The 230,686-nt window shown below is 53.6% G+C and carries 220 protein-coding genes, 4 tRNA genes and 3 pseudogenes (2 of these 227 cut by a window edge); 56 read left to right on the top strand and 171 right to left on the bottom strand.

Features of this window, described 5'->3' with window-relative positions; all coding sequences use genetic code 11:
* The 3 genes from D9N13_RS15975 to D9N13_RS15965 form a co-directional block, all read left to right on the top strand.
* A protein-coding gene (locus tag D9N13_RS15975) for an HAD family hydrolase (protein ID WP_290592101.1) crosses the window boundary here: on the top strand, positions 1-633 show its 3' portion. The gene continues 42 nt to the left of window position 1, outside the view; 633 of the gene's 675 nt are visible here — the last part of the coding sequence; the start codon falls outside the window, past its left edge; the stop codon is at positions 631-633.
* A gap of 85 nt (positions 634-718) precedes the next feature.
* Positions 719-1,477: a YciK family oxidoreductase gene (locus D9N13_RS15970; RefSeq protein WP_290592099.1), complete on the top strand. Its 759-nt coding sequence runs from the start codon at positions 719-721 to the stop codon at positions 1,475-1,477.
* Between the two features lie 194 nt (positions 1,478-1,671).
* Positions 1,672-2,619, top strand: coding sequence for a GGDEF domain-containing protein (locus D9N13_RS15965; protein WP_290592097.1), 948 nt, complete (start codon positions 1,672-1,674; stop codon positions 2,617-2,619).
* Between the two features lie 18 nt (positions 2,620-2,637).
* On the opposite strand, the gene rluB is transcribed toward D9N13_RS15965, so the two are convergent.
* From rluB to D9N13_RS15935, 6 genes and pseudogenes are all read right to left on the bottom strand, one after another.
* On the bottom strand, positions 2,638-3,477 hold the full coding sequence (rluB, locus tag D9N13_RS15960; protein ID WP_290592095.1) for a 23S rRNA pseudouridine(2605) synthase RluB: 840 nt from the start codon (positions 3,475-3,477) through the stop codon (positions 2,638-2,640).
* A gap of 177 nt (positions 3,478-3,654) precedes the next feature.
* Entirely contained in the window at positions 3,655-4,422 is a 768-nt protein-coding gene (gene scpB / locus D9N13_RS15955) for an SMC-Scp complex subunit ScpB (RefSeq protein WP_290592094.1), read from the bottom strand.
* Between the two features lie 196 nt (positions 4,423-4,618).
* Positions 4,619-5,380 (bottom strand): annotated as a pseudogene (locus D9N13_RS15950) (segregation and condensation protein A); the annotation flags it as partial.
* Positions 5,381-5,505: 125 nt separating this feature from the next.
* A complete protein-coding gene (locus D9N13_RS15945; protein ID WP_290592092.1) occupies positions 5,506-6,720 on the bottom strand; it encodes a tryptophan--tRNA ligase in 1,215 nt (404 codons plus the stop codon).
* A gap of 183 nt (positions 6,721-6,903) precedes the next feature.
* A complete protein-coding gene (locus D9N13_RS15940) occupies positions 6,904-7,524 on the bottom strand; it encodes an L-threonylcarbamoyladenylate synthase (protein ID WP_290592090.1) in 621 nt (206 codons plus the stop codon).
* 44 nt (positions 7,525-7,568) lie between these two features.
* A complete protein-coding gene (locus D9N13_RS15935; RefSeq protein ID WP_290592088.1) occupies positions 7,569-8,420 on the bottom strand; it encodes a PHP domain-containing protein in 852 nt (283 codons plus the stop codon).
* 87 nt (positions 8,421-8,507) lie between these two features.
* Here D9N13_RS15935 and D9N13_RS15930 point away from each other — a divergent pair, with 87 nt between their 5' ends.
* The 4 genes from D9N13_RS15930 (at position 8,508) to D9N13_RS15915 (ending at position 12,163) form a co-directional block, all read left to right on the top strand.
* The gene (locus tag D9N13_RS15930; protein ID WP_290592086.1) at positions 8,508-9,092 is read left to right on the top strand and encodes an inner membrane-spanning protein YciB; all 585 of its coding nucleotides are present in this window, start codon (positions 8,508-8,510) and stop codon (positions 9,090-9,092) included.
* The gene (locus D9N13_RS15925; RefSeq protein WP_290592084.1) at positions 9,092-9,391 is read left to right on the top strand and encodes a YciI family protein; all 300 of its coding nucleotides are present in this window, start codon (positions 9,092-9,094) and stop codon (positions 9,389-9,391) included. The genes D9N13_RS15930 and D9N13_RS15925 overlap by 1 nt, the downstream gene beginning before the upstream one ends.
* 83 nt (positions 9,392-9,474) lie before the next feature.
* Entirely contained in the window at positions 9,475-10,137 is a 663-nt protein-coding gene (locus D9N13_RS15920; RefSeq protein WP_290592082.1) for a TIGR04211 family SH3 domain-containing protein, read from the top strand.
* A gap of 166 nt (positions 10,138-10,303) precedes the next feature.
* Positions 10,304-12,163: an alpha/beta hydrolase family protein gene (locus D9N13_RS15915; protein WP_290592080.1), complete on the top strand. Its 1,860-nt coding sequence runs from the start codon at positions 10,304-10,306 to the stop codon at positions 12,161-12,163.
* Between the two features lie 13 nt (positions 12,164-12,176).
* Here D9N13_RS15915 and D9N13_RS15910 read toward each other — a convergent pair whose 3' ends face one another.
* Positions 12,177-13,358 (bottom strand): CaiB/BaiF CoA transferase family protein, encoded by a 1,182-nt coding sequence (locus D9N13_RS15910; protein ID WP_290592078.1) that lies wholly within the window; start codon positions 13,356-13,358, stop codon positions 12,177-12,179.
* A 179-nt stretch (positions 13,359-13,537) separates the two neighbouring features.
* Between D9N13_RS15910 and D9N13_RS15905 the strand changes: the two genes are divergently transcribed.
* The 6 genes from D9N13_RS15905 (at position 13,538) to D9N13_RS15880 (ending at position 19,193) form a co-directional block, all read left to right on the top strand.
* Entirely contained in the window at positions 13,538-14,557 is a 1,020-nt protein-coding gene (locus D9N13_RS15905; RefSeq protein ID WP_290592076.1) for an AraC family transcriptional regulator, read from the top strand.
* Positions 14,558-14,609: 52 nt separating this feature from the next.
* Positions 14,610-15,413, top strand: a complete 804-nt coding sequence (locus tag D9N13_RS15900; protein WP_290592074.1) for a potassium channel family protein — start codon at positions 14,610-14,612, stop codon at positions 15,411-15,413.
* Between the two features lie 189 nt (positions 15,414-15,602).
* Positions 15,603-16,262 (top strand): SprT-like domain-containing protein, encoded by a 660-nt coding sequence (locus D9N13_RS15895; protein ID WP_290592073.1) that lies wholly within the window; start codon positions 15,603-15,605, stop codon positions 16,260-16,262.
* Between the two features lie 82 nt (positions 16,263-16,344).
* Positions 16,345-17,193 carry a hypothetical protein gene (locus tag D9N13_RS15890; protein WP_290592071.1) on the top strand — a complete coding sequence of 283 codons (849 nt, stop codon included), beginning with the start codon at positions 16,345-16,347 and terminating at the stop codon, positions 17,191-17,193.
* Between the two features lie 361 nt (positions 17,194-17,554).
* Positions 17,555-18,295, top strand: a complete 741-nt coding sequence (locus D9N13_RS15885; RefSeq protein WP_290592069.1) for a sigma-70 region 4 domain-containing protein — start codon at positions 17,555-17,557, stop codon at positions 18,293-18,295.
* 28 nt (positions 18,296-18,323) lie between these two features.
* Positions 18,324-19,193, top strand: coding sequence for a DUF4123 domain-containing protein (locus tag D9N13_RS15880; protein WP_290592067.1), 870 nt, complete (start codon positions 18,324-18,326; stop codon positions 19,191-19,193).
* A 48-nt stretch (positions 19,194-19,241) separates the two neighbouring features.
* Here D9N13_RS15880 and bfr read toward each other — a convergent pair whose 3' ends face one another.
* The 6 genes from bfr to D9N13_RS15850 all read right to left on the bottom strand — a co-directional run bounded on the left by bfr (position 19,242) and on the right by D9N13_RS15850 (position 23,333).
* Entirely contained in the window at positions 19,242-19,712 is a 471-nt protein-coding gene (bfr, locus tag D9N13_RS15875; RefSeq protein WP_290592065.1) for a bacterioferritin, read from the bottom strand.
* A gap of 97 nt (positions 19,713-19,809) precedes the next feature.
* Entirely contained in the window at positions 19,810-19,980 is a 171-nt protein-coding gene (locus D9N13_RS15870) for a (2Fe-2S)-binding protein (protein ID WP_290592063.1), read from the bottom strand.
* A 96-nt stretch (positions 19,981-20,076) separates the two neighbouring features.
* Positions 20,077-20,289, bottom strand: coding sequence for a hypothetical protein (locus D9N13_RS15865; protein WP_290592061.1), 213 nt, complete (start codon positions 20,287-20,289; stop codon positions 20,077-20,079).
* 200 nt (positions 20,290-20,489) lie between these two features.
* The gene (locus tag D9N13_RS15860; protein ID WP_290592059.1) at positions 20,490-21,842 is read right to left on the bottom strand and encodes a DegQ family serine endoprotease; all 1,353 of its coding nucleotides are present in this window, start codon (positions 21,840-21,842) and stop codon (positions 20,490-20,492) included.
* 150 nt (positions 21,843-21,992) lie between these two features.
* Positions 21,993-22,802 carry an acyl-CoA thioesterase domain-containing protein gene (locus tag D9N13_RS15855; protein ID WP_290592058.1) on the bottom strand — a complete coding sequence of 270 codons (810 nt, stop codon included), beginning with the start codon at positions 22,800-22,802 and terminating at the stop codon, positions 21,993-21,995.
* A gap of 27 nt (positions 22,803-22,829) precedes the next feature.
* Positions 22,830-23,333 carry a hypothetical protein gene (locus D9N13_RS15850; protein WP_290592056.1) on the bottom strand — a complete coding sequence of 168 codons (504 nt, stop codon included), beginning with the start codon at positions 23,331-23,333 and terminating at the stop codon, positions 22,830-22,832.
* A 126-nt stretch (positions 23,334-23,459) separates the two neighbouring features.
* On the opposite strand from D9N13_RS15850, the gene D9N13_RS15845 reads away from it, so the two are divergent.
* Positions 23,460-24,452, top strand: a complete 993-nt coding sequence (locus tag D9N13_RS15845; protein ID WP_290592054.1) for a GlxA family transcriptional regulator — start codon at positions 23,460-23,462, stop codon at positions 24,450-24,452.
* 122 nt (positions 24,453-24,574) lie between these two features.
* Here the strand turns inward: D9N13_RS15845 and D9N13_RS15840 are convergent, their stop codons facing one another.
* The 7 genes from D9N13_RS15840 to fadB form a co-directional block, all read right to left on the bottom strand.
* Positions 24,575-25,009 carry a CBS domain-containing protein gene (locus tag D9N13_RS15840; RefSeq protein WP_290592052.1) on the bottom strand — a complete coding sequence of 145 codons (435 nt, stop codon included), beginning with the start codon at positions 25,007-25,009 and terminating at the stop codon, positions 24,575-24,577.
* Positions 25,006-26,733, bottom strand: a complete 1,728-nt coding sequence (locus D9N13_RS15835; protein WP_290592050.1) for a potassium channel family protein — start codon at positions 26,731-26,733, stop codon at positions 25,006-25,008. Before D9N13_RS15835 ends, D9N13_RS15840 begins: the two co-directional genes overlap by 4 nt.
* Before the next feature lie 6 nt (positions 26,734-26,739).
* Complete coding sequence (locus D9N13_RS15830) at positions 26,740-27,123, bottom strand: DUF6394 family protein (RefSeq protein WP_290592048.1); 384 nt, start codon at positions 27,121-27,123, stop codon at positions 26,740-26,742.
* A gap of 32 nt (positions 27,124-27,155) precedes the next feature.
* Entirely contained in the window at positions 27,156-27,428 is a 273-nt protein-coding gene (locus tag D9N13_RS15825; RefSeq protein ID WP_290592046.1) for a TMEM165/GDT1 family protein, read from the bottom strand.
* Positions 27,429-27,431: 3 nt separating this feature from the next.
* A complete protein-coding gene (bluB, locus tag D9N13_RS15820) occupies positions 27,432-28,094 on the bottom strand; it encodes a 5,6-dimethylbenzimidazole synthase (protein ID WP_290592044.1) in 663 nt (220 codons plus the stop codon).
* Between the two features lie 144 nt (positions 28,095-28,238).
* Positions 28,239-29,414 (bottom strand): acetyl-CoA C-acyltransferase FadA, encoded by a 1,176-nt coding sequence (gene fadA, locus D9N13_RS15815; protein WP_290592043.1) that lies wholly within the window; start codon positions 29,412-29,414, stop codon positions 28,239-28,241.
* 24 nt (positions 29,415-29,438) lie between these two features.
* Complete coding sequence (gene fadB / locus D9N13_RS15810; RefSeq protein WP_290592041.1) at positions 29,439-31,586, bottom strand: fatty acid oxidation complex subunit alpha FadB; 2,148 nt, start codon at positions 31,584-31,586, stop codon at positions 29,439-29,441.
* A 238-nt stretch (positions 31,587-31,824) separates the two neighbouring features.
* Here fadB and D9N13_RS15805 point away from each other — a divergent pair, with 238 nt between their 5' ends.
* Both D9N13_RS15805 and D9N13_RS15800 read left to right on the top strand, forming a co-directional pair.
* Positions 31,825-32,298 (top strand): YchJ family protein, encoded by a 474-nt coding sequence (locus D9N13_RS15805; RefSeq protein ID WP_290592039.1) that lies wholly within the window; start codon positions 31,825-31,827, stop codon positions 32,296-32,298.
* A 148-nt stretch (positions 32,299-32,446) separates the two neighbouring features.
* A complete protein-coding gene (locus D9N13_RS15800) occupies positions 32,447-32,962 on the top strand; it encodes a hypothetical protein (protein WP_290592037.1) in 516 nt (171 codons plus the stop codon).
* Between the two features lie 63 nt (positions 32,963-33,025).
* Here D9N13_RS15800 and D9N13_RS15795 read toward each other — a convergent pair whose 3' ends face one another.
* The 41 genes and pseudogenes from D9N13_RS15795 to D9N13_RS15605 form a co-directional block, all read right to left on the bottom strand.
* Positions 33,026-33,370 carry an Hpt domain-containing protein gene (locus D9N13_RS15795; protein ID WP_290592036.1) on the bottom strand — a complete coding sequence of 115 codons (345 nt, stop codon included), beginning with the start codon at positions 33,368-33,370 and terminating at the stop codon, positions 33,026-33,028.
* Positions 33,371-33,385: 15 nt separating this feature from the next.
* Positions 33,386-35,131 (bottom strand): fused response regulator/phosphatase, encoded by a 1,746-nt coding sequence (locus tag D9N13_RS15790; RefSeq protein ID WP_290592034.1) that lies wholly within the window; start codon positions 35,129-35,131, stop codon positions 33,386-33,388.
* Positions 35,132-35,176: 45 nt separating this feature from the next.
* The gene (locus D9N13_RS15785; protein ID WP_156871627.1) at positions 35,177-35,479 is read right to left on the bottom strand and encodes an STAS domain-containing protein; all 303 of its coding nucleotides are present in this window, start codon (positions 35,477-35,479) and stop codon (positions 35,177-35,179) included.
* A gap of 124 nt (positions 35,480-35,603) precedes the next feature.
* Positions 35,604-36,515, bottom strand: a complete 912-nt coding sequence (locus D9N13_RS15780) for a hypothetical protein (RefSeq protein WP_290592032.1) — start codon at positions 36,513-36,515, stop codon at positions 35,604-35,606.
* A 7-nt stretch (positions 36,516-36,522) separates the two neighbouring features.
* Positions 36,523-37,590, bottom strand: coding sequence for a chemotaxis response regulator protein-glutamate methylesterase (locus D9N13_RS15775; RefSeq protein WP_290592030.1), 1,068 nt, complete (start codon positions 37,588-37,590; stop codon positions 36,523-36,525).
* 7 nt (positions 37,591-37,597) lie between these two features.
* Positions 37,598-38,263, bottom strand: coding sequence for a chemoreceptor glutamine deamidase CheD (cheD, locus tag D9N13_RS15770; protein WP_290592028.1), 666 nt, complete (start codon positions 38,261-38,263; stop codon positions 37,598-37,600).
* The gene (locus tag D9N13_RS15765) at positions 38,263-39,138 is read right to left on the bottom strand and encodes a CheR family methyltransferase (protein WP_290592027.1); all 876 of its coding nucleotides are present in this window, start codon (positions 39,136-39,138) and stop codon (positions 38,263-38,265) included. Before D9N13_RS15765 ends, cheD begins: the two co-directional genes overlap by 1 nt.
* Positions 39,139-39,201: 63 nt before the next feature.
* Positions 39,202-39,753: a chemotaxis protein CheW gene (locus tag D9N13_RS15760; protein WP_290592025.1), complete on the bottom strand. Its 552-nt coding sequence runs from the start codon at positions 39,751-39,753 to the stop codon at positions 39,202-39,204.
* A gap of 29 nt (positions 39,754-39,782) precedes the next feature.
* Positions 39,783-41,915, bottom strand: a complete 2,133-nt coding sequence (locus tag D9N13_RS15755; RefSeq protein ID WP_290592023.1) for a chemotaxis protein CheA — start codon at positions 41,913-41,915, stop codon at positions 39,783-39,785.
* 4 nt (positions 41,916-41,919) lie between these two features.
* Positions 41,920-42,282, bottom strand: coding sequence for a response regulator (locus D9N13_RS15750; RefSeq protein ID WP_290592021.1), 363 nt, complete (start codon positions 42,280-42,282; stop codon positions 41,920-41,922).
* A gap of 23 nt (positions 42,283-42,305) precedes the next feature.
* Complete coding sequence (locus D9N13_RS15745) at positions 42,306-42,587, bottom strand: lipid asymmetry maintenance protein MlaB (protein ID WP_290592019.1); 282 nt, start codon at positions 42,585-42,587, stop codon at positions 42,306-42,308.
* Between the two features lie 190 nt (positions 42,588-42,777).
* Positions 42,778-43,215: a flagellar export protein FliJ gene (fliJ, locus tag D9N13_RS15740; protein ID WP_290592017.1), complete on the bottom strand. Its 438-nt coding sequence runs from the start codon at positions 43,213-43,215 to the stop codon at positions 42,778-42,780.
* A gap of 8 nt (positions 43,216-43,223) precedes the next feature.
* On the bottom strand, positions 43,224-44,573 hold the full coding sequence (gene fliI / locus D9N13_RS15735) for a flagellar protein export ATPase FliI (protein ID WP_290592016.1): 1,350 nt from the start codon (positions 44,571-44,573) through the stop codon (positions 43,224-43,226).
* Positions 44,545-45,456, bottom strand: a complete 912-nt coding sequence (locus D9N13_RS15730; RefSeq protein WP_290592015.1) for a flagellar assembly protein FliH — start codon at positions 45,454-45,456, stop codon at positions 44,545-44,547. Before D9N13_RS15730 ends, fliI begins: the two co-directional genes overlap by 29 nt.
* A 21-nt stretch (positions 45,457-45,477) precedes the next feature.
* Complete coding sequence (gene fliG, locus D9N13_RS15725) at positions 45,478-46,509, bottom strand: flagellar motor switch protein FliG (RefSeq protein WP_290592014.1); 1,032 nt, start codon at positions 46,507-46,509, stop codon at positions 45,478-45,480.
* The gene (fliF, locus tag D9N13_RS15720) at positions 46,502-48,181 is read right to left on the bottom strand and encodes a flagellar basal-body MS-ring/collar protein FliF (protein WP_290592013.1); all 1,680 of its coding nucleotides are present in this window, start codon (positions 48,179-48,181) and stop codon (positions 46,502-46,504) included. The genes fliG and fliF overlap by 8 nt, the downstream gene beginning before the upstream one ends.
* A 26-nt stretch (positions 48,182-48,207) precedes the next feature.
* The gene (fliE, locus tag D9N13_RS15715; protein WP_290592012.1) at positions 48,208-48,525 is read right to left on the bottom strand and encodes a flagellar hook-basal body complex protein FliE; all 318 of its coding nucleotides are present in this window, start codon (positions 48,523-48,525) and stop codon (positions 48,208-48,210) included.
* A 71-nt stretch (positions 48,526-48,596) separates the two neighbouring features.
* Positions 48,597-49,943 (bottom strand): sigma-54 dependent transcriptional regulator, encoded by a 1,347-nt coding sequence (locus D9N13_RS15710; protein WP_317622514.1) that lies wholly within the window; start codon positions 49,941-49,943, stop codon positions 48,597-48,599.
* Positions 49,943-51,187, bottom strand: a complete 1,245-nt coding sequence (locus D9N13_RS15705) for a sensor histidine kinase (RefSeq protein WP_290592011.1) — start codon at positions 51,185-51,187, stop codon at positions 49,943-49,945. The genes D9N13_RS15710 and D9N13_RS15705 overlap by 1 nt, the downstream gene beginning before the upstream one ends.
* Before the next feature lie 132 nt (positions 51,188-51,319).
* Positions 51,320-52,750: a sigma-54 interaction domain-containing protein gene (locus D9N13_RS15700; RefSeq protein ID WP_290592010.1), complete on the bottom strand. Its 1,431-nt coding sequence runs from the start codon at positions 52,748-52,750 to the stop codon at positions 51,320-51,322.
* 153 nt (positions 52,751-52,903) lie between these two features.
* Positions 52,904-53,215: a hypothetical protein gene (locus D9N13_RS15695; RefSeq protein ID WP_290592008.1), complete on the bottom strand. Its 312-nt coding sequence runs from the start codon at positions 53,213-53,215 to the stop codon at positions 52,904-52,906.
* Between the two features lie 7 nt (positions 53,216-53,222).
* Positions 53,223-53,648 carry a flagellar export chaperone FliS gene (gene fliS / locus D9N13_RS15690; protein WP_290592006.1) on the bottom strand — a complete coding sequence of 142 codons (426 nt, stop codon included), beginning with the start codon at positions 53,646-53,648 and terminating at the stop codon, positions 53,223-53,225.
* 10 nt (positions 53,649-53,658) lie between these two features.
* Positions 53,659-55,080, bottom strand: a complete 1,422-nt coding sequence (gene fliD / locus D9N13_RS15685) for a flagellar filament capping protein FliD (protein ID WP_290592004.1) — start codon at positions 55,078-55,080, stop codon at positions 53,659-53,661.
* A gap of 164 nt (positions 55,081-55,244) precedes the next feature.
* The gene (locus D9N13_RS15680; protein WP_290592002.1) at positions 55,245-55,709 is read right to left on the bottom strand and encodes a flagellar protein FlaG; all 465 of its coding nucleotides are present in this window, start codon (positions 55,707-55,709) and stop codon (positions 55,245-55,247) included.
* Positions 55,710-55,808: 99 nt separating this feature from the next.
* A complete protein-coding gene (locus D9N13_RS24350) occupies positions 55,809-56,306 on the bottom strand; it encodes a flagellin (RefSeq protein ID WP_411268185.1) in 498 nt (165 codons plus the stop codon).
* Between the two features lie 24 nt (positions 56,307-56,330).
* Positions 56,331-57,356, bottom strand: a pseudogene (locus tag D9N13_RS15675) (flagellin hook IN motif-containing protein); the annotation flags it as partial.
* A 275-nt stretch (positions 57,357-57,631) separates the two neighbouring features.
* Positions 57,632-58,132, bottom strand: a complete 501-nt coding sequence (locus D9N13_RS24345) for a flagellin (RefSeq protein WP_411268184.1) — start codon at positions 58,130-58,132, stop codon at positions 57,632-57,634.
* Between the two features lie 21 nt (positions 58,133-58,153).
* Positions 58,154-59,182 (bottom strand): annotated as a pseudogene (locus tag D9N13_RS15670) (flagellin hook IN motif-containing protein); the annotation flags it as partial.
* Positions 59,183-59,341: 159 nt separating this feature from the next.
* Positions 59,342-60,565: a flagellar hook-associated protein FlgL gene (gene flgL / locus D9N13_RS15665; protein WP_290591996.1), complete on the bottom strand. Its 1,224-nt coding sequence runs from the start codon at positions 60,563-60,565 to the stop codon at positions 59,342-59,344.
* A gap of 11 nt (positions 60,566-60,576) precedes the next feature.
* The gene (gene flgK / locus D9N13_RS15660; RefSeq protein ID WP_290591994.1) at positions 60,577-62,559 is read right to left on the bottom strand and encodes a flagellar hook-associated protein FlgK; all 1,983 of its coding nucleotides are present in this window, start codon (positions 62,557-62,559) and stop codon (positions 60,577-60,579) included.
* 14 nt (positions 62,560-62,573) lie between these two features.
* Complete coding sequence (flgJ, locus tag D9N13_RS15655; protein ID WP_290591992.1) at positions 62,574-63,563, bottom strand: flagellar assembly peptidoglycan hydrolase FlgJ; 990 nt, start codon at positions 63,561-63,563, stop codon at positions 62,574-62,576.
* Between the two features lie 2 nt (positions 63,564-63,565).
* Entirely contained in the window at positions 63,566-64,663 is a 1,098-nt protein-coding gene (locus tag D9N13_RS15650; protein ID WP_290591990.1) for a flagellar basal body P-ring protein FlgI, read from the bottom strand.
* 11 nt (positions 64,664-64,674) lie between these two features.
* Positions 64,675-65,373, bottom strand: coding sequence for a flagellar basal body L-ring protein FlgH (gene flgH / locus D9N13_RS15645; RefSeq protein WP_290591988.1), 699 nt, complete (start codon positions 65,371-65,373; stop codon positions 64,675-64,677).
* Between the two features lie 18 nt (positions 65,374-65,391).
* Entirely contained in the window at positions 65,392-66,177 is a 786-nt protein-coding gene (gene flgG / locus D9N13_RS15640; RefSeq protein WP_290591986.1) for a flagellar basal-body rod protein FlgG, read from the bottom strand.
* A 93-nt stretch (positions 66,178-66,270) separates the two neighbouring features.
* Positions 66,271-67,008 carry a flagellar basal body rod protein FlgF gene (locus D9N13_RS15635; protein ID WP_290591985.1) on the bottom strand — a complete coding sequence of 246 codons (738 nt, stop codon included), beginning with the start codon at positions 67,006-67,008 and terminating at the stop codon, positions 66,271-66,273.
* 153 nt (positions 67,009-67,161) lie between these two features.
* Positions 67,162-68,499: a flagellar hook protein FlgE gene (gene flgE, locus D9N13_RS15630; protein WP_290591983.1), complete on the bottom strand. Its 1,338-nt coding sequence runs from the start codon at positions 68,497-68,499 to the stop codon at positions 67,162-67,164.
* 15 nt (positions 68,500-68,514) lie between these two features.
* Positions 68,515-69,195, bottom strand: a complete 681-nt coding sequence (locus D9N13_RS15625; protein ID WP_290591981.1) for a flagellar hook assembly protein FlgD — start codon at positions 69,193-69,195, stop codon at positions 68,515-68,517.
* A 12-nt stretch (positions 69,196-69,207) separates the two neighbouring features.
* Positions 69,208-69,651 (bottom strand): flagellar basal body rod protein FlgC, encoded by a 444-nt coding sequence (gene flgC, locus D9N13_RS15620; RefSeq protein WP_290591979.1) that lies wholly within the window; start codon positions 69,649-69,651, stop codon positions 69,208-69,210.
* A gap of 2 nt (positions 69,652-69,653) precedes the next feature.
* Positions 69,654-70,058 carry a flagellar basal body rod protein FlgB gene (flgB, locus tag D9N13_RS15615; RefSeq protein WP_290591977.1) on the bottom strand — a complete coding sequence of 135 codons (405 nt, stop codon included), beginning with the start codon at positions 70,056-70,058 and terminating at the stop codon, positions 69,654-69,656.
* 175 nt (positions 70,059-70,233) lie between these two features.
* Entirely contained in the window at positions 70,234-71,079 is an 846-nt protein-coding gene (locus D9N13_RS15610; protein ID WP_290591975.1) for a CheR family methyltransferase, read from the bottom strand.
* Positions 71,080-71,107: 28 nt separating this feature from the next.
* Complete coding sequence (locus D9N13_RS15605) at positions 71,108-72,055, bottom strand: chemotaxis protein (RefSeq protein WP_290591973.1); 948 nt, start codon at positions 72,053-72,055, stop codon at positions 71,108-71,110.
* A 128-nt stretch (positions 72,056-72,183) separates the two neighbouring features.
* On the opposite strand from D9N13_RS15605, the gene flgA reads away from it, so the two are divergent.
* The 4 genes from flgA (at position 72,184) to D9N13_RS15585 (ending at position 74,823) form a co-directional block, all read left to right on the top strand.
* Positions 72,184-72,912, top strand: a complete 729-nt coding sequence (gene flgA / locus D9N13_RS15600) for a flagellar basal body P-ring formation chaperone FlgA (RefSeq protein ID WP_290591972.1) — start codon at positions 72,184-72,186, stop codon at positions 72,910-72,912.
* 117 nt (positions 72,913-73,029) lie between these two features.
* Complete coding sequence (flgM, locus tag D9N13_RS15595; RefSeq protein WP_290591971.1) at positions 73,030-73,341, top strand: flagellar biosynthesis anti-sigma factor FlgM; 312 nt, start codon at positions 73,030-73,032, stop codon at positions 73,339-73,341.
* 140 nt (positions 73,342-73,481) lie between these two features.
* Positions 73,482-73,979 (top strand): flagella synthesis protein FlgN, encoded by a 498-nt coding sequence (locus D9N13_RS15590; protein ID WP_290591969.1) that lies wholly within the window; start codon positions 73,482-73,484, stop codon positions 73,977-73,979.
* 76 nt (positions 73,980-74,055) lie between these two features.
* Positions 74,056-74,823 carry a flagellar brake protein gene (locus D9N13_RS15585; RefSeq protein WP_290591967.1) on the top strand — a complete coding sequence of 256 codons (768 nt, stop codon included), beginning with the start codon at positions 74,056-74,058 and terminating at the stop codon, positions 74,821-74,823.
* On the opposite strand, the gene D9N13_RS15580 is transcribed toward D9N13_RS15585, so the two are convergent.
* The 5 genes from D9N13_RS15580 to D9N13_RS15560 all read right to left on the bottom strand — a co-directional run bounded on the left by D9N13_RS15580 (position 74,824) and on the right by D9N13_RS15560 (position 79,499).
* Positions 74,824-75,432, bottom strand: a complete 609-nt coding sequence (locus tag D9N13_RS15580; protein ID WP_290591965.1) for a TIGR04282 family arsenosugar biosynthesis glycosyltransferase — start codon at positions 75,430-75,432, stop codon at positions 74,824-74,826. It abuts the gene before it with no gap.
* A 4-nt stretch (positions 75,433-75,436) separates the two neighbouring features.
* Entirely contained in the window at positions 75,437-76,123 is a 687-nt protein-coding gene (locus D9N13_RS15575; protein ID WP_290591964.1) for a TIGR04283 family arsenosugar biosynthesis glycosyltransferase, read from the bottom strand.
* Positions 76,124-76,129: 6 nt separating this feature from the next.
* On the bottom strand, positions 76,130-77,095 hold the full coding sequence (gene arsS / locus D9N13_RS15570; RefSeq protein WP_290591962.1) for an arsenosugar biosynthesis radical SAM (seleno)protein ArsS: 966 nt from the start codon (positions 77,093-77,095) through the stop codon (positions 76,130-76,132).
* Positions 77,096-77,193: 98 nt separating this feature from the next.
* Complete coding sequence (locus D9N13_RS15565; RefSeq protein WP_290591960.1) at positions 77,194-78,327, bottom strand: acyl-CoA dehydrogenase family protein; 1,134 nt, start codon at positions 78,325-78,327, stop codon at positions 77,194-77,196.
* A gap of 8 nt (positions 78,328-78,335) precedes the next feature.
* A complete protein-coding gene (locus tag D9N13_RS15560; protein WP_290591958.1) occupies positions 78,336-79,499 on the bottom strand; it encodes an acyl-CoA dehydrogenase family protein in 1,164 nt (387 codons plus the stop codon).
* A 200-nt stretch (positions 79,500-79,699) separates the two neighbouring features.
* On the opposite strand from D9N13_RS15560, the gene D9N13_RS15555 reads away from it, so the two are divergent.
* From D9N13_RS15555 to modC, 3 genes are all read left to right on the top strand, one after another.
* Positions 79,700-79,776: transfer RNA gene (locus D9N13_RS15555), tRNA-Arg, on the top strand.
* A gap of 90 nt (positions 79,777-79,866) precedes the next feature.
* Positions 79,867-80,550 carry a molybdate ABC transporter permease subunit gene (modB, locus tag D9N13_RS15550; RefSeq protein ID WP_290591956.1) on the top strand — a complete coding sequence of 228 codons (684 nt, stop codon included), beginning with the start codon at positions 79,867-79,869 and terminating at the stop codon, positions 80,548-80,550.
* Positions 80,547-81,632: a molybdenum ABC transporter ATP-binding protein gene (gene modC, locus D9N13_RS15545; RefSeq protein WP_290591955.1), complete on the top strand. Its 1,086-nt coding sequence runs from the start codon at positions 80,547-80,549 to the stop codon at positions 81,630-81,632. Before modB ends, modC begins: the two co-directional genes overlap by 4 nt.
* On the opposite strand, the gene glpG is transcribed toward modC, so the two are convergent.
* Both glpG and bcp read right to left on the bottom strand, forming a co-directional pair.
* The gene (gene glpG, locus D9N13_RS15540) at positions 81,629-82,480 is read right to left on the bottom strand and encodes a rhomboid family intramembrane serine protease GlpG (protein ID WP_290591953.1); all 852 of its coding nucleotides are present in this window, start codon (positions 82,478-82,480) and stop codon (positions 81,629-81,631) included. The genes modC and glpG overlap by 4 nt on opposite strands.
* Positions 82,480-82,950 carry a thioredoxin-dependent thiol peroxidase gene (gene bcp / locus D9N13_RS15535; RefSeq protein ID WP_290591951.1) on the bottom strand — a complete coding sequence of 157 codons (471 nt, stop codon included), beginning with the start codon at positions 82,948-82,950 and terminating at the stop codon, positions 82,480-82,482. The genes glpG and bcp overlap by 1 nt, the downstream gene beginning before the upstream one ends.
* A 99-nt stretch (positions 82,951-83,049) precedes the next feature.
* Between bcp and hemH the strand changes: the two genes are divergently transcribed.
* The 3 genes from hemH (at position 83,050) to D9N13_RS15520 (ending at position 86,449) form a co-directional block, all read left to right on the top strand.
* Positions 83,050-84,051 (top strand): ferrochelatase, encoded by a 1,002-nt coding sequence (hemH, locus tag D9N13_RS15530; RefSeq protein WP_290591949.1) that lies wholly within the window; start codon positions 83,050-83,052, stop codon positions 84,049-84,051.
* Positions 84,052-84,127: 76 nt separating this feature from the next.
* Complete coding sequence (locus tag D9N13_RS15525; protein WP_290591947.1) at positions 84,128-85,930, top strand: serine/threonine protein kinase; 1,803 nt, start codon at positions 84,128-84,130, stop codon at positions 85,928-85,930.
* A gap of 111 nt (positions 85,931-86,041) precedes the next feature.
* Positions 86,042-86,449, top strand: a complete 408-nt coding sequence (locus D9N13_RS15520) for a hypothetical protein (RefSeq protein WP_290591945.1) — start codon at positions 86,042-86,044, stop codon at positions 86,447-86,449.
* 98 nt (positions 86,450-86,547) lie between these two features.
* Here the strand turns inward: D9N13_RS15520 and D9N13_RS15515 are convergent, their stop codons facing one another.
* The 12 genes from D9N13_RS15515 to D9N13_RS15460 all read right to left on the bottom strand — a co-directional run bounded on the left by D9N13_RS15515 (position 86,548) and on the right by D9N13_RS15460 (position 98,431).
* Complete coding sequence (locus D9N13_RS15515; RefSeq protein ID WP_290591943.1) at positions 86,548-87,855, bottom strand: sodium ion-translocating decarboxylase subunit beta; 1,308 nt, start codon at positions 87,853-87,855, stop codon at positions 86,548-86,550.
* Between the two features lie 14 nt (positions 87,856-87,869).
* Entirely contained in the window at positions 87,870-89,657 is a 1,788-nt protein-coding gene (gene oadA / locus D9N13_RS15510; protein ID WP_290591941.1) for a sodium-extruding oxaloacetate decarboxylase subunit alpha, read from the bottom strand.
* 47 nt (positions 89,658-89,704) lie between these two features.
* A complete protein-coding gene (locus tag D9N13_RS15505) occupies positions 89,705-89,950 on the bottom strand; it encodes an OadG family protein (protein WP_290591939.1) in 246 nt (81 codons plus the stop codon).
* Positions 89,951-90,347: 397 nt separating this feature from the next.
* Positions 90,348-90,424, bottom strand: a tRNA-Arg gene (locus D9N13_RS15500).
* 161 nt (positions 90,425-90,585) lie between these two features.
* A tRNA-Ser gene (locus D9N13_RS15495) sits at positions 90,586-90,677 on the bottom strand.
* A 138-nt stretch (positions 90,678-90,815) separates the two neighbouring features.
* Positions 90,816-91,004: a carbon storage regulator CsrA gene (csrA, locus tag D9N13_RS15490; RefSeq protein ID WP_290591937.1), complete on the bottom strand. Its 189-nt coding sequence runs from the start codon at positions 91,002-91,004 to the stop codon at positions 90,816-90,818.
* Positions 91,005-91,153: 149 nt separating this feature from the next.
* On the bottom strand, positions 91,154-92,389 hold the full coding sequence (locus D9N13_RS15485) for an aspartate kinase (protein WP_290591935.1): 1,236 nt from the start codon (positions 92,387-92,389) through the stop codon (positions 91,154-91,156).
* A gap of 151 nt (positions 92,390-92,540) precedes the next feature.
* Positions 92,541-95,138: an alanine--tRNA ligase gene (gene alaS / locus D9N13_RS15480; RefSeq protein WP_290591933.1), complete on the bottom strand. Its 2,598-nt coding sequence runs from the start codon at positions 95,136-95,138 to the stop codon at positions 92,541-92,543.
* Positions 95,139-95,269: 131 nt separating this feature from the next.
* Positions 95,270-95,722 (bottom strand): regulatory protein RecX, encoded by a 453-nt coding sequence (locus D9N13_RS15475; protein ID WP_290591932.1) that lies wholly within the window; start codon positions 95,720-95,722, stop codon positions 95,270-95,272.
* 5 nt (positions 95,723-95,727) lie between these two features.
* Positions 95,728-96,429, bottom strand: a complete 702-nt coding sequence (locus D9N13_RS15470) for an acyl-CoA-binding protein (RefSeq protein ID WP_290591931.1) — start codon at positions 96,427-96,429, stop codon at positions 95,728-95,730.
* A gap of 128 nt (positions 96,430-96,557) precedes the next feature.
* The gene (locus tag D9N13_RS15465; protein ID WP_290591929.1) at positions 96,558-96,857 is read right to left on the bottom strand and encodes a hypothetical protein; all 300 of its coding nucleotides are present in this window, start codon (positions 96,855-96,857) and stop codon (positions 96,558-96,560) included.
* A 116-nt stretch (positions 96,858-96,973) separates the two neighbouring features.
* Positions 96,974-98,431 (bottom strand): flavin-containing monooxygenase, encoded by a 1,458-nt coding sequence (locus D9N13_RS15460; RefSeq protein ID WP_290591927.1) that lies wholly within the window; start codon positions 98,429-98,431, stop codon positions 96,974-96,976.
* Between the two features lie 276 nt (positions 98,432-98,707).
* On the opposite strand from D9N13_RS15460, the gene D9N13_RS15455 reads away from it, so the two are divergent.
* Positions 98,708-99,157 carry an Hsp20/alpha crystallin family protein gene (locus D9N13_RS15455; protein ID WP_290591925.1) on the top strand — a complete coding sequence of 150 codons (450 nt, stop codon included), beginning with the start codon at positions 98,708-98,710 and terminating at the stop codon, positions 99,155-99,157.
* Between the two features lie 51 nt (positions 99,158-99,208).
* Here the strand turns inward: D9N13_RS15455 and fnr are convergent, their stop codons facing one another.
* The 4 genes from fnr to D9N13_RS15435 all read right to left on the bottom strand — a co-directional run bounded on the left by fnr (position 99,209) and on the right by D9N13_RS15435 (position 103,337).
* The gene (gene fnr / locus D9N13_RS15450; RefSeq protein ID WP_290591924.1) at positions 99,209-99,970 is read right to left on the bottom strand and encodes a fumarate/nitrate reduction transcriptional regulator Fnr; all 762 of its coding nucleotides are present in this window, start codon (positions 99,968-99,970) and stop codon (positions 99,209-99,211) included.
* 77 nt (positions 99,971-100,047) lie between these two features.
* On the bottom strand, positions 100,048-101,457 hold the full coding sequence (gene hemN / locus D9N13_RS15445) for an oxygen-independent coproporphyrinogen III oxidase (RefSeq protein ID WP_290591922.1): 1,410 nt from the start codon (positions 101,455-101,457) through the stop codon (positions 100,048-100,050).
* A gap of 206 nt (positions 101,458-101,663) precedes the next feature.
* A complete protein-coding gene (gene recA / locus D9N13_RS15440; RefSeq protein WP_290591920.1) occupies positions 101,664-102,692 on the bottom strand; it encodes a recombinase RecA in 1,029 nt (342 codons plus the stop codon).
* 57 nt (positions 102,693-102,749) lie between these two features.
* Complete coding sequence (locus D9N13_RS15435; protein WP_290591918.1) at positions 102,750-103,337, bottom strand: CinA family protein; 588 nt, start codon at positions 103,335-103,337, stop codon at positions 102,750-102,752.
* A gap of 212 nt (positions 103,338-103,549) precedes the next feature.
* On the opposite strand from D9N13_RS15435, the gene mutS reads away from it, so the two are divergent.
* Positions 103,550-106,135: a DNA mismatch repair protein MutS gene (mutS, locus tag D9N13_RS15430; protein WP_290591916.1), complete on the top strand. Its 2,586-nt coding sequence runs from the start codon at positions 103,550-103,552 to the stop codon at positions 106,133-106,135.
* A gap of 119 nt (positions 106,136-106,254) precedes the next feature.
* Complete coding sequence (fdxA, locus tag D9N13_RS15425; protein WP_290591914.1) at positions 106,255-106,578, top strand: ferredoxin FdxA; 324 nt, start codon at positions 106,255-106,257, stop codon at positions 106,576-106,578.
* 869 nt (positions 106,579-107,447) lie between these two features.
* Here fdxA and rpoS read toward each other — a convergent pair.
* The 15 genes from rpoS to D9N13_RS15350 form a co-directional block, all read right to left on the bottom strand.
* On the bottom strand, positions 107,448-108,443 hold the full coding sequence (gene rpoS / locus D9N13_RS15420; protein ID WP_317622527.1) for an RNA polymerase sigma factor RpoS: 996 nt from the start codon (positions 108,441-108,443) through the stop codon (positions 107,448-107,450).
* A 109-nt stretch (positions 108,444-108,552) separates the two neighbouring features.
* On the bottom strand, positions 108,553-109,293 hold the full coding sequence (locus D9N13_RS15415; RefSeq protein WP_290593094.1) for a peptidoglycan DD-metalloendopeptidase family protein: 741 nt from the start codon (positions 109,291-109,293) through the stop codon (positions 108,553-108,555).
* 197 nt (positions 109,294-109,490) lie between these two features.
* Complete coding sequence (locus D9N13_RS15410) at positions 109,491-110,447, bottom strand: DUF368 domain-containing protein (RefSeq protein WP_290591910.1); 957 nt, start codon at positions 110,445-110,447, stop codon at positions 109,491-109,493.
* Positions 110,448-110,497: 50 nt separating this feature from the next.
* Positions 110,498-111,127, bottom strand: coding sequence for a protein-L-isoaspartate(D-aspartate) O-methyltransferase (locus D9N13_RS15405; RefSeq protein WP_290593092.1), 630 nt, complete (start codon positions 111,125-111,127; stop codon positions 110,498-110,500).
* A 150-nt stretch (positions 111,128-111,277) separates the two neighbouring features.
* Positions 111,278-112,309, bottom strand: a complete 1,032-nt coding sequence (gene truD / locus D9N13_RS15400) for a tRNA pseudouridine(13) synthase TruD (RefSeq protein ID WP_290591908.1) — start codon at positions 112,307-112,309, stop codon at positions 111,278-111,280.
* Positions 112,306-112,779 carry a 2-C-methyl-D-erythritol 2,4-cyclodiphosphate synthase gene (gene ispF / locus D9N13_RS15395; RefSeq protein WP_317622526.1) on the bottom strand — a complete coding sequence of 158 codons (474 nt, stop codon included), beginning with the start codon at positions 112,777-112,779 and terminating at the stop codon, positions 112,306-112,308. Before ispF ends, truD begins: the two co-directional genes overlap by 4 nt.
* A 34-nt stretch (positions 112,780-112,813) precedes the next feature.
* Positions 112,814-113,515, bottom strand: coding sequence for a 2-C-methyl-D-erythritol 4-phosphate cytidylyltransferase (ispD, locus tag D9N13_RS15390; protein WP_290591904.1), 702 nt, complete (start codon positions 113,513-113,515; stop codon positions 112,814-112,816).
* A gap of 6 nt (positions 113,516-113,521) precedes the next feature.
* Complete coding sequence (locus D9N13_RS15385) at positions 113,522-113,839, bottom strand: FtsB family cell division protein (RefSeq protein WP_290591902.1); 318 nt, start codon at positions 113,837-113,839, stop codon at positions 113,522-113,524.
* A gap of 139 nt (positions 113,840-113,978) precedes the next feature.
* The gene (gene eno / locus D9N13_RS15380; protein WP_290591900.1) at positions 113,979-115,277 is read right to left on the bottom strand and encodes a phosphopyruvate hydratase; all 1,299 of its coding nucleotides are present in this window, start codon (positions 115,275-115,277) and stop codon (positions 113,979-113,981) included.
* 42 nt (positions 115,278-115,319) lie between these two features.
* Complete coding sequence (gene kdsA, locus D9N13_RS15375) at positions 115,320-116,189, bottom strand: 3-deoxy-8-phosphooctulonate synthase (RefSeq protein ID WP_290591898.1); 870 nt, start codon at positions 116,187-116,189, stop codon at positions 115,320-115,322.
* Between the two features lie 59 nt (positions 116,190-116,248).
* The gene (locus D9N13_RS15370; protein WP_290591896.1) at positions 116,249-117,892 is read right to left on the bottom strand and encodes a CTP synthase; all 1,644 of its coding nucleotides are present in this window, start codon (positions 117,890-117,892) and stop codon (positions 116,249-116,251) included.
* Between the two features lie 111 nt (positions 117,893-118,003).
* Positions 118,004-119,365, bottom strand: coding sequence for a tRNA lysidine(34) synthetase TilS (gene tilS, locus D9N13_RS15365; protein ID WP_290591894.1), 1,362 nt, complete (start codon positions 119,363-119,365; stop codon positions 118,004-118,006).
* A gap of 16 nt (positions 119,366-119,381) precedes the next feature.
* Positions 119,382-121,340 (bottom strand): GldG family protein, encoded by a 1,959-nt coding sequence (locus tag D9N13_RS15360; RefSeq protein ID WP_290591893.1) that lies wholly within the window; start codon positions 121,338-121,340, stop codon positions 119,382-119,384.
* A 14-nt stretch (positions 121,341-121,354) separates the two neighbouring features.
* Positions 121,355-122,089 carry an ABC transporter permease gene (locus D9N13_RS15355; RefSeq protein ID WP_290591891.1) on the bottom strand — a complete coding sequence of 245 codons (735 nt, stop codon included), beginning with the start codon at positions 122,087-122,089 and terminating at the stop codon, positions 121,355-121,357.
* Complete coding sequence (locus D9N13_RS15350) at positions 122,089-123,006, bottom strand: ABC transporter ATP-binding protein (RefSeq protein WP_290591889.1); 918 nt, start codon at positions 123,004-123,006, stop codon at positions 122,089-122,091. Before D9N13_RS15350 ends, D9N13_RS15355 begins: the two co-directional genes overlap by 1 nt.
* Before the next feature lie 343 nt (positions 123,007-123,349).
* On the opposite strand from D9N13_RS15350, the gene plsB reads away from it, so the two are divergent.
* Entirely contained in the window at positions 123,350-125,863 is a 2,514-nt protein-coding gene (gene plsB / locus D9N13_RS15345; protein ID WP_290591888.1) for a glycerol-3-phosphate 1-O-acyltransferase PlsB, read from the top strand.
* A 3-nt stretch (positions 125,864-125,866) separates the two neighbouring features.
* Here the strand turns inward: plsB and D9N13_RS15340 are convergent, their stop codons facing one another.
* From D9N13_RS15340 to D9N13_RS15315, 6 genes are all read right to left on the bottom strand, one after another.
* A complete protein-coding gene (locus tag D9N13_RS15340; protein WP_290591886.1) occupies positions 125,867-126,634 on the bottom strand; it encodes a class I SAM-dependent methyltransferase in 768 nt (255 codons plus the stop codon).
* A gap of 42 nt (positions 126,635-126,676) precedes the next feature.
* Positions 126,677-127,042 carry a hypothetical protein gene (locus D9N13_RS15335; RefSeq protein WP_290591884.1) on the bottom strand — a complete coding sequence of 122 codons (366 nt, stop codon included), beginning with the start codon at positions 127,040-127,042 and terminating at the stop codon, positions 126,677-126,679.
* 72 nt (positions 127,043-127,114) lie between these two features.
* Positions 127,115-127,921: an undecaprenyl-diphosphate phosphatase gene (locus tag D9N13_RS15330; protein ID WP_290591882.1), complete on the bottom strand. Its 807-nt coding sequence runs from the start codon at positions 127,919-127,921 to the stop codon at positions 127,115-127,117.
* Positions 127,922-127,948: 27 nt separating this feature from the next.
* Complete coding sequence (locus tag D9N13_RS15325; protein WP_411268183.1) at positions 127,949-128,386, bottom strand: acyl-CoA thioesterase; 438 nt, start codon at positions 128,384-128,386, stop codon at positions 127,949-127,951.
* Positions 128,387-128,431: 45 nt separating this feature from the next.
* Positions 128,432-129,127 (bottom strand): tRNA (adenosine(37)-N6)-threonylcarbamoyltransferase complex dimerization subunit type 1 TsaB, encoded by a 696-nt coding sequence (gene tsaB, locus D9N13_RS15320; RefSeq protein ID WP_290591879.1) that lies wholly within the window; start codon positions 129,125-129,127, stop codon positions 128,432-128,434.
* Positions 129,128-129,162: 35 nt separating this feature from the next.
* Positions 129,163-131,115 (bottom strand): ATP-dependent DNA helicase, encoded by a 1,953-nt coding sequence (locus tag D9N13_RS15315; RefSeq protein ID WP_290591877.1) that lies wholly within the window; start codon positions 131,113-131,115, stop codon positions 129,163-129,165.
* 67 nt (positions 131,116-131,182) lie between these two features.
* Between D9N13_RS15315 and mobA the strand changes: the two genes are divergently transcribed.
* Positions 131,183-131,764, top strand: a complete 582-nt coding sequence (gene mobA / locus D9N13_RS15310) for a molybdenum cofactor guanylyltransferase MobA (protein WP_290591875.1) — start codon at positions 131,183-131,185, stop codon at positions 131,762-131,764.
* 57 nt (positions 131,765-131,821) lie between these two features.
* Here mobA and D9N13_RS15305 read toward each other — a convergent pair whose 3' ends face one another.
* The 7 genes from D9N13_RS15305 to D9N13_RS15275 all read right to left on the bottom strand — a co-directional run bounded on the left by D9N13_RS15305 (position 131,822) and on the right by D9N13_RS15275 (position 139,915).
* Positions 131,822-132,613: a hypothetical protein gene (locus D9N13_RS15305; RefSeq protein ID WP_290591873.1), complete on the bottom strand. Its 792-nt coding sequence runs from the start codon at positions 132,611-132,613 to the stop codon at positions 131,822-131,824.
* A gap of 433 nt (positions 132,614-133,046) precedes the next feature.
* Entirely contained in the window at positions 133,047-133,700 is a 654-nt protein-coding gene (gene adk / locus D9N13_RS15300) for an adenylate kinase (RefSeq protein WP_290591871.1), read from the bottom strand.
* A 358-nt stretch (positions 133,701-134,058) separates the two neighbouring features.
* The gene (locus D9N13_RS15295; RefSeq protein WP_290591869.1) at positions 134,059-135,453 is read right to left on the bottom strand and encodes an HDOD domain-containing protein; all 1,395 of its coding nucleotides are present in this window, start codon (positions 135,451-135,453) and stop codon (positions 134,059-134,061) included.
* A gap of 169 nt (positions 135,454-135,622) precedes the next feature.
* Positions 135,623-136,879 carry a c-type cytochrome biogenesis protein CcmI gene (gene ccmI, locus D9N13_RS15290; RefSeq protein WP_290591868.1) on the bottom strand — a complete coding sequence of 419 codons (1,257 nt, stop codon included), beginning with the start codon at positions 136,877-136,879 and terminating at the stop codon, positions 135,623-135,625.
* 59 nt (positions 136,880-136,938) lie between these two features.
* Entirely contained in the window at positions 136,939-137,391 is a 453-nt protein-coding gene (locus tag D9N13_RS15285) for a cytochrome c-type biogenesis protein CcmH (RefSeq protein ID WP_290591866.1), read from the bottom strand.
* Positions 137,388-137,930 carry a DsbE family thiol:disulfide interchange protein gene (locus D9N13_RS15280; protein WP_290591864.1) on the bottom strand — a complete coding sequence of 181 codons (543 nt, stop codon included), beginning with the start codon at positions 137,928-137,930 and terminating at the stop codon, positions 137,388-137,390. Before D9N13_RS15280 ends, D9N13_RS15285 begins: the two co-directional genes overlap by 4 nt.
* Positions 137,927-139,915 (bottom strand): heme lyase CcmF/NrfE family subunit, encoded by a 1,989-nt coding sequence (locus D9N13_RS15275; protein WP_290591862.1) that lies wholly within the window; start codon positions 139,913-139,915, stop codon positions 137,927-137,929. The genes D9N13_RS15280 and D9N13_RS15275 overlap by 4 nt, the downstream gene beginning before the upstream one ends.
* 423 nt (positions 139,916-140,338) lie before the next feature.
* Between D9N13_RS15275 and fabA the strand changes: the two genes are divergently transcribed.
* Together fabA and fabB are read left to right on the top strand one after the other, a co-directional pair.
* Positions 140,339-140,854: a 3-hydroxyacyl-[acyl-carrier-protein] dehydratase FabA gene (gene fabA, locus D9N13_RS15270; RefSeq protein WP_290591860.1), complete on the top strand. Its 516-nt coding sequence runs from the start codon at positions 140,339-140,341 to the stop codon at positions 140,852-140,854.
* A gap of 67 nt (positions 140,855-140,921) precedes the next feature.
* Complete coding sequence (gene fabB, locus D9N13_RS15265; RefSeq protein ID WP_290591858.1) at positions 140,922-142,136, top strand: beta-ketoacyl-ACP synthase I; 1,215 nt, start codon at positions 140,922-140,924, stop codon at positions 142,134-142,136.
* A 133-nt stretch (positions 142,137-142,269) separates the two neighbouring features.
* On the opposite strand, the gene D9N13_RS15260 is transcribed toward fabB, so the two are convergent.
* From D9N13_RS15260 to rpsB, 20 genes are all read right to left on the bottom strand, one after another.
* On the bottom strand, positions 142,270-143,400 hold the full coding sequence (locus D9N13_RS15260) for a porin (protein WP_290591856.1): 1,131 nt from the start codon (positions 143,398-143,400) through the stop codon (positions 142,270-142,272).
* A 409-nt stretch (positions 143,401-143,809) separates the two neighbouring features.
* Positions 143,810-144,439: a DUF2057 family protein gene (locus D9N13_RS15255; RefSeq protein ID WP_290591854.1), complete on the bottom strand. Its 630-nt coding sequence runs from the start codon at positions 144,437-144,439 to the stop codon at positions 143,810-143,812.
* A 112-nt stretch (positions 144,440-144,551) separates the two neighbouring features.
* Complete coding sequence (locus D9N13_RS15250) at positions 144,552-145,334, bottom strand: sulfite exporter TauE/SafE family protein (RefSeq protein ID WP_290591852.1); 783 nt, start codon at positions 145,332-145,334, stop codon at positions 144,552-144,554.
* Positions 145,334-146,287, bottom strand: coding sequence for an acetyl-CoA carboxylase carboxyltransferase subunit alpha (locus D9N13_RS15245; protein ID WP_290591850.1), 954 nt, complete (start codon positions 146,285-146,287; stop codon positions 145,334-145,336). Before D9N13_RS15245 ends, D9N13_RS15250 begins: the two co-directional genes overlap by 1 nt.
* Positions 146,288-146,428: 141 nt before the next feature.
* Positions 146,429-149,896 carry a DNA polymerase III subunit alpha gene (gene dnaE, locus D9N13_RS15240; protein ID WP_290591848.1) on the bottom strand — a complete coding sequence of 1,156 codons (3,468 nt, stop codon included), beginning with the start codon at positions 149,894-149,896 and terminating at the stop codon, positions 146,429-146,431.
* 25 nt (positions 149,897-149,921) lie between these two features.
* Complete coding sequence (gene rnhB, locus D9N13_RS15235; RefSeq protein WP_411268182.1) at positions 149,922-150,500, bottom strand: ribonuclease HII; 579 nt, start codon at positions 150,498-150,500, stop codon at positions 149,922-149,924.
* A gap of 44 nt (positions 150,501-150,544) precedes the next feature.
* Positions 150,545-151,741: a lipid-A-disaccharide synthase gene (lpxB, locus tag D9N13_RS15230; protein WP_290591844.1), complete on the bottom strand. Its 1,197-nt coding sequence runs from the start codon at positions 151,739-151,741 to the stop codon at positions 150,545-150,547.
* Between the two features lie 13 nt (positions 151,742-151,754).
* Positions 151,755-152,522, bottom strand: a complete 768-nt coding sequence (gene lpxA / locus D9N13_RS15225) for an acyl-ACP--UDP-N-acetylglucosamine O-acyltransferase (protein WP_290591842.1) — start codon at positions 152,520-152,522, stop codon at positions 151,755-151,757.
* A gap of 1 nt (position 152,523) precedes the next feature.
* Entirely contained in the window at positions 152,524-152,961 is a 438-nt protein-coding gene (gene fabZ, locus D9N13_RS15220; protein WP_290591840.1) for a 3-hydroxyacyl-ACP dehydratase FabZ, read from the bottom strand.
* Between the two features lie 91 nt (positions 152,962-153,052).
* A complete protein-coding gene (gene lpxD, locus D9N13_RS15215; protein WP_290591838.1) occupies positions 153,053-154,108 on the bottom strand; it encodes a UDP-3-O-(3-hydroxymyristoyl)glucosamine N-acyltransferase in 1,056 nt (351 codons plus the stop codon).
* Positions 154,109-154,128: 20 nt separating this feature from the next.
* On the bottom strand, positions 154,129-154,635 hold the full coding sequence (locus tag D9N13_RS15210; protein ID WP_290591836.1) for an OmpH family outer membrane protein: 507 nt from the start codon (positions 154,633-154,635) through the stop codon (positions 154,129-154,131).
* Between the two features lie 28 nt (positions 154,636-154,663).
* Positions 154,664-157,021 (bottom strand): outer membrane protein assembly factor BamA, encoded by a 2,358-nt coding sequence (gene bamA, locus D9N13_RS15205; RefSeq protein ID WP_290591834.1) that lies wholly within the window; start codon positions 157,019-157,021, stop codon positions 154,664-154,666.
* A 46-nt stretch (positions 157,022-157,067) separates the two neighbouring features.
* Positions 157,068-158,432, bottom strand: coding sequence for an RIP metalloprotease RseP (rseP, locus tag D9N13_RS15200; protein WP_290591832.1), 1,365 nt, complete (start codon positions 158,430-158,432; stop codon positions 157,068-157,070).
* A 38-nt stretch (positions 158,433-158,470) separates the two neighbouring features.
* Complete coding sequence (gene ispC, locus D9N13_RS15195) at positions 158,471-159,661, bottom strand: 1-deoxy-D-xylulose-5-phosphate reductoisomerase (RefSeq protein WP_290591830.1); 1,191 nt, start codon at positions 159,659-159,661, stop codon at positions 158,471-158,473.
* 11 nt (positions 159,662-159,672) lie between these two features.
* Complete coding sequence (locus D9N13_RS15190) at positions 159,673-160,482, bottom strand: phosphatidate cytidylyltransferase (RefSeq protein ID WP_290591828.1); 810 nt, start codon at positions 160,480-160,482, stop codon at positions 159,673-159,675.
* A 1-nt stretch (position 160,483) separates the two neighbouring features.
* The gene (uppS, locus tag D9N13_RS15185) at positions 160,484-161,224 is read right to left on the bottom strand and encodes a polyprenyl diphosphate synthase (RefSeq protein WP_317622524.1); all 741 of its coding nucleotides are present in this window, start codon (positions 161,222-161,224) and stop codon (positions 160,484-160,486) included.
* A 99-nt stretch (positions 161,225-161,323) separates the two neighbouring features.
* On the bottom strand, positions 161,324-161,881 hold the full coding sequence (gene frr, locus D9N13_RS15180) for a ribosome recycling factor (protein WP_290591824.1): 558 nt from the start codon (positions 161,879-161,881) through the stop codon (positions 161,324-161,326).
* A gap of 5 nt (positions 161,882-161,886) precedes the next feature.
* On the bottom strand, positions 161,887-162,618 hold the full coding sequence (gene pyrH, locus D9N13_RS15175) for a UMP kinase (RefSeq protein ID WP_290591822.1): 732 nt from the start codon (positions 162,616-162,618) through the stop codon (positions 161,887-161,889).
* 112 nt (positions 162,619-162,730) lie between these two features.
* Complete coding sequence (gene tsf, locus D9N13_RS15170) at positions 162,731-163,615, bottom strand: translation elongation factor Ts (RefSeq protein ID WP_290591820.1); 885 nt, start codon at positions 163,613-163,615, stop codon at positions 162,731-162,733.
* Positions 163,616-163,744: 129 nt separating this feature from the next.
* A complete protein-coding gene (gene rpsB, locus D9N13_RS15165; RefSeq protein WP_290591818.1) occupies positions 163,745-164,515 on the bottom strand; it encodes a 30S ribosomal protein S2 in 771 nt (256 codons plus the stop codon).
* 282 nt (positions 164,516-164,797) lie between these two features.
* On the opposite strand from rpsB, the gene map reads away from it, so the two are divergent.
* The 12 genes from map to D9N13_RS15105 all read left to right on the top strand — a co-directional run bounded on the left by map (position 164,798) and on the right by D9N13_RS15105 (position 178,707).
* A complete protein-coding gene (gene map / locus D9N13_RS15160; protein WP_290591816.1) occupies positions 164,798-165,571 on the top strand; it encodes a type I methionyl aminopeptidase in 774 nt (257 codons plus the stop codon).
* Positions 165,572-165,577: 6 nt separating this feature from the next.
* On the top strand, positions 165,578-168,274 hold the full coding sequence (locus D9N13_RS15155) for a [protein-PII] uridylyltransferase (RefSeq protein WP_290591814.1): 2,697 nt from the start codon (positions 165,578-165,580) through the stop codon (positions 168,272-168,274).
* 2 nt (positions 168,275-168,276) lie between these two features.
* A complete protein-coding gene (dapC, locus tag D9N13_RS15150; RefSeq protein WP_290591812.1) occupies positions 168,277-169,473 on the top strand; it encodes a succinyldiaminopimelate transaminase in 1,197 nt (398 codons plus the stop codon).
* A 28-nt stretch (positions 169,474-169,501) separates the two neighbouring features.
* Positions 169,502-170,326: a 2,3,4,5-tetrahydropyridine-2,6-dicarboxylate N-succinyltransferase gene (gene dapD, locus D9N13_RS15145; RefSeq protein WP_290591810.1), complete on the top strand. Its 825-nt coding sequence runs from the start codon at positions 169,502-169,504 to the stop codon at positions 170,324-170,326.
* A 74-nt stretch (positions 170,327-170,400) separates the two neighbouring features.
* On the top strand, positions 170,401-170,751 hold the full coding sequence (locus D9N13_RS15140) for an ArsC family reductase (protein WP_290591808.1): 351 nt from the start codon (positions 170,401-170,403) through the stop codon (positions 170,749-170,751).
* Positions 170,752-170,835: 84 nt separating this feature from the next.
* Entirely contained in the window at positions 170,836-171,582 is a 747-nt protein-coding gene (locus D9N13_RS15135; RefSeq protein WP_290591807.1) for a hypothetical protein, read from the top strand.
* An 85-nt stretch (positions 171,583-171,667) separates the two neighbouring features.
* A complete protein-coding gene (dapE, locus tag D9N13_RS15130) occupies positions 171,668-172,813 on the top strand; it encodes a succinyl-diaminopimelate desuccinylase (protein ID WP_290591805.1) in 1,146 nt (381 codons plus the stop codon).
* Between the two features lie 3 nt (positions 172,814-172,816).
* The gene (locus tag D9N13_RS15125) at positions 172,817-173,218 is read left to right on the top strand and encodes a hypothetical protein (RefSeq protein WP_290591803.1); all 402 of its coding nucleotides are present in this window, start codon (positions 172,817-172,819) and stop codon (positions 173,216-173,218) included.
* 22 nt (positions 173,219-173,240) lie between these two features.
* Positions 173,241-173,903, top strand: a complete 663-nt coding sequence (locus tag D9N13_RS15120) for an O-methyltransferase (protein WP_290591802.1) — start codon at positions 173,241-173,243, stop codon at positions 173,901-173,903.
* A 522-nt stretch (positions 173,904-174,425) separates the two neighbouring features.
* Positions 174,426-176,756: a molybdopterin-dependent oxidoreductase gene (locus D9N13_RS15115; protein WP_290591800.1), complete on the top strand. Its 2,331-nt coding sequence runs from the start codon at positions 174,426-174,428 to the stop codon at positions 176,754-176,756.
* 47 nt (positions 176,757-176,803) lie between these two features.
* Positions 176,804-177,721 (top strand): DUF4382 domain-containing protein, encoded by a 918-nt coding sequence (locus tag D9N13_RS15110; protein ID WP_290591798.1) that lies wholly within the window; start codon positions 176,804-176,806, stop codon positions 177,719-177,721.
* 140 nt (positions 177,722-177,861) lie between these two features.
* Positions 177,862-178,707, top strand: coding sequence for a MerR family transcriptional regulator (locus D9N13_RS15105; protein WP_290591797.1), 846 nt, complete (start codon positions 177,862-177,864; stop codon positions 178,705-178,707).
* Positions 178,708-178,752: 45 nt separating this feature from the next.
* Here D9N13_RS15105 and D9N13_RS15100 read toward each other — a convergent pair whose 3' ends face one another.
* The 8 genes from D9N13_RS15100 to D9N13_RS15065 form a co-directional block, all read right to left on the bottom strand.
* On the bottom strand, positions 178,753-179,628 hold the full coding sequence (locus D9N13_RS15100) for a metal-dependent hydrolase (RefSeq protein ID WP_290591796.1): 876 nt from the start codon (positions 179,626-179,628) through the stop codon (positions 178,753-178,755).
* Positions 179,629-179,846: 218 nt separating this feature from the next.
* Entirely contained in the window at positions 179,847-180,926 is a 1,080-nt protein-coding gene (locus D9N13_RS15095; protein ID WP_290591795.1) for an alpha/beta fold hydrolase, read from the bottom strand.
* A 186-nt stretch (positions 180,927-181,112) separates the two neighbouring features.
* Positions 181,113-181,197 (bottom strand) — tRNA-Leu (locus D9N13_RS15090).
* A 74-nt stretch (positions 181,198-181,271) separates the two neighbouring features.
* Positions 181,272-182,414, bottom strand: a complete 1,143-nt coding sequence (locus tag D9N13_RS15085; protein ID WP_290591794.1) for a diguanylate cyclase domain-containing protein — start codon at positions 182,412-182,414, stop codon at positions 181,272-181,274.
* Between the two features lie 122 nt (positions 182,415-182,536).
* Entirely contained in the window at positions 182,537-183,313 is a 777-nt protein-coding gene (locus D9N13_RS15080) for a hypothetical protein (RefSeq protein WP_290591792.1), read from the bottom strand.
* Positions 183,314-183,369: 56 nt separating this feature from the next.
* Positions 183,370-184,368 carry an NAD-dependent epimerase/dehydratase family protein gene (locus tag D9N13_RS15075; RefSeq protein ID WP_290591790.1) on the bottom strand — a complete coding sequence of 333 codons (999 nt, stop codon included), beginning with the start codon at positions 184,366-184,368 and terminating at the stop codon, positions 183,370-183,372.
* Positions 184,365-185,204, bottom strand: coding sequence for an alpha/beta hydrolase (locus tag D9N13_RS15070; RefSeq protein ID WP_290591788.1), 840 nt, complete (start codon positions 185,202-185,204; stop codon positions 184,365-184,367). The genes D9N13_RS15075 and D9N13_RS15070 overlap by 4 nt, the downstream gene beginning before the upstream one ends.
* A 19-nt stretch (positions 185,205-185,223) precedes the next feature.
* Positions 185,224-185,814, bottom strand: coding sequence for a hypothetical protein (locus tag D9N13_RS15065; RefSeq protein ID WP_290591786.1), 591 nt, complete (start codon positions 185,812-185,814; stop codon positions 185,224-185,226).
* Positions 185,815-185,941: 127 nt separating this feature from the next.
* On the opposite strand from D9N13_RS15065, the gene D9N13_RS15060 reads away from it, so the two are divergent.
* The 7 genes from D9N13_RS15060 (at position 185,942) to D9N13_RS15030 (ending at position 196,051) form a co-directional block, all read left to right on the top strand.
* Positions 185,942-188,056, top strand: a complete 2,115-nt coding sequence (locus D9N13_RS15060; RefSeq protein WP_290591784.1) for a putative bifunctional diguanylate cyclase/phosphodiesterase — start codon at positions 185,942-185,944, stop codon at positions 188,054-188,056.
* A gap of 168 nt (positions 188,057-188,224) precedes the next feature.
* Positions 188,225-189,406, top strand: a complete 1,182-nt coding sequence (locus tag D9N13_RS15055) for an acetyl-CoA C-acyltransferase (protein WP_290591782.1) — start codon at positions 188,225-188,227, stop codon at positions 189,404-189,406.
* A gap of 202 nt (positions 189,407-189,608) precedes the next feature.
* A complete protein-coding gene (locus D9N13_RS15050) occupies positions 189,609-191,441 on the top strand; it encodes a beta-ketoacyl synthase (RefSeq protein ID WP_290591780.1) in 1,833 nt (610 codons plus the stop codon).
* A 332-nt stretch (positions 191,442-191,773) separates the two neighbouring features.
* Positions 191,774-192,811, top strand: coding sequence for a Glu/Leu/Phe/Val dehydrogenase family protein (locus D9N13_RS15045; protein ID WP_290591779.1), 1,038 nt, complete (start codon positions 191,774-191,776; stop codon positions 192,809-192,811).
* 3 nt (positions 192,812-192,814) lie between these two features.
* Positions 192,815-193,894 carry a pyruvate dehydrogenase (acetyl-transferring) E1 component subunit alpha gene (gene pdhA, locus D9N13_RS15040; protein ID WP_290591776.1) on the top strand — a complete coding sequence of 360 codons (1,080 nt, stop codon included), beginning with the start codon at positions 192,815-192,817 and terminating at the stop codon, positions 193,892-193,894.
* Positions 193,895-193,976: 82 nt separating this feature from the next.
* A complete protein-coding gene (locus tag D9N13_RS15035) occupies positions 193,977-194,942 on the top strand; it encodes an alpha-ketoacid dehydrogenase subunit beta (RefSeq protein ID WP_290593090.1) in 966 nt (321 codons plus the stop codon).
* Positions 194,939-196,051: a dihydrolipoamide acetyltransferase family protein gene (locus D9N13_RS15030; protein WP_290591774.1), complete on the top strand. Its 1,113-nt coding sequence runs from the start codon at positions 194,939-194,941 to the stop codon at positions 196,049-196,051. The genes D9N13_RS15035 and D9N13_RS15030 overlap by 4 nt, the downstream gene beginning before the upstream one ends.
* Here D9N13_RS15030 and D9N13_RS15025 read toward each other — a convergent pair.
* From D9N13_RS15025 to D9N13_RS15015, 3 genes are all read right to left on the bottom strand, one after another.
* A complete protein-coding gene (locus D9N13_RS15025) occupies positions 196,048-198,984 on the bottom strand; it encodes an EAL domain-containing protein (protein WP_290591772.1) in 2,937 nt (978 codons plus the stop codon). The genes D9N13_RS15030 and D9N13_RS15025 overlap by 4 nt on opposite strands.
* 120 nt (positions 198,985-199,104) lie before the next feature.
* The gene (locus D9N13_RS15020; protein ID WP_290591770.1) at positions 199,105-199,833 is read right to left on the bottom strand and encodes a DUF1499 domain-containing protein; all 729 of its coding nucleotides are present in this window, start codon (positions 199,831-199,833) and stop codon (positions 199,105-199,107) included.
* 20 nt (positions 199,834-199,853) lie between these two features.
* Positions 199,854-200,642: a methyltransferase domain-containing protein gene (locus tag D9N13_RS15015; protein ID WP_290591768.1), complete on the bottom strand. Its 789-nt coding sequence runs from the start codon at positions 200,640-200,642 to the stop codon at positions 199,854-199,856.
* A gap of 322 nt (positions 200,643-200,964) precedes the next feature.
* Here D9N13_RS15015 and D9N13_RS15010 point away from each other — a divergent pair, with 322 nt between their 5' ends.
* A complete protein-coding gene (locus tag D9N13_RS15010; RefSeq protein ID WP_290591766.1) occupies positions 200,965-201,159 on the top strand; it encodes a hypothetical protein in 195 nt (64 codons plus the stop codon).
* Between the two features lie 84 nt (positions 201,160-201,243).
* Here the strand turns inward: D9N13_RS15010 and D9N13_RS15005 are convergent, their stop codons facing one another.
* The 3 genes from D9N13_RS15005 to D9N13_RS14995 all read right to left on the bottom strand — a co-directional run bounded on the left by D9N13_RS15005 (position 201,244) and on the right by D9N13_RS14995 (position 203,388).
* Complete coding sequence (locus D9N13_RS15005) at positions 201,244-202,428, bottom strand: iron-containing alcohol dehydrogenase (RefSeq protein WP_290591764.1); 1,185 nt, start codon at positions 202,426-202,428, stop codon at positions 201,244-201,246.
* Between the two features lie 4 nt (positions 202,429-202,432).
* Positions 202,433-202,978 (bottom strand): SCP2 sterol-binding domain-containing protein, encoded by a 546-nt coding sequence (locus D9N13_RS15000; RefSeq protein WP_290591763.1) that lies wholly within the window; start codon positions 202,976-202,978, stop codon positions 202,433-202,435.
* A gap of 176 nt (positions 202,979-203,154) precedes the next feature.
* On the bottom strand, positions 203,155-203,388 hold the full coding sequence (locus D9N13_RS14995) for a DUF2789 domain-containing protein (protein ID WP_290591762.1): 234 nt from the start codon (positions 203,386-203,388) through the stop codon (positions 203,155-203,157).
* Positions 203,389-203,619: 231 nt separating this feature from the next.
* Between D9N13_RS14995 and D9N13_RS14990 the strand changes: the two genes are divergently transcribed.
* Positions 203,620-203,880 carry an acyl-CoA-binding protein gene (locus tag D9N13_RS14990; protein ID WP_290591760.1) on the top strand — a complete coding sequence of 87 codons (261 nt, stop codon included), beginning with the start codon at positions 203,620-203,622 and terminating at the stop codon, positions 203,878-203,880.
* Positions 203,881-203,911: 31 nt separating this feature from the next.
* Here D9N13_RS14990 and glp read toward each other — a convergent pair whose 3' ends face one another.
* Genes glp through cysM form a run of 8 tightly spaced genes read right to left on the bottom strand, consistent with a single transcriptional unit; the run spans position 203,912 to position 212,854 of the window.
* The gene (gene glp, locus D9N13_RS14985) at positions 203,912-205,135 is read right to left on the bottom strand and encodes a gephyrin-like molybdotransferase Glp (protein ID WP_290591758.1); all 1,224 of its coding nucleotides are present in this window, start codon (positions 205,133-205,135) and stop codon (positions 203,912-203,914) included.
* Entirely contained in the window at positions 205,132-205,683 is a 552-nt protein-coding gene (moaB, locus tag D9N13_RS14980) for a molybdenum cofactor biosynthesis protein B (RefSeq protein WP_317622523.1), read from the bottom strand. The genes glp and moaB overlap by 4 nt, the downstream gene beginning before the upstream one ends.
* 46 nt (positions 205,684-205,729) lie before the next feature.
* Positions 205,730-206,716, bottom strand: coding sequence for a GTP 3',8-cyclase MoaA (gene moaA / locus D9N13_RS14975; RefSeq protein ID WP_290591754.1), 987 nt, complete (start codon positions 206,714-206,716; stop codon positions 205,730-205,732).
* Entirely contained in the window at positions 206,713-207,579 is an 867-nt protein-coding gene (gene mazG / locus D9N13_RS14970; RefSeq protein WP_290591752.1) for a nucleoside triphosphate pyrophosphohydrolase, read from the bottom strand. Before mazG ends, moaA begins: the two co-directional genes overlap by 4 nt.
* On the bottom strand, positions 207,560-209,827 hold the full coding sequence (relA, locus tag D9N13_RS14965; protein ID WP_290591750.1) for a GTP diphosphokinase: 2,268 nt from the start codon (positions 209,825-209,827) through the stop codon (positions 207,560-207,562). Before relA ends, mazG begins: the two co-directional genes overlap by 20 nt.
* 3 nt (positions 209,828-209,830) lie before the next feature.
* On the bottom strand, positions 209,831-211,162 hold the full coding sequence (gene rlmD, locus D9N13_RS14960; protein ID WP_290591748.1) for a 23S rRNA (uracil(1939)-C(5))-methyltransferase RlmD: 1,332 nt from the start codon (positions 211,160-211,162) through the stop codon (positions 209,831-209,833).
* Positions 211,163-211,169: 7 nt separating this feature from the next.
* Positions 211,170-211,958 (bottom strand): 3'-5' exonuclease, encoded by a 789-nt coding sequence (locus D9N13_RS14955; protein WP_290591746.1) that lies wholly within the window; start codon positions 211,956-211,958, stop codon positions 211,170-211,172.
* 2 nt (positions 211,959-211,960) lie between these two features.
* On the bottom strand, positions 211,961-212,854 hold the full coding sequence (gene cysM / locus D9N13_RS14950) for a cysteine synthase CysM (protein ID WP_290591745.1): 894 nt from the start codon (positions 212,852-212,854) through the stop codon (positions 211,961-211,963).
* Between the two features lie 177 nt (positions 212,855-213,031).
* On the opposite strand from cysM, the gene D9N13_RS14945 reads away from it, so the two are divergent.
* The gene (locus tag D9N13_RS14945) at positions 213,032-215,842 is read left to right on the top strand and encodes a response regulator (RefSeq protein ID WP_290591743.1); all 2,811 of its coding nucleotides are present in this window, start codon (positions 213,032-213,034) and stop codon (positions 215,840-215,842) included.
* Positions 215,843-215,853: 11 nt separating this feature from the next.
* On the opposite strand, the gene acpS is transcribed toward D9N13_RS14945, so the two are convergent.
* From acpS to rpoE, 12 genes are all read right to left on the bottom strand, one after another.
* Positions 215,854-216,231 (bottom strand): holo-ACP synthase, encoded by a 378-nt coding sequence (gene acpS / locus D9N13_RS14940; protein WP_290591741.1) that lies wholly within the window; start codon positions 216,229-216,231, stop codon positions 215,854-215,856.
* Positions 216,228-216,968 carry a pyridoxine 5'-phosphate synthase gene (gene pdxJ / locus D9N13_RS14935; RefSeq protein WP_290591739.1) on the bottom strand — a complete coding sequence of 247 codons (741 nt, stop codon included), beginning with the start codon at positions 216,966-216,968 and terminating at the stop codon, positions 216,228-216,230. The genes acpS and pdxJ overlap by 4 nt, the downstream gene beginning before the upstream one ends.
* 18 nt (positions 216,969-216,986) lie before the next feature.
* Positions 216,987-217,703 (bottom strand): DNA repair protein RecO, encoded by a 717-nt coding sequence (gene recO / locus D9N13_RS14930; protein WP_290591737.1) that lies wholly within the window; start codon positions 217,701-217,703, stop codon positions 216,987-216,989.
* Entirely contained in the window at positions 217,690-218,598 is a 909-nt protein-coding gene (gene era / locus D9N13_RS14925) for a GTPase Era (protein WP_290593088.1), read from the bottom strand. Before era ends, recO begins: the two co-directional genes overlap by 14 nt.
* Positions 218,582-219,274 carry a ribonuclease III gene (rnc, locus tag D9N13_RS14920; RefSeq protein ID WP_290591736.1) on the bottom strand — a complete coding sequence of 231 codons (693 nt, stop codon included), beginning with the start codon at positions 219,272-219,274 and terminating at the stop codon, positions 218,582-218,584. Before rnc ends, era begins: the two co-directional genes overlap by 17 nt.
* A complete protein-coding gene (locus D9N13_RS14915) occupies positions 219,275-219,652 on the bottom strand; it encodes a DUF4845 domain-containing protein (protein ID WP_290591734.1) in 378 nt (125 codons plus the stop codon). It abuts the gene before it with no gap.
* Positions 219,653-219,682: 30 nt separating this feature from the next.
* On the bottom strand, positions 219,683-220,432 hold the full coding sequence (lepB, locus tag D9N13_RS14910) for a signal peptidase I (RefSeq protein WP_290591732.1): 750 nt from the start codon (positions 220,430-220,432) through the stop codon (positions 219,683-219,685).
* A gap of 3 nt (positions 220,433-220,435) precedes the next feature.
* Positions 220,436-222,235, bottom strand: a complete 1,800-nt coding sequence (gene lepA / locus D9N13_RS14905; RefSeq protein ID WP_290591730.1) for a translation elongation factor 4 — start codon at positions 222,233-222,235, stop codon at positions 220,436-220,438.
* A 119-nt stretch (positions 222,236-222,354) separates the two neighbouring features.
* Positions 222,355-222,804 (bottom strand): SoxR reducing system RseC family protein, encoded by a 450-nt coding sequence (locus D9N13_RS14900; protein WP_290591728.1) that lies wholly within the window; start codon positions 222,802-222,804, stop codon positions 222,355-222,357.
* A 41-nt stretch (positions 222,805-222,845) separates the two neighbouring features.
* Positions 222,846-223,805, bottom strand: coding sequence for a MucB/RseB C-terminal domain-containing protein (locus D9N13_RS14895; protein WP_290591726.1), 960 nt, complete (start codon positions 223,803-223,805; stop codon positions 222,846-222,848).
* A gap of 4 nt (positions 223,806-223,809) precedes the next feature.
* On the bottom strand, positions 223,810-224,490 hold the full coding sequence (locus tag D9N13_RS14890) for a sigma-E factor negative regulatory protein (RefSeq protein WP_290591725.1): 681 nt from the start codon (positions 224,488-224,490) through the stop codon (positions 223,810-223,812).
* 50 nt (positions 224,491-224,540) lie between these two features.
* Positions 224,541-225,116, bottom strand: coding sequence for an RNA polymerase sigma factor RpoE (gene rpoE / locus D9N13_RS14885; RefSeq protein ID WP_290591723.1), 576 nt, complete (start codon positions 225,114-225,116; stop codon positions 224,541-224,543).
* A gap of 263 nt (positions 225,117-225,379) precedes the next feature.
* Between rpoE and nadB the strand changes: the two genes are divergently transcribed.
* Positions 225,380-226,999 (top strand): L-aspartate oxidase, encoded by a 1,620-nt coding sequence (gene nadB / locus D9N13_RS14880; protein WP_290591721.1) that lies wholly within the window; start codon positions 225,380-225,382, stop codon positions 226,997-226,999.
* Here the strand turns inward: nadB and D9N13_RS14875 are convergent.
* The 5 genes in view from D9N13_RS14875 to D9N13_RS14855 are tightly spaced (at most 12 nt apart) and all read right to left on the bottom strand, a layout consistent with a single transcriptional unit that may run on beyond the window.
* On the bottom strand, positions 226,972-227,886 hold the full coding sequence (locus D9N13_RS14875; protein WP_290591719.1) for an FAD:protein FMN transferase: 915 nt from the start codon (positions 227,884-227,886) through the stop codon (positions 226,972-226,974). The two genes, nadB and D9N13_RS14875, sit on opposite strands and share 28 nt — an antisense overlap.
* Before the next feature lies 1 nt (position 227,887).
* Positions 227,888-229,051 carry a DUF3570 domain-containing protein gene (locus tag D9N13_RS14870; RefSeq protein ID WP_290591717.1) on the bottom strand — a complete coding sequence of 388 codons (1,164 nt, stop codon included), beginning with the start codon at positions 229,049-229,051 and terminating at the stop codon, positions 227,888-227,890.
* Between the two features lie 12 nt (positions 229,052-229,063).
* The gene (locus tag D9N13_RS14865) at positions 229,064-229,294 is read right to left on the bottom strand and encodes a DUF4266 domain-containing protein (RefSeq protein ID WP_290591715.1); all 231 of its coding nucleotides are present in this window, start codon (positions 229,292-229,294) and stop codon (positions 229,064-229,066) included.
* Positions 229,291-229,824, bottom strand: a complete 534-nt coding sequence (locus tag D9N13_RS14860) for a TlpA family protein disulfide reductase (protein WP_290591713.1) — start codon at positions 229,822-229,824, stop codon at positions 229,291-229,293. The genes D9N13_RS14865 and D9N13_RS14860 overlap by 4 nt, the downstream gene beginning before the upstream one ends.
* Positions 229,824-230,686, bottom strand: the end of a protein-coding gene (locus tag D9N13_RS14855; RefSeq protein ID WP_290591711.1) for a hypothetical protein. 1,600 nt of this gene lie beyond the right edge of the window; only the last 863 of its 2,463 coding nucleotides appear in the window; its start codon lies beyond the right edge, outside the window — the gene reads right to left on this strand; it ends in the stop codon at positions 229,824-229,826. Before D9N13_RS14855 ends, D9N13_RS14860 begins: the two co-directional genes overlap by 1 nt.

Below are 230,686 nucleotides of genomic sequence, written 5' to 3'. Positions count from 1 at the left end.
GACGGCACTCTTATCGATACCGCACCGGACTTTGTGCGCATCGTGAATCAGTTGCGCCAGGAACATCAACTGCCGCCGTTTACCTATGACAGGGTTCGCCAGCAGGTCTCCAATGGCGCCCGCGCCCTGGTCACACTGGCGTTTGGCGGAGAAGACAACAACCCGCATTTCGCCGATCATCTCGCAACGCTGTTGCAGCGATACGAAGCCAGCCTGGCACAAGAATCAGGCTTGTTTGCCGGACTGGACAACGCGCTGCAGACGCTGGAAAAAGCCAACATCCCCTGGGGCATTGTCACCAACAAGCCCAGCCGCTACACCAACCCGCTTCTGGCCGGGTTGAACCTGGAACAGCGTTGCGCCATTGCCATTTGCCCCGACCAGGTAACCCACCGCAAACCACACCCCGAGCCCATTCTCACCGCCTGCCAACGCATCGGGGTGGATCCGGCGCACACCTTGTACGTGGGCGATCATGCCCGGGACATTGAAGCCGGTAAACGCGCCAACAGCTACACCATCGCGGCGGCCTGGGGATATCTCAACGCAGGTGAGCAGGCGGAGGATTGGAACGCCCACCTGACCTTAGCCACACCGAAGGCATTTACGGAATGGCTGACGCGGCAACTGTGATGCTGAAATTAGGGAAACGCATCTCAAACTGTACCCCCAATTCTGGTAGAATCAGGGTTTAATCTGCTTCAAAACGGAAACACTCATGACTCAGGACTACACCCAATATCAGGCACCCGACAATCTGCTGCAAGACCGAGTGATCCTGGTGACCGGTGCCGGTGATGGTATCGGCCGCGCCGCCGCCCTGAGTTACGCCCGCCTGGGTGCCACGGTGGTCCTGCTGGGGCGCACCGTGGAAAAACTGGAACGGGTTTACGATCAGATTGAATCGGAAGGTGGCAGACAACCGGCCATAGTACCGCTGAATCTGGAATCGGCCAGCCACCTGGAATATCAGCAGATTGCCGAAACCATTGACAGCGAGTTTGGCCGCCTGGATGGCTTGCTGCTGAATGCGGCCATACTGGGGGATGTGCGGCCACTGGAGTATTACCCCATCGATCTGTTTGAAAAAGTCATGCAGGTAAACGTCAACGCGCAATTCATGCTGATACGCACACTGCTGCCCATGCTGCGTCAGTCGGAGGCAGGTTCAATCATCTTCACCACGTCCTCGGTTGGCCGCAAAGGCCGCGCCAATTGGGGTGCCTATGCCATCTCAAAATTTGCCACAGAAGGCATGATGCAAACCCTGGCGGATGAACTGAGGGACACCAGCAACGTCCGGGTGAACTGTATCAATCCCGGGGCCACACGCACCCGGATGCGCGCCAGCGCCTACCCGGCAGAAGAACCGGCAAGCGTTTGCCCGCCGGAGGCCATTATGCCGCTGTACAATTTCCTGATGGGAACGGATTCCGCCGCGGTTTCCGGTCAGTCACTGGATGCACAGCGAAAATAAGCCAGCAATTTGACGCCGTTCTCATTCCTCAGCCTACCTTATCCTGACCGCTGCTACCCTCCACGCTAAAACCTCTTGTAAAATAAGGGAATTCTATAAACCGGTTATTTTTAGACCAAGACTGGCACGGTCTTGGCATCAGAGTGTGCAGACGACGAGTTATGTCAAAGAATGATGGTATAGAGGAAGCAAAAATGAACGCTATTAGCAGTGCGCGGATTGTTGACCTGGACAGCGAAGGGCTGGTGAAGAACCACGCACCCTCCACCGACGCACTTCATGCCGGCCGCCACAGCGAAGCTCTGGCACTGTCGCGCCTTTCAGCCGTACTGCAAACCAGCATTGAACTGTCTGAAATCATCGGCCTGTTTTTCAGGGAAATCCAACGGGTTGTTGCTGCGGATGGGATCAGTTTCGAGCACACCCCATACAAATTCACCTATCAGCTGGGCACGCCAAAAGGCCGTACTTCCCACTACCGGATTCAGACCGACAGCGATTATCTGGGTGACCTCACCCTATACAGGAAAAGCCGCGATTTCACGCCCTGCGACCTGGAAAAACTGGACCGGATGGTGACATCCCTGGTCTTTCCACTGCGCAACGGCCTGCGCTACCACGAAGCGGTCCGGGCGTCTTTGACCGACGGGTTAACCGGCGCGGGGAATCGCATAGGCCTGGATTCCATCCTGAGCCGCGAGGTGGAACAGGCCAGTCGCTATAACCACCCGCTTTCGGTAATGATTCTGGACCTGGACTTTTTCAAGAACATTAACGACAGTCACGGTCATGCGGTGGGTGATCACGTACTGAAAACCATCGCCGGCACCATCCAGAACAGCTCCCGCAATGCCGATATGATATTCCGCTACGGGGGTGAAGAGTTCGTTATCCTGCTCAACAAAACCGATGTGGCCGGCGCGAAAATCGGGGCCGAGAGAATCCGCCAGATCATTGAACGGACCAACATTTCACTGGGTGCGCTCAAGATCAAGGTCACCGCCAGCATCGGCGTGGCCAGCCTTTGCCACGGAGAAGACCGGGAAAGCCTGCTGCGGCGGGCTGACAAAGCACTCTATTGCGCCAAACACAGCGGCCGCAACCAGGTCACACTGGCGGAACCTTCATTGGCCAATGCTTGAGAAGCGTTGTTCATCTGATCAGTAACGCCGCCGTCGCAGATAGCCGCCCCTGCGCACCTCTTTCTCCACCGCCCGCTCTGAGCGAGCCTTGGCACGGCCATATAAGCCGGTGCGCTTGCGTAATGCAGCGCCACAACTCTCGGCCAGGCCATCAATGACATCCTTATCCAGTTCAACCCAACGCCCGGCTTTCAGGTTGCGCGGCAACTGCACATCACCATACCGCACCCGAATCAGACGGCTTACCTGCACGCCCTGACTTTCCCACATGCGACGCACTTCCCGCTTACGGCCTTCCCGCAGGATGACATGATACCAATGGTTGGTACCCTCCCCGCCCCGATCAACGATCTCATCGAACTTGGCGGGGCCATCCAGCAGCGTCACACCCGTCCGCAGAGCTTCCAGGTTTTCCTCCGTCACTTCCCCGTGGATACGTACTGCATATTCACGTTCTATATTGGAAGACGGATGCATCATGCGATTGGCCAGATCACCATCGGTGGTAAACAGCAACAACCCCTGACTATTGATGTCGAGACGGCCGATGGCCACCCAGCGCTGATCCTGCAGCTTTGGCAAAGCATCAAACACCGTGGGACGACCACTGGGGTCGGTGCGGGTGCAGACTTCGCCTTCGGGCTTGTAATAAAGGATAACCCGACGAATGCTTTCCTCTTCGGCGGCGAAGTTGATGATGCGACCATCTACGCGCAACTCATCATCTTGCTCAATACGGTCACCCAGAGTGGATACCTTGCCGTTAACGGAAACCCGGCCTTCCTGAATCCACTCTTCCATTGCACGACGGGAACCCAGCCCCACCCGTGCCAGAACTTTTTGTATTTTTTCACTCATTACTAAAAAAACTCACCAATAAATGCATGAACCGGGAACAACCGGTTAACACGCGACACCAATCACAACAGTCAGTACAAATAAAACACAGTATAGTGCAGCCTCACGGCTACCCTGCCCCCCCTTGAAAGGATGGCAATTGGGGATAGATAAAACTAAAAAACTAGAATGCTCAACCTAAGTATTTTCATCAGGCTTAACAATGACGCTTTCTTCCGCGTCGGTGGGGGCCTCCCGGATCATCTCGTCAGCGGAGGCCACCGCTGGCTCAGCCTCGGCTTCTTCCAACGAATCAAGTGCTTGAGAGGGTGTGGTTGCGTCATCAACGCCGTCCTCCGGACCTTCATCCACATCCAGCTGACCATTTGGGTCCAGCCCTTGCTGCACCAGTTCCAACTCGGCATTAATGGCATCCAAATCCCGGATTTCCGCCAGCGATGGCAGTTCATCCAGGTTTTTGAGGTTGAAATAATCTAAAAAGTTGCGGGTAGTGCCATACATTGCCGGCCGGCCGGGCACATCACGATGGCCCACCACCCGAATCCATTCCCGCTCCAGCAGCGTCTTGGTGATGTGCGAGCTCACACTGACGCCACGGATTTCTTCAATCTCACCCCGGGTAATGGGCTGGCGATACGCAATAAGTGCCAGCGTCTCAAGCAAGGCACGGGAATAGCGGGCCGGTTTTTCCTCCCACAGGCGACTGACCCACTCACCCACGGTTTCTTCCACCTGAAAGCGGAAGCCTGAAGCCACCTCCTTCAACATGACACCGCGGCCTTCATATTCGGCTTTGAGCTGATTGATGGCTTCCACCAGCATCTCGGTGGGCGGCGCCTCCTCTTCCAGGAACAGCCCGGCCAGTTTCTCCAGTTTCATGGGCTGACCCGCCGCAAACAGCGCGCCTTCCACAATACGTTTTACAGTATCCTGATCAAGAGACATTGTTGTTGTCTTCGCTCTCGGTTTGATCGTTGCTTTGATGGTAATCGGTATCCAGGGGCTGATTGGTGACGTCGTCTGCCTCATCCTGCTGCGCCAATACCGGCGGCGGAACCGGCTCGTACGCCCCTTCTGCCGATTCATCTTCATCCTGCGGATTCAGATCGTCGTCTTCCGGGCCCGCCTCGTGGGCCGATTCCCGGGCCTTAACGTGGATCGGCCCCAAGGGTTCACTCTGCACCAGCTCCACCAGGGACTCCTTCACCAATTCCAGAATGGCCAGAAACGTCACCACCACACCCAGACGCCCCTCTTCATAACTGAACAGGCTGACGAAGGGGACAAATCGATCCCGCCCCAGACGTTCCAGCACCTGGGTCATGCGCTCACGGGTGGAGAGTTTTTCACGGCTGACCTGATGACTTTCAAACATGTCTGCCCGGTGCAACACTTCCTGCAGGGCCAGCAGCACCTCACGCAGATCCACATCCGGGTGCGCCCGCTCACGCTCGAAGCGGGGTTGATCGGCTGCCGCCAAATGAATCTCGCGCCCCACCCGGGGCATTTCATCAATGTCTTCAGCCGCCTTTTTATAGCGTTCATATTCCTGCAGGCGGCGGATCAGTTCCGCTCTGGGATCGTGTTCGTCGTCTTCCTCTTCGGTCTGCCGCGGTAACAGCATGCGGGATTTGATCTCCCCCAAAAGCGCTGCCATAACCAGATATTCAGCGGCCAGTTCCAGGTTGAGACTTTTCATCAACTCGACGTACTGCATGTACTGGGACGTGATCTGGGCCACCGGAACATCCAGAATATCCAGGTTCTGCCGTTTGATGAGATATAGAAGCAGATCCAGTGGGCCTTCAAACGCCTCCAGAATGACTTCCAGTGCATCCGGCGGGATATACAGGTCCTGGGGCAGCTTGGTGAAGGCCTCGCCATAGACCAGGGCGAACGGCATCTCGCCCTGTTGCGGATGGGCTGCGTCGGGATGGGATTCCCCTGTAGCCTGGGCAGCCTCAGGCGCCGCCTGCGCCTCGGCTGCCGACGCTTCTTCCAGCAATGTATCCTGTTCGGATATGGTCATCAAAAGTATCCCAGGCCCATGGCCTCGCGCACATCTTCCAGGGTTTGCTTGGCGGCGTCGCGGGCCTTTTCACACCCCTCCGCCACGATGCTTTTCACCAGATCCGGGTTGCCGGCATATTCCCCGGCCCGCATGCGAATTGGTTTAAGTTCCTCTTGCAACGCATCGATCAACGGCCTTTTACAATCCAGGCAACCAATACCGGCACTTTTGCAACCCTGCTGCACCCAATCCCGGGTACTGTCATCCGAGTACACCAGATGCCATTGCCATACCGGGCATTTTTCCGGATCGCCGGCATCGGTAAGCCGTACCCGGGCCGGGTCCGTGGGCATGGTGCGAATCTTGGTCATCACTTCATCTTCCGAATCCCGCAGGGTGATGGTGTTGTTATAGGATTTCGACATTTTGCGGCCATCCAAACCGGGCATCTTGGAGGCCGGTGTCAGCAATGCCTGTGGTTCGGTCAGAATCACTTTGCCGCTGCCTTCGATAAAGCCATGCAGGCGTTCCTTGTCACTGAGCGTGATGTTCTGCTGATCCCGCACCAAAGCGTGGGCTGTCTCCAGGGCTTCTTCATCCCCCTGCTCCTGAAACTTGTTGAGCAGGTTACGATACAGTTTGGCGGTCTTCTTGCCCATTTTCTGGATGGCTTGTTCCACCAACTCTTCAAAACCGGGTTCCCGTCCATATAAATGGTTGAAGCGCCGCGCCACTTCCCGCGTCAGCTCAATATGGGAAACCTGATCTGCCCCCACCGGTACATGACCGGCGCGATAAATGAGAATATCGGCGCTTTGCAACAGGGGGTATCCAAGGAACCCATAGGTGGCCAAGTCCTTTTCTTTGAGCTGCTCGATCTGGTCCTTGTAGGTGGGCACCCGCTCCAGCCAGCCCAACGGGGTCATCATCGACAGCAACAGATGCAACTCAGCGTGTTCAGGCACCCGGCTCTGTATGAACAGAGTGGCTGAACCGGGATTAATGCCCGCTGCCAGCCAGTCGATCACCATGTCCCACACCGACTCTTCAATTACCCTGGGATCTTCATAATGGGTGGTGAGGGCATGCCAATCGGCGACGAATAAAAAGCACTCAAATTCGTGCTGCAATTTAACCCAGTTTTTGAGGACGCCGTGATAATGGCCAAGGTGCAGATTGCCTGTGGGGCGCATGCCAGAAAGGACACGTTGCTCCGAAACAACTGAGCTCAAGGTAAACTCCTGATTTTTATATAGTGTTTGGCTATCCTGGAGACCTTCCCCGGCCTCGCGGCCCCGACTCCAGGATGAAAGGGGTGATTATAGCGATATTCGTCACGCTGTCGAAGTACGATACGGTCTATTACACTGGATTCATCAACCTGCCTGACATGATCACGGCCCGCCGTTGCCGCATTACAGAAATGGCGCCGGGTCTCCCTTGCCTTCCCGCAGCAGTATGGGCGCTTCCCCTTCCAGATCCACCACGGTTGTGGTTTCCATTTCTCCCCAACCACCATCCAACACCAGATCCACCTGCTTGCCCACCCGCTCATAGATTTCCTGCGGATCGATTAGGGGGTATTCATCCCCGGGCAAGAGCAAGGTTGTACTCATGATGGGCTCCCCCACCTCTTCCAGTAACGCCTGCACCACCACGTTATCGGGCACTCTCAGCCCCAGCGTTTTCTTTTTGGCATGCATAAGTCGCCGCGGCACCTCACCGGTGGCCCTCAATACGAAGGTGTAGGCTCCGGGTGTGTTGGCCTTTAAAAGACGAAAAGCCCAGTTTTCCACCTTGGCATAGTTCGCCAGCTCCGATAGATCGCGACACAGAATGGTAAACTGGTGCTTGTCATCCAGCTGACGCAGTTGCACGATTCGCTCCAGCCCCCGCTTGTTCTCCAACGCGCACCCCACCGCATAGGCGGCATCGGTGGGATACACCACCACCTCCCCTTTTCGAATGCGATCTGCTGCCTGCTTGATCAAGCGCTTCTGGGGGGTCTCCGGATGAATACGAAATATTTCGGTCATGGCCTGCCTACTTATGAACTAAACAACGCTCGCTGCTGCTGGATTCATTTCTCCAATGGCAGCAGTTCGAGCACAGAGCGCCAGTTGGAGGGTAAAGGTGGCATCTTTCCCAATTGTACCCAGCGCATGGAGGGGCCATGATAGTCGCTTCCCTGTGATGCATAAAGATTATATTTAACTGCCAAATCAGCCAGTTGCCGAACCATTTCCGGCCCATGGGTGGCGACACAGACCTCCAGTGCCTGGCCTCCGGACTCAGCAAACATACAAATCAACCGCTCCAACTTGGTCCGGGTCAGTTTATAACGCCCGGGGTGGGCCAGCACGGCGACCCCCCGGGCTTCGCGGATCCAGCGCACCGCTTCGCTGATCTCGGGCCACTCGGTTTTCACGTAGGCCGGCTTGGACTGGGCCAGATAGCGCTGAAACGCCTGCTTGCGATCCTTGCAGGCACCGGCCTGCACCAGCGCCTCGGCAAAATGTGGGCGGGCGGGAATACCCTGGGGGGCGCCTTCAGCCGCTCGTTCCAACATCCCGGGATAACCCAGTCTGGCCAGCCGCTGCGCCATGATTCGCGCGCGCTCCCAGCGACGGTCCATCTGGCTTTGCAGGCGCCCCTGAAAACGTTCGTCCCCTGTATTCACCCCCAGCCCCACAATATGGATATCCATGTTGCTCCAGCGGGAAGACACCTCAACCCCGGCAATCAAGGAAAGGCCGCGCTCGGCACTGACGCGCCCCGCCTCCGCCAACCCGGCCATGGAATCATGATCTGTTATGGCCAGGGTGGACACACCGGAATCCGCCGCCAGGGCCACTAACCGGGCAGGGTCAAGCTCACCGTCGGAGGCCGTGGTATGGACATGGAGATCGATGCTACTGGGCTGATTTTGCATGAAATTAACCTTTCAGCGCCGCTCGGGAGTGCTTAGGCGGGGCAAATATTCTATCATTGGTGCCTCATTAGAGATGAATTATTTGATATGAAACAGTTTTTCGACTTCTTCCCGGTAGCCCTGTTTGTCGTTGCTTATTATACGAGCAAGGATATGATCCTCTCCACCAAAGTATTGCTGGCCGCCAGCGTGGTGCAAATCGCCGTGTTCTGGCTCTGGAAACGCACGGTGGAAAAAATGCACCTGGGCACCTTTGTGGTGGTATTGGTCATGGGTAGCCTGACCATCTTCCTGGACGACCCCATCTTCATCGTCTGGAAACCTTCCATCGTCAACTGGTCCATTGCCGCGGTCTTTCTGGTCAGCCTGCTGATCCGCAAGAATCTGGTACGCAAAGCGGTCCAGGGCTTTCTCAAGCAAGCCCCACATTTGAGGCTGACCATGCCGGATGACAAGTGGGCGCCACTGTGCATTGTCTGGGTCCTGTATTTCATCGCTCTGGGCTGCATCAACCTTTTCGTCTATTTCACCTACGGTGAAGATTTCTGGGTGACGTTCAAACTGGTGGGATTCACGCTCATCAACATGGTGTTCTTTGTTGGCCAGTTCCTGTATTTGTCGCGTTACATTTCAGAAGTCAAACCCGATAACAATCAGGAGTCACAGGGATAATGTATTACGCGATTGTCAGTGAGGATGTTGAGAACAGCCTGGAGAAACGCCAGGGAGCCCGGCCGGATCATCTGGCCCGGCTGGAAACCCTGAAGCAGCAAGGCCGGTTGCTGGTGGCGGGCCCGTTCCCGGCCATCGATAGCGAAACACCCGGTGACGCGGGGTTTACCGGCAGCCTGGTCATCGCCGAATTTGAAAACCTGAGTGCGGCCCAGGCCTGGGCCGACGCCGACCCCTACGTTGCGGCCGGCGTTTACAAACAGGTGATGGTGAAACCTTACAAAAAGGTGCTGCCATAATCGCCGGTTGTGACCTGTTTAAACGCGAAAACAACCCACTTATCGTTACACTGCGACAAAATCAAAAATCACGGGGAAATACAGTGAAACAGTTGATCAGCGCCATTGCTACCTTGATCATCGCCAGTATTCTGGCCACACCAGGTTACGCCAAAATGCTTTACATCCACGACAATCTAAGGGTGGACATGCGCTCCGGCCCCAGCGTGGAATACCGCATTATTGACTTTTTACGCAGTGGTACATCCATGGAGGTTTTGAAGGAATCCGGGGAGTGGATCCAGATCAGAACCAACGGTAAGGAAGGCTGGATTCAATCGCAGTACACCACCGATGAGCCCATCGCCCGGGATCAGTTGGCCCGCGCCCAGAAGCAGATTAATAGCCTGCAAACGGAAAACAGCGCCCTTAAGGCCCAGCTGTCGGAAACCCGTACCGAATTGGGCGGACTGAAATCCGACCACAGCAAAATGTCCAACAGCACAGAGAAGCTGCAGCAGGAACTGGATCGAATTCAGAAAGTATCCCGCAATGCGATTGCCACGGAAGCCGCCTACCGGCAGTTGCAGGAAGAAGCTGAGCTGCTGAAGGTGGATATAGAAAAATTAAAAGTGGAGAACATCCGTTTATCCGAGGACAATCTCAAGGAAGGCATTCAGTGGGGCGCCGGTGCTGTCCTCCTGGGTGTCATCCTGGCCTGGCTGATCTCCAAGAGCAGCGCCAAGAAACGCCGCAGCGAATGGTAAACGGCAATATAAAGCAGCCCTGACCCGGGCTGCTTTTCACAAGGCACACCGGTTCACACGTCCACATTCCACAAGTCCTCTCCCCCAACTCATGATACCTTGAGTGTCAATACCTCCGAAAATAATAAGCCAATAATCACAAGAACGAACAACAAGGGGAATCAACGTGGCCAATATCAAACACGCCGTGCGCGCAGCGATTGCCGGCACTCTGCTGGGCGGCACCGTACTCATCCAGTCAGCCTTTGCTGCCCCCCTCTGCAATCCAACCAGCCTCATCACCTGCGCCCTGCCTTTTCCATCAGACATCTGGGCCAACCAAAACAGCAACAGCCCCACCGGTATCAGCATCAATATGAGTGATGATGTACTGCGACCGGAAGTGCTGGCACAACTGCCCGTGGCAAACGGCATCAGCGTGCAGCAGGTCTTCAACAATGCCAGTGGCTACTCCGCTGCCTCCGCGGTGGTGTTTGAATTCGAACAGCAACCGGATGCGGCGACACTGCCAAAGTACGGTGGTAGTGCGGTAATCGCATTTGACCTCACCACCAATGAACCACTGGATATTCGCACCCAGATCAACGCCTACGCCCGCGGTCGCCGGGTCAGCGCGCCATCGGAAGTGTTGGAAGTGTTCCCTATGGGACGCTGGCCCTTCGGCCATCAAATTGCCGTGGCGGTGACCAAGGATATGGCGCTGGTGGGTGAAACGGAAGATTTTCTGAGCCTGCAGGACAGCGCCGACACCCCCCAAGCCATCGCTTACCTGGACACCGTTACCGGAGCCCTGCAACAGATGGGGCTGGACCCGGAACAGGTGCGTAATGCCACCGTTTTCACCGTGCGTGATCGTGCCGAAGTCCTGACACCAATACGCACGCTGGTTGAACGCACCTTTGAGTCCGATCACCCGGTACGTAACCTGCAAGTGGATTATAAAAGCTATTTCAATCGCAAAGCCGCCCTCATCACAGGTGAGCTTCTGACCCACAACTACCGCCGGGAGGAGGGTGTAGGGTTGGTGGATTTTAATGGCGACTACCAGGAACAATGGATCCCGTTTCGCCTTACCCTGCCCCGGGCAGCCCGCAATGAAGGTAGTGTTCCAGTGGCTTTCTACGCCCACGGCCTGGGGGCCAGCAAGGAAACCGATTTACTGGTGGGGGATCAGAATGCCGGGCTTGGCATCGCCACCTTCAGCGTCGATTTTCCCAATCACGGTGCCCGGGCCGAAGCCGACGGGGGTGCGGTATTCTCCAACCTGGTGATCGACAAAGTAACCCGTGAAATTGGCATGATGACGCAAAACAACATTGATTTTGCCGCCGCCCACAAAGCACTGATCGGAATGTCCGACCTGGATGTGGTGGGCAAATGGCGCTGGGGTGGCTGCTGGCAGTGTGCAGATGGCGTCGCCGATTTGGATACCAGCCGGGTTTTCATGCAGGGAACCTCCCTGGGAGGAGTGCTGGGCTCAGCCTACGCTGCACTCTCACCGGATCTGGACGGCGCCATTTTCCAGGTCACTGGTGTGGGTGTCACCAGCATACTGGCCGGTTCAATCCTGTGGGACGTAGCCTTTTCACGGCTGGAACCTCCCGCTGCCACCGGAGCAGAAGCGCTGCTGTTAAAAGGCGCCATTCAACAGCTGCTGGACTATGGTGATTCCATTAACTACATCGACCTGATGCGCTACCCCGATAACGGCCGCCCAATCCGCCCCCTTTATGTCATGACCGGTGCCGGTGACAACATTGTACCCAACGACAGCTCCGTTGCCCTGGCCAGAATCGCCGGACTGCCGCTGGTGGGAGACGAACGCTATCCAATGCCCGGTGTGGAGCAACGGGAGAATGCCGACGAGCTGGGATTCGGCATCAGCCACCTGCCACCGCTGGTGGCCGATCTGGAATTTCTGTTGGGTTCATTGCTGACCGACGCCTCCGCGCACATTGCCTTTCTGTGGACCGATACGGCGCGGCAGAACAAAGCCTGGATTCGGGAGTTTATTCTCGGTCAATGAACATCATCCGGGATCACATGGTGGCCCCGGATTGTTTCAGGGTGGCGATTTCCTCCGCGCTGAAACCGGCGTCAGTGAGTACCTGGTCGGTATGGGCGCCCAGTGCCGCTCCGGTAAACCGGTACTGGGCAGGGGTGGCTGAAAACTTTACCGGCGATGCCAGTTGCCGCTGGGTACCACCGCTGGCGGTGGGCACATCCACCAGCAGTTCACGTTCCAGGATCTGGGGATGTTCACAGGCCTCACTGAAACTCAACACCGGCTCAACGCACGCATCCAATTCACCGAACACCGCCACCCACTCAGCAAAGGTTCTGGCCTTGATGACTTGCGCAATATCCTGCTTCAACGGCCCCTGAATATCCGGATTCAGAGCAAGCCCTTTCGCTGACCATTCCGGGTGGCCGATGGCCTGGCAAAACTGGGCAAAGAACTGTGGCTCCAATCCAGCCACCGACAGCCATCGGCCATCGGCTGTTTCATAGCAATCGTAAAAACTGCCGCCATTCAATTGCGTTGCCTCCAGTTCAGGTTCAACCCCACCCACCAAAGCCGGTGGTGCGGTCAAGGCATGCATGGAAAAGGCGGCATCGGTCATACTGATATCCAGATGCTGACCTTCACCGGTCTGTTGGCGGTGAATCACCGCAGCCAGAATCGCCATTACCGAATGGTAGGAACCTCCCGCCACATCCGCCACCTGCACATTAATGGGCGCCGGGCCACTGCTCTGGCGACCGTTATAGCCGGTGACCCCCGCAATGGACAGATAATTGAGATCATGCCCTGCCCGCTGCTTGAAGGGTCCGGTCTGACCGTAACCGGTTATGGAACAGAAAATGAGCCCCGGATTCTCTGCCTTCAGGGCCTCGTATCCCACCCCCAAACGATCCATCACGCCGGGGCGGAACTGTTCCACAACAATGTCATAGTCGCGCACCAGTCTCTTGACCGCCGCGACCGCATCGGGCTTTTTCAGATCCAGCGCCAACGAACGCTTGGAGCGGTTTAAATAACCGTGACATGCGGAGACGCCATCATCCATGGGCGGCAACATACGCACCATATCCGGCCGCGTTGGTGACTCCACCCGCACCACATCGGCCCCCCAATCCGCCATGATCATGGCCCCCATGGGGCCTGGCAACAATGTGGTGAAATCCAACACTTTAAGGGAAGAAAGAGGTCCGCTCATGAGATGTCCTAATGCAGGTCAGCTGTTACAATGAATTGATTGAATAACATACTAGGTGGCAGGTCAGAACGGGAACATGACCGGAAAGCTCAAAAACCCTGGCCATTTGCGCCATTTGTTGCCTTATTCCATTCTCTGGGGCAACATGCCACCGCCTATACCGATAAACTGCCGTGACAATGAAAACAAGTACCGTATCCGTTCACTATGTTAATGCCTGCCTGGCACGTGCGCGCCAGGCAGGTTTGGACATTCAGCCCTTTGTTACACGCCTGGATGTATCGCCCGAAATCCTGGAAGACCCAACAGCCCGGGTCCCCAGTGAAGAATACGTACGCCTGTGCATGCAGTTGGTGATGGCAACCAAAGATGAGTTTCTCCTGCTGGGGGGGATACGCCGTACCCGGCCCGGCACCTTTGCCCTCATGGCCCACGCCAGTATGCCGGCGGGCAATCTGAAGCGCAGCATCCTGCGCTTTTTTCAGTTCTATAATCTGCTGTTGGATGATCTGCATTTCAAGCTCAGCAAACGCAATGACGAGGCCATCATCAGCGTCCGCTTTGACGATCCGGAACTGGATTGGGATCACCAGACCAGCGACAGCATTCTGGTACTGCTGCACCGATTCTTCAGCTGGTTGATCGGCCAACGCCTGGAACTTACCCAAGTTTCACTGAGCGGCGAACCACCGGTACATAGAGAAGAATACCAACGTCTGTTTCGCACCCGGATTCTTTTCAATCAGGAACGCAATGCACTGCATTTCAAACAGAAGTACCTGGACAATCCCATCACCCAGAATGAATCCACCCTGAAAGCGTTTCTGCGGGAAGCGCCCTACAACCTGGTGGTGATTCCCGACAACGATGATAGCCTGACTGCGAAAATCCGCGCCATCATCGGCAATGATTTCCGCCATGAGTTCCCTGATTTCGAGGCCGTTGCGCGCTCGCTTAACAGCACCCCCCAAACTCTGCGCCGTCACCTGAAACAGGAAGGCTCCTCCTATCAGGAGATCAAAGACACCATGCGAAGGGACGCTGCCATCTACTATCTGAACCGCTCCCAGCTTACCATTAACGAAATCGCCGAATTGATGGGCTTTTCCGAACCCAGCACCTTTCATCGAGCGTTTAAGAAGTGGACCGGCCTGACCCCTGGAGCCTATCGCCAGAACAGCGACCAGGATGCGCTATAGCCCGCCCGTTTTGTCCGGCTATACTGAAAGCACAAGGCTGACGTGAGGTAACATGCAGAAACATACCATAGATGTCTTCATGGGATTTGGCGGCGTTCACCCTGCCGAAAATGAAAAAGCCGTGCGCTGGGGCGGCTACCTGGAAGCCCCCATGCTGATAATCGCACTGTGGATACTGCTGGACTGGTACCTGATCTCCAACGGTCTGCTGGAGGCATCCGCGCGCATCACCTTTGACTGGATCGTGTGGAGTTTCTTCCTGATAGAAACCTCACTGCTCACGCTTCTGTGCACAAACAGGCTGCGTCACCTCACCCGCAACTGGGCCAACCTGGCCATCATTATCCTCGCCTTCCCGCCACTGTTTGAAGTCAACGAACAATTTGGCCTGCTGAGGCTGATCCGGCTTTTCTTCCTGGTGGGTTTCTTCAGCCATAACCTGCGTCTGGTCATGAATGTGCTGACCCAAAACCACCTGGGTAAAACCCTGGTGATCAGCGCCGTATTCATTACCGGGTCGGGGATTTTAATCGCCGGCATTGATCCCGCCATTCATTCCCCCGCCGAGGGTATCTGGTGGGCCTGGGTCACGGTAACCACAGTGGGATACGGCGATGTGGTGCCAGCCAGCACGGAAGGGCGGATATTCGCCTCCCTGCTAATCCTGATGGGCATCTGCCTGGTGTCCCTCATCACCGCCAACGTATCGGCCTATCTGCTGTCAAAATCCTCTCAGAAAGAACTGCGCTACGAACAACGCCAGCTGCGCAAACTGCTGGATATGGAAGAGCGCATTGAAGGGCTGGAAAAGAAAATTGACAGTATTCTGGAGGCGCTGAACAAAAAGAAAAATTAACTCACACCGCTGTAAGAAATCTCCCACATTTTTGCTCACCCACTGTCTCTATAATTGCGGCGCGCCATACACATTGATGACACGGGACGTGCCATCGACCGGTGCCCATAAAATCGACCGATGCCTATAGAACAGGCGCGCCACACCATGGTCGCCAGCGGGCCAGGCCGTTACCAGCAGGGATGAAGGATGAGAGCAGTAAACACAGCGGAATGTCAGTATTTCTCCAGCAAAGAAGCAGACAATGCCTATCTTGAGCGGCTGTTGCAGGGCGTCAACAAGCGTTTCTTCCAGAACAAAATAGAAGCAATCGCGCTGTGGCAGGTACCAAAGGGCACGGTGTCGCTTTTTATCGGCGAGCAGGGCCTGACCCTTACCCAAGGGCACCCGTTGTTCAATACTTATGAACGGGCCAAAAAACTCATACGAGATGACCAGCACGGTGCCGCCATTCCCCATCTGGAAACCTGCGCTGCTGCAAATCATGCCGACTCCAAACTGTTGTTGAGCCACCTGCTGAAAAGACGGGGCGATGCCCGCTGGCAAGATTTTGCACAGCAGTACAATCGCCAATGCGCCACAGTACGAGCCGTTCCTGCAGCCTGTTACTACCAGGAAAGTGCCACCATCGCCATTCACCCCCACCTGCAGGAACTCAACACACCTCAGTTTGTGTTGAAATATCTGTTGTTTCATGAGTGCTGCCATCAACTGGTGAGCTGCACTGACCAAGAACCACACCCTCAGGAATTCATGGAATGGGAGCGCCGAGCCCCCAATCGCGAACGCGCTCTGTCGTGGTTGGAAAAGCAAGGATTTCCAACCTTACGCACCACCCATGCCCCATAGACTGATACTGTGTTATTGCTCGATCCTGTTGCTGTGCCTTTCAACCTTTGCGTCGGCCTGCCAGCAACCCAACCTGAGGTGTTTGAAAAAGCACATTCAACTCCAGGCCAATCAGTTGCAAATTACGGAAGTCGATCTGAGCGAACCGGCCCTGCTGCATTGGCAGTTTGAAATCCAGACACCATTACCAGACACTTCCGACACTGAACCACCTGACTCTCTGCATCACAAACTGAAGCAGGAAGAACGCCTCATCCACTTGCTGCACAGGGGCGAACTTGAAACAGCCCAAGGGTTAGCCAACCAGCTGCTCCTGCCTTTCCATGATTTGTTCGCAGCCGATGGCCAGCAGTTGCTGATGCAGCAATTGATACTTCAACTACAGGATCAACGTGCTGAAAAAATCAAACGCAATCAATTGGAACGCCACTGGCAATCAGGCAAGCCTCCAAACCATCAACTCTTGCAGATCGCCCGCCATGAAATCCTGGGTGGTGATCCGCTTAAAGGTCTGGCGACCCTGTCCAATGCCGACATTGATGGTTTCAGTGATATAACCGAAAGCATCGAACAAAAACACCTAAGCGCATTGGGTCACCAGGCAGAAAAACTCTTTTTGGATCCCACGGCGGCGCAAAGAAACTGCACCGACAACACGGCACTGGCTCTTGGCAGCGTTCAACAGTTTTTCTCGCCAAATAGTTTTAACCTGATGCGCACCCTATGGAATACACCCCATGCAGAGCAGGCCTGGAAAGCTCAACTGACACTGGCATTACTGCATCAAAATGCGGGGTCCTGCAGGCTATTGGTTAACCTCCACAGAAATCAGGTGATCATGTCCGCGCTGGAATTTCACGCAAAAAACGAAAGAGACTTCATTAGCCTGGTGTATGCATTGCGAACGATTCGTCGCTACCTGGACCACTGAACAGAATCCACCAATCCGCAAAGTGCGCATATTTTTGCACACTAAAACCCAATATAAATTAGTATAAAGACAAGCTAGGCATAAATATTCAGGGCTGTTTTTCGAAGTTAATTTTTACTTTTCTGTATCAGTTTTGTAGTGCAGGTATAAACCAAGCACGCGCTCATTTTTAATCACAACTTATTCACATTTACGTGTAAGAAATTGCTCAATTTGATGCGATCCTATTGTCTTCAAAAATGGCCATTGATAATCTAGCCGCCGTTCCGAGCCGACTGTAGGCTCGACGGGGGCGAGGCCATGTAAGCGGGGGCTTATGTATCTACAGGTCTTGACCTTTTATCTATGGATGGGAGTTATAATGAATCAGAGCATCTCACGATTCCGCAACTTAGCGGAATGGCCCGAAGATGAATGGGTAAATCTGGATATTCACCTTTTCATTGCCGCCAATTTCAACCGTTACTGTTCACACCTGATTAAAAAAGTCGGCCTTCAATATTTACCCAGCGACGCCACAGACTCCATGATGAGCCTGTTCTGTGACATCGCATTCAAACCCCTGTCGACAGTACACCAAAAAAACCTGAATGCAGCAGGTAGCCGCCGCAACCAGGTGATGTTGGGCACGTTGAAAATGATCACCAACACCAGAATGGTGGACGCGCTAATCAAAGAATACCCCTCATACATCGCGATAGAGCAAATAGCCGAGTTCCGCGATGAGGACGGCGGGTTCGACAATGCGTTCGGTCAAGACGATTATCGCTCCACAGTACCCGGTGTTTATTCAAATGAAGCCACTTTTTTTGCTGCTGAAAACTGCGACCTTAATCCGGCCGAAAGCGATATGGAAGCTGAATTGGAGAGCGACCGAATCACGGTAATGCTGGAGATGTTGCGCTCGTATCTGACACCGGTGCAGTTTCGACATATTCGCTATGCCGTCTGTGAAGGGCTTACCTCACAGGAAATCGCCGAACGAACAGGGCACTCCGTAACCAATGTCAGAATCATGCTACTGAATGCGCGCAAAAAGATGCTGGAGCTGGTGCCTGCACATCTGAATGACTCGATGCAGGAATTCCTACATCGCAAGTAAAGTTGGCCAATTATATAACCGAGCGTTAATGGAAAGGTTGTTATTAAAGGAAAGCCAGCTTCGCCCAGCGCTGCTCGAGCATCTTGAACAAGCAGGCGGCGAGTCACTGTTTGCACTGGTGGATGGCACCGCGAATAGCGGTGCCCTGTACGAATTATTTCGCTATGCCCCTGACGCGGAATATCATCCACTTTTCCTCGGCACAGAACACGAACCTTGTTTGCCTCATTCGCCATATGTGGTAATGATCGATTCAACCCACCAGGATTTTATGCACCGGTGCAGCGATACACACCTGGGCATCGCCTGGTTTACCTCACCTTATTCGTTAAACCGGCAGGTCGACTTTTGGCAGAACCGTCTCTATTGTCGCTTGCCTGAAGGCAGCACAATGCTATGCCGATTCTGGAATGGTCATATTCTAAACCGTTATCTTGCGGCCCTTTCCGCTGAACAACACCGTGCCTTTCTGCCCCTGACAAACAACGTTTTCACGCCAGTGCGCGGTGAAAGACTCTGGCATCATCATGCACAACATGATGCACTTTCTTCACCGACAGTCGCTTCCGACAGCTGGACAATAGACGAGGCACAGTTGCAGCCGTTTGTCGCAGAATTCAAGCGCATCCAGCTCAACGACATTGAAGCGGCGCTTTGGGAGAGTATTCCTAACGTTTTGGATCGTATTCACCCCAATCTGCGCTCTCACCAGATCAGTGCGGGCCTGGTTTCAGGGCAACAGCGTGGAGTCAGCTATCATCAGGCGTTGAGCCGATACGTTGAATGCTATCTGTTATGGGGTGAGCACTTTTGGCGGCATCGCCTGTTCGAAGGGATATGGAATAAACCGGACACCGATAAGGCTTTTTTTCAGTGCCTGCTGGATAACATAGAGTAAAAGCGAACGAAGAGCAGGCTGCACAATTGCACCCTGCTCTTCGGTTTTCTAGCTTCCCATTTTGGATTGCAGGTAGTTCTTCATACCCACTTTTTCGATCAGCTCCAACTGGGTTTCCAGCCAATCAATGTGCTCTTCCTCAGATTCCAGAATATCAACAAACAGCTCCCGTGAGACAAAATCCTTGACCTTCTCACAATGACTGATCGCCTCTTTCAAATCGGGGACGGCATCCATTTCCAACTTGAGATCACACTCGAGCATTTCTTTGACATCTTCACCCACGCGCAGCTTGCCCAGGTGCTGATAGTTGGGGAGGCCTTCCAGCAACAGAATTCGATCCGTCAGCTTGTCGGCATGCTTCATTTCGTCAATGGATTCGTGGTATTCGTGTTCTGCGAGCTCATCCAGCCCCCAGTTTTTATACATCTTGCTGTGTAAGAAGTACTGATTAATGGCAACCAGCTCATTACCAAGTACTTTATTGAGGTGTTCAATGACTTTTGCATCACCCTTCATTTGGGCTCTCCTTCTACGAATATTCCAAACACCAGCAGGCGATTAGACCTTTCCGACAAAAGGTAACCCTTTAATCCGGTTATTGCAAAACTAAGTTTTATTGGGAAATAGCGTGTTGCCTGAGGCAATTTTTTGCGTCACTGCCACATTTTCCACACTGTGAAGCCACGCCAGTCTTGTCCCGCAGGGATTTATAATCGTTCACCCCAGACTTGGCTGCTTCCTGAATGGTCTTTTCGGTTACACCTTTACAAATGCAAACGTACATATCGGCACTTCCTTCCAAACGTAGGAGTAATACTATTGCAAATGATAATACATGTCAAATACAAAAGAATGACGTTTACATTTGGATGCGTCCGAACTAGGTGTCCTTCCGGGGCTGGCCCTCTTCTTCCTGTGTGCCCACTTCCTCGCTCACGAAATACACATCCGCATTGCCAAAACGGGCTGGCCCTTCTGTGGGTTGGTAGCGTTCGAGTTTCCTGCGTATATCTGCATGGGTGGCCAATGGCTTATCAACGCACTTTGCGCGCGCTCGGGTCTTGAACAGACGGGAGAGAAAGGACTTCTTCATAATGATATTAGGCTCGGATCATAAACAGCGAAGTTGGGCTATTTTATCCGTTCTTGGATTATTTTCGAGACAATAGTACTAAAAACCGGAACTTCTAGACACTTTACTTATATATCGAACAGTGGTGCCAGCGGGTGATGCTGGCCTCACAATTGGATCTGCACCACCGATTGCAGTGGCGCAGACCAGGCATCGCCGCCTTATTTCAGCACCAGGTAGAGCGCTGCGTTTCCCCGCAGAATACGTAACAGTAATTGATCTTTACTACTGGAAACCGCTTTCTTGAGATCGCCCAGATCCTCTACCCGCTGTTTGTTGGCACTGGTGATCACGTCGCCTTTGCGCAATCCCGCAATCTGAGCGGCCGATCCGGGCTGAAGGGACTGCACCACCACGCCTTTCGGTTCCTCACTGTCCGCCAGGTTTGCACCCTGAAGAAACTTATGCACGCTGCCACTGCTGGCAACACTGGCTTTCGCTTCACCTATGCGCACCGTCAGTTTTTTCTCATCGCCTTCGCGGATCAACTTCAGTTTCACTTTGTCACCCACAGGGAGAATACCCACCGCATTACGCAACTGCGCCGCGGATTTCATCGGCCTGCCTTCAAACTCGATGATCACATCCCCCTGCTTGATGCCCGCCTTGTCTGCAGCAGAACCCTTCTGCACTTCGGACACCACCACACCCTGCTGACCAACCAGATCAAAGGCCTCGGCCAGATCCGGCGTTAAATCCTGAATGATGACACCCAACTGGCCTCGTTTTACCTCACCGTGTTCAAGAATCTGCTCCAGGCTGTGACGTGCCATATTGGTTGGAATCGCAAAGCCTATTCCCACGTTGCCACCCGCAGGCGCAATAATAGCGGTATTAATTCCCACCAATTCACCATTCAGGTTGACCAACGCACCACCGGAATTGCCGGGGTTAATAGACGCATCGGTCTGGATAAAATTCTCATACCCTTCTATGCCGAGGCCGGTTCGACCAATGGCACTGACCACCCCGGTGGTAACGGTTTGACCCAAACCAAATGGATTGCCGATGGCCACGACAAAATCGCCCACCCGGGCCCGCTCGGAATCGGCCATTTTTACCTCATGCAAACCGTCGGCATCAATATCCAGTATGGCGATGTCGACATCCGGATCAGAGCCGACCAGTTTGGCGGCGAAGGTTCGGCCATCGTTCAGGGACACCTTAATTTCATCTGCCCCGTCTATGACGTGAAAGTTGGTAATCACCGTACCCTTGTCGGCATCCACAATGACACCGGAACCTGCACTTTGGGAACGCTTTTGCTGAGGGGCCTGGTGGTAGGGGCCCGGCCCGAAAAAATGCCGGAAGAACGGATCGTTCAGCAGCGGGTTCATTTGCTGACGGGTGGCAAAAGTCGAAATATTAACAACCGCAGGATTTACTTTCTCCAACATGGGAGCCAGCGAGGGAAGCTGATTACCATCCCCATCCTGCAAAGGCCAGACCGCCAAGGCAGGGGTGCTGGCCAGTATCATGATACAAAGGGTAAATATCCGCTGCTTTAGCTGCATTAACAACTCCTTGCACTGAGTCTGATAGTGGAATTTTCAGTTTCGACCCAATGACCGTTGATAAGTTCCAATACAAAAAAACATAGCAATGAGCAATCTGATGACCAGTCCGATGGCCAATTCAAAGCCCATTACACTGCCCACATAACTCTACACTCCGGGCTCCCCCATGGGCATAATGGTTTGACTGACCTGCCCAATGCGGCCTCGGGTATCGTATAACGTGGTAAGCACTTGGCCGACGCCGGTTGCATCCAGCAGCGCGGTGCTGTCAATACCTACCCATTCCCCTTCAGGCAAGCGGGAAAGCTGGAGAACGATGTCGGCATTGATGGTACCCAGATTGCCACCCAAGCGGAGCTGCCCAACGCCGTTGCCGAAATCCGATGCAAGCGCCGCCAGCATAAAGGGAGAATTAGACTGGCCCTCGATGATAGCCACCGGCAAGGCAATCCAGGCTGTGCCCCTGCCCTGCCCGCATAGAGCAGTCACCGGTCGCAGTTGGATCGTGGTGTGCAGACCGGGCGGCATGGAACCACCGCTGCCGAACAGTATGTCCCGAAATGAGACCGCCTCCAAATCATCCGGTGGTGTTATCTCAATGTTGCTTCGAGGAGCAAAGGCAGGCAGGGATAGCTCCTGTGGCTTTATAAACAGACAGTTTGCCACCGCGATGACCGTGTCATGAGAGAACAGACTGGCCTCCAGGTGGACAATACGATTGCCCTTGCGCCGAGTGCTTACGCTCACCCCCAATGGTGCTTTGGGAACGGGGCGCAGCAGGTCGATCGCCAGCTTTGCCGGTTGCCACCCTTCCAACCGGGCTTCCCGCTCCAGACAATACGCCAGCAATCCGGCCGGTGCCCCACCATGCAACATTGCAGGGTGCCAGGGACTGCCCGCCAGCGCCGTTGGTATAAAGGTATCACCCTGTACTGCGAATAACGTCTCGTCTGACACCGTCAGCTCCTATCACATTAACCCGGATTATCTCAGAAACCATTCTGTATAGGCCCCCAGAACCATGCTCAATGTACCGAACAAGACCGGCCATAACGCCAAATCACGCAATGAGCCGGTGACCCGGGCAAAGCCGGCAAAAAAGGCAATCAACAAATGGGTGAACAGCGTCAACCCCACCAACGCGCTATTACCGGCATCGTAGGCCAGGATGCCCCAGACCAAAGCAGCCGGCACCACTGACATGATGCCATCCCGCACGCTCTTTACATCCGCAAGGTTCGCCACATACAACACCGAGATGGATGCACTCAGGGCTGCAAAGAAGGTCAGACCAGGTTGCACCGGCAGGACCACAGCCCCACACCAGGCCAGCGCGGCACCCAGCATAACCCGCCACACAACATCAAGGGTCAAGGCAGCATTGTCATTGAAAGCGGACAGCAACATGCTCCGGCTTACCGGACAAGTCGAAACCTGCGGGGTGCTCATATCCCCAACATGACTGATCGAGCGGGTTGTTGTTGCCATAGTGCGTCCTCCTGTGTGGTAACGCGCGGTTTATAGCCTGAAACCAGATTAGCGCTTGACGCGGCGCTGCAAAAGTGGCATTTATGACAACATAAATGCTCAATTTGCCATTCAGGAGACCTTCATATGACTACAAAACTGGCAATATTCGCATATGACGGATGCTTATCGACTTCAATCACCGGCCCTACGGATGTCTTCCACATCGCCAACATTCACCAACGGGTACGCAAGGAAGACCCGGGAAACCCGTTGTTTTCCTGGAAAATCTATTCTCCTGACGGCAAACCGGTGAATACCTCTACCGGTATTACCATTGCTGTGGATGGCCGCTATGAAGAAGCGGGCAACCCGGACATTTGCCTGATTCCGGGCATCGATCATGCCTTTGGTTACGAAGTCACAAAAAAAACCGAGGAAATGCGAAGCTTGCTGGGTGGTTTGATCAAATCCCATCACGCCCGCGGTGCCGTTATTGCCTCCAATTGCAGTGGATCATTTCTATTGGCTGATACCGGGTTACTGGATGGCTATGAGGCAACCACCAGTTGGTGGCTGGCGCACCATTTCACCCATTCGTTCCCTAAAGTGCACTTACGGCTGGAGAAAATGGTTACCGAACAGAACAACGTTTACTGCTCTGGTGCGGTGACGGCATACATGCATTTGTGTATTCGTCTGATCGAGCGCTTTGCCGGCCAGAGCATTGCCAAGTGTTGCTCCAAAACGGTGATGCTGCAGAACAAGGAATCGACGCAGGCACCCTACATACCGGTGCCCCATCACTTCAAACAACCGGATGAGCTGGTAAAAAACGCCGTGCAGTGGATGCAGGAAAACCTGGCCCAGGAATTCCAATTGGATACCCTGGCCAGCCAATTGGCGGTGAGCCCCCGTACGTTTATACGACGGTTCAACCAGGCTACCGGTAAACCACCTAAACAATATTTTCAGAAGTTAAGGATTGACGAAGCCAAACGCCTGTTGGAGTCCACCGCACTGAGCGTGGACGATATCACTGAGAAAGTCGGCTATGTGGATGTCAGCTCTTTTCGCCGCCTTTTTAAAAGGGAAGTTGCGTTGTCACCAACCGAGTATCGAAAACGATTTTCACGCTAACAACCTCACCTCACTGAGCACGCAATGCACAGCTTAAAGGTTGGTGAACTGTGCCTGATGGCCAATGTCTGCCAAAGTGGAAACGATGCTGCCCGGTGAGGAAAGTTGCACTAACCCGTCCATCACGCGGCATCGTTCCCGTCTGGCTTGGATTTCAGTTTGACCAGCACGTCGGCAAATTTTCGAAACACATCATTGTGAGTTAATATACCGGCGAGTTTTTCATTTTTGGTGACCAGGGCCGAGCCCAGGTGCTTGTCTGCCATGACTTTGAGAACGTTTTCAAGGGCAGTGTGAATATCGACGACATAGGTGCGTGAAGTATAAATGTCCTTCACGTACAACTCGTCTTCCAGTGAAGCGCTACTGAACGGTGAAGCGACAAACTTAATATCCCGATCCGTTAACACACCCACAAGTTTTCCATCCTCCGTTACAGGCAGATGGTGGAAACCCTGCTTTTCCATCATTGCAATCGCATCCTGCAACGGCTCATTGATGTCGATGCTGTAGGGAAAAGGGGTCATGGTTGTTGCCAATGTGGGGACGTTCTTCATACCCTGCCTCCGGAGTCTTGCGATTGTTTCTTCTTATCGAACAGCCGCTTCCATAAATATCCGCCACCTTCATCATGGCCACTGATTACGTACCTTAACACATTGGAATTGCAGACTGTCCATAACATCTGATTCAGTACATGGCTGCGACCACAAAAGAGTATTTCGTCGTCGATACGCAGACAGAAATCCTCTTCCGGCAGCACATGGGCTTCCCCCTTGCGTACCACCATCAATGCCATCGACGGCAATTGAACACCGCGATTCTGAGGATGGGCGGATAAATGCTGTACTTTCACATTGCGCCCATGGCGCAGAGCTTCATAAATTGCCGGAGTCGTGGATTTAGTGATCGACAATGCCCAGCTATCCAGTGGGTTGTCACGCACCAACACATCGAAGCGATACACCAGTTTTTCACACCAGTCTTCATCCTTGTGCTTTATCTCTTCCAGAAACTGGATCAACAGCGGCGTTTTGATAAACACCATGATGCGCTGGGCAATGATCATATTGGGATCCATTATCATATTGATCTTGGCTGCCTGAAACACCGGAGCATTGTGGTGGCGGTTCTGACGCGACACCAGCATCAGGTTCTTCTTCAGATCACGGGCGGTTAACACGATGGACAAATTGTTGGCATCGTCCGCGGTGCCGGCAATGATACCAACCGCATTCTGTATGCCCGCCTCCAGCAAGGTGGGAGCTTCGGTTCCCAACCCCTTCACCACTCGATAATCCTCTTTAACATGCTGCCCTTCCGGGTCCGGTTCGATGATCACTGTTTCCAGGCCATGCTGCTCAAACCGACGTTGAATGGCTTTGCCCAAACGCCCGTAGCCGCAAATTATCCAACGGCCTTTTTCCGGCTTGACCACGGACTGTATAGATCGGTGCTGGGGGCTGATCAACCAGTTATAGGCCAGTTGGCGGTAGGGTGAAAACACAGCATTTGTTAAATATTCCGCAAAGGTTTCAAAGGGATCGATTACGTGGTCGGTGTTAAAGGATTTTAGATTACCGGCGTACTCCCGAGTTGCCACCCGGCTCAATACCATACGCTCAGGTGCCAGCAACTTACTGGCTAAAGCAATATACAGATTCACGTGATCGTCATCGGTCAAACACAGCACTCCGATGCAGTTCTCCTGTACTACACCCGCATCCTGTATCACATCCGGCTCACTGGCATCCGCACACAGGCTGGGTATATCAAAGGGGAGATTATCCAGCTCGAGGGCATCAATTCGGTTCTGCCTGAGTTCAACCACTACACTCTGAATGCCGCGACGAGACAAATCAGCCACCACTGCACTGCCGGTCAGGCCATAGCCACACACCAGATAAAAGGGTTCCCTAAGATGGTCGACCCGGTGCCGGAAGCGGTGACGCTGAATCAGATGAATAAACGTATGGTCGCGCAGTATTGCGATAACGGCACCAATACTGTAGATCCATCCCACCACTGTGGCGTAGATACAGAACAACGTCCAGAAACGCTGCAGGGCAGTAAATTCATAGGGGATTTCGCCAAAACCAATGGTGGATCCCATAAAACTGACAAAATAAAACGCCTCAAAAAAACTCATCCGATAGGCATTGCCCGCGGAATCCATGCCGGGGATCAACACATAGCCCAGAACAGAGATAGAGTAGATGACAATGAGGGTGATTAAAGGAGCCCGCAGGCGCCTCAGTATCAGGTAGGCAACATAATTCATGATGCGTTAGCGACGCACGGTGATGGTTTCCACGACCAACAACACCACCGATATCATATTCGCCAGCAAGGCCCCGCCGGACATGGACACAATGCTCGCAATCATATCCGGGCTGAGGCCGGCTTCACTGACGTTAGTGGCATAACCCCACAGGAATGCCGCCACAATCAACTGAAAATCCGCCACCAGACTGGTGGCCAGGAGCACCGCCCCCAGATGGGTACGATCACCAAATTTCATCACCGTTGCGATCAGGCTGATCACCAACGCCGCAAAGAGCTCATATACGTTGTGATGGTTTACATCGTGAAATTCACCCAGGAAAAACCCAAAGTTCAGGGTGGCGGCCAAGATAATAAAAAAGGCAAATATGACTTTTTCTGTATTCATTCGGGTTCCCCATCATCCTGCGGGTGTCGACCCTATCTGAAAATCAGCACCCATCCGCCTATCAGTATAAAGCCTATTCCGGCAATCATCGACAACGCTTTTTCACTGATAAACTGGGACACAAAGCTGCCGGCCGCCACACCGATGGCCGCCGCAACCACCAAGGCGGATGCCGAGGCAACGAATACAGTCCACTTACTGACCTCTTTGTCCGCAGCAAACAGCATGGTGGCCAGCTGGGTCTTGTCACCCAACTCTGCAAGGAAAACACTGATGAATATGGTCAAAAATACCCGCCAATCCATTCTCTACTCCGCATCTTGTTGACTAAACGAATCATAATGTACAACTGACTGCATGGATTTACGACGCTCCCACTGCAGCCGCTCCAATTCCGGCTCATCGTAAAACTCATCCACATACCCCAGACAAAGATAACCCACCAAGTCACGGTCCGGGGGCACTTCCAATATGCGTTTCACTTCGCCTGGATCAAGAATACTGACCCAGCCCATACCGATGTTCAGGCTTCTGGCCATCAGCCACATATTCTGGATCGCGCATACGACGCTGTAGCGGCCCACTTCATCCATGCTGGACTGCCCCAATACCGGTAATCCGGAGGGACGGTAAAACACCGCAATATTGAGTGGTGACTCGATGATGCCCTCCAATTTCAGGCGCTGGTAAAGCAGCGATTTGGCACCGGAGAACTGCTCAGCAGCTTTACTATTCTCGGCGGTAAAGCTGTCATGGACCGCCTGGCGCCGCAGCCTGTCCCGCACCAGAATAAACTCCCAGGGTTGGGAGAACCCAACAGAAGGGGCACTGAGTGCGGCATCAAGTATCTGCTGTACCGCCCTGTCAGGCAGAGGGTCAGAATGGAAGCGATTACCCCGCACATCCCGCCGCTGCAGCATGATTTCCTGCAGCAGGCTGGCTTCCTGCGAATTGAATCGACGCCCCTTCATGACAAAGACCATACTCTATTTGACTAAAAGTGCGGCGATTATAGAGATTTTCGGTGGAGGGTGAAACGGCAAAGGGCCGAATACCACCGCAGGCAGCGTTCGACCCTTTACCGGATCATGATTGGATGTCTGGATAATCCGGCGTTATACCCGCTCGATTACCGTGGCAATACCCTGCCCCAACCCAATACACATGGTGGCCAGACCCAGGTTGCCGTCTTTCCACTCCATTACATTGAGCAAAGTGCCAACGATACGGGCACCGGAACAGCCCAGTGGGTGACCCAATGCGATGGCCCCACCGTTCAGGTTGACCTTCTCATCCACTTTGTCAGCCAACTTGAGATCTTTCACGCAAGGCAGGCTCTGTGCCGCAAAGGCCTCGTTCAGTTCTACGTAATCGATATCGTCAATGGACAGGCCGGCACGCTTCAGGGCTTTCTGGGTGGCGGGTACCGGGCCGTACCCCATGATCGCCGCATCGCAACCGGCCACCGCCATTGAACGAATCCGGGCACGGGGCTTAAGACCCAGTGCCTGGGCACGCTCGGCAGACATCACCAGGATGGAAGATGCACCATCAGACAGGGCTGATGAGGTACCAGCCGTCACCTGGCCGTTTTTAGGATCAAATACCGGGCGTAACCCGGCCAGGCCTTCAACGGTGGTTTCCGGACGAATCACCTCGTCAATTTCACAGAGCACTTTGAAGCCATCCGCATTGTGGCCTTCAATGGGCACGATCTCATTGTTCCAGCGCCCTTCCTGGGTGGCTTCCCAGGCCAGACGATGGGAGCGGGCACCGAACTCATCCATGGCGGCACGGGAAATACCGTGCATGCGGCCCAGCATTTCAGCGGTGAGCCCCATCATGTTGGAAGCCTTGGCAACGTACTTGGACGCTTCCGGGTTGAGGTCAACACCGTGGGTCATTTCCACATGTCCCATATGTTCCACACCACCAATCACGAATACATCACCATTGCCGGTCTGGATGGATTGCGCGGCCGAGTGCAAAGCCTGCATGGAAGAACCGCACAAACGGTTTACCGTCTGGCCCGCAACAGAACGGGGCAACTCCGCCATGATGGCAATGTTTCGGGCAATGTTCATGCCCTGCTCCAGGGTTTGGTTGACGCAGCCCCAGATCACATCTTCTGTTTCCGCCGGATTCCAGTTCGGATTACGCTTCTGTAATGCGCGAATCAGTTCCGCAGACAGTTTTTCTGCACGCACATTTCGGAACTGTCCATTACGGGACTTACCCATCGGTGTACGGACAGCATCGACAATCACTACGTCTCTTGGATTCAAACTCATTTCTATGTCTCCTTGGCTATCCGCTTATTTGTAAAAAGATTCGCCGTTGGCGGCCATTTCACGCAGTTTTGCAGTGGGCTCATACAAAGGACCCAGATCCTTGTATTGGTCGCACAACTCTACGAATGCTTTCACGCCAATGGAATCAATGTATTTCAGCGCACCTCCGCGGAACGGTGGGAAGCCGATACCCATGATCAGAGCCATATCGGCATCTGCCACGGAAGAAACGATGTTTTCTTCCAGGCAACGCACCAACTCCAGACACATTGGAATCATCAAACGATCAATGATTTTCTGATCTTCGAACTCTTTAGGTGCAGCCACGTGGGGCTTGATCAGCTCATAGGTGGTTTCGTCGACCACTTTCTTGGGCTTGCCTTTCTTGTCGGTTTCGTACTTGTAGAAACCAACACCGTTTTTCTGTCCGTAACGCTTGTTCTCGAACATTACCTCAGATGCATCTTTATGATCGTACTGCATCCGCTCGGGGAAGCCCTCCGCCATCACTTCAGCAGCGTGGACACCGGTGTCGATGCCGACCACGTCCATCAGATAGGCCGGACCCATGGGCCAACCAAAGCGTTCCATGACTTTATCGACTTTCTGGAAGTCAGCGCCATCGCGCAATATCATGCCAAAACCGCCAAAATACGGGAACAATACCCGATTCACCAGAAAACCGGGGCAGTCATTCACCACTACCGGGGTTTTACCCATTTTCTTGGCGTAGGCCACAGTGGTGGCAACCGCTTCATCAGAGGATTTTTCGCCGCGAATCACTTCAACCAGCGGCATCATGTGTACCGGGTTAAAGAAGTGCATACCAACGAAGTTTTCCGGCTTCTGCAGCGCTTCTGCCAGCTTGGTGATGGAGATGGTGGAGGTATTGGAGGCCAGAATGGTGCCGTCTTTCACCTGCTTTTCCACATCGGCCAACACGCTCTGCTTGACCTTGACGTTCTCGACCACTGCTTCCACAACGATGTCGACACTCTGGAAATCACCGTAGTTCAAAGTGGGGCGAATGGATGACAGCACCTGACCCATTTTGGCAGGCTGCATCTTCTTGCGCTCTACACGCTTGGCCAGCAACTTGGTGGCCTCGGACATACCCAGCTCAAGAGCCGGTTCGTTAATGTCCTTCATAATGATGGGCGTGCCTTTGGATGCGGATTGGAAAGCGATACCTCCGCCCATGATGCCGGCGCCCAACACAGCCGCCAGGTTAACCGGCTTGGCCTGCTTTTCCCACTTGCTGGCTACTTTCTTCAGAATCTGGTCGTTCAGGAACAAGCCGATCAGTGAATCAGCAACGGAGGTGGTAGCTACTTTGGCAAACCCCTTGGCTTCCACTTCCAGCGCTTTGTCCCGGGTCATACCGGCGTGTTGCTGCATGGTCTGAACGGCCGCCATGGGTGCGGGGTAATTACGACCGGCCTGTTGCATAACCATGGCAGAACAGGTCTGGAACGCCATCATGTTTTCCATCGGGGGCAGCTTCAACGGCTCCAGCTTTTCCTGACGCTTGGCCCGGTAATCAATCTTGCCGGCGATACAATCTTTTACCAGCGACAGCGCTGCATCACGCAGTTTTTCCGGTTCAACCACGGCATCCACGACACCGTCTTTCAATGCTTTTTCGGGCTTGTGTTGACCGCCGGCGGCGATCCACTCAACGGCGTTGTCCACACCGACAATACGCGGCATACGAACGGTGCCACCAAAGCCGGGATAGAGGCCCAGCTTGGCTTCAGGCAAGCCGCACTGCGCGGCGGTGGACATCACGCGGAAGTCCGTGGCCAGACACATTTCCAGACCGCCACCCAGCGCAATACCATTCATGGCTGTCACCGTGGGAAACGGCAGATCTTCAATGGCATTGAACGCCTGGTTGGATTTGATGCACCAACCGGCGATCTCCTCCTCTGAAAGAGTGAAGAGTTCACCAAATTCGGTAATATCAGCACCCACAATGAATACAGACTTCGCACTGGTAACAATCATACCTTTAATGGAGCTGTCGGCTTTCATGGCTTGCGCTGCAGCACCCAGTTCTTCGACTGTCTGGCGGTTAAATTTATTGACTGACTCGCCTTCCAGATCGAAATTCAATTCTACTATGCCGTCTTCCAACGGTTTAACCGTTACGGCTTTTCCTTCATATATCATCAACGTTTCTCCCGCACTGGGTTAACGACTAGAGACTCATGTTATTGTTCAGTTTCAAACGATAGTTTGAAAGTGCAAGGCATGTTGCCGATTCCGACTGTTTTTGGCAAGTTTTTTAGGAGCCTTAGAAGAAAACTGTCACTCAAGAGCCGAATTTCGTCCATTTCCGCATACTGACTTAGCGGTCACAACGAAAACCGGTTAGCCTGTTGGGCAGACAACTCGATCGGATACAAACATGTCAGATTCATGCCCCTGCGGCAGTGGAAAACCCTATCAGCAATGCTGTTCGCCGTTTCATCAAGGCATCGCCAAACCCCGGACAGCAGAACAACTGATGCGCTCCCGTTATTCAGCTTACGCCTTGCGGCTGCCCCGCTATCTGCTGGATACGCTGCACCCCTCCAAACGCAGCCCCCACGAACTTACTCAGCTGGAGCAGGCGGTGGCGCGCGGCCATTGGCTTGGCCTGCGCATCATCAGCTGTCGGGGCGGACAGGTTGGCGACAGCAGCGGATACGTGGCGTTCAGAGCACAGTTCGAGGATTCAGGTACCCAATCAACGCTGGAGGAGAACTCACGCTTTGTGCAGGAGCAGGATCGTTGGTACTACATCGACGGTGTGTTTCCACCTCACCCCTTACCCGCGCGCAACGAACCCTGTTGGTGTGACAGTGGCAAAAAGTTCAAGAAATGTCACGGCCTGGGATAAGACAGATGAGATAAGGCACAATCCGGCGCCATATGGCACAGCGTTATAAACGGCTGCTGCATATAAGAATCCGTCACTACACAGCGTTGCGATTTTGGCGGATAGTATTGGGGTGTCTTGCGTAAGGGAAATACGGGGAGACTAACCTATGAAACGTCTTTATTATCTTTTCCGCGGTACGGAGTTTGCCCGTACCATTAGTAATGACCTGCAAAACGCCGGTATCAACGAGGGCCAGCTGCATTTTCTGAGCCACGATCAGGCCGGGCTGCAAACCGCCCATGTGCCCCAGGCGGACATCTTCGATGAGCGTGACATTCCACACAGTGGAACCTGGGGTGCCATTACCGGCCTGGGTATCGGCATTCTGTTCGGCTCTTATTTGATCTCCACAGAACTGGGTGCCCACATGAGTCTGGGTGTCTTTTTATTCGTCTGTATTTTGTTCACTTTCTTTGGAGCATGGGCCGGTGGTTTCATCGGTATATCCAGCGACAATCACCATATTTCCCGCTTTCACGATGCCCTGGAAGAAGGTGACACGTTGTTGATGCTGGATACGTATGACGAAAGGGAAGAAACCCGGCTGAAGCAACTCATGCACACCCGACACATGGAAGCCAGTTACGAGGGCGAGGAAGAAAACTTTAAGGTGTTTTTATAAAAACCATCCGGAGGTGGTGCGGGTGACGTGGTAAGCGAAGGCAGGTTGCCCGCACCAACCAGATTACAGGTTATTGGTGAGGATACCCGATACCCGGGAAAACTCTTCACGCAAACTTTCCAGAATCTGCTCTGCGCCATCCAGTTTTTCCTCTTTACCCAGCATTTCCAATTGGCGGGCAAATTCCGACAGCCTGAACGCACACACATTGGAGGACGACCCCTTAAGACTGTGCGCCACTTTGCGCAGGGCATCGGCATCACGGACTTGCAGAATGTGACCCAACTCTTCCACTTTGTTGCGTGAATCGGTGATAAAAGTATTCACCAGGGTTTCAAACTCACCCTCCATGATTTCCTTGAGATCCTGCAGCGCACCAATATCCAGATGATCTTCCGGGTTACTCATAACACAATCCTATTGTTATACATCAACATGCCAATCGAACACCACTTCCACCTGATTACCCTTGCCCAGGTAACGTACCGATCGACACATGGTGTTGATCAGTGGAATTCCGCGGCCACTATAGCCTTCCGTCCTATGACTGTTCTCTTCTTTTGTCTGATAGTCAAACCCCGGCCCTGTATCTTCGACAACAATGGTCAACACACCACCATCTTCCACCGGGTGATGGTCTATGTGGAAGCGTACACAGCCCTCATCCAACGCCGTCAACTTTTGGGTTCGTTCAGCATAATACCGGGCAAAACCATCTGCTGATGCTTTGAGTTCAGAGTGCAAATCCAACACCCCATGCTCCAGGGCATTGGAGTACAACTCAGACAAGATGGTGTAGATTTTTCCACTGTGGGGCCGCAAGCCAGGTACTTCCATCAGCAGGTGAGTAATCAATGGTAATGGATTAAACTCTTTCAGGGTCAACGGGCGCAATTCGTATGTCATGCTCCAGTCTTTGGGCCCCCCGGCCATATAGGACTTGCCGCCGACACCAAAGTAATCCCCCATTTCGTCTTCACCCACCATGGTGACTTCCACCATGGTGTAATCGTCATCCTGTTCATCACGGCCGGTATGACGCTCCACCGCTGTCTCCAGATTACTGAATATATTGTCGGCATCGGATGTGCCCAGGATGACTTCCCGAACACGGTCTTCACCAAACATCTCCCCCTCATCGTTGCAGGCTTCAATGATACCATCAGACCACAACATTATTCGATCGCCTTTCTCCAGCTGTATGATGGTGCTGTCGGTGTTAAAGCGGTCAGAATCCACCACTCCCAACGGCAAATGACTGGATCTGAGATTCTCCAGTTGGTGGGTCTTGCTGCGATACACCAGGACATCAGGGATTCCGCCAACCCAGACTTCCGCCGAATGCTTGCGAAAACTCAGGTCCACCATACTGGCACAACAGAATACCCCCACCGGTAAAATACGTTTCAGTTTTTTGTTGATCTCCCGCAGGATATCCTGCAGGGAAAACCCTTTTTGGGCCATACCATAAAAAATTTCGGAAACCGGCATGGCACCAATGGCAGCCGGCAAACCATGCCCGGTAAAATCCCCAAGAAAAACGAACATGCCACCGGAGGGTTTGCGTGAAGCCAGTACCAGGTCACCATTAAACACCGCCATCGGAGACAGCAGATATTTAATATTCGGCGCATCAATACACCCCGGGTGGGCGATATTGTCGAACACCTGCTTGGCCACTTCCTGCTCGTGAATCAAACGGTCGTTATGGAGGGAAATTTCATCACGCTGCTTTTGCACAGTTTCATGCAGGCGCCGCATACTGGCGAAAGCCTTGATCTTGGCCTGCAATATAATTCGGTTGTAAGGTTTGCTGAGGAAATCCAGGCCACCGGCGGCCAGACAATCCGCCAACGAAGTGGCATCACGCAAGGAGGTTAGAAAAATGATGGGGACCAGGTTGTCGCCTGCCAGCTGCTTAATGGTTCTGGCGGCTTCGAACCCATCCACATTGGGCATCAGGGCATCGAGCAAGACGATATCGGGTGATTGCTCCCTGAAGATATCGATGGCTTCCTGCCCGTCTTTCGCCGTATAGACGGTGTGCCCTTCCTTACGAACAATCGTCTGCAGTATTAGGCGGTCGGAATCATTGTCATCGGCAATGAGAATTCGCAGATGCTCAATCTCTGAGACAGCAGGCTCCACCACTTGTACTTGATTATCCATAAGTTCACGCGACACCCACCGCCTGGTGGGTGCAGTACTTCCGAGCTAGCGAATGGTAAACAACTGTTCAAAGTTGGATATGGTGAGAATCTTTTTTACATCAGGATTACAATTAACAATTTCAATACTGGAGTTGTCTCCCCCGGCATGATCTCTCAACAACAGCAACATACCCAGTGCTGAACTGTCGAGATACGTGGTCTCTTTCATGTCCACAATATAGCCTTTGGGATCTTCCGATACCTTTTCGTAGGCGTCTCGAAACTCCTGATGAGCGCTAAAGTCGAAACGTCCCTGGATCTTGATGGTCAGTTCACCCGAGGATGCTTCAGTAGACCATATAGCCATTATCTACACCTCAAGAAGCAAGTAGAATTTATGTTAAAAACCCAATAGAGGGTTATAAAAACCTTCCATTAATTAAGAGCATAGACCATTTTCTCTATGCAAACTAAAATTCATCCATAAATTTTTAAATGATCTCCTCCTCCGCTGGTTCCAAGCTGAATCTACCTTTAAATTCAACCAGTTGTTTCTCGGTTGTGATGCTCGACAACTTTACCAAACGCAGATCCGAAATAACATCCGTCATTCTCAATTCAAACTGATAAAGCACGTTAATCAGCTCATTTAGCAACCGACGAACAGCATCCCCCAGCTGTAACCAGCGCACATCCGACTTACTACTGCGCTGGTAACGCTCAGCAATACGCCGCAGCTCCTCCTGGGCGCCTTGGGCACAAGTGATGGATTCCACCAAATCGGCGACTCTGTGCTCACCCTGCCCGGACAGGCACTTAAGCCACGGCTCATCCAGCACATTCCGTGTTTTCAGCAGCCTTTGCTGCGCGCCGGCCACCACGATCTTCATCTGTTGCAAATCCCTGCCGGACTGCTCACTGATGGAAACCAGATCCCGCGAAACGGTCACAAACCCCCGCCCTACTTCCCCGGTGTTCGTGGCTGCAATCATTGAATTCAAGGCCAGCATCCCGGTGCTCTTGGCCGTATCGATCGCCTCGATCAAAGCGTGATGGACATTGCGCAACGTTGACTGGGCCTGATCCAGATCGGTGTCGCATAACAGCCAGTTCTTATCCATGCTATCTATCAACCTGGCATAGTAGCGCTCTATAGGGAGGGAGGTATCCGCGGTAGTTCCCTCAATGGGATCGGGTACCGGTTGCTCGCTCAACAGTGGCTCATGGCCTCTCAATTTATAAGCACCGAACCAGAGAAAGCACGTGATCACCGCAATCAGAGCAACATGCATGGGCGCGTTCTCCAGCCGCAGGATGATCAGCAATACCAGGCTGCCGACCCAGGCAAACAGGTACAGCAGCCGCTGTAAGATGTAAGAATTCTGTAATTTAGGATCTGTCAATGGTCTGTCAATGCTTGTTGGTTAGCTGAAGCAAACGCTCAGCAATGGTTTCCAATGGCTTAACCTCGCTGTAAGCGCCGAGATGATAAGCAGCTCCGGGCATGCCCCACACTACAGACGTGGCCTCATCCTGAATAATAGTATGACATCCCAGTTCTTTCATCCGCAGTAACGCCCGCGCGCCATCGGCCCCCATTCCAGTAAGCAAAACCGCCACTGTTTTTCGGTACCCCAGCGCCGTGATGGAATCAAACATCACCTCCACCGATGGTCTGTGGCGATTCACCTTTTCACTGTCATCCAACTGGGTCACCAATCCTGCGCTGGTCTTCCTGATCGTCAAATGCCGATCGCCGGGTGCAATGTATACGTTACCCGGTAGGAGTGTTTGATTGGAGGTGGCTTCGTGCACCACCATGGCGCAACAATTGTTCATACGCTGCGCGTAGGAGGTACTGAACTGAGGTGGGATATGCTGGGTGACAACCACCGGAGGACAGTTTGCCGGTAATCCCTGCAATACTTCCTTTATTGCCTCGGTGCCACCGGTAGAGGCGCCGATGGCGATGATTACATCTTTTTTAGGGGCATAATTCGGCGCTTTTACCGGCTGAATTCTCCCATCAGCCTTGGCACGCAGGGAGTTCATTTCAAGCCGTTGTATATTGGCTTCTGCCGCTGCCCGAATCTTGGAGACAATCTCCCGCTCGTATTCGACCAACCCCTTGCCCAGGTTCTCCTTCGGTTTGGGCAGGTAGTCAAACGCCCCGATTTGCAAGGCTTCCAGTGTTATGTCGGCACCGGCTTCGGTCAGGGTTGATATCATGATCACCGGCATGGGCCGCAGACGCATCAGGTTCTTGAGAAAAGTAATGCCGTCCATACGCGGCATTTCCACATCCAGTGTAATGACATCCGGAACCAGCTGTTTGATTTTTTCCCGTGCTATGTAGGGATCAGCTGCCGTGCCGACCACTTCCAGATCATCGTGATTGGAAATGATCTGCGTTAGGATTTGGCGAATCACTGCTGAATCATCAACAATCAACACCTTTACTTTTTTTGCTTCAGTCATGCTTCACTCAGTCGAACAGCTCAATGTCACCCTGCGCCGGAGTGTTATTAATGGTACGAGCGTAGCTTTGTTCGCGCTCAAATACCACATCATTGCGTACGGTTTTCAGTTTTCGAACCTTTACCGACCCGGTATCAGGAAAGTAAAGCACCTTTCTTGGAAACAGCCCTCCAACATCCTCGGCTGCCAGGCTCAAACCTTCGTTAGTGATAAACTGATGTACAAACTCAATGTTTTTTCGACCTATATCAATCTGACTCATGCTCTCCAGTACTTTGCCCCCCCCAAATACCTTAACCTCCAGATGACGCTTATCCCCACCATTCTTCAAGATTTCATTGATCAGATATTCCATAGCCCAATTGCCGTAGCGGGCTGATTCACTCAATGCACTCAGCACACCCGGGTCCAGATTTTCGCGTTGCACGGGCAACATAAAATGATTCATGCCACCAATACCTCTGTACCTGTCCCGGACACAGGCAGATATGCAAGAACCCAACACCGTGACAATCATCTCTCCACCAGTACTGATATAGAATTGCCCCGGCAGAATCTTGGCGGCATACACTCCTTGTTGTTTATCCCAATAGCGATTGATATGGGTAAATCCTTTGGGTGCCTTGGGTTGAGGATAGCTGGGTTGAAACTGACTTGTCACGCTGTGCTTCATCACTTTACTTTCCTGTAGATGGTTCGGCCAACGGATTCAAAGCGCTGACTCACACCGTGCAGACTTTCTGAATGCCCTATGAACAAGTAACCATTGGGCTCCAGAATAGTAGCGTAGCGATCAAATAACTCCCGCTGCGTATCCTTACTGAAATAGATCACCACATTACGGCAAAATATAACGTCAAACTTACCCTTCATGGGCCATTCACCCAGCAGATTAAGGTGATTAAACTTGATCAGGCTTTTCAAAGTATCGCGGATTTCAAGGGCTTCATTCTCGGCAGTTTGGGCCGAACCACCGATAAAATATTTCTTAACCAATTGCGGGTCCATATTGCCAATACGCTCCTTTGAATAGACTCCGGCCCGACCGTGTGCCAATACATTGGTATCCAGATCGGTGGCCAGAACCCTGGCATCCCAACGTTCCCGCCCTAAGCAGTCCTGCAACGTCATGGCGATGGAATAGGGTTCCTCACCGGTAGAGCAACCGGCAGACCAAATTCGGATCCGGTGGCTGCCTTTCTTTTTCTGCAACAGTTCCGGGAACACGGTTTGGCGCAGAAAATCGAAGTGGTGTGACTCCCGGAAAAAGGACGTCAGATTGGTGGTGATGGCGTTGATAAAGTTGGTTAGTTCAGCATTCGGGTTCTCTTCCAAATACTGCAAATAGCGGGAAAAGTCGGTCATCCCAAGAGCACGAATACGCCGTACAATACGGCTGTAGATCATCTCTTTTTTGTGCTCGCCCAATTCAATTCCGGAACGCTGCTTGGCCAGCAGTTTGATGCGATCGAAATCCTTGTCGGTCATTGGGAATTCGCGCTCAGCAAACGGTCGTTCCGACTTTCCGGGTTGCTTAATTGCGCTCATTGTCGACATGAGATCCGCTCTTCACTCCCTGAAGGTGAACTAATCTGTATCAAACTGCTGCCATCACTGGGCTTCTTTGATTTCCTTGATGGTATTAATGGAAACATCAGGGATGGTATCGGCGCCCAACAGCTCATTGATGTCCAGCAATATCACCATCTTGTTGTTAACGTTAACCAATCCTTTTATATAAAGCGTATTTACATGATCACCCAGATCCGGGGCCGCTTTCATTTCTTCCTCAGCCAGGCTGTAAACGTCACTTACTGCGTCCACAACAATGCCCATCACCCGGGCCCCTTTCCTGGTGGCGACCTTGAGCACAATCACAACCGTAAGCGGACCGTATTCGACGTTTTCCAAACCAAAGCGTTGCCGCAAATCGACGATGGGCACAATGGTTCCCCGCAGATTTATCACTCCTTTTACGTGGGGGGGAGTGTTCGGTATGGGCGTGACACTTTCCCAGCCTCTAATCTCCTGAACGCTCAGGATATCCACACCGTACTCTTCATCAGCCATGATGAACGTGAGGTATTGATCCGTCTGATCGTTTTCCTGACCGGAAACGTCCATATCTGAATTGTCGTAAAGCCTTTCTTGTGCTGCGTTCATAGGTCGTTCTCCCGTCGCGCTGTTACTGCTTATGCTGCCCGAGTTTTGTTCGAAATCAGCTTCAAACCATTTTTTGACTGCTGGTGCTCACCGGCCATATAAATCAGATCGGTGATATCCAGAATCAGGGAAACGGTACCATCACCGAGAATGGTGGCACCTGAAATACCATCCACTTTCTTATAGTTGGTTTCCATACTCTTGATGACAACCTGTTGCTGGCCAAGCAGATCATCCACCACCACTGCCACTTTGGCGTTACCTGCCTCCACCACCACCAGCAGGCTGTCAGCCAGATCTTTGGAGCGTGGCTCCACACCAAATACTTCCCAGAGTTTAATAATCGGAATGTATTCATCCCGCAATCGAAACACATCGCAACCACCGGCGACATGATTGATGAGTTTCATATCCGGTTGCAGTGATTCAACAATGGAAACCAACGGCACGATAAAGGTCTGGCTGCCCACATCAATTAGCTGACCATCCAGAATAGCCAAAGTGAGCGGTAAGCGGATCGTAAAGGTGCTGCCTTCACCTTCCACTGAACGCACCTCAATGCTGCCATTCAACTCAAGAATGTTGCGCCGCACTACGTCCATTCCGACACCCCGCCCCGACACATCGGTGACCTGTTCTGCCGTGGAAAAGCCCGGCTGAAAGATCAGCTCCTGAATCTGCTCATCCGACAACACTTCGGATTCACCAATAACACCATTGGTTCTGGCTTTGTTCAGAATTTTTTCACGATTCAAACCTTTACCATCATCTATGATTTCAATCATGATATTACCGCCCTGATGAAAGGCATTCAGGGTAATAGTGCCGGTCTCCTTCTTACCGGCGGCGCGCCGTTCGGCTGGCGACTCCAGGCCATGATCCAGTGCGTTACGCACCAGATGAACCAGGGGGTCACCGATCTTTTCCATCACCGTTTTATCCAGCTCGGTTTGCTCACCCACCAGTTTCAGATCGATTTTCTTACCCAATTGTTTGGAAAGGTCACGCACCATGCGGGGAAATCGGCTGAACGTGAAGCTGATCGGTAACATGCGGATTCGCATCACACTTTCCTGCAGCTCACGGGTATTGTGTTCGAGCTGGGCCAAGCCTTCCTGCAGCTTCTGCAACTTTTCCATATCAAACTCGTTACCCAACTGCCCCAGCATGGACTGGGTGATGACCAGCTCCCCCACCAGATTGACCAGACTGTCTATCTTCTCAATGGAAACCCGAATGGAGGTTGATTCAGAGCTCTTGGCGGCCGGGTTTTGTTGCGCTGGTTTGGTCACAGCTTGCTTGTCTGCCGGCTTAACCGTGTTTTGAACTTCTGCTTCCGCAGCGCCCATCACATCAGGTTCGGCTATTAATTCATGCTCTTCCGCCTGCGGTGTGGCAATATTCGTGAACAAACCCGCTGTTGCTGTGATGGTGATATCCGATTCATCCATCACCCATTCAAATATTTCTTCGATTTCAGACCTGGATCGGCCGGTACTGAGATACAAGTCCCAGCTCAGATGACACTCCTCCGGGTTCAACCCTGCAAGATCCGGAATTCTATCCAGATTCACACTGACTTCCAGCTCTCCCATTTCGGCCAGCTCACGGAACATTCGCAACGGCTCATTACCGGTGCGCAACAGATTCACATCAGGCACAAACTGAATATGCCAGGTGATCTCCTCTTCCTGGCATTGAGAGGCCGCCACAGGAGGTGAAGAGGGCGTTTCATTGGATAGGGCTTGCTCCCCCCCTGGGGCGACAGGTTGCCTGCCATCAAGAATGTCATTAAACGCCTGAATCAGGATTTTGGATTGTTCTGTATCCAACGCCGCTCCCGCCTGCAATGCAGTCAACATACCGCGCAGGCAATCGACGGACTGCAACAGCAGGTCTACGTGATCCGGTTGCAGCTGCCTGCTTCCTTCCCGCACCTGATCGAGCAATGTCTCCAGGACATGAGTAAATTCAGCCACATCAGTGAAACCGAAAGTACTGCTACTGCCTTTTATTGAGTGGGCCGCGCGAAAGATACTATTGATCGTCTCTGAATCAACGTTTTCACAGTCGAGGTCCAGCAAACTGGACTCCATTACCTGCAAGCCTTCAAAGCTTTCTTCAAAGAATACCTGGTGAAATTGACTCAGATCGATACTCATAGCACTATCCCAGTACTTTTTTAATGGTGTTGAGCAACTGATCCGGATTAAAGGGCTTTACGATCCAGCCCGTCGCACCCGCTGCTTTGCCTTCGCTTTTTTTGTCCGCTGCTGATTCTGTGGTAAGCATCAGGATCGGTGTGAACTTGTAGTCCGGCAATGTTCTGAGATTCTTAATCAGCGCGATACCATCCATGACAGGCATGTTCACGTCCGACAACACCAGATCCACCCCGCCTCTTTTGGCTTTATCAAAGGCATCCTGTCCGTCACAGGCTTCCACCACTTCGTAGCCTGCACCCTGCAACGTAAAGCTGACCATCTGACGCATGGAAGCGCTATCATCGACAGCTAGTATCTTAGTCATTGCTGATCTCCATTAAATCTCGGTTAATGCTTCAAACGTAAGAATTCAGACACCCCCAGCATTGAGGCTGCCTTTAGAAATGGGTCGGATGGATTGATAATCTGGGCCTGAAAATGCTGCTTCTCCATACTTTTGAACCATGCAAGCAGAACCTGCATGGCACTGGTATCAATGCGCTCCACCTGAGACGCATCAACCGCGACACTGACCCCACCGTTGAGGTAAGACTCTAATTTTTCGAGTAAAATATCCGCTTTGCTGATGTCGGAGAACTTGTCCAACTGATACGTTGTCGACTCTGCCATACGTGAACTCATCCCTTAATAAACACGCCGGGCTACATCTAGGTAAAACCCTGGCATCCTTAAAAAAAGAATAGACAGCTTATACGGTTACGCTAGAGCCCAACTGAAAAAAGCCCGGAATTGGAAGTGCTTATGATGATTGGTCATGCTTCACCAATCCTTAAGAGCAAATAGACATGAAGCCAGAGGGTTAAAATCCGTTATTGCCCCGAAAAGGGCGATCATCCTGTACTTTCTGCTCACGTCGGGATTCGTCCAGGTTTTCCTGTTGACGCGCCGCCTCAATCAGCTGATCCATGGTCTTCAAGCGGGCATTGGCCTCAATCCACTTGCGAGTTTGAGCCTGCACAGCGGCCTGTCGCTGCTGCACCATCTCAGACTGATGACGAATTGCCTGCTGAAGCCGGGATATGAAAGCCTGGTACAGACCTAATTGCGATGCTTGAGTCACCTGGGATTGATGCTGTTGCACCGTCTGATAATACTCGGCAAGATAGGATTCCAGCTCCGCAAGCTGGTTCTTCGCCTGCTGCAGTTCCTGCTGCAGGCCAGCCAGCTTCTTTGCCTCGCCCCGTTCAGCCTGCTGTTTTAGCTGACGTACAGGTACCAGCCGTTTGGACTTTTTCATCTGGCCAATCAATCCTGATTAAACAGCTTATCCAGCTGTGTAAGGGATTGCTTGAAGCCAACCTGTTCATTCATGCCCTGAGCAAGGTAGGCGCGTATGGGGCCGATTTTATTGATGGCCAGGTCAGTTTCCGGATCGCTGCCTTTCACATAGGCCCCGACACTGATCAGATCGCGGCTTTGCTGGTAGCGTGCGTAGAGGCGCTTTAATACCTGGGCCTTCTGCAAATGAATCTCCTCCACTACCTGAGGCATCGCCCGGCTAATGGATGCTTCAATATCAATGGCAGGGTATTGACCCTCTTCCGCCAAACGCCGGGCCAGCACCACATGCCCATCCAGAATGGCCCGGGCGGAATCCGCGACCGGATCCTGCACATCATCGCCTTCTGTCAATACGGTATAAAACGCGGTGATAGAACCGCCGCCATCACGGCCGTTGCCGGCACGCTCAACCAACTGGGGCAGCTTGGCGAACACCGAGGGCGGATAGCCCTTGGTAGCCGGAGGCTCACCCACTGCCAGGGCAATTTCACGCTGGGCCTGGGCATAGCGGGTCAATGAATCCATCAACAGCAGGACGTTTTTACCCTGATCACGAAAATGTTCCGCGATGGCGGTGGCCAGCATGGCGCCGTGCATCCGCATCAACGGAGAATCATCGGCGGGTGATGCCACCACCACCGAACGCTTGAGCCCTTCCGGCCCCAGGCTATGTTCAATGAATTCCTTAACCTCCCGGCCCCGCTCGCCAATCAACCCCACCACGGTGATGTCCGCCGTTGTGAATCGGGTCATCATTCCCAGTAACACGCTTTTCCCCACACCGCTGCCGGCAAACAGCCCCATGCGTTGTCCGCGCCCCACTGTCAGCAGGCTGTTAATGGCACGCACCCCCACATCCAATGGTTCATCTATGGGTTTGCGTTCCAGCGGGTTGATTGGCTCGCGGTTCAGATTGACATAGGCTTCGGCAATAACCGGCCCTTTGTTATCGAGAGGCTTGCCGCGGCCATCCAGCACTCGCCCCAGAAGGCCCGGGCCAACGGGAACTTTGGAGACCTGGTGATTGGGAATCACTCTGGAGCCGGGTTGCAGGCCTGCCGCCGGCTCAATGGGCATGAGATACATTTTCCGATCGGCAAAGCCGACCACTTCGGTTTCCACATCCGGATGGCCTTGTCCGCGAATGGTGCAGTGGCTGCCCACGGGGGCCCTGCACCCCACCGCTTCCAGTGTCAACCCAACCATGCGCAGCAGTCGCCCTTCCACCCGGTACTCCGGCTGCGCCTGGGTATAGGGTAGATAACGTTGGATGCGTTCAGCGATACTAACTCTCTGATTCAGATCCAGCGTCATGTGGCCTGTCCTCGTGAAGTTCCGGTTGCGATTCCAACGTTTTCGGCTCGTCGTCTGCATCCATCCTGAAGGTGTCTATCTCATCAAGCAACTGATCCACATGCCCATGTTGTTGGCCACGCTCCTGCAACGCCTGCTGTTGCTGCTCATAAACCTGCTGAATCACGGACGCCAGCCTGCGCTCGGCCCGGGCATCCACCATACTGGCGTCGGTTTCGATAATACAACCACCGGGAGTGATGGTTGGGTGCGCCACGATGCGCCAGCCATCTTCCCATTCACCGGCTGCCTGCAAATGCTCCAGCACCAGGTCCAGATCCTGTTTGTTGAGATGGATCCGTAACCGCTGATCCCCGGGATTGATGCAATCAATTGCCTCCTGAACCACCGCCAACACCGCCGACGAGTCCACCGTCAATTCACGATGAATGACCCGTTTACAGATGTTTTCCACCATGTGCAGCAACGCCTGTTCCAACTCCTGATCCTGCTGTGGTATGGGTTCCAGTAAAACCCGGGTAATCTGCGCCAGACGGGTGAGGGCTGCCTTGATATCACTTTCCCCGCTGAGGTAGCCGGCATCGTAGCCTTCTACTCGCCCCGCTTCCCGCCCCTGCTCCAGACCTTCTTCATAGGCCGCCTGGCGAATGGCTTCCAGATCTTCCGCCGTCAGGGGTTTGAGTTCGGGTTCTTCCGACTCTTCACTGGGTAATGGATGGAAATGTCGTTTGCCCGGTATATTGTAGGCATTGGATTTGAGCGGGATATCCGCTTCCATATTAGGCAGTTGCCAGCGTTCCCAGGCACTCAATTGATCCTGTGGCGTGTTTTCATCCGTAAGAATGCTGGGTTTGCTTTTGTCGGAGTCCTTCTTGACCGTCATGGCTTTACTCCTCTGCAGCCATTAGATCATCTCCTCGCCACCCTTGCCGCCCAACACGATTTCGCCGGCTTCCGCCATGCGTCGGGCAATGGCCAGAATTTCTTTCTGCGCCCCTTCCACTTCACTCAGTTTCACCGGCCCCTTGGCCTCCAGATCGTCACGCAGCAGTTCGGCCGCACGCTTGGACATGTTGCCGAAGATCTTTTCTTTGACCACATCATCGGCGCCTTTCAGTGCCAGGATCAGGGATTCAGAGGAGACCTCACGCAACAGTGCCTGAATACCCCGATCGTCCACATCCGCGAGGTTATCAAACACAAACATCAGATCCTGAATTTCCTGGGCCAGGTCTTCATCCACTTCCTTGATCGCTTCCATCAACGCGGATTCGGCATTGGTGTCGAGGAAATTCATGATATCCGCCGCACACTTGGAACCACCCAGGTCGGTGGATGCCGAGCCGGTCTGCTTGGCAAACTGTTTCTCCAGAATATCGTTCAACTCTTTCATGGCATGAGGCTGCACGGATTCCAGTGCTGCAATACGCATGACAATATCCAGGCGCACGCGCTCGTCGAAATACTTCAACGTTTCAGCTGCCTGGTCGGGGTCCAGATAGGCGATGACAATGGCTTGAATCTGCGGGTGCTCAAAACGGATCATATCGGAAACAGAGCGCGCGTCCATCCAACGCAAGGTATCCAGGCCAGTGGTATTGCCCCCCGTCAGAATGCGATCCACCAGAGTGCCGGCCTTGTCTTCACCCAAGGCGTTCACCAGCATTTTACGAATATAGCCATCGGCCCCCACCCCCAGAGCCGTCTGATTCGAGATCACTTTCATGAAGTCGGTCATGACCGCCTCCACCTGATCCTTTTGCACATTCTGTAGCTTGGCCATGGTCAAGCCGATCTTCTGGACCTCTTTCGGGCCCATATGACGGAGAATTTCTGCGGCGTTTTCTTCTCCTAATGACATTAATAGAATCGCTGCCTTCTCAATAGCAGGCAACGATTCTACGGATACTTTTGCTTTTGCCTTTTGTTCACTCATTCGCTATCCAGGTTTTCACCACCTGGGCCACCCTGCGCGGATCGTCTGCCACCATGGATTTTACCGCATCCAGATGCTGATCGTAGGATGCGTCAGGCCCCGGCAAAAGTGGGTTGGAAGCACCGGTAAGGGTGACATCCGGCGTCTCGCCCTCTGCCCCGCTTCCGGCCAACAAACCTTCACCGAGCTGGGATTCCAGGGCGGCCATGGTGTCGTCACGCCCGGAGTCTGCCAGCTTCTTCAGTATAGGCCTTAACACTCCAAAAATCAGGAAGATAACCAGAAGAAAACCGGCGCCACGCTTGACCAGATCCCAGAACCAGGGCTGCTCCCAAAGAGGTGGAGGGGGAATATCGGCCAACGCCTCAGGGACGTATTTACGAAACGGTTGATTCACAACGGTGACACTGTCACCACGGGCGGCGTCAAAACCGATGGCATCCCGCACCAGTATACGAATGCGCTCCATCTCGGCATCAGTCAAGGGTACGCTTTGTGGTTCATTACTTTCTGCGCCTTCGGCCGCCGGTACCAGAAGATTATCCAACACCACTGCGACGGTAATGCGCTTTACCACTCCCACCTGATGTCGGGTATGACTGATGGTGCGATCCAACTCAAAATTACGTGTTGCCTGCTTACGCACATTACCCGAGGCGGCTGCCTCTTCTGCTGTTGCCGCGCCAGCCTGCTCCGGTACCGTAACCGCGCCCGGGGGCTGGTTGGAGAGTGCCCCGGGAATACCCGCCGAGGCACCACCGGCACCCACCACTTCGCTTAAGGTCTGTTCGCTGCGTACCGCAGGCAGATCGGGACTGAAAAACTCTGAAGTCTGCTCAGTTTGGCTGAAATCGATATCGGCGCTGACTTGCACCTTAAATCCATCGTTACCAACAATGGGATCAAGAATCCCTTCAATGCGCTCAATGTACTTTTGCTCGAGGGATTTCGCATAATCCAACTGTTTGGCGGCAACGGCGATATCCGCATCAGCATCTGTTTCCGACAGCAGCTGACCCCGCTGATCCACTACCGTCACATGCTTGTCTTCCAGCTCGGGTATGGACGATGCCACCAGGTGCACGATGGAGGCGACCTGCATGCGTTCAAGGCTCTGGTTGGGATACAATTCCACGAACACCGACGCACTGGGTTTACGACGATCGTTGACGAATACCGAACGCTTGGGTATGGCCAGGTGCACGCGGGCACCGCGCACCCGGTTCATGCTGGAAATGGTTCTGGCCAACTCCCCTTCGATACTGCGGTAGTAACGGGTTTTCTCCATAAACTGACTGGTACCGAAACCCTGCTCCTTGTCCAACAGTTCATACCCCAAGGTATTGCCTGCCGGGAAACCCTCAGCGGCCAGCTTCATCCGTGCCTGGTGAATCTTGTCGGATTCCACCAGTAACATGCCGGAAGTCGTATCCACTTTAAAACGAATATTCTCCCGCTGCAGAATATCAGCCACCTGACCGGCTTCCAGATGGGAGATGTCGGTATAGAGTGGCCTGAAGTCCGGCTCCTGCGACATCAACACCACCCAAAGGCCCAGGGAAATGCTGATGGCCAGACCAATCATCAAGCCAATCTGCTTGATGACCCCTAAACCACCCATCCCTTCCAATACCGCGAAGCCGCCGCTCTCGTTTGTTTTATCATCCGCCATGATCTGTGCTCCGAACTGCGCTCAACTTACACCGGCATGTTCATAATATCTTTATAGGATTCCACCAGTTTGTTGCGTACCTGAACCACCGCCTGGAATGCAATACTGGATTTCTGTGACGCCACCATTACCCGTGTAATGTCCACATTGCTGTCACCGCGAATGTAGGCTTCCTGCAGGGCACCGGAAGTGGATTGCAACTCACTGACCTTATCCAGGGCGTCTTTGAACATGGAAGAAAACTGGGGCTCCGACTGATTCGGAATATTGATGTTCTGGCTCTGGGGTGCTTCCATATTGGCGATGCTGCGCAGCTCGCGCATCTGTGCCAATAATGAATGCATTTCCGTTGTCCCCGACACTGACCCTGACATAGTTGAACCCTCTCACTGATGTGATTTTGACACTTTTTGGTCTATGCACAGACTCTTTCAACATCTATGCCATATTCACGCATTCTGGCCAGTTTGTAACGCAGGGTTCGCGGACTAATGCCGAGTTTCTCTGCGGTCTGTTTCTTGCTGCCACCCACTGTGCGCAGAGTATCGATAATCAGCTCAAACTCCCTTTTCTTCAGATCCTCCCCCAACGCACCGCCGGCTTCCAGCTCTGATTCCAGCTCTACATCGGCCGACATATTCATGGCCGCATCCGGGATAAAAATATCCTCACCGGTGATGCGGTCATGGCTACAGAGAATCAACGCCCGTTGAATGACGTTATCCAGTTCACGAATATTGCCTGGCCAGTTGTGCTGCATCAGGGCCAGTTCAGCGGAGGGATCGAGCAACACCGAGCGTTGCCCTTGCTTCATGGCAATCAGTCTGTGCGCCAACGGGATAATATCCGCCTTACGTTCCCGTAATGGTTTCCACATCAGGGGGAAAACACATAAACGATAGTACAGATCCTCGCGGAATTTACCGGCGGCCACCTGTTCTTTCAGATTGCGATTGGTTGTCGCCAATACTCTGACATCCAACGCAATCGTACGCTTGCCTCCGATGCGTTCCACTTCTTTTTCCTGCAGCACCCGCAGCAGTTTGGCCTGTAGGTTGATATCCATTTCAGAAATCTCATCCAATAGCAACGTGCCGCCATTTGCCTGCTCGAATTTACCGGCACAGCTCTGATAAGCGCCGGTGAACGCACCCTTCTCGTGACCAAACAGGGTAGCTTCCAACATGTTTTCTGGAATTGCTGCACAGTTGATCGCGATAAAGGGTTTGCCGTTACGGGGGGAATTACGGTGAATAAACCGTGCCAACACCTCTTTACCGGTGCCGCTTTCGCCCATAATCATGACGCTGGAATCCGTTTGTGCAACCTTCTTCGCCAACTGAAACACTTTTCGGGTTTCGATGTCTTCGGCTACCGGCTCGGAATCATCCAGTTCGACACGCACATATTTTTCCACCACACCCACCAGTTTCTCGGTGGAAAACGGCTTCTCCAGATAATCCACGGCGCCATTGCGGATCGCCTCCACCGCATTTGAGATGCTGCCATACGCAGTCATAATCAGAACCGGAAGCTGAGGCCACTGGGTGGCAATTTCACGCATCAATTGATAACCGTTAATACCCGGCATATTCACATCAGAGATGACCAGTTCACACTGCTTTTGTTGTAGCCATTCCAATGCGGCTTCGGCACAGTCTACGCCCTCTACGACGTATCCTGACACATCCAGAGTATCCATGATGGCTTCGCGCAGATCAGAGTCGTCCTCAACCACTAATACGTTCGTTATCCTCATCATTATGCCTCCTTGGAAAGCAGCAAATCGTCCTGAATCAGGGGCAGAGACATACAGGCCTTGGCGCCACCTTCAGTACCATTGCAAATAGAAAAATATCCGCCGTGGGATTCGATAACCGTTTTTACCACCGCCAGCCCCAAACCGGTTCCGGTGGATTTGGTGGTAAAGAACGGCTCTGTTACCTGTCCGGCAATGTCTTCCGACACACCCGGGCCATTATCCTCAATCATGAAATTTACTAGCCCACCCTGTTGTGGCGAAACGTTGACGCGAATCTTGACGCGAACTCCGACGCCCTCACAGGCTTCAATGGCGTTATCGATCAGGTTTGAAAACACGCTGGTTAGCAGGTCCGGGTTGCAGCGTACCGAGCCGGACGGTATATCCTGAACAAACTCAATTTGAGCCCTTCCCGCCTGGCAATAATCCTCTACCCTGGATTGAAATACCGAAACCAGTTGAAAGATGGGCAGCACACTTTCCAGCACAACACCCCCTTTGGAAAAGATCAGCATGTCGCGTACCTGCTGCTCCAACTGCAGAAGGCGGCTTTTGAGCTTGTCCGCATAGCGTAAGCGGCGCTCATCCGTCAACGTCTCTGACGCAAGGTGGTCGGCATAAAGGATTGCGGTGGATAGTGGGGTTCGAATCTGGTGCGCCAGTGACGCCGTCATTTTTCCCATTTCGGACAATTTACGGTGGTGGTTTAGCTTGGTTTGCAGGCGCCGGGTTTCAGTCTGATCATTCAACACTATGATTTGACCGGGCTCATGAGTCATCGATTGGGTAGCCAGGCTCACTAGCCTGCCGTTTTTCAACGCGATTTCATGGCCATCCGTGGGGTTTGGTGCAAAGCATTCATTAATAACTGTGATCCAGCGTTCACCTGGCAATGATCTTTCAAACAACGCCTCTGCGATGGTATTGGCCTGCATGATCACGCCACGCCCATCCAACAGAATCACCGCTACAGGCATCGTATTCACAATCAGTTGAACACGTTCCGAGAGCGCCTCTTTCGCGTAATGCTCTTGTACCAGGGCATAGTCTGCGTGCACCAGTTCCTTTTGCAACTCATCAACTCTTTTTTCCAGATCCAGATAGGATCGAGTCAATTGGCTGGAAATATCACTGAACGCAGAAAACGTACTTTGCAGACGGCTCTGTAAATCACGCCGGGCCGGACGCTCCGAAGACGGTTTGCGCTGCTCATTGCTCTTTGGTTCGGCTAATACTGCTCTCATGGAAATCGCACCTTAATTTGACGCTTTTCCGGTAAACAGCAAACCTTATGCCAACACTTTTTTGGCTTTTAAAATCAGCAAATTAGAGTTTACAAGAAGGGGTTGCGCCATAAATATGGCGCAACCGGGGAACTAAACCCGATTCAAATCATACTTACGCATTTTTTCCACCAACGTCGTACGCCTGATCTTCAACTTCTCTGCCGCTCTGGCGACCACGCCATTGCAATCATCCAATGCTTGTCGAATAAGATTGCATTCCAGATTAGACAGGTATTCCTTCAGGTCGATACCATTGACGGGCAACAGCGCTGGGGTATCCATACTGACGTAGCCCGGCAGCATGCCGGTATCCGCCACTTCAAGCGGCATTTCTCTGTCTTCGTCAATGTCATCCACATGGCGAAAGCGCTTGGGAAGATCCGATACGCCAATCACCCCATAGGGGTGGGTGATAACCAGTCGCTCCACCAGGTTTGCCAACTCGCGAACATTGCCTGGCCATTCATGACGACAAAGCCCCATAATGGCGGCCGAATTAAAGCGAATGGAGCCCCGTTTTTCATTTTCAATTCTGGCCACCAGCTCGTTTAGCAGCAGTGGGATATCTTCCGTACGCTCCCTCAAAGGTGGCATTTCAATCGGGAACACATTAATTCGGTAATAAAGATCTTCCCTGAATTTGCCATCCGTAATATGGTCTTCAAGATTTTGGTGCGTGGCGGCAATCACCCGAACATCAGCGTGATACGTTTTTGCACCACCCACCCGCTCAAAGGTTCTTTCCTGCAATACCCGCAACAGCTTCACCTGCATATGTAGCGGCATGTCACCGATTTCATCGAGAAAGATTGTGCCCCCCTGCGCCAACTCAAACCGGCCCGGCCGACTGGTTATGGCGCCGGTGAACGCCCCCTTCTCATGTCCAAAGAGTTCGCTTTCCAGCAATTCGTGGGGTATTGCACCGCAATTCACTGGCACAAAAGGCTTGTGCCTTCGATGGGAATTGTAATGAAGATTACGGGCCACAACTTCTTTACCCGTACCGGACTCCCCTGTGATCAGCACATTAACGTCTTTATCGGCCACCTGTGCCATCAGTTCGCGCACCTGAACAATAGAGCGGCTGGTGCCCACCAGGCTTCTGAACAGCTGAGCCTCACGCCGCTGTGCCCGGGCGGGATCGGCTATCATGTGATCCTTATAGACCTGGGCTCGGTGCAGGGTATCCATCATCTTGGTGTAGTTGGGCGGGGTTTCGATGGTTGCGATCACCGCTTTGCGGAGTTCTTCGTTGTCTGTATCCAGCTCGGCGTCGTCCACCAGAATAATGGGTAAGGAAGGATCCCACTCCACCAGTTTCTCGGCAATGTGGGCCGGATTATCCAGTTGGCTCAGTATGACGCAGGTGATGCTGCCACTTTCATGATCAACCGCTATCTGGTCGATATCTTCCTCACTGGCAATAATGGTTTCTTCACCGATAAAATCCAAAATAACCTTAAGATCACGACATCGCTCTTTGTTGTGATCCAGCAATAAAACTTTAATTTCTCGCCACATATTCGCCAATCTTTTACCGGTTACGTCAAAAAACGTAAAGTTGGATGCGCTTTTTGACGCATTTTTAATAGTTATGATTCAGTAAAGTCTATAACCAGTGGATCAGTCAAATTTATGACACAAGAAATTTTGAGGGACGCCCGGATTCAGAGCTTAAGGGTTCAGGTGACGAGCAACATCGAGGTAAGTTTTGGTGTTGCTTCGGGTTTTTCCCAAAGACGTGATTTGTTTTACTGTGTGCTCTTTCGCGCTGGTAACCACCGCCACCGCTTTGCTATAGACGCTTACCAGGGATTCCAACTCGTCAACCAGGTCGGCCAGGTGTGTAGTGCCGGTGCTCACCGCCGTAAGATTGGCTCTCATAAACGCTTCACATTCAGAGCTGACTTCCTTCAATTCCGCCAAGTCCTGTTCTTCCAATGAACGCTCTATGCGCTGCCTGTAATTGACTACCTGCTGCAACATAACACGTCTACTCGTTAACCGGAGAGGGATCGGGTGAATAGATTTCACGGGCCTGGTCGGCAATACCATCCCAACCGGCCTTAATTTCTTTCAACAGGCCTATTACCTCCTCCACCGGTGCCTTGCTGTGCTCCCGTGAGGCATCATACAGTCGAACGCTCATGTACTCGTACAATCCATCCAGGTTTTCCGCAATCTCGCCACCCTGTTTATGGTCCAGGAAGCCCTGCAAGCCACCCAGAATGGTGATTACTCTTCCCAAATGACGCCCACGCCCTTCATAGTCGTTTCGATCTATGCAGCCGATGGCCTGTTGCAGGTTATCCAAGGCCCCTTGGTATAGCATGCCGATCAACTGATGAGGGTTGGCATTTTCGACACCGGTCTGTTTGTTCATCTGCGCGTACTGCTGAGCGCCTTTGGCCATGTTCATGCGTTTCACCTTAGTTCGATTTCTTACCGGTTATTCCGGCTTTAATAATATCCAGCTGCTGACTGACAAAATCACCGGTGCTCTGCAGTTGACCCACGAGAATATCGAGGTTGGTATACTGCAACCGAAGTCGCTGCTCGAAGGATTCCATTCTGAGATTCAGCTGTTCCCGTTGCTCATCAATATCTTTGAGCTGGGCCAGGAAAGTATTGTTTCTGCTTGCCAGAATACCGTCACTGCGCAAAAAGCTTTCCAGCTTATCGTCCAGTGTTTTTACGATACCCTGATCACCGGCCAGTAGCTCGGCCACATCATCAAAATTGGAATTGAGTGCCGAAGACAACTTGTTGGCATCCAATCCCAAACTGCCATCACGCTGGGTGGTGATGCCAATTGAAGCCAGGGTACTGTATGAGCTGCTGGCACCCTCAATCACATCAGACATAGTACGTCTTATCTGAGTTTCGATGGTTCGCGCAGCAAAATCTCCAGTCAGTAAACCCGCTTCCTGAGTTTCAATATCGTAGTCGGTTAAAAAGTTCAGCGTGTCACTCAACGTGTTGAAGGCTTCAACGAATTCAGTTAAGCGAGTGTTGATCTCGGATTTATCCAGCCCAATTGTCAGAGTTTCGTTGGTACCGACATTGGTCGACACCGCAGTAATGGTGACACCTTCAATAGCATCAGCAAATACATTATTGCTACTGGTTACCGTATAGTCGTCATCAATCAACAATTCAGCGTTGCGTGCCTGACTCTTTTCCGACATGTTTGCATTGAGAAAGGCAGAAAGCCCGGAATTGTCCAAATCGTTGCCGTCAGAGTCGTTGGCCACCGCCACCGTGATATTATTATCTTCACCGGTTTCATCGGACGTAAGAACCAACTTGGAGACGGTTCCACCCAGGCCATCGCTCACAGTGAGGATGCTGGCGGTGATGCCCGGGTTATCCTGTGCATCGTTGATGGCATCACGAATACCGGCCAGGGTATTGTTCTGGGCGGCAACGATATCAACATCGAAACTTTCGGCCCCCAGGCTGAGCGTGAGTGTTCCCGCACCCACCTGGTCTGAGGCACCGGTAAAGTCCGCCGTTGAAACCAGCTTGTGGTTGGATGCCAGTTGCACCACCTGAACGTTGGTGGAACCCACTGCAGCGCCACTGGCTGCGGTGGCTGTAAAGACACTTTCATCTGAGGATACGGAAGAACGAGCGGCAAGGTTTGTCAGTGATGAGAGGCCAGATAATGCCGCCTGGAAATCTTTGAGCGCGCCTTTCAACGAACCATAGGCTGATATATCGGCCTGAATCTGGATTTCCCGGGTACCCAGACGCTCATCCATAGGCGTTCGCTCAGCTTTGGTCAGCGTCTCGATAATTTTTTCAATATCAAGGCCGGAACCGGTTCCGGCAGCGGTGATAGACGCCATAGATAAAACCTCGCTTTCGGCATTTACACGGGGGGACTGATTGCCATGTTCGACCCCGAGCATTGATACCTGCAATTCCCGTTCCAGCTGGGAAAACCATTTCCTTCCCAGTACCAGTATAGTACGGGGCTATGAAAATATTATCGGCAATCTCGGCTAAAGCTTTAGGCCTTGTCGCTTAGAATTGAGCCGCCACTCAACTCCAAACCCTGCTCAATGGAGGCAGCTATTTTCAATACATCCTCCGGCGGAATCTGCCTGATAATGGTGTCGGTTTCTTCATCTATGACTGTGATTACTATGCGGTTTTCTTCTTCCGCCACTTTAAAGTTCAAGCTCCGTTGATTTTTCTGCAACAGTTCCCTGACTTTGGGGATGGCTTCATTAATCCGTTGTTTCAGCTCTTCCTTCTGGACTTGTTCAGTTTCTTTCTCTGGTTGTAACTTGGCTTCCTTGGCAGTTTCCTGAGAGGGAACAGGTACAGAGGCCTCCACAGCCTTGGATTCAGGCCTGGAAAGCGGAGTATCGCTGTTTTGCGGCTGATCAATGGCCCGGTTTTTCGGTACCATTGCCGCCGCATCCTTAACAGCAATATTCATATCTGTGTTTAAAGGCTTATCGCTTATCATACACGCCACCTGATACAACAAATGCGGGTGCCCGAGTTCTATCCCGGGCCCCGCGCCAAACTAATGACCTTGTTGTAAACCTACGTCTGCTGCTGAGGATTAACCCAGCAGAGACAAAGCTTGTTGAGGCAAGGCATTAGCCTGAGCCAGAACCGAGATACCTGCTTGCTGTAGCACCTGGTTCTTGGACAGATTGGCAGTTTCAGCAGCGAAGTCCGCGTCACGGATTCGACTGTTGGCAGCTGCCAGACTCTCGGATACCGCTGACAGGTTACGGATAGTCGACTCAAATCGGTTCTGAATCGCACCCAAACCTGCGCGGAAGGAGTCGATCTGGGCCAGCGCGCTGTCCACCGTCTCCATGGTGATATTGGAAGCCGCTACGGTAGTGATATCAGCGTTGGCAACCGTACCTACCGCCTGCACATTGTCGTCATCCAGGGTACCGGTAGTGGTCAAGGTGATGGTGTCCTGCGCGGATATCACGATATCACCAGCCTTGAAGTCATTGGTAACACCCGTCAGATCATTGGCATCCGCGGTATCACCACCATCATAGAGAATGTCTGCACCGGCATCCGTAACGTTGATCACCATGTCCCGGCCATCTTCCGCAGTGAGCTGCAGGTAACCGTTCTCATCGACACTGGCTGTTACACCAGTAATGTCAGACTTGGCATTGATCGCGTTAACCAGGCTGCCATCGGCATCCTTCTCCTGTACCTCAACGGGGCCAATATCCACACCGTTAATATTCAGGTCACCGTTTACCAGGGTACCGGCACCAACGAAGGCATCCGCCTCAGTGATGGTACCTGCAACCGGGGTTACGTCCTCCCAGTTATAGGTGGTGGTGGCAGTGGCGTATACGCCTTCCATACCTTCCACACCGTCTTCACGCAGGGTGTTGATACGATCCACCAATGATTTGGCGATACCTGAACCATAGGCATCCGCAGTAGGGTCGATCAAATCAGCCTGCGCAGCACCGGTGATATCACCACCGTAATCGGCATCAAAGATGTCAACCGCGGTAGTACCTGTACCAATCTGGATGCTCAGGTCAGCTGTGGTCAGTGTATCAGCCACAGTGGTGGTAATGTCTTCGATGCTGCTCTGAACCGCGCCAGGCTGGCTACCCAAGGCACTGGCTCGCGCGTCAACACCATCCACCGCTACTGTTTCACCGGCATTGGCACCGATCTGGAAACTCAGGGAGCTGAGTGATCCGTCGGCCACGTTGTTACCGTTAAAGGTAGTGGTTTTGGCGATACGATCGATTTCAGATACCAGCTGATCAACCTCTTCCTGCAGAGACTGACGGTCAGCAGCACTGTTGGTGTCGTTGGCAGACTGAACCGCCAGGTCACGAATCCGCTGCAGCGAGGTAGTAATCTCATCCAGCGCACTTTCAGTGGTCTGGGCAAAAGAAATACCGTCGTTGGCGTTTCGAACCGCAACATTCAAGCCGCGAATCTGGGTGGTAAATCGGTTGGAGATGGCCAGGCCGGCAGCATCATCCTTGGCACCGTTAATACGCAAACCAGAAGACAAACGCTGCAGGGAGGTCTGAAGAGAACCCTGCGACTTGTTCAGGTTTCGCTGCGCATTAAGGGACGAAATGTTAGTGTTAATGATCTGGGGCATTGTGTGTCTCCTGCGTTTATTTCAACACGACCTCAACAACTGAGGACTTTATTGATTGGTGTAGCCTCGGCGAGGCCGTGTCACTTCAATCTTCTGTTCAATAAAGTTATCGGCGTGGTTTCACACAACTTGATTAATTATTTAAATCTTTTGGTTACACATCTTTAAATTCTTATAGCAAAAATCAACAGGCTATAACAAAAGCGCCCTGACCAGTACGGCCAGGGCAGCTTCGCGTTATAAGCAGCCTAATTATATCAGGCTGGCGCCTGTTATTAACCCTGCAGTAGCGACAACACCTGTTGCGGAAGCGCGTTGGCCTGAGCCAAAACGGATATACCCGCCTGTTGCAACACCTGATTTTTAGACAGGTTAGCGGTTTCCGCGGCAAAGTCTGCATCACGGATCCGGCTATTGGCAGCCGTCAAGCTCTCTGACACCGCCGACAGGTTTCGAATCGTGGACTCGAACCGGTTTTGCACCGCACCCAGCTCACCGCGGAAGGCATCAATCTGCGCCAAGGCACTGTCAACTGACTCCATGGTAATATTCGATCCTTCAATGGAAGTAATATCCGCATTGGCGATGGTACCCACAGCCTGTACGTTGTCATCAGCCAATGTGCCGGTGGTGGTCAACGTGATAGTGTCCTGGGCGGACACGACAATGTCACCAACCTTGAAATCATTGGTCACACCGGTCAGATCATTGGCATCGGCGGTATCCCCCCCATCATAGAGGATATCAGCAGCTGAATCGGTAACATTGATCACCATGTCGCGACCGTCTTTTGCTGTCAGCTGAAGATAGCCGTTGTCATCAATACTGGCAGTTACACCGGTAACATCCGATTTTGAGTTGATCGCTTTTACCAGGCTGCCATCGGCGTCCTTTTCCTGCACTTCAACCGGGCCGATATCAACACCATTAATGTTCAGGTCACCGTTTACCAGTGTGCCTGCCCCAACGTATGCATCGGCCTCGGTAATGGTACCGGCTACCGGCGTTACATCCTCCCAGTTATAGGTGGTGGTGGCAGTCGCATAGACACTTTCCATACCCTCTATACCGTCTTGGCGCAGTGTGTTGATACGATCCACCAGCGACTTGGCAATGCCGGTACCATAAGCATCGGCAGTAGGATCGGTCAGGTCGACAAGCGTCGCGCCGGTGATATCACCACCGTAATCCGCGTCAAAAATATCAACCGCAGTACTACCTGTTCCTATCTGGACACTGAGGTCACCGGTGGTCATGGTGTCGTTAACGGTTGCGGTGATGTCTTCAACGCTGCTCTGCACCGCCCCCGGTTGACTGCCCAGGGAGTTAATGCGGGCGTCAACACCGGATACCTCGACACCCTCACCGGAATTGGCCCCGATCTGGAAATAATAGGAACTCAATGATCCGTTCAGTACATTGCGCCCGTTAAACGTGGTGGTGTTTGCTATACGATCGATTTCATCGATGAGCTGATCAACCTCCTCCTGCAAAGAGACCCTATCGGCTTCACTGTTGGTATCATTGGCTGATTGCACCGCCAGGTCTCGAATTCGTTGCAGTGACGTTGTTATTTCATCCAGCGCGCTTTCTGTGGTCTGTGCCAGCGAAATACCGTCGTTCGCGTTTCGGACAGCCACGTTCAAACCGCGCACCTGGGTAGTAAAACGATTTGAAATCGCCAAGCCGGCAGCATCATCCTTCGCGCTGTTGATGCGAAGGCCCGAAGACAGGCGCTGCAATGATGTTTGCAATGATCCCTGCGACTTATTCAGGTTACGCTGGGCGTTAATAGACGAAATATTCGTGTTGATTATCTGTGGCATTTTGGTTTCTCCTACTCCGCCTTCCCTGTATGTCTGTTGGTGAGGGTGGCTAAGTTAATGTTCATAGGTGTTGGATTCGCTTGAATGAAATATGTCACCTAGCCTCCTCTCCACTGACCTTGCTGTAGTAATATTTGTGTGCTCATAACCCTATCCGCGCTATATAAACTCAAATAAAGAAAGATTCTGGACCTGCACAAAACTTTGCTGTGCTGCCTGTAGCGCCAGGGTCCGTTTATTTAATTCTGTAATTGCTTCTGCATAATCCAGGTCTTTTACTACCGATAATGCAGATTGTGCTTCTACCTTAAGGCTTTCATTTATTTCGCCTTCACTCTCAATCACGTTGAGCCTGCTGCCAACGCTGGCCCGAACCTCATCAATATGATTTAAAGCCTGATCAAGGTTCTGCAAACCGGTATTGAGCGCATTCTGGAAGGTAGCCTGCAAGGTTGAGGTGTTATTGGGAATCTCCAGCGCCGAGATAATCTGATTCACCGTGGCAAATACAGACTGCCGGTAGCTGGGCTCAACAACAAAGCTGTCGCCAGGTGAAGGGTCTCCGGAAATGGAATAGCTGATCCCGTTGAACGACACCTTGGAGTCCTCATCAAACAGGGGCAGCGGTGCAGTGTAGACCGGCCCGGTATTCGCTCCGGTTATCTGATACTGAAGTGCTCCGGACCCGGTGGCGGAGAAATCAATGGTGTATTGATCACCCACATACAGGGTGGGATCTTCCAACACAGCATCGCCGATCACCCCGGTTCCCAGGTTGGCGCTATTACCTGTGGTAACGAATGATCCATTTCCGGTTTTGATGTCAAAGAAGACCTCATCACCACTATTGCCGCTTTCAACCCGCACAGAGGTGTTGACATTGACATTCAACACACCCTGGTCGCCAGCGTAGGATACCGATCCTGTACCATCCTTGATGAACGGCTTCACGTTACTTTTGAATCCCGAAAACAGATACTCACCACTGGCCAGTTGGCTGTTACCCAAGCCGATCAACTCTTCCAGCCGCTGTTCGATCTCAACAATGATGGCCTGACGATCGGTCTGATTCAGCGTGGCATTGGCACCCTGTAAAGTGAGATCCCGTATTCGCTGCAAAATATTCGTCACATTAGACAGAGCGGACTCCTCAACCTCGAGCTTGGTTTCCGCCGTTTCACCGTTGGAGATGAATTGCAACGCATTATCAATTTGTTTCTGTAGATCCAACGCCACCGCAGAGCCAATGGGATCGTCGGAAGGTTTAAGTATGCGGGTGCCTTTCGATAACTGCAGTTGCGTTTCATTCACCTTTGACTGGTTGCTCAATATAGAGTTGGCACCCTGGGTGAACGTTTGTGAGGTTGATATTCGAATCGCCATCCCATCAAACCTCAGAGTGAACTTATGATTGTGTCAAACAGTTCACTGGAAACCTGAATAACCCGGGCGGAAGCCTGATAGGATTGCTGGAAGCGGATCAGATTGGCCGCTTCTTCATCCAGGTTTACGCCGGAGATAGATTCCCACTGAGCTTGTGATTGATTGAGTATGGTTTCCGCTGCTTCCTGGCTGACCGCGGCATCATTGGTGCGGGTGCCCACACCACTGACCAGCTGCCCATAGGCGCCTTGAAAAGTCACGGTACCGTTGGCGATGGTCTTCGTGCTGCTGAGTTCACCCAACAGCAGAGCGTTCCTGTTGTCATTGACACCGCCGTTGTTGTAGTCAATCTCCACGATGTCATTAGTACCCGGGTTGCCGTTGAACACCACATCATAGCCAGAGGCAGGAAACAGGCCCGCCTGCTCCAACAAGCCATTGGACTGGCCTGGTGTAAAGGCAACCCCGCCGGCGACGATCGCATTGGTGCCGGCATTCACCACGTCATAGGTGGTGGCACTGGTAAATTCCACGCGATAAGCCGGTGTCAGCGCAAAGGGTGTGGTAGTGAAATCCGCAGTGGTGGTATCGGCTACCACAACCTCTTCAACAAACCCACCACCGGTATTGGTGGAGGGTAGATTGGTGGTTACCGGCATGGCGGCGGCAACCTGCCTGACATCGGTTACCTCCATGGACATTTCAAATGCCCCCAGGCGTGTGGGAAGAACCGTAAACTCATCCCCATCTGCCGGTGCACCAGAGACGAAGTTCAGAGTAAATCCATCTGTAGTGGCAAACACGCCTCCCGGACCAGGATCAGCGAACGTGGCATTCACCGTACCATCGGCATTAAACAACGTGTAATTACCACTGCCACTATCGAATCGCAGGCGATAATCCTCAGCGGTGAGAAGGTTGGTATCATCAATGGTAACCGACAGTGCCGCCGTCCCCGCATTAGCTGTATCTGATGCAATCCGTGAGAATTCAGCCGCACTTGAATTAATGTCGCCAAAAAATAATCCACCCAACTGATTGTCTAGATCCATACCCAGTTGATGCTGATCGTTAAAGGTCTGCGCAACGGACAATGCCATTCTGCCCAGTTCGTTAAACACCGGGTCTATCAACTCTTCCCTGACCGTAAGTAATCCGCTCAAGCGTCCGCCAGACACCAGGTTGGTAATGTTTTGCACATTGGTGCCATCGGTAATAACCAGCTCCTTCCGACTCAATCCTGAATCGTTGGTAACCGTTTCCACCGAAAACGATTCATTCCCTATCACCAGCGGCTGGCCACTACCAACAAAAATACTGACACTTAGATTCTGTTGCTGCAGCACTTCAACACCAACCAGTTCAGACAACTGACGTATCGCTTCATCCCGCTGATCCAGCAGATCGTTGGGTAACTCGCCGGTATTATTGGTGTAGACAGCCTGAATCGACTGGTTATATGCAGCGATACTTTCTCCAAGCTGGGTTATCTTGGAGGCAACTGCGTCCAGCTCAATATTGAGTGTTTCGTTGGTTTGATATACCTGCTCGTATACGGCATTGAAACGATTCACCAGGGCCTGCCCGGAACTGATCAAAACCTGTCGGCTGGGTATGGATGCGGGATCGTTGGAGACATCCTGCATCGCATCAAAGAAAGACTGCATTGAAGGCGTTATAGCCGTGGAATCATCGCCTAGCAGCTGGTCAACCCGAACCGCATACTCGTAATAGGCGTCAAAGGAATTATAGGAAGCCACATCGCGGCGCAACTGATCGACGACATACTGATTGCTGACACGGGTAATACTTTCAACATCGACCCCCTGGCCGATGAAAGAGCCACCATAGGATTGCGGAACACGGGTACCCAGCCCGGTTTTTTGCCGGCTGTAGCCTTCGGTATCGACATTAACGATATTATGGCTAGTGGTCGAGAGCGAAGTCTGACTTGCCCTCAATCCGGATAATGCTATGCCTGCAAGATCTGCCATCTACGTATTCCGCACTAAAGTTTTTCAGTTGCTGAGTTTAAAGCTGACTTAAAAACGTCACTTTCAATAATGTTTGCAATTTTGTTGCCATAATTTGGATCGGTTGCGTAGCCGGATCCCTGCAGTTCAAAACCCCATTGTTTCGCTTCACAATTTTTGTTGATCGCAGCTTCATAACGGCTATTGCCATTAAGAAAATCCACATAATCTGCAAACGCCTGATCCAATGACGGGTAAGAGCGGAAAGAGGCGTTCTCTTTAGCGGCAATTCCATTCCGGTACTCCAGCGTATTTTTTCGTACCGTTTCACCATCCCAGCGGGAATCAGCCTTAATACCGAATAGATTAAATGAGTTGCCGCCTTTGCCATCGCTCATGACGTGCTGGCCCCATCCTGTCTCCAGTACCGCTTGCGCTACGATCGCCTCTGGCGCCACACCTAAGCGTTGCCCTGCGCGTTTTGCGTGAGCATATATAGCGTGAACAAATTCCGCAGGAGAACGCCAACTGCTGGGCTCAGGTTTCTCATTCACATTCGATGCCTGGTTTACGGAAAGTACTGTGGAGTCGGAATGAAGGGGTTCGCCCATTTCATTATGAGGCGAGGCTGAAGCCGGTGATCGGGCCGGTAGCGGGTGCTTAAGGTAACCGGTAATGTCCGTTACAGCGTCTGTCAGTTCCTTGCCGGAGTTCGCCTGCATCTGTTTAACAATCACGTCGGCCAGCCCCAAGCCACCGCTGTTACTTATATTCAGGCTGAGCTGCTTATCGTACATTCCCTGATAAAACTGCGTATCGCGGGATTCGAGCATGTTGCCTTCAGCGAATACGGCGTTAGCATCACGCATGCTTTGCAACATCATGTTGAGAAAGATGCCTTCCATTTGGCGGGCCGCCGCCTGCAGAGCGGCACCTTCATCATCACGGGTCAATTTGCGCATCTGATTGAACTGGGCAAAATCCAGGTAGAGATCAGATGAGTTGCTGGCAGGAGGCTTTAACATAACTAAATCACAATCAGCTCAGCCCGCAATGCACCGGCTTGCTTTAATGCTTCCAGAATCGCCATTAAATCACCTGGCGCCATCCCGACCCGGTTCACCGCCGCCACAATGTCATCCAGGGTAACGCTGTCCCCTACCTTGAACATGTGACTTTTATCCTGTTCGATATCTATCTGGGATTCATTATTGGCAACGGTTCTGCCTCCAGCCAAAGCATTAGGTTGACTGACATCGACGCTTTCGGAAATGGTAACGGTCAGATTGCCATGGGTAACCGCAGCCGGTGAGACTTTCACATTATTCCCAATAACAATCGTACCGGTACGGGAGTTAATGATCACTTTGGCGGAGGGCTCTGCAGGCTTCACTTCCAGATTTTCCAACACCGACAGATACGTTACCCGCTGCGACGGATCGCGGGGAGCGGTTACCACAATCGATGTGGCATCCATTGATCGCGCCACTCCCGGACCCAGCAAACGGTTAATCTCATCTCGGACACGCTTTGCCGTGGTAAAGTCAGGGCGATGCAGGTTGAATGTCAGTGTATCGCCTTCATGGAACGGGTTGGGAGCAGACACCTCCACGGTGGCACCGTTGGGGATGCGGCCAACGCTGGGTATGTTAACGGTTATCTTGGAACCATCCGAACCCTGGGCACCAAAGCCGCCAACCACCAGGTCCCCTTGGGCGATGGCATAGACACGACCATCAGCTCCCCGTAAAGGGGTCATCAGCAAGGTACCGCCGCGCAAGCTGGAAGCATTCCCCAATGAGGATACCGTAATGTCAATTCTCTGGCCGGGTTTGGAGAACGGTGGCAATTCCGAGTGGATGGAGACAGCGGCCACATTCTTCAGTTTGGGCGTCAGATTTTCAGGCACACTGATACCGAACTGTTCCATCATGTTACGAAAAGTCTGTGCTGTAAACGGCGTCTGGTTGGTTTTATCACCGGTTCCATCCAATCCTACAACCAGGCCATAACCTATCAATTGGTTACTGCGCACGCCTTGAACATCCGATATATCTTTAAGGCGATCGGCAAGGGACACGGCCGGAATCAGTACAATAAAAATGAATACCCAACATTTTCTCATGATCGTATACCTTAGAAAGGCCACCACTTGCTGTTAAAGAATTTGGATGCCCACCCCTGAACCTGCGCATCCGCTAACGCACCGGTTCCACTGTAGGTGATGCGTGCATCCGCCAGGCGAGTAGACAGGGCTGTATTGTCCGGCGCCACGTCAGAGGGACGTAACATGCCCTCTATTCGAATAAACTCGTCTCCCTGTGAGAACGTCATCCACTTTTCACCACGCACCACCAGTACACCATTGGGCAATACATCGGCTACTGTCACCGAAATCTGGCCCTGTAACCGGTTGCTCTGATCGGAGTTCGCGTCGCCTTCAAACTCACGGGTGTTATCGGTGTTAATGGACATATTAATATTGGAGCCATTCAGGCTGCCGGAAGGACTGCCACCGAGCAGGCTATCCACGCCCATGTCAATCTTGTCTTCTTTGTCGATGGCCGTAGTGTTGGTTTTGGAAGAGACCGTGCGTTCATCCAGATACAGCGTGATGATGTCACCTATGCGTCGGGCACGTTTATCTTCCCACAGGCGAATACCGGTGCCGCTGGAATAGATCGAACCCGTTGCTGTATCGCCTCTCGGCTCGGAGACGGGCATTACCGGCGAGTATCGGGCATCTCCCGGCCTGGGAGGAGGAGCCGATACACAAGCCGTGAGCCCTGCAACCAGCAGCGCCACGAAGACAGGTTTAGTTACCGATGCGTTCATCTTCGTGCCCGCCCTCAATTACAACTGCTGCCCGATAAACTGCAGCATCTGATCAACGGTGGAAATCACCTTGGAATTCATCTCATAGGCCCGTTGGGTTTCGATCATATTCACCATTTCTTCCACTACATTGACATTCGAACTTTCCAAAGCCCCTTGAATAATCGGGCCCAATCCATTTTGACCGGGTTCACCCTGGGTGGGGGCGCCACTGGCTACCGTCTCCCGGAACAAGTTGGAACCCATAGCCTCCAGGCCCGATGGATTAATAAAGTCAGCCAGCTGAATATTACCTATCTGGGTGGAATCGCCGGTTTGCGCGTCCACCACGGTGACCACACCGTCTGTACCGATGGTTACATTCTGAAAGCCTTCCGGTACCGTCAAACCGGGCTCTAAAGGAAACCCACCGGAGGTAACAATCTGGCCGGTGGAGTCAACCTGAAACTGCCCGTCACGGGTATATTGAATCGAACCATCCGGCATCAACACCTGAAAGAATCCACGGCCATTCACCGCCATATCCAGACCCTGGTCCGTCACCTCTATATTGCCCATGGTGAACTCTTTCTGAGTGGCCACCATTCTGACACCGGCACCCAACTGCAACCCTGAGGGCAATTCCGTATTTTGCGAAGATTGGCCACCGGGCTGACGATTGATCTGATACAGAAGATCCTGGAAAACGGCGCGATCCCGTTTAAAGCCGGTGGTACTGACATTAGCCAGGTTGTTGGATATGGTTTTTAACCGGGTGTCTTGTGCACTTAATCCGGTTTTACTTACCCAGAGTGATGCGTGCATGGTTGCTACTCCGTTGTTTAAGGCAAATCATCACCGCCCAGGGGCATCGATTTGCCGTTTTAAATTCGTTATGACGTTAATCCGGCACTATGCTCAGTTCTGCATTATCCGTGCCGAAGCCTCGTCCATTTCCTTGGCTGCCTGCATCATCTTCACATTCATTTCGTACAGCCTGGCGTGAGAAATAATGGAGGTCATCTCGTTGACCGGATTCACATTGGAGCCCTCCAACATACCGTTAATCACCTGCACCTCCGGATCAGATTGCAGTTCACCGCCTCCCTTCAATCGAAACAGACCGTCTTCACCTTTGACCAATTCATTTTCATCGGGATTGACCAGTTTGATTCTGGCGATCTGCGTCAACGACAACGCATCCTCGCCCAACCCGGTGATGGAAAGCGTGCCATCCACCCCCACCACCAGCTTGTCGTATTCCGGCAGCACCACCGGCCCGCCATCGCCCAGCACAGGTAATCCGGTACCAGTGGTGACGGCGCCCGTTACATCCCTTTTCAGATCGCCGGCCCGGGTATAGGCTTCACTGCCATCAGGCATTTGCACTGCAAACCAGCCTTTACCTTTGATGGCCAGATCCAGGTCGCGAGCGGTTTCCATATACACACCTTCACTTTTGTCGGTTCCCGGTCGCTCACTCATCGCATAGGCCCGCGAGGGAAAGTGATCACCGAATACCGCCATGGTCCGGTATTGATGAAAGTCAGCTTTAAACCCGCTGGTGGAGACATTGGCCAGATTGTTTGCACGCAATCGCTGTGCATCCAACGCCTCCTTGGCTCCTGTCATCGATATATAGAGAAACTTATCCATTGCTGACCTCGTACTGTCAAAAACTCATCGTTTTTACTTGCTGCATAGAAAATTGCAATTCGCTTGCCAGTTTTTAAACTACTTTGAAAGACCGCTTCACAATCTACCGGCAAAAAAAATCCCCGCCAGGCGGGGATTCCTTCAATTACGCGTTTACCTGATTTGTATAATCGTCTGCGTTACGGCATTGGCCGTCTCGATGGATTTGGCATTGGCCTGAAAGTTCCGTTGTGACGTTATCAACGTGACCAGTTCCTTGGTCAAATCGATATTGGAGGTTTCCAACGCACCGGATTGAATCAAACCAAAACTCGAGGTTCCCGCCTCACCGGGAATCGGCTCGCCCGAAGCGGTGGAAGAGCGCCAGGTTGTGTTACCGATCTGCAACAGGCCCTGCGGATTGGAGAACCTGGCTAATGCCACCTTACCCACCGCCGTGGTCTGACCATTGGAGTAAGTCGCCTGAATGACACCTTGATCATCCACACTCAACCCGGTCAGACGCCCAATGGTAAAACCATCCTGGGATAAAGATGAAACGGAAAACGGGGATGCAAACTGGGTCGGCGTATTACCGGCAAAGTCAAAGTAAACCTGTTGCGTGGTATCAGCACCATTGTTAAGGAACGAAAACTGGTCGGTATAAATGCCCGTTGCCGGATCGGTTCCCTGAAACACGCCCTGTGAATCAAAGGAAAGTACACCATAAGGCACACCACCGGCATTCACTTCCGAACTGGGTGCTCCGCCGACCCCGTCATAAACGTCGACAATGTTCACACCACCGGTATCGTCCGTTACCGTTAGAAATACGCCCCAGGTATTCTGGTTACCGCTGGTACCCAGATTGGGCTCCTTTACAAAGTACGCCGTTGCAATATGAGAATCACCCAGACTGTCGTACAGGGTAATGGAAGTCGATGCCGAATAGGTATTGGCGTCGGTGGGATCAAAGACATCCACACTGAGATTGCTGGCGTTGGCAGGCAAGTTTACACCAATCTCAACTTCAGCCGTGGACTGGGGTGCACCCGCAGTGTCCGGTAACTGTAATGGCGTGGTGCTGGAGAGCGCTGTTGCCGTGACCGATCCATCATCGTTCACCGGAAAAACCTGCAGATACTGATTGGCGGAGTTCACCACAAAGCCGTTTTCATCCACCCCAAAGTTACCCGCCCGGGTGTACACGCGCTCCTGGCTGATCTGATCCGGAGACAGCACAAAAAAGCCCTCACCACTGATGGCCAGATCCAGCGCCTGGGAGGTAAAATCCAGGTTGCCCTGATCAAACAGTTGCTGCACCTGTTGTAACAGCACGCCATTACCAACCGCAGTATCGCTGTTACCGAAGGCGGAATTTGCATAAATATCACCAAATGCAGTCCGCGATCCTTTAAATCCGGTGGTCTCGACATTTGCAATATTGTTGCTGGTTACGTCCAGCTGCGCTTGCGCCGCATTCAACCCACTTAACGCAATATTAAAACCCATGACTTTCTCCTGCTATCAACGTACTTCTTGAATTTCACTGGACTCTACCTGACCAATACCATTCAGGTTAAGCAACATCCCGCCTTGATTATCCACAATACTGACACTGTTAACCCGGCTGTACACGCTGGTCACCAGCGCTTCATTCTCACCGGACAATGTCCCTTCTATCGAAATTGAATACAGTCCTTCCGGCAAAGGCTCACCCAGATTATTGGCGCCATCCCAACTGAACGGCGTTTCCGCGCTGCCGATATTCCCAAGATCACGATTTGCCACCACCTGCCCGCTGGCATCTTTCACGATCATCATTACATCTCCGGAGGCCTGGCCTTCCTCAATGGTGCCACTGATCCGGCCACCGTTTTCCAGATAGCCGACCTGCCCGGGTATCAACACTTCACGGCCCACCAGCGCCGTTGCCTGCAAGGCCTGACTTGAGCGGTACATAGAACCGATATCCTGTACCGTGCTATTCAGATTCTGGATACCTTCCAACGAACTGAATTGCGCCAGTTGCGCAACAAAGTCGGTTTGATCCGTGGGCTTGAGTGGATCCTGATTTTCGATCTGAGCCAGCAACAGTCGCATGAACATGTCCTTGTCCGACTGGGATTGAGATTTTTCCGTTTCCGGCTGATTACTGAATGCCAAATCACTCAATACACTGTTCGCTTGAACACCATCAATCGCCATGACTCCCCCTCCTTATCGACCCAGGCTCAATACTTGCTGCATCATCGTCTTGGCTGATGTCATCACGTCCACGTTGGTCTGAAAGGCACGTTGGGCGCTGATCATATTGGCCATCTCTTCAACCACATTCACATTGGGATAGGCTACGTAACCGTTATCATCCGCCATGGGGTGATCGGGCTCATAACGCATCTGCAACGGTGCATCGCTTTCCACCACGCCCTGCACACTCACACCGCCACCCACATCCATTTGCCTGGCGCTGAAATCAAACGGCTGATTTGACATGGCGGCTTGCAATTGGGCTTTAAAAATCGGTTCCCTGGCGCGATAAGTTTCATCCGTATTGCTGCTGACACTTTCAGCGTTGGCAATATTGGAGCTGATGGTGTTCAGGCGCACGGTCTGTGCACTCATTCCGCTACCGGCAACGTCAAATATATTCATCAAAGACATAATTAATCTCCTCGGATCGCCGACATCAGGGATTTCACTTTGCCATTGAGAAACTCAAAGGCTGCCTGGTACTCCATGGTGTTGCGCACGAACTCGGTTTTCTCCTGTTGCGCATCCACAGTATTTCCGTCGATTGCCGGGTTTATGGGATTGCGGAATTTCAGACCGGTGATCGTATCCGCCTGGGATACGGTGGAAAAATGGTTTGCGTCGCTGGTTTGTACCGATACCAGGTCACTTCCCTCACCCAGACGCTGCCTGAGCATTTGCTGAAAATCGATATCACGGGCCTTGTAACCGGGGGTATCCGCGTTCGCAATATTGTTGGCCAACACATTGGCTCGCTGCGAACGCAACTCCAGTGCATGCTGGTAAAGCTCCATGTGTTTGTCGATGCTGATTGCCATATCGCCCTCTTGTCTTGGATTCTGCGCCATAAAACCGGCAATTCAGAATAGGATAAGAGCAATAAAGCAACCCTTGTGCCATTGCTTCTAACAGTAACAGTTTCAATAAGTTAAGGGATTTCAGGTGAGAAATGTGACGGTAATGCGGCAAAGGATTACCGAGGGCGGCAAGCACCTACTTCTTTACGTAGACGACACCGGGTGTGTAGTAGCGGATTTCAAACAGGTCGTTCAACCCTTTGGGCGTCTCGGATCCGCCCAGAAAAAGATACCCTCCAGGCTTCAGCACCCGATGAATGTTGGTGATGATCTGTTGCTGTAGTTCGCTGGAAAAATAGATCAGAACATTACGGCAGAACACCACGTCAAATTTGCCGATGGTAATAAAGTTTTCTTTCAAGTTAATGGGGCGAAATTCAATGCGTTTGCGAATATCCGGTTTGATTTCCCAGCTGCCATCAGCATTGGCCTTAAAATGCAGGTTCAGACGCTCATCCGACATCCCCCTCTTCAGGGCCAGGGGTTCATAGATCCCTTTGCGCGCCTGATCCAGGATGCGGCTCGAAATATCCGTGGCCAGAACTCTCACCTGCTTATTGGCCAGGATCATACTACGGCGGCGCATTTCCTCAACACAGATGGAGATGGAGTAAGGCTCCTGTCCGGAGGAGCAGGCTGCACACCAGATAGCAATCTCACCCGGATTCCTGGCCAGCTCAGGCAACAGGTTGTCTTGCAGAAAAGTGAACGGATGCCGATCCCGGAACCACAGGGTCTCATTGGTGGTCATGGCATCGATGACATCCTGACGCAGGGACCGGTTTCCTGCTCGATCAATCTCACGCACCAGATCGCCCAAAGATTGAATATTCCGATCTTTCATTAACTTACGCAGACGGCTGTCGATCAGATAGTTCTTATTGTCTCCCAGCATGATACCGCAGGCAGACTCAAGATATTGACGAAACAGGAGATATTCTCCATCGCCAAAGCGAGAGTTATCACGGGAAGAAAACACCATGTCAGTATTTTGTCATCCTTGAATGAAACTATTCAGAACGCTGTTCAAGGGCTTTGCTAACACGCTCCTGAACCAGGTCAGCCAGGTTATCGGGTTTAAACTTGGCAAGAAAATTGTCTGCCCCTACCCGCTTCACCATGGCTTCGTTAAATATTCCGCTCAGTGATGTGTGCAGCAGCACATGCAAATTCTGAGTGCGGGGATCTTCCTTGATTGATGCCGTTAATGTGTAGCCGTCCATTTCCGGCATTTCGATATCGGATATCAACATGATATAACGATCCGTGATGGATTCACCTGCATCGATGATCTCACGGATATGATCCAACGCCTGACGCCCGTCCGCCACCACATGGGTTTTAACGCCGACCTTCTCGACACAGCGTTTGATCTGCTTTCTTGCCACACTGGAATCATCGGCGATCAAAACTGCCAGTTCACTGGTACTGGCCTGACTGATGGTTTCCGGCCGAATCACTTCGTCTGAAATTTCCTCATGCATGGGTGATACTTCGGACAGGATTTTTTCGACATCAATAATTTCAACGATTCGGTTGTCCAGCTCGGTTACCGCCGTCAGATAATTGCCCCGACCGGCCCCTTTTGGTGGTGGGTGAATGCTCTCCCAGTTAAGGTTGACGATACGTTCAACCGACTTCACCAGAAACCCCTGTATCGCCATATTGTATTCCGAAATAATGACAAAGCAGTTCTGGATATCATCCAGGGGCGCATTACCCATGGCCAGGTTCATATCCATAACGGATATGGTGCCACCCCGGATGTGGGCGATGCCCCGCACCACAGGGTTGCGTTGCGGGATCTGGGTTAACTTGGGACACTGCAGCACTTCGCGAACCTTGAAAACGTTGATCCCATAGATCTGATCATCGCTCAATCGAAACAACAGCAACTCCAACCGGTTCTGACCCACCAGTTGTGTTCGTTGATCGACTGTATCCAGCACCCCGGCCATATAAAACTCCGCGCTAACCGTTTTACGGCATAACCTTTGCTTGATTCACACTAACAGCCAATCCGTCAAAATGGCGGCACTTGACTGTTTTTACTCACCATTCATTCAGAATAGGTCAAATTGGATAAATGAACAGTCAGCGAGAACAAATTATGTTTTGTATTCGTCAGGGGCTCGTCATAGGGCTTTTGGGGCTGCTGAGCATCACCACTACCCAGGCCGCAAGCGGCAACATTCAAGAGCAGATCGATGAAGCCATCAACCTTTACATCAGTGAAATTCAGGATGGCAACTACCAGGAAATCAAGGTTCAGATTCAGCCTATCGACTCCCGTTTACGGTTGGCCAGTTGCAGCGAACCTCTGCACCTGAAACATCGCCCCCGCAACCGCACAGCAGGCAGACTCACCTTCAAGATCAGCTGTGATGGTGCCGACAGCTGGGCAATTCATGTCCCGGTACAGGTGCAAGCCTTTGATCAGGTGGTGGTTTCCGACATGCCCATTGCCAAGGGCACCCACCTCACCACCTCGGATCTGCGCTTGGAGTTGGCCGACGTTTCTTTGTTGTACACGGGCTATTTCAAGTCCATGACAGAGCTGGAAGGCTTTGTGGCACGCCGCCCCATTCCAGCCGAACAGATCATGAGTCCGGCGCTGGTGGACCCCGCGAAAATGGTCAATCGCGGCGAAAAGGTCATGATCATCGCCGAAGGCCCGGGGATCAGTATCCGGGCCAGTGGTAAAGCCATGGAAGATGGTGCCTACGGTGAACTGATCCGGGTCAAGAACACCAACTCCAACAAAGTGGTGGAAGGGCGTATTACTGCCCCGGGACTGATTAAAGTGAGCCTGTGAACGGCCGATATACTGGGTGGCACATTCGATAAAATTGTGTCTAAATTAGCTAAAGTTGCAGGGCTTACCGCCGATAACCAAGGTAAGAACGCAGTATTCAAGTGAAGGCGTAAGATAATGGCTATGGAAATCAATGGCTTAAACAGCAATCAAACGAATACCAATAAGGCCAGGTCCGGCCAGACGGTATCCGATGCCAATGCTGATGCCAAAAAGTCCGACCAGACCAATACCAGTCAATCTGGCGAGACCGTCAAAATCAGTGCCGAAGCGCAGGCGCTTAACCGGCTTAGCCAACAGCTGGGATCAGATGCACCGGTTAACCAGGAAAAGGTTGAGGCATTACGTGCTGCGCTTGCTGATGGCAGCTACAAAGTAGACGCCCAATCCGTTGCCCGCAAAATGCTGGAGAGCGATGCTCAGTTCTAAGCCCGGAACCCATCGCCCTCCCATTCCCTTCCCGTTCAGTCAACACTCAGTCAGCCCCCCCGATCAATTGATAATTAACCAAACTCAGGCACGCTAATTGCTACTCCCTAACCATATGTCACCATGGTTGAGGAAAATGTATGTCTAACCAGATTTCCCCTAAGGCCGCACAGCAGTTGTTACAGGCAATCGAACAGGATTTCAAACTGGCCCAGTCACTGAAAGCAATCTTGCAAGAGGAAAAGTCTATCCTCGAGCAGCGGCAATACGCTGCCCATCCGGCAGTACTGTCCCGCAAGACCCAGCTTTTGATGGAACTGGATCAGGCCGACTGTATTCGCCGTCAGGTAATGGCTGACATGGGGCTGCAACTGGACAAGAGCGGATTCGAGGTTTTCGTCCGTCAAATTCCCAAAACCTGGCAGGAGCGTTTCGAAACCAGTTGGCAAAACCTGTCCGACGCCATGAATACCTGTGCCCGCCTCAACCGGATCAACGGTAAAATTCTGGCCCACTCGCAGCATTCCATGGAACGCCTGATGTCCATCATAAAAGGCACGGCAAATCAGGTGTCCGTGTACCAATCCAATGGCCGCAAGAATCTGGAGGCGGCCCACCGTATGCTGGCAACTGCCTGATTTTAAAAGCCCGGGCAGTTAATCAGGGTTCTGCTAAAATACATTTAAGGTATCAATTCAGAGTACTGGAAGCGGTATGATCCACGGTTTGCTGGATAAGCTGTTCGGTCATGAAGACAAACCGAAAGACGGCTCTCCCAAGAACATCAAACACGATCGCAACGAAATCGGAAGCTTACTGACCCTGTATCAGGATCAGAATCACCTGATGACAGCCATGATCATGAATGCCGGGCAGCGCAAGATTGCCAAGCTCAGCACGGGCATCGTGTCGGTGGATGAAGCGGGCCAGCTGTTCGTAACCGATGAGTTCCACCCCAGCGATCCAAACCCGTTATTAAGCGAAGGGATTACGGTTCAATTCTCGTTAACCCACCACGGTGTGCGCCACCAGTTTAACGCTGTGCACCTGCAAACCCAATCCACACCTGAGGGCGTCCGTCATCTTTTCAGGTTTCCTAAGGGCATAGAACAGATTCAACTGCGGGATGCCTTCCGCGTGAAGCTGAGTCAGGCCCACCCCATTAAAGTCACCCTGACCCACGCCGAGCACGCAGCCATCACCGGTACGTTGGCGGACCTGTCGGCCAGTGGTATGCGGGTGCGAATCGAAGGCCTGGTCACCCCCAAGCCGGTGCGGGGGGAAACCTACAGTTCCTGTCATTTGGTGCTCAGTGACGGCCACCCCATTGTGTGCGGCGCGCGCCTGATGCACTGGCAATACGATCCTGACCTGAGAGTTTCCTACCTGGGTGTTCATTTTGAGAACCTGGATGGCAATACTCAGCGGGCCCTGAACCGGTATCTGACCGAGCTACAACGCAAACAACGCCAGCTCAGCTAATCAGTGGTTGCCGCCTCCGGGGGGCAGCCATTGAGGCAAATGCCGCCGCAAATCATGAGCTGTGTCGATATCCCAACGCTCAGCCAACACATGGAAATCACAACCACCTGCCAGCAAACGCTCCAGGGTCAGCCCCATTACCTCAGGGGTACCCCAGGGCATATCCCGAAACAGAAACGGCACCGGCTGGGTGGCCCCCACCAGCACATAACCACCATCACTGGCCGGCCCCACGACCACCGTCGATTGTTGCAGGGCCGTAAACGCAGCCTGCACATAACCGGCATCGATGGATGCCGCATCGGCGCCGACGATCACCACCCGATCATGACGGGCCAGGCCATGGCGCAATGCAAAGTCCATGCGGGTTCCCAGGTTCTGTCCCTGCTGCAGACAACAGTCCACGCCCAAAGCTTCGAAATACCCCAAGGCCCGGGCATCCGTGGTCCACACTTCCACGGCGCCCACATTCGACTGCAACGCCATGGCGATCATGTGCTCACACAAACGCCGATGCAGCTGCAGTGCAAAGGCTTCGCCATGTGTTTTCGCAATCCGGGTTTTCACCTGGCCGATGACCGGGGCCTTGGCAAATATCTGTAACAACATAACCCTATCCGTAATACCACTGATGCAGCCGCTGCGGACTGACACCCACCCGAAAGGCCAGGCGCAACCACCACATCAACAAGACGGTTCGCACCACTCCGTGTTTCGTCCAACGGCGTGCCGACGTTATGACGGGGCCCTTAAAACAAACCGGTGCCTGAAACTTACGGGCTCGCAAAGAGAAATCCACATCCTCCATCAGCGGATAATCAGTGAAGCCTTGCAGCTGATGGAAAAATTCCGCCCGCATAAACAATGTTTGGTCGCCGGTGCACACGCCAGTCAGCGCCGAGCGTCGGTTGATAAACCAGGAAATCACGGAGTACGCCCGGCCGGGATGATCGAGGGCAACATTAAAACGCCCCCAGAGCCCATGCCCCGACAGAAATTGTTGCATCTGAAGATTGAATGACTCCGGCAGCCAGGTGTCCGCGTGTAAAAAAACCAACAAAGGACCTGCGGACACAGCAGCGCCGGCATTCATCTGCCGCGCGCGACCGGATTCCGAAACCACAACAGTGACAGGAAAGCGCGCCAACAGTGCCCGGGTGTTGTCAACACTGCCGCCGTCACATACCACCACCTGCCAGCGGTTTTCCAACTTTACCAACAAATCCGCAAGCCAGTATTCCAAGCCCTGCGCTTCATTTAATACGGGAACAACAACCGTACCCAGGCAGCTTTCCGACATGGCCTATCAGTCCAGGGCCCCGCCACAACTACTGCCCTGACCTGCAGTACAGCCAAAGCAATGGTCAGCCACCACCACCGGATTACCGCTGAGATCAGCCTGGAGTAAATCGGTCAGATGCCGACCACCGCCGCGGTGCTGCAATGGTATATTCAACATTTGGTTGAAGTCGCAATCGTATAAATATCCCTGCCAATCCACACTAATGGTGTTGCGGCACATCAAGCCCGTGAGGTTACCCGCATTGAAGCTACTGCGTAGCAATCCCATATACTCTTCGAATTGACCTTTGGAGACCAGCATGCTGCCAAAACGACTGATGGGCATGTTGGCGAGGGTTAACAAGCTGTTGAACTGAATATCAAACTCTGCGGCAAGCCTTTCCTTGTACTGCTGCTCCAGAGCCTGTTGTGATGGTGGTAAAAACGCACCGCCGGGATTGTAGACCAGATCCAGAATCAGCCCACTGCCCTGCCTGCCGTAGCCCAGGGCATTCAATGTTTTCAAGCCTTCAATCGAGCCTTCGAACACCCCCTTGCCCCGCTGGGAGTCAACATTCTGCTCACTGTAACAAGGCAGTGACGCCACAACCCGAACCCCCTGGGCCGCCAGAAAATCCGCCAGGCTTTCCTGCCCGGGCTCCTGCAGAATCGTCAGGTTACAGCGATCAATCACCTCCACCCCTTCTGCCCGGGACTGCTCTACCAACCACCTGAAATGAGCATTCAACTCAGGCGCGCCACCGGTCATATCCAGCACTGCGGGCCGGCGTTTACGCACCACTTCCAACACTTGCTGAGCAGTATGCCAGGACATCTCTTCCGTGCGCTTGGGCCCGGCATTGACATGACAGTGCGTACAACTGAGATTGCAGCGGTAACCCAGATTGACCTGTAGAATTTCCAGATTCCCCCGTTGCACCGGCGGAAAATCGGTAGTGGAGCGAAATAGTAGTGGTCTGGTGTCAATCATTCTGATATTCCCTGCTGCGGCATTGCCCATCTTAAAACAAAAAACCCGTGGCCTACAGTCAGCACCACGGGTTTTATGACGGACGAAATGTCGTTTCGTTACACAGACAAGGATATAAAACGCTTCAGGTGATAATCCCCATTACCAAAAAGGGTATTGATTACATTGATGCGTTTCAGGTACATACCCACGCTCATTTCGTCGGTCATTCCCATGCCGCCAAATATCTGTATGGCTTCATGGGCCACTTTCTGGCCCTTCACAGCCACTGCGTACTTCAACGCCGACACGTTTTTGCTGAAATCGGCATCCCCGGCCTTGTGGCTCATCACCGCTCTTAATAGCAGTGATTTGCACTCTTCATGCAGGGTAAACATGTCCACCATGCGATGTTGTAGCGCCTGAAAAGCCGAAATCGGAACCCCGAACTGCTTACGGTTCTGACTGTACTCAACGGTTTCCCTGTACAGCTTTTCCATCATACCCACCGCTTCCGCGGCCAACGCCACCGCGGCTTCATCCGCAATACTTTCCAATGCCGGCACTGCCGCGCCATCCGTTCCCAGCAACGCAGCAGCAGGCACTTTAACGTTGCTCAAGGTCAGCTCGGCCGCACGATGTCCATCCAATGTGGGAAAGTCCTGCCGTTCAATACCATCGCTGTCGGCCGGTACCAGGAACAGGGATACACCTTCGCGATCACGGGAATCGCCGGCAGTACGGGCCGAAACAATAAAGGTGTCTGCACTGCCGCCATGCAAGACCATGGCTTTGGCGCCATTGAGTTGGTAACCCTCTGCGCTGCTGGTGGCAGTGGTTTGCACGTCGAATAAGTCAAATCGGGATTGCGGTTCCACCGCCGCCAGCGCGAGCTTGCGGCTGCCATCAATAATGCCGGCCAGAATCTCGCTTTTCTGCTCTGCATTGCCCACCTTGGCCAATAGGCCACCGGCAATCAGTACAGTGGAAACATAGGGCTCAACCACCAGGCCTTTGCCAAATTCCTCCATCATGATCATGGTTTCAACGGCACCGCCGCCAATACCACCATCTTCTTCGGAAAACGGCACACACAACCATCCCAGCTCGGCAAAGGTCTGCCAGGTGGCAGCATCAAAGCCACCGTCCATCGCGCAGTGCTTTTTTCGGGTTTCATAATCGTAATCGTTCTGAATGAACCGGCTCACACTGTCTTTCAGTAATGTCTGTTCTTCGCTGTAATTAAAATTCATGGTTCCACCTATAATCCCAACACCATTTTCGCGATGATATTTTTCTGCACTTCATTAGAGCCGCCATAAATGGTGGCTGCTCTGCCGTACAGGTATTTGGTGGAAATCGGCGCTGCGTAGTCGTTACCCACGCCCTGCCCCAGGGCATGTGCGTAGTAGCCACAGGCTTCAACCGACAGTTCGGCAACCGCCTGTTGTATTTCCGTGCCTCTGATCTTCAGTATGGAGGATTCCGGCCCGGGGGCACCGCCATCGGCCACGCTGGCAATGGCACGCAACTCAGTGTATTCCAATGCCATCAGGTCCACTTCAATCCGGGCCAGTTTGGCACAAAACATCTCATCTTCAATCAGCGGTTTACCAGCGGAAATCTCCTGAGCTGCAATTTGCTTCAATCGTTCAATTGCTCTTTTCGACTGTGGAACTCCGGCAATGGCGGTACGCTCGTGGGTAAGCAGATATTTCGCGTAGGTCCAGCCTTTGTTTTCTTCACCGATACGGTTGGCCACAGGAACCTTGACGTTGTCGAAAAATACTTCATTCAAAGAATGCTGATTATCAATGGAGTCAATTTTACGAACTTCGATTCCCGGTGTGTTCATGTCAATCAACAGGAAAGAGATGCCCTCCTGCTTTTTGGCATTGCCATCGGTGCGCACCAGGCAGAAAATCCAATCCGAATGCTGGGCATAAGTGGTCCAGATTTTCTGACCATTCACAATATAGTCATCGCCATCACGCTCGGCTCTGGTCTGCAGTGCGGCCAAATCCGAGCCGGCACCGGGCTCAGAATAGCCCTGACACCACCAAACGTTACTTTGCAGGATATCCGGTAAAAAGCGTGCCTTCTGCTCTTCATTGCCAAAGGTGTAAATCACCGGGCCCACCATTTTCAGGCCAAATGGCACCAGTGTGGGCGCACCGGCTTCCGCGCACTCATTTTCAAAAATAAACTTCTGCGTGATACTCCAGCCGGTACCGCCGTATTGGGTTGGCCAGCTAGGGGCAATCCAGCCCTTTTCATACAGAATTTTCTGCCATTGCACGATGGTATCTTTATCGATATACCCACCCACCACAGCACGCTTGAACCGATCGGACAGCTTCTCTTTCAGGAACGCGCGCACTTCGTCACGAAACGCAACATCATTGGGAGTCAGTTGAATGTCCATTCCTATCCTCTGTTGTTATCAAAAAATCCGCTCATGCAGACCTTATAGCGACTTATCAGTGTATGCGACACCACATGGAGCGTCACTGACCAAAATTGCCAGATTTTTGGCCTGGACAATCCCCACCGAAACAGATACTTACCCCCTTTAGGGTAGATTAACCCGGTGTAAGCCGTTAAAATCCCGCCAATCTTGACAGACCGCCCTTAGCTCAGCTGGATAGAGCGTCCCCCTCCTAAGGGGAAGGTCTCAGGTTCGAATCCTGAAGGGCGGGCCATTTTAAGCATCCCCATGATCTTTCAGGCCTTTCTCCGGTACGCACTAAGCATTAGTATTGTCGCAGGTACCCTCAAATGATCGAGATGCAATGGACTTTACTGCAGTTAACAGCCCAGCCATCTGGTTGACCTTAAAACTGGCCCTGATGACCACGTTCATCCTGCTCCTGTTGGCCACGCCTTTGGCCTGGTGGCTGGCCAACACCAGCAGCCGCAGCAAAGGCATGATTGCCGCACTGGTGGCCATGCCCCTGGTGTTGCCCCCCAGCGTGCTGGGCTTCTATCTTCTGCTGGTGATGGGCCCCCAAGGGCTGGTTGGGCAGATAACCCAATGGCTGGGCGCCGGACTGCTGCCGTTTACTTTCCCCGGTCTGGTGTTTGCTTCCGTGATTTACTCACTGCCGTTTTCCGTGCAACCCATCCAAAGTGCGTTTGAGCAATTGGGCAAGCGCCCCATGGAAGCCGCTTCCACACTCAGGGCATCGCCACTGGACCGGTTCTTTACCATTGCTCTGCCACAGGCTAAACCGGGGTTATTGACCGCCATGGTGCTGACGTTTGCACATACCGTGGGAGAATTCGGTGTGGTACTGATGCTGGGAGGGAACATAGAAGGCGAAACACGGGTGCTTTCGGTGGCCATCTATGATCATGTGGAGGCCTTGGAATACTCCAAGGCACATCTGCTGTCTGCCGGGTTGATCGCCTTTTCCTTTACCGTGCTGCTGCTCCTGCAGCGTCTTAACAGTAAACGCCGGTGGCAGCCCATATGAGCGCCATTGAGTTTCAGTTTCTGGTACAGCGGGATGATTTTACCCTGCAGGTAAACAGTCAGCTCCCGGCCCAAGGAATAACGGCCCTGTTCGGGCCGTCCGGTTCTGGTAAAACCACCTTATTGCGCTGTATCGCCGGGCTGGAAAAAAGTACCGATGCCAAACTGATCGTCAGTGGAAAGCCGTGGCAGAACCAAACCACTTTTCTCGCTCCTCATCAACGGCCCATTGGTTACGTATTCCAGGAGGCGAGCCTCTTTTCTCATCTCTCCATCAGAAAAAACCTACAGTATGGTTGGAAGCGCATTGCCCCGTCGCAACGCACTGTGCGCTTTGAAGAGGTGATTTCACTGCTGGGTATCGATGGTTTTCTGCAACGTTACCCGCACCAGCTCTCCGGCGGCCAACGCCAGCGCGTGGCCATTGCCCGTGCATTATTGACCAGCCCCGCGTTATTGTTAATGGATGAGCCGCTTTCAGGGCTTGATCTTGAAAGTAAGCAAGAAATATTGCCTTATCTGGAACGGTTGCATGACGAAACCAGTCTGCCCATTCTTTATGTCAGCCATGCTCCGGATGAAGTGGTGCGGCTGGCCGATCATCTGGTACTGATGGAAAACGGCAGCATTCAGGCCCAGGGTGACTTGAATTCGTTGCTAACCCGTTCTGATCTGCCCCTGTCAAAACTGGATGAAGCCAGCACTGTTTTACAGTGCCGGGTAGCATCCCATGATGAAACCTACCACGCCACCTATGTCGCCATCGACAACGCCGGCCTCAATCAGAAGCTGCTGGTATCCTACAAACCCATGCCGGTTGACCATCCGGTACGGGTCAGAATCCTGGCTCGGGATGTTAGCCTGGCATTGCAGATGCAGGATCAAACCAGCATCAGCAACATTCTGCCCGCCAGGGTGGTGGAAATATTTCCCAGTGCCACCCCCTATCAGGTGATGGTCAAACTGGACATCGGCGGCCAGTTTATTCTTTCGAAGATCACCAGGCGATCGGAAGCACTGCTGGGTATCGAAAAAAACAAGTTGGTTTATGCCCAGGTGAAATCCGTGGCCTTGATGCGCTAATTCGAAGGCACCCTATCCAGCCGCGCCAATAACCCACCCAGAAAGCAACCGGTCAGCAAGCCACTCAGGTGAGCCTGATTGGCCATCGGCATGATATTGGTAAAGCCCAACGCCAGCGCGATCAACATAAACACCATCAGCCCTTTGGGTAAACGAAAGGGCGGTGCCGGGCTGAAACGTTCGTAGAACCACAAATACCCCAACACGCCGTACACCACACCCGACAGCCCACCAAACCGGTTGCCGGTCCACAAAAACTGCACCAGATTGGAGATCACCGCGCAGATCAGAAACAGGGAAAACAACCGCACCGACCGTTGTGTGCGTTCCACCATACCGCCAAAGACCCACCAGGCACTCATGTTGAACAGAAAATGGAAAATACCAAAATGCACAAACGCCGGTGTAATCCAGCGCCACAGTTCAGCGCTGCTGGCAATGCTACGCAGGCTGCTGAAAAACATGAACGGCGCCCGGGCGGCGCTATCCATACCCTGCGCGGTCAGCAGGTACACCACCAGACTGATTACTATAACCGTTTTTGTGACCACGCCACTCAGTTGCATAATGCGCGAGAAGGTTAATCCACGATACAAACCAGACAGCTTCTCTGCCTGCGTGGTATCTTCATCCAGCAACCAGGAAGCCTGCCGGTAACGCTCATGATTGGGTTCATCAAGAAAGCGCTGTAATTCCTCCTGGGCCTGCGCTACCTGTTCGTCGCGATCAATGAAGATATTGGCCCCATCGTCCCGGATCTGCGCTGAAGCGGACACACCCAGACTTTTAAGATAATCCACAAAAGCCTGGGCATAACGGGGATGACGGATAAAGGTAAGATGATGCATCAGAGCGTTTTCAGGACCTCGATAACATCGTCATGATGCGTCTTGGTTTTCACCTTGTCCATGACATGCTTGAGGCGTCCATCCTTACCGATGATGAAGGTGGTGCGCAGAATCCCCATAAACTCGCGCCCCATAAACTTTTTCAGCCCCCAGACACCGTACTTCTCGGCAATGGTTTTGTCTTCATCCGACAGCAAATCAAAATTCAACTCCTTCTTCTCCATAAAGCTCTGCAGCTTTTTCACCGGATCCGGACTCACCCCCAGCACCACCGTGTCCAGTTTGGCAAACTCCTTTTTGGCATCCCGGATACCACAGGCCTGGGTGATACAGCCCGGCGTCATGGCTTTGGGGTAGAAATAAAGCACAACATTTTTTTTACCTTTGTAATCTTTCAGGCTGACCTTATCTCCATTCTGGTTCACCAGAGTGAAAGCTGGCGCCATATTTCCCACCTTCGGGAATGCCATAGTTTGTCTCCTGTTCAGCAATAGCTAGAAATCATCGAACACTTCTCGAAAAGAAGCATAATTGACTTACAATACAGGGATCAACCAAGGAGGTCGATCTTGTCTAGTGAAATCAAAGCACCGTTTGGCGTGATGCTGGTGAATCTTGGAACGCCGGAAAATCCGGATGCCGCCAGCGTGCGAAAATACCTGGCACAGTTTCTCTCCGATCCACGGGTGATACGAGTACCACGCCTGCTCTGGTGGTTGATTCTTCATGGCATCATACTGCGCTTCCGGCCGGCTAAAGTAGCCCGGCTGTATCAGACCATCTGGACCGATGAGGGTTCCCCCCTCATGTGCATCAGCCGTAAACAAGAGGCCGCATTACAGGCACAGCTTGAACACAGCACCGGGCAGCGCATTCCGGTGCAGCTTGCCATGAGCTACGGCGAGCCCAGCCTGACCACCGCTGGACGTAAACTGGCGGCCAGCGCCGTAGAGCGTATCATCGTACTGCCGTTGTATCCGCAATATTCATCATCGACCACCGCCGCGGTATTTGATGGACTGGCCAACGCCCTCAAGCCCTGCCCGGACATTCCTGAACTGATTTTCATACGAGACTACTGGGCCCGTGAAGATTATTTACAAGCCCTGGCAAACAGTGTTCAGGAATTCTGGGACGAACACGGTAAACCAGACCGCCTGCTGCTGTCGTTCCATGGCATTCCCCAGCGCTACGAAGACACGGGGGACCCCTACCCCAGCCTGTGCCGCAAAACCGCCGCGGCTGTCGCCTCCCGCTTGGGGCTGGCGGATGATCAATGGTCGGAAAGCTTTCAATCCCGCTTCGGTCGCGAAGAGTGGGTCAAACCCTATACCGATGTACTGCTGGAACAATGGGGCAACGACGATAGCATTCAGCGCGTGGATGTGATCTGCCCGGCCTTCGCGGCGGACTGCCTGGAGACCCTGGAGGAAATAGAAGAGCAGAACAAGGTGACTTTCCTGGAAGCGGGGGGCAAAGCCTACCACTACATTCCCTGTCTCAATGATCGCCCCGATCACATTACCATGCTCAGTGACCTGATACTGGAACGCGCCAAAGCCTGGCTCTGAGCGTGACAACCGGTGAATTCTGGCTACGCTTACTGTATCAATTAATCACTTTATATCAGTGTTTTAGCGTTAGCGCATGGAACTAGAAGGATTCTCGCAGCTGGAAAAAATCGCTGAGGGCGGCATGGCCGTCCTGTACCGGGGCATTCAGACCTCCCTGGGGCGTCCGGTTGCCATTAAAGTCATGAAAGGCGCCCTGTCCGGTACCCCGGAAGCCCACGAGATGTTTGAGTGGGAATCCAGAATCGTGGCTCGCCTGGACCACCCCCATATTATTCGCGTCATTGATCGTGGCCTGACCTCCGACGAAATGCCCTATTTTGTCATGGACTACGTGGAAGGCCTGACCCTCAAGGACGCAATGAAAAGCAACAAGCTTTCGGATCGCCGCAAACTCCGCATTATCATGCAGGTAGCGAAAGCCTTGGGCTACGCTCACAAGAACAACGTGATTCACCGGGATATCAAGCCGGGCAATATCCTGTTGGACCGGGAGGGCAACGCCAGGGTGGTGGATTTCGGCATCGCCCGGCTCTCGGAGGATACGGAAGTCTCCAGCGTGCGCGAGGAAGGCATGACCGTGGGCACACCGGCCTACATGGCCCCGGAGCAAAAGCGGGGAGCCGCCTTTACCAGTTCCGCCAGTGATATTTATTCCCTGGGGGTCATCATGTACCTGATGCTGGCCGGCAAACTGCCGAAAGCAGGCTACCCCGCCCCTTCCCATTTCAATGCCAAAATTCCTTCCTCCCTGGACAAGATCACCATGGCCTGTCTGGCGGACGATCCGGACCGGCGCCCCAGCGCGGACAAACTGGTGGCCCTGTTACTGAAAGCACTGAAGGGGGCCCACCTCAAGAAAGAGCAAAAAGCTCAGGCACAGGAAACCTTTAAAGATCCCAAAGAAAAGTTCCGTCTGTTGGATGTGATTCGGGAAACCCCGTATGGCAGTGTCTGCCTGTATGAGAACCGGGAAGATCAGTCGCTGATGGTGCTGAAAAAGCGCGTGGGTAATTTCAAAGGTTATAACGAATCGGAAATACTATCCCGCATCAAACACCGCAACATCATTAACGTGCGGGGAGTAAGCCGCAATGACCGCTTGTTCATTACCATCCTGGAATACCTGTCCGGCGGCAGCCTGCAGAGCAGAATGGCCCATTCCATGTCCGTGGATGAGTTCATGCTGGTGGCGGATCAGATTTGTGACGCCCTGATCTTTGCCCACAGCAATCGTATCGTCCACGGCAACCTGCGCCCTCATAACATCCTGTTTGACGAGATGAACACCGTAAAGGTGATGGATTTCGGCTTTGAGCCCCACTACGAAGAAGCGCTGGAAGAAAACTGGTACAAGCCACCAGGGGAGCCTGCCTCACCACAGGCCGACGTGTTTGCAGCGGGTGTCATCTTCTATCAATTGCTCACCGGTTCACTGCCGGAGTGGAAACGCGGCCTGCTGCAACCCGGAGAGGCGTTTGCGGACATTCCACAGCATTTGCGCACGGTCATCAAAGCCATGCTCTGCCTGGAGAGCAATGTCCGTGTGCAGACCTTCGAAGAAGTAAAAAAATGCCTGCACATGGTCGAGAGCGAAGCAGACGAGAAAACCAAAACCAAAATCCAGAAGAAAGCGCCCCAACCCCGTCGTCGCAGCCCCTTGCGCAGCGTGGCGCTGGCTACTGCATTTTTACTGCTGCTGGGGGTCAATGGGGTAATTTACATGTGGATCTTTATGAACAAGGGGGCAGACCACCCCAGCATGGCCAATATCATGCAATCACTGGGTTTAAGGGCGGGAGACAACAGAACAAAAGGGTCAACACAGAACGAAGAGGAATTTGTCATGCAGAAGGTTGAAAAGACAAAACCGAATTAGCATTGTTTACTTGATGACCTCTTCACAATTCCTAAAAGTGTGATAGCTTAGCCGTTTGTGTATAGTCGATGCAGTCAGGAAGATTGCGTCCATCTCCCACTGGAGGGTGCCATGATCGATTACGAACTAACCGATCTTTTAATCGAACTGGAAGAAATTCAACAGGATCGATTTCTAAACAAGGCTCGCGGCCAGCAAGTTGTTGATTTATTGGCTTTTTATGAGATCCCACAAACCTTGTACACGTTACGCCAAGAGCCCCAGAATGGGCGTGAACCCCATCAATGCCGACGCAAGATTGCCCTGTTTGACTTCGCTCACGTACCACCGGAATGCAAGCCCCAACTGATCGAATGCCTGTTTATGATCGGCCATTCGCCGGAGTTTATTGCCGAAGCCCTGGGTGAAGACATACGGGCAGTGGCGGAGTCGTTGCGGTCGGTGGTGGACGAAAACCGGGCCAAGAAAGCCGCAGACCTGCGCAAGAATCCGCAGCGGTTCCGCTTGGTGAAAACCTGATCCGCTGTCTTTACTGATGCAATAAAAAAGCCGGCAGTCCAGCCGGCTTTTTTGCGTCAGGACAGCCTATGGAATGACCGTCCGCTCGCCCAGTTGCATTACCCGCCCACGTAGTTCAAGAGAATACCGGCCGCCACCGCCGAGCCGATGACACCGGCCACATTGGGGCCCATGGCGTGCATTAACAGGAAGTTCTGTGGATTCGCTTCCAGCCCAACCTTATTGGATACCCGCGCAGCCATAGGCACAGCAGATACACCAGCAGAGCCGATCAGAGGGTTAATGGCCTGCTTGGATACCTTGTTAAGCAATTTAGCCATCAGCACGCCGCACCCCGTACCAATACAGAAGGCCGCCATACCCAACACCAGAATCCCCAGTGTTTCGGCCACCAGAAATGAAGAGGCGCTCAGCTTGGAGCCCACCGACAGGCCCAGCCCAATGGTTACAATGTTGATCAGTGCGTTCTGAGCGGTATCACTCAGGCGATCCACCACGCCACACTCACGCATCAGATTACCAAAGCAGAACATCCCCAGCAGTGGCGCTGCATCAGGCAACAGCAGTGCCACCAGCACCAGAATCAAGATTGGGAAAATAATCTTCTCCGCCGACGATACAACCCGCAACTGCTCCATCTTGATTTTGCGTTCGGCTTCTGTTGTCAGCGCGCGCATGATCGGTGGCTGAATCAAAGGCACCAGAGCCATGTAAGAATAAGCCGCCACTGCAATGGCCCCCAGTAAATCCGGCGCCAGCTTACTGGTGACGTAAATGGCGGTAGGGCCATCCGCACCGCCGATGATACCGATGGAGGCAGCATCAGCCAGGGTGAAGTCAATCCCAATCCCCAGGCTGGTCAACGCCAACGCGCCCAACAAGGCGGCAAAAATACCGAACTGGGCGGCAGCCCCCAACAACAGGGTACGTGGATTTGCCAGTAACGGGCCAAAGTCCGTCATGGCACCAACCCCCATGAATATCAACAGGGGAAACAGACCCGTGGTCAAACCCACACTGTAGATGAGATAGAGAATCCCGTCCGCATGGCCTGCCGCTTTCACCGTATGGCTCACCTGGTCGTGCAACGCAGGTTCAGCGCCATACCAGGCATTTTTCACCTGGGAGGCCGTGGCATCCGCCGCCAGGCCGAGCATGGACTTCACACTGTCCACCAACGCAGCATCGCCGTAATACAGAGCATGCTCCAGGGCAGAGTCCGCCATCCCGGCCAACGGAATATTCGACAGAATGCCACCCACCCCGATGGGCACCAGCAACAGTGGCTCAAAGCCCTTTTTAATCGCCAGCCAAAGCAACACCAGGCCCACCAGAATCATAACAGCCTGGCCAATCTCCAGGTGATAGATACCGGTGCTGTGCCAAAGCTTTACTAAGTTATCCATGATTTACGCCCCGATTAACCGATGGACAGCAAGGTGTCGCCCACTTTCACGGCATCACCCTCTTTCACTGTAATGGAGGTGACCGTTCCGGATTTGGCTGCCCGCACTTCGGTTTCCATTTTCATGGCTTCCAGGATCACAATGACATCCCCCTCTTGAACCTGCTGCCCGACGGACACCTTCACCTTGAAGATATTTCCGGCCAACGGCGCGGGTACGGGTTCGCCAGCAGAGGTCGCGGGTGCCGGTGCCGCCGGGGCTGATGACGCCGTTGCAACATTGCTGATGTCGCCGCCATCGGTCACCTGCACCACATAGGACTGCCCATTGACGGTAACGGTGTACACCCCGCTGTCGGTGGCTGGGGTAGCAGGGGTTGCCGCCGCTGCCGGGGCAGGCTCCGCCCCGGTGGGTACAGGCTCAAATGCAGCCGGATTGTTTCGGTTATCAAGAAACTTCAAACCAATCTGCGGGAACAATGCGTACGTCAGCACGTCATCCACTTCATCGGCAGCAAGCTGGATATTCTTTTCGCCGGCAATCTTTTTCAACTCCGTGGTCAGCTTGTCCATTTCAGGCTCAAGCAAATCAGCGGGGCGGCAGGTAATGGCCTCTTTGCCTTCCAGCACCCGTTCCTGCAACGCTTTATTGAATGGGGCGGGAGCGGCACCATACTCGCCTTTCAAAACCCCGGCGGTTTCTTTGGAGATGCTCTTGTAGCGTTCACCGGTCAGCACATTCAGTACCGCCTGCGTGCCCACAATCTGGGAGGTGGGTGTAACCAGGGGGATAAAACCCAGATCTTCCCGCACCCGCGGAATCTCCGCCAGCACTGCATCCAGCTTGTCGCCGGCCCCCTGCTCTTTAAGCTGGCCTTCCATGTTGGTAAGCATTCCGCCTGGTACCTGGGCCACCAGAATACGGGAATCAACACCACGCAAGGCGCCTTCAAACTGCGCGTACTTCTTGCGGACTTCACGGAAATAGCCGGCTATCTCTTCCAGTAAATGAATATCCAGACCGGTATCACGCTCCGTTCCTTCCAGAATGGCAACCACCGCTTCCGTGGGAGAATGCCCATAGGTCATACTCATGGACGAAATCGCCGTATCCACGTTATCAATCCCCGCTTCGGCGCACTTGAGTGCCGTAGCGGTGGACATGCCCGTGGTGGCGTGGCACTGCATGTGCACCGGAATATCCAGGGATTCCTTCAGGCGGCTCACCAGCTCAAACCCCACGTAGGGTTTCAACAAACCGGCCATGTCCTTGATGCAAACTGAATTGGCGCCCATATCCTCAATGGTCTTGGCCATGTCCACCCACATATCGATGGTGTGAACCGGGCTCACTGTGTAGGAAATGGTGCCCTGGGCATGCTTGCCCTGCTTGAGCACCGCCTGGATGGCGGTTTCCAGGTTACGGGGGTCATTCATGGCATCGAACACACGGAATACATCCACGCCATTGACAGCCGCCCGTTCAACAAACTTGCTCACTACATCATCAGCATAGTGCCGGTAGCCCAACAGGTTCTGCCCGCGCAGCAGCATCTGCTGGGGGGTATTGGGCATCGCTTTCTTTAATAATCGAATTCTTTCCCAGGGGTCTTCACCCAAGTAACGAATACAGGCATCGAAGGTGGCGCCACCCCAGGATTCAATAGACCAGAAGCCCACCTTATCCAGTTTTTCAGCAATGGGTAGCATGTCATCAATGCGCATGCGGGTTGCAAACAGGGATTGATGCGCATCACGCAGGACGACATCCGTAATACCTAAAGGTTTTTTTGCCTGACTCATGGGAAATGGCCTTTTTGTGGTTTCTGCTTAACTCTGGAATCAATTCGCTACTTGTGGCGCGAACGATGCCGGTGTATTGCGGCTGCGATAACAGCCATCAACGGACCGTCGTTAGCCTGGGACGGCTGCTGAACGGTTGGAGCGGGTGTTGAGGGAAGTTCGGATTCTGGCAGAAATTTGGAAATCAATGACGACATGACGCTGGTAGCCAATACCAGCAACACCAGGAACGAAAACACCGCCCCCATTCCGATTGCCATCAGGTTGACACCTTCCCACAGCAAATTGCTCATATTCTCGCCTCGTGTTTGGTTACACCTAATGCTGTGGCTTGATCGCCCGGGTCATGGCGCCCTGTTTGAAGCGCAGCGACCCGGCAGGACCCTGGGTCCACAAACTGCGCAAATTTACCGTTAATACCTACCCATAGCAACCTGAAGCCGGCAAAAAGGGCCGTAAAACCCGCCCTTTTTCACCCTTGCGCCACATAGCCTGAAAGCGCTGAAAATGGCAGAAAAATCAATGGCAGCACAGACTTTCGACGCCACTTTCAATGACCCATGAGTCTGCCTGTCACTGCAGCATAGCACTGGCAGCATGCCTGTAGGAAATAGCGGGAAGAAACAAGAACAGCTGCGGAATCGCAGCTAAAAAAAAGAGGCTGTATTGCTACAGCCTCTTTTCGGTATATGGCGCGCCCGGCACGATTCGAACGTGCGACCGCCTGGTTCGTAGCCAGGTACTCTATCCAGCTGAGCTACGGGCGCGTGGGTGATGCATTCTACGTAACAGGCTTTTTATGTCAATCAAAAATGATAACTAATTAATCAACTTAGCGGGCATTCACCCGACACTGCAACCTGCTAACACGTCTACATCGATTCAGGTTTGATGCGGCCCGGGTGCTCGCCCGGGCCGCCCTGAATAATGGCGGAGAAGGAGGGATTCGAACCCTCGATACGGGATAAACCGTATACTCCCTTAGCAGGGGAGCGCCTTCAGCCTCTCGGCCACCTCTCCAAAACGTGCGCGAAATGTTACTCGTTTTTTATCAAAATTCCTAGCCCAAATCGCTGATTTTGATAGAAATTACCCTAATCACCAGCAAAAGCAAAAAAAGCGATGGCCAGCATCGCTTTTTTCCAGGCTATCAAGATGTTACATGTCGTCGTGGTCTGAAGTCTTCTCACGCTGGATGCGCTGATAAATTTCTTCCCGGTGCACCGCCACTTCTTTTGGGGCGTTAACACCAATTCGCACTTGATTGCCTTTTACACCCAGCACGGTAACGGTCACTTCGTCGCCGATCATCAAGGTTTCGCCCACACGGCGAGTCAAAATTAGCATGTCCTTCTCCTGTAAATACTGCTCCCAGACAATTCCGGCTGCTGATCCGGTCTTATCCACTTCCGCATACCCAAACCTAATCTAATTATTGACCAGGTTTTAAATTTTGGTAGCACTGCAAAGGGATTTATTTGGGTTAGTTTTAAAATTTACGTGGCTTCGTGCGGATCTTTATCCAGATTGAAGCCATTGTGAAGCGCCCGAACTGCCAGTTCCAGATACTTTTCTTCGATTACCACCGATATCTTGATCTCAGATGTAGAGATCATCTGAATATTGATGGACTCTTCAGCCAGTACCTTGAACATTCTGCTCGCCACACCGGCATGGGAACGCATTCCCACCCCAACCATGGACACCTTGGCGACGGAAGCATCTGACTGTACTTCCTTGGCCCCAATCTCTGAAGCAATACCCTTCAGCACATTGGTGGCCTTTTCCATTTCGTTTTTGTGGACCGTGAAAGTGAAATCGGTGGTGTTATCCGCACCCACGTTTTGCACGATCATGTCCACTTCTATATTGGCGTCTCCCACGGGGCCCAAAATTCGGTAGGCCGCACCCGGGATATCCGGTACACCGCGTACAATGATCTTGGCTTCATCGCGGTTAAATGCAATTCCCGAAATAACTGGTTGTTCCATGGGATCCTCTTGATCAACGGTAATTAGCGTGCCCGGGCCGTCTGCAAAACTGGACAGCACCCGGAGTGGTACATTGTACTTGCCGGCAAACTCCACAGACCGGATCTGCAACACCTTTGAGCCCTGACTGGCCATTTCCAGCATTTCCTCAAAGGTGATCTGGTCCAGGCGCCGAGCGTTGCTCACCACCCGGGGATCGGTGGTGTAAACGCCGTCAACATCGGTGTAAATCTGGCATTCATCCGCCTTTAACGCCGCCGCCAGCGCCACCCCGGTGGTATCCGATCCACCTCGCCCCAAAGTGGTGATGTTACCCTGCTCATCCACGCCCTGGAAACCGGCAACCACAACCACCCGGCCCCGGGCCAGATCGGAACGAATCCGCTCCGCATCGATTTCCTGGATACGCGCTTTGCCATGGGCATCGTCGGTCAGAATACGTACCTGGCCACCGGTATAAGAACGCGCGTCATAACCGTCGCTCTGCAACGCCATGCTCAGCAGCGCGATGGTAACCTGCTCACCGGTGGTCACCAGAACATCCAGCTCTCTGGGTGAAGGTTGCTGGGTGATTTCATTGGCCAGGGCCAGCAAGCGGTTGGTTTCGCCGCTCATCGCCGACACCACAACCACCACGTCATGGCCGTCATCCCGAAATCGCTCAACACGTTTGGCGACATTCCGGATACGCTCGATGGTACCCACTGATGTACCACCGTATTTTTGAACAATTAGTGCCATTGCTATATTTCTTAGAAAGGATTAAGGGTTATAGATTCCAGACCGGGCTGGCGGCTGAAAAAGATACCTGTTCCGCAGAGCAAACGAAAGGCCCGTATTGTATACCTTTTGTTGTTAGACAAAAGTACTGCCGGGCTAAATTTCGTACAAATCAGAGCTTTTCCGACAACCAGGCTTCAACAGACTGTATGGCTGCGGGTAAATTGACCACATCCGGGCCGCCGGCCATGGCCATATCCGGTCGACCGCCGCCTTTACCGCCCACCTGCTGCGCCACATGGTTCACCAGGTCACCGGCTTTCACCCTATCGGTCAAATCCCGGGTCACACCCGCCACCAGGCTGGCTTTTTTACCGCCGGCACCCAGCACAATAATGCCGGACCCCATTTTGTCTTTCAGCTTATCCACCATGTCACGCAGGGCTTTTCCTTCCACCCCGTCCACCACAGCAGCGAGCACTTTGACACCGGCTATTGCGGTGGCCTGACCCAGCAGATCATCACCGGCACTGCTGGCCAGCTTGGCCTTCTGCTTGTCCAGCTCCTTTTCCAGAGTCTTGACCCGCTCCAGAACCTGCTGCACTTTTTCCAGAGTGGTCTCCCGTGAACCTCTGACCAAAGCACTGATTCGATTCAGCGCCAACTCGGATTCATCCATCCAGGCCAATGCACCGGCACCGGTAACGGCCTCAATCCGACGCACCCCGGCGGCCACACCGGCCTCGGAAATAATGCGAAACACGCCGATATCACCGGTACGGGCGGCATGGGTGCCACCGCACAGCTCGACGGAGAAACGGTCTGTTCCCATGGAAAGAACCCGCACCTCGTCATCGTACTTCTCGCCAAACAAGGCCATGGCCCCCCTGGCTTTGGCGTCTTCGATATTCATCAACTCCGTAGTGACATCGGTATTGGCTCGTATCTGTTCGTTGACCAGGCGTTCAACGGCCTTGATCTCCTCGGGCTTCATGGCTTCCAGATGGGCAAAATCAAAACGCAGACGATCCGCTGTTACCAGCGACCCTTTCTGCGCCACATGCTCACCCAACACTTTGCGCAAGGCAGCATGCATCAAATGGGTGGCGGAGTGATTAAGTCGAATGGCCTGGCGGCGGGTGTTATCAATTTCGGTGGTAACCGCATCACCGACGTTCAGTTCGCCCTGCTCTAACACGCCATGATGCAAATGGGCGTCACGCTCCCTGGTGGTATCCGTCACCTCAAACTGCGCAGCCGGTGTGCGAATAAAACCAACGTCCCCAACCTGGCCACCGGATTCGGCGTAAAACGGCGTATTATCCAGCACGATCACGGCCTGCTGCCCGACGTCAATGCGTTGCACGGGTTTACCATCCACGAACAATTCGGTGACGGTGGATTCCGTGCTGATCTGATCATAGCCAATAAATTCACTGGCGCTCGACACCGCCAGGCCATCATGATAATTGGCTTTGAATTTGCCCGCTTCCTTGGAGCGCTTTTTCTGCTCTTCCATTTCTTTTTCGAAACCGGCCTGATCAATGGTCAGCTCCCGCTCCCTCGCGATGTCAGCGGTTAGATCCGCCGGAAACCCGTAGGTATCGTAGAGCTTAAACACCACATCACCGGGAATTTCCGTACCCTTAAGCTCGGCCAGATCCTGCTCCAGAATACGCAATCCCTGCTCCAGGGTTTTGGCAAACTGTTCTTCCTCAAGCTTGAGCACTTTCTCAACCTGCGCCTGCGCCTTGGCCAGTTCCGGGTATGCATCCCCCATCTCAGCCACCAGCGGTGCCACCAGTTTATGGAAAAACAAATCCTTCATGCCCAATTGATTGCCGTGACGAATAGCACGCCGCAGGATGCGGCGCAGCACATAACCGCGCCCTTCATTGGAGGGAAGCACGCCGTCGGTGATGAGAAATGCACAGGAGCGAATATGATCGGCAATCACACGCAGTGACTTGTTGTCATAGTCACTGCTGCCAACCACCTGCGCCACCGCCTTCAGCAGATTGGCAAACAGGTCGATTTCGTAATTGCTGTGCACACCCTGCATCACCGCCGCGATGCGTTCCAACCCCATGCCGGTATCCACCGATGGCTTGGGTAACGGCTCCAGCGTGCCATCCGCCTGGCGGTCATACTGCATGAACACCAGGTTCCAGATCTCGATATAGCGGTCGCCGTCTTCCTCCGGACTGCCGGGAGGGCCGCCCCAAACATCGGCGCCGTGATCGTAGAAAATTTCAGTACAGGGGCCACAGGGCCCGGTGTCACCCATCTGCCAGAAGTTGCTGTCTTCACCCAGGCGGGAAAAGCGATCAGGATCCACACCCATTTCCTGCAACCAGATCGCCTCTGCTTCCTTATCCTCGTGGTATACCGTTACCCACAGCTTCTCCTTGGGTAAGCCCAAGGTCTCTGTAAGAAATTGCCAGGCAAAGCGAATGGCGTCGGGCTTGAAGTAATCGCCGAAGCTAAAGTTGCCCAGCATCTCAAAAAACGTGTGATGGCGGGCGGTATAGCCCACGTTTTCAAGGTCATTGTGCTTACCGCCGGCGCGGACACAGCGCTGTGACGAGGTGGCGCGGGAATAATGGCGCTGATCGCGCCCCAGAAATACATCCTTGAACTGCACCATACCGGCATTGGTAAACAGCAGGGTCGGGTCGTTGCCCGGCACCAGAGAACTGCTGGCCACCACTTCGTGGCCCTGGGACTGGAAATAATCGAGGAACGCTGTGCGGATTTCTGAGGTTTTCATAGCAGTGGCTAACTGAACTCGCTGTATGGGTAATTTAGGGGAGACCGGCCGTGAAACGAGGCTGTCTGCAAGGTGCGCAGTTTACCATCTATTACGGCTATTGCATCCAGGCGGGGCCAATAATGGTATCTTCAGGGGTCCGTTGGGTCAAAATCCAGGGCATAACGTATCTGTTCCAGGGTGAAGCCACGGTACTGTAAAAACCGCATCTGCTTGGCCCGTACCTTGAGATCTGTGGTTTGATGGTCGCCAAACCGGCGCCGAAAGGTGTTCAGGGCCTGCTCAAACCAGTCCACCGGATGCTCGGCCAGCGCCTGCTGGATGAGGTCCTGGGCAATGCCTTTCTGTTTCAGTTCCGATTGAATGCGAATGGGGCCATGGCCCTGGCTGATCCTGCCCCTAACCAGAGAATCGGCGAACCGGTAGTCACTTTGCAGGCCCTGCTGCACCAGTCCGTCCAATACCTGTTCCACCAGCTCGGGATCAAACTTTGACGCCAAACGTGTGATCAGCTCGCGCGCGCTGTAATCCCTGCGCGCCAGCAATTGAATCAGTTTCTCCCGAATGGCCTGTTCGGCTTCCATAACAGTCAGGCAACCGTCTCCGAGGCCAGGCGCCTCACCAGGCTTTCCAGGCGATTCAAGGCCTCTTCCGGCGTCATGCCCTTCAACTGGCGGCGGGCATCAAACTCGGCCTGGGCCTCCGGCTTGGTTTTGGCCGGGCGCCGGCCTTTGACATCCCCTTCCTGAACCTGGCGCAGCAGCGCAGTCAGTTCCAGCTTTTGCTGTTTACCCGCCTGCAATCCAGCCACCTGTTGACTGGCCCGCTCCAGCCTCTGTTTCAGCTCCGCCGCCAGCCGCTCCGGTGCGGCCTGAGACGCCGCTTTGGCAACTTTTTGCTGGGCCGACTTCAACATCGGGCTATCCGGTGCCCTGCTCTTCGCCACCGGCCGGGACTGAGTGATTTTCCGCGGTGGCGGCACGATTACCGCAGGCGGTTTGCTTCGGTTCAGTGCCTGCTCGCCCTCTTCCACCAACTCATCGAAAACCCGTTGCGACTCTTCCAAAACCAAATTCACGGTACCGGTTCCCAACGTACTGAGACGCCCAACAATAGTATCGGATCGACCGTAGGCGTGCCCCACTTCCATAATCTGTCGGTATAAACGTGTACGCTCTGAATCCACAATACTGGCCAGCCCGACACCGGCCAGGCCAACTTTACGCAGATTGATACTTATTTTTTCGGCAAAGGACAGGTCTTCCGACACCAAGTCAGCTAACTTTCCCATTTCAAGTTCCCATGTTGTTAATGGAAGCCCTACGGCGCTCGGGCATTGCAGGTAATGCTACACAAATTCAGTAGAAATGAAAAAGCCCCATAAGCGGGGCTTTCGTGTTACGGGCTATACCACAAGGGTCAGTCTTTCTTCTTGCTCATAAACTCGGACTTGGCAGACAGAAACCCGAGTTTCAGTGAATCCCAGGCTAACTCGACCCCTTCCTTGATATCTTCCCAGGCTTCTTCAGCGGCATCTTCCAGTTTATCGAACTTGACCTTGAGTTCGGCACGCTTCTCTTTCAGTTCACTGAGGGTATTGTCCAGTTTTTGCTTGTACTCACCCTGAGCCTCATCCAGCTTGGATTCCAAACGTTCAATATCGTTTTCCCATTCCGCCAATTGCTGCTTCAGCTTTTCCATATACTCATGCTTGCTCATAATCTTCCTCCCGGTTGTTATGACTGAGACTTTGGCAGATGCCGGGCCGCGTCATATTGATACATATCAAGCAACTATTTCATAAACAAGACAAGCACATTCTTAGTCCGAATTGATTACCCTGGATTGGAAAACGTCATAACGCCGTCATCCACCTCACCGTAGCGCAGCATCGCCAGATCCAGAGCATAATTCTGGTGCAGTTTCCAGGGAGCCTTGTTGCCCTGACGAGGCAGCTTGGGCAGGGCTCGTTTTACATAGCCGGACTGCATGTCCAGAAACGGCACTTCATGAACCGAGCTGTCGGAGAGGCGCGGAGTTGCCTGATGCATGCCTTTTTTGTCCATGGTTTTCAGCAGGCGGCACAGGTACTCCAGTGTAATATCGGCTTTTAACGTCCAGCTGGCGTTGGTGTAACCAAACACCATGGCGAAATTGGGGATGTCCTTGAACATAACCCCCTTGTAGTTCATGGTTTGCGACATCTGTAACGGTTTGCCGTCCATCTCCAGTTCCATGCCACCCAACAATTGCAAATCCAAACCGGTCGCTGTGATGATGATATCCGCTTCCAATTCCTGCCCTGATTTCAGCAGAATTCCTTTCTCCGTGAAGGTGTCGATATGATCGGTCACCACCGAAGCCTTACCATGGCGAATCGCCTTAAACAAATCACCATTGGGTACTGCACACAATCGCTCATCCCATGGATTGTAGCTGGGAGAAAAGTGCTTCATATCGAAGTTGTCACCCACCTGACGGCGCACCTGGGATAACAGCAGGCGACGGATCGCCTTCGGTTTGGCCCGCGCCAGTTTGTAAAAGAACATCTGGAAGCCCACATTACGGGTACGGGCCATACGGTAAACCACTTTGGCGGGAAGATACTTGCGCAGTTTGTTTGACAGCTTGTCCCGCAACGGCACACTGGCAACATAAGATGGCGACCGCTGCAGCATGGTGATATGAGCCGTCTTCTCAGCCATGGCCGGTATCAGGGTCACTGCGGTGGCGCCACTGCCAATAACGACAACCTTCTTACCACTGTAATCCAGGTTCTCGGGCCAGTGCTGTGGGTGCACTATCTGGCCTTCGAAGCGATCGCGCCCGGGAAACTCGGGGGTATAACCCGCTGCATAATTGTAGTAACCGGTACAGCCCAGCAAGAACCGGCATTCGATCTGAATTACCTCACCGCTATCCACTTTTTGCACATCCACTGTCCAGGTTGCACGATCAGTGCACCAGGAGGCTTTCAAGGACTTATGCCCAAAGCGCACATGTTTTTCCACTCCGTACTCACGGGCTGTTTCCTGAATGTACGTTCGAATATCAGGGCCATCGGCAATGGCTTTCGGATTGGTCCAGGGTTTGAAGTTGTAGCCCAGGGTGTACATATCAGAATCCGAGCGAATGCCGGGATAACGGAAAAGATCCCAGGTCCCACCGATCGCCTGTCGGCCTTCCAGTATGGCGTAGGATTTTCCAGGCAGTTTTTTCTGCAGATGACAGGCGGCCCCAATACCGGAAAGGCCAGCACCGATAATCAACACATCCACGAATTCCATCGTCATACCAAGCTCTCTATCACTATGATTTTATTAGAATTTAAACAACCTACCGGCCATTTAACCAAGCCAACTCTCGTGTAGCACAAAATTAAACCACTCAGCTTAGACATAGAACAATAAAATCACCGCCCTGTCACTGTCAATAAGGACCAACATTTGGTTTTTTGAGTCAATACAGTACGCAGACACAGTGCTGATGAAGTTGATGCACATCAATTGAAATTTTCCCGGCCGGCCTTATAAACATCCCTGTAACACTTACCTAGCGGAGGGAATCACATGACTACGTCAAAACAAATGAGCAACTCGTTACGCGGATTTGACAATTTCCAGCAGTTGGTGGACAACTTCTTCGGGCGCAGCAGCGGTGGATTTCCCGCCTTTGCTGACGAGGCTTTCAATATGCCGGCCACTGATATTTCCGAGAACGAATCAGAGTACAGCATCAGTGCGGAACTGCCTGGCATCCGCAAAGAAGACATCGATGTATCGCTACACGATGGTGTGCTGTCCATTGAAGCCCACAGCAAAAGCGAGCACGAGGAGAAAGGCGACAAACAGATTCGCTCTGAGCGGCGTTATGGCAAATTTGTGCGGCGTTTCACCCTGGGGGACCATGTCGATGATGGCGCGGTACAGGCGACATTCGAAAACGGCGTGCTCAAACTGATTGTTAAGAAAAGCGCCCCACAGGAAGCCCCCAAACCGAAAACCATCCCCATTGGATAAACAAAAAAGGCGCACCGCAAGGTGCGCCTCTTGCAGGCCTGAAGGCCGATCTCAAGCGGACTTCACCTTTGACTCCATGCCATTGGACATGTGACACAGGCCCTGCATATCAAGGACTTCCACTTCCTTGCCATCAACGAAGATAACGCCCTGTTTCTGCAAACGGGTGAAGACACGGGAAACGGTTTCTACCGCTAACCCCAGAAAATTACCGATGTCGTTGCGCGACATGGGCAGCCGAAAACCGGAAGCAGATAATCCACGTTTTGTATGCCGGGTAGAAATACTTAACAGAAGCGATGCGATGCGTTCTTCCGCACTCTTCTTACTGAGCAACATGATCAACTGCTGGTCTGCCTGAATCTCTTTACTCATCAATTGAAAGAAATGACGTTGCAAAGACGGTATCTGGGCTGAAAGCACTTCCAGCTTATCAAACGGTATCTCACATACTGCTGCCGTCTCCAGTGCCTTGGCCGAGTTGGAATGAATATTGGTGCTGATTCCATCCACGCCCAACACTTCCCCCGGCAGATAAAAACCGGTTACCTGCTCTTCACCGTCTTCCGTCACCGAGTAGGTTTTGATGGTTCCGCTGCGAACCGCAAAGATCGATGCAAAGGGGTCACTGGCGCGAAACAGGTGCTCGCCTTTTTTCAACGGCTTGCTGCGCTTAATAATGTTATCCAGCTCGTTAAGCTGGGTGTTACTTACCGCCACGGGGAGGCATATGGGATTCAGGCTACAATCCGTGCAGGATACGTTGATATTGCGGGTAGGAACGCGGTTCTGGGATTCGTGCTCTGAAGACATAGGTGATTCCGTGCTGAATAACTGGGGCAGTCGTACTCATTGAACTAGTTCAGCGATACTAACACGGTTTTACACACCTAGAGAACTCTTGAAAAACGTCTTCCCTCTTTCACATGTTGCGGCAAATAGACATCAAACAGCATGCATATCTTCCTCACCACCAGGCGCCCCTTGGGGGTGACGTTATACACACCGTTTTGCAGGGACAACAGCCCGGCATTCACAAACTCATTCAAGCTTTTGATTTCACTTGAAAAGTAGTGTTCAAAACGAATACCAAACTGCGCTTCTATCTGGGTCGGAATGAGCCAGTTCTGACACAGAAGTGACATGATGACCGCGCGACGGATTTCATCATCGGTTGACAGCACCACGCCCGCATTCAGTGGTGAGTTGTTTTCCTCCACAAGACCCTGATACTCAGTGATGGATTTGGTGTTCTGGCAGTAAATATTGTTGATCAGACTGATGGATGATACCCCCAGCCCAACCAGATCAGCGTCTTTAAAGGTGGTGTATCCCTGAAAGTTCCGGTGCAAACTGCCTTCTGCCTGCGCCAGTGCCAGCTCATCGGTTGGTTTGGCAAAATGATCCATTCCGATATAGACATAACCGGCATTCATAAGCTGATTGGAGGCGTCACATAATATTTGCAGCTTTTCTTCCGCCGGGGGCAGCGCTTCTTCCGGCAGCAAACTCTGGGATTTAAATCGCTGCGGCAGGTGAGCGTAATTAAACAAAGAAATTCGATCCGGTGACAGGTCGATTACTTTTGTTATGGTCTCGCGAACCGATGCAACCGTCTGGTGCGGTAATCCATAGATCAGATCAAAGTTAACAGACCGATACTGATAGTTTCTGGCCGCCTGCAGCAAGTCTCTGATCTGCTCATAAGACTGCACCCGGTTAATGGCTTCCTGAACCCGTTGGTCAAAATCCTGAATGCCCAGGCTGATCCGGTTAAAACCAAGCCCCTTGAGTAAACCAAGCTTGTTCCCATCGATGGTGCGGGGATCGATCTCGATGGAGTATTCACCCCGTTCGGGTTCCACCAGATGAAAATGTCGGCCAATCTCAAACCACAGCTCTGTCAACTCGGCATCACTGTAATAGGTCGGTGTACCTCCACCCCAATGCATCTGATAAACCGGGCGCGCAGCATCGAAATCCTTCGACTTTAATCTGATCTCTTTGATTAATGCATCCAGATAGCGGCGCTTTTTCTCATCACTTTGGGTAATAACCTTGTTGCAGGCGCAGTAATAGCAAAGGGATGCACAAAACGGTAAGTGCACATACAGGGAGAGCGGCATGCGGGAGGCATTACTACGGCCTACCGCATCTTTGTAATCCTGATCGGTGAATTCTTCATGGAACTGCAACGCGGTAGGGTAGGAGGTATAACGAGGGCCCGCTACATCGTGCAGCCTGATAAACTCACTGTCCCATAGTGAATCCTGACCTGACTCTTCTTTCACCAAACGCATAGAGTATTCCCGCTACCACTGAATATTTACGAGTGTCATACACTGTGCATTATGCTGAAACCCGAACAAGGTATCTTGACCCACGTCAACGCCAGGCATACGGGCGGGCAAAGTCCCCTCAAAGCGTTGATCCAAAACAAAAAAGCCGACGCATTACTGCGTCGGCTAAACAACTTTGGACATTGTTTTAAACGAATACGATTACATCAGGCTTCTGCCAGAGCTTCTTCATCCTTTATCGGTGTTTTAACGCTCAACATCTGGTTGCGAATTTCCTGCTCAATGGTAGTGGCGATGTCCGTGTTATCTTCAAGGAACTTGGCCGCATTGGCTTTACCCTGCCCGATCTTATCACCCTGATAGGAATACCAGGCACCCGATTTGTCCACCAGGCCACAGGCCACACCTAAATCCAGCACCTCGCCCATATGATAAATACCCGACCCGTACAAAATCTGGAATTCAGACTGTTTGAAGGGAGGTGCCACCTTGTTTTTCACAACTTTAACGCGGGTCTCATTACCCACCACTTCTTCACCTTGCTTCACTGCTCCGGTACGTCGAATATCCAGACGGACAGAAGAATAAAATTTCAGTGCATTGCCGCCGGTGGTGGTTTCCGGGTTACCGAACATAACACCAATTTTCATACGAATCTGGTTGATGAATACCACCAGGCAATTGGCCTGCTTGACACTGCCGGTGATCTTACGCAACGCCTGCGACATCAGGCGTGCCTGCAAGCCTACGTGACTGTCACCCATTTCACCCTCGATTTCCGCTTTTGGCACCAAGGCAGCAACTGAATCCACAATAATCACGTCAACCGCGTTGGAGCGCACCAACATATCGGTGATCTCCAGCGCCTGCTCTCCGGTATCGGGCTGGGAAACCAGCAGGTCGTCAACATTCACTCCCAGCTTCTGGGCATAAATAGGGTCCAGAGCGTGCTCCGCATCCACGAAGGCACAGGTTAAGCCCTGCTTTTGCGCCTGTGCCACGGTGCTCAATGTCAGGGTCGTTTTACCGGAAGATTCGGGACCATAGATTTCAACAATTCGTCCCTTGGGCAGGCCCCCGATACCCAGGGCAATGTCCAGCCCCAGTGAACCTGTGGAAATGACGGGAATCGCCTGCAATTCCTGATCGCCCATGCGCATAACCGCACCCTTACCAAACTGCCGCTCAATCTGAGACAGCGCAGCACCCAGTGCCTTTTTCTTGTTGTCATCCATCAATCATTCCTCACAGTTATTCGACTACCCAATCAATTACTGTATATTTAAACAGTATTATTCTGAATCATCAAGTAATTGCGTTAATTCTTTTTTCTGGGCTGCTGTGGATAGCGCGGCCGGGGACGGCTGTTCAGCAAGCCAGCGGCGAATTCGCACCAGCAAGCCCTGTAGGGCAAGGGTGACGGCTGCCGCCCTCACATCACGCCTGCTGCCGGGCAGCACCGCCAGGGAGGCGTCCAGTTGCCCTCCCACATGCCAGGCCAACCAGACGGTGCCAACGGGCTTGTCGTCCGTGCCGCCATTCGGGCCGGCAATACCGCTGATGGCAACCGAAAAATCAGCGCCGGATTTCTTCAACGCACCGGCGGCCATCTCTTCCACCACGGCGCGACTGACGGCGCCATACTTGTTGAGCGTGCGCACCTTCACACCCAGCATATCCCGCTTGGCCTGATTACTGTATGAAATATAGGCTCGATCAAACCAGCCTGAACTACCGGCCACCTGAGTGATCGCCTGGGATACCCAACCACCGGTACAGGATTCCGCTGTAACTATTTTTTTGTCCTGGTCTGTTAACAAAGCACCGAGCTGTGTTGCCAGCGCTTCAATCAACAGCACTTGATCCGAGTACAACAACATTGACTGTTCTACGTGAGAAAATTGTCCTGAATTCTACTGGTTTAATGCCCCTGGAACCACGCCGAATCCACCCTATTTTCGGTAGTTAACCGAACTGACTTTTCTGCCTGTCCAACACCACCCATTTTAGCCTTCTAGTTCTTTCAAACCCACCCAGACAGGGTACAATGCCAGTTTTTGATTATTCAACTCAGGGCCCATCAGAAAACAGCATGTCTGCAGCACAAGCACAACAATCAAAACACACCCCGATGATGGAGCAATACCTGCGCATCAAGGCCGATCACCCCCATGAGCTGGTGTTTTACCGCATGGGCGACTTTTACGAACTTTTTTACGAAGACGCACAAAAAGCCGCCGATTTATTGGATATTACCCTGACACAACGGGGCCAGTCAGCGGGCAAGCCGATTCCCATGGCCGGGGTGCCTTACCATGCTGCGGAAAACTATCTCGCACGCCTGGTTAAGATGGGTGAATCCGTGGCAGTGGCGGAACAGATCGGTGATCCGGCAGCGAGCAAGGGGCCGGTAGAGCGCAAAGTGGTCAGGGTGGTCACCCCCGGCACGGTCAGTGATGAAGCCTTACTGGATGAAAAATACGATAACCTGTTGTGTGCCATCACCCAGCACCTGGACAAATTCGGTATCGCGCATCTGGACATTTCCAGTGGCCGGTTTTTCGTCTCAGAGGTCGATGGGGAAGCCGCCCTGATGGCGGAACTGGCGCGCCTGAACCCTGCCGAGTTATTGGTGACGGAGGACTCTCACCTTTACAGCCTGGTGTCCGGGCGCAAAGGCCTGCGTTCACGCCCAGCCTGGGACTTTGACCAGGAATCAGCACAACGGGCCCTGGTGCAGCAGTTCCAGACCCAGGATCTGGGCGGCTTCGGGTGTGACAGCATGACCATTGCCATCGCTGCTGCCGGTTGCCTGCTGCAATACGCCAAAGAAACCCAGAAAGCCGCCCTGCCTCACATTCGTGGCCTGGCAGTGGAGACATTGAGCGATTGTGTGGTGCTGGACAGCGCCACCCGGCGCAACCTGGAACTGACCGAAAACATTCATGGCGAAGACAAATACACGTTGGCCTGGGTTTTGGACAAGACCAAAACCGCCATGGGGGGGCGCATGCTGCGCCGCTGGCTGCATCGCCCGATACGCAACCGAAAACAGTTAACACAACGGCAGGACACCATATCTGCCCTGCTGGACAACTACCAGTACGAACCCATTCAAGCGGTACTCAAGCAAATTGGGGATATCGAACGCATCCTGGCGCGGGTAGCCCTGAAATCAGCCCGGCCCCGGGACCTGTCACGGTTACGCGACGCCTTTAATGCCCTGCCTGCTCTGCAAGAGGCCATAAAGGCCATTCACTCCACCGTGATGACGCATCTGGCAGAGGACATCGGTGAATACCCGGAATTGGCCGAGCTGCTCAATACAGCCATTATAGACACCCCTCCGGTGCTGATTCGGGATGGTGGTGTCATCGCGGAAGGCTTTGACGCCGAACTGGATGAGCTGCGCGCCATCAGTGAAAATGCCGGCCAGTTTTTGGTGGATCTGGAGCAGCGGGAACGGGAGCGCACGGGACTGACAACGCTGAAGGTCGGTTACAACCGGGTCCACGGTTACTTTATTGAGATCAGCAAAGCCCAGTCAAAACAGGCGCCGGAAGAATATATTCGGCGCCAAACCCTGAAGAATGCTGAACGCTATATCACCCCGGAACTCAAAGCGTTCGAAGACAAAGCCCTGAGTGCAAAGAGCCGGGCTCTGGCGCGGGAAAAGTCCTTATTCGATTCCCTGCTGGATCGATTGGCCGAGCAACTGTTTGAACTGCAGGGCAGCTTTATGGCGGTGTCAGAGCTTGATGTTCTGGCCTGCCTGGCCGAACGTGCCGATACGCTCGCGCTGTCCAGGCCCACGCTGACTGATGAAGCCGGCATGCAGATCGAAGCCGGCCGTCATCCGGTGGTGGAACAGGTGCTCTCTGACGCATTTATACCCAACGATCTGCGGCTGGACAGTTACCGTCGCATGCTGGTGATCACCGGCCCCAACATGGGCGGTAAATCCACCTTCATGCGCCAGATTGCTTTGATTGCCATCCTGGCCCACGTGGGCAGTTTCGTACCGGCAGCCCAAGCCAAAATTGGCCCCCTGGACCGCATTTTTACCCGCATAGGTTCCTCTGACGACCTGGCCAGTGGCCGTTCCACCTTTATGGTGGAAATGACCGAGACCGCCAACATTCTGCATAACGCAACCCGTCAGAGCCTGGTACTGATGGATGAAATCGGCCGCGGTACCAGCACCTTCGATGGGCTTTCTCTGGCCTGGGCTTGTGCCAATCACCTGGCCGTCAAAATACAGGCGCTGACCCTGTTTGCGACCCATTATTTCGAGTTGACCCAGTTGCCGGATCAGGCACCCAACGTGGTTAATGTACACCTGGCGGCCAAAGAGCAGGGGGATACCATTCTGTTTTTGCACAAGGTGATGGAAGGCCCCGCCAACCAAAGCTATGGTTTACAGGTGGCGAAGCTGGCCGGTGTACCTGCAAATGTCATCACCAATGCCCGTAAAAAACTGGCGCAATTGGAAAAGCAGGATCTGAATAATCAGGCGCTGACCCATGCCAATCAACCGTTGCAGTCAGATCTGTTTGCAGAGCCTGCGCCCCCCCACCCGGTGGTGGAGATGCTGGGCAAACTGGACCCGGATTGCATCAATGCGAGACAAGCGCTGGATTTGGTGTATAAGCTAAAAGAAATGACCGAAAAGTCATAGCGCGCAAGCTTTTGTATACCAACGGCTTGAGGGTTATGGACAAAGCACAATTTGAGTTGCCTGTGGTTCATATAGGCAGTAGACTCCCCGGCGTAAAATTTAGTAGAGGGCGCTAATTCATGACATTCGTTGTTACCGATAATTGCATAAAGTGCAAATACACGGACTGTGTTGAAGTCTGTCCAGTGGACTGCTTCTACGAAGGACCCAACTTCCTGGTTATCCACCCTGATGAGTGCATCGACTGCGCGCTGTGTGAACCTGAATGCCCGGCAAACGCCATTTATTCTGAAGATGAAGTGCCTGCCGATCAGCAGGAGTTTGTTGAGCTGAATGCTGAATTAGCCGAGACCTGGCCCAATATCACCGAGAAGAAAGACCCCTTGCCCGATGCTGAAGAGTGGGATGGTGTTGAAGGCAAGATCCAGTACCTGGATAAATAATTTCCCAACCAATTATCCCAACACAAAAAAGAAGGGCGGTTTTTACACCGCCCCACCTCGCTTGGATATCCTTACCCAGGCTTCCTGCCTAATGTCCCTGACGATCATCCTGATCGTGTCCTTGAATCAGCATCCTGCCGACATGGAAATCATACTCCACAGCACGCAAAACAACACCATTACAAATCGACACAATTTGAACTCGATTGTCGAACAATTATATTTAAGCCTTTAAAATCAATATTTTATGATGAGACAACTTTGTAAGAATGGGCTTTTCAGAGGTAGAAACTTTGAGTCTCGCACACAGATGTAAGATATTTCCTACACAGACCAGGGATTATGTCCTATGATGTGCAATATAGAAATTTGAAGTATTCTTTGGAAAAAACAAAGAAGGGCGGTTCAACCGCCCACCTCGCTTCGAACTTTTCCTAAGCTCTTATACCGTATCCCTTACAGCACACTATCGTGGCTCCCTGCATCTTCCATGAATTCCCTGAAGCAATTATTTTGCTTCTGATTCATCCTTGAGAATTCCTGAATGCCTTCCTGGCAAGCTCTTCTTCCATATCAGGCTCATCCATTTACGTCTGCTCCTGCCGACTTGAGAAGTCTACCCTGGCCGAATACTAAAACAATACTCGCGCACCTTCCCCTTGACCTGCCTTATTACAGCCGCCTCATTTAGTACTTAAAATTCAACAAGTTAGACAACATTGGCAGCGGCGCCTGTGTATATTTCATCCTCAGACCTACACAACTGCAGGAAATATCTCACAAAAGTACACGCATACATCCCACAAACACAAAACGCGCCATTGGGCGCGTTTTGTGTTTGTGCTAAAAGCTGTCAGCAATGTCTTGGATCAGCCACCAAAGATAGCTTCACCTGTGAGGCCTTGCTTCTCAAGCAAATCCCGAAGTCGTTTGAGTGCTTCCACCTGGATCTGTCGGACTCGTTCCCGGGTCAACCCTATTTCCAGCCCCACCTCTTCCAGCGTGCTCATTTCATACCCACGCAAACCAAACCGCCGGGCTATCACCTCCCGTTGCTTGCTGGGCAGTTGATCCAGCCAATAATCAATGCTGTAGCGCAAGTCTGCATCCTGCAACAACTCTGCAGGATCAGATACATTGGTATCGGCAATGGTATCCAACAGAGACTTGTCGGAGTCATGGGCCATGGGTGTGTCAACCGACGATACCCGCTCGTTCAACCCCAGCATCCGCTTAACGTCCTCCAGGGGCTTATCCAGCAACTCCGCGATTTCCTCTGCACTGGGCTCATGATCCAGCTTCTGGGTCAGTTCACGGGCGGCACGTAAATAGATATTCAATTCCTTGACCACATGAATCGGCAGGCGGATGGTCCGCGTCTGATTCATGATAGCCCGCTCGATCGTCTGTCTAATCCACCAGGTGGCATAGGTCGAGAAGCGGAAACCCCGTTCAGGGTCGAATTTTTCCACCGCCCGGATCAAACCGAGGTTGCCCTCCTCAATCAGATCCAACAGGGACAATCCGCGATTGACATAGCGCCGGGCAATCTTAACCACCAGTCGCAGGTTACTTTCAATCATCCGTTTACGTGCATCTTCATGACCACGCAACGCACGGCGAGCGTAATAAACCTCTTCTTCCGGGGTTAGCAGCGGCGAAAAGCCTATTTCATTGAGATACAGTTGGGTGGCGTCCAGGGTTTTCTGCATGCCTGGTTGAGCCACAAAGGAATCATCATCACTGTCATCCGAGCCGCTGCGTTTGTCACGCAATTCGGCAGCACGTTCTTCGAACGCATCCTCAAGATCAGTGTCTTCTTCTACGTATTCCAAGTCTGGATTGTCTTCCCGCTCTGCTTGCATCATTGCTATCTTCCCGCGCTATTTAGTTTTTATCACCGCCCACATTGATGCGGCCCCGTGCTTGTAAGTCTGCTCACAGAGCAGTAAATATGCTTGCCTGCCGTCCCACTCAGCGATTTGGCAAATACGTCATCGGATTAACCGGCTTTCCATCGCGACGAATTTCAAAGTGCAGCTTGTCACGATTTGCGCCGGTAGAACCTATTTCGGCAATTTTCTGCCCAGCTTTAGCGATATCACCTTCACTCAGTAGTAATCGGCTGTTGTGGGCATAGGCACTCAAGAACGTTTCGTTGTGCTTGATGATGATCAGATTGCCGTAGCCCACCAAACCGGTTCCGCTATAGACAACCTTGCCATCCGCCGCTGCAAATACAGGTTCTCCTTTCCTGCCGGCTAAATCGATCCCTTTATTGATCCGCCCCGATAACGAGAACGATTCAATCACAGGACCTTTTGTTGGCCAGCTCCAAGACATATCTACCTTTTTATGTCTTTGATTTGCAACTTTTTCTTGGACCGGTTTGGTATTGGTTTGCGGTTTCTTATAACGACTTGTTTGTTTGGATGTCGTACGTTGAGTGGGTGCTTGAGGGCTGCGGCTGCGCGCTACAGTGGAAGATTCCAGGCTGATAACCTGTCCGGGGTAGATGCGGTAAGGGGCGGAAATGCCGTTACTTTTGGCTAATTCTTCGTGATCACGATTATAGCGCCAGGCGATTGAGTACAAAGTTTCACCGGCCTTAACCTGGTGAGAGCCTTGAGTGACGGGGGCTGGAGAACGATATACGTTTCTGATGGGCTCATAGCGGGAAGGGCCACAAGCGCATAGCAGGCACGCAAGCCCCATCACCTGTAAGCACTTAATAACGGCCTTCTTCCTCAGAAACACTATGCTGCTCCGCCCACCCGCTCCTGTTCAGATCACAAATTCGCCTAAATTACTTTAGAATCAAAATTCATAAACCTCTTAGGCTTATTACGACAAAATCTAACCGTTTTTTGAACGAATTCACACTAGCTGATCACTATTTGTTCAAATCTGAACTAATGATCCGCTGTTGGTTCACTGGATTTCGTCTTTCCCAAGCGCTCCAGAAACAACACCAGGACCACCGCAAACACCATCAGCAGAACGCTCAGCATCAGCTTGGGATCCTGCCCGGTGAGTTCCAGGTAGCTTTGCGGCAGGACATTGGCCTGATCTACCGGCACCGTCTCACCGTGGCTATTGATTCTGGTGGTGAGCGTTTGCTTCCAGGGCCAGATTTTGTTCAACGATCCCAGCATGAATCCCGTTAACACCGCCATGGTAAGATTGTGATAGTGATGCAGCAACCAGGACAGCAGTCGCGTAAACAGTAATAAGCCAAAAACACAGCCCGCGGCGAATATCGCCAGATTAATCAGCTCCAGGGATTTCACTGCACCGATCACATGGGCGTACATGCCCATCAACAGCAGAATAAAGGAGCCGGAGATTCCCGGTAACACCATTGCACAAATGGCAATGGCACCGGCGATAAAGAGGGTCAGCGGATTGAGGGCTATTTGCTGGGGGGACACGGTGGTAATCAGAAACGCAGTAACCGCGCCTCCGGCAAGCCCCAGAACAGTGTTGAGCTGCCATCGGGGAATCTGTTTGCCAATGTACAGGGCGGAAACCAGAATCAGGCCGAAGAAGAACGACCACAGCAGCTCCGGTTGCGTTTTCAGCAGATGAGACAGAATCTTGGACAATGTGAATATGCTGGTGAGAATGCCCAGCATCAGGGTCAACAGGAAATTACCGTCCACTGAACGCCATGCCGCTAACGGCCCCTGCTTCAACAGAATCCCAATGGTTTTGGGCCCCATTGCACCAATGCTGTCAATCAGCCGTTCATAAATGCCGGTGATGAAGGCCACAGTACCCCCGGACACACCGGGTACGATGTCCGCCGCCCCCATGGCCATGCCCTTTACATAAATCCAGACGAAATCTTTTGCCGATGGGCTTTCCATGTTTGAACTACCTGGTTCGGGAGAGGGTGAATGGCGCGCCTGGGGATTACTCAACGCAGGCCGGATCGGAAGGGCACGAAACGCACATCTTCGATAAATTCCCGCTCATATCCCTGTTCCGTTCGTGTAATACGAAACAGCTTCTGCTCATGCTCCCCAATGGGAATTACCAACCTGCCGCCAATCGCCAGCTGTTCCAGCAGTTCCTGAGGAACATCGGCGGGAGCGGCCGCCGCCAAGATGCCGTCAAAAGGCGCTTTTTCCTGCAACCCCACGCTGCCATCCGCATAGCGAAGCATGACATTATTAATCTTTAATGCGCGCAAACGATGACGTGCTTTTTCCTGCAGTACCTTGATACGCTCGAGGGAAACAATTTCTTTGGCAAACCGCGCCAGGACTGCAGTCTGATAGCCTGAGCCCGTACCGATTTCCAGCACTTTGTCCAGAGGCGCCCCTTCAATCAGCAGTTCCGTCATGCGGGCAACAATATACGGTTGCGAGATGGTCTGGCCATGCCCGATGGGGAGCGCGGTGTCTTCATAGGCCCGATGCGCCAGCGCCTCATCCACGAACCAGTGCCGGGGCACACTGCGAATTGCTTCCAGAACCGCGTAATTGCAGATCCCCTGATCCTGCAAACGCGCTATCAAGCGATCCCGGGTACGCTGTGACGTCATGCCGATACCATTCAGCCCCGTTGCTGCCAGAAAAGAATCGTTCACTCGCTGGTCCTCATCCCGTGTACGTCAATCATCTCAATAAATTCTTGTTATTCAAGTAATTCATTGTAAAAGAAGGTGTTGAAAACGGCGAGTCGAATTGTGGCTTTATTTTGCCTGGAGGATAGAAAGATCCTTAAGCTTGACTAATTCCCGCAACACCGTGGTGGCAAAGGCTCCTTTTGGCAGTTCAAACTCCAGGGTTTCACCCAGCGTATCGGACCCCAGCACCAGGTTGTGAGGCAGTAGCCGTAACGCCCGCACATCAACCTTCATATTTGCCAGCTTGAAGAGCGCCAGAATCGAAGGCGGCACCCCTGCGCTTTCAGCCCCCGCCAGATAGCCCCCGAGATGAATATCGCCGCCGTTATAACGGGCCTGCAGGGTTGTGCTCCACGCCGCCTCGTGAAAGTAACTCTGATTGCCATCGAGCATGATGGGGTCCCCCGGCTGCCATGCTTGCCAGGTACCGGCCCGAACCCGCTGCCCCAATTCTCCGTTAAACAGCCAGCTGCGCAGGGTGGTCAATACCCGACTGCGTTGCGCTCTATCTTCCGGTAATTTGCCTTCCCCGGCATATGCCAGCGCTTCGTCGATGTTGGCACCATGATGGCCAAACCGTTGCGGCCCAAAATAATTCGGCACACCGGAGGCTGCCACAGCGGCGGCCCGCGACTGCAGATCCTCTGGGTTTCGTACATTACGCAGACGAATAAAAAAGCGGTTACTTTTATGGGTTCCGATACGAAGCTTGCGGTGGTGCCGGCCAAATCGCAACAGGCGGATCCCCTGCGCGGCCAATTGTTGCTGATCCGGCTGCGGGTCTTTTCCCGGCAGATGAATGGAAAACCATTGGCTGGTAAGGCCACGCCGGTCCTTAAGGCCGGAGTAACTCACTTGGCGCTGGGACACACCAAACAGTCGAGCCAGACACTTCACGGTGTAACGGGTGTTGTGATCATCGGTCTGCAGCAACAGGAACAGATGTTCGCCATCACCACTGGGCTCAAAACCCAACACCTCCTCCACCACGAAATCCCCGGCACAGGTTTTAAAGTCGGCTTGGGCTGTTGGCACACCACCGGCATAAGGCGCATGCTCCAGTCCATGGGCAGGCAGCCCCTGATGCAACTCGCTCACAATGGGCAGATCAAAGCCACAGCGTGCACGGCAATGCCCTCTTTGCGGCCGGTGTAACCCAAGTTTTCGGTGGTGGTGGCTTTCACGTTGACCGCCGTCAGCGCAACCTCTAGATCGGTGGCGATGTGCTGGCGCATGGCCGGAATATGAGGCGCCATTTTGGGGGCCTGCGCGACGATGGTGATATCCACATTGCCCACCCGATAACCCGCTTCCACCAAACGAGCGACCACGGTACGTAACAACTGCCGACTGTCGGCACCCCGGTAGCGGGCATCCGTATCGGGAAAATGCTGACCGATGTCCCCCAGCGCCGCCGCCCCCAGCAGAGCGTCCGCCAGGGCATGCAAAGCAACGTCGCCGTCGGAATGGGCAACAAAGCCCTGCCCATGGGGAATGCGCACGCCTCCCAGCATCAAATGGTCACCGCTACCAAAACGATGGACGTCAAAACCATGGCCGATTCGAATCATGCTTGCTTACCTGGCTCCGGTAGTGGTTGTATCATTGCCGCTGAATATACAGTTCAGTGAGAGCCAGATCCAGGGGGTGGGTAATCTTGATGTTGTCATGCATACCTTCTACCAGAAGGGGGTGATGACCAAGCCGTTCCATGGCAGCGGATTCATCCGTCACCAAGAGGCCTTCATCCAGTGCAGACTCAATGGCGCGACGCAGATCACCCAGACGAAACAACTGTGGAGTCAGGGCATGCCAGAGTTGACTGCGGTCCACGGTGGCCTCGATTTGATTAATGCGGTTACCACGCTTCATGGTGTCCCGCACTTGATTGGCCAGAATACCGCCCACTGCATCGAACTGTTCCACCTGCCGGATCAGCTTCCGGACATCGTCGGCACGGACACAGGGCCTGGCCACATCGTGTACCAGCACCCAATCCTGATCACTGCCCAGCTCAGTGACATAGCGCAAGCCGTTTAACACGGAATGGCAACGTTCAGCCCCCCCAATCACGGTCTTGATACGGCTATCCCTGGCAATCTTCAGGGATTTGAAATGATTGTCTTCGGCACTGATCGCCACAACAACCTGGCTGATCTCACTCAGGGAAAGCAAGCGCTCCAGTGTGTTCTCAACCACGGTTTTACCGTTCAATTGCAGGTATTGTTTGGGCATTGCCGAGCCGAAGCGTTTCCCCACACCTGCGGCTGGCACTACGCACCATATACGAGTAGAAGCGTTCATGTGATTTTACTGCTGGTCGTCGTCTATTATCAGAAAGAAGGTTTCATCTTCTTTCACCATCCCCAATTGTGTACGAGCCCGCTCCTCAACGGCATCCAACCCTTCCTTGAGGTTCTTTACTTCCGCCCGCAATCTCTTGTTACGTTCCGCCGCCAAATAGTTCTCTTGCTCTTGACGCTCAATTTCACCCTTGAGGCGCCAGATATCAGCCAGACTGTCTTCCCCTATCCACAACCGTAACTGCAGGGCAAAGAAACAGATCACCAACACCCAGAATAAAAACCGGGGTAACGTAAACCATGACTGTTGACTGTTTTCGGTCATTTTTATTGCTGTACTGTCAGCATCGGCGGAACATGCGCTTAAGAATGGAGCCTTAGCCTTGATTGGTCAAGCGACAAAAGACTCACGGAAAACGCCAAACCGGATGGCCTGGCGTCTGCAATGGCATAAGGGATGCTGTTTATTTGAAAGCGCGGAATTCGGCTTTACCCTTATAAGGGGCCTGCTCTCCGATCACCTCTTCAATACGCAACAACTGGTTATATTTGGCCACCCGGTCGGAACGGCACAAAGAGCCGGTCTTGATCTGGCCTGCCGCCGTTGCCACCGCCAGATCAGCGATGGTGGCATCTTCGGTTTCGCCGGAGCGATGCGAAATGACGGCGGTGTAACCGGCATCTTTCGCCATTTTAATGGCGTCCAGTGTTTCGGTGAGGGAACCGATCTGGTTGAACTTGATCAGGATGCTGTTGGCAATGTCTTTCTCGATGCCTTCTTTCAGGATCTTGGTGTTGGTAACAAACAGGTCATCCCCCACCAGTTGAACTTTCTCACCGAGCTTTTCGGTGAGCACTTTCCAGCCATCCCAATCCCCCTCATCGAGGCCGTCCTCAATGGAGATGATGGGATAACGGCTGCACAGATCCGCCAGATAATCAGCAAATTCCGCTGAAGTCAGGGATTTGTTATCGCCGGCCAGAACGTATTTGCCATCCTTGTAGAATTCCGTTGCCGCACAATCCAGCGCCAGGGTCACATCTTCGCCCAGTTTGTATCCGGCTTTTTCCACCGCTTCTGAAATAACTTTAAGCGCTTCTTCATTGGAAGACAGGTTAGGCGCGAAACCACCTTCGTCCCCCACCGCTGTATTCAACCCCTTGGCGCTGAGAACGGATTTAAGGGCATGAAAAATTTCCGCTCCGCAGCGCAGGGCTTCTGCGAAATTCGGCGCTCCCACCGGTTGAATCATGAACTCCTGGATGTCCACGTTGTTGTCGGCGTGGGCACCACCATTGATGATGTTCATCATGGGAACCGGCATGCTGTAAGGGCCCGCTTTGCCATCCATCACTTCGCTGATGTGCTGGAACAGAGGCACCTGCTTGTGCACCGCTGCGGCTTTGGCCACGGCAAGGGAAACCGCCAGAATCGCATTGGCACCGAATTTGGATTTGTTCTCGGTTCCATCGGCATCGATCATGGCCTGGTCGATGGCACGTTGATCCAGCGCATTTTTACCTTTGAGCAGGGTCTGAATATCGTTGTTAACGGCCGCTACCGCTTTTAAGACACCCTTGCCCAGATAGCGGGACTTGTCACCATCGCGCAACTCCAATGCCTCACGGGATCCGGTGGAGGCACCGGACGGCGCGCAGGCAGTCCCCGCCGCACCGGATTCCAGAATAACGTCCGCTTCTACAGTGGGGTTTCCTCGTGAATCCAGCACTTCCCGGGCGCGGATTTGAGTGATCTTAGGCATGATCAGGATGTCTCCTATGACAAATGTGATACGTAAATTAAATCAGTGGGTGTCCAGCTCTGTAAAGCCTTTCACCAATTCGTCCAACGCTTTCACCTGGGCCAGGAACGGCTCCAGCATGGCAAGGCGCAAGGCACAGGGGCCATCGCACTTGGCTTTATCCGGGTCTGGATGTGCTTCCAGAAACAGGCCGGCCAGGCGCTGGCTCATGCCGGCCAGAGCCAGTTCGGTAACCTGGGCGCGGCGGCCGCCGGCGGCCTCTGCTAATCCGCCGGGCATTTGCAGGGAATGGGTGACGTCAAAAAACAGCGGATTGCCGAACTCTTTCATGATGCCGAAGCCCAGCATATCCACCACCAGGTTGTTGTAACCGAAGCTGGAGCCCCGTTCACACAGGATCACCTGGTCGTTACCGGCCTCTTCGCACTTGCGAATGATGTGTTTCATCTCCCGCGGTGCCAGGAACTGCGCCTTCTTGACGTTGATGATGGCCTTGGTTTGCGCCATCGCCACCACCAGATCGGTTTGCCGGGAGAGAAACGCCGGCAACTGGATGATGTCGCAGACTTCCGCCACCGGCCCGGCCTGATGGGGCTCGTGCACATCCGTAATAATGGGCACACCGAAGGTGGATTTGATTTCTTCAAATATCTTCAGGCCCTGATCCAGGCCCGGCCCGCGGAAAGAACTCACCGACGAGCGATTGGCCTTGTCAAAAGACGCCTTGAAAACGTAGGGAATACCGAGCTTTTCCGTCACTTTCACGTAGCTTTCGGCGATTTCCATGGCCAGGTCTCTGGATTCCAGCACATTCATGCCGCCAAACAGCACGAAAGGCAGATCGTTGGCCATTTTGATGACCTCCCCTTTCGGGGTGGTCAGCTCGATCACTTTCTGGGGTTGTTTGCTCATTGTGAGTTCCCTTTGCTCCACACTGCATCCACGCCTGCGGCGTTATTGGTAATGTACGCCTAATCTTTGCTGCCCAGCTTGCTGTCTTTATGCACCTTGGCTGCCTTGATGTACCCGGTAAACAACGGGTGCCCGTCGCGGGGGGTTGACGTAAATTCAGGGTGGAACTGACAGGCCACAAACCAGGGGTGATCCGGCACTTCAATCATCTCAACCAGGGACCCGTCCATTGAACGCCCGGCCACCCGCAGACCGGCTTTTTCCAGGGCAGGAACATACTTGTTGTTGACTTCATAACGGTGGCGGTGGCGTTCAAACACCACCTCTTTGCCGTACAAATCCCGCGACCGGCTGCCATCCACCAGGCGGCATTCCTGCGCCCCCAGTCGCATGGTGCCGCCCAGGTCGGAATCCCCGTCCCGTTGCTGCACGGAGCCGTCCTCTTCACGCCACTCGGTAATCAAGCCCACCACCGGTGTTGCGGTATCTTCAACGAATTCGGTGCTGTGGGCATCGCTCAGGCCCGCCATGCCCCGGGCGTACTCAATGACGGCAACCTGCATACCCAGGCAAATTCCCAAATACGGAACCTTGTTTTCCCGCGCGTAGCGCACCGCTGCAATCTTGCCCTCGGTGCCCCGCTTACCGAACCCACCCGGTACCAGAATGGCATCATAACGGGACAGACACTCCACCCCATCGCGCTCCAGATCTTCGGAATCCACGTATTCAATATTGACCTTGGTGCGGGTACGGATACCGGCGTGCAACAAGGCCTCGTTCAGGGACTTGTAGGCATCCGCCAGATCCGTGTACTTACCCACCATGGCAAGGGTAATATCGTGCTGCGGATTCAGCTGTGCATCCACTACGCCGGTCCACTCGCTGAGATCGGCTGGTTTGCAGTCCAGGCCCAGTTTTTCCACCACAAAATCGTCCAGCCCCTGGGCATGCAACACCGAGGGGATCTTGTAGATGGTGTTAACATCCATCAGGCCAATCACCGCGCGCCGTTCCACGTTGGTAAACAGGGCGATCTTGGCCAGCGAGGAATCCGGAATCTTGTGATCGGAACGGCACAACAACACGTCCGGTTGCAGGCCGATGGAGCGCAATTCCTTAACTGAATGCTGGGTGGGCTTGGTTTTGGTTTCACCCGCAGTGTCGATATAGGGCACCAGGGTCAGATGGATGAAGACGGAGTTATTGGAGCCCAGCTCAACCCGCAACTGTCGTACTGCTTCCAGGAAAGGCTGGGATTCAATGTCACCCACCGTACCTCCGATCTCCACCAGCAGCACATCCACTCCCAGATCATTGTTGAGGATCCGGTTTTTGATCTCATCGGTAATATGGGGAATCACCTGCACCGTGGCCCCCAGATAATCACCACGACGCTCCTTTTCAATGACATCAAGATAAATCCGCCCGGAGGTGAAGTTATTCTTTTTGGTCATGGTGTTACGAATGAAGCGTTCATAATGGCCCAGGTCCAGATCGGTCTCGGCGCCGTCTTCGGTGACAAACACTTCTCCGTGCTGATAGGGGCTCATGGTGCCCGGGTCGACGTTGATATAAGGGTCCAGTTTCATCATGGAGACCTTAAGGCCACGGGCTTCCAAAATAGAGGCCAGGGAGGCTGCTGCTATTCCTTTACCCAAGGAAGACACAACACCACCCGTCACAAAAATATATTTTGTCATCGACTTACCAGTGAACGGAGAATGGAAACGGTTGTACAGGGACTGCCAAACAAGGTTGGCTAACGCCCTACTCAGAATGGACCGCAATTCTACCTGATTAGGGGGGCAGACTCAATCTTGAGCAGCATCACCCGGATCCCAGAGCAATCCCAGCTGATCATCCCCGGATTGGGGCAGAAAACCCTCACACACCCACAGCCCCGGTAATCCGGCTATTTGATCACCGCGCCACAGAATCGGCCAGAGGCCCCGCAGCCATGGGGGGACACCTTCTTCCTGGAACAAATCTTTAAGGGGTTTCATGGGGCGCCCCGGGAGCTGCAAGCGTTCTCCGCCGCGGCGAAAGCGCACGGTCAAAGGCTCAAGCCCGCTTCCCTCCAACAGCGCCCGCCGGGAAAACGCCGGCGCGGAGGCGTTGACCAGTAATCGCCCCAGGGGCAAGGCATGGGGCCGCTCAAATTGATCGACCGGTATCGCCAGCCCCCCCGGCTCCGGCAGCGGGCGATTGAGGGCATACAGAGTGGACTGATAACGACGCACACTGTTGTGGCCCCAGGCCACCAGGGGCTGCCCATCCGGCGCGGCTGTGAGAACCTCGTTGAGTATCCTCAGGGTGATGGTTTCGCTGGGGGGTTGAACGCCCTGCCGCCGTAACCAGTAGCGCAGCAGGTTTTTCTGGCGCGCCAGGCCAAGCCCCTGCAAGGCGCTGGTCTGCAGACCGCCATCAGCCCGTGGTTGCCCCAGATCCAGCGCCGCCAGCTCGTCCAGCAGCAGAGCCGATTCCCGGGCCAGGCGGGCAGATCGGGCCAGTGCCTGATTCAGCTGTGGACGCGCGTTGCGCCACTGGGGTAACAACCGCAGCCGGATAAAATTACGTTCCATGGCCGGATCGCGGTTACTGGGGTCGTCCACCCAGGCCAGATCATGATCGTGGGCGAATTGTTCCAGTTGGACACGATCCACCGCCAGCAGCGGGCGCAGCAGGGTGAATCCATGCTGCTCACTGCAGGAGGTCATGGCCCCCAGCCCCAGCGGGCCACTGCCCCTGGCCAAACGTTGCAACATGGTTTCAACCTGATCATCACGGTGGTGTGCCAGCAGCAATCCGTCACCGGACTGGAGAAATTCCCGGAATGCGGCGTAACGGGCCTGACGGGCCACGGTCTCCAGACTGCCCGCCTCCGTGTTCACCAGAACCTTGCGCACGGTGCACTCGATCTGCCACCGGGCGCACATTTCAGCGCACTGCCGTTGCCACTGCTCTGCCTGCGGCTGCAGTTGATGATTGATGTGAATGGCGTGCAGCGCGGGCCGGTGGTCAGCCGGCTGCTGCAACCACCATTGATGGGTCAGGTGCAACAAAGCGGTGGAGTCCAGGCCACCGCTGAGGCCCACCACAATACGGCGAAGCCCCGGCTTGACGGCCAGGGCTTGCGCGATCAACTGTACATCAACGTTCGACTGATAGGACACTGTGCTCCGGCAGCCCTCAGCGGCGCCGGCGACGATACACCGCCACCGCGATCACCAGCAGGGTCAATAATAAGGGTACCAGTGCAATATTGATCAGTTTCAGTTTGAAGTCCAGCTGTTCAATGTCCTTATTCAGCTGGTGCTGAACGTTACGCAGCTTTTTACGTATGGCCAGCTTTTCCTGTTGGAATTGCAGCAACTGCGCCTCCACTTCCGGGGTGAGGGTGATGCTGTTGCCATTGTCACCCTGCTGGCTCTGCAGCTCCATGAGCTTTTGCTCTACGGCCTGAAGCTGGTTCTGCAGATCCTGCTCCACATCCCGGAACCGGGCTTCCGCCTCCCGCTGCATGGCTTTAACCACGGTAAACGGTCGGAAATACCGCCCCTGCCCGCGAATACTGATCAGATCGGAGCTTCCCGTCAGCATATCCACGGCGTTGAAGAAGAAATCGCCATTATCGGCAAACGGGGATGCGACGTTCTGACCAAAGAACTGACGAATCTGAACCCAAAGCCGATCACTGAGCACATCGGTATCGGCCACGATCACCACATTGATGGGCTGCCGGGAGCGTTTCAGATACTCCATGGGCTTGGCATCGGACGCCGCTGATTCCGCGGCGCTGCCTTGCTCTTCAGCAGCATCACTGGCCTCGTCCACGCCGTCATCCTCATCGGCAGCACCGGTTTCGCTGATGGGTACTCCATCCGGAAACGCAGTTTCCACTTCACCCCTGATCGCCGCCGCCAACACATAGCGTTCTCCGGTGGGCGCGAAACCCATGGCCAGGCCACGGGGATCCTGCATCATATCCAGCTTACTGGCGACAATGGGCATGGCGTACTCGGTGGAGGTCATCAGCGCGGCCATCTCAGTGGCAGCATCCTCAACCCGGGTGATGTAACCCGCACTGGACAGATGTACTGTTTCCAGTTGGCTGACGATGGGGTTATCCCGCGTCAAGTTCTGATCCGTTAACTGCAGAATGCCTAAATGACGCACCGGCTGGCCGCTGGGGCTGCCCACCTGCAATGCCAGCTGGGCATCGCCAACGAATTCCTGGGTGGAAACATTCACCCCCCAGGTATTAAACAACTTGTTCAGGTCATCCGATGCCTTACTTGCCCCCATTTGCGCCTGTTCGGCGTAGGGGTCGACAAAAAACAGCGCATGCCCGCCCTGCAACACATACTGATCAATGGCAAACAGGGTCTGCTCCGATAATTCCTTGGGATGAATCACCACCAGCAGTTCGTAGTCGTCCGTGGCAATATCCTGCTCATCGTTGCCGATGGTTTTCACCTCAAACAATTGCTTGATCTGCTCCACACTGAACCAGGGCTGGGTGGGCTGCCGCATCATCATATTGAAGCCCCCCGCCACATCCAGGCCGGCGATCAACCCCACCCGGGGCTTACGCTCCTGGCTGACTTGATAAATCATTTTAGCAATGTCGTATTCCAGAAACTCCTGGCGCTCGGGCTTGAAGAAAGGAATCTCCAGGGTCGGGCGCTCGTTTTCTTCCGGGCTGGCGCCGTCCTCCATTTCACCGTATTGCGCCACCAAACCGAAATAAACACTGTCACCGGCGTTACCAATGGGAGCCGCCTGCAGGCCAAATGCGGCGGCGCGATCCTCATCTTCCGAAAATGGCTCCGGATCGATTACCGTCAGGTTTATTCTGCCGTCGGACGCCAGTACAAATTCCTCCAATAACTCCCTCACCTGCTTGGCGTAATTACGCCAGGCCAGGGCCTCTTTCGTGGTACTGTCGGAAAAAAAGAAATACAGATCCAGAGGCTCATCCAGATCCTGAACAATATTTTTGCTGCCGGAAGATAAGGTATAAAGGCCACCCTCGGTCAAATCAATTCGGGCGCCCTTGAACAACCAATCCGTGAACAATGTGGAAAACAACACCACAATGGCCAGCACAACCAGGCCGGCACCTGAAAACCATTTGCTTACTCGCATCGTGTCGGCTCCTTTTAGTTGGCTTTCTTGATATCAATAACAATGGCGGTGGCGGTAAGCCAGCCGGCCATCATGATGACGAAATACAACACATCCCGCAGATCCAACACCCCCTTGGCGAAGGCGTTGAAATGGGTAAGAAAGCTTAATGCCGCCACTGATTCGATGAACCAGTCAGCCACCCAGTCCGGCCACCAGCCCAACACAATTTCCCAACCACTTACCATCATCAGGAAGCACACCACCACTGACAGAATAAAGGCGATCACCTGATTTTTGGTGCAGGCGGAAATACAGGAACCCACCGCCAGCATGGCTCCGGCCATCAGCCAGCTGCCGATATAACTGGCCAGGATCACACCGTTGTCCGGATCACCCAGATAATTCACCGTGAACCAGATGGGGCAGGTCAGAACCAGCGCCACGCCGGTAAAGATCCACGCCGCCAGGAACTTGCCCAACACCATATCCCGCAAGCTGATGGGCAGCGTCATCAACAGCTCAAGGGTGCCGCTCTTGCGCTCTTCCGCCCACAAACGCATGGACAACGCCGGCACCAGGAACAAATATAACCAGGGGTGATAATTAAAGAAGGTACGCAAATCGGCCTGGCCATTTTCAAAAAAGCCACCAAAGAAAAAAGCGAATGAGCCTGCCAGCACCAGGAAAATCACCGTAAAAACATAAGCCAATGGTGTAGCAACATAACTGGCCAGCTCACGCTTGAATACCACGTTCAACTGATTCATCAGGCCACCTCCCGGGTAATGGTGCGGAACACTTCATCGAGGCGGCCGCGCTCCACGTGGAGTTCTTCCACCTGCCAGCCAAATTTCTGAATCAACTCGTTGACCGGAACAAACAGAGATTGTCCCGCCCGGGGGAACACCACCAGTCGATCCTGATCGGCCTCAACACTGGCCACCTCAGGCAACTTCACCAACTCACTTTCTGCGTTGTCGGCACTTTGCAGCACCATGCTCACCGCGCCATGGTAACGGGACCGGGCCTCCAGCTCCTCTGGTGTGCCATCTGCCAGAATTTTACCGGCGGCGATAATGATGGCCCGGGTGCACACCGCCGTTACCTCTTCCAGAATATGAGTGGAGATAATCACAATCTTGTCCTTCGACAGATTGGCAATCAGATTGCGCACCTCCTGCTTCTGATTCGGGTCCAGGCCATCGGTGGGCTCATCCAGAATCAATACCTTGGGATCGTGAATGATCGCCTGGGCCAATCCCACCCGGCGCTTGAAACCTTTGGACAGGGTTTCGATGGTTTGATCAGCAACGGCGCCCAATTGCAGAGTATCTTCCACATGCTGGATACGCTCACGCAGTGGTGCCCCCCGAAAACCACGCACCTGCCCGATAAAATGAAGAAACTGGCGCACCGTCATATCGCCGTAACTGGGGGCGCCTTCCGGCAGATAGCCAATCAGCTGCTTGGCTTGCAATGGTTGTTCTGTGGCATCGTGATCAAATACGGTAACTTTGCCCAACGTGGGCGCCAGAAAGCCGGTGATCATTTTCATGGTGGTGGACTTGCCGGCGCCATTGGGCCCCAGAAAACCCAGCACCTCCCCGGGTGCCACTGAAAAAGAGAGGCCGTCAACCGCGGTAAACGGGCCAAATGACTTGGTTAGATTATCAATTCTGATCATGCTTGTTCCCTGTTCTCAATTAACAGCGTGCGACACGGATCGCACCGAGACACGAAAAGACAAAAAATTCAGTTTTTTTATCAGCCAGGCGGCAGACACTGTTGGGCATGGCCGCCAACCCCGCAAAACGCCCCTTTTGACAGAACATGCCGCGGAAAGTTCGCAGCGGACTGCAACGGCAGGTGCGCCGGTAATATGGGTACATTGATTTGGAATTTCAACCGCTTATTTTTGTAAACCTGCTGCATTAATGCTTTGTTACACTGACGAATGTCAGATTTTTGCCTAAGCTGGGATTAGGCAGTAGACTGGCGCCAATTTTAAGTACTCTATAGGTAGTCACATGACCCACTGGTTAGGATTGGATCTGCTGTTTGTGTGGCTGGTCAAGCGCTTTCTATTCTGGATGGTGCGAGCCCAGGTGCAGCCGGAATCCCGCGACAGCCTGTCCATCAACCCGGATCTTCCGGTTTGCTATGTGTTGAAGAATGAATCACTGGCCGACTATCTGGTGATGGCAAGGGAATGTATTAACCTGGAGCTGCCGGATCCCTCCAAAGGCCTGAAGGTGGGCAACTACCAACATAAGCGGGCTTCCTACTTTCTTACCGGCAAAGGCTGGATCTGGGAACGCCGCGAAAAGGCATTGGCACAACCACATAAGCTGCTCAGCATGATTGATGAACTGGAGCAGAATCCCCAATTGGATGTGCAACTGGTGCCGGTTTCCCTGTTCTACGGCCGTGCCCCGGCGCGGGAAAACTCCATCTTCAAGATCCTGTTCTCCGACACCTGGCGGGTACCGGGCCTGCTGCGCAAGCTGCTGATCATCATGATCCAGGGCCGACAAACCGTGGTGCATTTCGATGAACCGGTGTCCCTGCGCAGCGTCCTGAACGAAGGTCTGCCGAAAGAACGCGCTGTGCGCAAACTGGGGCGCGTCTTCCGCACCCATTTTCGCCGCTTAAGGGAAGCCGTTATCGGCCCCGATCTGTCGCACCGCCGTACCATGGTCAATGCGCTGCTGCGCATGCCCAGTGTCACCGCAGCCATCGACGCGGAAACCAGGCGCAGCGGCAAAGGCAGTAAAAAGGTGGATCGACGCAAGGCGCAGGCAACGGCACGCGCCTACGCCAACGAGATTGCCGCCGATTATTCTCACTCCGTCATCCGCATCTATTATCTGGTGCTCACCTGGTTATGGAACAAACTCTATAACGGGGTTTCTGTGAACGGCTTTGATCGCCTGAAAAAGGTCGCCACGGATAATGAAGTCATCTATGTGCCCTGCCATCGTAGCCACATCGATTATCTGTTGATGTCCTATTTGCTGTTTCGCTATGGCATGGTACCCCCGCACATCGCCGCCGGAGTCAATCTCAACATGCCGGTGGTGGGCCCCATTCTGCGCCGCGGTGGTGCGTTTTTCCTACGCCGCAGTTTCAAAGGCAACCGGCTCTATACCGCTGTGTTCAACGAATACCTGAATATGACCTTCGACCGCGGATTCTCGGTGGAATATTTTATAGAAGGTGGCCGCAGCCGCACCGGGCGCTTGCTGTCCCCACGGCCAGGCATGTTGTCCATGACGGTTCGCAGCTTTCTGCGCACACGGCGCCGAAACTTTGTCTTTGTGCCCGTACACATCTGCTATGAAAAAGTACTGGAAGGCGGCACCTACCTGGGTGAGCTGTATGGCAAGGAAAAGAAACAGGAATCCATTTTTGACATCTTTCGCACCTTAAAAAAACTGCGCGGCACCTTCGGCCAGGTCTACGTCAACTTTGGCGAACCGATCCACCTGAACGATGCTCTCAGCGATGCCAACAGCCAATGGCGCAGCTTCGAATACAATGACGACAAGCCCCCTTCCTGGGTGTCGGAAACCGTTGATAACCTGGGCACCGAGATCATCACCCGCATCAACAACGCCGCCGTGGTGACCCCCATCAACCTGCTCAGCATAGCGTTGCTCTCCACGCAAAAACAGGCAATGGACGAAAGGGCCCTGGCCAAGCACCTGGATTTCTATCTGAGTTTTCTGCGCCAGGTCCCCTATACCGATCTGGTGGTGGTGCCCGACGTCAGTGGAGCGGATATTATCGCCTACTGTGAACGCATGGACATCCTGTCCCGCCACAAACATCCCCTGGGGGATGTGATCAGCCTGTCGGACGATAAAGCGCTGCTGATGAGTTACTACCGCAACAACATCATCCATCTGTTTGCACTGGTTTCCCTGGTGTCCTGTCTGGTGTTGAACAATCGACGCATCAAGCGCGAAACCCTCATCAAACAGATTCGCCAGCTGTATGTATTCTTCCAGTCAGAACTGTTTATTCATTGGCATGAAAAAGATATCCCCGACGTGGTGGAGCGCAGCCTGGCGTTGCTGGTGAAGCACGGCTACCTGATCGCCAACGAATCCGAGGTATGGGCACCGGACAGCCGAGCCAAGGAATTTATGCATTTGAGTATTCTGGCCAGCACCACCAAGCAATCACTGGAACGTTTCTTCATTGCAGTGGAGATTCTGGTGAAATCCGGCTCGGGCAAACTGCAACGGATGCAGCTTGAAAACGCCTGTACCATGTTGGCACAAAGGATGTCACTGCTGCACGAATTCAGTGGTCCGGAATTCTCCGACAAAGCGCTGTTTCGCAATTTCATTCAGGCGTTAGTGAAAAACGATGTGCTGAATGTCAATGAAGAAGGTAACCTCACCTTTGGGGAGGCATTGCTGCGCTCTCACGAAGATGCTCACTCGTTGCTGAGCGAGGATACCCGGCAAAGCATTCAACAGATTGCAGAAATGGATCTGGAGAAAGAATTCAAGGAAGAGGAAAACACCAAATAACAATCAGGTTGGATATACATCAAACCGGCTGCTTTTACCCAGCAGCTGGTAACCGGGTTTGCGCCCCGCCACCGGTTCGGCTTTGCGGGGCCGTTTAATCACCACTCGTTTTCTGGCAACACCCAAGGCCACCTCCAGCAAGAGCTCGCCATCCGGATCCTCCCCCACCACCTCGCGAAACAGGCGCATTTCCTTCTTCACCAGAGCCTGCTTGGTGCGCTCCGGGAACATCGGATCCATGTACACCACATCCGGTTGCTCGGGTTCGGCCAGCTGCGCCAGGATGGTCTGCGAGCTTCCCCAGTTTAATGTGATACGCCCGGCCACGGAGGCCCCCTCCAGCGACAGGTGAGCCCGGTCCAGACCATCCCACAGCAGGCAGGCAATGGCGGGATGCCGTTCCACTGCAGTAACCGGGTAGCCTGCAGCCGCCAGAATAAAACTGTCTCGCCCCAGGCCCGCGGTTGCGTCAAATACCGTCAACGGCTCCTTACTGCGACCGGCCACCGCTTTAACCACCATTTCATGGGATGCGCGTAAAAAACGAAAGCCGGTTTTACCATGGATAAAATCCACGGTCACCGGGTTACCCAAGGCTTTATCCAATGGGCGCAATTGCACGCATCCATCGCGATACTCCAGCACGGCGCTCACCTCTGCTGTGAGTTCGGATTCTGTGGACCAAAATCCGTCCAGGCAATTCAAGGGCAGTTCCAGTTGGCGTAAACGGGTACGGAAATCGGGGTGGTCGACGGCTATCCAGGAGGGCATCAGGCTGCTTTCAACTTTCTATTACTGTAGGGTTCCGCAGTATCACACAAACAGGTCGATACTGCCCAGGAACTCACCACTGCCCTGCGCTTCCCGACTGATCTGTTGGGTATTGGTATAAGCCTGCAGAGCGCGCTGATTGGACGATGGCAGGGTGCTTTGCTCTATAGACTGGTAATACTGGTAACGGGGCTGCCCCGCTTCAGACCGGTTGACCGAGGCAATCTGTTGATTGGACACCGCCTGACGGGCGGCCTCGCTGATCTGTACTTCGTCCTGCTGGGGCTGAGCCGGCTTCTGGCTCTGATCACGGGCGCGCTCCACGGCCTGCTGCTGCAGCCGGTTATCATCCCGGCCCTGCACACCGTTGGTTATGGAAGATTGTATGGCGCTGCCGCTAACCCGCATATTCCGTCACTGGCCCCAGAGGTACATTTCGTCAGAGTAATTATAGACTGCCGGCTGCTGGTGCAAAGCTAATCAATTTAGCCCCACAAACAGCAGCAGCCCTGCCCCCAGAATCAGCCGGTAGATCACGAACGGGGTCATCCCGATTCGCTCCAGCAAGCGCAGGAACAGGTGAATACACAGAAACGCGCTGAAGGCAGATGCCAGAATACCCAGTATCATCAGATTCCAGGGCACCTCCTCACCGCTGGTGGCCAGCTTGACCGTTTCCAGCGTAGCGGCGGCGACAATGATGGGGATGGACAACAGCATGGAAAAGCGGGCGGAAGCGACACGATTAAAACCAAGAAACAGTGCCGCCGTCATGGTGATACCACTGCGAGAAGTGCCGGGAATCAGGGCGATCGCCTGGGCAAACCCGATCACCAGCGCAATGCTCAAAGTCATCCGGGCCAGATCACTACCGGTGTTGCCATGGCGATCGGAGGCCCACAACAACAAACCGAAAACGATGGTGGTGAGGGCGATGACAAAGCTGGATCGCAGATTGTGCTCGATGAAATCACTGAACAGGCCACCGAATACCACCGCCGGAATGGTGCCCACCACCACGGCAAAAGCCAACTGCAAATCCGGATTCATGGCGCGGGTTTGCACGGCCTGCGCCATGCCCCCCAACATCCGCCGGATATCGTGGTTAAAGTAAGTCACTACCGCCATCAGGGTTCCCAGATGGACCGCCACATCGAAGGCCTGCCCCTGATCAGGCCAGCCCAACAGCTGAGACGGCAAAATAAGGTGAGCCGAACTGGAAACAGGCAGGAACTCCGTTAATCCCTGAATGATGGCTAAAATCAACGCCTGTACAATGATATCCATGAAGTAATCCTTGTGAATCTACTACGACTAATCGGCTTGTGCCGTAATCCGGTAACCGTTGATGAATTCCGGCGGCATACGCTTGGGGCGACCACTGTCCACCGCCACGCAAACCCATTTTGTACAACCGCGCAAAACGGTAACCCCATCCTCGGGGCGAATCAGCTGATAGCGCCGGGTAATCGAAATTTTCTGGTCATTTTCCGTGATCCAGGTACCCATCAGCAGATTATCACCCTTGAATGTGGCAGCCAGATAATCCACCTCATGACGCCGCGCCACCATGGCACGATTCAGCTCGGTGTATTTATCCCAGCCCAACCCCAATGCCTGCGAATGCCCCCAGGCTACATCCTCCAACCAACTTACATAGACCACATTGTTGGTGTGGCCCATAATGTCGATGTGTTTATCCTCAACCTGAATATCGCGGCAAAAGGAAGGCGCCCCGAAATCCCAATCCAGTCCATTCAATTCGTCCTGACCCATGACTGGCCCTCAGCATTCATTCTATTTTTTGGATTTTTCCGCCACATTGTTACGCAAATAGACCGGCAGCACCTGTTCCGCCGTGATCAGTTCACCCGCCACCAGCGCAGTATCCGCCAATGCCAGCAAATCCAGGCTATGGGGTAACAACAACGGCTCGCAATGTTGCAATGCTCCGGTACTGAGCTCAAGTGGTTTTTGGTAAATCCAGCCACTGCCGGCTCCGGACCAGCCAGCCGCGGGTTTCACACCTGCTGCCGCCGCCACATCATCTGGCGCGCACACGCATTCACGCCCCACCAGTGTGACCTGTCCTGGCCCGCCAATTTCGTAAGACCCCCAGTACACTTCCCCCATGCGGGCATCGAACGCCGCATGAACGTGTTGGGCGCCCCATTCGCGCCCCGCACGATGGGCGAGCACTGCCAGAGAAGACACGGCCGCAACCGGCAGGTCAGCCCCGTAAGCCAATCCCTGGACAATTCCTGCTGCAATTCTCAAGCCAGTGAACGCCCCCGGCCCGCGCCCGAACGCGATCGCATCAAGTTCAGCAAGTGACAGGCCACTTTCCTGCATTAACTCCTGCACCATGGGTAACACCCGCTGCGCGTGCTGACGAGGCTGATCGATATGACGAAACAACGTATCGCCAGCGTAACTGACGGCAACAGAACAGGCTTCCGATGAGGTTTCAATGGCTAGAATTTTACGGGGCATACTGGACGGTTCTCTTTGTTCGAACAACTATTATCTCAGTTTTTTTCAGTGCTGAAAAACTCATTGGATGCCCCCTTCCGGGTTATGCCCATCCTGCTCAAAAAAGCCGCCACCTCTGCCTCGGATTCGGTCAACGGCATGGGTGGCAGCGATTGCAGGAAGCGAATACCATAGGTTTTTTTCAGAACTCTGCGATCGCCCAACATGACCAGGCCGCAATCGTCGGTTGCGCGCAACAAGCGCCCCACCCCCTGGCGCAGACGGGTCACTGCATGCGGCACCATGTAGTCTGAAAACACCGAGGACTGTTCCAGGCCGGCTTTGTATTTCCACGCCAGGCTCACCACATCATCCGGCGCGGCAAAAGGCAGTTTATCAATTGCCACACACCGTAGAGCGGCTCCCTGTACATCAATTCCTTCCCAGAAACTGCCGGTGGCCAACAAAATACTGTTGGCTTGTTGACGGAACTGCTGTAGCAGCCGGTGACGGTTGACACCCGGCTCATACACCAGGACGGTGCGGCCACTGCATTCCTGCATCAGGGGTAAAGACGCCTGCAAAGCTTGATGACTGGAAAACAGGGCCAGAATGCCCCCGTCAAGCTGCTGCGCCAAATGCAGCAGCCGGGAGGTCCACGCTTCGAAGAAGTCTTCTGCGGACGGCAATGGCAGATCCGCAGGCACCCACAGCATGGCCCGTTGTTCATAATCCATGGCGCTGTGATAACGCCGGGTTTGCAGGCCGCTGAGTTCCAGGCTTCGGGTAAAATATTCAAAGCACCCATCCACCGTTAAGGTGGCCGACAGAAAAATCCAGGCAACCGCATCTGAATTCAAGCTGGTGAACGGATTTTGCAACCGCGCAGCCACGATTTTCAGCTGCCCTTCCACCAGATCGCAATAAAGAACAGACTCATCACCCCGGGCCTGTTGCAACAGTTCTATCCACTGGGTCAACTGACGCAATTCCCGGGTCAAATCCACTGCGGAAACGTGCAAACCACTCAACTGTTCACGCAGCCTCAGCAATAATTCTTCCAGTGGTTTGAAACTTCCCGCAGCGACCGTTTTGACACCCTGGTCCAGCCCTTGTTGTTGTAACTGATGCCGAATCAACTGCCACAGTTTTTCCAGCTGTGACAGCAAGACGGGTAACGCTGGAAACAGCGCAAGATGACCATTGGTTTGCCGGCGCACAGCCTGTATCCAGCGCTGCAGCCGGTACTCTTCGATGGTTTCCGTATTGCGCCGGATCAACAGCTCGGGTAACTGGTGCGCCTCATCAACAATCACGCAATCCACCGCCGGCAGCAAGGCCCCCATGCCTTTTTCGAACAGCCGCTGGTCGCTGAGCAATAGAGTGTGATTAATCAGTAACAGATCCGCCTGCGCAGCCTGCTGCCTGGCTTTTTGAAAGTAGCAGTCTGCAAAATGGGAGCAACGGTGCCCCAGGCACTGGTCTGCCCCCAGAGTGACCACGGCGGACAGTTCACTGATCTGATCCGCCGCCAACGGCAGCGTCTGTATTTCTCCACTGCGGGTCTGGATCAGCCAGGCAGACAACTCTGCCCAAAACTGATGCACCAGGGTCTGCCCTTGCCCGGGCAACCGCCCCTCCCGTGCCAACTGGAAGCGATGGTGGCAAAAATAGTTATCACAGCCTTTCAGCACCGTTAACTGGCGCAGTTGTGGCAACACGGTGCGCAACTTTTGATATTCACCCAACCATAAGTGGTCCTGCAGGGTAAGGTTACCCACCGATAAAATCACCCTACGCCGGGACAACAGCGCCGGCAGCAGGTAGGAAAGCGTTTTACCGGTACCGGTGGAAGCTTCCAACGCCATTGAAAGCCCCTCTGCCAAGCCTTTCTCCACTTCTACCGCCAGCTGAACCTGCTCTTCCCGCACCCTGTATCCGGGCCAATCCCCGGCAAGGGGCCCCGTTGCAGACAAACATTCTTCGACACTCTGATTCAAGGCGGGCATGACAACTCGGGTATACTGGACACACGGCCACGGGTTTGGGCGCAATGTAACACATGGGGGGACCTGAATGTCAAAACCGACGAACATCACGGGCATCATTCTTGCCGGGGGCGAAGGCCGCCGCATGGGAGGCGAAGACAAGGGCTGGTTGGAGGTGGAGGGTTTACCACTGATCAAGCGTGCTATTCGGCGTCTCGAACCCCAGGTGAGCGAAATCATCATCAGTGCCAACCGCAACCTGGATGCCTACCAAACCCTGGGAAAACGATTCTTTCACGACGCTACTCCCTATCTGGGGCCCCTCGGCGGCATTGCAGCCTGCCTCAGGCAGATCAATACCGAATACGCGCTGGTGGTACCCACGGATGCACCGCTGATTCCCTTGAATCTGGTGGATCTGTTAAAACAGCAAATCCCCTCCAAACTGATCCTGTGTGAGGATAATCAACGCCTGCAGCCGCTGTTTGGTCTTTATCATTATTCGCTTGCCGATTCCATTGAGCATTACCTGGCTGCAGGGGAGCGCAAGCTCACCCTCTGGTGCGAACAGCAACAACCAGCTCGTGTCACCATCGGTGACACATCAGCCTTTACCAACCTGAATACACCAGCGGATTTGAACGAATTTGAGAAAAATCTTCACACCTAAAACAAGAAAAGCCCCAATTTGGGGCTTTTCTTGTTTTACTTCACCGAATCAGAAGGTTTAGGCCTTCTTGGGGCGACCCCGTGATGCGGTTTTTTTCTTGGCCGGTGCCTTCTTTTTAGCAGCGGCTTTCTTGGCTGGCGCCTTTTTAGCTGCCTTTTTCTTGGCTGGGGCTTTTTTCTTGGCCGCTGCCTTCTTAGCGGGGGCCTTCTTCGCAGGTGCAGCGGTTTTCTTCGCTACACGCTTCTTGGCAACACGCTTTTTAGGCTTCGCAGTGGCTTTTTTAGCAATCGCCTTCTTCTTGGCAACGGCTTTTTTAGCGGCAGACTTGGCCTTGGCGACTTCTTTCTTCTCTTTTGCCTTCACTTTCTTGGCATCAGCAGAAGCACGGGCCTTTTTCCAGCGGGATTCGAAGGCATCGATCGCTTTTTTCAGATCATCTTCAGCTCGCTTGCCCAGGGATTCCGCAAACTCTTTAACAGAAGCAACCGCTTTTTGCTCGGCTTCGATTACAGAGGATTCCACCTTGGCAACCGCGTGACCCACTTTGGCGTGACGCAATGCTTCGCGCTTGGCCTTCACCTGGTCATTCGCCTTGGCAACTGCACGCTTGGCAGCATCGGCTGAGCGCTTGGCTGCTTTAGTGCCAGCTTTCTTAGCGGCGTTGGCTTTGGTTTGGGCGTCTTTCTTGGCGGCATCCGCTTTTTTAGTGGCATCTGCCAGTTCAGCTTCAACTTTCTTTAAGGCAGCTTCTGCTTTATCCAGAATTGGATGAGCGGGAGCTGCCGCTTTTTTGGGTGCTGCTTTACGTGCAGGACGTTTTTTCGCAGCGGCTTTTTTTGCTTTTGCCATGATTCTGTCTCCTCAGCTATGGCATTTTCAGGCACACACATTTATTCAGCTAGTAAATGTGCTTAAAGAAAAAGTAGCACAAAAAAAATGCATGTGATACATACACATGGCAATATTATTTAATAATTAATTTATTTCCACCGTTAAGCCCCTCTTTTTTCCAAAATTCGAACTAAAAATTCCACTTTTTTTATTTTTTGATCCATTTTTTAAAAAAATGACGTTCGCTCCCACCCCGTAACGGACTTTCCACTGAACCAAATGCCGTGACCGCAGAAAAATAAAAAAGCGGCAACGAATCGGTTTGCCTGAACCAGAATCAGCCGTTGGCGGGTCGTCCTGTTTTAGTATTTATCGAAAAGGGATAGTCGATACACATCTGGACAAAAAAAAAGGCACCTGCCTGGGTGCCTTTTTTCTGAGTATTCGAATTTTATTGTTTCAGGGCTGCCATCACGGCTGCGGTAATATCCTCCACAGACCCAACCCCTTCCACTCGGCTATAACGTGTTTTCGCCTCACCCTTTGCCGCAATATCCTTGTAAAAGTCCACCAGCGGAGCAGTCTGCTGATGGTACACCTCAAGGCGTTTACGCACGGTTTCTTCCTGATCATCATCCCGTTGCACCAGATCTTCACCGGTTGCGTCATCTTTACCTTCCGCCTTAGGTGGATTGTAAACCACATGGTAAACACGGCCGGATCCAGGATGCACTCGGCGACCACTCAGCCGTTTTACAATTTCCTCGTCATCCACCGCAATTTCCAACACGTGGTCGATCTCCACACCCTCATTCAACATCGCCTCGGCCTGGGGAATGGTACGGGGAAAACCATCAAACAAAAAACCGTTCTTGCAATCGGCTTCCTCAATACGTTCCTTAACCAATCCAATAATAATGTCGTCTGAAACCAGTTGTCCGGCGTCCATCACTTTTTTAGCTGCCTGACCCAGCGGCGTGCCGGCCTTTACTGCGGCACGCAACATATCACCAGTGGAAATTTGAGGAATTCCGAACGTTTCTGAAATGTACTGTGCCTGAGTCCCTTTGCCGGCACCGGGAGCGCCTAAAAGAATGATACGCATTGAGTGTGACTCCATTGTAGTTTGTCAAAAAACAGATGAGGCGATCCCTAACTGGCATTATATAAAGAAACCGCCTGAAAATGTGTTCGCTGGGCCCCTGTTTCAGATCATCGTACTGCAGAATGAATCCTATGGAAGTAGGCAAATAGTCGAATAGCTGTACCGTATTATAATCATGAGCCCAACGAAATCAGGCCCCACCAGCGTAGAAAAGAATCGCCAAACATACACACGAACGGCTGGATATACAAGCCTGCTCACTTGAGGCATGTAAATTATTGATTTTTAAATCATTAGAAAGTGTTACAAAGTTGGAAGAGGTACTGCCCCGCTGAACTGTATTGGGGCAGCAACCAACTCAGGCCGCCATATTATCAGCCAAATTGTCTAATTCGGGGCACATTGCCATCACTTTTTCGAGCACGGAAAACGCATCGGCATCACTGATCAGCCCTCCGGTTTGCACCGCGTGCAGTTCAGTCCGCCCCAAATCACCGATCTTTCGCTGCGCCAATAATCGGTTGCACAGCTGAATCAGCATTACGTATTCAGCATGCTCACCCACGTATTCCGCATCGTGATGGTAATAGGCACAAGTACTCACCGCCTGCGGCAGACGCCATTTCTCCAGCAGGTACCCTCCGAGATGGTCATGACCCAGACGAATAAACCGCTGCACGTCCCCGGTAATCACCAGATTCTGCTCAATGTCGGAGAGGGAACGCTGCGGGTAACGTTCCATTTCATGGTTCAGGAGGCGAAACTCCTGTGGAAACAGGTGGCCGGACAGAAGCACCCCAATGTTATGCAAAAGACCACACAAGTAAGCCCGCGGTGGATTCAATGTCTGCGGGCGGTTGATCTTTTTCGCCAGGCTTTGCGCCAGTACGGCGGTATAGAGGGCATGCTTCCAGAATGCGCGCATACCCAATGGCCCCTCTTGAGGTACGTTGAACGCCTTACTGGATGCAATGGCCAAGGCAATATTACTGACCAGTTCGAAGCCCAGAACCCGGGTAATGGCATCCTGTACTGAATCCAGATTGCCACGGTAACCAAAATACGGTGAACCTGCGTAGCGCATTACCTGCGCCGTCACCGATGGATCCATTTCAATGGTGGATGCCAGCTCGGCTGCTGTGGTTTGCTCACTGCTGGCCTGCTCCAGAAGCTGCATGGCCAAAACGGGAATGGAGGGCAATCGGTCAAGGTTATCCAATGCGTTGTATATCGCAATAATGGATGTCGGATCCGTCCGATTCAGAGGCTCATCCGACAGGGGTAACACCGAAGGATTGGATATGACGGCCTTGGGATAGGCCTGATACAGCCGCTGCAGATTCGCGTTGTCCATGCTGATCAAAGCACGGTGACTACCCGCCCGCATGAATACCCGCGGCTGCTCGAACAAACTGCGGTCTACAATACAGGGTAATTCATAGGGCTCTGCGATCGGGGGTTCCGCCCCGGGCTCCGAATCCAGAAACCACGCCGATACTTCCGCTTCATCCAGGTATAAAAACTCTCTTCTCAACAACCCGGATAAACGATCCAGGTCCAGAGAATGGTCCAGTGGTACCACCGCCATCAGAAACGCTTGTTTCTGTGTGCGCAAGACAATGGGGACAGCTGTCTGTTCCGGTCCGATGCCCATTTCACTGCAGAGTTTGGAAAGACTGGTTTCCATTTCGTGTGGGTGGATACTGAACGCGACATCCATGCTTCGCAGGTAACGTTCAAGAGATTGGGCCATTTCCATAAGACGCCTCTAAAACACTGACTTTCTAACTGGAAGTGTAGTCAGTGTCGGGCCCTAATACGGTTTCATTTGGCTTGAGTTCGCCACTATTAATAGGAGGTCGCGCTGCAGTTGAGACTCTTATCACAAACCGCTTTCCAGTACAGTGGCTCAAACAAAGTGATTAAGGCATCTGTGTATCGATCTCCACCGCCACTGCCTGCGGTGCGCCCTGTAATTCGACCGTAACGGGTGCGGCGGTCCAATCTCCCGGTTGGGGTATTGCGTTACCGGTGGAAGACACCCGCGCCTGCACAATTACCTGCTCAAAGCGGGACAATGTCATGGCCGGTGTCATGGCGTTTGCGTCACTGAGCTCGACGGTAACCGGCCATGAGGACACTGGTTGCCGCACCACCGCCAGCGGCATCGGCGGCCCGTTCTGCGCCTTGGCGTAAACAAATAGAACATCACTGCTGCTGAAAGTTGACCGAAGGCCCTCTGGCACAGAGACGGTCACTTGAATACTGGGCCCGGCTGGGCTGTCGCTACGGGAATCCTCCGCATTCATCTCTTTGCGGGCTACTTCGATGCTGCGTTGCAACAATTGCCGGGCTCTTGGATCGGACTGGTCGCGGGCCACATAGCTCTGCCAAACCTCAATAGCAGAGGCATAATCCCCACTCTGAAACAATGCCATTCCCATGGTCATATAAGGTTTGGGGTTATCCGGCTGGGTGCGCATTACCTGCTCCAACGTGCGTCGAATCTCCGGCGTCATGGCACCGCCGTTGGCCGCCAACGTCGCCTGGGTATACCCCATCACGTAATCCACGTTATCGGGGTCGAGGTTTAACGCCCGACTGAATGCCAGCTCGCTCTGCTGCGGCATCTGCAGTTGCAGATAACTGACCCCCAATAAATACCAGCCCTGCGCATCATCGGGTGTGGACTGCAACTGCCGTTGCAACGCACGAATGAAGTCGTCGACACCAATACCTTCCTTCTCCACAGCATCAAAATTACCCGACATCATCATGGGCATAACCCGGGCCATACGTTCCTGGGTGGTAAACCACTCGCTGATTTCCACCCGATACCCTTCAGTCCAGTAAATAAAAAATGCCAAGGCTGGCACCAGAACCAATAACGGAATGGCCAGCCATTTCCCCGAGTGGATTTTCCCGCGCTTGGATTCGCTGACACTGACATCATTGAGCAACGTCAATTCCAGTTCCTGTTTCAGCTGATCGTATTCGGATTGTACGATGCGCCCATCCACCAGATCCTGATCTAATTCCTTTAGGCGATCTTTGAACACGGCCGCATTGATCACATCACCGGACAGTTCTTGTTTTGGGCGAAACGTCAGCAAAGGCACGATGACGATGACAATACCCATTACGGCCATGGCCCCCAGGGCTACCCACATCAGGGTCATAGTAAGATTTCCTTTAATATAAATTGGATAACATTAGTGACAGACATTCCGCGTGCAGCTCAGTCTTCCAGCTTGTTGAGAAGATCTTCCACCTGCTTATGCTTATCGGCGTCCACCTTCGCCGGCTCCGCGGGTTTTGCTTTTAACTTCATAAACAGCAGAATCGCCGCCGCCAGCAGTGTCAAGGCGAAAGGCCCAAACCAAAGAAACCAGGTCGATGGTTTCAATGGTGGGCGGTAGGTAATAAAGTCACCGTAGCGTTCCACCATATAATCTGTAATTTCCGCATTACTCTTGCCTTCATTTATCAGGCGATAAGCGCGGTCTTTAATGTCTTTAGCCAGGCCGGCATTGGAATCCGCGATGTTCTGGTTCTGGCATTTCGGACATCGCAGCTCATCAATCAGCACACGAAAACGCTGTTCCTCATCGTAATCATCAAACTCATAAGCATCGATGGTGGCATAGGCCGACCAGCTGATCAGCAGCGCCAACAGTAAGCATCGTTTCATGGCCCCTTGCCTCCCATTTCCTGCCATTTCGGCCACAGTAGTTCACGCCAGTTGTCCGGTGTCACCACCCCCACATGCCGGTAGCGAATCACACCTTCAGCATCCACCAGATAGGTTTCCGGCGCCCCGTAAACGCCAAGATCCAAGCCCAGGTCACCCGCTTCGTCGTAAATACTGTACTGATATGGATTGCCGTTGTACTCCAGGTATTTCAGGGCCGCCTCACGCACATCCTTGTAATTCAAACCCACAATACGAATCCCGTTTTTGGCCAGTTCATTCAACACCGGGTGTTCCACTTTGCAGGATGGACACCAGGTGGCCCACACGTTCAACAGCAGGGGCCCCTTCACATCCTGCTCGGATAACATGCGCTGAGCGTTAGCCAATGCCGGCAGGGTAAATGCCGGTATCTTCTGGTCGATTCGAGTGGAAGGCAGCAATGAAGGATCTGAGTTCAGCGCTTTCAGAAAAAAGTATCCCAGCACCAGAAACGCCAACAACGGCAGTGAATACAAAATCAATTTGGCTTTGCTCACGCTGCATTGCCCCCTATAACACCGGAGGCCGCGCCTGTCACTTTTTGTTTTACCTTAATGCGATAACGCCGGTCACTCATGGCAACGAATCCACCCAGCGCCATAACAACACCGCCACCCCAAACCCATCTCATGAAAGGTTTAAAGTAAATTCGCACGGCCCAACTGCCGTCATCAAGCGGTTCGCCCAACGCCACATACAAATCACGGCTGAAACCGGCATCAATGGCCGCTTCCGTCATCACATCACGGCGCACATAATAGCGGCGTTTCTCCGGAGTGAGCACCGCCACATCGCTGCCCCCTTTGGTCACCGAGACGATGCCCCTGGTTGCCATATAGTTGGGGCCTTCAACCTCTTTCACACCCTCGAATATAAAATGGTAAGGGCCAATATCCACTTCATCGCCGGCCTGCATGCGCACATCGCGCTCGATATCATAGTTCGCGGTCATAGCCACACCGGTAACGGTGATGGCCAACCCGATATGGGCAATCACCATCCCCCGATAACTGAGCGACAGACGCCTGAACCCGGCGATGACCCCGGCTTTCGCCGTGCGTACCTTTTTCCACATCTCAGCCAGGGTATGCCAGACCACCCACACACACAGCAGGAGAGTCACAAACACCAACCAGTTCCAGCCCGCATCAAACAGCCACAGGCTGATAGCCGCGGCAGACACCGATACGATCAGCGCCTGCAACATGGTGGCGCGTAATAATGCAAACCGGTGGCGTTTCCAGTTCACCAGCGGGCCGATGGCGGTGAACACCATCAGCACCAGCGTCACCGGTGCAAAAGTGGTATTGAAGAAAGGTTCACCCACCGAAATTTTACCCAGCTCCAGCACGTCAAACAGAATGGGGCTTAAGGTTCCCACCAGCACCACGCCGGTGGCACAGATCAGGATAATATTGTTTACCAGCAGGAAAACCTCCCGGGAAAACAGATCATAGTTGCTTTCGCTGTTAAGCGACTGCGCGCGAATGGCAAACAACAGCAGAGAGCTGCCCACCACCAGAAGCAGAAACACCAGCACAAAAAAACCGCGGGTAGGATCGGCAGCAAACGCATGCACCGACGTCAACACACCGGAGCGCACCAGGAAGGTACCCAGCAGGCTGAGCGAAAAAGCCAGAATCGCCAGCAACACCGTCCAGGCTTTGAATACCCCCCGCTTTTCGGTGACGGCAAGGGAATGGATCAGCGCCGTACCGGCCAACCACGGCATGAACGAAGCGTTCTCGACCGGATCCCAGAACCACCAGCCACCCCAGCCCAGTTCGTAATAGGCCCACCAGCTTCCCAGCGCAATGCCCAACGTGAGAAAACACCAGGCGATCGTGGTCCACGGACGCGACCACCGGGCCCAGGCACTGTCCAACCGGCCGCCCAGCAGGCCGGCGATGGCAAAGGCAAAAGCCACCGAGAATCCCACATACCCCATATACAACATCGGCGGATGTACGATCAGCCCGGGATCCTGCAGCAATGGATTCAAATCGCCGCCGTCGGGGGGGAAATCCGGTAACAGGCGGGCAAAGGGGTTGGAGGTGAACAACAGGAAGGAAACAAAGCCGATGGAAATCAACCCCATCACCCCCAACACCCGGGAAGATACCAGGGAAGGTAAATGGTGGCTCCACAGGGCAACCGCTGCGGTCCAGCCGGACAGCACCAGAGCCCACAACAACAGTGAGCCCTCGTGACCACCCCACACCGCCGATATTTTGTAGCCGATGGGGAGCAGAGTGTTCGAGTGGTTGGCCACATAGGAAACGGTAAAGTCATTCACAACAAAACTGTAGGCCAGCAAGACGAACGCGAGCATCAGAAATGCAAACTGTCCATAGGCCGCAGGTCTGGCAACGGCCATCCAACGATCATTTCCGATGCCGGCACCCACCAGGGGAACCACTGCCTGCACCACCGCCAATACCATGGCCATCACTATGGCAAAATGCCCAATTTCCGGAATCACGTCCCAACCTCTCTCATTTGCTCTCTCAGTTGCGTTACCGCTGAAAAAACCGCCGCTTACCTTACCATAAAGGCCGTGGTGGCCCTAGCCTTGGCCTTCAACTCACCCCCCGCCCCACCATCAAAAACCTAACAGGCTTTGCATTCCCTACCCTACCCCCCTCTGCCGGGGTAATTAAGCAGGCCGAAACCACCTTGCCTGAAACACATTCCCATACAAATTAGGGGCTACAGGCGGTCGATTCTTAGCCCCAGAACCGCTAACATGTGGGCCTGACAACATAAAGTAAGTATGCGCAGGCTGTAGTCACCTCGAGACGACAATAATAATAACCCGATGCGTAAGCCTGGTAATTGGGAATGCCACCTCGAATTCAGATCAATCGGCCTGATAACTCTTTCACTAACAAGACCTTGTTTAATCATGATTCAAAAAAGCTCATACACCCTTGAAGAACTCTTGGACTGCGGCCACGGTAAAATGTTCGGCCCGGGTAACGCTCGTTTACCTTTGCCCAACATGCTGATGATGGATCGCGTGACCCACATCAGCGCAGAAGGCGGTACCCATGGTAAAGGCGAAATCATTGCCGAGTTGGACATCACTCCGGAGCTCTGGTTCTTCGCCTGCCACTTTGAAGAAGACCCGGTGATGCCCGGCTGTCTGGGACTGGACGCCATGTGGCAATTGATCGGCTTTTTCCTGGGCTGGAAAGGCAATCAGGGCCGGGGCCGAGCGCTGGGGGCCGGCGAAGTGAAGTTTTTTGGCCAGGTACTGCCCACCGCCAAAAAAGTACGCTATGAAATCCAGATGAAACGCGTAATCGAGCGTAAACTGGTAATGGGTATCGGCGATGCATCCCTGCAGGTGGATGGCCGGGAAATTTACACTGCCAAGGATCTGCGCGTAGGACTGTTTACATCAACCGACAGCTTCTGATCCCGGCACATAATAACGACAATAAACAACGCAAAACAGAAACGCGACACTGACAAAGGGTATTACCATGAAACGTGTAGTGGTTACAGGTATGGGCATTGTGTCCTGCCTCGGCAACGATAAAGATTCGGTTATATCATCCTTGCGCGAAGGCCGCTCCGGCATCCGCTTTAAAGAGGAATACAAGGAAATGGGGCTGCGCAGCAATGTAGCAGGCCAGGTGGACATTGATATATCAGAACACATTGATCGAAAACCTTTACGCTTTATGGGCGATGCTGCCGCCTACGCTTATATCTCCATGGCCCAGGCCATTGCCGATTCAGGATTGAATGACGATCAGGTATCCAATATCCGCACCGGCATCGTTGCCGGCTCCGGTGGCGGCAGCTCCAGTAATCAGGTACAGGCAGCGGATATTCTGCGTGAGAAAGGTGTAAAGCGTATTGGGCCCTACATGGTGCCGCGGGTCATGACCAGCACGGTTTCCGCCTGCCTGGCCACACCGTTCAAAATTCGCGGTGTAAACTACTCCATCACCTCAGCCTGCGCCACCAGCGCCCACTGCATTGGCCACGCCATGGAGTTGATTCAGCTTGGTAAACAGGATGTAGTATTCGCCGGCGGCGGTGAAGAGGAACACTGGGCGCTAACCATGATGTTCGATGCCATGGGTGCCCTCTCCACCAAGTTCAACGACACACCGGATAAGGCCTCTCGTGCCTTTGACGCCAGCCGGGACGGTTTTGTTATCGCCGGCGGCGGCGGCATGCTGGTACTGGAAGAATACGAACACGCGAAAGCCCGTGGTGCGAAAATCTACGCCGAACTGGTGGGTTACGGCGCCACCTCCGACGGCAGCGATATGGTGGCCCCTTCCGGTGAAGGTGCCATGCGTTGTATGCAGATGGCCATGTCCACCGTGGATACACCAGTGGATTACATCAACGCCCATGGCACCAGCACCCCAGTGGGTGATGCAGCGGAAATCGGTGCGGTACGGGAAGTGTTTGGAACGCAGATGCCGGTGGTGGGATCGACCAAATCCCTTACCGGACATTCCCTCGGTGCAGCCGGTGTGCAGGAAGCCATCTACAGCCTGCTCATGTTGGAAAACGACTTTATTGCGGAATCCATCAACATTGAGCAACTGGACGAAAAAATCGAAGGCGCCAATATCGCCCGTGAATACAAGGAAAACGCCGGACTGAAGACGGTGATGTCCAACAGTTTTGGCTTTGGCGGCACCAATGCCACACTGGTGTTTAGAAAGATGGATTGATCGCTCGGCTCGATCAGGATACAAAAAGGCAGCGTCAGCTGCCTTTTTGTTGCTTGTTCTAATTTCAATGACCGGCATAAAAAAACGCCCGCATATCTGCGGGCGTTTTTTTGCTCAAGTCTCTTCGCAGAGATTAGAACTTGTGTTCAAGACCTAACTGTAAGCGTGCGACTTCATCCGTTGAAGTGCCACTAACACCATCTTCCTTGAACTCTTCTTCCAGAGTGATGTAGTTGGCAAACAGCTTAGTCTGCTTGCTCAGCTTATGATCCACACCGATCGCGATTTGAGTGATTTCCAAAGTGTCAGTGAAGCCATCACCAGCCACTTCATAGTTTTCATCCAGCTCAGATGATCCGTACTGGAAACGCAGTTTGTTGGACTCACCCAACTTCATGCCAGCGCTCAGGATATAGCCGTCTTGTTCGTCGGCCGGATCGCCCGCGGAATCCTCAGACTCTTCTGCAGTTTGATACATTGCACCAATCTCGAAAACATCTATGTAGAAGATACCAGTCACGCGCATTACATCTTCACCATCAATACCGTCGTCCATTGCGGCAGACAGGTACAGCATGTCAGTAGAGTAAACAGCAGACAAAGAGTAGTTATCGGCCAAACCATCATCACAGTTGTTATTTGCACCGTCTGGACAAGCCTCTTCGCCAGGCTGGATTGCCACATTCAACGTAATCGCATCCGCAATGGCAGGAGACGAGTACTGAATCAAATTGGATTCACGATTCTCACCAGTCAGAACGTTTTTGAGATCGCCTGATGACATATCGTTGAACTGGTCAATTTTTCCTTGAGACTTTTTCAAAGGAGTATCAAAGTTACCCAACTGCACAGCACCCCAACCGCCTTTCAAACCAACGTAAATATCGCGCTGTTTGAATGTGCGATCAGTGCTTGCGTCCACCTCTACGGTGTCATCAGGGTTACCGTCACCATCCAGATCAACAAACACTTCACCGTCTAGAGAGATACCACGGCCATCGCTGCCATCATCGGGGAAAATCTCATATTCAGCTTTGTAGAAAGCAGACAGGTTATCGTTTATATCTTCTGAACCTTTAACGCCCAAACGGCTGGCGTTGCTATTCAATTCCCAACGATCATAATCACTTGAGCTGTCTTCGAACTCATAATCAGCCATTTCCAGTGTCAGATTCATTTTGCCGTAAACAGTCACATCCGCCATAGCCACACCAGGCATAGCGATAGCAGCACCAATAGCTAAGGGAAGCAGTTTAACTTTCATTTTTCTCTCCTAGAGGGTCCGAGGTTTTTTTCGCAATATTGTCGGCTTACGAACGCTGCGCAGTATGAATAACCTGTGTGACACTTTCGTGACAAATGCATTATCCAAAAGGACATTATCTGAATGATTTTTATACGAAGAATTCAAAGGGCAGCACAGTCGCGGGCACACGCACCCCGATCGTAAACACTCCGTATTTTTCTAATAATATCCTCGTACTGCGCACCTTCCTTAATCCAGAAAATACACGATATCTGCTAAATTGTTCATTTAGAGATGTTTCGATTATATGACAATTAAAAGAAAATCAAAGGCTCGATGCACTTTTTTTGGTCAAAAAGCGCACCATCAAAATGAAAAGAAACAATTATGGTGCGCTAGATCAAAAACCAACCAGAATCAGTATCGATTACTGCGCCAACAGCCATTGCTGAAAGGCTTCACGCTCCTGCTCAGAGGCCTGGCTCCAGAGCGCTTTCAATTGCGGCAACGTGTCCATTGACTGCACCTCATTGTTACCGGTAGCCACCTGATCGCTCTCGAACTCATATACCGGGGTTACGGCGGATTTCAATTGGGTCAGGAAGGTTCTGGGGCGGCTCAGTTCCACAGCCGACTCGATCACCTCTTTGGTTTTTGCGTTCACCACCTGGAATTCGGGTTGTTCAGCAAATGCCCTGGCATCTTCCAGGTTTTTTTGCGGTTCGTGGATAACCTTGTATTGCTTCCCCGCCTCCACTTCAAACGTTACCTTTGCCGGCCGGGACACGACTTTTTCATGATCATCGGAACCGATGCTAAACAAATCGGAGTATTGCAACAGCAGGGTGCGCTGGCCTGCATCAACTCGATAAGTGATTTCCTGACCCACAAACCCTTCGCTGACTTCGTCGTTATCCACATAGTTGATCAGTACCGTGTTGGCTGACGTCACCAACCCGGTGTTGCCCTGCTCACCCTGGTAGGCGTTCTGGATGGAATGGGAGGCACAGGCGGAAATCAGAGAAAGAGCCAAAACGGCCAACAAGCTACGAAACATGGGAACAACCTTTTAATCAGAAGACGAGAAAGCATCATATTACAAAATTATGACGCGGAAGTGACAAGGTGCAGAATAGCCGCCGGTTGCGCCGGCACAAAAACTACTCACACTACCCCACCAGCAGTTTGATGCCCACTGCCACCAGCAGGCCGGCAAAGATTTTTTTCAGGGTGGCCGCCGGCAGACGATGGGCCAGGCGCGCGCCCACCTGGGCAAAGATGACACTGGTGAGCGCAATTCCGATCAGGGCGGGAATATAAACGTAGCCGATGCTGAATTCAGGCACCGGTTCATCCCATCCGGTCACCATAAAGCCCACTGCACCGGCCACCGCGATGGGCATGCCACCTGCTGACGAGGTACCCACGGCTTGCTGCATTTTGACATTACACCAGGTAAAGAACGGCACACTGAGGGAGCCACCGCCAATGCCAAAGATGGCGGAAACCACACCAATCAGCCCCCCCGTAAACGTTAAGCCCAGGTTACCCGGCAATTCACGGGACGCTTTCGGCTTGAAGCCCGCCGCCATCTGAACGGCGATCAAGATGGCAAATCCACCAAACAGAATCTGCAGCAAGCGCCCGTGCAGAACATCGGCCAGCGTTGCGCCCAGGAGCGCCCCCAACGCCAAACCCAATGCAAACCAGGTCAACACCGACCAGAGTACAGCCCCTTTCTTATGATGCTGATAAACAGATCCGGCCGAGGTAATGATGATGGTCGCAAGGGAAGTGCCGACGGCCATATGGGTGAGCACATCAGAAGAAAAGCCCAGGGAGGCAAAGGCATAAATGAGCACAGGAACAATGATAAGACCACCGCCAACCCCCAACAGACCAGCGGCCAACCCCGCCACGATACCCAGGGCGGGGTAAATCAGAAACTCCATCAACCGTTAAAACCGTAGCTCATCAGTCGCTGATAACGTTCTGTCATGAGGGTTTCCTCATCTTTGGCTGAGAGGCGCTCCAGATTTTCAATAAGAGCCGCCTTGATGGAATCAGCAACCGCATCATGATCACGATGACCTCCCCCCAAGGGCTCAGGCACCACCTGATCCACCAACCCCAATTCGTGCAGGCGCCTGGCAGTCAGGCCCATGGCTTCGGCAGCATCGGAGGCATACTCAGCGCTTTTCCATAGAATGGAGGCGCAGCCTTCAGGGGAGATAACGGAATAGGTGCTGTACTGCAACATTTGCAGATGATCACAGACCCCGATTGCCAGCGCTCCACCGGAGCCGCCTTCGCCAATGACGGTGGCAATGATCGGTGTCCGCAGGCTTGCCATCACCGCCAGATTACGGGCTATGGCTTCACTCTGACCTCGCTCTTCCGCTTCAATACCGGGGTAGGCACCGGGGGTATCGATGAAGGTCAACACCGGCATTTTGAAGCGTTCCGCCATCTGCATCAGGCGCATGGCTTTACGATAGCCTTCCGGTTGCGGCATGCCGAAGTTGCGCCGCACCTTTTCTTTTACATCGCGGCCTTTCTGGTGACCAATCAACATCACGGGCTTACCGTCCAACCGGGCAACACCACCCACGATGGCTTTATCGTCGCCGTAGGTTCGATCCCCGTGAAGTTCGTCAAATTCGGTAAAAATACGGGCAACGTAATCCAGGGTATAGGGGCGTTTGGGGTGCCGCGCCAACTGGGCAATCTGCCAGGACGACAAGTCGGAAAATATGGACTCGGTAAGAGACAGGCTCTTATCCTTGAGCTGTTTTACTTCATCGTTAATATTCAATGCAGCACTGTCGCCCATGCTGCTCAACTCTTCAATCTTGGATTCCAGCTCAGCAATGGGTTGTTCGAAATCCAGATAGTTAGGATTCATAAAGCATTGATCCTGTTTAATTGTTATAGGCTACCAAAACCGGGAATGTTCAGGCCAATACCTTACGTGATGGACGCCATGGTGTCGAGATTTAGGCTGCGCTGAACCCATCGATTTTGTGGCAAAATGTTATAGCCCGGCCTATCGATACAGCACTGATAACGCGCGCTCTCCGCAAAGCTGCTCTAATTGTTTTATCAGCTCGGGCTTGGGTGCAATGCGCCAGTCCTCCCCCAGGTACAGGCGGCCTCGGGCCCCCTGACGGGAGTACTCAACCCTGACCTTGCATCCCCCCTCACGATAAGGCGCCAGCACTGATTGCAGCTTTTGACCGAAATCCGGACCCAGGTGGGCCTGGCCTATGTCCAGACTGATCAGGCGGGCATAATTCTCCCGGGCCTGGGCAATGCCGAACACCTTGCGCGTCACCATCTTCAGGCCGCCGGAATAATCATCGAGACTCACATCCCCTTCCACCACCAATACGGCGTCTTTGATCAGTTGATCCTTATACTCTTCATAGGCATCCGAGAATATGGAAATCTCCAGGCGCCCGCTCTTGTCATCCAGAGTCAGAAACGCCATTTTGTCACCGCGTTTGTTCTTCATCACCCGTTGCGCGATGACCAAACCTGCTACTATGCTGCGGGATTCACGGCTGTTGCCCGGCTTTACATCAGCAATACGGCTGGTGGTAAAGTGGGAGATTTCCTCCAGATACTGATCAATGGGGTGCCCGGTCAGATACAGCCCCAGCGTTTCCTTCTCGCCATTCAAGCGCTCGTCATCACTCCAGGGTTTCACTTTGGCCCACTCCGGTTCAGGGCGTTCTTCCTCATCCACGGCGCCAAACATATCCATGATGCCCAGATCCTGATTTTTGCTCTCCTGTTCAGCGTAACGCATGGCTTCTTCCAGACTGGCCATCAGGGTCGCGCGGTCCGGCCCCAGCTTGTCCAGGGCACCGGCCCGAATCAACGCTTCCATGGAACGCTTGTTGAGTTTTTTGAGATCCAGCCGGCGACAGAACTCAAACAGATTTCTAAACGGCTTCTGATCCGACCGGCCTTCCAAAATGGCATCAATGGGGCCTTCACCCAGACCTTTGATCGCACCCAGCCCATAAACGATCTGCCCCTCATCATCGACGGTAAATTTATAGCCGCTGACGTTCACATCCGGCGATACAATGGCCAGTTTCATGCGGCGGCACTCGTCAATGAGGGTCACCACCTTATCGGTATTATGCATATCGGCAGACAACACCGCGGCCATAAAGCCGGCTGGATAATGGGCCTTCAACCAGGCGGTCTGATAGGACACCAAGGCATAGGCCGCCGAGTGTGATTTGTTGAAACCATACTTGGCGAACTCCTCCATGGTGTCGAAGATTTCTGTGGACAGCTTTTCATCAATGCCGTTTTTGGCCGCGCCATCCACAAATAACCCACGCTGCTGGGCCATCACGTCGGCTTTCTTTTTACCCATGGCACGACGCAACAGGTCGGCGCCCCCCAAGGTGAAATCCGCCAGCACCTGAGGAATCAGCATTACCTGTTCCTGATAAAGAATGGTGCCGTAGGTGGTATCCAGTACGGGTTTCAGATCCGGGTGCGGATAATCCACCTTTTGGCGGCCGTGTTTACGGGCAATAAAATCATCCACCATGCCGGACCCCAATGGCCCTGGTCGAAACAGCGCCACCAGCGCCACAATATCTTCAAACGAACTGGGCTTCAGGCGCTTGATAAGATCTTTCATGCCCCGGGATTCAAGCTGAAACACCGCCGTGGTTTCAGCCTTCTGCAACAGGTCAAAGGAAGCCTTGTCATCCAGCGGAATGCGTTCAATGTCCACTGGCGGTTTACCTTGTTTCACAAGCATCGGATTAATGGTTTTCAATGCCCAATCCACGATGGTGAGGGTACGCAACCCCAGGAAGTCAAACTTCACTAACCCGGCCGCCTCCACATCGTCCTTGTCGAATTGTGTGACCAGGTTGTTGCCGTGCTCATCGCAATACAGGGGCACATAGTCCGTCAAGGCGGACGGTGCGATGACCACACCACCAGCGTGTTTGCCCACATTGCGCGTGATGCCTTCCAGTTTTAAAGCCATGTCCAGCAGCTCACGGACATCTTCATCACGGTCGTACAGTTCCTGCAGTTGCGGTTCCTGCTCCATGGCCTTGCTTAAGGTCATACCCACTTCAAAGGGAATCAGCTTGGCGATGCGGTCCACGAATCCGTAGGAGCGGCTTTGTACCCGCCCCACATCCCGCACCACTGCCTTGGCCGCCATGGAACCAAAGGTAATGATCTGGCTTACCGCATTACGGCCGTATTTTTCCGCCACATAATCAATCACCCGGTCACGGCCATCCATGCAGAAGTCCACGTCAAAGTCGGGCATGGATACCCGTTCAGGGTTGAGGAAGCGTTCGAAAAGCAAATCGTATTCGAGAGGATCAAGATCCGTGATCTTCAGCACATAGGCCACCAGCGACCCGGCACCGGATCCCCGTCCGGGCCCCACCGGGACGCCATTGTTCTTGGCCCACTGAATAAAGTCGGCAACAATCAGGAAGTAACCGGGGAACCCCATCTGAATAATAACGTCCAGCTCGATCTGCAGGCGCTCATCGTAAGGCTTACGTATCTCGGCAAAATTGGGATCGTTCACATCGAACAGAAAGGCCAGACGCTCCTCCAGGCCTTTTCTGGATTCGGCAATGATGAAGTCGTCCAGCGTCATGCCTTCCGGCACCGGGTAATCCGGCAGGTAATAGGTGCCAAGGGGAATTTCAAAACTACAGCGCTTGGCGATTTCAACCGTGTTTTCGATGGCTTCAGGAATATCCTGAAACAGTTCCCACATTTCCTCCGGTGACTTCAGGTACTGTTCTTCGCTATAGCGCTGTTCACGGCTGGGATCTTCCAGCGTCCAGCTTTCGTAGATACAGACACGCACCTCATGAGCTTCAAAATCTTCCCGATGCAAAAAGCGCACATCATTGGTGGCAACCACCGGGCAATCTGTCTTGGCTGCCAGATCCACTGCCAGATGCAGATAGGTTTCATCATCCTGACGCCCGGTACGGTGCAGCTCCAGATAGAACGAGTCCGGAAACAGCGCATTATATTCTTCAACAAGCTGTTCGGCCTTGGCCTGCTTTCCCGCCAGCAAAGCACGGCCGATTTCTGCGTCTTTACCCCCCGACAGGCAGATCAGGCCTTCGGTTTTCTGGCTCAGATAGGCACGGGAAATAATCGCCTTATCCAGTTTCTGGCCATGTAGGTAAGCCTCAGAGACCAACTCGGTGAGGTTACGATAGCCCTGCAGGCTTTTCGCCAGCAGCACAATCTGCGAGGCGGGCTCATCAGGAAACTTCGACTCCACCAGTACATCAGCACCGTAGATGGGCTTGATCCCCGCATCAATGGTGGCCCGTTGAAACTTCACCAGCGCAAACATATTGCAGAAATCGGTCAACGCCAATGCGGGCATCTGCATGTCGGCACAACGTTTGGCCAACGGCTTGATCCGAACCAGACTATCCACCAGAGAATATTCCGAATGAACCCGCAAATGTACAAATGGCTGAGTCATGCTTAACACCTGTGTTGGAAGTGGGTTATGCCAGCAATTTGGCTACCGGGCTAAAACTACGCCGGTGAATGTCCGTGGGGCCGAGCCGGGTCAGAGCCTCCAAATGTACCTTGGTGGGATAACCTTTATGTTTGGAAAAACCGTATCCCGGGTATTGCAAATCCAACAGATCCATTTCGCGGTCGCGGGTCACTTTTGCAATAATTGACGCCGCGCTGATACAGGGTTCGGTCAGGTCACCTTTAATAATGGCCTGGGAAGGGCAAGACAACACCGGGCAACGATTACCGTCTATCAGGGCAAACTCTGCCTGTGGACGCAACTGTTCCACCGCCCGCTGCATGGCCAGCATGCTGGCATGCAAAATGTTTAACTCATCAATTTCTGCCACTTCTGCCCGGCCGATGGCCCAGGCCAGGGCGTCATTGCGGATTATATCGAACAAGGCATCGCGCTTTTTTTCGGTCAACTTTTTGGAATCCGTCAGGCCGGCGATGGGTTTTCCAACATCAAGAATAACGGCTGCCGCCACCACAGCACCGGCCAGCGGGCCGCGTCCGACCTCATCAACACCGGCAATCAACTTGCCCTGGGAAAAGTTCATTTCACTTTGCACGGGATGCACCCTGTATGAATCAAGATTCTGGATTAGCCCGGACTACCGGCACCGGCCCGCCATCCGCCCACATTTTCTTCCAGCAATTCTGCAACGGCGGCGGCGGCCTGTGTACTTGCGTTCAGATTAAGCTGGTGGTGAATATCGTCAAACCGGGCCTGCATGGTTCTGCAGCGCTCCTTATTCTGCATCAAGCTGTAAAGCTCGCGTGCCAGTGCCTCTGGTGTTGCCTTTTCCTGCAGAAACTCAGGCGCTATTTCTTCATCAGCCAATAAGTTGGGCAGCGCAATGTATTTGTTTTTTACCAGCGGCGACAGGATGGCGTGGGTAATCGCCCCCCAGCGGAAAGCCACTACCATGGGCCGTTTCAACAGCATGGCCTCAAGCGTCACTGTGCCGGAGGTCGCCAGCACGTAATCTGCAGCGGCCATCGCCTCGCGAGCATGACCATCCACCATCTGCACAGGCAAATCCACATCATATTGACTCATCTGCTGTTCGAACTGCTGGCGGCGCTGTGCACTGGCCAGAGGTACAATGAAACGTACCTGCGGGCACATGATATAAACCAGCCGCATGGTTTCCAAAAACAGGGGGCCCATGTATTTCAATTCCCCTCCACGGCTGCCGGGCATAACAGCCACCACTTTATCGACCGGAGCGAAATCCCAAAAACGCTTCGCCCGCTCATGGTCAATATCCGGATCAATATCCGTTGCAAAAGGATGGCCGACGAAGCGCACCGGAACATCAAATCGACGATAGAAATCCGCTTCAAACGGGAGCAGGGTCAGCATAAGATCCACATCACGACGGATTTTGAACACACGTTTTTGCCGCCATGCCCACACCGTGGGTGATACGTAGTGAACCGTCTTGATGCCACGCTGTTTAAGAAATCCTTCCAACGGAAGATTGAAGTCCGGCGAATCGATACCGATGAAAACATCAATTTTCTGTTCCAGAAAACACCGTTTGAGCGTTTTCCGAATATTGAGCAATTCACGCAGACGGCCCAGTACGGCAAATATGCCCATCACACTGAGGCGATCAATGGGGAACAGGCTGTCACAACCGGCATCCATCATGGCGGGGCCACCTATGCCGATGAAGCGGGCATCAGGCCAACGGGATTTAAGCGCCCGAATCAACCCTGCCCCCAACTGATCACCCGACATCTCGCCCGCGACAATACCGACGGTGATATCTGTGTTTGCTTGCTGGGGCATAGGGGCACCTGAATTAGCGGGCAATACCACGATTGGATCGTTTTATGGAATCAATGAATAACTGCAGATAGGGATCATGGGATTTACTTTCCAACTGTACAATCGCCTGCTCCAGCTTCAAACCACGCATATAAACCGTCTTGTAGGCATCCTTGAGGATGGACATGGATTCTTTACTGAACATGCGGCGCCGCATGCCTTCAAAGTTCATGCCGGCAGGCCGGGCCGGATTCCCCGCCACCATCATAAAGGCGGGCACGTCCTTGCCGGTCAACGCTCCCATTCCCAACATGGCATATGGCCCTACATGGCAGAACTGATGTGCTCCGGAAAAGCCGGCAAAGATGACATCGTGGGCCACATGAACATGCCCGGCCATGGTGGCGTTATTGGCAAAAATATTATCGTGCCCGATCTGACAATCGTGGGCTATGTGCACATAGGACATGACCAGATTGCGATGACCGATGCGGGTGATGCCCTCATCCTGCACCGTACCCCGGTGTATGGTACAACACTCGCGAAAGTGGTTGTCGTCACCGATTTCAAGACTGGTGGGCTCGCCCTTGTATTTCTTGTCCTGACAATCTTCACCGATGGAGGCGAACTGAAAAATCCGGTTGCGCTTACCAATCCTGGTGGGCCCTTTAATGCACGCATGGGAGTGAATCAAGGTGCCGGAATCGATTTCAACACCAGGGCCGATATAGGTGAAAGGCCCGACCTCTACATCAGAAGCCAGTTCAGCTTTTGGATCAATGACAGCTTGAGGGTGGATCAATCTATAAATCCCTTTCTGCACAGGTTATATCAGATATAGCGACTTCCTCACCATCCACCGTTGCCACCGCATGGAATTTCCATATGGTGCGTTTCCTGGCCTTGATGGTCGCCCGAATTTCCAGTTGCTCACCGGGTGCCACAGATCGGCGGAATTTGGTTTTATCCACGGAGGCGACCACATAGACCTTGTTGGCTTCCGCTTTCTGCCCTACGGTTTTAAACGCCAGCAAACCAGCAGTCTGCGCCATGGCTTCAATAATCAACACCCCGGGGAAAATCGGGTTATCCGGGAAATGCCCCTCGAATACCGGTTCATTATTGGAGATGCCTCGCACAGCAACAATATACTCACCCTCCACCAACTCGAGCACCCGGTCCACTTGCAGAAAGGGTGCGCGATGGGGAAGAATTTCCTTGATTTCGTTAATATTCATCATAGTTCAATCGGTGGGATTTATCTCATTGTAAATCACTAGCTTAGGGCTATTCCAGCGCCAAATCACGCCAATTAACGTAACACGATATGTACTACTGCTTATCCGACTGTAGGGCCTGCAACTGCTTTTCCAACCGGTTCAGTTTGCGTGCCATGTCATCCAGGTGACGAAACCGGGCAGCGTTTTTGCGCCATTGCGCGGTGGTGGACATCGCCGTTCCAGAGGAATAGGAGCCAGGCTCAGTGACACTCTTGGTGATCGCACTGCGCATGGTCAGGTGCACCCGGTCGGCGATTTCGAGGTGCCCGGCGATACCAACTGCGCCTGCAATGGTGCAGTATTTACCAATTTTGGTACTGCCCGCAATCCCGGTGCATCCGGCAATGGCCGTACCCTCACCGATTTCCACGTTATGGGCGATCTGAATCTGGTTATCCAAAATGACACCATTGCCAATCACAGTATCCTGGAGGGCACCGCGATCGATGGTGGTATTGGCGCCCACGTCCACATCGTTGCCGATGGTGACTGCGCCCAACTGGGCAATCTTCTTCCACCGGCCCTGTTCATTGGCAAAGCCGAACCCGTCTGCCCCTACAACCACACCACTGTGGAAGGTACAGCGCTCACCCACCTTGACCCCATGGTACAGTGTGACATTGGCATGAAACAGGCAATCTTTGCCGATGATGCAGTTGGCACCAATAACGCAACCGGCACCGACTTCAACGTTCTGGCCCAGCACAGCGCCGGATTCGATAACTGCATTTGGCCCTATTCGACAACCGGCACCCAAAACCGCACTCCCAGACACAAAGGCCGTACTGTGAACCCCTTCATCGGGCTTTGGCCGGTGATCAAAGAAATGGGATACCCGGGAATAGACCAGATAGGGGTTGTCTGCAATCAACACTGCGGTAGGGCATTCGTCCACGAACTGAGGCTGAAGAATAACTGCACTGGCCCTGGTTTGGGCCAATTGTCCGCGATAGAGGGGATTGGCAAGAAAACTGAGTTGTCCGTCACCGGCCGAGCCCAATGTGGCCAGCCCATAAACCTGCCGGGCAGGGTCGCCCTTCAGCTCCACATCAAGCGCTGCGGCCAGCTCTCCCAGGCTCCAGGATTCCCGCTTCGTTGGCTTCACCATCGATTCCAGCGTTGCTCTGTCTAGTTCTTGATGTTATTCATTTTTTCAACCACCAAATCGGTAATGTCCAATTTAGGGTTCATATCCAGTACCGCTTCGCGGCGCAGCACCATATCTATCTTCTGCTCGGCAATAATATCCTTCATCGCCTGCTGGAACTTGGGCAGCATGGATTCAACCACTTGACGCTGGTCTGCCTGACCACTTTGCTTCAACTGCTGTTCCTTGAACTTCAGCTCCTGAGCGATTTCCATCAATTCCTTTTCCATCTTGTGACGCTCTTCGGCAGACATCACTGCGCCGTCTTTCTGAATCCGTTCCTGCAGATTCTTGCCTTTCATATTGAGGGCCTCGAGACCGGCTTTCTCTTTCTCAAACTCGCCTTTGAGCTTTTCTACCTTGATTTTACCCTCTTCCGTGGACATTACCGCACGCAACACATCCACTGTCACGATGTTTGCTGACTCTGCCGCCAACAGGGACTGAGCCATCATCAAGCCGAAAAACACTACCAGAAACTTTTTCACAATAAACCTCTTTAACCTGTGTTCGTTTTTAGAATGGTTGCCCCAGCGAGAACTGGAACGATTGCACATCATCACCGGGCTGATCATTGAATGCCTTCGACAGGCTGAATGATAATGGGCCAATTCCCGTGATCCATGACAAGGCGATACCAGCCGACATCCGCATTTCATCCAGCTCAAAACCATACTCGTCTTTGCGGTGGGTATCAAACACGTTCCCGGCATCCACAAAGAACATGGTGCGGAAGGATCGGCTGTCTTTTACAAAGGGCATGGGGAAGATAAGTTCCGCACTGCCTTCCGCCAGGAAGTTACCACCGATGGCCCTGGGTGAGCCGAAATCGTAGGCCGACTGGATTTCACGCGGCCCTAGGGAGCGATCTTCATACCCCCGAATGGAGCCGAAGCCACCAGCATAGTAATGTTCATAGAACGGCGGCAGCTCGTCCTCACCATAGGCATCCAGGTAGCCCAGCTCGGAACGCAGACGCAATGTCCAATCCTGGGTCAATGGGAAATACTTCTGCGACTGCAGGCTGGTTTTGAAGTACTCAAGATCACTGCCGGGAGAGGAGACCTGCAGTGATACACTGTGGGAAGAGCCCCGGGTAGCAAACACGCCCCGGTTGAGAGTGCTGATACTCCAGGTTCCGGTGAGCGGGAAATTGGTGAACTCTTCAGACTGGGTAAACTTTCCTTCAACGTTGGCTGCATACAAATCGTAACCCACCAGGCTCCACACCTGAAGGGGAGAACGCCGACTGGCATAGACCGTCACGTTCTCGAAGCCGACCCCGAAACTCAACCTGGAGATATCGCTGGTGGGATAACCAAAGGTGAGATTGCCCCCGAAACGGTCCGAAGCCCAATTCGATATGACATCGTCTTCGCTGATGTCGGTTTGCTGGTAGAACAGCGAAAATCCGCGGGATACCCCATCGATGGTGTAATAAGGATCAAGGAACGAAAAGCTGACACTGTCACGGATATCACTGCGATTGGCGGCAATGGTGACCCGGTTTCCGGTGCCCAGAAAGTTGGTCTGGGAAAGATTGGCACCAAACACAAAGCCGGTACCCTGCTGATAACCTACGCTGGCACCAATGGACCCTGAAGGCTGTTCTTCCACATTATAATGGACGTCAACCTGATCCTCCTCCCCGGGTACACGAGGCGTCTCCACGGTGACCCCTTTGAAGTAGCCCAGCCGTTCCAATCTGACCTTTGAGTTTTCAATCAGTTGCCCGGAAGCCCACGATCCCTCCATCTGACGCATTTCGCGGCGCAGAACTTCGTCCCGGGTTTTGGTATTGCCAAAGAAATTGATACGCCGCACATAAACCCGGGTGCCGGCATCCACATAAAATGTGACATCGACCGTATTGTCTGCATTAGGTGATATGGACGGGACACCATTGACATTGGCAAAGGTGTAACCTTCGTTGCCCAGCCGGCGGGAGATCAGCTCGTTGGAGGTGGTCACCAGCGCCCGGGAGAAGGTTTGCCCCGGTTTCAGCAGTATCAGGCGCTGCAAATCCGCCTCCGGTACTTTGAGATCGCCGGTAAGCTTGACCTCATTAACCGTGAAGCGCTCACCTTCGGAAATATTGACAGTGATGTACACCTCGGACTTATCCGGGGTCACTGAAACCTGGGTGGATTCAACCCGGAAATTCACGTAACCCCGATCCTGGTAATAGGAGGTCAGCTTTTCCAGATCGCCGGACAGTTTCTCGCGGGAATACTTATCGTCCCCTTTGAAAAACGAGAACATGTGGGATTCTTTCAATTCGAACTCATCCACCAGAATGTCGTCGGCGAAAACGGAATTGCCCACGATGTCCACACCGGAAATGGTGGCCACGTCCCCTTCTTTGATGGTGATATCGATGGCAACCCGGTTGCGGGGCAGAGGTTTGACTGCCGGTTCCACCCGCGCTCCGTATCGCCCCTGAGCAATATACTGACGTTCCAGTTCCACTTTCAGACGATCCAGCGTCACCCGCTGAAAGACACTGCCTTCGCTGAGTCCGGCCTGGGACAGGCCTTCCATCAGGTTTTCGGTCTCTATGGATTTGTTGCCATCCAGTTCAATGCTGGCGATGGACGGCCGCTCACTCACCTGAATGATCAGGATATCGTCTTCTCTCAGCAGATTGATGTCTTGAAAGTTGCCGGTTTTAAACAGAATGCGTGCCGACCTGGCCAGGCTGTTCTCATCCACCTGATCCCCAACCTGTAGCGGCAGCACGTTGAATACGGCCCCGGCGGAGATACGTTGCAAGCCTTCAATCCGAATGTCTTTTATGATGAAGGAATCCGCCATCGCTGTGTTTGCCAGAAAAGCCATCCACAACACCAGCACTGATCTTGTAATTCGATTCATTTAACGCTCAAGTCCGCAGGAATTTCTATAGGTCCAAAAGGCGGGATCAAAGCCCCATAATATCGTTATAAAATGCAAGTCCCATAAACATGACCAGCAAGCCAAGCCCCAAGCTGTTTCCCAACGCTTGGGCCTTCTCCGATACCGGGCTTCCTTTTATCATTTCAACGAGATAGTACATTAAGTGCCCACCATCCAAAACGGGAATGGGCAGCAAATTTAACACCCCGAGGCTGATACTTAAATAGGCCATGAAGTGTAGAAATGACTCCAGCCCATAGCTGGCGCTGTCTCCGGCCACTTTGGCGATGGTTATGGGGCCGCTGAGGTTTTCCAGCGAGATCTTACCGGTCACCATTTTGGCAATGGAGAGTATGGTTAGTTCAATGCGGGACCAGGCGTAGGACAGGGACTTGCCCACCGCAGCCACTGGGCCATATTCCAGTTCACGGATCATAAAGTCCGGATATTCAGAAAACTCAGTGGCGTTGGCCGCACCAATCTGCCCAAACTCACTGCCATCGTCGCCCATCACCGACTCCGGGGTAATAGTCAGGGCCACTTCACTGCCGGCCCGATCCACCAGCACCTGCATACTCACACCCGGATTCTGCCGTATCAGCTCCACCCATTCTTTCCAGGTCAGTATTTCCACACCATTAACGGCCACCACCCGGTCACCGGGTTGCATACCCTGGGCCTGGGCGGCCCGGCCTTCAACCAGCTCGCCCACCACCGGTGGAATCTCGGGAAAATAGGGCTCTATACCCAACAGTTTTAAGGGGTGCGTTTTCTCTTGCCCGCGCATCCAGTCCTGCAGTTCTATCTGGCGCACCACGGTGCCACTGCTGCCCTCGGGTCGAACGGTAAAGCTTACCTGCCCGCTTTCGCCGATGCGCGAAATCAACGCCATGGTGACATCATCCCAGCTTTCGGTGGTATCTCCATCCACTGCAACGATTTCATCCATGGTCTGGAAGCCGGCTTTGGCGGCTTGTCCTTCCGCCTCAACATCACCCACATAAGGGACCAGGGAGGTCACACCGGAGAGGAACAGCATCCAGTATAGAAATACAGCAAAAACCAGATTTACGATGGGGCCGGCGGAGACGATGGCAAAACGCTGGAATACCGATTTATGGGCAAAGGACTGGCCACGGTGCTGGTCCTGGACGTCACTGCCCGGTTCACCCAGCATTTTCACGAAGCCGCCCAGCGGCAATGCCGCCACCACAAACTCCGTGCCGTGTTTGTCGTGCCACTTTACAAGGGGCTGACCAAAGCCAATGGAAAACCGGATCACCCTGACGCCGCAACGGCGGGCTACCCAGAAGTGGCCGTACTCATGCACAAAAATCAGCAGCCCAAGGGTGACCACGAAAGCCAACAGGGTTTGTATAAAATCGAACAAATCAGCCTCTATCTCGTTGTTGTATCAGCTAAAACCGATCACTTGGCTTGCTGGGTAAGAAGCCCATGGGCCATCTCCCGAGCCGCTTGATCAGCCCTTAGGATAGTATCAATATCCACTGCTTCCACCAATGTCATCCTGCCTAATACACTTTCAATCACGGCGGGTATTGCGGTGAAGCGCACGCGCCCGGCCAAGAACGCATCCACCGCCACCTCATTGGCGGCATTCAGTACCACCGACGCCGTTTTGCCGGCCATCATTGCCTCGCGGGCCAAGCGCAGACAAGGGAAACGCCCTTCATCTGGCTGCTGGAAATCCAACCGGGCCACGTCAACCAGGTCCAGGGGCGCAACCCCCGACGCGATCCGTTCAGGCCAGCCCAAACCAAAGGCAATGGGGGTCCGCATGTCCGGATTTCCCATCTGGGCCAGCACCGATCCATCCACGTATTGGACCATGGAATGGATCACACTTTGTGGGTGTACCACCACCTGCACCTGATCCACGGAAGCGGAAAACAACCAGCAGGCTTCTATAAATTCCAGCCCTTTGTTCATCATGGTGGCCGAATCCACGGAGATTTTGCGCCCCATGGACCAATTGGGGTGGGCGCAGGCCTGCTCCGGGGTTACCTCGGCGAACTGAGCCAGCGGTAGTTGGCGAAACGGCCCCCCGGACCCGGTGAGCAGTATACGAGACACCCCTTTCCGGCCCAGGCCATCTGCAAAATCCACCGGCATACATTGAAAGATGGCGTTATGCTCGCTGTCGATGGGCAACAACTCCGCGCCACTGCGCTTAACCGCCGACATAAACAGCTGCCCACTCATCACCAGGGCTTCTTTATTGGCAAGCAACACACGCTTGCCGGAACGTACCGCCGCCAGAGTGGGCAACAGGCCCGCAGCCCCGACAATGGCGGCCATCACCTGATCCACATCGGCGTGCTCGGCCACCGCTACCAAACCGTCCATACCGGCCAGGACTTCGGTATCAGACCCTGCCTGCCGCAAACGGTTCCGCAGCTCCTCGGCCCGGGAATCCTCCAGCAACACCGCATAACGGGGCATGAACTCCAGCACCTGTCGGAACAGATCGTCTACATTGGTGTGGGCTGTCAGGGCAAAAGCCCGATAACGCCCCCTGTGCTGCCTGAGCACATCCAGGGTGCTGACGCCAATTGAACCGGTGCTGCCCAGCACCGTTATGTTTTGTACTGTGGACATGTCTGGAACCGTCAATGAAATGCACCCAGCAATAACATGCCGGCTGCAAACAGTGGGACCGCTGCCGTGATACTGTCGATCCGGTCTAGAATACCACCATGCCCGGGAAGAATCTGGCTACTGTCCTTGAGGCCGCGATGACGTTTAAACATACTTTCGGCGAGGTCGCCAAACACGGAGCCCACCACCGCCACCAGGCTCACCAGCATAAACCACCACAGACTGATGGTCTGCAGCGCCGCGGTTTGGGTGGCCACCAACAATGCGATGACAGCAGTCACCAGCAGGCCGCCCAGCAACCCCTCGATGGTTTTACCCGGGCTGACCCTGGGAGCCAGCTTGTTTTTGCCCAAGGCACGCCCGGCAAAATACGCGCCGGTATCCGCGCCCCACACCAGAAGAAACGCGTACAGCATCCACCAGGAGCCACCCTCCTGCCGATGCAACACCACCAATCCCCACCACGCAGGGAGTAACACCAACAGGCCGATGGCGCCCTGGGTGAATGGCCCGGACCACACGGCCACTTGCTGTGGGTAGACCCGCACCATCGCGATGGCCAGCGACCACCAGATAACCGACAGTGCCAGTACCCAATCCAGATTCAACCAGTATTCCAGCGCCATCCCCGCCAGCACCAACGCGGCATAGGCCACCCGGCCGGACTGACGGTGAATGCCCATAATATTGGCCCATTCCCAGGCCGCCAGGGTCACAGGCACCACCATTGCGACAGCAAACCACGGCGTTGATAAATAAAAAATTGCCCCAAGAACCAGGGGCAAAAGAACCAACGCGGTTATGATTCTCTGTTTCAGCATATTATTGTTGGCTCGCTTCTACTTGTTCACTGGTACGCCCAAACCGCCGTTGGCGCCGTTGATAGTCGGCAAACGCCTCATGCAAGGCTGCGTCATCAAAATCGGGCCAGTACACATCGGTGAAATACAGCTCGGCGTAGGCCAGCTGCCACAACAGGAAATTACTGATACGGTGTTCGCCACCGGTACGAATACAGAGATCAGGTGGAGGAAATTCAGCCAATGCGACCTTTTGCTGCAGCAACTCAGGTGAAATAGCCTCCGGTTCCAAGCCACCGCTCTTGACCTGCCGCGCCAGCTGTTGCGCCGCATTGGCAATATCCCACTGCCCACCATAATTGACCGCAACGGCAAATACCATCTGCTTGTTGCCAACGGTCTGCTTCATGGCCTGCTGCATTTTATCCCTCAGCTCATCACTGAAGGCCGACAGATCACCAATGAACACCAGACGAATGCCGTTTTTATGAAGGTCCGGCACCTCATCCGCCAGCGCTTCCAAAAACAGGTTCATCAGGGCATTGACCTCATCCTGCGGGCGACGCCAGTTTTCGCTGCTAAAGGCGTAGACGGTGAGGACTTCCACCCCGGCCCTGGCACAGTTTTCCACGGTGTCACGAACGGTTTTCGCGCCTTGCTTATGGCCTTCAACGCCACGCAGGCCACGCTGCCTGGCCCAACGATTGTTGCCATCCATGATGATGGCCACATGACGAGGAATGGAGGACTGGACCGATTCCAGATCCGGCGCAGAAGATTGTACTTTCACAGTGATCCTCTGGTTTTACGGAAAGTCGCGGGCGGCTGAATGAAGACCGCCGCCCGGAGAAATGACCTGGACTCAAACTTCCATCAAGTCCGCTTCTTTTGTTTTCAGCATGTCTTCAATCAACGCAACGTATTTGTCGGTTAATTTCTGAATGTCGTCCTGCCCTTTACGTTCTTCGTCTTCGCTAATTTCTTTCTCTTTCAGCAAATCCTTCAGATCACTGTTGGCATCGCGACGAATACTGCGAATGGAAACACGCCCCTGCTCGGCTTCTGCCTTGCACAGTTTGGCCATTTCCTTACGGGTCTGCTCCGTCAACGGTGGCATGGGCACCCGAATCAATTCACCATTGCTGCTGGGGTTCAAACCCAGATCGGCTTTCATGATGGCTTTTTCTATTTCGGGAATCAGGTGCTTCTCCCAGGCGCTCACCGCCAGGGTACGGCCATCTTCAATATTGATGTTGGCGACCTGTTTAAGCGGCGTATCGGCACCGTAGTAGGACACCATTACCCCATCGAGAATACTGGGGTGTGCACGACCGGTACGAATCTTTTTGAAGGCGTTTCCCAGGGCCTCCAACGATTTTTTCATGCGGGCTTCGGCATCTTTTTTAATGTCTTCAATCACGGCCTTTATCCTTTTTCAATGAGGGTTCCGTCGGCTCCACCCAAGGTTACGGTAAGCAATGAACCCGGTTGATTCATGTTGAACACGCGCACCGGCATATCGTGATCCCGGCACAAACAGATGGCAGTAAGATCCATGACTCCCAGCTTTTTTTCAAGCACTTCATCATAAGTCAGGCGATCGTACTTGGCTGCTTCCGGGTTCACCACCGGATCGGAATCGTATACACCATCGACCTTGGTTGCCTTGAACACCGCATCCGCCTCCACTTCGATTCCCCGCAGGCAGGCGGCGGAGTCCGTGGTAAAAAACGGGTTACCGGTGCCCGCAGCGAAAATCACCACGTCGCCCTGTTCCAGCAGGCGCATGGATTTGCGGCGATCGTAATGCTCCACCACACCGCTCATCTGGATAGCGGACATCAGGGTGGTGGATATATTGGAACGCTCCAGGGCATCGCGCATGGCCAATCCGTTCATAACGGTGGCCAGCATCCCCATATGATCACCGGTGACCCGGTCCAGCCCGGTTTTCTGCAGAGCAGCTCCACGAAACAGGTTGCCGCCACCCACCACGAGGCCGACCTGAACCCCGATTCCCCGCAACTGGCCGATTTCCAATGCCATACGATCCAGCACATTGGGGTCGATCCCGAAATCGAAATCGCCCATCAGGGCCTCACCACTGAGTTTCAAGAGGATACGTTTGTACTTGGGCGTACGGTCGGTGGCAGGCATGCATTACTCCTAAAGCAGAAAGAGGTGGTTATCAAAAGGCACCCATGGGGGAGCATAATACCCAGAGAGTATCACGCAGTCCATGAGTGCCTTTTATAGAGCAATCTGAGATTTATTCGCCGCGGGCCTGAGCCATTACTTCAGCTGCGAAATCCACCTCTTCTTTCTCGATCCCTTCACCCACTTCGATGCGGGTAAAGGCAACAACATCAGCACCGGCGCCTTTCACCAGTTTGCCAACGGTGGTATCCGGGTCTTTTACAAAAGGCTGGTCCACCAGGCTCACTTCTTTGAGGAACTTGGCAATCCGGCCCTGTACCATTTTTTCTACGATTTCAGGTGGCTTACCGCTTTCTGCCGCCTGGGCAGAGAAGATTTCCTTCTCTTTATCCAAAGTCGCCTGATCCACCTGATCAGGGTTGACCACCAATGGGTTGGAAGCCGCCACGTGCATGGCCACATCCTTACCCAGATCATCGTTGCCGCCGTTCAGAGCGACCAATACACCGATTTTACCGCTGTGAACATAGGCGGACACCAGACCTTCGCTTTCCATGACATAGGTACGGCGTACCTGAATGTTCTCACCGATCTTCTGCACCAGGGCAGAACGCGTGGTCTCGATGGAATCACTGCCGCCCTCTTCCATGGCGGTCTCAAGCAGCTTGGCCATATCGGTTTCCTTGGTCGCCAAAACCCGGTCAGCAACACCGTTGGCGAACTTGAGGAAGTTGTCGTCGCGGGCAACAAAGTCGGTTTCGCTGTTTACTTCCAGCAGAATACCGGTTTTGCCGTCGGCAGAGACCTTGGCAACAACAATCCCTTCTGCAGCGGTTCGACCCGCTTTTTTGGCAGCCTTGGCCTGACCGGATTTACGCAGGTTATCAATGGCGGTTTCGATATCACCATTGGTTTCCACCAGGGCCTTTTTGCATTCCATCATGCCCAAGCCGGTACGCTCACGAAGTTCTTTTACCTGGGCGGCAGTCACAGCCATGAGAATTTCCTCTTTACCTTGAATGAATTTGGTTGATTTCTGTTCAGTTGGTAAAACGGGGGCATTGCCCCCGCTTTCGCTCCGTCACAACAATCACTGTTATAACGCAAATATGTGACGGCCTATTGCTTAGTTCGCTGCCGGGGCTTCCGCGCTGGTTTCAGCAACTTCCACAAAGCCATCGGCTTCAGCGGTGCCGCCACCCTGGGTCTTGGCGTATTCGCCGCCTTCGATACAGGCATTGGCTACAGACTCAACGTACAACTGGATCGCTTTGATGGCGTCATCATTGCCGGGGATAACGTAGTCGATACCATCCGGATCGCTGTTGGTATCCACGATACCAATCACAGGGATGCCCAGCTTATTGGCTTCGGTGACGGCAATGCGCTCGTGATCCACGTCGATCACAAAGATTGCATCGGGCAAGCCGCCCATGTCTTTGATACCGCCCAGGCTGCGTTCCAGTTTTTCCATTTCACGGGTGCGCATCAGAGCTTCTTTTTTGGTCAGCTTGTCAAAGGTTCCATCCTGACTCTGGGTTTCCAGATCTTTCAGGCGACGGATGGACTGACGGATGGTTTTCCAGTTGGTGAGCATGCCACCCAACCAACGATGGTTAACATAGGGCATACCGGCACGGCGGGCCTGCTCCTGGATGATTTTGCTGGCGGCACGCTTGGTACCAACAAACAGAATTTTGTTCTTGTGAGAGGTCAACTTGTTGATGAACTGCAGTGCGTCATTGAACGCCGGCACTGTCTGTTCCAGGTTGATAATGTGGATCTTGTTACGGGCGCCAAAGATAAACTCGCCCATTTTGGGATTCCAGAAACGGGTTTGGTGACCAAAGTGGACACCGGCTTTCAACATATCACGCATGCTGACTTGCGTAGCCATAGTAGACTCCTGATTTTTAACGGGTTAAGCCTCCATGTTCCCCATGAATCAACCCCGGCAACGGATCGTTACCAAGGGCACCCTGATGCATGTGACGGAACATGTGTGGTTTAGGGTTTTGTTTGAGCGGCGCTTTATACCACAAAGCATCCATCACAACAACAATTCCGGCCCGTTTCAGCCAACATCACCACATTGTTCAGGGGTATATCCCGCCCGGCTGGCCATGTACAATAGCGGGCTTTGTCCAGACCCAGTAGATTCTGAGCGGCTTTCAACTACATGACCATTATCATCAAGACACCAGAACAAATTGAAAAAATGCGCGTTGCCGGCAAGCTGGCAGCGGAAGTCCTTGAAATGATTGGCGATTACGTCAAGCCTGGGGTGACCACCGGTGAACTGGACAAAATCTGTCACGACTACATTGTGCAGGAGCAGAAAGCCATCCCCGCTCCGCTCAATTACAAGGGCTTCCCTAAATCGATTTGCACCTCGGTAAACCACGTCATCTGCCACGGCATTCCCAGCGATAAGAAGACCCTGAAAAAAGGGGATATTGTCAACATCGATATCACAGTGATCAAGGATGGCTACCACGGCGACACCAGTAAGATGTTTTTCGTGGGAGAGCCCTCTATTCAGGCCCAGCGCCTGGTGAGCATCACTCAGGAATGCCTGTATTTGGGCATAAAAATGGTGAAGCCCGGAATTCACCTGGGGGATATCGGCGCTGCCATCCAAAAACACGCTGAAGGCAATCATTTCTCCGTGGTACGGGAATATTGTGGACATGGCATAGGCGAGGGATTCCACGAAGAACCCCAGGTGCTACACTACGGGAAACCCGGAACCCGGGAAGTCCTGCAGGCGGGGATGATCTTCACCATCGAGCCCATGATCAATGCAGGCAAGCGTGATACCAAACTGTTACCGGACAAATGGACTGTGGTAACCAAGGACCACAAACTGTCTGCGCAATGGGAACACACCATCCTGGTCACGGAAACCGGCTATGAGGTGCTGACCCTGCGTTCAGAGGAAAGCGGCCTTTAAGCCTCTATGAAAACCCCTCTCGTTACTGAGCTGAAGCACGACCCGGAGCTATTTGAACAAGCGCGTTTTAACCAACTGGTCAACCAGAAAGGTTCTGTTACGCTCGCCTTTAAACAGGCAATCCGGGATGCCGATGACATTCTTAACCAGCGCTTTCGGCAACTGCAGAACATCAAGCTGATCATCCGGCGCCGGGCCTGGGTTATGGACCAGTTGCTGGAACAGCTGTGGTCCCATTACGCCTGTTCATCGTCCAAGGATATTGCCCTGCTGGCGGTGGGAGGATACGGCCGCGCCGAGCTCCACCCCCACTCTGACATCGACCTGATGATTCTGCTGCGCGATGAAGCCTGCGCCGAGCCTTACCACAGTGAGCTTTCTGACTTCGTCACCCAGCTGTGGGATATTGGCTTGGAGGTGGGCCACAGTGTTCGCACACTGGCACAGTGCGCCGAGCTGGCGAAAGCGGATATCACCATCGCCACCAACCTGATGGAAGCGCGCACCCTGTGCGGTGACCCCCAGCTGGCCGAAGCGATGCAGGAACTTACCGGCCCTGACCAGATCTGGGATACGAAGGCTTTCTTCAGCGCCAAATGGGCCGAGCAGATTGCCCGGCATGACAAGTTCAACAATACCGAGTTCAATCTGGAGCCTGATATCAAAAGCGCTCCGGGCGGCTTGCGGGATATTCAGAATATCGGCTGGGTGGCCAAGCGGCATTTTGACGCCCAGCGCATGAGCGAGCTGGTCAGCCTTGGCTTCCTGACCGCCGACGAATACGACATTCTCAATTCGGGGCACCTGTTTCTGTGGGAAGTGCGCTATGCATTACACCTGATTACCGGTCGCGGCGAAAACCGGCTGCTGTTCGATTACCAGCGCGCCGTTGCCGATATGCTGGGCTACCGGGATTCCGAAGCCAACCTGGCGGTGGAGAAGTTCATGAAGCGCTTTTACCGGGTAGCGCTTTCCATTTCCCAGCTCAATGACATGCTGCTGCAGCATTTTGACGAAGCCATTCTGCGGGCTGATGAACCCGAAGTCATCACCCCCATCAACAGTCGTTTCCAGATTCATAACAGCTTTATTGAAGTAACCCACGACAAGGTGTTCCAACGCACACCCTCGGCCCTGATGGAAGTGTTCCTGATACTGGCGCAAAACGAAAACATTGAAGCCATTCGCGCCTCGACTATTCGTCTGATTCGCGACAGCCGTCACCTGGTGGACGAGCACTTCCGCAATGATATTCGCAATATTTCCATGTTCATGGAGCTGCTGCGGTCACCCAATAAAATTTACACTCAGTTCTATCGCATGAAGCGCTATGGCATCCTGGGCAATTATATACCTGCCTTTGGCCAGGTGATTGGCCAGATGCAGTACGACCTGTTCCACATCTACACAGTGGACGCCCACTCCCTCCATGTTCTGCGCAATCTGCGCATGTTCCGCCACCCGGAGGTGAAGAAGGATTTCCCCATTGCCCATTTTATCGTGCACCGCATTCCCAAGATCGAGCTGCTCTACATAGCAGGTTTATTTCATGATCTGGGCAAGGGGCGCGGCGGAGACCACTCTGAATTGGGGGCCGTGGATGCCTATCAATTCTGCATTCACCATCGACTCAGCAAGTGGGACGCCAATCTGGTGGCCTGGTTGGTGGAAAACCATCTGCTGATGTCCATTACCTCCCAGAAGAAAGATGTGTCCGACCCCGATGTAATCCATGAGTTTGCCTGCAAAGTGGGTGATCAGGTGCGCCTGGATTACCTGCAGGCACTGACCGTGGCGGATATCTGCGCCACCAACCCCAAGTTGTGGAACGGCTGGCGTGGATCGCTGCTGCGACAACTGTATACGGAAGCCCGGCGTGCATTGCGCCGCGGCCTGGAGAATCCGGGTAACCGTGATGAGTGGATTGAAGAAACCAAAGAGCGGGCCATGGCGCTGCTTTCCAACCGCAAGATTGAAGCCGACAAAGTAACGGCACTGTGGGACAACCTGGGGGAGGATTACTTTCTACGGGAAACCTACGGTGACGTGGCCCGTCATACCGAAGCCATGCTGCTGCATGGTGACTCCGATGAACCCATGGTTCTGCTGGGCAAAACCGATGATCGCAACTACCAGGGCGCAGCGGAACTCTTCATCTATACCCAGGACGCACCCAATTTATTTGCCGCCACCGTGGCGGCGCTCAACCAGTTGAACCTGACCATTGCGGACGCCAAAATCATCACCTCATCCACCGGCTTCAGCCTGGACACCTATATCATTCTGGAAGAAAACGGTTCCGATATTGGTGATGACCCGGCCCGGGTTGAGCAGATTGTTAACAAGTTACGCAAGGCCCTGAAAGATCCCAGCAAATATCCGGAAATTGTACACAAACGCATGCCGCGGGCGCTGAAACACTTTAATATTCCCACCGAAGTAGTGATCAGCAATGATATTGAAAAAGAGCACACGGTGGTGGAGCTGGTGGCGCTGGATCGCCCCGGCCTGCTGGCAGAAGTGGGCGGCATTTTTCTGGATAACAATGTTTCCATCCACAATGCCCGTATTGCCACCCTGGGTGAACGGGTAGAAGACGTGTTTTACATCACCGACCTCAATGGCGACATGATTAAAGACCCCAACCTATGCGAAAAACTGAAGCACGACTTCAAGGAAAAACTGGATCAAACGGCACCCTGAGCATGAATAGCGACCTGCAAAAACTGCAACCCTACCCTTTTGAAAAACTGGCTCAATTGTTCAGCGGCGCCCAGCACCAGGGCGGCCTGCCCCACATCGCGTTGTCCATCGGTGAACCCAAACACGCAAGCCCGGCCTTTGTGAAACAGAGCATCATCGACCACATCGACAAACTGGCGGTTTACCCGACCACCAAGGGCCTGCCGGCGTTGCGCCAGGCCATCGCCAACTGGGCCGCACAACGTTTCCAACTGAACACGGGGGGCTTGTGCCCCGATACCCAGGTACTGCCGGTCAACGGTACCCGGGAAGCCCTGTTTGCGTTTACCCAGGTGGCCACCGACCGCACCCAGCCAGACGGCCTGGTGGTATCACCCAATCCTTTCTATCAGATATACGAAGGCGCGGCGTATCTGGCCGGTGTGGAACCCCATTTTCTGCCCTGTCTGCCGGAACACGGTTTTGTTCCTGATTACGACAGCGTCCCTGAATCCGTCTGGCAGCGTTGTCAGCTGCTGTTCTTATGCAGCCCCGGCAATCCCACCGGGGCCGTTACCGATCAAGCCACTCTGCAGAAACTGATTCAGCTGGCCGATGAATACGATTTCATCATTGCTTCCGACGAATGCTACTCGGAGATCTATGGTGAAGACGCTGCACCGCCGGTCGGATTGTTGCAGGCCTGCAACACCATGGGACGTACCGATTTCAAACGTTGCGTGGTTTTCCACAGCCTGTCCAAACGTTCCAATTTGCCAGGCCTGCGCTCCGGTTTTGTCGCCGGCGATGCCGGTCTGCTGGCGGCGTTTTTGCAATACCGGACCTATCATGGTTGCGCCATGCCGGTTCAACATCAACTGGCCAGCATTGCTGCCTGGTCCGATGAATCCCACGTGCAGGAAAACCGCCGCCTCTACCAGCAGAAGTTTACCGCGGTGCTCTCTATTCTGGGTGACGTTCTGGAAGTGCAGCAACCGGACGCCGGCTTTTACCTGTGGCCGAAAACACCCACGGCCGATACCGATTTCGCCCGCAGCCTGTTTCAGCAACAACACGTCACGGTGCTGCCCGGCCGATATCTTTCCCGCACCATCGAACACATCAACCCGGGCGAACACCGGGTCCGCATGGCTCTGGTAGCACCATTGGAACAGTGCATTGAAGCCGCCGAACGAATCAAACAATTTGTCCAGTCATAATCAGGACAGTCATTACAGGAGAACCCACATGTCCGATTTAAAATCCATTATTGAAACCGCGTTCGAAAACCGCGCCAGCATCTCCCCCACCAGCGTTGACGCCAGTGTCAAAGCTGCGGTGAACGATGCCCTGGCCATGCTGGACAGTGGTGAAGCCCGTGTTGCTGAAAAGCTGGACGGCGAATGGGTGGTGAACCAGTGGCTGAAGAAAGCCGTATTGCTCAGCTTCCGTATCAACGACAACGCGCCCATAGAGGGTCAGTTCACCCAGTACTACGACAAAGTACCCTCCAAATTCGCCAACATGAGCGCCGACCAGTTCAAGGAATCCGGCGTACGGGTAGTGCCACCGGCGGTGGCCCGGGCCGGTAGCTACATCGCGCCCAACGTGGTTCTGATGCCATCCTATGTCAACATCGGTGCCTACGTGGACAGCGGTACCATGGTGGACACCTGGGCTACCGTTGGTTCCTGTGCCCAGATTGGGAAAAACGTCCACCTGTCCGGCGGTGTCGGCATCGGCGGTGTGCTCGAGCCTTTGCAGGCAGGCCCCACCATTATCGAAGATAATTGCTTTATCGGTGCCCGCTCCGAGGTGGTGGAAGGGGTTGTGGTCGGTGAGGGTTCGGTCATTTCCATGGGCGTCTACATCGGTCAAAGCACCCGCATCTATGACCGTGAAACCGGCGAAATCCACTACGGCCACGTACCGGCCGGATCGGTGGTGGTATCCGGCAATTTACCATCGAGCTGTGGCAAATACAGCCTGTACGCTGCCATCATTGTGAAAAAAGTAGACGAAAAAACCCGCGGTAAAGTGGGCATCAACGAGCTGCTGCGCATCACTGACTGATCCTGCAACCCTGCCTCCCGCACCGGCGGGAGGCCCGTTTTCACCAATCCGTCAACCCTCGGCACGAGGCACCCATGACCATCACGCTCTATGGTATCCCTAACTGCGACACCGTAAAAAAAGCCCGCACCTGGCTGGATGCCAACGGCATCGACTACCGCTTTCACAATTTCCGCAAAGACGGCATCAATGAGGCCATGATTCGGGAATGGATGAAAACCCAGCCCCTGGACATTTTACTGAACAAACGGGGCACCACCTGGCGCCAACTGCCGGATGAGGTGAAGGACAATATGGATGAAGCCCGAGCCATCTCTTTGTTGGTAGAACACCCCGCCATGATCAAACGACCGGTGGTAGTCAACGGCAAAAATACCCTTGTTGGCTTCAAGGAACAGGATTTCCGTAGCTTTTTTGCACTGTAACCCCACAGTTTGGCGGCCGATGCTCGCGTTCTCACTGAGTTGACTATACTAATTCATTAAATTCACTGAATTTTTTAGGACACTATGAGCACGTTACCCTATCTGCTGCCCTGGATTCTGATACTGCTGGCTGCCGGCCTGGTGGCTGCGGTCAAACTTCTACCCCTGAAATCCATTGCCGGTATAGCCGTGCTCTCCACACTGAGCCTGCTGATGTTACTGGTGGCGGTTTACGCCAATGTGGTCAGCAGCCAGCAAGCGTCCACCATCGCCGAAAAAGAGGCCGCCATAGTGGAAATGGAGCAGTGGAAATACAGTCACCTGGATGAACTCACGCTGATTCTGGCGCAACTTCGCCCCCCCAAAGAAGAAGAGCTCGCGTTGCTGAAAAAGCTGATCAGCTTTGGTTGGTTGAGTGAAAACCCCAACATCGTGCGCGCGCAACAGGCCCATCAGGCCCGGGAACGTTTGATGGAGACGTACTCACCGGGTAACCCTATGCTAATTAAAGGCATACCTACCACCGTAGACAATCACATCGTGGACCTGGCGTTGCGGGAAGTGGGCTTTATTGTGCTGCCTTATCGTGAAGACGAAGCCCCGGAGAAAGATGCCAATATCATTTATTTCGGCCGCGACATGGAACTGCCGGAAATCAAACTGGCTGCCCTCACCCTGATGCAGGCGGGGATCGACCTGAAAGCCATCAAGCCCTTTCCCAAGCCCACCCAGGGCAACCTCAGGGCCATTAAAATTGAATGGAACAAGTATTACGAAAGCCGGAAGTCCCTGTTACCGGATGAAGTGGAAGCCGCCAAAGGCTTCAATTAGACGGGTTCGTGTACAGTATTCGGTAAACGACTCGGGGTTTGGTATCATAGCGGCCCATTTAACCAGCCCCGGGATACCCTGATCCATGCCTGACCTGTCGCCCACCCTAGAACTGGCTACGCAATTGATTGCCAAGCCTTCCGTCACCCCGGATGATTGCGACTGCCAGAACATCATGATCGAACGTCTGGCAGCCATCGGCTTTGAAGTGGAGAGGCTGCCCTTCGGTGAAGTGGACAACTTCTGGGCCCGCCGCGGCAATCGGGGGCCGGTTCTGGCCTTTGCCGGACATACCGATGTGGTCCCCACCGGGCCGGTGGACAACTGGCAACATCACCCCTTCGAACCGGTTATCGAGGACGGCATGCTCTGCGGGCGCGGCGCTGCTGATATGAAAGGCAGTCTGGCGGCCATGGTCACCGCCTGTGAGCGTTTCGTGGCGGAACATCCCCGGCACACGGGTTCCATCGCTTTTCTGATTACCAGCGACGAAGAAGGGCCCTCCATCAACGGCACAGTGAAAGTGGTGGAGCACCTGGAGGCCCGCCACGAAAAAATGGACTGGTGCATCGTGGGCGAACCCTCCAGCTCCGAAAAAGTGGGAGACGTGGTGAAAAACGGCCGCCGGGGATCCCTGGGCGCCAAATTGGTGGTCAAGGGTATCCAGGGCCACGTTGCTTACCCACACCTGGCCCGCAACCCCATTCACCAGGTGGCACCGGCACTGGACGCTCTGGCCCAGGCACATTGGGATAACGGCAACGAGTTTTTCCCCCCCACCTCGTTCCAGATCAGCAACATCAACTCAGGTACCGGTGCCACCAACGTGATTCCTGGGCATGTGGATGTGGTGTTTAATTTTCGTTTTTCCACGGAGAACACCGCCCAATCATTGCAACAAAAAACTCAAAAAATCCTTGATGAACACGGCCTTGAGTACGACATAGAATGGACCCTGTTTGGCGAGCCTTTCCTCACAGGGCGGGGTGATCTGGTGCAGGCGGTGGTCAGCGCCATTCGCACCGAAGCCAACGTGGAGCCCGAACTGTCCACCTCCGGCGGCACCTCCGATGGCCGCTTTATCGCGCCTACCGGCGCCCAGGTGGTGGAACTGGGCCCATGCAATGCCACGATTCACAAACTCAACGAACGCATCAAGGCCGACGATCTGGACATCCTGAGTAAGATCTACCAACAGATCATGGTCAACCTACTGGCGCCGGAGCGATAACCCATGAGCAACGAATCCCTGTCCCATCTGGACGATCTGGAAATCTATCTGGCGATTGATGATGTGGCAGCGGTGATGAACTGGCTGACATCCTCCCTGCCCCACTTTGAGTTAGTGCGCAGCAGTAAAAAAGGCTGTAAGTTTCGCTGTGGTGTCAATGCTCTCACCAGCAATGGCATGGTGGTATTGAATGCCGGTCGCACGGGATTCACCTCAGTCTGGATCGACAGTAAAGACACCCCCTGGGCCGACGATGTGGCCATGGCGCGCTCAGCCTTTGCCGCACTGCACTGTGAAGTGCGCTGCGTGGAAAGCGCCTGGAGCAATGGTGATGATCCGGATCAGTGGTTGCAGATCAACGCCTCCGGTGAGCACATCATTCAATGGGTTACGGAAGAATCTTAACCCCGTCAAAGGAGCCTCAATCATGTCCAATAAACCCACGTTGGATCTTATGGCGCTGCACGATTATGTGGTCGAACATTCGGTGCGGGATGACAGCGTACTGAAGGACCTGCGTAACGAGACAGCCGAAGATGAAATGGCACGCATGCAGATCGCACCGGAGCAAGGTCAGTTCATGGCCCTGCTGGTGAAACTGATGTCGGCAAAACGCATCATCGAAGTGGGCACCTTCACCGGTTACAGCAGCCTGTGTATGGCTAGGGCGCTGCCAGATGACGGCGAAATGATTTGCTGTGACATTGACGAACACTGGACCCGCATTGCCCAACGTTACTGGCAACGGGACGGCGTGGAGAACAAAATCAAACTGGTACTGGCGCCGGCACTGGATACCTTGCAACAGCTTGTAAAAGACGGCCGCAGCAATGAGTTTGACCTGGCGTTTATCGACGCTGACAAAGAGAATTATGAGCACTATTTCGAGTACTGCCTGGAGCTGATTCGGCCCAACGGAGTGATACTTCTGGATAACACCCTATGGAGCGGCAGAGTGGCGGATAACAGCGTCGATGACGTGGATACCAACGCCATTCGAGCCCTCAACCGCAAGTTGAAAGAGGACACCAGAATCGACTTGAGCTTATTGACAGTGGCCGATGGACTGACCTTGGCCAGAAAGCGTTAGCCTTTTTAATTCAAAGAGTTGCTGCAGGAAAAGTGCTTCATGGAAGGAATCGAACTACCCGATCGCGACAAAAAGACCCTGCTTCACCATAGCTGAGGAGAATAATTCGGAAGGCAGAACAATTCATGCGATCGGGCAGTCGAGACCCTGATAATAGACTGCAAAAACTCTCATAAGCAAGGGCTGAATCCGATAAATTGGACACTAATTTTCGCCCGACAAACGGGTTAGCAGACACTTACATTTAACAGCCTGAGCTGCATACCATTTTAGTTAAAACTAACAAACTTAGTTTAAGTTACAGTATCATCAAGCCGGCAGCAATATCCCTTTTCCAGGCTGCGGCTAAGTTATTTTGTCGACAATTCAGTCGAACCCATGCACCCTGGGCGCCACCCTGCAGGCCCGAAGCAACGCAACAGCGAAAAGTCGACATTTTGATGATCTATTCCTTTTCTGCTCCTTTAGCCAAAGGTAACATTGCCCATATTGCCGCCGCATCTGAGAGAAAAAGGACTGTTCATGCCCCAACCGCAAAAACACCTGCGAACCTGTAATCTCTGCGAAGCCATGTGCGGCATTGAAATCAGCCACGACCGCGGACAGATACTGGCCATCAAGGGTGACCCCAGAGACCCTCTCAGCAAGGGCCACATTTGCCCCAAGGCGGTGGCACTGCAGGACCTGCACGAGGATCCGGATCGACTGAAATACCCCATGCTGAAAACACCGGACGGCTGGGAGCAAATCAGTTGGGAGAACGCCTTCAATGAAGTGGCCTCGCGCCTGCGCAATACCCAGGCCAAACACGGTAACAACGCCGTTGGCCTCTACCTGGGCAATCCCACCATTCATAACATGGGCAGCATGCTGACGTTAATGCCGTTCCTGTCGGCCCTGGGTACGGCCAACCGTTTCAGCGCCACTTCCGTGGATCAGTTGGCCCCCATGCTGGTGGCCATGAAGATGTTCGGTAATCAGCTGTTGCTGCCGGTACCCGACATTGATCGCACGGATATGATGGTCTGCCTGGGTGCCAATCCCATGGCCAGCAATGGCAGCCTGATGACGGCTCCGGGCTTTAAGGAGCGGATACGCGCCCTGCAGGAACGGGGCGGAAAGCTGATCGTCATTGACCCAAGACGCACGGAAACGGCAGCGATCGCCGACCAACACCACTTTATTCGCCCCGGAACAGACGCGTTACTGGTGATGGCCATGCTGCATACCCTGTTCCGCCAGGACCTGGTGGACACCGGCCGCCTCACCAATCATGTGCAGGGCCTGAACATCGTCAAAAACATGGTGGTTGGATTTACGCCACAAAAAGTTGCCCGCATCACCGGCATCAAGGCGAAGGACATCCGCCAATTGGCAATCCACTTCGCCAAATCCCCCAGTGCCTGTTTTTACGGTCGAATGGGCGCGTCCACCCAGGAGTTCGGCACCCTCACCAATTGGTTGATTACCCTGTTCAACACGCTGACCGGCAACCTGGATGAGCCCGGCGGCGTGATGTTTACCCGTCCCGCCGTGGATCTGCCGGGGCTGGCAGACGTTGCCGGGCAAACCGGCAGTTTCAATTCGCGTAAAAGCCGGGTACGCAAATACCCTGAATTCGGCGGCGAATTCCCCGCCACCACTCTGGCCGATGAAATCCTCACCTCCGGCAAGGGCCAGATACGGGCGCTGGTGACAGCAGCAGGCAACCCGGTATTGTCCCTGCCCAACGGCAACAAGGTGAGCAAAGCACTGCAGCAGCTGGATTTCATGGTCTCCATCGATTTTTACCTGAATGAAACCACAAGCCATGCGGACATCATCTTGCCTCCCACAGGGCCACTGGAACACGGCCACTATGATGTGGTGCTGAATATGTTGACGGTGCGCAATACTGCCAAGTATTCCCCGCCACTCTACAAGCCACTGCCCGACACCCGCCATGACTGGGAGATTCTTAACGAACTGACGCGCCGCCTGCAATCCCATTCACCACTGAAATGGGCTGCCAGTGAAGCGCAATATCTGGCCATCAGGAAACTGAAGGATGAAGGGTTGCTGGATATCGCATTAAAAGCGGGCCCCTACGGTCGGCAACCGCAAACACTCACCGACATGCAATCAAAGGTGACCGAATTTGTCTACCGGCGCTTTCCCTCCAGCCGCGCCAGCCGCCTCCTGGATGTGAGCCCCTACAGCCGGCATACCCGGCAGGGAGCGCAAGCGGGCCTGTGCCTGAAAAAATTGAAAAAACACCCCAGCGGTATCGACCTGGGGCCGCTGCAGCCCTGCCTCCCCGACCGGCTCTGCACCCAGGGAAAATCCATCAACCTGGTGCCCAAGCTGTTCATGAAAGACATTGCTCGGCTGCAACAAAGACTGGAGAAAAAGGGCAAACCGGCCCCGGATTCCTTTGCCCTGATCGGGCGACGGGATGTGCGCAGCAATAATTCCTGGATGCACAACAGCCATAGACTGGTGAAAGGCAAAAACCGCTGCACGGCCCTGATCAACACAGAGGATGCCAAACGCCTGGGCATTGCGCAGGGCGACACCATCACCGTCAGCAGCCGGGTGGGTGAAATTGAACTACCGGCACAGCTCACCGCAGATATCATGCCCGGGGTCATCAGCATTCCCCACGGCTGGGGCCACAACCGGCCCGGCAGCCAACTGACGATCGCCGGCCAACACGCAGGCGTCAGCCTCAACGACATCACCGATGATTACAGCATTGACGCGGTCACCGGTGTCGCCGCCTTCAGCGGCCAACAAGTAACCGTCAGCACCATTAAAATGGAACGAAACGTGGTGCGCATCAACGACAAACGCCTGGCCAGCTCCACATCATAGTGGTACAGCCAAAACGTTCAGGTAACGCAAGAAAACAGGAGTTAACCATGAAACATCGAACCAAAATATTCATCAGCGTCATCACCGCCCTGGCATTGAGTGCCTGTGGCGGCAGCAGCAGCGATCGTTCCGCCAACGGATCCAGCGGTGAAGGCAAACTGTCACTGAGCATCACGGATGCCCCCGTGGATGGCGCGAAAGAAGTGTGGATCACCATTGAAGAAGTCATGCTGAAACGCTCTGGCGACGAAGAAAAGACCATCACCCTTACGGGCCCGGGCGTGGCCACGGACGGCACCCTGACGGTTGATTTGCTGGCATTGAGCGGCGGCCAACTGAGCCAGCTGTTCAACAACGAAACCGTCACCGCAGGCAGCTACCAGTGGGTGCGTTTTGGCTTGGTGGACGGCACCAGCAAAATTGTCTGGGATGATGATACAGAGTCCCCTTTGCAGCTGCCCGCCAACAAAAATGAGCTGAAAACCAGTGGCAGCTTCAGTGTCAATGCCGATGAATCGGTGGCCTACATCATCGATTGGGATCTGCGCAAATCCATCGTCGAGCGCAATGCCAGTAGTGGTAGCGAATACATGCTGAAACCGGTACTGCACATCAAGCGGGATGATGTGTACGCCTATGCCACCGGAACCGTAAACGACGACCCTCTGTTTAACAGCTGTGGGCCGGAAGAAGTCCCCAGCATCTATGTATTCAGCGGGATGAACGTCACCCCGGACGACCTGGGCAGCGAAGTCGAGCCCATTCTGTCGGTTTATGTGAGCGATGATCCACAGCAATCGTTCTATCTGGGGCCGCTGGACCCCGGCGCCTACACCCTGGCGTTTACCTGCGACAGCCTTGATGACGATCCAGAAAGTGGTGACGATGATCTGGTGTTTCCACCGGAAGGCACTGCAAACATCACCCTTGAATCGGGCGATAACGGCAACGTCATCACGCTGTAAGCCATTTGCCGCTATGGCCTGACTGATATGGCCTGACTGATATGGCCTGAAGAATGGCCTGAAAAGGCATGCCCTGAAGCCGTGACGAAACTGTGGCATAATCCCGCACACATTCGTCAACGGCTGGCACCAGGATAAGAATGAAACTGCCACACAAAACCCTTAACTACATCGCGCAACACCTGCCCGGCCTGGCAGCTCCCAGCAAGAAAACCACGGAGCTGCCTCAGGGCAAGGAATTTACCATTGATGAACTGGCTCGGGCTTCCGAAACCACGGTGCGGAATATCCGCGCCTATCAGGATCGTGGGCTGCTCCCACCTCCCGAGTTGCGGGGCCGTAAGGGCTATTATTTCAACAGTCACCTGGCTCGATTACGGGTCATCTCCGGACTGCTGGATCGTGGCTACTCTCTCAACAGCATCAAAGACCTGATCGATGCCCTGGAGAACGGTATCGATTTACGCCATCTGATGGGGTTGGAATCGGCGCTGACCAGCCCCTGGACGGATGAGGAGCCACAACTGGTTCCCATGACCGAGCTGGTGAAGATGTACGGCGCCTATCTGACTCCGGAGGCCCTGGCCCGGGCTGCTGACCTGGACTTGATGCGCCCGGAAGGCACCATGGTGCAGGTACGCAGCATGCGTACATTGCGGGCCGGTGCTGAGCTGGTGGCCACCGGCATTCCCCTGGAGGAACTGCTGGATATCGTGCGCATGCTGCGCGGTAACGTGGAGCGGGTGGCCAACGAGCTGGTACGTCTGGTGGGGGATCACGTTCTGTCAAACTATGAAACCGAAGAGCTGCCTCCCAAGGAAGAGTTTCCCAAGCTGGCGGACCTGGTTTGGCGCTTACGCCCGCTGGCAGAGATGGCGGTACACGCTGAACTGGCCCGCGCCATGGAAAACGCCGCCAGCCGCCTGCTTTCAGATCGGCTCGAACGCATCATTGAGCGTATGGCGCGGGAAAAGGACACCCAATAAAAAAGCTCCCAGTGGGGAGCTTTTTTATTGCGGGAACCGCATTGATTACGCTGCAGCGGAATTCGCTTCCGGCACCAGATTGGCCTGCGCAGCAAACCCGTCCACCAACTGCATTAACTCTTCCGCTTCATCCAGCAGGTGACTGTTATCGATATCCCAGGGGTGAAAGCCTGGTTTGAAAAAGCTCAACCAGTCACCGATCAGGGATGGGAACACCCCATTCTTGCCGAACTGATAACGGAATGACTTGCTCCAGCCTGCCAGGTTGCGATGCTCACCACGGCTCTTCATGACTTTGTAGTAATAGCGGTAGAACAGGCTCCAGAAAATAACGTTAGCCAGTACAAACGTAACGGTACGCAGTGCATAGGCAGCCGGGCCTTTGCCGATCACCTCTTCATACACATCGTAAGCAACACCTTTGTGCTCGGTCTCTTCCATGGCATGCCATTTCCACAGTGCTTCATAGTGGGGATCGGAGTTTTTGATGAAACGATCATCTTCCATCACAATGTCCGCCAACATGGCCGTCAAGTGTTCCAGTGACACGGTCACCGCCAACTGCACCGGGCGCGGCAGGGTTTTCTGGACAAATGCCAGCAGTTTTTCGACGTTGGCTTCCATCTTGTCGATGGGGATGCCTGCTTCCACCATGGCTTCGTTGTACTCTTCATGCTCACGGGTATGGAAGGCTTCCTGGCCAATGAAAGCTGAAACCGCTTTCTTAAGTTCCTTATCCACTACGTCTTTGCGATAGTTACGAATGCTCTGGATGAAAAAGCGCTCGCCTGCAGGAAAGAATATCGAGAGGGTATTCATAAACTGGGTCCAGTGGGCACCGCCACCGTTCCAATTATCGATTTTATCTTTGGGCAAATAAAACTGCAGATTGCGGCGTACAGGAAGAATCGCTGCGGTCATGGTTTTCCCTCTGTGTCATTGTTTTATGTTACACCACTCAATGTAATATAAAACAATTTCGAGGTACAGGGATTTTAACATGGTTTATGTAACATTATTTAGTGTTATTGATGCTCAATAATACAGCAGCAACAGTAACGGTTACTTTCTAACCATATCCCAAGCTTTACCGGCAAACAAGCACAATTTATAACCTACTCTACCTAGGGCTATCCGCGCTACCCACCCGATCGCGTTGATAGCCATTCTGCTGTGGCCGGCCAGGCCAGCTCCGGTGCCCTGCTGCCACTGAGGATGCCGGTGTGCCCACCCGGGCAGCGTAAAAAGGTTTTATCCTCACTGCCCACCAGCCTCATGATGGGTTCACAGCAGTGCTCGTTCGCCAGCTTGTCGTTGCTGCCGGCCAGTGCCAGCAGATTGGCGGAAACATCACGCAGATAGATCGTTCTGTGGCCCAGGGTGAAATAGCCGCGGGATGCCTCGTTCTCCAGCCAGACACTGTACATCCAGTCACGGATCACCCCTCCCGGATACGCCTCCAGGTTATCCATAAAAGCACTCTGGTTGGCGTGCTGAATCATAAACTCACGATCATCCAGATTGCGGATCAAATCCACATAGCCCTGCACACTGCTGACGGGATCGGACAGTTTAAAGCCGATGGCGTTGATCCAGGCCGGCGCATAGGCAGCGCTGGACGGCACCCGGCGGAAATTGATACCAACGGCTTTTAAGGCCCGGTTCAACGCCGCGTACTGGCGACCGATCTGGCCATTGGCATGGCCATCCAGCGCCGTGCCCACCGTCACAATGTTGCGAATATCAGGATCCCGGGTGTAGGCCTGGTAACACAGGGCGAAGCCACCGCCCATACTCCAGCCATGAAGCGACAGGGACTGTTTGCCACTGTGATCGCGCACCGCCTGCAGAAACTCCGGCAACAGCTTGGTGACATAGGTGGCCAGGGTATACCCGGCGTGCTTGCGGGTAGGGCTGCCCCAATCAATCAAATAGACATCAAAGCCCTGTTGCAAAAAATATTTAACGAAGCTGCGTTGCGGAAACCAGTCATAGATCAGCATGTTGATGGCCAACGGCGGCACTATGACCAAAGGTGTCGCGTACCTGGGAGCACCCTGCCCGGCATTACGATAGTGCCGTAACCGCACCAGGCCATCATCTTTCACCACGTCATAGGGTGTCTTGCCTGCGGTAATCAGAGTATGTGGGCGCAACACTCTGTCGCCGGCATTGGACAACAGAGTTTTCACACGGCGGGGATGAATACGCTTTAACATGGTGGCCTCCTGACTGGACGCCGCGCAGTGTACCTGGGATTGCCGTGCTGTCAGTGACTTTTTTGATTGCAAAGCTGGCTCAGAAGTCAATTCAGTGATCACAGGAAGGTCAACTCTGAAGTGCAGTCGCTTAAGCAGGATTAAAAACAGAAGGGCTGTATATTAAGAACTATATATATGGATATATGGTGCGCCAGGAGGGACTTGAACCCCCACGCCTCTCGGCACCAGAACCTAAATCTGGCGTGTCTACCAATTCCACCACTAGCGCATGATGTGAGAGGCGCGCATTCTACCAAGTTTTATGCGGATGTAAAATGCTTTTACCGGGCCCGGATATGGGCACTAGGCGCTCTCAATCTGGGACAATAAAGCACTTCGCTGCTCTGCCGTCATGGCCTGCCATAACGGCAACAAACGCTGCATGGCCAACGGGATCTGGTCCTCCACCGCGGCAGCGCCCTCTTCACTTAAAGTAGCCAACAAGCCATCCAGGGAGAAATCGGTAACATCCTGCAGACCGCTGACCTGTTGTGAGTCAGACGATTCGATCAGGGCGTGCACCCTGTTGCCTCCAGCGTTTGCCGCCAGCTGCAACGCCTCCTCCGTTTTCAACATACATTGCTGAAACAGATCCGACCCTTTGTCGGCGGGCACGTACAGCCCGATGGATATACTGATTTCCAGTGTCTCGCCCCTTAATTTGGCTTTAAACCCGGACACAGTCTGACAGATACGTTCCGCCAGCCTGGTCGCGCCGTCAGGGCCCGCCGTGGGCAGTGATACGGCGAAACGTGCCAACCCGATCCGGCCCAGGCCATCTTCCTTGCGCACGTTTTTCAGCAGTACTCTGGAAATCTGCTGAATCAGACTGTCGGCGCCTTTGCGCCCGATTTTCAGGAACAGGTCGTTAAAGCTATCCACCTCCAGCAACAGGATGGCGATATCGTGGTTGTGGCGGGCCACAAACGATAGATCTTTTTCCAGATGCTGTTTGAAACTGCGCTCGTTGCTGAGCCCGGTGAGCGCATCAACACTGGCCACCTCCTGCAGGGTTCGGGTATTGCGCTGGTAGGTGGCGTGAGCATGGGCACGGGCTTTTAAATCGGTGGAATTGAAGGGCTTGGTGATGAAATCCGTAGCGCCCTGCTGTAAAGCCTTCTCCTTGGCTTCATCGTCGTTTTCGGCACCGGTTACTACAATCACCGGCAAATTCCGAATGCCTTCGTCGGCTGAGGTGCGCACCGCTTCCAGCAACTGGTAGCCGTTCATTTTCGGCATATTCAGATCCGTGAAGACCACCTGGATAGAGGCGTCATCATTGATCATATCCAGCCCCTGCTGGCCATCCTCCGCCACCACCACGTCAAACTCTCCACCCAGCATTTTCACGGCGGATTTGCGCATGACTTTGGAATCATCAATAAGCAGAATGCGGGTCTGGGTTTCAGATTCTGCGTCCATCTGATTTTCGACGGATTCGGACATGAATTAAGGGCTCCCACCGGATCAATACAACTACTCTTCACTATAGACAGTAATGACCCGAGGGAAAGCTTAACCTAATTAGGAGCGCGCATTCTCTGTGATTTTGATCACAGTTTGGGCAATCAAGCCCCTGGCGCAGCTCGCAGCAGTGACCCCACTTCTTTATCCAGTTTTTCAAGTCGCCCGTTCACCTGACTGCGATGGGCATCAATGGCCTTGATCGCTACTTCCAGACTGGTGATGCGGTCATCAAAATCCGCGGCACTGCCCAACACTGCTTTCATTTGCTGCAGCTCTTTCTTCAGGGTATCGGTGGATTTCGCCAGGGTGGCGTTGCTTTCCTGCATTTCGTTGATCTGTTTTTTCAGCGCTGAAATCTGCGCCGCCGACGCTTTCACCTCTTTACTCATACCACTGAGTGTGCCCTTGCTGGCTTTCAGGTCACTCTGCAGGGATTTAACCTGTTTGCTCAGTTCGGCAATATCCGGTCGATTGCGCTTGTTGGCAAGATCCCACAGCTTACGCACTTCGCTGTCCAGTAATTTGATGTCTTCAATCATCTGATCACCGGACTTGCTGAGGGTATTATCGCGATTTTCCAGCCGCATCTGCAGATCCGACAACGCCTTTTCCGCCGACGTCAGGCTGGCGGTGGAGCGTGTCAGGCTGGATTGCAGGCGCTCGATTTTGTCCCAAAGGTACCAGCCTCCCCCTGCGCTGCAGACCATCAGCACAATCAACACCGACCATAATCCGGCCTGACCGGCGCCGGATGGGGGCGGTGGCACCCGGGAGGGCTTCTGTGTATTTTTGGGCGGTTTACCGCGACTGGTTTGCCGTTGCGCCAACTCATCGCGGGTTGGCTTCATGCTCAGATCGCCGAGCGTGTCATTAGTCATGTTGTTGTCCAGTGGTCTTCAAATGGGTCGATTATACCAAAACCGCTGCAGACGACTCAGCCGTTTTGTTGCTTCCACCATTGTGCAAAGTCGTGCAGCGTGTCGTCTATGGATAATAACGGATCATACCCCAGTTTTCTCTTCGCGCGCTCAATATTCAGGGTAAAGGAATTTCCCATCACGGCCACTTTATAGCGCAACAGATCAGGCTCGCTGGATTTTCGTCGCAAGCGATGCACTGTTTCCACCAACGCCGCCAGGGAGTAGGCCACACCGTAGGACACTTTGCGCGTTACCTGCGGCAATCCCAGCAACGGCATCAGCTGATTGATCACCTGCCACAGGTTGACCGGTTGCGGATCGGCCAGATTATAGATATCACCACAGACTTCATCGGGGCCGAACACGGCGCAATCAAGACCGAGCATCATATTACTGATGCTGGTCATACTGACGATGTTCCTGCCCTCTCCGACCTGCAGTAAGCGGCCAAGCTGGTGGCTTTGAATGAGGCGCGGAAAAATGGATTGATCACCCTGGCCCACCACCAAACGGGGCCGCAACGACAGAGTTTTCAGCTGTTCGCTGTGGGCACGCAATACCCGGGTTTCCGCTTGATATTTAGTACGGGCGTAGTGATCTGCGAACCGTGCAGGCAAAAACTCTTCAGTCACATTCAGGTGGTCATTGAAATCAAAGTACACACTGGGGGTGCCCAGATTGACAAACCGTTGTACTCCCGTGTGGGGTGCGGCCGCCAGCAGGTTCTCGGTGGTCACCACGTTGGCATGATAGTAATCCAGGTAGTCTCCCCACAATCCGGTTTTTCCGGCGCAATGTACAATGACATCCATATCCTTGCAGATTAATTTTACATAGGGTTCATCCTGCAGATCACCACGAAAATAATGCGCCCCGGTTGCTGCCGCCAGGCGACTACCCCGTTCCAGGTTTCGCCCGCAAAAGAACACCTTTACATCCGGCCGGTTTGCCGTAAGGTGCTGCACATACTGCTCGCCGATAAAGCCCGTTGCACCGGTAACCAGCACTTTCATCGCTGCGCACCTGACATGAACGAGAGCAAAGCCGCCATGGTTCTCTGATGATTGGGCATAAACGGCAAAAAATCGAAAACGGGCCGCACGTGGCCATAGCCCTGCTGGGCATGCAATTGGGCGCGCTGGCCGGCTGCCCTGGCCGCCTGCAACATTTGCCGGGCATTGCCTATGCCAATCACGGCATCCTGATCCCCGTGCAGCATCAAGATGGGCACTTTATCCTCCCCCACATAATTGATGGGTTTCACCACCTCGTAATCCGCCTGCGCCGCAGAAAAAATATCACTGTACACCGGAGACGTCTCCGGTCGGAAACGATAGACACCGGACAAACCGATAATACCAGCGATACTGCCGGCATGGAGATGGGCCAATTCACGATAGGTCTCATCCATGGCCACCATGCACGCAATGTGCGCACCGGCAGAATGTCCCATCAGAAAAAAGGGTGCATCCGCAAAGCCGTAACGCAGACCGTCGCGCCGTAACCAGGAAATACCATGGGCCACATCCTCAATGAACAACGGATAGCGCACCTGCGGGTACAAACGATACCCCACCACCGCACAGGCAACACCATATGCCGCCATGGCCGCCCCCAGATAACCGTATTCCTCTTTACTGCCGGAGTGCCAACCGCCGCCATGGAGAAAAATCATTTGTGTCCCCCGATACCCTTCCCGGGGGAGATAAATATCCAGCGCCTGGCCGGGCTCACGGCCGTAGTGCAGATTGCGAATGACTTTTCCCGGCCGATGTCCCACCAGCCGCAAACCGGCGAACAGACTCTTCCGTAACAGATCCCGGGGGGAATCCAGGGCGTTTCTTTTCATCTATTGGTTTCTTGTGGTTTCAGGGCTTGGCGCCAAACACTAGGTTTTTACCCGGTCTGTATTGCGGTGTTAACAACCGCAGTTTTTTATCCTGCGTAATGCTGTAGGGAATGAATACAGACAACGCATCCGGGTGAATGTGGTTCAACTCTACCCGAATCCCCGGCTGGGAAAAACCAGTGTCCGCCCGGGTCGCTACATAATCCATAAAAAAAGCAGCGGCCCGTATGCGCCGTTCCTCTGCCAGCTTTTCGGTTTTTTCCACCAGTGCCGCCATGGCACGGTCCGGATTATCAATACGCAGGGAAACCGGCGTTCCGATCAGACGCACTTCGTTGTCATGGCCCATCATGGCAACGAATGGGTAGAACGTGCCGTTTTCCACCAGCTCTGAAGCCAACATTTTCAACCCCTCGTCCATCAACGCCTGCAACTCCCGGCGGGCCACGCGCGAGGAAACCGGGGGCTGGCTCACAGCCGCCGGTGTCTGGGTTTCCTCACTTGCTTCAGAGACATTGCCGATGGTGGATAAATCGTCTGTTTCGGCCGTAACAAAGGCACCGGACAGAAAAAGCACCACAGCAAACACGATGTATAGAATAGGCCTCAAATTGGGCGTGCCTCTTAAAATAACGCTAAAAAGCCGGTGCAAACCTTTGACTTTCTAACTGGTTATAATTAATACTCTTCCTAATAACTCTAGAATAATAAACGGCCACTCGACTTGGAAGTGATCCATGCAGGGTAAATTGAATAGCCGCCTTTCCAACAAGCTCTTTTTCGCCGTCATGGGTACTGCCCTGTTGATGGGCCTTCTTCTCAGTATCGTACAAATCATGCTGGATGCACGGCAGGCGCGCAAAAGCCTGGAATCAGAGGCGCAACAGATACTGGCCATGATGAAAGAACCGGCCACCCAGGCGGCCTACAATCGCGACCCAATCCTGGCCGAACAAGTGGTACAGGGGCTGTTCCGCAATAATGCTGTGTTCTACGCTGCGGTCTCCATTCCCGAGAAACCACCGCTGGCGTCTGAGTTCCGCAATAAGAACATTATCCCTTACCGTTCCCTGATTTCATCTATCTTCGGCCAGGAACTCAGTTATACACTGGAGTTACGCGGCATTGCTCCGGGTACAGGCGCACAGGGTGAGGTTCAGTTGTTCGGTAACCTTGAAGTCAGCCTGGATCCGTCCAATGCAGCCAATGAGTTCATTGAGCGCAGCAAAACCATCATCATCTCCGGCCTGGCCCAGGCCATCATTTTCGGTTCTGTACTGTATCTTATTTTTCAGGGTCTGATCGCCCGGCCGATGACCTCCCTGTTGAGCTCACTGGAAGAAATCGACCCCATGCGCCCAGCCCAGAATCAATTGGATGCGCCCCGCGGACACGAAGATGATGAGCTGGGTGCCTGGGTGCAGAAAATCAACGACCTGTTCAAGGCCATTGAAAAGTACAACAGCAAGCGCCGTGTTGCTGAGGCCCATGTGGAGCGTTTAAGTAATTACGACATGCTCACCGAGCTGCCCAATCGCAACATGTTATTGCGTCGCATCGAGCAATCCATACAGGATGCCAATCATCAAAACGACATGTTCGCAGTACTGTACTGTGCCCTGGATGATTTCAAATCAGTGAACCTCCTGCACTCCTACCACGCTGGCGATAAACTGCTGCTGACCCTGGCGGACCGGTTCCGTGCCGATCTTGACCCCACCCACACCATAGCCCGGGTGGGCGGTGATGTGTTCGCCATGGTGTTGCCGAACCTGGAAAATCACTACGAAGCCGCGGATATCGCCCAGAAAGTACTGGACAGTGTGCGGCGCCCGTTCCGCGTGGACAATCACAGCATCAGCCTGTCGGCCACCATCGGCATCACCATCTACCCACACGATGCCGCCACCGCCGACCAATTATTAAAAAACGCCGAGAACGTCATGCAGCTGGCGAAATCCCAGGGTGGGAACAATTATCAGTTCTACGTGGCCAACGTGGATCAACGCATCCGCGAAACCAAAGTGCTGGAACGACAACTGGCAACGGCCGCCGAAGACAATCAGCTGCAACTGGTGTTTCAGCCGCAGGTCAATCTGGTCACCGGAGATGTGCGCGGTGCAGAAGCCCTGGTACGCTGGCATCACCCGGAACGGGGTATGGTGTCGCCGGTGGAATTCATTCCACTGGCGGAACGCACCGGAGCCATCGTCGCCATCGGTGAATGGGTGTTGAAACAATCCTGTTACGCTTTACGCCGCTGGCTGGAAGCCGGTTTTCACAATCTGACCATTTCAGTCAACGTCAGCGCCATCCAATTGCACCAGTCCGATCTGGTGGGGACAGTGAAGCGGTTGGTGAATGAAACCGGCATTCCACCTCAGCACCTGATGCTGGAGATCACAGAAACCGCGGTAATGGAAAACGTGGACCTGGCCATTCGCCTGTTGAAACAAATGAAGGAAACCGGGGTACAACTGGCCATTGATGACTTTGGTACGGGTTATTCCTCTTTGAGTTATCTGAAAAAAATGCCCATGGATGAAGTAAAAATCGACCGCGCCTTTGTTCAGGATATGCTGGAGGATCCCGATAATGGCACCATTGTCGACGCCATTATTCAGTTGGGTCACAGCCTGGGTATGTCCGTTATTGCAGAAGGCACCGAAACGCTGGACCAGATTAAATACCTGCAGGAGTGCGAGTGCGATGTGGCCCAGGGCTACTACTACAGCCAGCCGATTCGGGAAGATTCCTTCCTGACTTTCCTTAGCAATCAGCGCAGTCAGGTGAAAAGCGCGACCCAGCGTGCCGCTAAAACGGCCAACTCCCTGCTCAACAAATCCAGCTGAACTACTGTTTATTCTGCGTTCCCGGTTGCCGCCATCGCCACGATGCTACTCCATTTGGAGTATTTGATCATTCGCACCACCCCCCATTTATCGTTAAAATGCCCTCCTTTTACCACTACGCCGACATTCCAGGCGACCAGACCAAACTAAACAATGTAGGACTACACCATGAGCGAAGATGCAGTTGTTATTGTAAACGGTGCCCGCACCCCAATGGGCGGCTTCCAGGGTTCACTTGCTTCCGTCACCGCCCCTGAGCTGGGTGCCATCAGCATCCGTGAAGCAGTGGCACGGGCCGGCATAGCGCCGCAGGACGTGCAGGAAGTGATCATGGGATGCGTACTGCCTGCGGGCCTCAAGCAGGGGCCGGCCCGCCAGGCCGCCCTGAACGCGGGCTTACCGGAGGCCACCGGCTGCACCACCATCAACAAGCTTTGTGGCTCCGGCATGAAAGCCACCATGCTGGCCCATGACCTGATCAAAGCCGGCACCAACGACATCATGGTCAGCGGGGGCATGGAAAGCATGTCCAACGCCCCCTACGTGCTGGAAAAAGCCCGCAGCGGCTTGCGAATGGGACATGGCGAGATTAAGGACCATATGTTTCTGGATGGCCTGGAGGACGCCAAAACCGGCCGACTGATGGGCTCCTTTGCGCAGGAAGTGGCGGACAAGGAAGGCCTGTCCCGGGAAGCCATGGATGAGTTCGCCATCACCTCCCTGCAACGGGCCCAGCAAGCCATTGCCAATGGTTCTTTTCAAGATGAGATCGTGCCGGTCACCATTACCACCCGCAAAGGGGAAATGGTGGTAGCGGAAGACGAGCAACCCGGTAACGCCAACCTGGAGAAGATTCCCACCCTGCGGGCAGCCTTCAGCAAGGACGGGACCATCACCGCCGCCAACGCCAGCTCCATTTCCGACGGTGCCTCGGCTCTGGTGCTGATGCGCGAATCGGTTGCCAGTGCAAAGGGCCTGGCGCCCCTGGCCCGCATTGTTGCACATACCACCCAATCCCAGCATCCTTCAGAATTCACTCTGGCTCCGGTTGGCTCGCTGGAGAAGCTGTTTGCCAAAACCGGTTGGAGTGCGGCGGATGTGGATCTGTTCGAAATCAATGAGGCTTTTGCCATGGTGACCATGCTGGCCATGCAGAAACACAACATTCCCCACGACAAAGTCAATGTCCATGGCGGAGCCTGCGCTCTGGGCCACCCCATCGGTTCCACCGGCTCCCGCATTATCCTGAGTTTGATTCACGCATTGAAACAACGGGGTGGCAAGCGCGGCGTTGCCTCTTTGTGTATCGGTGGCGGTGAAGCCACGTCCATGGCCATTGAATTAATCTGACCTCATTAAAGAGGCGTTTGAAAAACGCCTCTTTACCCCCTCTTTTATCCCCTTTCCCCCTCCCAACTGACATACCTTCTTACACTTTTACAAATGGTTTCACTTTATCGCCACCATTGTGACCAATGGGTCTGGCAGGGAATTTTTCACTCTCTACAATGGACAGGCTAAATCCAATTTGCAGGAATCACGGAGTCCCACTTTGAAAGCACTACCCTTGATCATCGGTTTTGGCGGCGTCAATGCGGCCGGTCGGGCTTCATTTCACCATGGCTACCAACGTATGGTGTTCGACAGCCTGAGCCAGAGCACGCAACAGGAATGTCTGCAGAGCCTGACAACACTCATGGCCAACGGCAGTGACCACCCCCTGAATCAAGATGAAATACTGGCCGGTACCCTGATCCGGAAAATTGAAAAGAATCACTTCGATGTTGAACGTGTAAGCCTGCAAAAGCCGGTAAAGATGAATTCTCAGGATAACCAGCTGACATTCAAACTGCGTAAAAAAGATTTACCCAATGACGTTCCCAGCCATTGGCGGATCAGTATCAACGGCGACGAAGCCACCGTAACCTGTGAAGATGCCACCCGCATTTTGTTGGAAGACAGCCGCCCCTATCCGGTTCGTGCTGCAGGCCAGATCCCAACCGGCTTTCACCCCGGTGACAGCTATACATCCCGTAATCACCCCCGTGGCCTGCAGCTGGCAACCTTTGCCGTATCCGATGCCTTGCGCTCCACTGGAATAGACTGGCAAACCATTCAGGACAAGCTGGATCCGCAACAGGTCAGTGTTTATGCCAGCTCCGCCATGGGCCAGCTAGACGAGTTCGGCACCGGTGGTATGCTGCGCAGCAACCTGCAGGGCAAACGGGTCAGCTCCAAACAGTGTCCCATGGGTTTCGCCGATATGACTGCGGATTTCGTCAATGCCTATGTATTGGGGAATGTGGGCCAGACCGGAGCCATGGCCGGTGCCTGTGCCACCTTTTTGTATAACCTGCGCATGGCAGTACAGGATATTCAAAGCGGCCGTGCCAAAGTGGCCGTGGTCGGAGCCAGCGAAGCCCCCATTATTCCTGAAGTAATGGAGGGCTACCGTGCCATGAGTGCCTTGGCGGAAGACGAGGGTTTACGCAAACTGGATGGCATTGAAGGGGACGTGGATTATCGTCGTGCCTGCCGCCCTTTTGCCGATAACTGTGGCTTCACCATTGGCGAGTCATCACAGTTCCTGATCCTGTGCAGCGATGATCTGGCAATGGAATTAGGGGCCAGCATTTATGCTGCGGTACCGGACGTGTTTATCCACGCAGACGGCATCAAGCGATCTATATCCGCTCCGGGTATCGGCAATTATCTCACTGTGGGCCGGGCTCTGGATTGTTTGCAGCAGGCACTGGCCGACAGCGGTGGCCTGCAACACAGTTTTGTCATGGCCCATGGTACCGGCACACCACAAAACCGTGTTACAGAATCCCATATTCTGGATTCGCTGGCAGGTGCATTCAATATTCAGCAGTGGCCACTGGCGGCGGTTAAATGCTTTCTGGGGCACTCCATTGGGGTGGCCGGAGGCGATCAGATTGCCGCGGCACTCGGTGTCTTTCAGCAGGGCATCGTACCCGGCATTCGCACCGTTACCGGGTTTGCCGAAGATGTCCACCAAACCCATCTGTCATTAAGCAATCAACATCGGGATTTCGGTAGCGCACACTTCACCGGCGCCCTTATCAATGCCAAGGGTTTTGGCGGTAATAACGCCAGTGCGACATTGCTGTCACCAAGCTGGGTTGGGCGCTTCCTGAAAAAACGCTACGGCGATCAGCGCTGGCACGATTATCAGAACAAGCACGAAAGTGTCCAAAGCAGCCAGCACCAATATCATGACGCGGCGCTGACTAGCATCCCCGCTTCCATTTATCGTTTTGGCGAACCTGAAATCAAGGGCGAGCAGTTGTCAATCTCAAGCTCGGCTATCAACATACCGGGCTATCGGCCGTTGCATCTGAAAACCGACTTTGAGTATTAGCGTGAATTATGCTTTGCACCCGGTTATATGGAACGCCTTTATAATCGGGTGCAGTTATTAACAGCACCGCCATCCATACCGCCGGTCCGTTTACTGCGGATCCTGCTGAATTATCTCACCACACAATCATCAACGACTTCAACAGGTTAGGGTCAATCGCAACGACCCGGTAACAAAACCTGTACTATTTCACCTCGGCAAGCGGCCGTTAATACATTATATTTTTTAATGAAACCAATCTGAATGACGTGTAGTGCGCTGCGATCCAGCCTGCAACACGCAACCGGAAAAACAACGAGTGTTACCCCACTCTCGTTTGGAAGGAGACAAATATGTTCGACATCATCGAGCAGGCACGCCTGGGTGAGCTGCATTTCAAATCCGATCCGGACAGCGGATTAAAATCCATTATCGCAATACACAACACCAAGCTGGGCCCTGCCCTGGGTGGTTGCCGTTGCATTGAATATCACAGCGATACTGCCGCCATTATGGACGTGGTGCGCTTGGCTCGAGGCATGAGCTACAAAGCAGCACTGGCCAAAGTTCCCCAGGGTGGCGGCAAAGCGGTGATCCTGAAACCGGCAGAACCCTTTGACCGCAAAGCCCTGTATCAAGCCTTCGGCCGTTTCGTCAATGAATTGGGCGGGCGCTATATCACCGCCATCGACAGCGGTACCACCATTCACGATATGGATCAGGTGGCAAAAGTCACTCCCCACGTATCCGGCAGCCACAGTGACGGGCTGGACCCATCACCCAACACTGCCTTGGGTGTACTGGCAGGCATGAAAGCCGCCGCCTTGCAGCGTTACGGCAACTCAAAACTGAAAGGCCTCACTGTTGCCATTCAGGGCATGGGCAACGTGGGTTTTCACCTGGCATCCTTACTCTATGAAGAAGGCGCCCGACTGCTGGTGACCGACCTGCAGGAAAGTAAAGTGAAACAGGCGCAAACTGCATTCCATGCCGAACCCATGTCGCCTGATCAGTTCTGTTCTGCCCACTGCCACATTCTGTCCCCGTGCGGCCTGGGTGGCGTCATCAACCATGAAACCATCAACGTGCTGCATTGTGACATCATCGCCGGTTCTGCCAATAATCAGTTGGCCACTCCTGACGTGGGGCAGCAACTGCACCAGCGCGGTATTTTGTACGCCCCGGATTACGTCATCAACGCCGGTGGTCTGATTCAGGTTTCCATGGGCCTGCACCGTGCAACCCAACAGGAAATTTCCAACAAGACCTGGGGCATCAGTGAAACCCTATACGATATTTTTACCCGTTCCAGTGTGGAAAACCTGCCCCCCTCCACCATTGCCGACCTCACCGCAGAAGAAATCCTATACCAAGAAACCGTGGGAGCCTGAACCATGCAGTACACCAGCAAGCCCTATCAACAACATCGATTCATCAACGCCGACGGTGCGGTGGAATCGCCACTGCCCGACTATCTCGATGCAGATTTTTTGCTGAAGAGTTACCGCACCATGGTCATGATACGAACCTTTGATCAGCGGGTGGTGGCATTACAGCGTACCGGGCAGATGGGTACCTATGCCTCCTGCCTGGGCCAGGAGGCCATCGGCACCGGCATCGGACTGGCGCTGGGCAAACAGGATGTTTTTCTACCCTACTATCGGGATCAGGCCACCCAGTACCTGCGTGATGTTCCGTTTCAACAACAACTGCAATATTGGGGCGGGGATGAATGGGGTAATCACTTCACGGGCACCGCTGCCCAGGATTTTCCCAACAGCGTTCCCATCGCAACGCAGGTTACGCACGCAGCCGGCGTTGCCAGTGCCATAAAAATTCGCGGTGAAAAACGCTGCGCCCTGGTCACTTGTGGTGAAGGCGCCACCTCACGGGGGGACTTTTATGAAGCCATGAATCTGGCCGGTGTCTGGCAGCTGCCTATGGTGATGGTGGTGAACAACAATCAGTGGGCCATCTCCGTGCCCAGAAGCATACAAACCGGTGCCGAAACCATCGCGCAGAAAGCCGTGGCTGCCGGCATTGAGGGCTTTCAGGTGGATGGCAATGACGTAAGTGCGGTATTCGATGCGGTGCGCCACGCCGTGAACAAAGCCCATCAGGGCAAAGGAGCCACTCTGATTGAAGCGGTTAGTTACCGGCTAGGGGATCATACCACCGCCGACGATGCCACCCGCTACCGTGCCCATGATGAAGTCAATGCCGCCTGGCTACGGGAACCGGTTAAACGCCTGCGCACCTACCTGCATGAACAGGCTCTGTGGGATGAACAACAGGAACAGGCTTTGCTGGACGGGTGCAAGCAGGAAGTCGAAAGTGCCGTACAAGCCTACCTGCAATTGCCGGATCAACCGGTTTCCGACCTGTTCGATTATTTATACGAAGAACTTCCCGTGCACCTGATGCAACAACGCCAGGCTGCACTCAGCAAAGCGGCGAAAGCAGAGGGAGAATAATATGGGTATGCCTGAAAGCAACATCGCCTCACTGGATAAAAAACACAGCCCGGGTGACCCCGCCACACCCCATATCGTCACCATGATCGATGCCATTAATATGGCGCTGCACCGTGCCATGGCCAGCGACTCCAACGTGGTGGTTTTGGGAGAGGATGTCGCTACTAATGGCGGCGTATTTCGTGCAACCGTGGGATTAAAAGAGCGCTTTGGCCACAAACGGGTGATGGACACCCCGTTGGCGGAAACCCTGATCGCGGGCATCAGCGTCGGCATGGCCGCACAACAGCTGCGCCCGGTTGCTGAAATCCAGTTTATGGGTTTTATCTATGCCACCATGGAGCACATCGTTTCCCACGCGGCACGACTGCGTAATCGCACGCGGGGCCGTCTCTCCTGCCCTATGGTGTTGAGGGCTCCCTATGGCGGCGGTATCCACGCACCGGAGCACCACTCGGAAAGCACCGAAGCACTGTTCGCTCATATACCGGGGCTTCGAGTGGTGATTCCCTCGTCCCCCACTCGCGCTTATGGATTGTTGCTCAGCGCCATTGAAGATCCCGATCCGGTCATTTTCCTCGAACCCAAACGCATCTACCGCATGGTGAAGCAGGAAATCTATGATGATGGCGTTGGCCTGCCGCTGGACACCTGTTACACCCTGCGACAGGGTGAACACATCACATTGATCAGTTGGGGAGCCATGGTACACGAAACCCTGCAGGCAGCGGATCAACTCCAGGAAAAAGGTATATCCGCCGAGGTCATCGATGTGGCCACCATCAGCCCCCTGGACATCGATACCCTGGTGGCGTCCGTGCAGAAAACCGGGCATTGCGTCATTATTCAGGAAGCCGCCCGCCACTGCGGCGTAGCTGCCGAGATCAGCGCTTCCCTGCAGGAGCAGACTTTTACTGCACTGAAGGCACCCATCGCCCGCGTCACCGGATTCGACACCCCCATGCCCTACCTGCGCCGCGAAAATATTTATATGAACCACGCCGATGACATCGTCACCGCCGCCATGAAAACCCTGGAGGCCCTATGAAATATTTCAAACTGCCGGACCTGGGTGAAGGCCTGCAAGAAGCAGAGATTGTGGAATGGCATATTAAACCCGGTGCTGCCGTGACCACCGGCCAGATCATACTGTCGGTGGAAACCGCCAAGGCCATTGTGGACATCCCCGCCCCACAGGACGGCATCGTGGCGGCCTGCTTTGGCGAAGAGGGTGACCTGGTGCATACCGGTGAGCCGCTACTGGAATTTCAGGGTGAGCAGCAGGAAGACACCGGCACGGTGGTGGGAAAAATGCAATCTGCCAGCGATCACTCTGAGCGGGAGCAGTTTGTCATTGGCAGCCCTTATCGGCCCGGACCCAGTGTGCCACTGGCTACCCCCGCCATTCGGGCCCTGGCCAAACGCCTGCAGGTGGACCTGAACAAAATCAGCGGAACCGGTAATCACAATATGATTACCAGCGACGACGTGGAAAAGGCCGCACAACTGACCCGAGATCTGGGCGAAGCAGAGACCCTGAAAGGCGTGCGTCGCAGCATGGCACGCAATATGGCCAAAGCCCATGCCGAGGTGGTCAGGGTCACCATCAACGATGACGTGGACATTGAGCTCTGGAGAGATGATGAGGACATTACCCTGCGTCTGGTCAGGGCCATTGCCAATGCCTGTACCATTGAGCCCAATTTAAACGCCTGGTACGACAGCAGTAATGACACCTTCAGAGTCATTGATAAAGTGGATCTGGGGATTGCGGTGGATACCGCAGACGGCTTGTTTGTGCCGGTGTTGAGGGATGTCTCCCGCCGGGAACCACCTGATTTACGCGCCGGCCTGAACACCCTGCGGCAGGATGTGAAACAGCGTACCATTCCGCCTGCTGAAATGACCGGCGCCACCATCAGCCTGTCCAACTATGGCACCATTGCCGGACGCTATGGCAATCCCATTGTGGTTCCACCGATGGTTGCCATATTGGGAGCCGGCAAGATATACAGCAACGTGGTGGATACCGGAATTGGTTTTGCCAGTCACCGGTTTGTGCCATTGAGTTTGAGCTTTGATCACAGAGTAATTACCGGAGGCGAAGCGGCGCGTTTTCTGAAAGCGGTTATGGATGATTTGCGTATGGCAGACTAACCCGCAGACTGAATAGCTTCAATTTCATCAATGGGGAATGGCTTGGAAATGCCATACCCCTGGGCGTAATCCACACCGATGCGCCGCAACAATTCAGCAATGCTGTCATTCTCAACAAATTCAGCAATGGTTTTCTTACCCATCACATGGCCGATGCGGTTAATGGATTCCACCATGGCACGGTCAATTTCACTTTCCACCATGTCTTTGACAAAAGCACCATCGATTTTGAGGTAATCCACCGGCAGGGTTTTAAGATACCCATAGGAGGAAAAGCCGCTGCCGAAGTCATCCAATGAAAAGCTGCAACCCAGATCGCGAAATTCCTCGATGAACTTCAGCGTGCTGGAGAGATTGGTAACGGCAATGGTCTCGGTAATTTCAAAACATATTTTCTCCGGCGCAATACCGTAACGCTTGAACTGCTCTCGCAGAAAACCAGGAAATTCGTTGTCCCCCAAGGTCAATCCAGAAAGATTGACGGAAACATCAGCGATGCCCAGTTGCTTCTCAGCATTCTGCGACAACCAGTGAAACAAATTGCGTACCACCCAGCGATCAACCTGCGGCATAAGATTGTAGCGTTCGGCTGCCGGCAGAAACGTACCGGGAAACACCAACTCACCCTGATACCTTAAGCGCAACAACACTTCGTAGCTTTTGCCAGAGAACAGATCTCCGGAGAGCGCCTGAATGGGTTGCACATACAATGTAAAATAATCATTTTCGATGGACTCCGAGATGCGGGCAGCCCACTCCAGCTGTGTCTGATGACTGGCCAGGCGCTTGTCCTCCGGATCGTACACATGCACCCGGTTACGCCCCGAGTTCTTCGCCGTATGACAGGCCGCATCCGCCAGATTAATGACTTCCTTAACCGAGTCCATATGCTGCATCAGATGCACCAGGCCGACACTGCCTGCAGGATTGAACAGCCGATCATCCCATTCAAAACGTAAATTCTGGATCTGGGTACGAATCTTTTCCGCCACGGCAACGGCGCTGTGCTCGGAACAATTGGTCAGCAAAATAGCAAATTCATCCCCACCCAGGCGCGCCAACACGTCTCCACCCCGAGTCAGCTGCCGCAGCAACAGTGTCACCTGACGCAACAGTTCATCCCCGGCCATATGGCCGCAGGTGTCATTGACCAGCTTGAACTGATCCAGATCCAGCAACAACAACGTGTGATGTTCACCCTGGTGATGCACTTCCTCCAATGCCTGGTGTAGCCGGCTCTCGAACTCACGCCGGTTCACCAGCCCCGTCAACGGATCATGACGGGATAGGAACATAAGCTGCTCCTCATTACGCTTACGTTGGGTAATATCGAACACAAAGCCTTCCACGATGGCATCACGATCCCATTCGATTCCAGAAATAACCTTGGCAGAAACCGACATCCAGCACACCTGCCCATCGCGGCGGAAGCCCTTGATTTCGAAATTCTGGATCTTACCTTTCTCCATGATCTGGCGGGTGAGTGCATGGTAATCCGACTCATCCAGAAATTCAGACACATCGCGGCGTAAATATTCCTGAATCATTTCCTCCGGTGCAGAATACCCCAACATGGCAGCCATGGCCGGATTAACGGCAATCAACCTGCCATCAATGTCACTCTGGTAAATACCCTCTACGGCGTTTTCATACAGCGAACGATAGCGCTCCAGATTTTGAATGGACTGGCGTTGCGCTTGCTGCTTTTCACGGCGCTCCAGATTAATACTGTCGGCCAGCGCCATGGAGAAGAAAACGATCTCGACCGTGACCCCCACCTGCAGCAGGTACTCGGTCCAGAGATTGACCGGTAGCCAGCCCATCTTGGATAACGCAAACAAGGCTGCACCGACAAAGTACACCAGCCAGCCGGCAACAAAATACCGGGCCCGGCGCAAGCCACGGTAGAGCAGGATCGCCCCCACTCCCAGGCAGAGCATGGTACTGGGCAACACCAGCACCGCCGCCAGCTTGATGGCAAGGTTGTAAGGTATTACTACAGACAACGATGCCAGCAGCAACGCAACCGTCACCACCGCTGACAGTACCCAGGCCGCTGCAGACCAACGGGAAGGCAGGTTCAGGAATGCAATGGTGAACATACAGCGGAACACCGCCGCAAAGCAGACAAAGAGCACAATACTGCTTTGATGCCATCCCTTAAGATCTGGCCACATGTACTGATAAGCCAACCCGTCGATGGACAACTGAAACAGCAATATGGAAAAGCCATATCCGACGTAGTACAGGTAGCTCTGATCCCGAACCACCAAAAAAACGAATATGTTATACAACACCATCACCAGTAGAATTCCGGCAAAAGCGCCCTTCACCAACAGGGTTCCCTGCTCCAGATTCCAGAACGCATCCCGCTCCCATATACGTAACGGTACTTCTACCGAGCCCTCACTTTGCACTCGCACATAGAGCTGCCACCTGTCAGCCTTCATTTCCGGTAACGGCATGAGGTAATTGCGATGCCATATGGGGCGCTGCCAGAATGAGCGTTGATCGCCGGTACTGACCTTTTGTACAACACCGCCATCCACCACAAAATACACATCCAACTGATCCAGCAGGGCATACCCCACTTCCAGCAGGAAACCATCACCCTGCAGCCCACCGGGTACGGGGACACGCAACCAGACCGCATCGGTGTTAAAGCCCAGATTCAATGTCTTGGCCGGCATGTTTTCCCAATCCAGTTCGTCGCCACGGGCCAGCACATCATCAATCTGCAGGCGGCCGGAAGCATCGTGATGCAAGTCACCGGACAGCAACAGAGGATTATCGATCGAGCCGGAGGCATGCGACGGAGCACTGTAGACAGCAGCAGACAGGGAGCAAACAAACAAAACGAAGCAACGAAAGCAGACCATCAGGAGAGCACGGCAATGGGGCAGGGACAGAACGCTGGGGCAAGTGCGATTCATAGTGTGCGGACGGCGGCTTTATGATTATTTGATAATTTTTTGTACACTGTAATACAGATCATAGCCCAGAACCGCACCGGACGCATTGCCAGTTACGATTTTTAACTCTGTATCAAACAGTTACGACTGAAGCGCCGACAGAAAAGTACGAATGCGTTGGGCATTCTTACCCAAATCACTTTTGCCAACCCGGCTTACGGATCGAATATCCACTGTTGCACCCTGTTCCGATGCTGCCCCTACTCGTATGGCAATATCATCTACGAATCCGAACCAAAAAGTGGTATCAGTGGCTTCCACCACGCCGGAGGCGGCATCCACCGCCTGAATCTCCCAGCCGAGGTCTGTAGCCACCTGCTGCACACGCCCCAGGGCCTCGCCCACCGGCAGCGGCAACACCAGAGTTTGGATATCAGGATAGTGTTCCGACTGCACTGCTCGGTTGGTGGTTGCCGTCTGCAACGGATTGGCGTCTTCCGGGCGGACACCGGACAACGCCGCAATGGCCGGTGGATTTGCCCAGCTGGTGGACACATCATACAAAACCGGTGCTTGACTGGCCTTTAGGCCATAGTGAAATACCGTCGCCACCGGCACAATCAATATCACAATCACCAAAATGGCACGGTGACGCGCCACCTGCAAATGCTGATGAATGGCCGCCAACAACGCCACACCCGCCAGTGCCAGCAGCAGGGCCGCAGTCAGTGCCGCCCCGGCCAGCAATGGCAGTGCCAGCTGAATGCCCCACAGCTCAAAGCGCACCCCCAGCGCCAGGGCGGGAAAGGTCCAGGCCACCACAAGCGCCACCCACACCAGCACCGGTAATACTCTGAATAGTTTTTCCATCCCTCTCTCCCTGTGGGTGATCAGCTCGTTGTACGGGCCAGAATATGATAGTACCGCCCCAAAGACCGGTAGGGCTCAACTCGTGAAAACTGTTTCTCCAGGGCAATGATATCCTGTTCTGAACGGCGCTCCCGAATGTCCTTATGCATATAGTCATGGAACACCCGGATACCGCTCTGGCACAACACCTCCATGCCCTGATCCGCCATAAAGGCCAGCACCTGTTCGGGCAGCAAGGGGTACAACGGGGTCAAGCCCTGCCCGCTGCCGGCAAGTTTATCCTGCTTGATACGGTCAAAATACCCTCGTACCAGACTCCTGAAAACGGTGGAATGCTGATTGTAAAACATCAACGATAACACCGCTCCAGGTGCCATTTGCGTAATCAGCTTTGTCACCACACCCTGCCAGTCCGAAACCCATTCCAGCACCGCATGACACAACACCAGATCGAATAACGGATCCGGGTCCGGAAGGGATTGAATCGAGCAGGGCAGAAAGTGGAAATCACCGGCCAGATTGTCCCGTTCGGCCGCCTGCCTTGCGTTCTCGATCATGACCTGGGAGTGGTCACACAGGGTAAGCTTATGCCCTCGGCGGGCCAGAGATCGGGCAAACTGGCCTTCCCCGCCACCCGCATCCAACACCCGTAACGGAGTCGATCCCGCCACGAAGGCATCACCCAGACATTCATCCAGATCCCGTTCCAGCAGCGCCAGCCGAATCCGTCCTTTGGTGCCACTGTAGATCCTGTTGGAAAACTGAACCGCCAGGTCATCAAAATTACGGTCTTGCATGCAATCGCTCAAGCTGGGTTCCTGTGATCTCATCACATCGCAACAAAGTGCCGAGCCTTGTCACATAGAGACCTAAATGATAGCCAGTTCACAAATCATGTGAACCAGATGTGTCAGTTTTTGACATTATTAACAATTTTCCAACTTGCCTCTATCCAAAAGGTGTCGAAACACTTTACACTCTTCTCATCAAGGAACTAAACAATAAGCGTACCTGCACTTTCGGCCATTCGGCAGAACCAAACAAGGTTAGGGTTTCGGCGGTGGGCCACCTATCCGCTTTGGGGCTTTATACCAGCTAGATTAGTAGATTGATTTTTTGAGGTTAACCCGCATGATCAAATTGATTCAGACCCACTTGAAGAAGAAACGAATTCAAGCCAGAGCGTCAGTGCCCAAACAAGTGGTCATGGTGAACAAAGAAGACATACAGCGCAAACTCGCAGAGTACAAGCCCACTGAAACCAACAAGAAAGCGAATTTTCAGGGCCCCAGCATCAACCGCAAAGAATTTGAAGGTGCAGTCTGAGGCTGCCAATATTCCCGTTTCCTGCGCTGCCCGCTCAGGTCTGAAGCTTGAAACCTGAGCGGGCCTTTAACCCGCGTTCCTTCTTTACCAGGCGTTCTCCAACACCGCAATCGCGTCCTGCAGGTCCACTTCCACCGGATTATAAATTATCGAACCGTCGTCCAGCGCCATTTCGGCTATCTTCGCTATCTGGTCTTTGGTCACTTTACCGGTTTCCGAAAGGGTTCGGGGCAGTTTGCAGCGTCGGTGCAATTCATCCCGAATCTCACGAATGGTATTGATGGCAGCACGCCCCCGGTCCACGGCCGGGGTTTGGGCATAAACCTCGGCACCCGCCAACGGCAACAGCAACTCACCAATGATCTCGCCCCGCTCAGCCAGGTTGTATTCCAACACATACGGCAGGAACAGGTTCATGCACAGGCCATGAGGCAAGTGACACAATGCCCCCAGGGAATGGCCCAGGGAATGCACCAATCCCACCATGGAATTGGAGAACGCAACCCCGGCCATGGTGGAAGCCTGTGCCAATTCCAGCCGGGCCTCTGCATCATCCGGTGTATTCAGAACCTTGATCAGATTCTCACTGATCTTTTTGATGGCAGACATGGCATAGGCATCGCTGATGGGATTCTTGCCCATGCACGTGAACGCTTCAACCGCATGGGTCATGGCATCCATCGCCGTCATTGCCGTAATATGGGCCGGCAACGTCAGCGTCATACGGGGATCGAGTATCGCCGCATTGGGTAGCAGGAAATACGATGTAAACGGCAACTTAACCCCTTTCTCAGGATCCGAGATTACCGCAACCAGGGTTACCTCCGATCCGGTACCGGCCGTGGTGGGTACCACGAAAAAGGGGTTCAGTGGTTTGGTCAGCACACCCACTCCGGAAAAATCAGACAGGTCTTCACCGTCTTCTGACACCAGTATGTTCACCCCCTTACTGGTATCAATCACCGAACCGCCGCCCACTGCAATAATCGAATCACAGCCGCTGTCCCGATACAGTTTGGCAATATCTTTCACAATCGTCGTGGAAGAATCCGGCGGTACGTCATCATAGATTTCGATAACATCCATACCACTTTCTGCAAAGGCTCCCAATACATGATCAATCAGGCCGGCACCCCGCACACCCTTGTCCGTAATGATCATGGGCCGTGACGAGGACAAGGTTCTCAGTTCGTAGGGAATATGTTCCAGTGCAGCGTTACCGGCAACCAATTTTACCGGGCAGAAAAATTCGTAATATGATTTTGTCATGGTATTAACCCCAAACCAGGTTTTTTGCTAAGCGCGTATAAATTCGTCCGCCGTTTGCCAGCTTTTCTTTCAGCGACAAATGGGGGTAACGTTTCAAGGCTCTCACTGCCACAAACTTGGGCAGGATCAAGCTTTCCATGCGGTTCAGACAGCGCACCAGTTTCATGGCGTACGCGATCTCGCCATCCAGTAACAGGCGATCGTTGGCAAACGCCCGCGCTGTTCCTTCCTGAAAGGAGAGCACCAGAAAAGCATGATTGAGATGCTTGAATTTCATGGAAACATCCGGTTTGCGGGGTGCAGTACTGCCAAGGTAGCGCAGGCTGCCGGTGGCGTCCTTTTGCATCACAAAACACGGGCCGTTGGGCAGCGCGCGCATATCAAACATAAAGCCTTCAGGTAACCTGCTCACTTCCCTCTGTATAGTCTCGTCCACCTGGCTGGCGGCTTCCAACCCACGGCCGATAACATCCATCATCAAGGCCACATAGGGGCGCTTGAGCGGCCCCACATTGAGCTCACCAAGGTTTAGTTGTTGTAGTCGTTTCATAATTCACACTTCTAAAGGTGCTGCATTGAGCTGCATAATTGCAAAGCGGTTAATGCTAATTGTCTATTTATGGGACGTCCACAAGCAGGCACGACAAATTTGTCATGACCGGCCATTCAGCCACAATTTTTTAATAAAAGTTTGGAAAATCAGAAAAAACTTGAATCCAGGGCAGGTTAATACCGCAAACGGGCATCCAGTTGATCCACGGCTTCACACCATTCGGAGTCTTCGGCAATCGCACTTTGCAGGAATTGCGCCTGGGAATCATTCCAGAAAGGAGCCTGTTCAATACGGATACCATCCGACAGGGCCCGGTGCCTGGCAATAAAATCGTCTATGTTCTCCGGCTCATTGGGCAAACCCAACTGTTTGAATAAGTTACACATTGAGTAGTACACAGAATCCATCGCCACACTCTCTTATTGCGGTATATCTTGTTAACATCGTGCACGCTCCTCCGGTCTTGTGCCAGTTTTCCTTTAGACGATTTCCCTATAATCAGCCACTTGCACAGCACAAACCGAAATGAGCGGCGAACATGACCGGATTTACCCCAAAGGGCGCCGATGCTGCTAATGCATCGGCGGCCGGAATCCCTATAATGATGCCCACAATAACCAAAACAGGCGGGAATACGCATGAGTGATCTGAAGCAAGAATTTGATGAAGCCGTCAATTTTGTCCAATCAGGACAGGGGGATTTCAAACCGGACAACAACATGAAATTGGAGTTCTACGCCCTTTTCAAGCAGGCAACAGAAGGCGACGTAAAAGGCAAGAAGCCCGGGATAACGGATTTTGTTGGACGCGCAAAGTACGGCGCCTGGGAAAAGCTGAAAGGCATGTCTGCCGAGAAGGCCATGCAAACCTACATCGGGAAACTGGCGGAGTTTCGTTAAGCCGTACCACATTCTGCGCTGACCTTGACGGTCAGTGCAGAATGAAATCATAGGGTAGAAACCGCACCAGCTCCCCTTCTGCCACCACTTCGCCTGGTGGGATTATCGCAAAACCATTACCCCAACTGGCCGAAAACAAAATACCGGAACTTTGATTCGGATACATCTCAACGACCTGCCTGCCACCGCTGCTGATCAATCGGGCACGCAAATAGTTCTGGCGGCCGGCAGGTTTGCCCACACTGAACGCAGCCGGCACCCGGATCTCATCCGGTAGCCACTGCATCGCCCCCTGCTTCTTCAACAACCAGGGGCGACACAACAGAGCAAAGGTGACAAACACCGCGGCGGGATTACCGGGCAATCCCAAAAACGGGGTTTGCATGATGGTGCCATAGGTAAAGGGTTTGCCCGGTTTGATGGCCAGGCGCCAGAACTCCAGCTGCCCCAGCTTTTCGAGCAAGGATTTGATATGATCCTCTTCGCCTACCGAGACTCCGCCACTGCTGATGACCACATCTGCTTCACTTGCGGCCCGAATCAGAGCGGCTTCTGTTTGCGCCACATCATCCGGAATCACACCCAGATCCAGAATCTCCAGGCCCAAACCCTGTAACAGCCCCAACAGAGTGTAACGGTTGGAATTATAAATCTGACCTTTGTGCAACGGGTTACCCGGCTCCACCAATTCATCACCGGTGGACAGAATGGCTACCCGCAAGGCTTTATAAACACAGACCTCGGCCACACCGATGGACGCCAATAATCCCAGCTCCTGCGCCCGCAGCCGCGCGCCGGCCGCCAGCACCACCTGGCCCTGCGCAATATCCTGCCCGGCAGGACGCACATTCTGACCCGGTTTGGGCGCTTCATCGATACACACACCCGCTTCCGTCGCGGTCACATCCTCCTGCATAATCACGGTATCGGCATTGCACGGCAGCTCCGCACCCGTAAAAATTCGGGCCACCGTACCAGGCAACAACTCTTCAGGTGCCGCTCCTGCCGGAATGCGTTGTGAAACGGTATAGCGTGTATCCGCCTGGTAATCCTGGAAGCGCATGCAGTAGCCGTCCATAGCGCTGTTATCGGCAGGTGGCACCGCAACCGAAGACACCACGTCCTGAGCCAATACACGCCCAAGGCTGCCGGCCAGAGGAAGGGTTTCGGTTGCCGTAGTCACCTCTACCGTCTGCAGCAGGCGCTCTAACGCAACCTCAACGGGCATTAAGCCCGGTTTGTCACAATGATTCATCCGCGGGACTCGCAAGCCTCTGCTGTGGAACGCTGCCCGGTGATCAGCTTCACATAATTGCAAGGTTTATGGGTGGAATCCAGTTGCTGCTGAATAATGCCGTTCCAGGCGGTACGGCAGGCATTGGTGGAACCCGGCATGCAGAAAATCACCGTATTGTTGGCCAAACCACCCACCGCGCGGGATTGAATGGTGGACGTACCGATTTCATTGTAGGAAATCTGGCGAAACAACTCACCAAACCCTTCAATGTTCTTATCAAACAGTGGCTGGACTGCCTCCGGCGTTGTATCCCGTCCGGAAAAACCGGTGCCGCCGGTTATCAGAACCGCTTCCACGTTGGGCGCGGCAATCCAGGCGGAGACAATGGCGCGGATTTTATAAACATCATCCAGGGAAATCTGTTGATCGGAAACCTGATGCCCTGCCTCTCTGACGCTGTCGGCCAAAAGCTTGCCGGAGGTATCGGTCGCTTCGGTGCGCGTATCGGAAACCGTCAGAATGGCCACGTTAACGGGTATGAACTCAGCTGTTGCACTCATCTTCACTGCCACCTTCAATCTTCAATTGTATTGCACAGAATCGGGAAGCGCCCTAGCCTCCCGTCATATTCATAAAACGTACGATCTGAGGTTCATCCTGCAGATCAAAATAATGACGATCCGGTTTGATGCCCATGGCATCCACAATCACCTGCCGCAGCACCTGATTATCCTCGGTACTGCGTACCACCTCTCGCAGATCCACCGAGTGCTCGTTGCCCAGACACAATAACAGGCGGCCTTCCGCCGTTAACCGCACCCGGTTACAGTCACCACAAAAATTATGGCTGTGGGGCGAAATAAATCCCACGCGGGTTTTGCTGTCTTCAAATTGATAGTAACGGGCAGGCCCGCCGCTGTTCAGGGTAGTGGGATTCAACGGGTATTGAGTCTGGATCACTGCCCTTACGTCTTCCGACGGCATAAAACATTCATCACGCTGGTGTTCTGAAATATTGCCCAGCGGCATTTCTTCGATAAACGTGATATCCGTGCCTCTGGTGCGGGCAAAATCCACCAATGGCAGAATTTCATCGTCATTGCGCCCCTTCAGAATCACCGCGTTGATCTTAACGCTGTCAAAATCCTGCTGCAGGGCGGCATCAATGCCACTCAGCACCTGATTCAAATCACCGGTGCGTGTCAAGCTGCGGAAACGATCCGGATCCAGACTGTCCAGGCTCACGTTAATCCGCCGCACACCAGACTGCTTCAGCGACGCTGCCATATGGGGTAATTGTGAGCCATTGGTGGTTAACACCAACTGATCCAGATCAGGCATTTGGCCCATGCGCCCCACCAGATCCAGAACGTTGCGACGTATCAGCGGCTCGCCCCCGGTAAGGCGAATCTTACGTACGCCAAGGCTGACAAAGACAGCGGCAATACGCTCGATTTCTTCCAGGCTGAGAATCTGCCGGCGAGGCAGGAAAGTCATCTCCTCGGCCATGCAGTACACGCAGCGAAAATCACAGCGGTCCGTCACCGATATACGGAGGTAGTTCACCTTGCGGCCGAATTTATCCACTAGGTCAGTCATTGTGGTTCATCTCCCGTGGCAACTTCCGTTTTCTTGGCCTGTTGCCACTCCTGCTCCATCTGTTCCAGGGTTGCCTCTTCCAATGATACACCTTGCTGCTGCAGCGCGCGCTCCAGCGCCCTGAAGCGGCGTTCGAATTTCTGATTGGCTTTCATCATGACCAGCTCTGGGTCCAACTTGTAATGCCGTGCCAGATTCACACAGCAAAACATCAGGTCTCCCAGTTCGTCGGCAATCAACTCATTGGGCGCATTACCATAGACCTCCTGGCCGAGCTCACCCAGCTCTTCCTCCAGTTTGGCCATCACCAATGCGGAATCCTGCCAATCGAATCCCTTCTTGGCCACCACACTTTGCAATTTGTGCGCTCGCCGGGTGGGTGACATCCCTGCGGGCATGCCATCCAAAATCGATTCGCCTAACTGGTTTTTGTCGGCCTTTTCCTGTTGCTTGATGGCGTCCCAATTGGATTTTATGGTGTGTTCAGCAACCTGTTCTCCAGGCTGGATGCGGCTATCCAGTGTGCCTTCGGGAAACACATGGGGATGGCGCCGCACCAGTTTCTGTTCCAGATCCATAAGCACATCATCAAACTGAAAGCGGCCTTCTTCCTCTGCCATCTGACTGTAAAACACAACCTGGAACATCAGATCGCCCAGCTCCTCACGCAGGTGCTCATAGTCTTCGCGAAGAATGGTGTCCGCCACCTCGTAGGCTTCTTCAACGGTAAACGGGGCGATGCTCTGGTAGGTTTGCTTAAGATCCCATGGGCAGCCGTATTCCGGCTCACGCAAGCGCGCCATAAGGTAGCGCACCCGTTGCAGTGGCGTGGCGGTATTCAGATCAATGTCGAGACTGCTCATCACTATGCCCCTGATGCGAGCGCCGCACCTCGATTACATTGGATAGTTGATTGATGCGGCCCAATACATCCCCCAGCCCGGCAAGGCTGTTGATGTCCATGGTAACCTGCATGATTGCCGTATTGTCGGCAGGATTCGATTTGGTATTGATGGCGGTTACGTTAACGCGTTCGGTTGCCAACACCATGGTAATATCGCGCAGCAGACCCTGTCGATCATAAGCCTTGATGAACACTTCTACCGGGTAGGTGCGCCCTGCTTCTGCCGACCAGGTGACATCCACCACCCGATCACCGTGAATTTCCATCAGCCGTTGCAATTCCTTGCAATGTTTGCGGTGCACTGTGACACCCCGGCCCACCGAGATATACCCTACCACTTCGTCACCCGGTACCGGTTTACAGCAACCGGCAATGGTGGTCATCAGATTATCAACACCATTGATACTGAATTCAGAGGTGATGGGATTGACCTTGGGTTTGCGAATGTCCAGAGGCAACAGTTCCTGCTGGCTGCCTTCGCCATCAAATTCCTGGATACTGTTTAATACCTGGCTGACCCGCAAATCCCCGGCACCCACTGCCGCATAGATGTCGTCTGCTGATTTGAGGTTAAGCGACTGGGCCACCCGTTCCAGATTCAGTTTACCCACATCAAGCCGTTTGAACTCTTTGTCCAACAACTCACGGCCACCCTCAATATTGCGGTCACGATCCTGCAGTTTAAACCAGTGCACCACCTTGGCCCGGGCGCGATTGGTGCCGAGATATCCCAAGGTGGTCTGCAACCAGTCCCGGCTGGGACGCGATTCGTTACCCTTTAGAATTTCCACTTGCTCGCCGGTTCGCAACTGATAGTTCAACGGCACGATCCGTCCGTTTACTTTGGCACCCCGGCAACGATGCCCAACCTCGGTATGCACGTGATAAGCAAAATCCAGAGGGGTGGCACCCTGGGCCAGATCCACCACATGCCCCTCGGGGGTAAACACATACACGCGCTCATCGACAATGTCGTCACTGAACTGGGACAACACGCTGCTGACCGCACTATCACCCAGCTCTTCCTGCCACTCCAACACCTGCCGCAACCAAGCAATCTTACCGTCGTAACTGTCGCTTTTGCCGGTACTGCCTTCCTTGTAACGCCAATGGGCGCAAACCCCCAGTTCGGCCTCATCGTGCATATCGTGAGTACGAATCTGTACCTCAAGCACTTTGCCTTCCGGCCCCAGCACCGCCGTGTGCAATGAGCGATAGCCGTTTTCCTTGGGGGTGGCAATGTAGTCGTCGAATTCTTTGGGTATATGCTGCCAGATGTTATGCACCACCCCCAACGCCGCATAACAATCACGAATGTCCGGCACCAGAACACGCACGGCACGAATATCGTAGACCTGATAAAAATCGATGTTCTTGCGCTTCATTTTGCGCCAGATACTGTAGATGTGTTTAGCCCGGCCACTGATATCGGATTCCACCCCTACCCGTGCCAAAGCCCCATGCAGCTGATCCACCACCTGACGAATATAGCCTTCCCGGTCCAGGCGTTTTTCATCCAGCAGCTTGGCGATGCGCATGTAGGCGTCGGGCTGCAGATAGCGAAAGGAAAGATCTTCCAACTCCCATTTCAGATGCCCGATACCCAGACGGTGCGCCAGCGGTGCATAAATATCGAAGACCTCACGGGCCACTTTTTGTTTGCGCTCCTCAGGGGCATTCTTTACAGCCCGGATGGCGCAGGTCCGCTCTGCCAGTTTGATCAGGGCCACGCGCACATCATCCACCATGGCCACCAGCATCTTGCGCAGGTTATCCAACTGATCGGTGGATTGACCCAGCACAATGGTATTCTCCGGATTCATGACCGCACTGATGGCCGCCATGCGTAATACACCTTCAATCAGTTTGGCAATGTTGCCGCCTGCGCGCTTGCTGACATTACCCAGGGTGGTTTTTCCTTCGCGCACGGCCCGGTAGATTACCGCAGCCTTGAGTGCATCCGTATCCAAATGCAGCTCAGCCAGAATATCCGCGATCTCCAACCCCGTGTGGAAGCTGTTGCCGTTTTCCCATTTGGCATCATCCCGGGCAACAGCGGAATTTTCCAGCTGCTGCGCATACATCGCCAGATCCCTGAGCCCGGCTTCGTCGGTGATTTCCACCTTATCTTTCAGGCACTCAATCCAGGCGTCCAGATCAGCGCTGCCGTCCGCTCGGATAATCTGTTGATTGCGTACCGTTACCATAATTTATTCCGGCTCAAATACGGCGATGGATTCAACATGGGTGGTATGAGGAAACATATCCATCACACCGGCTTTCAATAACCGATAACCCTGCTTTTTCAGCTCGCCCGCGTCACGGGCCAAGGTGGCGGGGTTACAGGATACATAAACAATTCGCTTTGGTTTGAACACCGTCATCTTACTGACAATTTCCAGGGCACCGGAACGTGGCGGGTCGATCAAAATCTTATCGAAACCACTCTGCCCCCAAGGCTGATCATCAAAGGGCTTGGTCAGGTCCGCACCATAAAATTCCACGTTTTGCAGCCCGTTGTGCTCTGCGTTTTCACGCCCACGCATCACCATGGCTTCATCCCCTTCCACTCCCACAACCTGTGCAGCCTTGGTTGCCAAAGGCAGGGTAAAGTTCCCCAGGCCACAGAATAAATCCAGAATGCGTTCTCCTGGCTGCACATCCATGTAAGCCAGAGCACGATCTATCATGTTCTGGTTGATTTCCTGGTTTACCTGGGTGAAATCCGAAGGGTGAAACTTCATTTCCAAATTGAAGCGGGGCAGATGATAACGAAGGCGCGGCTCGCCGGCAGGCCACACCTTGTGCACACTATCGTTACCCCCCGGCTGCAGGTACAGTTGCAGATCGTACTGCTCGCAAAACGCCAGCAACGCCGCCTGATCCTGCTCACCCAAAGGCTCCAGGTGGCGCACAATAATGGCCACGGCGTCATCCCCCTTGGCCACTTCAATCTGTGGAATGGCGGTGCGCGCTTGCAGTGACATCACCAGTTGTTTGAGCTCCGGGAAACGCAACCCGACTTCCCCGGCCAATACGTGGCACTGATCAATCTGCGCCAGAAAGCTGTTGCGCTTCTCACGAAAGCCCACCAGCACAGCCTCTTTCTTGGCTACGTATTTCACCCCCAGCCGCGCTTTGCGCCGGTAACCATACTCCGGTCCGGTCAAGGGCTGCAGAATTTCTTCCGGTTGCAATTCACCAAAATGCTGCAGTTGTTCCAGCAGAACCCCCTGCTTCATATGAATCTGGGCAGCGGGCTCCATATGCTGCAAACTGCAACCGCCACACAGGCCAGCCTGGGCACAACGGGGGCTGACCCGATCGGCACTGGCTTTCAGCACTGCTACCGTACGCCCCTCGTCAAACTTGCCCCGCTTTTGCGTGTAGACAAAATTCACCGTCTCCCCCGGCAGGGCACTATCCACAAACACAGTCTTGCCTTCAATCCTGCCGATGCCGCGGCCATCATGACTCAGTGCGGTGATATCGATGGTCACCGGTTCCGTGGGGAGCGATTGTTTACGTCTGCGTCTGGCCATGTACTGCTTAACCCTTATTACCTGTGGTGCCTTGCCAATGTTGCAAAAATTCCTGAAAGTGGGGGCGTGTTTCCCGCACCAGATACTCTTTCACCATGTCCAGTTCGGCCTGGTAACCCTCCTCCATGATCACGCCACGGATCAGCTGGAAACGCAGATAGACCAACCAGGTATTGAGTACATCCGTTTCACAATAGTCGCGTATGCCTTTGATGTCGCCGCCGTGAAACGCGTCCCATACCTTGGCGCCGCTCATCCCCATCTTGCCGGGAAACCCCAGGAGACTGGCCATCTGGTCCAGCGGCACGAAGGCCCGGTTGTTGTAGAGCGCCAACAGATCCATTAGATCCGTGTGCCGATCATGATACCGGCTGAGATAGTTGTTCCATTTGAAATTCTTGTCGTCCTGCCCCTGATCCCAGTAACGGGGGCTGGCCACGCCATGCAGCAACGCGCGATAATGCAAAACCGGCAAATCAAAGCCGGAGCCATTCCAGCTCACCAGCGTGGGTGAGTATCGTTCGATAATTTGAAAGAATTTCTCCAGAATGGTTTTTTCACCGGACTGTTCATCCCCCAGACTCCATACTGCAATCTGGTCGCGGGAACGAAACACAGCAGAAATAGCCACAATGCGCTGCAGGTGATGACGCAGGAAATCATTGCCGGTTTCCTGCCGCCGCAACGCAAACATGGCTTCGGCGGCAGCCGCATCGTCCAGGCCTTCCAGGCCGAACAAACGACGGCCACCCGCGACGTCAGGGACGGTTTCAATATCGAAGACGAGTACATTCATGATCAGGCCGGGTCAAACACGCCTGTGGACAGGTAGCGGTCACCACGATCGCACACAATGGCGACGATCACGGCGTTCTCTACCTGATTGGATAACTGCAGGGCACCTGCTACCGCGCCGCCTGAGGACACACCACAGAAAATTCCTTCTTCACTGGACAACCGGCGCATGGTCACTTCGGCATCCTGTTGGGCAATATCAATGACCCGGTCAACCCGGGACGCATCAAATATCTTGGGCAGATACTCTTCCGGCCAACGCCGGATACCGGGAATGGACGAGCCTTCCCGCGGTTGCAAACCGACGATTTCAATATCGGGGTTCTGTTCCTTGAGGAAACGGGATGTGCCCATGATGGTACCGGTGGTACCCATGGCACTGACAAAGTGGGTAACCGTGCCCCGCGTATCGCGCCAGATTTCCGGGCCGGTTCCTTCATAATGGGCCAGTGGGTTATCCTGATTGGAAAACTGGTCCAGAACCAGTCCACTGCCGTCCCGCTGCATTTGATCAGCCAGATCCCGGGCACCTTCCATCCCCTGATCCTTGCTCACCAGAATCAGTTCAGCGCCATAGGCGGACATGGCAGCACGCCGTTCAGCGCTCATGTTGTCGGGCATGATCAACACCATTTTGTACCCCTTGATGGCAGCAGCCATGGCCAGGGCGATGCCGGTGTTACCGCTGGTGGCCTCAATCAGGGTATCACCGGGTTTGATCAAACCACGCTGCTCCGCATGCTGAATCATGCTGATTGCCGGGCGATCCTTAACCGATCCTGCCGGATTGTTCCCCTCCAGCTTCACGAGAATCGTATTGCTGGTGTCCCCGGGAAGGCGCTGCAATCTAATCAGCGGCGTATTTCCTACAAAGTCTTCAATCGTGGGATAATGCATTGTTCCGATTAACTGTTTGTTTCAGCGGGGGCCTATTGTACCCTGCACGGGGGCCGGGCGCCTAACATTACTGATTATTTGTTGCAGGCCGCGCCAATACTGACCCCGGTGGACGTTTTAACGGTATCGATAGGGAGAAGATGGCATATACTGATTAAAAAGCCATCGGTCGCAAGCGTGAAATTAAAAGAACGATTTAACTTATTGAAAGGATTGGGGTTAAAGTCCCGAGCCCTGACCATCAGCCTGTTACCGGTGCTGGTGATCGGATTGGTACTGGCCAGCCTGTTTACTGCCCAGCGCTTTCAGGAACTTGATCAGTCCCTGCACGACCAGGGTGAAATGATCGCGGCGGCTTTTGCCCATGGTATTTTCGAGAGCATGACCCAGCGCCAGGGCCACACCCTGCCGTTCTATGCCCAGCGCATCCTGGAGGAAGATAACGTTCGTTCGGTCGCCATTCATGAAGTGGATGGCACCCTGATCACCCGCGCCGGCCCCAAAATGCGGCCCTTACCGGAAGGCGTTCCCCTGCTGCCTGACCCCACACGGAAACACGCCAGCAGCCGGCTGACCGATACCACCCTGCGGGTTATACATCCCATTTACCCAGCCTCTTCCTATCACCCCCTGGCCGGCGAAGAAGCCAATGCCGGCTGGCTGGAGGTGGAGATCGACCGTTCCAACCTGGTCATCGCCAAATACCGGAGCCTGCTGTACACCACCTTACTGCTGGTCATCGCCTTGGCCATCAGTGGCGCGGTGGCCATTCGTTTTGCAAACGGCATAGGCAGAGTGGTGGATGGCATCAACAGCGCCCTTACGGAAATGAGCCAGGGGGATCTGGCTGTGCGCCTCAAGGAAGATGCGTACGGGGAACTGCGCACCCTGCAATCGGCGCTGAATCAATTGGGCTCTTCCATTCTGGAAGGTCAGCAGGAACTGCAGCAGAACGTGGACCAGGCCACAGAAGACCTGCGGGAAACCCTGGAAACCATCGAAATCCAAAACATCGAGCTGGACCTGGCGCGCAAGGAAGCGCTGGAGGCCAGCCGCATCAAGTCAGAGTTTCTGGCCAATATGTCCCACGAAATCCGCACCCCCCTGAACGGCATTATCGGCTTTACCAACCTGCTGCTGAAAAGCGACATTTCCCTGACTCAACGGGATTATCTGGACACCATCCAAAAATCCTCCGAGAGCCTGCTCTCCATCATTAACGACATTCTGGACTTCTCCAAGATCGAGGCCGGCAAGCTGGTGCTGGATCAGATTCCACTGAATTTCCAGGAAGTGGTGGAAGATGTGCTGACCATGCTGGCCCCCATGGCCTACGAGAAACATCTGGAACAGGTCAGCCTGTTCTATTCTGATGTGCCCACCGGCGTCATTGGTGACCCGCTGCGCCTAAAACAGATTCTGACCAACCTGGTGAACAATGCCATTAAGTTTACCGAACACGGCGAGGTGGTGATCCGGGTCATGCTGGATGACCAGAAAGACGATTTGGCCACCATAAAGGTGACGGTTTCAGATACCGGAATCGGCCTCACCAAAGAGCAGCAACGCGCTTTGTTCAGCGCCTTTCGCCAGGCCGATACCACCACCGCCAGACGCTTTGGCGGCACCGGCCTGGGGCTGGTGATCTCCAAACACCTGGTGGAGCAGATGCGTGGCGAGATCGGCCTGGACAGTGAACCGGGCCAAGGCTCAACGTTTTGGTTTACATTCCGCGCCAAGGTCCATAATAAAGATGCTTCCTATGTGCCCCTGATCATCAATCAGAGCTGCAAGATTGCCATCTATGATGTGAATGCCACCGTACGCGCCAATCTACGCAACACCCTGCAAAAGCGCAAGATCGAAGTGGTGGAGTACGCCGACATGGGTGCGCTGACCAACTTGTTACGCTCCACCGACAGCGCCCAGCCACAGGCAGTGATTTTAGGTGTCAATGCGCAAAAACCGAAATACACTGAAATCACCCAACTGTGTAAATTGAACCATCATCGAATCCCCCTGATCCTCCATGGCAACCCGGCCGACCAAACCACCCTGGCTGAATTGCTTGACGGCGATCAGCTGCCCTTGATCACCAAGCCACTGTGCCAGCAAAAAACCTACGAAGTGCTGGGGAACCTGCTGGAATCCGACGCATTTGATACAGAAAGTCCGGATCCAAGCTACGACCCACTGACCGTGGACAACCTCACCGCCGAAGACCTCAACATCATTGCCGTGGATGACAACCCCGCCAACCTGAAGTTGCTGTGTGCCCTGCTGGAAGATTTACAGGTCACGGTGACGGCCTGCGACAGCGGCATGAAAGCTTTACAGCAAATTGAACAACGGGATTTTGATCTGGTTCTGATGGACATTCAGATGCCGGTTATGGATGGAGTGGAAACTGCACAGCGGATACGCTCCATGGAAGGAAAGGAAGCACACACCCCTATTATCGCCGTGACAGCCCATGCCCTGGCCAGTGAAAAACATACGCTGCTCAATTCGGGCATGGATGATTACGTCACCAAGCCTATCAATGAAGCCCAACTGATTCACATTATTCATAAATGGACTGGGGTTAATCTGCATGCAGAAGATGACTCTGAATCACGGACTGCTGATGAAAATGGAGGCGAATCGGCGGTGGATATGAAACTTGGCCTGAAGCTGGCAAACAATAAGGAAGACCTGGCCGAAGAAATGCTGGAGATGCTGTTCAACGCCCTGCAGAAAGACAAAGACACCATTCGCGTACTACTGGAAGATGAAGATTACGAGACGCTGCAGGAGGTGGTGCACAAGCTGCATGGAGCCACCCGATATACTGGCGTCCCCTTTTTGCAGGAAGCCTCGCAGGTGCTGGAAGAAAACCTGAAACTGGAAAAATTCGAAGCGGTCAAAGTGTTGACCAATGCCCTGCTCAACGAAATTGAACGGGTCATAGGCTGGTGTGAACAAAACCGGGATATGGCGGCACACTGACCACCAGGGGCCTAGGACTCCAGAATGACAAAGGCCACGGCGTGTTCTTTTTCATCGGAGATGGAAAGGTGGGCCCTGACCACACCCAGTACCTTGGCTTTGTCACTGGCCGGCCCACTGAGCTCCAGAAAAGGCGCCCCCTTGTCATCATTGCAAACAGCAACGTGCTTCCAGGTAATGCCTTCGGCAAACCCCGTCCCCATTGCTTTTACCGCCGCTTCCTTGGCGGCAAAACGCTTGGCCAGATACGCTGCCCCATTGTGCTTTTTCTCATACTCCTTGTATTCCGTTTCCGTCAGCAAGCGCCGGGCAAAGCGATCACCCATGCGTTCCAGGTTTTCCGCCATTCTGGAAACCGTGACGATATCCGTGCCAATACCGACGATCATGGCGCGGCCTGGAGCATCAAACGTTTCATTTCACGAACGGCTTCACCCAATCCACTCAATATTGCACGGGCCATGATCCCATGCCCAATATTAAGCTCATTGATGCCGCCAATCGCAGCGATAATTTCCACATTGTGATAATGCAGACCATGCCCCGCATTCACAGTCAACCCCAACCGGTTACCCAATGCCACGCCATCCTTGATGCGCGCCAATTCCGCCAACTGCGCCGTTTGATTGTCGGCATCGGCAAATGCGCCAGTGTGAATCTCGATAACCGGTGCCCCGGCACGATGGGAGGCTTCAATCTGACTGGGCTCGGCATCAATGAACAGAGACACCTCGATACCCGCTGCAGCCAGGCGCGTGACCGCATCGCTGACCCGCTCAAACTGACCGGCCACATCGAGCCCTCCTTCAGTGGTCAGTTCCTGGCGCTTCTCCGGCACCAGGCACACATGCTCTGGTTGCACGGACAGGGCAAATTCAATCATCTCTTCGGTCACTGCCATTTCAAGGTTCATACGGGTTTGCAGTGTTTGCTTCATGATCCGCACATCCCGTTCCTGAATATGGCGCCGGTCCTCACGCAGATGCACGGTGATGCCATCGGCACCCGCCTCTTCAGCCACCATCGCCGCCTGCACCGGATCAGGGTAGCGGGTGCCCCGCGCCTGTCGCAAGGTGGCCACATGATCCACATTAACACCCAAGAGAATACGATTATGTTGATTCACTGTGTTTAACCTTTGAAATTACTGTGCTGATTGCTTGAACAGTTCCCTGCTGCGCAACGGTTTGTCGCCCAGGTGCGGCGCCAGTGCCTGGCGGCTGAGCTTTTTTGCCGCCAGTGCGACCGCCTGATCATCATAAGCGTGACGGTTTATGGCAAGCAAGTGTTGTCCGGTAAAACAACGCTGTCGCAGCCCAGGGTCGATCGATTGGGTCGCAACCGGTAGAAACCCTTGATCCGGTTCATACAGGTACAGTTGATCCACTTGCAATGGTTGCCCATGCACATCCCACTGTAAGCTGAGTTCGTAACCCAGCTCCGCCAGCAGTATGCGCTCAAAGCGACGCAAGGTGGCTTCCAGCTGGCCGTTTCTCAGCTCGGTGATGACGTTTTGATAATAGCGAAACAGATCGGAAGCAGGCTCTTCTTTATGCAGCAAACGCACCAGCAGTTCATTCACATACAAGCCACTGTACAGCTGCCTGCCAACTAAAAATACCGGTGCCCCGGCTGGCTCCAGAAGACGTCCGGTTTTTAACTCATTACGGCCATCAAAGGTCACCGCCAGCGGGGAAAAAGGCTGGAGCAAGCGGCCTTTCGCCCCCTGCTTGCCCGCCTTACGCACCCCCCGATAAAGCAATGAGGCGCGGCCATGATGCTCTAACAGAAAGTCGCAGATGACACTGCTGTCTCGATAGGGACGGCTATGCAACAGATAGCCAAGATCAGTATTGGCCATCGTCGTAGCCCAGGCTACGGAGCGCACGCTCGTCGTCAGACCAACCGCTTTTCACTTTCACCCAGAGTTTGAGCATGACCTTGGCGTCCAACAGTTTTTCAATGTCCTGGCGCGCTTCTGTGCCCACTTTACGCAGGCGATCACCTTTATCACCAATCACGATACGCTTTTGGCTTGCCTTTTCCACCAGAATCAAAGCGCTGATGTGCCAGACATTGTTTTCGAACTCAAACTCTTCTATTTCCACCGTGCAGGAATACGGCAATTCTTTGCCCAGCTGACGCATCAGTTTCTCGCGCACGGCCTCCGCCGCCATAAAGCGCATGGAGCGATCGGTGATCTGATCCTCAGGGTAAAAAAACTCGCTGGCTGGAAGACGCTGAAAGATTTCTTCTTCAAGTTGGTCAAGCTGGCGGTTACGCAACGCGGAAATGGGCACAATGGCGGCGAAATCCCGCTTCTTAGACAGCTCCTCAATATGAGGCAGCAGAGCGTTCTTATCCTCAACAGAATCCAGTTTGTTGATGGCCAGAATCACCGGCGCCCGATTGGATTGCAGCTTGTGCAATACATGCTCGTCACCTTCATTCCACTTCAGTGCGTCCACTACCATGACGATGACATCCACATCCTTGACCGAACCGGTAGCCGCCCGATTCATCATGCGATTGATCGCACGGCTCTCCTGCTGATGAATTCCCGGGGTATCCACATAGATTGCCTGTACACTGCCCTCAGTCTTGATACCCAGCACCCGATGCCGGGTGGTCTGTGGTTTACGGGAGGTAATACTGATTTTCTGTCCCAGCAGATGATTCATCAGCGTGGACTTACCGACGTTGGGTCGGCCAACAATGGCAACGTAGCCACAACGGGTGTTATCCACCATGATCATTACCTTCCAGTTCAGCAAGTATTTTTCCAGCGGCAATCTGTTCAGCCTGACGCCGGCTCTGGCCTTCCGCACTGGCGGACAATGACAGGCCATCAATTTTGCAGCTCACCACAAAATGCTGGGCGTGAGACTTGCCGGACACATCCACTATTTCGTACTCCGGCAGATCCAGCTTGCGTGCCTGCAGCAGCTCCTGCAAACGCGTCTTGTTGTCTTTATTGGTGTCTTCCAGCGTAATATTCGCCAATCGTTGCTGGAACCAGTTCAGGATCAACTGTTTAGACTGCTCCATACCACCGTCCAGATACACTGCGCCTATGATGGCTTCCACCGCATCCGCCAGAATGGAATCCCGCCGGTGACCGCCGGATTTAAGCTCACCGGGACCCAGTTTCAGGGCCGGACCCAGATCGAATTGCTTGGCGACTTTGGTCAGGGTGGTGCCCTTCACCAGACTGGCACGCAGGCGGCTCAACTGCCCTTCCCGGGCTTGGGGGAATTTTTCAAACAGGGCTTCACCGATAACAAAATTGAGAATGGAATCCCCCAGGAACTCCAGACGTTCGTTATTCCGGGAGCCATCGTGACTGCGGTGGGTCAAGGCCAATTCCAGCAATTCAAACTGCTGGAATTGGTAGTCGATGGTGCGGGCTAACCTGGCTAATCCGTTTTCCATTTAACCTTTGGCTTTTACTGCCACGTCATGCTGAAATTTGAGCATGGCGTCGACGTTGCCATACATCGGAATTCTACGCTCATAAATCACGTTGATTAGAATCTCACCATCTTCTTTCTTGATGACCACCTCTTCTTTTTCCAGCTTTACACCATTCACAGATAAGCGCTTGTTCAGCGTATTGCGAATCTCATTTGGCGCCATCGACCTTGTGGTTTCTTCTTCGGATAAGTTCTTTAATGCCGTTTTAACTGCCATATCATCGAAGTAAGGCGCCCAAAGCTTCATCAGGGTTACCGCTGCAAAAATCAATACCAGCAATATAAACATAGTGGCATAAGTGGATGAACCGTTCTGCTTGTTCTTGTTGATGTGCATATTTTTCACCTCGAATAGGCTCCCGCCGCTCTATTCCACAAACCGGTTGCGATCAAAGCTTGGCACCCACCCGGGCATACTCATCCAGATGGCAAAGGCCCTGCCCACAACGTATTTATCCGGCACGAACCCCCAGAAACGACTGTCCCGGCTGTTATCCCTATTATCACCCAGGACAAAGTAGTGATCTTCGGGAACGGTCCAGGTTTGGGGGCGTTCAGACGGACGCTCCAGAGTGATCATAATATCGTGTTCGATGCCACCCAGTGTCTCATTATAGATTTTAATTTGCGGTTGAGCCGGTGGAAGTTGCGCTTCCAGCACCTGTTCTACCGGTTCCCCATTCAAATACACGACTTTGTTCTCATATTTGATCTCATCTCCCGGCACACCAACCACCCGCTTGATGTAGTTGATACTGGGATTTTCAGGGTATTTGAATACCATGATATCACCGGTTTCCGGCTTGCCGATGGGAACAATGACCGAGCCCACAATCGGCACCCGCAAGCCATAGGCAAATTTATTCACCAATATATAATCGCCCACCAACAGCGTCGGTATCATGGACCCGGTGGGTATTTTAAAGGGTTCCACCAGAAAGGAGCGTAACACCAGTACCACCACCAACACCGGGAAAAACGAAGCCGGAAACTCCACCCACTGGGGTGCCGGTGTCTCAGCACTGCGCTTGCGCTTCAGGAATAACAGATCCAGCAGATAAAAAAAGCCAGTAAAGGCTACCAGCGCTACCAGTACAATCGCAAAATCAAAATCCATTCTTTACTTATCCACCTTCAACACAGCCAGGAATGCATCCTGGGGAATTTCAACCCGGCCCACCTGCTTCATGCGCTTCTTACCTTCTTTTTGTTTTTCCAGTAATTTGCGCTTACGGCTGACATCACCGCCATAGCATTTCGCCAGTACGTTTTTCCGCAGAGCTTTAACGGTCTGGCGGGCAATAATCTTGCTGCCGATAGCAGCCTGAATGGCCACGTCGAACATTTGCCGGGGGATCAGTTCTTTCATACGCTCAGTGAGGGCACGGCCACGATAATCCGCTTGATCCCGATGGCAGATAATGGCGAGTGCATCCACTTTTTCACCATTAATCATCACGTCCACGCGCACCAGGCTGCTGGCATCGAAGCGCATGAATGTGTAATCCAGTGATGCATAACCGCGGCTGGTTGATTTGAGCTTGTCAAAGAAATCCAGCACCACCTCACTGAGTGGAATTTCGTAATGCAGTGCCACCTGGTTACCCATGAACTGCATGTTTTTCTGTACCCCACGCTTTTCCACACAAAGGGTGATCACGTTGCCCAGGTATTCCTGCGGCACCAGTATATTCACATCAGCAATGGGTTCACGGAATTCTTCCACCTTGGATGGATCTGGCAGGGCCGAGGGGTTGTCTACCTGAACGGTTTCACCGCTTTTCAGCAATAACTCGTAAACCACCGTCGGCGCAGTGGTGATCAGGTCCAGATCGTATTCCCGTTCCAGGCGCTCCTGGATGATCTCCATATGGAGCATGCCCAGAAAGCCGCAACGGAATCCAAAGCCCAGCGCATCGGAGGTTTCAGGTTCATAATGCAGTGACGCGTCATTCAGACTGAGCTTGCCCAGCGCGTCACGGAAATGCTCGTAATCATCGGAGCTGACCGGGAACAGGCCGGCATAAACCTGGGGTTTAACCCGCTTGAAACCCGCCAGACTGGGTACATCCGGCGTTTTGGTGTGGGTCAATGTATCCCCCACCGGAGCCCCGTGAATGTCCTTGATCCCCGCTACCAGAAACCCCACTTCACCGGCTTCCAGTACATCGGTTTCCAGCCGTTTGGGCGTGAACACACCCACGGCGTCCACCACATGGTCGCGGCCGGTGGATTTCACACGGATCTTTTCGCCCTTGCGAATACGACCGTCCATAACCCGAATCAGCGACACCACCCCCAGATAATTATCAAACCAGGAGTCGATAATCAGGCACTGCAGTTTACCTTCCCGGTCACCCTGCGGAGGTGGAATAGTGTGCACCAGCCGCTCCAACAGAGCCAATACACCGACACCGGTTTTGGCACTGACCTGGGATGCGTCGGTGGCTTCGATACCAATGATGTCTTCAATTTCCTGGCAGACCCGCTCCGGCTCCGCCTGGGGCAAGTCAATTTTGTTCAACACCGGCATGACTTCCAGCCCCTGATCTATAGCGGTATAGCAGTTTGCCACCGACTGGGCCTCCACACCCTGCCCGGCATCCACCACCAACAGGGCACCTTCACAGGCAGACAGGGAGCGCGACACTTCATAGGAAAAATCCACATGGCCTGGGGTATCTATGAAGTTCAATTGATACTTTTCACCGTTCTCCGACTGGTAATACAGAGTCACGCTCTGGGCCTTGATGGTGATTCCCCGTTCGCGCTCAATATCCATGGAATCAAGCACTTGCGCAGCCATTTCGCGTTCGGTCAGGCCACCGCACTCCTGGATAAAACGGTCTGCAAGGGTGGATTTACCGTGGTCAATATGGGCGATGATGGAAAAGTTTCGAATGTGGCTGATGTCTGTCACAGGCGCGGCATACTTCGATTAAGGGGTGATAGGGAAAAACTGCGGCAATTCTACCGATTTTCAATGGACCTTGCATTAGATGAAATACAAAGCAGTTAAGCCATTGAATTTTATAACATTCAAAGCCCCTGCTGGGGGCCGCCGCAAATTCTGCGCAATACCACGGGCTGGTATCGCTCATCATGCCGGTTGCGGTGGAAGTGCCAGCGCAGGATCACAAACCCCAGTGCCAGGCCAATGATTCCGGCCAGGGCAGTGAGTAAATCCTGCCCCCAGAAAGAATCCGCCAACAGAACCCCAACCATCATTGTTAACAGGGGCATCAAATAGGCCAGTATTGAACTCTTGACCATGATTTCTTCCGGTACGCCCACCACCACCTGATCGCCGATGGTGACATCGATTTCACACACTGCCTGCATATGTATGGCGTTCTGCCCCAACTTGGCTAATGCGCTGTGGCCACATCCGGATTTGGCGGAACAGCTGTCACAGGCGGATTGACGCAAGGTTTCCACCCAGGCCAACCCCGGGTCTTTTGCCACCACTCGACCGGTTTCTTCAATCATGATTACGCTACCGACACCTGATTCCCTGTCACTGTATCCAATCAGGGCGCTGGCGCCAAGGGTTTTACACTGGCGGCAATGCGCTGGGCAGTGGCCATGGGGATTTCACCCACCACGGTCACCATGGCGCCCGGAATATTCCGATGCACCGCCACCGTTGCCCCATGCGCACTGACGTTTTCACTGATGGGCTCTGAACGCGGTTCATGGAACACAGTAAACGAGGCGAGGCCATCGGTGTAAGCGCGGGTTGAAACCTGCCCCTGGCCCGGGAAACGGGCTACCCGCTGCGATTCAACGAATCCTTCCGGCAGCCAGCCCGGCACCCAGTGATCAGCGGGCAGCGCCTGGCTATCGCCGTCCGACCGGGTAGAGGATTGAGCACGGGTCAGCCCCTGCCCCGGCTCAAAATCGGAAGCAGTAAGCGGTTGATCGAGGTTAATATTAACGTATTCAAACACTTCCAAGGCCTCTCCAGTGCTGGGCAGCGTCTGAGAGCGCAGGATCACCCCGGATTGGGTATCCAGCCAAAGACTGTATCCATAGCGGTGGGAGTCCAGGGGTGAAAGGTTCAGCCTGACCGATTCGCGCCCGGCCACCCGTTCGACGCCGGCGCGCTCAAAGCGGTAATAGCGGGTCACGGACTGCATGCTCTGATCCAGCGCGGTCCAGCGACTGACAGGGGCTTTCACTGCCACCCCGGTGGCTTGTCGCGGATGCAGGCAATATACTGCGGCACCCTGACGGATAATCTCCGCGGGCTCTCCACTCATGTGCACCACCCTCTCCCAAACCTCACCATCAATGGGCGCATGGTACACCTTCAATGACACCATTCGACCACCGGTTAGCAGCACGGAGTGTCCACTGAAGCTGGACTGACTGGCGCTGGCCAACCGCCCTTTGAGCCACTGCTCTGCAGATTCCTCGGCCGCTTGCAGGGAAGGATTCAGGCAAGCCCCCAAAGCCAGCAAGGCCAGCCAACTGTAACGCTTGCGCATTCGCCTACTGCCCCGCATCAGTCCTGGGCATATCTTTCTGCGCTGGCTTGACCGTTACCACCCGCGCGTAGGGTGTTACGCCACTGGCGGTATTCACTGCGGCATTACTGGAATGGGAGAGAAGATAGTAATTGAGCCGATCATCCAACTCCGGGTTGAAGCGAATCATTTCCGGCTGCATAACCAGATTCGGATTACCGGATGCACTGGTTTGAGATACCGCCATCAACGGACTGTTGCCGGACACCGCCACCGGCGCCATGGACGCCGCGCTGGAAGCAACCGCCGGCGCACCCTGGGACGGTCCACCGGTAAAGTTCTGCCAGCCCAGGATCACCGCCGCCGATACGGAGGCCGCCACCGCCACATTGGCAAACGGCTTGGCCAGCATTGCCGTCACCGGTTTTTTACCCCGGCCGGGGGCAGGCAACAGCGACGGTTCCTGCTCAATGGCCTGCTGTACACGGGCAGAGAGATCGATATCCATCCAGGTCCGGGCCTGCCCTGCAGTCTGGCGACGCAGCACAGCACTGGCCAATTGATATCGGCTCCACTTTCGGCACAGCGCCTGATCCTGCTCGATGCTGTTGAGCACCCGCCGCAGTTCCAGCTCACTGACTTCGCCATCCATCAATGCCGACAGTTCCTCGGCATTTCTGTCCAGGTCTTTATTACCCATATTCATACCCTTAACCTGCTGCTCTTACCTGCTGTCCACTCAACGGCAACCCAACCCTAGGCCTGCATTGCCTGAATGCGTTTATCGATCGCTTCCCGCCCCCGAAAAATCCGGGATCGGACTGTCCCCACGGGGCAATCCATGACTTCAGCAATCTCTTCATAACTAAGACCATCAAATTCACGTAATGTCACCGCAGTCCGTAAATCATCTGGTAATTCCCGCAATGCTTCATACACCACCGCCTCCAACTGATCCCGCATCATTTCTTTCTCGGGATCCGCGGATTCGCGCAGGGCATCGCCACCACTGTAGTATTCTGCGTCACTGACTTCCACGTCAGTGTCCGGCGGCCTGCGCCCCTTGGACACCAAATGGTTCTTGGCCGTATTGACGGCAATTCGGTAGATCCACGTATAAAACGCGCTATCTCCGCGAAATCGATCCAGAGCCCGATACGCCTTCACAAACGCATCCTGCGCCACATCCATGGCCTCGTCCGGATCCCGCACAAAGCGCCCGATTACCGCCAGCACCTTGTGTTGATATTTCTTTACCAATAAGTCAAAGGCTCTTTTATCGCCTTGTTGTACACGCTCTACCAACAGCTGATCGGGATGACGCTCAGCCATCTATCAAAACTCCCCATTCAGGCTTCCCACTACATAGGATGGAAGCATATCTACACAGACCCTATACAGCCGGCAAAGTTCCGCTGCCTGCCGTATCCAGATCATATTCCGCTTTCAGAATTTCAAAAGCACCTGCTGCCACGCAGGGGTGGCCATCAAACTAGCATGTCGACGGCATTCTGGCGTTATAATAGCTCCTTTCGCTGTCCAACTGGCAGCCTTATATAATCCAATTTGGCAGCGGGCCTGCCGGAAACATCTCTATGACTCGATTCAAGCATGACATTCTGATCATCGGCAGTGGTGCAGCCGGTCTCACCGCGGCTCTCCACCTGGCGCCATTCAGTAAAGTGGGGGTACTGAGCAAAGGCCCCCTCACGGCCGCCAACACCTACTACGCCCAGGGTGGCGTGGCGGCTGTGCTGGATGAGGGAGACTCCGTGGAGGCCCACATCAACGATACCCTGATCGCCGGTGGCGGCCTGTGCCGCGAAGAAGCGGTGCGCTTCACCGTGGAAAATGGCCCGGATGCCATCCGCTGGCTAATCCGGCAGGGGGTAGGCTTTACCCGTGAGGTGCACGATGACGGTCGGCGCGAATACCATTTAACCCGGGAAGGCGGTCACAGCCACCGGCGGGTCATCCATGCGGCCGATGCCACCGGCTTTGCCATTTCCAGCACCCTGATCGAGAAAGTCCAGCATCAGCAAAACGTGAGCCTGTTCGAATCCCGCGTGGCCATCGACCTGATTACCAGCCAGAAATTGGGGCTGAGCGGCAAACGGGTATTCGGTGCCTACGTGTTGAATAACGACACCCTGGAAGTGGAAGTACACGAAGCGAAATTTGTGCTGTTGGCCACCGGTGGCGCCAGCAAGGCATATCTCTACACATCGAACCCGGATGTGGCCACCGGCGACGGCATCGCCATGGCCTGGCGAGCGGGCTGCCGGGTGGGCAACATGGAGTTCAACCAATTTCACCCTACCTGTCTTTACCATCCGGAGGCGCGCTCGTTCCTCATCACTGAAGCCATTCGAGGTGAAGGCGGTCTGCTGAAATTACCCAACGGCGAGCGCTTTATGGATCGTTTCCATGAGATGGGTGAGCTGGCACCCCGGGACATTGTTGCCCGGGCCATTGACCACGAGATGAAGCGCCTGGGGGTGGACTGCCTGTATCTGGATATCAGCCACAAACCCGAGGCGTTCATCCGCAGCCATTTTCCCACCGTTTATGACCGCTGCATCAGCCTGGGCATCGATATTTCACAGGAGCCCATCCCGGTGGTACCGGCAGCCCACTATACCTGCGGTGGCGTGCTGACGGACCTGCGCGGGCGCACCGACCTGGGCGGGCTGTACGCCATCGGTGAAACCGCCTTCACCGGATTGCACGGCGCCAACCGCATGGCCAGCAACTCACTGCTGGAGTGTATGGTGTTTGCCATTTCTGCCAGCAAGGATATTGGTGAGCTGCTGGCCTGTGCACCGGAGATTCCCGCCATTGCGGATTGGGATGAAAGTCAGGTTACCGACTCCGATGAGGCGGTGGTTATTTCCCACAACTGGGAGGAGCTGCGCCGCTTCATGTGGGACTACGTCGGTATCGTCCGCACCGACAAACGCCTGCAACGGGCCACCCATCGGGTCAACCTGCTGAAACAGGAAATTCTGGAGTACTACAGTAACTTTAAGGTGAGCAATGACCTGATTGAATTGCGCAACCTGGTGCAGATCGCTGAACTGATCATACGTTGCGCCCTAACCCGCAGGGAAAGCCGTGGCCTGCATTACACATTGAATTATCCGGACACAATGGACGAAGCCAGAGACACGTTGCTGGTACCGGGTAACTATGCTTCGGATGCCTGGGCTGAGTGAAGATTCCCCAGGATCTGCCCCTGGTCATTCAAGGCAATCCAATCCATTCCCAACTGCTGCAACCAGTGCGCGCCATGCTCGCCCTTGAGCATGGCAACGGTGCAGGCGGTGCCGGCTAACAGACAGTGTTCCGCCACCACCGTAACCGCAGTCAGGCCACTGACCGGCCAACCGGTGTGCGGGTTTAGAATGTGCCCGTAACGCTTCCCGTTATATACAATAGCCCGTTCATAGTCGCCGCTGCTGGCCACCGCCCCCCTGCCCAGATCCAACCGCGCCAAAGCGGCCTCCGGCTTATTCGGATCACGCACCCCCACTTTCCAGGGGCTGCCATCCGGGTGTGGTCCGATTACACGAATGTCGCCCCCGAGTTCGATCAGGCCGTGTTTGACACCCAGACTAAGGGCCACCGCTGCCGCACTGTCCGCCGCATATTCTTTCACATAGCCGCCGAAATCCACTTCCATCCCCGCAACCGGGAAGGACAGCACCGGGTTACACCAATGCACCTTGTGCCAACCAATGCCGGGCAGTATGGCGTCGATGTCGGCCTGGCTGGGCAGGTTGCCCCGGCTAAAATCCCACACCCGGCGCAATACGCCGGAGGTAATATCAAACAGGCCATCGGTTTCCCGAAACAGGGTATCGGCATAATCCAACAGCCCGGCAGCCTCTGCATCCAGCTCGATGGCGGCACCGGTTTGCGCTGCGGCCATGATCTGGGCCGCCAGGCTATCCTGCCGATAACGGGAGTATTTTTTTTCCAGCCGCAGAACTTCAGCCACCACGGCGTTCATCACATTCCTGCCAACGGCGGCCTCATCCAGATAAAGATGCACTCTACAGGGGGAACCCATGGCACGAAACCCGTGCTGCATCAGCTCCATATCAGAACCGATAATCCACCCCCAAAGTCAACAACCTGTAATCCACCAGAAACGGGCTGGGCTCTGCCACGGATTTGAGGGCGTAATCCCCATCACTGTTGTAGTGTTCAAAATACAGATTCACGCCGAACGCAGGCTGATAATAACCAATCCCCAAGCCATAGGCGATGGCGCCGTAGGGCGACAGGCGGAAGTCTGATGACTGATCCCCACTGCGGGTGCCACGGTCGGTGGGCACGTAAAACTCCGCCTGACTCTGAGAGTAGTAGCGCACCCGGGGCGACACTGTGAAGGCATCAGTAAACGACTGATACCAGGCCAGCTCCAGCGTGTGGGATGCGATATCCCAATCATCCTGGTAATAGCGATAATCCACATGAAACGCCGCATTCACTGCTTTGAGAAAATAGCGGGAACGCCCGCTGAATGCCCATTGCTGGCGGGAATCCGGGCGAATATCCCGGCTCCGATAAGGATCCGACAAATAGCCATCATACCAACCCAAATACAGGCCAAGCTGGGTCTGCCACACGGGACTGTGCACCCTGGCACGAGCCACATAAGCGTTCAGAAAACTGCGCTTCTCCGCCACAGTACGGTTAATGCCGGCTTCCGGCACCGGCTCCAATTCATCATGGGAAAAGCCGACGCCACCGGACCAGGTGGTAACCCCATCCACGCTGGTACGCTCCGCATCAATGCTGCCGTTAATCGATTCATAATCGTCCTCCCTGGAAAAGCCCAGCACCAATGCTTCACTGCCACCGTTGCCATAGTGCCGCAGTTCAGCGGACATATCAGTGCGGGTATCCTTAATGCTCGCTCCGGTCATAACCAGAACCGATTCACCCTGGCCGTTGTCCACTACAGCCCTGGCCGAGGCTCCGGTCATGGACTCGTACAGGGCATCCACCGTTAAAGAAAACCGCTCGCCCACGGGCGCCACCAGGCGCAACTGGTGCGTACCGATCTCGTAACGCTGGTTGCTGCCCAACAGCACCTGGTTACTGTCAACATCGTCCTCGTGATAATCCGTATAGCGATAGCCAAGTTCGCTTTTGGTGGGCAACTCCGCAGCCTGGGCCAATTGTGCAATAGCAGGTAATGCAAGGGCAGCACCGGTGAGGGCCGCCAGGGTGCCTGATGTTTTATTATTATGCTTCATTTGACCTCGGATCTAGTAACAACCACAACCGCCTCCACCGGTACCAACTCCGCCGGAAGCCCCCTCTTTTGCCGTGTAAACATGTTCACGAAGCGCAGACATCATGGGATCCGGCTGCCAGGCCATTTGCGGGCGCGCCAGATCTCCCCGCTGCCATGGTTTAACCACCGCTGTTTCACAACCGCTCAACACGCTCATAATGAGCACCGTGCCAACCAGCACATTGGCAAAACGCACTTTCATAGACGCTCCTTCTCCTGCAGTAGCTGCTGAATCAGTTTGGATAATTTTTCAGTATCACTGGGTTTAAATCCGGTATGTGTGAACCTGAGTTTGCCGCTGTGATCAAGCAGAAACGCAGTGGGCATCCCCGCCACACCATACCGCTCTGGTGTGGTTTGCCGCTGATCAAACAGGATGGGATAGGTGATGGCCTTATCTTGCAAAAAACGCCGGGCGGCGCTTTCCGTGGTATCAAGATTAATGGCAACCACTTCGAAGCCGCGCGATTTGAATCGGGCGTAGAGTGTTTCAAGTTCCGGCAACGACAGAGCACAGGGCGCACACCAGGACGCCCAAAAATCCAGATAGACCACCTTCCCCGTCAAATCCGACAATCGGAGTGAGCCCGATTGCCAGAGCTGCGATCCGCCAGCATCGGATTGCGCTAACAAAGGCAGATTAAAATCGGGGGCTGACTGGGCAAACACACTTACCCTGGGTAACAGGATAAGCGTGATGACCAATGCACTGATCAAAAGCCGGTACACCATCAAAGCGTCTTCAGGTATTCAATAACCGCTCGGGTTTCGGCTTCGCTCAACACCCGGGTAAATTCATGGCCTGAATTGCTATTGCTGAAATCCCGGGTATTGAAGATCTTGCGGCGATCAATTTGGGTCTGGGTACCATAGGGCTTACTCAAGAAACCCAGAATCCAGATATCATCTTTAAGGCTATCAAGCCACTGATACAGGAGATTATTGATAACCCGATTGTCACCACTGCATTCAGCGGCAGGTGTATCCTGGCGGCTGCAATACTCACGGTATTTCCACCCCACCTGCTCCTCAAGATCATAAGCTGACAGGCTCATATCATAACCTTTGATTGGCCCCGCCACCGGTGAGTCAAACCGGCTCCAGATGGCAGGCCGTTCACTGGGCTGTAAAACCTGGCGCAATGTGGGAACCGAACCATTATGAAAATAAGGTGAGGATGCCCACACGCCATACAACGGCGGAGCCAGGTAACCGACCTGCTCCTCCCAGCCACAAAGCCCTTCCACCGGGCGCCCGTCAGGATTAATAATCGGATAGGCAAAGTCATCAATATACTCTTTAAGCGCGCCCTTCTCGCCGGGAGGCACATAACCCTCTACCCCGTCGGGATATCCCCACCAGGTACTTTTGAAAACTTCACGCACCTCGGAAGAAATGGACAATGCCCGCGCCGGATCAGTGCCGATGATATCCAGTGGAACCACATAGGACGCCACGCCCTCGAGCACAGGATCTTCCAGAAACGCCGGATCGTTAACGAAGCGGGGGGAGTACGCGCCATGACAACCGGCACAGGAACCATTTCCCTGCGGACGGGGAATGGCAGCATTGGTGGCATCTGCCCACAAATCCT

This window comes from Ketobacter sp. GenoA1 (assembly GCF_003671475.1).
Lineage (GTDB): Bacteria > Pseudomonadota > Gammaproteobacteria > Pseudomonadales > Ketobacteraceae > Ketobacter.
The sequence above is the reverse complement of the archived record's forward strand: the minus strand, read 5'-3'. Positions and strand labels throughout refer to the sequence as shown.

What these genes read in the sequence shown, in the direction of transcription:
- D9N13_RS15970 (WP_290592099.1), top strand. Translation starts at nt 719, where the DNA reads ATGACTCAGGACTACACCCAATATCAGGCACCCGACAATCTGCTGCAA.
- D9N13_RS15965 (WP_290592097.1), top strand. Translation starts at nt 1,672, where the DNA reads ATGAACGCTATTAGCAGTGCGCGGATTGTTGACCTGGACAGCGAAGGG.
- rluB (WP_290592095.1), bottom strand. Translation starts at nt 3,477, where the DNA reads ATGAGTGAAAAAATACAAAAAGTTCTGGCACGGGTGGGGCTGGGTTCC.
- scpB (WP_290592094.1), bottom strand. Translation starts at nt 4,422, where the DNA reads ATGTCTCTTGATCAGGATACTGTAAAACGTATTGTGGAAGGCGCGCTG.
- D9N13_RS15940 (WP_290592090.1), bottom strand. Translation starts at nt 7,524, where the DNA reads ATGACCGAAATATTTCGTATTCATCCGGAGACCCCCCAGAAGCGCTTG.
- D9N13_RS15935 (WP_290592088.1), bottom strand. Translation starts at nt 8,420, where the DNA reads ATGCAAAATCAGCCCAGTAGCATCGATCTCCATGTCCATACCACGGCC.
- D9N13_RS15930 (WP_290592086.1), top strand. Translation starts at nt 8,508, where the DNA reads ATGAAACAGTTTTTCGACTTCTTCCCGGTAGCCCTGTTTGTCGTTGCT.
- D9N13_RS15925 (WP_290592084.1), top strand. Translation starts at nt 9,092, where the DNA reads ATGTATTACGCGATTGTCAGTGAGGATGTTGAGAACAGCCTGGAGAAA.
- D9N13_RS15910 (WP_290592078.1), bottom strand. Translation starts at nt 13,358, where the DNA reads ATGAGCGGACCTCTTTCTTCCCTTAAAGTGTTGGATTTCACCACATTG.
- D9N13_RS15905 (WP_290592076.1), top strand. Translation starts at nt 13,538, where the DNA reads ATGAAAACAAGTACCGTATCCGTTCACTATGTTAATGCCTGCCTGGCA.
- D9N13_RS15900 (WP_290592074.1), top strand. Translation starts at nt 14,610, where the DNA reads ATGCAGAAACATACCATAGATGTCTTCATGGGATTTGGCGGCGTTCAC.
- D9N13_RS15895 (WP_290592073.1), top strand. Translation starts at nt 15,603, where the DNA reads ATGAGAGCAGTAAACACAGCGGAATGTCAGTATTTCTCCAGCAAAGAA.
- D9N13_RS15885 (WP_290592069.1), top strand. Translation starts at nt 17,555, where the DNA reads ATGAATCAGAGCATCTCACGATTCCGCAACTTAGCGGAATGGCCCGAA.
- D9N13_RS15880 (WP_290592067.1), top strand. Translation starts at nt 18,324, where the DNA reads ATGGAAAGGTTGTTATTAAAGGAAAGCCAGCTTCGCCCAGCGCTGCTC.
- bfr (WP_290592065.1), bottom strand. Translation starts at nt 19,712, where the DNA reads ATGAAGGGTGATGCAAAAGTCATTGAACACCTCAATAAAGTACTTGGT.
- D9N13_RS15870 (WP_290592063.1), bottom strand. Translation starts at nt 19,980, where the DNA reads ATGTACGTTTGCATTTGTAAAGGTGTAACCGAAAAGACCATTCAGGAA.
- D9N13_RS15865 (WP_290592061.1), bottom strand. Translation starts at nt 20,289, where the DNA reads ATGAAGAAGTCCTTTCTCTCCCGTCTGTTCAAGACCCGAGCGCGCGCA.
- D9N13_RS15860 (WP_290592059.1), bottom strand. Translation starts at nt 21,842, where the DNA reads ATGCAGCTAAAGCAGCGGATATTTACCCTTTGTATCATGATACTGGCC.
- D9N13_RS15850 (WP_290592056.1), bottom strand. Translation starts at nt 23,333, where the DNA reads ATGGCAACAACAACCCGCTCGATCAGTCATGTTGGGGATATGAGCACC.
- D9N13_RS15845 (WP_290592054.1), top strand. Translation starts at nt 23,460, where the DNA reads ATGACTACAAAACTGGCAATATTCGCATATGACGGATGCTTATCGACT.
- D9N13_RS15840 (WP_290592052.1), bottom strand. Translation starts at nt 25,009, where the DNA reads ATGAAGAACGTCCCCACATTGGCAACAACCATGACCCCTTTTCCCTAC.
- D9N13_RS15835 (WP_290592050.1), bottom strand. Translation starts at nt 26,733, where the DNA reads ATGAATTATGTTGCCTACCTGATACTGAGGCGCCTGCGGGCTCCTTTA.
- D9N13_RS15830 (WP_290592048.1), bottom strand. Translation starts at nt 27,123, where the DNA reads ATGAATACAGAAAAAGTCATATTTGCCTTTTTTATTATCTTGGCCGCC.
- D9N13_RS15825 (WP_290592046.1), bottom strand. Translation starts at nt 27,428, where the DNA reads ATGGATTGGCGGGTATTTTTGACCATATTCATCAGTGTTTTCCTTGCA.
- bluB (WP_290592044.1), bottom strand. Translation starts at nt 28,094, where the DNA reads ATGAAGGGGCGTCGATTCAATTCGCAGGAAGCCAGCCTGCTGCAGGAA.
- fadA (WP_290592043.1), bottom strand. Translation starts at nt 29,414, where the DNA reads ATGAGTTTGAATCCAAGAGACGTAGTGATTGTCGATGCTGTCCGTACA.
- fadB (WP_290592041.1), bottom strand. Translation starts at nt 31,586, where the DNA reads ATGATATATGAAGGAAAAGCCGTAACGGTTAAACCGTTGGAAGACGGC.
- D9N13_RS15805 (WP_290592039.1), top strand. Translation starts at nt 31,825, where the DNA reads ATGTCAGATTCATGCCCCTGCGGCAGTGGAAAACCCTATCAGCAATGC.
- D9N13_RS15800 (WP_290592037.1), top strand. Translation starts at nt 32,447, where the DNA reads ATGAAACGTCTTTATTATCTTTTCCGCGGTACGGAGTTTGCCCGTACC.
- D9N13_RS15795 (WP_290592036.1), bottom strand. Translation starts at nt 33,370, where the DNA reads ATGAGTAACCCGGAAGATCATCTGGATATTGGTGCGCTGCAGGATCTC.
- D9N13_RS15790 (WP_290592034.1), bottom strand. Translation starts at nt 35,131, where the DNA reads ATGGATAATCAAGTACAAGTGGTGGAGCCTGCTGTCTCAGAGATTGAG.
- D9N13_RS15785 (WP_156871627.1), bottom strand. Translation starts at nt 35,479, where the DNA reads ATGGCTATATGGTCTACTGAAGCATCCTCGGGTGAACTGACCATCAAG.
- D9N13_RS15775 (WP_290592030.1), bottom strand. Translation starts at nt 37,590, where the DNA reads ATGACTGAAGCAAAAAAAGTAAAGGTGTTGATTGTTGATGATTCAGCA.
- cheD (WP_290592028.1), bottom strand. Translation starts at nt 38,263, where the DNA reads ATGAAGCACAGCGTGACAAGTCAGTTTCAACCCAGCTATCCTCAACCC.
- D9N13_RS15765 (WP_290592027.1), bottom strand. Translation starts at nt 39,138, where the DNA reads ATGAGCGCAATTAAGCAACCCGGAAAGTCGGAACGACCGTTTGCTGAG.
- D9N13_RS15760 (WP_290592025.1), bottom strand. Translation starts at nt 39,753, where the DNA reads ATGAACGCAGCACAAGAAAGGCTTTACGACAATTCAGATATGGACGTT.
- D9N13_RS15755 (WP_290592023.1), bottom strand. Translation starts at nt 41,915, where the DNA reads ATGAGTATCGATCTGAGTCAATTTCACCAGGTATTCTTTGAAGAAAGC.
- D9N13_RS15750 (WP_290592021.1), bottom strand. Translation starts at nt 42,282, where the DNA reads ATGACTAAGATACTAGCTGTCGATGATAGCGCTTCCATGCGTCAGATG.
- D9N13_RS15745 (WP_290592019.1), bottom strand. Translation starts at nt 42,587, where the DNA reads ATGGCAGAGTCGACAACGTATCAGTTGGACAAGTTCTCCGACATCAGC.
- fliJ (WP_290592017.1), bottom strand. Translation starts at nt 43,215, where the DNA reads ATGAAAAAGTCCAAACGGCTGGTACCTGTACGTCAGCTAAAACAGCAG.
- fliI (WP_290592016.1), bottom strand. Translation starts at nt 44,573, where the DNA reads ATGACGCTGGATCTGAATCAGAGAGTTAGTATCGCTGAACGCATCCAA.
- D9N13_RS15730 (WP_290592015.1), bottom strand. Translation starts at nt 45,456, where the DNA reads ATGACGGTCAAGAAGGACTCCGACAAAAGCAAACCCAGCATTCTTACG.
- fliG (WP_290592014.1), bottom strand. Translation starts at nt 46,509, where the DNA reads ATGAGTGAACAAAAGGCAAAAGCAAAAGTATCCGTAGAATCGTTGCCT.
- fliF (WP_290592013.1), bottom strand. Translation starts at nt 48,181, where the DNA reads ATGGCGGATGATAAAACAAACGAGAGCGGCGGCTTCGCGGTATTGGAA.
- fliE (WP_290592012.1), bottom strand. Translation starts at nt 48,525, where the DNA reads ATGCATTCATTATTGGCACAGATGCGCGAGCTGCGCAGCATCGCCAAT.
- D9N13_RS15710 (WP_317622514.1), bottom strand. Translation starts at nt 49,943, where the DNA reads ATGATGAGGATAACGAACGTATTAGTGGTTGAGGACGACTCTGATCTG.
- D9N13_RS15705 (WP_290592011.1), bottom strand. Translation starts at nt 51,187, where the DNA reads ATGAGAGCAGTATTAGCCGAACCAAAGAGCAATGAGCAGCGCAAACCG.
- D9N13_RS15700 (WP_290592010.1), bottom strand. Translation starts at nt 52,750, where the DNA reads ATGTGGCGAGAAATTAAAGTTTTATTGCTGGATCACAACAAAGAGCGA.
- D9N13_RS15695 (WP_290592008.1), bottom strand. Translation starts at nt 53,215, where the DNA reads ATGTTGCAGCAGGTAGTCAATTACAGGCAGCGCATAGAGCGTTCATTG.
- fliS (WP_290592006.1), bottom strand. Translation starts at nt 53,648, where the DNA reads ATGAACATGGCCAAAGGCGCTCAGCAGTACGCGCAGATGAACAAACAG.
- fliD (WP_290592004.1), bottom strand. Translation starts at nt 55,080, where the DNA reads ATGGCGTCTATCACCGCTGCCGGAACCGGTTCCGGCCTTGATATTGAA.
- D9N13_RS15680 (WP_290592002.1), bottom strand. Translation starts at nt 55,709, where the DNA reads ATGATAAGCGATAAGCCTTTAAACACAGATATGAATATTGCTGTTAAG.
- D9N13_RS24350 (WP_411268185.1), bottom strand. Translation starts at nt 56,306, where the DNA reads ATGGTGATCAACGTTACGGATGCCGGTGCAGACATTCTCTATGATGGT.
- D9N13_RS24345 (WP_411268184.1), bottom strand. Translation starts at nt 58,132, where the DNA reads ATGGTGATCAATGTTACCGATTCAGCTGCTGATATCCTCTATGATGGG.
- flgL (WP_290591996.1), bottom strand. Translation starts at nt 60,565, where the DNA reads ATGGCGATTCGAATATCAACCTCACAAACGTTCACCCAGGGTGCCAAC.
- flgK (WP_290591994.1), bottom strand. Translation starts at nt 62,559, where the DNA reads ATGGCAGATCTTGCAGGCATAGCATTATCCGGATTGAGGGCAAGTCAG.
- flgJ (WP_290591992.1), bottom strand. Translation starts at nt 63,563, where the DNA reads ATGTTAAAGCCTCCTGCCAGCAACTCATCTGATCTCTACCTGGATTTT.
- D9N13_RS15650 (WP_290591990.1), bottom strand. Translation starts at nt 64,663, where the DNA reads ATGAGAAAATGTTGGGTATTCATTTTTATTGTACTGATTCCGGCCGTG.
- flgH (WP_290591988.1), bottom strand. Translation starts at nt 65,373, where the DNA reads ATGAACGCATCGGTAACTAAACCTGTCTTCGTGGCGCTGCTGGTTGCA.
- flgG (WP_290591986.1), bottom strand. Translation starts at nt 66,177, where the DNA reads ATGCACGCATCACTCTGGGTAAGTAAAACCGGATTAAGTGCACAAGAC.
- D9N13_RS15635 (WP_290591985.1), bottom strand. Translation starts at nt 67,008, where the DNA reads ATGGATAAGTTTCTCTATATATCGATGACAGGAGCCAAGGAGGCGTTG.
- flgE (WP_290591983.1), bottom strand. Translation starts at nt 68,499, where the DNA reads ATGGGTTTTAATATTGCGTTAAGTGGGTTGAATGCGGCGCAAGCGCAG.
- D9N13_RS15625 (WP_290591981.1), bottom strand. Translation starts at nt 69,195, where the DNA reads ATGGCGATTGATGGTGTTCAAGCGAACAGTGTATTGAGTGATTTGGCA.
- flgC (WP_290591979.1), bottom strand. Translation starts at nt 69,651, where the DNA reads ATGTCTTTGATGAATATATTTGACGTTGCCGGTAGCGGAATGAGTGCA.
- flgB (WP_290591977.1), bottom strand. Translation starts at nt 70,058, where the DNA reads ATGGCAATCAGCATCGACAAACACATGGAGCTTTACCAGCATGCACTG.
- D9N13_RS15610 (WP_290591975.1), bottom strand. Translation starts at nt 71,079, where the DNA reads ATGGTGTTTTCTTCCCGTGATAACTCTCGCTTTGGCGATGGAGAATAT.
- D9N13_RS15605 (WP_290591973.1), bottom strand. Translation starts at nt 72,055, where the DNA reads ATGGCCGGGGTGCTGGATACAGTCGATCAACGAACACAACTGGTGGGT.
- flgA (WP_290591972.1), top strand. Translation starts at nt 72,184, where the DNA reads ATGAACAGTCAGCGAGAACAAATTATGTTTTGTATTCGTCAGGGGCTC.
- flgM (WP_290591971.1), top strand. Translation starts at nt 73,030, where the DNA reads ATGGCTATGGAAATCAATGGCTTAAACAGCAATCAAACGAATACCAAT.
- D9N13_RS15590 (WP_290591969.1), top strand. Translation starts at nt 73,482, where the DNA reads ATGTCTAACCAGATTTCCCCTAAGGCCGCACAGCAGTTGTTACAGGCA.
- D9N13_RS15585 (WP_290591967.1), top strand. Translation starts at nt 74,056, where the DNA reads ATGATCCACGGTTTGCTGGATAAGCTGTTCGGTCATGAAGACAAACCG.
- D9N13_RS15580 (WP_290591965.1), bottom strand. Translation starts at nt 75,432, where the DNA reads ATGTTGTTACAGATATTTGCCAAGGCCCCGGTCATCGGCCAGGTGAAA.
- D9N13_RS15575 (WP_290591964.1), bottom strand. Translation starts at nt 76,123, where the DNA reads ATGTCGGAAAGCTGCCTGGGTACGGTTGTTGTTCCCGTATTAAATGAA.
- arsS (WP_290591962.1), bottom strand. Translation starts at nt 77,095, where the DNA reads ATGATTGACACCAGACCACTACTATTTCGCTCCACTACCGATTTTCCG.
- D9N13_RS15565 (WP_290591960.1), bottom strand. Translation starts at nt 78,327, where the DNA reads ATGAATTTTAATTACAGCGAAGAACAGACATTACTGAAAGACAGTGTG.
- D9N13_RS15560 (WP_290591958.1), bottom strand. Translation starts at nt 79,499, where the DNA reads ATGGACATTCAACTGACTCCCAATGATGTTGCGTTTCGTGACGAAGTG.
- modB (WP_290591956.1), top strand. Translation starts at nt 79,867, where the DNA reads ATGGACTTTACTGCAGTTAACAGCCCAGCCATCTGGTTGACCTTAAAA.
- modC (WP_290591955.1), top strand. Translation starts at nt 80,547, where the DNA reads ATGAGCGCCATTGAGTTTCAGTTTCTGGTACAGCGGGATGATTTTACC.
- glpG (WP_290591953.1), bottom strand. Translation starts at nt 82,480, where the DNA reads ATGCATCATCTTACCTTTATCCGTCATCCCCGTTATGCCCAGGCTTTT.
- bcp (WP_290591951.1), bottom strand. Translation starts at nt 82,950, where the DNA reads ATGGCATTCCCGAAGGTGGGAAATATGGCGCCAGCTTTCACTCTGGTG.
- D9N13_RS15525 (WP_290591947.1), top strand. Translation starts at nt 84,128, where the DNA reads ATGGAACTAGAAGGATTCTCGCAGCTGGAAAAAATCGCTGAGGGCGGC.
- D9N13_RS15520 (WP_290591945.1), top strand. Translation starts at nt 86,042, where the DNA reads ATGATCGATTACGAACTAACCGATCTTTTAATCGAACTGGAAGAAATT.
- D9N13_RS15515 (WP_290591943.1), bottom strand. Translation starts at nt 87,855, where the DNA reads ATGGATAACTTAGTAAAGCTTTGGCACAGCACCGGTATCTATCACCTG.
- oadA (WP_290591941.1), bottom strand. Translation starts at nt 89,657, where the DNA reads ATGAGTCAGGCAAAAAAACCTTTAGGTATTACGGATGTCGTCCTGCGT.
- D9N13_RS15505 (WP_290591939.1), bottom strand. Translation starts at nt 89,950, where the DNA reads ATGAGCAATTTGCTGTGGGAAGGTGTCAACCTGATGGCAATCGGAATG.
- csrA (WP_290591937.1), bottom strand. Translation starts at nt 91,004, where the DNA reads ATGCTAATTTTGACTCGCCGTGTGGGCGAAACCTTGATGATCGGCGAC.
- D9N13_RS15485 (WP_290591935.1), bottom strand. Translation starts at nt 92,389, where the DNA reads ATGGCACTAATTGTTCAAAAATACGGTGGTACATCAGTGGGTACCATC.
- alaS (WP_290591933.1), bottom strand. Translation starts at nt 95,138, where the DNA reads ATGAAAACCTCAGAAATCCGCACAGCGTTCCTCGATTATTTCCAGTCC.
- D9N13_RS15475 (WP_290591932.1), bottom strand. Translation starts at nt 95,722, where the DNA reads ATGGAAGCCGAACAGGCCATTCGGGAGAAACTGATTCAATTGCTGGCG.
- D9N13_RS15470 (WP_290591931.1), bottom strand. Translation starts at nt 96,429, where the DNA reads ATGGGAAAGTTAGCTGACTTGGTGTCGGAAGACCTGTCCTTTGCCGAA.
- D9N13_RS15465 (WP_290591929.1), bottom strand. Translation starts at nt 96,857, where the DNA reads ATGAGCAAGCATGAGTATATGGAAAAGCTGAAGCAGCAATTGGCGGAA.
- D9N13_RS15460 (WP_290591927.1), bottom strand. Translation starts at nt 98,431, where the DNA reads ATGACGATGGAATTCGTGGATGTGTTGATTATCGGTGCTGGCCTTTCC.
- D9N13_RS15455 (WP_290591925.1), top strand. Translation starts at nt 98,708, where the DNA reads ATGACTACGTCAAAACAAATGAGCAACTCGTTACGCGGATTTGACAAT.
- fnr (WP_290591924.1), bottom strand. Translation starts at nt 99,970, where the DNA reads ATGTCTTCAGAGCACGAATCCCAGAACCGCGTTCCTACCCGCAATATC.
- hemN (WP_290591922.1), bottom strand. Translation starts at nt 101,457, where the DNA reads ATGCGTTTGGTGAAAGAAGAGTCAGGTCAGGATTCACTATGGGACAGT.
- recA (WP_290591920.1), bottom strand. Translation starts at nt 102,692, where the DNA reads ATGGATGACAACAAGAAAAAGGCACTGGGTGCTGCGCTGTCTCAGATT.
- D9N13_RS15435 (WP_290591918.1), bottom strand. Translation starts at nt 103,337, where the DNA reads ATGTTGTTGTACTCGGATCAAGTGCTGTTGATTGAAGCGCTGGCAACA.
- mutS (WP_290591916.1), top strand. Translation starts at nt 103,550, where the DNA reads ATGTCTGCAGCACAAGCACAACAATCAAAACACACCCCGATGATGGAG.
- fdxA (WP_290591914.1), top strand. Translation starts at nt 106,255, where the DNA reads ATGACATTCGTTGTTACCGATAATTGCATAAAGTGCAAATACACGGAC.
- rpoS (WP_317622527.1), bottom strand. Translation starts at nt 108,443, where the DNA reads ATGCAAGCAGAGCGGGAAGACAATCCAGACTTGGAATACGTAGAAGAA.
- D9N13_RS15415 (WP_290593094.1), bottom strand. Translation starts at nt 109,293, where the DNA reads ATGGGGCTTGCGTGCCTGCTATGCGCTTGTGGCCCTTCCCGCTATGAG.
- D9N13_RS15410 (WP_290591910.1), bottom strand. Translation starts at nt 110,447, where the DNA reads ATGGAAAGCCCATCGGCAAAAGATTTCGTCTGGATTTATGTAAAGGGC.
- D9N13_RS15405 (WP_290593092.1), bottom strand. Translation starts at nt 111,127, where the DNA reads ATGACGTCACAGCGTACCCGGGATCGCTTGATAGCGCGTTTGCAGGAT.
- ispD (WP_290591904.1), bottom strand. Translation starts at nt 113,515, where the DNA reads ATGAACGCTTCTACTCGTATATGGTGCGTAGTGCCAGCCGCAGGTGTG.
- D9N13_RS15385 (WP_290591902.1), bottom strand. Translation starts at nt 113,839, where the DNA reads ATGACCGAAAACAGTCAACAGTCATGGTTTACGTTACCCCGGTTTTTA.
- eno (WP_290591900.1), bottom strand. Translation starts at nt 115,277, where the DNA reads ATGCCTAAGATCACTCAAATCCGCGCCCGGGAAGTGCTGGATTCACGA.
- kdsA (WP_290591898.1), bottom strand. Translation starts at nt 116,189, where the DNA reads ATGAGCAAACAACCCCAGAAAGTGATCGAGCTGACCACCCCGAAAGGG.
- D9N13_RS15370 (WP_290591896.1), bottom strand. Translation starts at nt 117,892, where the DNA reads ATGACAAAATATATTTTTGTGACGGGTGGTGTTGTGTCTTCCTTGGGT.
- D9N13_RS15360 (WP_290591893.1), bottom strand. Translation starts at nt 121,340, where the DNA reads ATGCGAGTAAGCAAATGGTTTTCAGGTGCCGGCCTGGTTGTGCTGGCC.
- D9N13_RS15355 (WP_290591891.1), bottom strand. Translation starts at nt 122,089, where the DNA reads ATGAATCAGTTGAACGTGGTATTCAAGCGTGAGCTGGCCAGTTATGTT.
- D9N13_RS15350 (WP_290591889.1), bottom strand. Translation starts at nt 123,006, where the DNA reads ATGATCAGAATTGATAATCTAACCAAGTCATTTGGCCCGTTTACCGCG.
- plsB (WP_290591888.1), top strand. Translation starts at nt 123,350, where the DNA reads ATGACCCACTGGTTAGGATTGGATCTGCTGTTTGTGTGGCTGGTCAAG.
- D9N13_RS15340 (WP_290591886.1), bottom strand. Translation starts at nt 126,634, where the DNA reads ATGCCCTCCTGGATAGCCGTCGACCACCCCGATTTCCGTACCCGTTTA.
- D9N13_RS15335 (WP_290591884.1), bottom strand. Translation starts at nt 127,042, where the DNA reads ATGCGGGTTAGCGGCAGCGCCATACAATCTTCCATAACCAACGGTGTG.
- D9N13_RS15330 (WP_290591882.1), bottom strand. Translation starts at nt 127,921, where the DNA reads ATGGATATCATTGTACAGGCGTTGATTTTAGCCATCATTCAGGGATTA.
- tsaB (WP_290591879.1), bottom strand. Translation starts at nt 129,127, where the DNA reads ATGCCCCGTAAAATTCTAGCCATTGAAACCTCATCGGAAGCCTGTTCT.
- D9N13_RS15315 (WP_290591877.1), bottom strand. Translation starts at nt 131,115, where the DNA reads ATGCCCGCCTTGAATCAGAGTGTCGAAGAATGTTTGTCTGCAACGGGG.
- mobA (WP_290591875.1), top strand. Translation starts at nt 131,183, where the DNA reads ATGTCAAAACCGACGAACATCACGGGCATCATTCTTGCCGGGGGCGAA.
- D9N13_RS15305 (WP_290591873.1), bottom strand. Translation starts at nt 132,613, where the DNA reads ATGGCAAAAGCAAAAAAAGCCGCTGCGAAAAAACGTCCTGCACGTAAA.
- adk (WP_290591871.1), bottom strand. Translation starts at nt 133,700, where the DNA reads ATGCGTATCATTCTTTTAGGCGCTCCCGGTGCCGGCAAAGGGACTCAG.
- D9N13_RS15295 (WP_290591869.1), bottom strand. Translation starts at nt 135,453, where the DNA reads ATGGCCCAATCTCTTGAACGTTACCTGCGAAGCATGGATGTCGCGTTC.
- ccmI (WP_290591868.1), bottom strand. Translation starts at nt 136,879, where the DNA reads ATGACCCTGATGTGGGTAGCCCTGGGGGCCATGGCCGTAATGGGTATT.
- D9N13_RS15285 (WP_290591866.1), bottom strand. Translation starts at nt 137,391, where the DNA reads ATGAAACGATGCTTACTGTTGGCGCTGCTGATCAGCTGGTCGGCCTAT.
- fabA (WP_290591860.1), top strand. Translation starts at nt 140,339, where the DNA reads ATGATTCAAAAAAGCTCATACACCCTTGAAGAACTCTTGGACTGCGGC.
- fabB (WP_290591858.1), top strand. Translation starts at nt 140,922, where the DNA reads ATGAAACGTGTAGTGGTTACAGGTATGGGCATTGTGTCCTGCCTCGGC.
- D9N13_RS15260 (WP_290591856.1), bottom strand. Translation starts at nt 143,400, where the DNA reads ATGAAAGTTAAACTGCTTCCCTTAGCTATTGGTGCTGCTATCGCTATG.
- D9N13_RS15255 (WP_290591854.1), bottom strand. Translation starts at nt 144,439, where the DNA reads ATGTTTCGTAGCTTGTTGGCCGTTTTGGCTCTTTCTCTGATTTCCGCC.
- D9N13_RS15250 (WP_290591852.1), bottom strand. Translation starts at nt 145,334, where the DNA reads ATGGAGTTTCTGATTTACCCCGCCCTGGGTATCGTGGCGGGGTTGGCC.
- D9N13_RS15245 (WP_290591850.1), bottom strand. Translation starts at nt 146,287, where the DNA reads ATGAATCCTAACTATCTGGATTTCGAACAACCCATTGCTGAGCTGGAA.
- dnaE (WP_290591848.1), bottom strand. Translation starts at nt 149,896, where the DNA reads ATGACTCAGCCATTTGTACATTTGCGGGTTCATTCGGAATATTCTCTG.
- rnhB (WP_411268182.1), bottom strand. Translation starts at nt 150,500, where the DNA reads ATGAACTTTTCCCAGGGCAAGTTGATTGCCGGTGTTGATGAGGTCGGA.
- lpxB (WP_290591844.1), bottom strand. Translation starts at nt 151,741, where the DNA reads ATGCCCCAGCAAGCAAACACAGATATCACCGTCGGTATTGTCGCGGGC.
- fabZ (WP_290591840.1), bottom strand. Translation starts at nt 152,961, where the DNA reads ATGATGAATATTAACGAAATCAAGGAAATTCTTCCCCATCGCGCACCC.
- lpxD (WP_290591838.1), bottom strand. Translation starts at nt 154,108, where the DNA reads ATGGTGAAGCCAACGAAGCGGGAATCCTGGAGCCTGGGAGAGCTGGCC.
- bamA (WP_290591834.1), bottom strand. Translation starts at nt 157,021, where the DNA reads ATGAATCGAATTACAAGATCAGTGCTGGTGTTGTGGATGGCTTTTCTG.
- ispC (WP_290591830.1), bottom strand. Translation starts at nt 159,661, where the DNA reads ATGTCCACAGTACAAAACATAACGGTGCTGGGCAGCACCGGTTCAATT.
- D9N13_RS15190 (WP_290591828.1), bottom strand. Translation starts at nt 160,482, where the DNA reads ATGCTGAAACAGAGAATCATAACCGCGTTGGTTCTTTTGCCCCTGGTT.
- pyrH (WP_290591822.1), bottom strand. Translation starts at nt 162,618, where the DNA reads ATGCCTGCCACCGACCGTACGCCCAAGTACAAACGTATCCTCTTGAAA.
- tsf (WP_290591820.1), bottom strand. Translation starts at nt 163,615, where the DNA reads ATGGCTGTGACTGCCGCCCAGGTAAAAGAACTTCGTGAGCGTACCGGC.
- rpsB (WP_290591818.1), bottom strand. Translation starts at nt 164,515, where the DNA reads ATGGCTACGCAAGTCAGCATGCGTGATATGTTGAAAGCCGGTGTCCAC.
- map (WP_290591816.1), top strand. Translation starts at nt 164,798, where the DNA reads ATGACCATTATCATCAAGACACCAGAACAAATTGAAAAAATGCGCGTT.
- D9N13_RS15155 (WP_290591814.1), top strand. Translation starts at nt 165,578, where the DNA reads ATGAAAACCCCTCTCGTTACTGAGCTGAAGCACGACCCGGAGCTATTT.
- dapC (WP_290591812.1), top strand. Translation starts at nt 168,277, where the DNA reads ATGAATAGCGACCTGCAAAAACTGCAACCCTACCCTTTTGAAAAACTG.
- dapD (WP_290591810.1), top strand. Translation starts at nt 169,502, where the DNA reads ATGTCCGATTTAAAATCCATTATTGAAACCGCGTTCGAAAACCGCGCC.
- D9N13_RS15140 (WP_290591808.1), top strand. Translation starts at nt 170,401, where the DNA reads ATGACCATCACGCTCTATGGTATCCCTAACTGCGACACCGTAAAAAAA.
- D9N13_RS15135 (WP_290591807.1), top strand. Translation starts at nt 170,836, where the DNA reads ATGAGCACGTTACCCTATCTGCTGCCCTGGATTCTGATACTGCTGGCT.
- dapE (WP_290591805.1), top strand. Translation starts at nt 171,668, where the DNA reads ATGCCTGACCTGTCGCCCACCCTAGAACTGGCTACGCAATTGATTGCC.
- D9N13_RS15125 (WP_290591803.1), top strand. Translation starts at nt 172,817, where the DNA reads ATGAGCAACGAATCCCTGTCCCATCTGGACGATCTGGAAATCTATCTG.
- D9N13_RS15120 (WP_290591802.1), top strand. Translation starts at nt 173,241, where the DNA reads ATGTCCAATAAACCCACGTTGGATCTTATGGCGCTGCACGATTATGTG.
- D9N13_RS15115 (WP_290591800.1), top strand. Translation starts at nt 174,426, where the DNA reads ATGCCCCAACCGCAAAAACACCTGCGAACCTGTAATCTCTGCGAAGCC.
- D9N13_RS15110 (WP_290591798.1), top strand. Translation starts at nt 176,804, where the DNA reads ATGAAACATCGAACCAAAATATTCATCAGCGTCATCACCGCCCTGGCA.
- D9N13_RS15105 (WP_290591797.1), top strand. Translation starts at nt 177,862, where the DNA reads ATGAAACTGCCACACAAAACCCTTAACTACATCGCGCAACACCTGCCC.
- D9N13_RS15100 (WP_290591796.1), bottom strand. Translation starts at nt 179,628, where the DNA reads ATGACCGCAGCGATTCTTCCTGTACGCCGCAATCTGCAGTTTTATTTG.
- D9N13_RS15095 (WP_290591795.1), bottom strand. Translation starts at nt 180,926, where the DNA reads ATGTTAAAGCGTATTCATCCCCGCCGTGTGAAAACTCTGTTGTCCAAT.
- D9N13_RS15085 (WP_290591794.1), bottom strand. Translation starts at nt 182,414, where the DNA reads ATGTCCGAATCCGTCGAAAATCAGATGGACGCAGAATCTGAAACCCAG.
- D9N13_RS15080 (WP_290591792.1), bottom strand. Translation starts at nt 183,313, where the DNA reads ATGACTAATGACACGCTCGGCGATCTGAGCATGAAGCCAACCCGCGAT.
- D9N13_RS15075 (WP_290591790.1), bottom strand. Translation starts at nt 184,368, where the DNA reads ATGAAAGTGCTGGTTACCGGTGCAACGGGCTTTATCGGCGAGCAGTAT.
- D9N13_RS15070 (WP_290591788.1), bottom strand. Translation starts at nt 185,204, where the DNA reads ATGAAAAGAAACGCCCTGGATTCCCCCCGGGATCTGTTACGGAAGAGT.
- D9N13_RS15060 (WP_290591784.1), top strand. Translation starts at nt 185,942, where the DNA reads ATGCAGGGTAAATTGAATAGCCGCCTTTCCAACAAGCTCTTTTTCGCC.
- D9N13_RS15055 (WP_290591782.1), top strand. Translation starts at nt 188,225, where the DNA reads ATGAGCGAAGATGCAGTTGTTATTGTAAACGGTGCCCGCACCCCAATG.
- D9N13_RS15045 (WP_290591779.1), top strand. Translation starts at nt 191,774, where the DNA reads ATGTTCGACATCATCGAGCAGGCACGCCTGGGTGAGCTGCATTTCAAA.
- pdhA (WP_290591776.1), top strand. Translation starts at nt 192,815, where the DNA reads ATGCAGTACACCAGCAAGCCCTATCAACAACATCGATTCATCAACGCC.
- D9N13_RS15035 (WP_290593090.1), top strand. Translation starts at nt 193,977, where the DNA reads ATGATCGATGCCATTAATATGGCGCTGCACCGTGCCATGGCCAGCGAC.
- D9N13_RS15030 (WP_290591774.1), top strand. Translation starts at nt 194,939, where the DNA reads ATGAAATATTTCAAACTGCCGGACCTGGGTGAAGGCCTGCAAGAAGCA.
- D9N13_RS15025 (WP_290591772.1), bottom strand. Translation starts at nt 198,984, where the DNA reads ATGAATCGCACTTGCCCCAGCGTTCTGTCCCTGCCCCATTGCCGTGCT.
- D9N13_RS15020 (WP_290591770.1), bottom strand. Translation starts at nt 199,833, where the DNA reads ATGGAAAAACTATTCAGAGTATTACCGGTGCTGGTGTGGGTGGCGCTT.
- D9N13_RS15010 (WP_290591766.1), top strand. Translation starts at nt 200,965, where the DNA reads ATGATCAAATTGATTCAGACCCACTTGAAGAAGAAACGAATTCAAGCC.
- D9N13_RS15005 (WP_290591764.1), bottom strand. Translation starts at nt 202,428, where the DNA reads ATGACAAAATCATATTACGAATTTTTCTGCCCGGTAAAATTGGTTGCC.
- D9N13_RS15000 (WP_290591763.1), bottom strand. Translation starts at nt 202,978, where the DNA reads ATGAAACGACTACAACAACTAAACCTTGGTGAGCTCAATGTGGGGCCG.
- D9N13_RS14995 (WP_290591762.1), bottom strand. Translation starts at nt 203,388, where the DNA reads ATGGATTCTGTGTACTACTCAATGTGTAACTTATTCAAACAGTTGGGT.
- D9N13_RS14990 (WP_290591760.1), top strand. Translation starts at nt 203,620, where the DNA reads ATGAGTGATCTGAAGCAAGAATTTGATGAAGCCGTCAATTTTGTCCAA.
- glp (WP_290591758.1), bottom strand. Translation starts at nt 205,135, where the DNA reads ATGAATCATTGTGACAAACCGGGCTTAATGCCCGTTGAGGTTGCGTTA.
- moaA (WP_290591754.1), bottom strand. Translation starts at nt 206,716, where the DNA reads ATGACTGACCTAGTGGATAAATTCGGCCGCAAGGTGAACTACCTCCGT.
- mazG (WP_290591752.1), bottom strand. Translation starts at nt 207,579, where the DNA reads ATGAGCAGTCTCGACATTGATCTGAATACCGCCACGCCACTGCAACGG.
- relA (WP_290591750.1), bottom strand. Translation starts at nt 209,827, where the DNA reads ATGGTAACGGTACGCAATCAACAGATTATCCGAGCGGACGGCAGCGCT.
- rlmD (WP_290591748.1), bottom strand. Translation starts at nt 211,162, where the DNA reads ATGGCCAGACGCAGACGTAAACAATCGCTCCCCACGGAACCGGTGACC.
- D9N13_RS14955 (WP_290591746.1), bottom strand. Translation starts at nt 211,958, where the DNA reads ATGAATGTACTCGTCTTCGATATTGAAACCGTCCCTGACGTCGCGGGT.
- cysM (WP_290591745.1), bottom strand. Translation starts at nt 212,854, where the DNA reads ATGCATTATCCCACGATTGAAGACTTTGTAGGAAATACGCCGCTGATT.
- acpS (WP_290591741.1), bottom strand. Translation starts at nt 216,231, where the DNA reads ATGATCGTCGGTATTGGCACGGATATCGTCACGGTTTCCAGAATGGCG.
- recO (WP_290591737.1), bottom strand. Translation starts at nt 217,703, where the DNA reads ATGGCCAATACTGATCTTGGCTATCTGTTGCATAGCCGTCCCTATCGA.
- era (WP_290593088.1), bottom strand. Translation starts at nt 218,598, where the DNA reads ATGATCATGGTGGATAACACCCGTTGTGGCTACGTTGCCATTGTTGGC.
- rnc (WP_290591736.1), bottom strand. Translation starts at nt 219,274, where the DNA reads ATGGAAAACGGATTAGCCAGGTTAGCCCGCACCATCGACTACCAATTC.
- D9N13_RS14915 (WP_290591734.1), bottom strand. Translation starts at nt 219,652, where the DNA reads ATGCACATCAACAAGAACAAGCAGAACGGTTCATCCACTTATGCCACT.
- lepB (WP_290591732.1), bottom strand. Translation starts at nt 220,432, where the DNA reads ATGGATTTTGATTTTGCGATTGTACTGGTAGCGCTGGTAGCCTTTACT.
- D9N13_RS14900 (WP_290591728.1), bottom strand. Translation starts at nt 222,804, where the DNA reads ATGATTGAAGAAACCGGTCGAGTGGTGGCAAAAGACCCGGGGTTGGCC.
- D9N13_RS14895 (WP_290591726.1), bottom strand. Translation starts at nt 223,805, where the DNA reads ATGCGCAAGCGTTACAGTTGGCTGGCCTTGCTGGCTTTGGGGGCTTGC.
- D9N13_RS14890 (WP_290591725.1), bottom strand. Translation starts at nt 224,490, where the DNA reads ATGAATATGGGTAATAAAGACCTGGACAGAAATGCCGAGGAACTGTCG.
- rpoE (WP_290591723.1), bottom strand. Translation starts at nt 225,116, where the DNA reads ATGGCTGAGCGTCATCCCGATCAGCTGTTGGTAGAGCGTGTACAACAA.
- nadB (WP_290591721.1), top strand. Translation starts at nt 225,380, where the DNA reads ATGACTCGATTCAAGCATGACATTCTGATCATCGGCAGTGGTGCAGCC.
- D9N13_RS14875 (WP_290591719.1), bottom strand. Translation starts at nt 227,886, where the DNA reads ATGGAGCTGATGCAGCACGGGTTTCGTGCCATGGGTTCCCCCTGTAGA.
- D9N13_RS14870 (WP_290591717.1), bottom strand. Translation starts at nt 229,051, where the DNA reads ATGAAGCATAATAATAAAACATCAGGCACCCTGGCGGCCCTCACCGGT.
- D9N13_RS14865 (WP_290591715.1), bottom strand. Translation starts at nt 229,294, where the DNA reads ATGAAAGTGCGTTTTGCCAATGTGCTGGTTGGCACGGTGCTCATTATG.
- D9N13_RS14860 (WP_290591713.1), bottom strand. Translation starts at nt 229,824, where the DNA reads ATGGTGTACCGGCTTTTGATCAGTGCATTGGTCATCACGCTTATCCTG.